200 protein-coding genes, 6 tRNA genes and 3 pseudogenes (2 of these 209 running past the window's edge) are annotated in these 227120 nt (G+C 72.8%); 108 read left to right on the forward strand and 101 right to left on the reverse strand.

The window, feature by feature from the left end; all coding sequences use genetic code 11:
- On the reverse strand, window positions 1–802 hold the 5' portion of the coding sequence (locus Q2K19_RS01565) for a 3-keto-disaccharide hydrolase (protein WP_302766974.1). 212 nt of this gene lie to the left of the window's left edge; 802 of the gene's 1014 nt are visible here — the first part of the coding sequence; the start codon lies at window positions 800–802; its stop codon lies beyond the left edge, outside the window.
- A gap of 346 nt (window positions 803–1148) precedes the next feature.
- Window positions 1149–2786 (reverse strand): FAD-binding oxidoreductase, encoded by a 1638-nt coding sequence (locus Q2K19_RS01570; RefSeq protein WP_302766976.1) that lies wholly within the window; start codon window positions 2784–2786, stop codon window positions 1149–1151.
- A 122-nt stretch (window positions 2787–2908) separates the two neighbouring features.
- Here Q2K19_RS01570 and Q2K19_RS01575 point away from each other — a divergent pair, with 122 nt between their 5' ends.
- On the forward strand, window positions 2909–3466 hold the full coding sequence (locus Q2K19_RS01575) for a dihydrofolate reductase family protein (protein WP_302766978.1): 558 nt from the start codon (window positions 2909–2911) through the stop codon (window positions 3464–3466).
- A gap of 86 nt (window positions 3467–3552) precedes the next feature.
- Here the strand turns inward: Q2K19_RS01575 and Q2K19_RS01580 are convergent, their stop codons facing one another.
- From Q2K19_RS01580 to Q2K19_RS01590, 3 genes are read right to left on the reverse strand one after another with little or no spacing between them, the layout of a single operon-like run.
- On the reverse strand, window positions 3553–3996 hold the full coding sequence (locus Q2K19_RS01580; RefSeq protein ID WP_302766980.1) for an OsmC family protein: 444 nt from the start codon (window positions 3994–3996) through the stop codon (window positions 3553–3555).
- Window positions 3997–4053: 57 nt separating this feature from the next.
- Window positions 4054–4719, reverse strand: coding sequence for a response regulator (locus tag Q2K19_RS01585; RefSeq protein ID WP_302766981.1), 666 nt, complete (start codon window positions 4717–4719; stop codon window positions 4054–4056).
- A complete protein-coding gene (locus Q2K19_RS01590) occupies window positions 4716–6056 on the reverse strand; it encodes a sensor histidine kinase (protein ID WP_302766982.1) in 1341 nt (446 codons plus the stop codon). Before Q2K19_RS01590 ends, Q2K19_RS01585 begins: the two co-directional genes overlap by 4 nt.
- Window positions 6057–6184: 128 nt before the next feature.
- Between Q2K19_RS01590 and Q2K19_RS01595 the strand changes: the two genes are divergently transcribed.
- The 5 genes from Q2K19_RS01595 (at window position 6185) to Q2K19_RS01615 (ending at window position 10538) form a co-directional block, all read left to right on the forward strand.
- The gene (locus Q2K19_RS01595; protein WP_302766983.1) at window positions 6185–6766 is read left to right on the forward strand and encodes a hypothetical protein; all 582 of its coding nucleotides are present in this window, start codon (window positions 6185–6187) and stop codon (window positions 6764–6766) included.
- Window positions 6763–7866, forward strand: a complete 1104-nt coding sequence (locus tag Q2K19_RS01600) for a peptidoglycan-binding protein (RefSeq protein ID WP_302766984.1) — start codon at window positions 6763–6765, stop codon at window positions 7864–7866. The genes Q2K19_RS01595 and Q2K19_RS01600 overlap by 4 nt, the downstream gene beginning before the upstream one ends.
- Entirely contained in the window at window positions 7863–8549 is a 687-nt protein-coding gene (locus tag Q2K19_RS01605) for an ABC transporter ATP-binding protein (RefSeq protein ID WP_302766985.1), read from the forward strand. Before Q2K19_RS01600 ends, Q2K19_RS01605 begins: the two co-directional genes overlap by 4 nt.
- Entirely contained in the window at window positions 8546–9730 is a 1185-nt protein-coding gene (locus Q2K19_RS01610) for an ABC transporter permease (protein ID WP_302766987.1), read from the forward strand. The genes Q2K19_RS01605 and Q2K19_RS01610 overlap by 4 nt, the downstream gene beginning before the upstream one ends.
- Window positions 9731–9893: 163 nt before the next feature.
- On the forward strand, window positions 9894–10538 hold the full coding sequence (locus tag Q2K19_RS01615; protein ID WP_302766989.1) for a TOPRIM nucleotidyl transferase/hydrolase domain-containing protein: 645 nt from the start codon (window positions 9894–9896) through the stop codon (window positions 10536–10538).
- A 243-nt stretch (window positions 10539–10781) separates the two neighbouring features.
- Here the strand turns inward: Q2K19_RS01615 and Q2K19_RS01620 are convergent, their stop codons facing one another.
- Window positions 10782–11648: a DUF4352 domain-containing protein gene (locus Q2K19_RS01620; RefSeq protein WP_302766991.1), complete on the reverse strand. Its 867-nt coding sequence runs from the start codon at window positions 11646–11648 to the stop codon at window positions 10782–10784.
- 189 nt (window positions 11649–11837) lie between these two features.
- Window positions 11838–12146 (reverse strand): hypothetical protein, encoded by a 309-nt coding sequence (locus tag Q2K19_RS01625; protein WP_302772923.1) that lies wholly within the window; start codon window positions 12144–12146, stop codon window positions 11838–11840.
- Here Q2K19_RS01625 and Q2K19_RS01630 point away from each other — a divergent pair.
- A pseudogene (locus Q2K19_RS01630) lies at window positions 12079–12957 on the forward strand (MFS transporter); the annotation flags it as partial. The gene Q2K19_RS01625 and the pseudogene Q2K19_RS01630 overlap by 68 nt on opposite strands.
- The gene (locus tag Q2K19_RS01635) at window positions 12947–13534 is read left to right on the forward strand and encodes an MFS transporter (protein WP_302772195.1); all 588 of its coding nucleotides are present in this window, start codon (window positions 12947–12949) and stop codon (window positions 13532–13534) included. The pseudogene Q2K19_RS01630 and the gene Q2K19_RS01635, both read left to right, overlap by 11 nt.
- A gap of 280 nt (window positions 13535–13814) precedes the next feature.
- Here Q2K19_RS01635 and Q2K19_RS01640 read toward each other — a convergent pair whose 3' ends face one another.
- Window positions 13815–14354, reverse strand: a complete 540-nt coding sequence (locus Q2K19_RS01640; protein ID WP_302766993.1) for a TetR/AcrR family transcriptional regulator — start codon at window positions 14352–14354, stop codon at window positions 13815–13817.
- Window positions 14355–14427: 73 nt separating this feature from the next.
- Between Q2K19_RS01640 and Q2K19_RS01645 the strand changes: the two genes are divergently transcribed.
- The 8 genes from Q2K19_RS01645 to Q2K19_RS01680 all read left to right on the forward strand — a co-directional run bounded on the left by Q2K19_RS01645 (window position 14428) and on the right by Q2K19_RS01680 (window position 20690).
- Entirely contained in the window at window positions 14428–14859 is a 432-nt protein-coding gene (locus Q2K19_RS01645) for a hypothetical protein (protein WP_302766994.1), read from the forward strand.
- 173 nt (window positions 14860–15032) lie between these two features.
- Window positions 15033–15494, forward strand: coding sequence for an SRPBCC family protein (locus Q2K19_RS01650; protein WP_302766995.1), 462 nt, complete (start codon window positions 15033–15035; stop codon window positions 15492–15494).
- 12 nt (window positions 15495–15506) lie between these two features.
- Window positions 15507–15854: an ArsR/SmtB family transcription factor gene (locus tag Q2K19_RS01655; RefSeq protein WP_302766996.1), complete on the forward strand. Its 348-nt coding sequence runs from the start codon at window positions 15507–15509 to the stop codon at window positions 15852–15854.
- A 2-nt stretch (window positions 15855–15856) separates the two neighbouring features.
- On the forward strand, window positions 15857–16267 hold the full coding sequence (locus Q2K19_RS01660; protein ID WP_302766998.1) for an SRPBCC family protein: 411 nt from the start codon (window positions 15857–15859) through the stop codon (window positions 16265–16267).
- A gap of 294 nt (window positions 16268–16561) precedes the next feature.
- A complete protein-coding gene (locus tag Q2K19_RS01665; RefSeq protein WP_302766999.1) occupies window positions 16562–17566 on the forward strand; it encodes an efflux RND transporter periplasmic adaptor subunit in 1005 nt (334 codons plus the stop codon).
- The gene (locus Q2K19_RS01670; protein ID WP_302767001.1) at window positions 17563–18267 is read left to right on the forward strand and encodes an ABC transporter ATP-binding protein; all 705 of its coding nucleotides are present in this window, start codon (window positions 17563–17565) and stop codon (window positions 18265–18267) included. Before Q2K19_RS01665 ends, Q2K19_RS01670 begins: the two co-directional genes overlap by 4 nt.
- A gap of 70 nt (window positions 18268–18337) precedes the next feature.
- Entirely contained in the window at window positions 18338–19672 is a 1335-nt protein-coding gene (locus Q2K19_RS01675; RefSeq protein WP_302767003.1) for an ABC transporter permease, read from the forward strand.
- Window positions 19673–19721: 49 nt separating this feature from the next.
- Window positions 19722–20690, forward strand: coding sequence for a LysR family transcriptional regulator (locus Q2K19_RS01680; RefSeq protein ID WP_302767005.1), 969 nt, complete (start codon window positions 19722–19724; stop codon window positions 20688–20690).
- A gap of 150 nt (window positions 20691–20840) precedes the next feature.
- Here the strand turns inward: Q2K19_RS01680 and Q2K19_RS01685 are convergent, their stop codons facing one another.
- From Q2K19_RS01685 to Q2K19_RS01715, 7 genes are read right to left on the reverse strand one after another with little or no spacing between them, the layout of a single operon-like run.
- Window positions 20841–22349, reverse strand: coding sequence for an NAD-dependent succinate-semialdehyde dehydrogenase (locus tag Q2K19_RS01685; protein WP_302767006.1), 1509 nt, complete (start codon window positions 22347–22349; stop codon window positions 20841–20843).
- Window positions 22350–22369: 20 nt separating this feature from the next.
- A complete protein-coding gene (locus Q2K19_RS01690) occupies window positions 22370–23179 on the reverse strand; it encodes an SDR family NAD(P)-dependent oxidoreductase (RefSeq protein WP_302767008.1) in 810 nt (269 codons plus the stop codon).
- A gap of 25 nt (window positions 23180–23204) precedes the next feature.
- Window positions 23205–23819: a hypothetical protein gene (locus tag Q2K19_RS01695; protein ID WP_302767011.1), complete on the reverse strand. Its 615-nt coding sequence runs from the start codon at window positions 23817–23819 to the stop codon at window positions 23205–23207.
- A 36-nt stretch (window positions 23820–23855) separates the two neighbouring features.
- On the reverse strand, window positions 23856–24914 hold the full coding sequence (locus Q2K19_RS01700) for an ABC transporter ATP-binding protein (RefSeq protein ID WP_302767013.1): 1059 nt from the start codon (window positions 24912–24914) through the stop codon (window positions 23856–23858).
- On the reverse strand, window positions 24911–25720 hold the full coding sequence (locus Q2K19_RS01705; protein WP_302767015.1) for an ABC transporter permease: 810 nt from the start codon (window positions 25718–25720) through the stop codon (window positions 24911–24913). The genes Q2K19_RS01700 and Q2K19_RS01705 overlap by 4 nt, the downstream gene beginning before the upstream one ends.
- 5 nt (window positions 25721–25725) lie before the next feature.
- Window positions 25726–26640, reverse strand: coding sequence for an ABC transporter permease (locus Q2K19_RS01710; RefSeq protein WP_302767017.1), 915 nt, complete (start codon window positions 26638–26640; stop codon window positions 25726–25728).
- Window positions 26640–27818: an ABC transporter substrate-binding protein gene (locus tag Q2K19_RS01715; RefSeq protein ID WP_302767018.1), complete on the reverse strand. Its 1179-nt coding sequence runs from the start codon at window positions 27816–27818 to the stop codon at window positions 26640–26642. Before Q2K19_RS01715 ends, Q2K19_RS01710 begins: the two co-directional genes overlap by 1 nt.
- Before the next feature lie 274 nt (window positions 27819–28092).
- Here Q2K19_RS01715 and Q2K19_RS01720 point away from each other — a divergent pair, with 274 nt between their 5' ends.
- From Q2K19_RS01720 to Q2K19_RS01740, 5 genes are all read left to right on the forward strand, one after another.
- Complete coding sequence (locus Q2K19_RS01720; protein ID WP_302767020.1) at window positions 28093–28848, forward strand: IclR family transcriptional regulator; 756 nt, start codon at window positions 28093–28095, stop codon at window positions 28846–28848.
- A 142-nt stretch (window positions 28849–28990) separates the two neighbouring features.
- Window positions 28991–29245, forward strand: coding sequence for a cupin domain-containing protein (locus Q2K19_RS01725; RefSeq protein ID WP_302767023.1), 255 nt, complete (start codon window positions 28991–28993; stop codon window positions 29243–29245).
- Window positions 29242–30093 carry a transketolase gene (locus Q2K19_RS01730; RefSeq protein WP_302767024.1) on the forward strand — a complete coding sequence of 284 codons (852 nt, stop codon included), beginning with the start codon at window positions 29242–29244 and terminating at the stop codon, window positions 30091–30093. Before Q2K19_RS01725 ends, Q2K19_RS01730 begins: the two co-directional genes overlap by 4 nt.
- Entirely contained in the window at window positions 30090–31076 is a 987-nt protein-coding gene (locus Q2K19_RS01735; protein ID WP_302767025.1) for a transketolase family protein, read from the forward strand. The genes Q2K19_RS01730 and Q2K19_RS01735 overlap by 4 nt, the downstream gene beginning before the upstream one ends.
- 19 nt (window positions 31077–31095) lie before the next feature.
- Window positions 31096–32073, forward strand: coding sequence for an NAD(P)H-quinone oxidoreductase (locus Q2K19_RS01740; RefSeq protein ID WP_302767026.1), 978 nt, complete (start codon window positions 31096–31098; stop codon window positions 32071–32073).
- A 162-nt stretch (window positions 32074–32235) separates the two neighbouring features.
- On the opposite strand, the gene Q2K19_RS01745 is transcribed toward Q2K19_RS01740, so the two are convergent.
- From Q2K19_RS01745 to Q2K19_RS01755, 3 genes are read right to left on the reverse strand one after another with little or no spacing between them, the layout of a single operon-like run.
- Window positions 32236–36519, reverse strand: a complete 4284-nt coding sequence (locus Q2K19_RS01745) for a papain-like cysteine protease family protein (protein WP_302767029.1) — start codon at window positions 36517–36519, stop codon at window positions 32236–32238.
- 10 nt (window positions 36520–36529) lie between these two features.
- Complete coding sequence (locus Q2K19_RS01750; protein ID WP_302767031.1) at window positions 36530–36811, reverse strand: hypothetical protein; 282 nt, start codon at window positions 36809–36811, stop codon at window positions 36530–36532.
- A gap of 10 nt (window positions 36812–36821) precedes the next feature.
- Entirely contained in the window at window positions 36822–42005 is a 5184-nt protein-coding gene (locus tag Q2K19_RS01755) for a poly(ethylene terephthalate) hydrolase family protein (RefSeq protein WP_302767033.1), read from the reverse strand.
- Window positions 42006–42460: 455 nt separating this feature from the next.
- On the opposite strand from Q2K19_RS01755, the gene Q2K19_RS01760 reads away from it, so the two are divergent.
- The 8 genes from Q2K19_RS01760 (at window position 42461) to Q2K19_RS01795 (ending at window position 50067) form a co-directional block, all read left to right on the forward strand.
- Window positions 42461–43087 carry a DUF1963 domain-containing protein gene (locus tag Q2K19_RS01760; protein ID WP_302767034.1) on the forward strand — a complete coding sequence of 209 codons (627 nt, stop codon included), beginning with the start codon at window positions 42461–42463 and terminating at the stop codon, window positions 43085–43087.
- A 224-nt stretch (window positions 43088–43311) separates the two neighbouring features.
- Window positions 43312–43761 carry a GNAT family N-acetyltransferase gene (locus tag Q2K19_RS01765; protein WP_302767035.1) on the forward strand — a complete coding sequence of 150 codons (450 nt, stop codon included), beginning with the start codon at window positions 43312–43314 and terminating at the stop codon, window positions 43759–43761.
- Window positions 43762–44438: 677 nt separating this feature from the next.
- A complete protein-coding gene (locus Q2K19_RS01770; RefSeq protein WP_302767036.1) occupies window positions 44439–45800 on the forward strand; it encodes an MFS transporter in 1362 nt (453 codons plus the stop codon).
- A 401-nt stretch (window positions 45801–46201) separates the two neighbouring features.
- Window positions 46202–47200 (forward strand): RNA polymerase subunit sigma-70, encoded by a 999-nt coding sequence (locus Q2K19_RS01775; protein ID WP_302767037.1) that lies wholly within the window; start codon window positions 46202–46204, stop codon window positions 47198–47200.
- A gap of 8 nt (window positions 47201–47208) precedes the next feature.
- Window positions 47209–47511, forward strand: a complete 303-nt coding sequence (locus tag Q2K19_RS01780) for a hypothetical protein (protein WP_302767038.1) — start codon at window positions 47209–47211, stop codon at window positions 47509–47511.
- Window positions 47504–47950 carry a DUF6069 family protein gene (locus Q2K19_RS01785; protein ID WP_302767039.1) on the forward strand — a complete coding sequence of 149 codons (447 nt, stop codon included), beginning with the start codon at window positions 47504–47506 and terminating at the stop codon, window positions 47948–47950. The genes Q2K19_RS01780 and Q2K19_RS01785 overlap by 8 nt, the downstream gene beginning before the upstream one ends.
- Before the next feature lie 258 nt (window positions 47951–48208).
- Window positions 48209–48802 carry an ArsR/SmtB family transcription factor gene (locus Q2K19_RS01790; protein ID WP_302767040.1) on the forward strand — a complete coding sequence of 198 codons (594 nt, stop codon included), beginning with the start codon at window positions 48209–48211 and terminating at the stop codon, window positions 48800–48802.
- Window positions 48799–50067 carry an MFS transporter gene (locus tag Q2K19_RS01795; RefSeq protein WP_302767041.1) on the forward strand — a complete coding sequence of 423 codons (1269 nt, stop codon included), beginning with the start codon at window positions 48799–48801 and terminating at the stop codon, window positions 50065–50067. The genes Q2K19_RS01790 and Q2K19_RS01795 overlap by 4 nt, the downstream gene beginning before the upstream one ends.
- Before the next feature lie 239 nt (window positions 50068–50306).
- Here Q2K19_RS01795 and Q2K19_RS01800 read toward each other — a convergent pair whose 3' ends face one another.
- A complete protein-coding gene (locus Q2K19_RS01800; RefSeq protein ID WP_302767042.1) occupies window positions 50307–51173 on the reverse strand; it encodes an aminoglycoside 6-adenylyltransferase in 867 nt (288 codons plus the stop codon).
- Window positions 51174–51334: 161 nt separating this feature from the next.
- Window positions 51335–52060, reverse strand: coding sequence for a TetR/AcrR family transcriptional regulator (locus Q2K19_RS01805; RefSeq protein ID WP_302767043.1), 726 nt, complete (start codon window positions 52058–52060; stop codon window positions 51335–51337).
- Window positions 52061–52090: 30 nt separating this feature from the next.
- On the opposite strand from Q2K19_RS01805, the gene Q2K19_RS01810 reads away from it, so the two are divergent.
- On the forward strand, window positions 52091–53215 hold the full coding sequence (locus Q2K19_RS01810; RefSeq protein ID WP_302767044.1) for an FAD-dependent oxidoreductase: 1125 nt from the start codon (window positions 52091–52093) through the stop codon (window positions 53213–53215).
- 176 nt (window positions 53216–53391) lie between these two features.
- Here Q2K19_RS01810 and Q2K19_RS01815 read toward each other — a convergent pair whose 3' ends face one another.
- Window positions 53392–54144, reverse strand: a complete 753-nt coding sequence (locus tag Q2K19_RS01815; protein WP_302767045.1) for an MBL fold metallo-hydrolase — start codon at window positions 54142–54144, stop codon at window positions 53392–53394.
- Between the two features lie 809 nt (window positions 54145–54953).
- Between Q2K19_RS01815 and Q2K19_RS01820 the strand changes: the two genes are divergently transcribed.
- On the forward strand, window positions 54954–56495 hold the full coding sequence (locus tag Q2K19_RS01820; protein WP_302767047.1) for an alpha/beta fold hydrolase: 1542 nt from the start codon (window positions 54954–54956) through the stop codon (window positions 56493–56495).
- 170 nt (window positions 56496–56665) lie between these two features.
- Here the strand turns inward: Q2K19_RS01820 and Q2K19_RS01825 are convergent, their stop codons facing one another.
- The 3 genes and pseudogenes from Q2K19_RS01825 to Q2K19_RS33300 all read right to left on the reverse strand — a co-directional run bounded on the left by Q2K19_RS01825 (window position 56666) and on the right by Q2K19_RS33300 (window position 58221).
- The gene (locus Q2K19_RS01825; RefSeq protein WP_302767049.1) at window positions 56666–56902 is read right to left on the reverse strand and encodes a hypothetical protein; all 237 of its coding nucleotides are present in this window, start codon (window positions 56900–56902) and stop codon (window positions 56666–56668) included.
- A 601-nt stretch (window positions 56903–57503) separates the two neighbouring features.
- Window positions 57504–57812: a hypothetical protein gene (locus Q2K19_RS33295; protein ID WP_368046124.1), complete on the reverse strand. Its 309-nt coding sequence runs from the start codon at window positions 57810–57812 to the stop codon at window positions 57504–57506.
- Window positions 57809–58221: pseudogene (locus Q2K19_RS33300) on the reverse strand (hypothetical protein). Before Q2K19_RS33300 ends, Q2K19_RS33295 begins: the two are co-directional and overlap by 4 nt.
- Window positions 58222–58310: 89 nt before the next feature.
- On the opposite strand from Q2K19_RS33300, the gene Q2K19_RS01830 reads away from it, so the two are divergent.
- Window positions 58311–58712: a GntR family transcriptional regulator gene (locus Q2K19_RS01830; RefSeq protein WP_302767051.1), complete on the forward strand. Its 402-nt coding sequence runs from the start codon at window positions 58311–58313 to the stop codon at window positions 58710–58712.
- Between the two features lie 1617 nt (window positions 58713–60329).
- Here Q2K19_RS01830 and Q2K19_RS01835 read toward each other — a convergent pair.
- On the reverse strand, window positions 60330–61043 hold the full coding sequence (locus Q2K19_RS01835) for a Hint domain-containing protein (RefSeq protein WP_302767053.1): 714 nt from the start codon (window positions 61041–61043) through the stop codon (window positions 60330–60332).
- A 730-nt stretch (window positions 61044–61773) separates the two neighbouring features.
- On the opposite strand from Q2K19_RS01835, the gene Q2K19_RS01840 reads away from it, so the two are divergent.
- On the forward strand, window positions 61774–62226 hold the full coding sequence (locus Q2K19_RS01840; protein WP_302767054.1) for a VOC family protein: 453 nt from the start codon (window positions 61774–61776) through the stop codon (window positions 62224–62226).
- Window positions 62227–62349: 123 nt separating this feature from the next.
- Here the strand turns inward: Q2K19_RS01840 and Q2K19_RS01845 are convergent, their stop codons facing one another.
- A complete protein-coding gene (locus Q2K19_RS01845) occupies window positions 62350–62718 on the reverse strand; it encodes a cyclic-phosphate processing receiver domain-containing protein (RefSeq protein WP_302767056.1) in 369 nt (122 codons plus the stop codon).
- Window positions 62719–63287: 569 nt separating this feature from the next.
- On the opposite strand from Q2K19_RS01845, the gene Q2K19_RS01850 reads away from it, so the two are divergent.
- The 3 genes and pseudogenes from Q2K19_RS01850 (at window position 63288) to Q2K19_RS01865 (ending at window position 66273) form a co-directional block, all read left to right on the forward strand.
- Window positions 63288–64859, forward strand: a complete 1572-nt coding sequence (locus Q2K19_RS01850; protein WP_302767057.1) for a replication initiator — start codon at window positions 63288–63290, stop codon at window positions 64857–64859.
- A complete protein-coding gene (locus Q2K19_RS01855) occupies window positions 64856–65053 on the forward strand; it encodes an excisionase family DNA-binding protein (protein WP_089007694.1) in 198 nt (65 codons plus the stop codon). The genes Q2K19_RS01850 and Q2K19_RS01855 overlap by 4 nt, the downstream gene beginning before the upstream one ends.
- A pseudogene (locus Q2K19_RS01865) lies at window positions 65053–66273 on the forward strand (tyrosine-type recombinase/integrase). Before Q2K19_RS01855 ends, Q2K19_RS01865 begins: the two are co-directional and overlap by 1 nt.
- A 77-nt stretch (window positions 66274–66350) precedes the next feature.
- Here the strand turns inward: Q2K19_RS01865 and Q2K19_RS01870 are convergent.
- Both Q2K19_RS01870 and Q2K19_RS01875 read right to left on the reverse strand, forming a co-directional pair.
- Window positions 66351–66422: transfer RNA gene (locus Q2K19_RS01870), tRNA-Val, on the reverse strand.
- Window positions 66423–66473: 51 nt separating this feature from the next.
- The gene (locus tag Q2K19_RS01875) at window positions 66474–66995 is read right to left on the reverse strand and encodes a TIGR02611 family protein (RefSeq protein ID WP_446839706.1); all 522 of its coding nucleotides are present in this window, start codon (window positions 66993–66995) and stop codon (window positions 66474–66476) included.
- 293 nt (window positions 66996–67288) lie between these two features.
- Here Q2K19_RS01875 and Q2K19_RS01880 point away from each other — a divergent pair, with 293 nt between their 5' ends.
- Window positions 67289–67720 carry an SsgA family sporulation/cell division regulator gene (locus Q2K19_RS01880; RefSeq protein WP_007457244.1) on the forward strand — a complete coding sequence of 144 codons (432 nt, stop codon included), beginning with the start codon at window positions 67289–67291 and terminating at the stop codon, window positions 67718–67720.
- A 72-nt stretch (window positions 67721–67792) separates the two neighbouring features.
- Here Q2K19_RS01880 and Q2K19_RS01885 read toward each other — a convergent pair whose 3' ends face one another.
- Window positions 67793–68572, reverse strand: a complete 780-nt coding sequence (locus tag Q2K19_RS01885) for an SDR family oxidoreductase (protein WP_302767064.1) — start codon at window positions 68570–68572, stop codon at window positions 67793–67795.
- A 162-nt stretch (window positions 68573–68734) separates the two neighbouring features.
- Between Q2K19_RS01885 and Q2K19_RS01890 the strand changes: the two genes are divergently transcribed.
- The 4 genes from Q2K19_RS01890 to Q2K19_RS01905 all read left to right on the forward strand — a co-directional run bounded on the left by Q2K19_RS01890 (window position 68735) and on the right by Q2K19_RS01905 (window position 71157).
- Window positions 68735–69655, forward strand: a complete 921-nt coding sequence (locus Q2K19_RS01890; protein ID WP_302767066.1) for a helix-turn-helix transcriptional regulator — start codon at window positions 68735–68737, stop codon at window positions 69653–69655.
- Between the two features lie 7 nt (window positions 69656–69662).
- Complete coding sequence (locus tag Q2K19_RS01895; RefSeq protein WP_302767068.1) at window positions 69663–70118, forward strand: RrF2 family transcriptional regulator; 456 nt, start codon at window positions 69663–69665, stop codon at window positions 70116–70118.
- A gap of 228 nt (window positions 70119–70346) precedes the next feature.
- Entirely contained in the window at window positions 70347–70526 is a 180-nt protein-coding gene (locus tag Q2K19_RS01900) for a DUF4236 domain-containing protein (protein WP_302767069.1), read from the forward strand.
- A gap of 109 nt (window positions 70527–70635) precedes the next feature.
- Window positions 70636–71157: a potassium channel family protein gene (locus tag Q2K19_RS01905; protein ID WP_302767070.1), complete on the forward strand. Its 522-nt coding sequence runs from the start codon at window positions 70636–70638 to the stop codon at window positions 71155–71157.
- Here the strand turns inward: Q2K19_RS01905 and Q2K19_RS01910 are convergent.
- Together Q2K19_RS01910 and Q2K19_RS01915 are read right to left on the reverse strand one after the other, a co-directional pair.
- Window positions 71120–72025, reverse strand: a complete 906-nt coding sequence (locus Q2K19_RS01910) for a hypothetical protein (protein WP_302767072.1) — start codon at window positions 72023–72025, stop codon at window positions 71120–71122. The two genes, Q2K19_RS01905 and Q2K19_RS01910, sit on opposite strands and share 38 nt — an antisense overlap.
- 18 nt (window positions 72026–72043) lie before the next feature.
- Window positions 72044–72565, reverse strand: a complete 522-nt coding sequence (locus Q2K19_RS01915; RefSeq protein ID WP_302767074.1) for a VOC family protein — start codon at window positions 72563–72565, stop codon at window positions 72044–72046.
- Window positions 72566–72615: 50 nt separating this feature from the next.
- Here Q2K19_RS01915 and Q2K19_RS01920 point away from each other — a divergent pair, with 50 nt between their 5' ends.
- Window positions 72616–73086, forward strand: a complete 471-nt coding sequence (locus tag Q2K19_RS01920) for a MarR family winged helix-turn-helix transcriptional regulator (protein WP_302772196.1) — start codon at window positions 72616–72618, stop codon at window positions 73084–73086.
- Between the two features lie 48 nt (window positions 73087–73134).
- Window positions 73135–74709 carry a tetratricopeptide repeat protein gene (locus Q2K19_RS01925; RefSeq protein ID WP_302767075.1) on the forward strand — a complete coding sequence of 525 codons (1575 nt, stop codon included), beginning with the start codon at window positions 73135–73137 and terminating at the stop codon, window positions 74707–74709.
- 199 nt (window positions 74710–74908) lie between these two features.
- On the opposite strand, the gene Q2K19_RS01930 is transcribed toward Q2K19_RS01925, so the two are convergent.
- From Q2K19_RS01930 to Q2K19_RS01955, 6 genes are all read right to left on the reverse strand, one after another.
- Window positions 74909–75382: a hypothetical protein gene (locus Q2K19_RS01930; RefSeq protein WP_302767077.1), complete on the reverse strand. Its 474-nt coding sequence runs from the start codon at window positions 75380–75382 to the stop codon at window positions 74909–74911.
- An 8-nt stretch (window positions 75383–75390) separates the two neighbouring features.
- Entirely contained in the window at window positions 75391–79899 is a 4509-nt protein-coding gene (locus tag Q2K19_RS01935) for a DNRLRE domain-containing protein (protein WP_302767080.1), read from the reverse strand.
- A gap of 448 nt (window positions 79900–80347) precedes the next feature.
- The gene (locus Q2K19_RS01940; protein ID WP_302767082.1) at window positions 80348–80755 is read right to left on the reverse strand and encodes a VOC family protein; all 408 of its coding nucleotides are present in this window, start codon (window positions 80753–80755) and stop codon (window positions 80348–80350) included.
- A 5-nt stretch (window positions 80756–80760) separates the two neighbouring features.
- The gene (locus Q2K19_RS01945; RefSeq protein WP_302767084.1) at window positions 80761–81210 is read right to left on the reverse strand and encodes a helix-turn-helix transcriptional regulator; all 450 of its coding nucleotides are present in this window, start codon (window positions 81208–81210) and stop codon (window positions 80761–80763) included.
- A 109-nt stretch (window positions 81211–81319) separates the two neighbouring features.
- Entirely contained in the window at window positions 81320–83707 is a 2388-nt protein-coding gene (locus tag Q2K19_RS01950; protein WP_302767086.1) for an excinuclease ABC subunit UvrA, read from the reverse strand.
- Between the two features lie 299 nt (window positions 83708–84006).
- Window positions 84007–84363: a VOC family protein gene (locus tag Q2K19_RS01955; protein ID WP_302767088.1), complete on the reverse strand. Its 357-nt coding sequence runs from the start codon at window positions 84361–84363 to the stop codon at window positions 84007–84009.
- 185 nt (window positions 84364–84548) lie between these two features.
- On the opposite strand from Q2K19_RS01955, the gene Q2K19_RS01960 reads away from it, so the two are divergent.
- Window positions 84549–85325, forward strand: coding sequence for a Stf0 family sulfotransferase (locus Q2K19_RS01960; RefSeq protein ID WP_302767089.1), 777 nt, complete (start codon window positions 84549–84551; stop codon window positions 85323–85325).
- A gap of 192 nt (window positions 85326–85517) precedes the next feature.
- Window positions 85518–86228: a zinc ribbon domain-containing protein gene (locus Q2K19_RS01965; RefSeq protein ID WP_302767090.1), complete on the forward strand. Its 711-nt coding sequence runs from the start codon at window positions 85518–85520 to the stop codon at window positions 86226–86228.
- Between the two features lie 11 nt (window positions 86229–86239).
- Here the strand turns inward: Q2K19_RS01965 and Q2K19_RS01970 are convergent, their stop codons facing one another.
- A complete protein-coding gene (locus Q2K19_RS01970; RefSeq protein ID WP_302767092.1) occupies window positions 86240–87655 on the reverse strand; it encodes a HAMP domain-containing sensor histidine kinase in 1416 nt (471 codons plus the stop codon).
- Between the two features lie 80 nt (window positions 87656–87735).
- On the reverse strand, window positions 87736–88392 hold the full coding sequence (locus Q2K19_RS01975) for a response regulator transcription factor (RefSeq protein WP_302767094.1): 657 nt from the start codon (window positions 88390–88392) through the stop codon (window positions 87736–87738).
- A 95-nt stretch (window positions 88393–88487) separates the two neighbouring features.
- Here Q2K19_RS01975 and Q2K19_RS01980 point away from each other — a divergent pair, with 95 nt between their 5' ends.
- Both Q2K19_RS01980 and Q2K19_RS01985 read left to right on the forward strand, forming a co-directional pair.
- A complete protein-coding gene (locus tag Q2K19_RS01980; protein WP_302767096.1) occupies window positions 88488–89621 on the forward strand; it encodes a LolA family protein in 1134 nt (377 codons plus the stop codon).
- A gap of 292 nt (window positions 89622–89913) precedes the next feature.
- Window positions 89914–92133, forward strand: coding sequence for a HelD family protein (locus tag Q2K19_RS01985; protein WP_302772198.1), 2220 nt, complete (start codon window positions 89914–89916; stop codon window positions 92131–92133).
- Between the two features lie 67 nt (window positions 92134–92200).
- Here the strand turns inward: Q2K19_RS01985 and Q2K19_RS01990 are convergent, their stop codons facing one another.
- Window positions 92201–92623, reverse strand: coding sequence for a hypothetical protein (locus Q2K19_RS01990; RefSeq protein ID WP_302767098.1), 423 nt, complete (start codon window positions 92621–92623; stop codon window positions 92201–92203).
- Window positions 92624–92909: 286 nt separating this feature from the next.
- Here Q2K19_RS01990 and Q2K19_RS01995 point away from each other — a divergent pair, with 286 nt between their 5' ends.
- Window positions 92910–93287: a hypothetical protein gene (locus Q2K19_RS01995; protein ID WP_302767100.1), complete on the forward strand. Its 378-nt coding sequence runs from the start codon at window positions 92910–92912 to the stop codon at window positions 93285–93287.
- 65 nt (window positions 93288–93352) lie between these two features.
- Here the strand turns inward: Q2K19_RS01995 and Q2K19_RS02000 are convergent, their stop codons facing one another.
- From Q2K19_RS02000 to Q2K19_RS02010, 3 genes are all read right to left on the reverse strand, one after another.
- On the reverse strand, window positions 93353–94309 hold the full coding sequence (locus tag Q2K19_RS02000; protein ID WP_302772200.1) for a sporulation protein: 957 nt from the start codon (window positions 94307–94309) through the stop codon (window positions 93353–93355).
- Between the two features lie 99 nt (window positions 94310–94408).
- Window positions 94409–95185, reverse strand: a complete 777-nt coding sequence (locus tag Q2K19_RS02005; RefSeq protein ID WP_302767102.1) for a DeoR/GlpR family DNA-binding transcription regulator — start codon at window positions 95183–95185, stop codon at window positions 94409–94411.
- A gap of 37 nt (window positions 95186–95222) precedes the next feature.
- Window positions 95223–97241: a beta-galactosidase gene (locus Q2K19_RS02010; protein WP_302767104.1), complete on the reverse strand. Its 2019-nt coding sequence runs from the start codon at window positions 97239–97241 to the stop codon at window positions 95223–95225.
- A 279-nt stretch (window positions 97242–97520) separates the two neighbouring features.
- Here Q2K19_RS02010 and Q2K19_RS02015 point away from each other — a divergent pair, with 279 nt between their 5' ends.
- Genes Q2K19_RS02015 through Q2K19_RS02030 form a run of 4 tightly spaced genes read left to right on the forward strand, consistent with a single transcriptional unit; the run spans window position 97521 to window position 102921 of the window.
- A complete protein-coding gene (locus Q2K19_RS02015) occupies window positions 97521–98852 on the forward strand; it encodes an ABC transporter substrate-binding protein (protein ID WP_302767106.1) in 1332 nt (443 codons plus the stop codon).
- A gap of 21 nt (window positions 98853–98873) precedes the next feature.
- The gene (locus tag Q2K19_RS02020; RefSeq protein ID WP_148431663.1) at window positions 98874–99830 is read left to right on the forward strand and encodes a carbohydrate ABC transporter permease; all 957 of its coding nucleotides are present in this window, start codon (window positions 98874–98876) and stop codon (window positions 99828–99830) included.
- On the forward strand, window positions 99827–100738 hold the full coding sequence (locus Q2K19_RS02025) for a carbohydrate ABC transporter permease (protein ID WP_302767111.1): 912 nt from the start codon (window positions 99827–99829) through the stop codon (window positions 100736–100738). The genes Q2K19_RS02020 and Q2K19_RS02025 overlap by 4 nt, the downstream gene beginning before the upstream one ends.
- Window positions 100735–102921 (forward strand): alpha-galactosidase, encoded by a 2187-nt coding sequence (locus tag Q2K19_RS02030; RefSeq protein ID WP_302767114.1) that lies wholly within the window; start codon window positions 100735–100737, stop codon window positions 102919–102921. The genes Q2K19_RS02025 and Q2K19_RS02030 overlap by 4 nt, the downstream gene beginning before the upstream one ends.
- A gap of 66 nt (window positions 102922–102987) precedes the next feature.
- Here the strand turns inward: Q2K19_RS02030 and Q2K19_RS02035 are convergent, their stop codons facing one another.
- Complete coding sequence (locus Q2K19_RS02035) at window positions 102988–103935, reverse strand: CU044_5270 family protein (protein ID WP_302767116.1); 948 nt, start codon at window positions 103933–103935, stop codon at window positions 102988–102990.
- Entirely contained in the window at window positions 103932–104573 is a 642-nt protein-coding gene (locus Q2K19_RS02040) for an RNA polymerase sigma factor (RefSeq protein ID WP_302767119.1), read from the reverse strand. Before Q2K19_RS02040 ends, Q2K19_RS02035 begins: the two co-directional genes overlap by 4 nt.
- A 160-nt stretch (window positions 104574–104733) precedes the next feature.
- Here Q2K19_RS02040 and Q2K19_RS02045 point away from each other — a divergent pair, with 160 nt between their 5' ends.
- The 4 genes from Q2K19_RS02045 to Q2K19_RS02060 all read left to right on the forward strand — a co-directional run bounded on the left by Q2K19_RS02045 (window position 104734) and on the right by Q2K19_RS02060 (window position 108394).
- Entirely contained in the window at window positions 104734–105126 is a 393-nt protein-coding gene (locus Q2K19_RS02045) for a YciI family protein (protein ID WP_302772201.1), read from the forward strand.
- A 45-nt stretch (window positions 105127–105171) separates the two neighbouring features.
- Window positions 105172–106398 (forward strand): RNA polymerase sigma factor, encoded by a 1227-nt coding sequence (locus tag Q2K19_RS02050; protein ID WP_302767121.1) that lies wholly within the window; start codon window positions 105172–105174, stop codon window positions 106396–106398.
- Window positions 106399–106568: 170 nt separating this feature from the next.
- A complete protein-coding gene (locus Q2K19_RS02055) occupies window positions 106569–107531 on the forward strand; it encodes a TIGR03557 family F420-dependent LLM class oxidoreductase (RefSeq protein WP_302767124.1) in 963 nt (320 codons plus the stop codon).
- Window positions 107528–108394, forward strand: a complete 867-nt coding sequence (locus Q2K19_RS02060) for an alpha/beta fold hydrolase (RefSeq protein WP_302767126.1) — start codon at window positions 107528–107530, stop codon at window positions 108392–108394. Before Q2K19_RS02055 ends, Q2K19_RS02060 begins: the two co-directional genes overlap by 4 nt.
- Window positions 108395–108544: 150 nt before the next feature.
- On the opposite strand, the gene Q2K19_RS02065 is transcribed toward Q2K19_RS02060, so the two are convergent.
- From Q2K19_RS02065 to Q2K19_RS02085, 5 genes are all read right to left on the reverse strand, one after another.
- Entirely contained in the window at window positions 108545–109651 is a 1107-nt protein-coding gene (locus Q2K19_RS02065; RefSeq protein WP_302767127.1) for a hypothetical protein, read from the reverse strand.
- 41 nt (window positions 109652–109692) lie between these two features.
- Complete coding sequence (locus Q2K19_RS02070) at window positions 109693–110496, reverse strand: endonuclease/exonuclease/phosphatase family protein (RefSeq protein ID WP_302767128.1); 804 nt, start codon at window positions 110494–110496, stop codon at window positions 109693–109695.
- A gap of 10 nt (window positions 110497–110506) precedes the next feature.
- Window positions 110507–111997 (reverse strand): phosphatase PAP2 family protein, encoded by a 1491-nt coding sequence (locus Q2K19_RS02075; RefSeq protein WP_302767130.1) that lies wholly within the window; start codon window positions 111995–111997, stop codon window positions 110507–110509.
- 71 nt (window positions 111998–112068) lie between these two features.
- On the reverse strand, window positions 112069–113070 hold the full coding sequence (locus tag Q2K19_RS02080; protein WP_302767131.1) for a YihY/virulence factor BrkB family protein: 1002 nt from the start codon (window positions 113068–113070) through the stop codon (window positions 112069–112071).
- Complete coding sequence (locus tag Q2K19_RS02085) at window positions 113063–114067, reverse strand: diacylglycerol/lipid kinase family protein (RefSeq protein WP_302767132.1); 1005 nt, start codon at window positions 114065–114067, stop codon at window positions 113063–113065. Before Q2K19_RS02085 ends, Q2K19_RS02080 begins: the two co-directional genes overlap by 8 nt.
- A 172-nt stretch (window positions 114068–114239) precedes the next feature.
- Between Q2K19_RS02085 and Q2K19_RS02090 the strand changes: the two genes are divergently transcribed.
- From Q2K19_RS02090 to Q2K19_RS02105, 4 genes are all read left to right on the forward strand, one after another.
- Window positions 114240–115040, forward strand: a complete 801-nt coding sequence (locus tag Q2K19_RS02090) for a PP2C family protein-serine/threonine phosphatase (protein WP_302767133.1) — start codon at window positions 114240–114242, stop codon at window positions 115038–115040.
- A 102-nt stretch (window positions 115041–115142) separates the two neighbouring features.
- Window positions 115143–115973: a universal stress protein gene (locus Q2K19_RS02095; RefSeq protein WP_302767135.1), complete on the forward strand. Its 831-nt coding sequence runs from the start codon at window positions 115143–115145 to the stop codon at window positions 115971–115973.
- A gap of 125 nt (window positions 115974–116098) precedes the next feature.
- Window positions 116099–118501 carry a phosphoketolase family protein gene (locus Q2K19_RS02100; protein ID WP_302767137.1) on the forward strand — a complete coding sequence of 801 codons (2403 nt, stop codon included), beginning with the start codon at window positions 116099–116101 and terminating at the stop codon, window positions 118499–118501.
- A gap of 20 nt (window positions 118502–118521) precedes the next feature.
- The gene (locus tag Q2K19_RS02105) at window positions 118522–119382 is read left to right on the forward strand and encodes a universal stress protein (RefSeq protein ID WP_302772203.1); all 861 of its coding nucleotides are present in this window, start codon (window positions 118522–118524) and stop codon (window positions 119380–119382) included.
- A 208-nt stretch (window positions 119383–119590) separates the two neighbouring features.
- On the opposite strand, the gene Q2K19_RS02110 is transcribed toward Q2K19_RS02105, so the two are convergent.
- Window positions 119591–121939 carry a heavy metal translocating P-type ATPase gene (locus Q2K19_RS02110; protein ID WP_302767139.1) on the reverse strand — a complete coding sequence of 783 codons (2349 nt, stop codon included), beginning with the start codon at window positions 121937–121939 and terminating at the stop codon, window positions 119591–119593.
- Window positions 121940–122129: 190 nt separating this feature from the next.
- Between Q2K19_RS02110 and Q2K19_RS02115 the strand changes: the two genes are divergently transcribed.
- Window positions 122130–123140: an Acg family FMN-binding oxidoreductase gene (locus Q2K19_RS02115; RefSeq protein ID WP_302767140.1), complete on the forward strand. Its 1011-nt coding sequence runs from the start codon at window positions 122130–122132 to the stop codon at window positions 123138–123140.
- 93 nt (window positions 123141–123233) lie between these two features.
- Window positions 123234–124904, forward strand: a complete 1671-nt coding sequence (locus tag Q2K19_RS02120) for a sensor histidine kinase (RefSeq protein ID WP_302772205.1) — start codon at window positions 123234–123236, stop codon at window positions 124902–124904.
- A 9-nt stretch (window positions 124905–124913) separates the two neighbouring features.
- Here Q2K19_RS02120 and Q2K19_RS02125 read toward each other — a convergent pair whose 3' ends face one another.
- Window positions 124914–125552 (reverse strand): response regulator, encoded by a 639-nt coding sequence (locus Q2K19_RS02125; RefSeq protein WP_302767142.1) that lies wholly within the window; start codon window positions 125550–125552, stop codon window positions 124914–124916.
- Window positions 125553–125739: 187 nt separating this feature from the next.
- On the opposite strand from Q2K19_RS02125, the gene Q2K19_RS02130 reads away from it, so the two are divergent.
- The gene (locus Q2K19_RS02130) at window positions 125740–126714 is read left to right on the forward strand and encodes an Acg family FMN-binding oxidoreductase (protein WP_302767143.1); all 975 of its coding nucleotides are present in this window, start codon (window positions 125740–125742) and stop codon (window positions 126712–126714) included.
- 57 nt (window positions 126715–126771) lie between these two features.
- On the opposite strand, the gene Q2K19_RS02135 is transcribed toward Q2K19_RS02130, so the two are convergent.
- Entirely contained in the window at window positions 126772–127779 is a 1008-nt protein-coding gene (locus Q2K19_RS02135; protein ID WP_302767144.1) for an NAD-dependent epimerase/dehydratase family protein, read from the reverse strand.
- A 380-nt stretch (window positions 127780–128159) separates the two neighbouring features.
- Here Q2K19_RS02135 and Q2K19_RS02140 point away from each other — a divergent pair, with 380 nt between their 5' ends.
- Window positions 128160–128744, forward strand: coding sequence for a hypothetical protein (locus Q2K19_RS02140; protein WP_302767146.1), 585 nt, complete (start codon window positions 128160–128162; stop codon window positions 128742–128744).
- A 178-nt stretch (window positions 128745–128922) separates the two neighbouring features.
- Here Q2K19_RS02140 and Q2K19_RS02145 read toward each other — a convergent pair.
- Both Q2K19_RS02145 and Q2K19_RS02150 read right to left on the reverse strand, forming a co-directional pair.
- Window positions 128923–128997 (reverse strand) — tRNA-Val (locus Q2K19_RS02145).
- Between the two features lie 23 nt (window positions 128998–129020).
- A tRNA-Gly gene (locus tag Q2K19_RS02150) sits at window positions 129021–129093 on the reverse strand.
- A 171-nt stretch (window positions 129094–129264) separates the two neighbouring features.
- Here Q2K19_RS02150 and Q2K19_RS02155 point away from each other — a divergent pair.
- The gene (locus Q2K19_RS02155; RefSeq protein ID WP_302767148.1) at window positions 129265–129504 is read left to right on the forward strand and encodes a DUF6458 family protein; all 240 of its coding nucleotides are present in this window, start codon (window positions 129265–129267) and stop codon (window positions 129502–129504) included.
- A 94-nt stretch (window positions 129505–129598) separates the two neighbouring features.
- Here the strand turns inward: Q2K19_RS02155 and Q2K19_RS02160 are convergent, their stop codons facing one another.
- The 4 genes from Q2K19_RS02160 to Q2K19_RS02175 all read right to left on the reverse strand — a co-directional run bounded on the left by Q2K19_RS02160 (window position 129599) and on the right by Q2K19_RS02175 (window position 130101).
- The gene (locus Q2K19_RS02160) at window positions 129599–129796 is read right to left on the reverse strand and encodes a hypothetical protein (protein WP_302767149.1); all 198 of its coding nucleotides are present in this window, start codon (window positions 129794–129796) and stop codon (window positions 129599–129601) included.
- A 40-nt stretch (window positions 129797–129836) separates the two neighbouring features.
- Window positions 129837–129911 (reverse strand) — tRNA-Val (locus Q2K19_RS02165).
- Window positions 129912–129923: 12 nt separating this feature from the next.
- Window positions 129924–129994: transfer RNA gene (locus Q2K19_RS02170), tRNA-Cys, on the reverse strand.
- Window positions 129995–130028: 34 nt separating this feature from the next.
- Window positions 130029–130101: transfer RNA gene (locus tag Q2K19_RS02175), tRNA-Gly, on the reverse strand.
- 267 nt (window positions 130102–130368) lie between these two features.
- Here Q2K19_RS02175 and Q2K19_RS02180 point away from each other — a divergent pair.
- Window positions 130369–130971, forward strand: coding sequence for a TetR/AcrR family transcriptional regulator (locus Q2K19_RS02180; protein ID WP_302767151.1), 603 nt, complete (start codon window positions 130369–130371; stop codon window positions 130969–130971).
- 18 nt (window positions 130972–130989) lie between these two features.
- Here Q2K19_RS02180 and Q2K19_RS02185 read toward each other — a convergent pair whose 3' ends face one another.
- Window positions 130990–132168 (reverse strand): alkane 1-monooxygenase, encoded by a 1179-nt coding sequence (locus Q2K19_RS02185; RefSeq protein WP_302767152.1) that lies wholly within the window; start codon window positions 132166–132168, stop codon window positions 130990–130992.
- A gap of 93 nt (window positions 132169–132261) precedes the next feature.
- Entirely contained in the window at window positions 132262–133095 is an 834-nt protein-coding gene (locus tag Q2K19_RS02190) for a hypothetical protein (protein WP_302772207.1), read from the reverse strand.
- A gap of 204 nt (window positions 133096–133299) precedes the next feature.
- Between Q2K19_RS02190 and Q2K19_RS02195 the strand changes: the two genes are divergently transcribed.
- The 4 genes from Q2K19_RS02195 (at window position 133300) to Q2K19_RS02210 (ending at window position 137228) form a co-directional block, all read left to right on the forward strand.
- Complete coding sequence (locus Q2K19_RS02195; protein ID WP_302767153.1) at window positions 133300–133968, forward strand: class I SAM-dependent methyltransferase; 669 nt, start codon at window positions 133300–133302, stop codon at window positions 133966–133968.
- 9 nt (window positions 133969–133977) lie between these two features.
- Entirely contained in the window at window positions 133978–135141 is a 1164-nt protein-coding gene (locus tag Q2K19_RS02200) for a cytochrome P450 (RefSeq protein WP_446839705.1), read from the forward strand.
- 336 nt (window positions 135142–135477) lie between these two features.
- Complete coding sequence (locus tag Q2K19_RS02205) at window positions 135478–136410, forward strand: ABC transporter ATP-binding protein (RefSeq protein ID WP_302767156.1); 933 nt, start codon at window positions 135478–135480, stop codon at window positions 136408–136410.
- Window positions 136407–137228, forward strand: coding sequence for an ABC transporter permease subunit (locus Q2K19_RS02210; RefSeq protein WP_302767157.1), 822 nt, complete (start codon window positions 136407–136409; stop codon window positions 137226–137228). The genes Q2K19_RS02205 and Q2K19_RS02210 overlap by 4 nt, the downstream gene beginning before the upstream one ends.
- Window positions 137229–137245: 17 nt before the next feature.
- Here Q2K19_RS02210 and Q2K19_RS02215 read toward each other — a convergent pair whose 3' ends face one another.
- From Q2K19_RS02215 to Q2K19_RS02230, 4 genes are read right to left on the reverse strand one after another with little or no spacing between them, the layout of a single operon-like run.
- On the reverse strand, window positions 137246–137923 hold the full coding sequence (locus Q2K19_RS02215; protein ID WP_302767159.1) for a response regulator transcription factor: 678 nt from the start codon (window positions 137921–137923) through the stop codon (window positions 137246–137248).
- Window positions 137920–139467: a histidine kinase gene (locus Q2K19_RS02220; protein ID WP_302767161.1), complete on the reverse strand. Its 1548-nt coding sequence runs from the start codon at window positions 139465–139467 to the stop codon at window positions 137920–137922. The genes Q2K19_RS02215 and Q2K19_RS02220 overlap by 4 nt, the downstream gene beginning before the upstream one ends.
- A 54-nt stretch (window positions 139468–139521) precedes the next feature.
- On the reverse strand, window positions 139522–140256 hold the full coding sequence (gene bioD, locus Q2K19_RS02225; protein ID WP_302767164.1) for a dethiobiotin synthase: 735 nt from the start codon (window positions 140254–140256) through the stop codon (window positions 139522–139524).
- A complete protein-coding gene (locus tag Q2K19_RS02230; protein WP_302767165.1) occupies window positions 140253–141389 on the reverse strand; it encodes an 8-amino-7-oxononanoate synthase in 1137 nt (378 codons plus the stop codon). Before Q2K19_RS02230 ends, bioD begins: the two co-directional genes overlap by 4 nt.
- Before the next feature lie 170 nt (window positions 141390–141559).
- Here Q2K19_RS02230 and bioB point away from each other — a divergent pair, with 170 nt between their 5' ends.
- The 3 genes from bioB to Q2K19_RS02245 are packed head-to-tail and all read left to right on the forward strand — an operon-like array spanning window position 141560 to window position 143261.
- Window positions 141560–142555: a biotin synthase BioB gene (gene bioB, locus Q2K19_RS02235; RefSeq protein WP_302767167.1), complete on the forward strand. Its 996-nt coding sequence runs from the start codon at window positions 141560–141562 to the stop codon at window positions 142553–142555.
- A 7-nt stretch (window positions 142556–142562) separates the two neighbouring features.
- A complete protein-coding gene (gene bsaP / locus Q2K19_RS02240) occupies window positions 142563–142751 on the forward strand; it encodes a biotin synthase auxiliary protein BsaP (protein WP_302767168.1) in 189 nt (62 codons plus the stop codon).
- A gap of 3 nt (window positions 142752–142754) precedes the next feature.
- Window positions 142755–143261: a GNAT family N-acetyltransferase gene (locus Q2K19_RS02245; RefSeq protein ID WP_302767170.1), complete on the forward strand. Its 507-nt coding sequence runs from the start codon at window positions 142755–142757 to the stop codon at window positions 143259–143261.
- Here Q2K19_RS02245 and Q2K19_RS02250 read toward each other — a convergent pair.
- Window positions 143186–143818, reverse strand: a complete 633-nt coding sequence (locus Q2K19_RS02250; RefSeq protein WP_302767171.1) for a DUF488 domain-containing protein — start codon at window positions 143816–143818, stop codon at window positions 143186–143188. The two genes, Q2K19_RS02245 and Q2K19_RS02250, sit on opposite strands and share 76 nt — an antisense overlap.
- Before the next feature lie 214 nt (window positions 143819–144032).
- Here Q2K19_RS02250 and Q2K19_RS02255 point away from each other — a divergent pair, with 214 nt between their 5' ends.
- A complete protein-coding gene (locus tag Q2K19_RS02255; RefSeq protein ID WP_302767173.1) occupies window positions 144033–145250 on the forward strand; it encodes a YbfB/YjiJ family MFS transporter in 1218 nt (405 codons plus the stop codon).
- An 80-nt stretch (window positions 145251–145330) separates the two neighbouring features.
- Here Q2K19_RS02255 and Q2K19_RS02260 read toward each other — a convergent pair whose 3' ends face one another.
- Window positions 145331–146317, reverse strand: coding sequence for a GlxA family transcriptional regulator (locus Q2K19_RS02260; RefSeq protein ID WP_302767175.1), 987 nt, complete (start codon window positions 146315–146317; stop codon window positions 145331–145333).
- Window positions 146318–146575: 258 nt separating this feature from the next.
- Between Q2K19_RS02260 and Q2K19_RS02265 the strand changes: the two genes are divergently transcribed.
- The 3 genes from Q2K19_RS02265 (at window position 146576) to Q2K19_RS02275 (ending at window position 149790) form a co-directional block, all read left to right on the forward strand.
- Complete coding sequence (locus tag Q2K19_RS02265; protein ID WP_302767177.1) at window positions 146576–147337, forward strand: LPXTG cell wall anchor domain-containing protein; 762 nt, start codon at window positions 146576–146578, stop codon at window positions 147335–147337.
- Window positions 147338–147433: 96 nt separating this feature from the next.
- Entirely contained in the window at window positions 147434–147958 is a 525-nt protein-coding gene (locus tag Q2K19_RS02270) for an isochorismatase family protein (RefSeq protein ID WP_302767178.1), read from the forward strand.
- A gap of 266 nt (window positions 147959–148224) precedes the next feature.
- Window positions 148225–149790 carry an aldehyde dehydrogenase family protein gene (locus Q2K19_RS02275; RefSeq protein ID WP_302767180.1) on the forward strand — a complete coding sequence of 522 codons (1566 nt, stop codon included), beginning with the start codon at window positions 148225–148227 and terminating at the stop codon, window positions 149788–149790.
- 189 nt (window positions 149791–149979) lie between these two features.
- On the opposite strand, the gene Q2K19_RS02280 is transcribed toward Q2K19_RS02275, so the two are convergent.
- Both Q2K19_RS02280 and Q2K19_RS02285 read right to left on the reverse strand, forming a co-directional pair.
- Window positions 149980–151065: a GNAT family N-acetyltransferase gene (locus tag Q2K19_RS02280; RefSeq protein WP_302767182.1), complete on the reverse strand. Its 1086-nt coding sequence runs from the start codon at window positions 151063–151065 to the stop codon at window positions 149980–149982.
- An 80-nt stretch (window positions 151066–151145) separates the two neighbouring features.
- Window positions 151146–151844 (reverse strand): ACT domain-containing protein, encoded by a 699-nt coding sequence (locus Q2K19_RS02285; protein WP_302767184.1) that lies wholly within the window; start codon window positions 151842–151844, stop codon window positions 151146–151148.
- Window positions 151845–151993: 149 nt separating this feature from the next.
- Between Q2K19_RS02285 and Q2K19_RS02290 the strand changes: the two genes are divergently transcribed.
- Window positions 151994–153070 (forward strand): phosphotransferase family protein, encoded by a 1077-nt coding sequence (locus Q2K19_RS02290; RefSeq protein WP_302767185.1) that lies wholly within the window; start codon window positions 151994–151996, stop codon window positions 153068–153070.
- 26 nt (window positions 153071–153096) lie between these two features.
- Here the strand turns inward: Q2K19_RS02290 and Q2K19_RS02295 are convergent, their stop codons facing one another.
- The 6 genes from Q2K19_RS02295 to Q2K19_RS02320 form a co-directional block, all read right to left on the reverse strand.
- Window positions 153097–154143 carry a LacI family DNA-binding transcriptional regulator gene (locus tag Q2K19_RS02295; protein WP_302767187.1) on the reverse strand — a complete coding sequence of 349 codons (1047 nt, stop codon included), beginning with the start codon at window positions 154141–154143 and terminating at the stop codon, window positions 153097–153099.
- A gap of 79 nt (window positions 154144–154222) precedes the next feature.
- Window positions 154223–155656: a GH1 family beta-glucosidase gene (locus Q2K19_RS02300; protein ID WP_302767189.1), complete on the reverse strand. Its 1434-nt coding sequence runs from the start codon at window positions 155654–155656 to the stop codon at window positions 154223–154225.
- The gene (locus Q2K19_RS02305) at window positions 155653–156486 is read right to left on the reverse strand and encodes a carbohydrate ABC transporter permease (protein WP_302772209.1); all 834 of its coding nucleotides are present in this window, start codon (window positions 156484–156486) and stop codon (window positions 155653–155655) included. The genes Q2K19_RS02300 and Q2K19_RS02305 overlap by 4 nt, the downstream gene beginning before the upstream one ends.
- Before the next feature lie 65 nt (window positions 156487–156551).
- On the reverse strand, window positions 156552–157532 hold the full coding sequence (locus tag Q2K19_RS02310; RefSeq protein ID WP_302767191.1) for a carbohydrate ABC transporter permease: 981 nt from the start codon (window positions 157530–157532) through the stop codon (window positions 156552–156554).
- Window positions 157533–157658: 126 nt separating this feature from the next.
- Entirely contained in the window at window positions 157659–158969 is a 1311-nt protein-coding gene (locus Q2K19_RS02315; protein ID WP_302767192.1) for an extracellular solute-binding protein, read from the reverse strand.
- A gap of 246 nt (window positions 158970–159215) precedes the next feature.
- A complete protein-coding gene (locus tag Q2K19_RS02320; protein WP_302767194.1) occupies window positions 159216–159761 on the reverse strand; it encodes a plasmid pRiA4b ORF-3 family protein in 546 nt (181 codons plus the stop codon).
- Between the two features lie 150 nt (window positions 159762–159911).
- Between Q2K19_RS02320 and Q2K19_RS02325 the strand changes: the two genes are divergently transcribed.
- Window positions 159912–160697 carry a pyrimidine reductase family protein gene (locus Q2K19_RS02325; RefSeq protein ID WP_302767196.1) on the forward strand — a complete coding sequence of 262 codons (786 nt, stop codon included), beginning with the start codon at window positions 159912–159914 and terminating at the stop codon, window positions 160695–160697.
- Here the strand turns inward: Q2K19_RS02325 and Q2K19_RS02330 are convergent.
- Window positions 160643–161749 carry a sigma-70 family RNA polymerase sigma factor gene (locus Q2K19_RS02330; protein ID WP_302767198.1) on the reverse strand — a complete coding sequence of 369 codons (1107 nt, stop codon included), beginning with the start codon at window positions 161747–161749 and terminating at the stop codon, window positions 160643–160645. The genes Q2K19_RS02325 and Q2K19_RS02330 overlap by 55 nt on opposite strands.
- Window positions 161750–161821: 72 nt before the next feature.
- Between Q2K19_RS02330 and Q2K19_RS02335 the strand changes: the two genes are divergently transcribed.
- The gene (locus Q2K19_RS02335) at window positions 161822–162655 is read left to right on the forward strand and encodes an alpha/beta fold hydrolase (protein ID WP_302767199.1); all 834 of its coding nucleotides are present in this window, start codon (window positions 161822–161824) and stop codon (window positions 162653–162655) included.
- Window positions 162656–162774: 119 nt separating this feature from the next.
- Here the strand turns inward: Q2K19_RS02335 and Q2K19_RS02340 are convergent, their stop codons facing one another.
- Window positions 162775–164313, reverse strand: a complete 1539-nt coding sequence (locus tag Q2K19_RS02340) for a M4 family metallopeptidase (protein ID WP_302767201.1) — start codon at window positions 164311–164313, stop codon at window positions 162775–162777.
- 309 nt (window positions 164314–164622) lie between these two features.
- On the opposite strand from Q2K19_RS02340, the gene Q2K19_RS02345 reads away from it, so the two are divergent.
- Window positions 164623–165033: a DUF7144 family membrane protein gene (locus Q2K19_RS02345; RefSeq protein ID WP_302767204.1), complete on the forward strand. Its 411-nt coding sequence runs from the start codon at window positions 164623–164625 to the stop codon at window positions 165031–165033.
- Window positions 165034–165049: 16 nt separating this feature from the next.
- Here the strand turns inward: Q2K19_RS02345 and Q2K19_RS02350 are convergent, their stop codons facing one another.
- Entirely contained in the window at window positions 165050–166657 is a 1608-nt protein-coding gene (locus tag Q2K19_RS02350; RefSeq protein ID WP_368046139.1) for a hypothetical protein, read from the reverse strand.
- Window positions 166658–166918: 261 nt separating this feature from the next.
- On the opposite strand from Q2K19_RS02350, the gene Q2K19_RS02355 reads away from it, so the two are divergent.
- The 9 genes from Q2K19_RS02355 (at window position 166919) to Q2K19_RS02395 (ending at window position 177696) form a co-directional block, all read left to right on the forward strand.
- Window positions 166919–168667, forward strand: coding sequence for an ATP-binding protein (locus Q2K19_RS02355; RefSeq protein ID WP_302767208.1), 1749 nt, complete (start codon window positions 166919–166921; stop codon window positions 168665–168667).
- Window positions 168668–168679: 12 nt separating this feature from the next.
- Entirely contained in the window at window positions 168680–169828 is a 1149-nt protein-coding gene (locus Q2K19_RS02360) for an exonuclease SbcCD subunit D (RefSeq protein ID WP_302767211.1), read from the forward strand.
- Entirely contained in the window at window positions 169828–172302 is a 2475-nt protein-coding gene (locus Q2K19_RS02365) for an AAA family ATPase (protein WP_302767213.1), read from the forward strand. Before Q2K19_RS02360 ends, Q2K19_RS02365 begins: the two co-directional genes overlap by 1 nt.
- Window positions 172299–173264 carry a hypothetical protein gene (locus Q2K19_RS02370; protein WP_302767215.1) on the forward strand — a complete coding sequence of 322 codons (966 nt, stop codon included), beginning with the start codon at window positions 172299–172301 and terminating at the stop codon, window positions 173262–173264. The genes Q2K19_RS02365 and Q2K19_RS02370 overlap by 4 nt, the downstream gene beginning before the upstream one ends.
- Window positions 173264–174121, forward strand: a complete 858-nt coding sequence (locus Q2K19_RS02375) for a spermidine synthase (protein ID WP_302767216.1) — start codon at window positions 173264–173266, stop codon at window positions 174119–174121. Before Q2K19_RS02370 ends, Q2K19_RS02375 begins: the two co-directional genes overlap by 1 nt.
- Window positions 174122–174202: 81 nt before the next feature.
- Window positions 174203–174901, forward strand: a complete 699-nt coding sequence (locus tag Q2K19_RS02380) for a sigma-70 family RNA polymerase sigma factor (RefSeq protein ID WP_302767217.1) — start codon at window positions 174203–174205, stop codon at window positions 174899–174901.
- On the forward strand, window positions 174898–175680 hold the full coding sequence (locus tag Q2K19_RS02385; protein ID WP_302767218.1) for an anti-sigma factor family protein: 783 nt from the start codon (window positions 174898–174900) through the stop codon (window positions 175678–175680). The genes Q2K19_RS02380 and Q2K19_RS02385 overlap by 4 nt, the downstream gene beginning before the upstream one ends.
- 208 nt (window positions 175681–175888) lie before the next feature.
- Window positions 175889–176542 (forward strand): COG4315 family predicted lipoprotein, encoded by a 654-nt coding sequence (locus Q2K19_RS02390; protein ID WP_302767219.1) that lies wholly within the window; start codon window positions 175889–175891, stop codon window positions 176540–176542.
- 239 nt (window positions 176543–176781) lie between these two features.
- Window positions 176782–177696 (forward strand): DNA-3-methyladenine glycosylase family protein, encoded by a 915-nt coding sequence (locus tag Q2K19_RS02395; protein ID WP_302767221.1) that lies wholly within the window; start codon window positions 176782–176784, stop codon window positions 177694–177696.
- On the opposite strand, the gene Q2K19_RS02400 is transcribed toward Q2K19_RS02395, so the two are convergent.
- Both Q2K19_RS02400 and Q2K19_RS02405 read right to left on the reverse strand, forming a co-directional pair.
- Window positions 177690–178190 carry a DUF1990 family protein gene (locus tag Q2K19_RS02400; RefSeq protein WP_302767222.1) on the reverse strand — a complete coding sequence of 167 codons (501 nt, stop codon included), beginning with the start codon at window positions 178188–178190 and terminating at the stop codon, window positions 177690–177692. The genes Q2K19_RS02395 and Q2K19_RS02400 overlap by 7 nt on opposite strands.
- A 148-nt stretch (window positions 178191–178338) precedes the next feature.
- On the reverse strand, window positions 178339–178551 hold the full coding sequence (locus Q2K19_RS02405) for a hypothetical protein (RefSeq protein ID WP_302767224.1): 213 nt from the start codon (window positions 178549–178551) through the stop codon (window positions 178339–178341).
- A gap of 134 nt (window positions 178552–178685) precedes the next feature.
- On the opposite strand from Q2K19_RS02405, the gene Q2K19_RS02410 reads away from it, so the two are divergent.
- From Q2K19_RS02410 to Q2K19_RS02425, 4 genes are all read left to right on the forward strand, one after another.
- Window positions 178686–179798 (forward strand): ATP-dependent DNA ligase, encoded by a 1113-nt coding sequence (locus Q2K19_RS02410; protein ID WP_302772211.1) that lies wholly within the window; start codon window positions 178686–178688, stop codon window positions 179796–179798.
- 19 nt (window positions 179799–179817) lie between these two features.
- Complete coding sequence (locus Q2K19_RS02415) at window positions 179818–181410, forward strand: alpha/beta hydrolase (RefSeq protein WP_458329374.1); 1593 nt, start codon at window positions 179818–179820, stop codon at window positions 181408–181410.
- Between the two features lie 75 nt (window positions 181411–181485).
- Window positions 181486–181938 (forward strand): GNAT family N-acetyltransferase, encoded by a 453-nt coding sequence (locus Q2K19_RS02420; RefSeq protein WP_302767230.1) that lies wholly within the window; start codon window positions 181486–181488, stop codon window positions 181936–181938.
- A gap of 102 nt (window positions 181939–182040) precedes the next feature.
- A complete protein-coding gene (locus Q2K19_RS02425) occupies window positions 182041–182574 on the forward strand; it encodes a hypothetical protein (protein ID WP_302767232.1) in 534 nt (177 codons plus the stop codon).
- A 40-nt stretch (window positions 182575–182614) separates the two neighbouring features.
- Here Q2K19_RS02425 and Q2K19_RS02430 read toward each other — a convergent pair whose 3' ends face one another.
- The 5 genes from Q2K19_RS02430 to ligD all read right to left on the reverse strand — a co-directional run bounded on the left by Q2K19_RS02430 (window position 182615) and on the right by ligD (window position 191395).
- On the reverse strand, window positions 182615–183334 hold the full coding sequence (locus tag Q2K19_RS02430; protein WP_302767233.1) for an ABC transporter ATP-binding protein: 720 nt from the start codon (window positions 183332–183334) through the stop codon (window positions 182615–182617).
- Window positions 183331–184323 carry an ABC transporter ATP-binding protein gene (locus Q2K19_RS02435; RefSeq protein ID WP_302767236.1) on the reverse strand — a complete coding sequence of 331 codons (993 nt, stop codon included), beginning with the start codon at window positions 184321–184323 and terminating at the stop codon, window positions 183331–183333. The genes Q2K19_RS02430 and Q2K19_RS02435 overlap by 4 nt, the downstream gene beginning before the upstream one ends.
- A gap of 1 nt (window position 184324) precedes the next feature.
- Window positions 184325–187054 carry an FtsX-like permease family protein gene (locus tag Q2K19_RS02440; protein WP_302767238.1) on the reverse strand — a complete coding sequence of 910 codons (2730 nt, stop codon included), beginning with the start codon at window positions 187052–187054 and terminating at the stop codon, window positions 184325–184327.
- Window positions 187051–190233, reverse strand: a complete 3183-nt coding sequence (locus Q2K19_RS02445; RefSeq protein ID WP_302767239.1) for an FtsX-like permease family protein — start codon at window positions 190231–190233, stop codon at window positions 187051–187053. The genes Q2K19_RS02440 and Q2K19_RS02445 overlap by 4 nt, the downstream gene beginning before the upstream one ends.
- Window positions 190234–190366: 133 nt before the next feature.
- Window positions 190367–191395: a non-homologous end-joining DNA ligase gene (gene ligD, locus Q2K19_RS02450; protein ID WP_302767242.1), complete on the reverse strand. Its 1029-nt coding sequence runs from the start codon at window positions 191393–191395 to the stop codon at window positions 190367–190369.
- 47 nt (window positions 191396–191442) lie between these two features.
- Here ligD and msrB point away from each other — a divergent pair, with 47 nt between their 5' ends.
- Window positions 191443–191853, forward strand: coding sequence for a peptide-methionine (R)-S-oxide reductase MsrB (gene msrB, locus Q2K19_RS02455; RefSeq protein ID WP_302767243.1), 411 nt, complete (start codon window positions 191443–191445; stop codon window positions 191851–191853).
- Window positions 191854–191892: 39 nt separating this feature from the next.
- Here msrB and Q2K19_RS02460 read toward each other — a convergent pair whose 3' ends face one another.
- Entirely contained in the window at window positions 191893–192168 is a 276-nt protein-coding gene (locus tag Q2K19_RS02460; protein WP_302767245.1) for an isoamylase early set domain-containing protein, read from the reverse strand.
- 157 nt (window positions 192169–192325) lie between these two features.
- On the opposite strand from Q2K19_RS02460, the gene Q2K19_RS02465 reads away from it, so the two are divergent.
- The 5 genes from Q2K19_RS02465 to Q2K19_RS02485 all read left to right on the forward strand — a co-directional run bounded on the left by Q2K19_RS02465 (window position 192326) and on the right by Q2K19_RS02485 (window position 197097).
- Entirely contained in the window at window positions 192326–192586 is a 261-nt protein-coding gene (locus Q2K19_RS02465; protein WP_073835399.1) for a Prokaryotic metallothionein, read from the forward strand.
- A gap of 76 nt (window positions 192587–192662) precedes the next feature.
- The gene (locus Q2K19_RS02470; protein ID WP_302767247.1) at window positions 192663–193244 is read left to right on the forward strand and encodes a redoxin domain-containing protein; all 582 of its coding nucleotides are present in this window, start codon (window positions 192663–192665) and stop codon (window positions 193242–193244) included.
- A gap of 1 nt (window position 193245) precedes the next feature.
- Entirely contained in the window at window positions 193246–194166 is a 921-nt protein-coding gene (locus tag Q2K19_RS02475) for a cytochrome c biogenesis CcdA family protein (protein WP_302767248.1), read from the forward strand.
- Window positions 194167–194175: 9 nt separating this feature from the next.
- Window positions 194176–194625: a GNAT family N-acetyltransferase gene (locus Q2K19_RS02480; protein ID WP_302767249.1), complete on the forward strand. Its 450-nt coding sequence runs from the start codon at window positions 194176–194178 to the stop codon at window positions 194623–194625.
- 174 nt (window positions 194626–194799) lie between these two features.
- Complete coding sequence (locus tag Q2K19_RS02485) at window positions 194800–197097, forward strand: N-acetylmuramoyl-L-alanine amidase (RefSeq protein ID WP_302767250.1); 2298 nt, start codon at window positions 194800–194802, stop codon at window positions 197095–197097.
- A 57-nt stretch (window positions 197098–197154) separates the two neighbouring features.
- Here Q2K19_RS02485 and hemQ read toward each other — a convergent pair whose 3' ends face one another.
- The 3 genes from hemQ to hemE are packed head-to-tail and all read right to left on the reverse strand — an operon-like array spanning window position 197155 to window position 200376.
- Window positions 197155–197856: a hydrogen peroxide-dependent heme synthase gene (gene hemQ / locus Q2K19_RS02490; RefSeq protein ID WP_302767251.1), complete on the reverse strand. Its 702-nt coding sequence runs from the start codon at window positions 197854–197856 to the stop codon at window positions 197155–197157.
- Complete coding sequence (gene hemG / locus Q2K19_RS02495; RefSeq protein WP_302767254.1) at window positions 197853–199262, reverse strand: protoporphyrinogen oxidase; 1410 nt, start codon at window positions 199260–199262, stop codon at window positions 197853–197855. Before hemG ends, hemQ begins: the two co-directional genes overlap by 4 nt.
- Before the next feature lie 13 nt (window positions 199263–199275).
- The gene (gene hemE, locus Q2K19_RS02500; protein WP_302772212.1) at window positions 199276–200376 is read right to left on the reverse strand and encodes a uroporphyrinogen decarboxylase; all 1101 of its coding nucleotides are present in this window, start codon (window positions 200374–200376) and stop codon (window positions 199276–199278) included.
- Window positions 200377–200562: 186 nt separating this feature from the next.
- On the opposite strand from hemE, the gene Q2K19_RS02505 reads away from it, so the two are divergent.
- A complete protein-coding gene (locus Q2K19_RS02505; RefSeq protein ID WP_302767256.1) occupies window positions 200563–201135 on the forward strand; it encodes a DUF3000 domain-containing protein in 573 nt (190 codons plus the stop codon).
- A 75-nt stretch (window positions 201136–201210) separates the two neighbouring features.
- On the opposite strand, the gene Q2K19_RS02510 is transcribed toward Q2K19_RS02505, so the two are convergent.
- Window positions 201211–201963: a hypothetical protein gene (locus Q2K19_RS02510; RefSeq protein ID WP_302767257.1), complete on the reverse strand. Its 753-nt coding sequence runs from the start codon at window positions 201961–201963 to the stop codon at window positions 201211–201213.
- Between the two features lie 125 nt (window positions 201964–202088).
- Complete coding sequence (locus Q2K19_RS02515; RefSeq protein WP_302767258.1) at window positions 202089–203636, reverse strand: trypsin-like peptidase domain-containing protein; 1548 nt, start codon at window positions 203634–203636, stop codon at window positions 202089–202091.
- Between the two features lie 229 nt (window positions 203637–203865).
- On the opposite strand from Q2K19_RS02515, the gene Q2K19_RS02520 reads away from it, so the two are divergent.
- From Q2K19_RS02520 to Q2K19_RS02535, 4 genes are all read left to right on the forward strand, one after another.
- Window positions 203866–205188 carry a ribonuclease D gene (locus Q2K19_RS02520; RefSeq protein ID WP_302767259.1) on the forward strand — a complete coding sequence of 441 codons (1323 nt, stop codon included), beginning with the start codon at window positions 203866–203868 and terminating at the stop codon, window positions 205186–205188.
- Between the two features lie 202 nt (window positions 205189–205390).
- Entirely contained in the window at window positions 205391–206584 is a 1194-nt protein-coding gene (locus Q2K19_RS02525) for a thiolase family protein (RefSeq protein WP_302767260.1), read from the forward strand.
- Window positions 206581–208647, forward strand: coding sequence for a 3-hydroxyacyl-CoA dehydrogenase NAD-binding domain-containing protein (locus Q2K19_RS02530; protein ID WP_302767261.1), 2067 nt, complete (start codon window positions 206581–206583; stop codon window positions 208645–208647). The genes Q2K19_RS02525 and Q2K19_RS02530 overlap by 4 nt, the downstream gene beginning before the upstream one ends.
- 293 nt (window positions 208648–208940) lie before the next feature.
- Complete coding sequence (locus Q2K19_RS02535; RefSeq protein WP_302767262.1) at window positions 208941–209702, forward strand: hypothetical protein; 762 nt, start codon at window positions 208941–208943, stop codon at window positions 209700–209702.
- 61 nt (window positions 209703–209763) lie between these two features.
- On the opposite strand, the gene Q2K19_RS02540 is transcribed toward Q2K19_RS02535, so the two are convergent.
- From Q2K19_RS02540 to Q2K19_RS02550, 3 genes are all read right to left on the reverse strand, one after another.
- Entirely contained in the window at window positions 209764–210150 is a 387-nt protein-coding gene (locus tag Q2K19_RS02540) for a VOC family protein (RefSeq protein WP_302767263.1), read from the reverse strand.
- A gap of 166 nt (window positions 210151–210316) precedes the next feature.
- The gene (locus Q2K19_RS02545; protein ID WP_302767265.1) at window positions 210317–211474 is read right to left on the reverse strand and encodes a sensor histidine kinase; all 1158 of its coding nucleotides are present in this window, start codon (window positions 211472–211474) and stop codon (window positions 210317–210319) included.
- On the reverse strand, window positions 211471–212139 hold the full coding sequence (locus Q2K19_RS02550; RefSeq protein ID WP_302767266.1) for a response regulator transcription factor: 669 nt from the start codon (window positions 212137–212139) through the stop codon (window positions 211471–211473). The genes Q2K19_RS02545 and Q2K19_RS02550 overlap by 4 nt, the downstream gene beginning before the upstream one ends.
- Window positions 212140–212299: 160 nt before the next feature.
- On the opposite strand from Q2K19_RS02550, the gene Q2K19_RS02555 reads away from it, so the two are divergent.
- Window positions 212300–213586 (forward strand): C39 family peptidase, encoded by a 1287-nt coding sequence (locus Q2K19_RS02555; RefSeq protein WP_302767267.1) that lies wholly within the window; start codon window positions 212300–212302, stop codon window positions 213584–213586.
- Between the two features lies 1 nt (window position 213587).
- Here Q2K19_RS02555 and Q2K19_RS02560 read toward each other — a convergent pair whose 3' ends face one another.
- Together Q2K19_RS02560 and Q2K19_RS02565 are read right to left on the reverse strand one after the other, a co-directional pair.
- Entirely contained in the window at window positions 213588–214886 is a 1299-nt protein-coding gene (locus tag Q2K19_RS02560; RefSeq protein ID WP_302767268.1) for an outer membrane protein assembly factor BamB family protein, read from the reverse strand.
- A complete protein-coding gene (locus Q2K19_RS02565; protein ID WP_302767269.1) occupies window positions 214862–216145 on the reverse strand; it encodes an outer membrane protein assembly factor BamB family protein in 1284 nt (427 codons plus the stop codon). The genes Q2K19_RS02560 and Q2K19_RS02565 overlap by 25 nt, the downstream gene beginning before the upstream one ends.
- A gap of 119 nt (window positions 216146–216264) precedes the next feature.
- On the opposite strand from Q2K19_RS02565, the gene Q2K19_RS02570 reads away from it, so the two are divergent.
- Window positions 216265–218112 (forward strand): hypothetical protein, encoded by a 1848-nt coding sequence (locus Q2K19_RS02570; protein ID WP_302772214.1) that lies wholly within the window; start codon window positions 216265–216267, stop codon window positions 218110–218112.
- Between the two features lie 60 nt (window positions 218113–218172).
- On the opposite strand, the gene Q2K19_RS02575 is transcribed toward Q2K19_RS02570, so the two are convergent.
- Window positions 218173–219987 (reverse strand): hypothetical protein, encoded by a 1815-nt coding sequence (locus Q2K19_RS02575; RefSeq protein WP_458329375.1) that lies wholly within the window; start codon window positions 219985–219987, stop codon window positions 218173–218175.
- Complete coding sequence (locus Q2K19_RS02580) at window positions 219951–221756, reverse strand: hypothetical protein (RefSeq protein ID WP_446839771.1); 1806 nt, start codon at window positions 221754–221756, stop codon at window positions 219951–219953. The genes Q2K19_RS02575 and Q2K19_RS02580 overlap by 37 nt, the downstream gene beginning before the upstream one ends.
- A 268-nt stretch (window positions 221757–222024) precedes the next feature.
- On the opposite strand from Q2K19_RS02580, the gene Q2K19_RS02585 reads away from it, so the two are divergent.
- Window positions 222025–223215: a hypothetical protein gene (locus Q2K19_RS02585; RefSeq protein ID WP_302772216.1), complete on the forward strand. Its 1191-nt coding sequence runs from the start codon at window positions 222025–222027 to the stop codon at window positions 223213–223215.
- Window positions 223216–223276: 61 nt separating this feature from the next.
- On the opposite strand, the gene uppS is transcribed toward Q2K19_RS02585, so the two are convergent.
- The 3 genes from uppS to Q2K19_RS02600 form a co-directional block, all read right to left on the reverse strand.
- On the reverse strand, window positions 223277–224059 hold the full coding sequence (gene uppS, locus Q2K19_RS02590; protein WP_302767276.1) for a polyprenyl diphosphate synthase: 783 nt from the start codon (window positions 224057–224059) through the stop codon (window positions 223277–223279).
- Between the two features lie 110 nt (window positions 224060–224169).
- Entirely contained in the window at window positions 224170–226119 is a 1950-nt protein-coding gene (gene dxs, locus Q2K19_RS02595; RefSeq protein ID WP_302767277.1) for a 1-deoxy-D-xylulose-5-phosphate synthase, read from the reverse strand.
- Window positions 226120–226189: 70 nt separating this feature from the next.
- Window positions 226190–227120 carry the 3' portion of an anhydro-N-acetylmuramic acid kinase gene (locus Q2K19_RS02600; RefSeq protein WP_302767279.1) on the reverse strand. Its footprint extends 263 nt past the window's final position, so the window shows 931 of its 1194 coding nt (coding positions 264–1194); its start codon lies off the right edge, out of view — the gene reads right to left on this strand; the stop codon is at window positions 226190–226192.

Consider the following 227120-nt stretch of genomic DNA (forward strand, 5'->3'; position numbering starts at 1 on the left):
CAAGGTCGTTCCAGACCCCCTTGTCCGTCGGGCGGGCCTGGGCGAGGTTCAGGTCGGCGAACCCGTACACGGATCCGGTCTTCCGCGGGTCGTTGCTGCCGAGCTCCGGCGAGTCGTTGATCTGGATCTCGTGGCCGCAGTTCACCGCAACCCAGGCCGGATCGGTCGTGTTGCACTGGGGGTTGGCGGCCGGGTCGACGCCGGGGAACCGCACGAGGACCCCACTGTTCGACCGCGCGTTCGCGTCCCCACCCCGCTCATCGCGGAACTGCAGGCGCAGTGAGAAGTCGCCGAACTGGGCGGCCCGGTACCAGAGCATGCCGAGCCCCCCGCCGGTGGGCGAGTTGGTCGTCACCATCGACCCGTCGCGCAGGGCGAACCCGCGGCCACCGACGTAGCCCCAGTTCGCGTACGACTCGGTCGTCCCATCGAAGAGGCTGACATAGCTGCTCGTCTTTCCCACGTCGGAATGCGCCGCGGTTCCGGTCAGCGCGGCGGCCTCCCCGGCCGTGATCACCCCCGCACCGACCAGATCCCGGGCCACGTCCGTCACGTGTGCCACGAACCCGCCGTGGTTGGCCCAGGCACTCTCGTCGTCGATCAGGTCGTTGATCGAGCAGCCACCCTCGACGGTGCGGTTCGCCACGCCGCTGTCGTAGTCGAGGAAGCGGACGGTCGGCCGGCTGTCGGGCGCGACGCACGGCGATTGCGATGCGATGGCCGGCGCCGCCGCGAACCCCCCGCTCAGGACCGCGGCGGCGAGGACCGCCGTACCCGCGAGGAAACGATTCCTGCTACCCACGCTGAACCTCCTTGTCTCACCGATGGAGGCGGCGCTGCCGGTCTTCGCCCGTGACCTTTCCGTCTACATCGGACTGTCGTTCCCCGTGAAGCTTCGGGCGTCTCCCGGCAGGCGTCACATGACAAGTGCTCCGCACCCGAACCTAGATTCTTCTCATCGAGACATCAAGAAGTTTCGTTGCGGCACACGTATCTTTTGCTTCGGGAGGAGGAAAGCCAAGGCTCGGCAACGCGGCCAGGGCGGCGGCGAGCCGCGGGCGTCCCGCGGGACGCGCCACCCCCACCGTGGCATCCGGGCGTGGCCGCGACCTCACCCGATTCGGGTGAAAGACTGAGTTGTACCGGGGTCAGGCGGGGCGGGCCGGCCCAGGTCGGCCGGCGGGATCGACGAGGACGCCGGGGTTGAGGATCCAGGACGGGTCGAGCGCGCTCTTGGCGGCGCGCAAGGCGAGCGCGACCGGGTCGGGACGCTGCCGGTCGTACCACGGTCGGTGGTCGCGGCCGACGGCGTGGTGGTGGGTGATGGTGCCGCCGGCGGCGAGCAGCGCGTCGGAGACGGCATGCTTGATCTGGTCCCACTGGCCGTGGGTGGCGTCCCAGCGGCCGGTGGCGTACACGCCGAAGTAGGGTGCGGGGCCGTCCGGGTAGACGTGGGTGAAGCGGCAGGTGACCACGCCGGTCGCGGAGACGGCGCGGAGCGCGTCGCCGGCCGCGTCGAGCACGGCGGCGCGCAAGGCGGGGAATCGGTCCCAGGTGCAGGCGGTCTCGAACGTCTCCACGATCATCGACCGGGCGGCGAGCGCGTCGCGCTGGTACGGCATCCGCAGGAACGCTGACCGCCAGGCGTCGGCGGCGGCGGTCCGCTGCCGTGGGCCGGACGAGTCGTCGCTGCGGGGCGGCTCCGGCAGGGTTCCCCCGTGGTCGCGGCACAGCTCTACGGCGCGGTCCAGCCATGGGGTGACCGGATGGTCGGCGGACTCGAATCCCAGGACGAGCACGCCGCCGGTGGTGGCGGCGCCGGCGTTGAGGAGCGCCTCGGCCGGGTCGAGCAGCCGGCAGTTGCTCGGGTGCAGCGCGGCCTGGGCGATGGCCCGGGTGGCGGCGACCGCCCCGTCGTAGTCGGTGAAGTGCACCGAGGCGCCCGCCCGCCAGCGCGGCCGGTCCTGCAGCCGCATCCACGCCTCGGTGATGACGCCGAGCACGCCCTCCGAGCCGAGGAACAGCCGATCCGGGGACGGCCCGGCGCCGGAGCCGGGCAGCCGGCGCGACTGGCTGGTGCCCGCCGGGGTGACCACCCGCAACGACTCCACCAGATCGTCGATGTGGGTCAGGACGGTGGCGTAGTGACCGCCGGCGCGGGTGGCCAACCAGCCGCCCAGGGTGGAGAACTCGAACGACTGCGGGAAGTGCCGCAGCGTGAGGTCGTGCGGCCGGAGCTGGTCCTCCAGCGCCGGGCCGAACACGCCGGCCTGGATGCGGGCCGCCCGACTGGTCCGGTCCACCTCCAGCACCCGGTCGAGGCGCCCGAGGTCGAGACTGACCGCCGCGGGATACGCGCCGTCCAGCCGCGGCTCCACGCCGCCGACCACGGACGAGCCGCCGCCGTACGGGATCACCGCGATCTCCCGGCCCGCGCACCAGTCCAGCACGTCGACGACGTCCTGCTCCGTCGCCGGCCGGACCACCAGGTCCGGCGGGTCGTGGACGTCCCCGTGCAGGTTGCGGACGACGTCCCGGAACGCCTTGCCGTGGGTGTGCGCCGCCCGGTCGGCCGGGTCCGCCGAGCACAGCCGGGCGAGTGACGTCGGCGGATCGACCCGCGGCGGGCGCAGGCCGAGTTCGGCCACCGGCGGCGCGACATGCTCGGTCAGGTCGGCGCCGGGCAGCAGGGTACGCACCCGGTCGGTCAACGCCGTCGCCTCCGCGCCGATCACCGCGTCCTCGACGTGCCCCCAGCCCCACCACGAACGGTGTTTCCCGGCCATGCGGCCTCCCCGCCGTCCACCAGCGCCAGATCGGAAGCCCCGCCCTCTGTGCCCGGGCGCGATGAGTTCCGCCGGTACCGCTGGTATGTACCGGGTGAGCATCGACCGAAGGGACATCCATCGTGAGCGTCATCGTCATCCAGTTCATCACCCTGGACGGGATCATGTCCGATCCGGACGGGTCCGGAGGCACCCCGACGGGCGGTTGGGCTTTTCGGCACGGCCCCGAAACCGTCGCCGGAGACAAGTTCCGCCTCGGGAACCTGCTCGACGACGGCGTCATGCTGCTGGGCCGCACCACCTGGCAGCTGTTCTCCCGGATCTGGCCCGGACGCGACGACCCGTTCTCCGTGCGCATGAACGCCGTGCCCAAACTGGTCGCCTCACGCACGCTGACCGACACCTCTGCGTGGGCGAACTCCCAGCTCATCGTCGGCGGCCTGGTCGAGGCGGTCAAGCACGAGCGGCGCGACATCATCATCGCCGGCAGCGTCAGCGTCGTGCACACACTGATGGCCGAAGACTTGATCGATGAGTACCGGCTGCTGACCTTCCCCACCATCCTCGCCACCGGCCGGCGGCTCTTCCCGGCCGATGGTCCGCCCGCCTACCTGGAAACCCTGTCCGCCGAGCGGGCCGGTGCCGCCGTCCTTACGCGATACGGCAGAGCCGCCCGGTGACGACTCGTTCCACGTTCTCTACGAGAGGCCGGCCGACCCGAAACTGGTTGTCGGTGCTCTCCGCCGTCGCACGGTGGCCTGGGAGCTCAGTCCCCCGTGGAACCGCCGGCCTCGACGATCGAGACGGGAGTGCCACGTTCGACGGTACGGGAGACGGTGCAGAGCCGGTCGTGCGACTGCTGCAGCGACCGGGGCAGCGCCTCGCGCGCCCTGTCGCCGTCCGCGCCCACCGGGAACGTCACGGTGAACTCGACCGTGAGGTTCTGCATCCGGTTTCCGCCCACCTCGTCCCGGATCTTGTCGCCCGTGACTTCGACGGAGAACCGAGTCGGCTCCGCGCGGCGGCTCGTGATGTGGTCCACGTCTATCGCAGTGCAGCCGCCGATGGCAGCCAGCAGCAGTTCCACCGGCGTGAAGCTGGCATCCTGGCCCGCGCCCATCGACATCGATCCGCCGCGGGCGTTCCGCACAACGTACTGCCCCAGGCTGGTGCGCTCGATCTCCACGGAGCGCAAGGTGTCCTCACTCATGACATGGAAGCTACCCAGGCCCTCTGGTCCCCGAGCCACCGGCCTGCCGAACACTACCTATCGGTCGTTGCCGACTTCTACCAGGCCACATTCGTAGCCGAGAATGACCGCCTGCACCCGGTCCCGCAGCTCCAGCTTCGCCAGGATCCGGCCGAGGTGAGTTTTGACGGTGCTCTCGGAGACGAAGAGCGCCACCGCGATCTCCGCGTTCGACAGCCCTTGCGCCACCAGGGTCAGCACCTCGCGCTCGCGTTCGGTCAGCGCCGCCAGCCGGGCGTTCGTCTCCGGCCGGGGCGGCGTCCTGCCGAGGTAATGGGCGATGAGGCGGCGGGTGACGCTGGGGGCGGCCACCGCCTCGCCGGCGGCCACCACGCGTACGGCGGAGATCAGGTCGGCGGCGAGCGCGTCCTTGAGCAGGAAGCCACTGGCTCCGGCGCGAAGCCCGGCCAGCACGTACTCGTCCAGGTCGAAGGTGGTCAGGATGATCACCCGGGCCGCGTGGGGGCCGAGGCGGATGCGACGGGTGGCCTCGATGCCGTTCAGGCCCGGCATCCGTACGTCCATCAGGACCACGTCGGGCTGGCTGCGGGCCACCACGGCCAAGGCCTGCGACCCATCGGCGGCCTCCCCGACCACCTCGATGTCGCCGGTCTCCTCCAGCACCAGCCGGAACCCGGTGCGCACCAGCGTCTGATCGTCGACCAGCACGACCCGTATGCTCATCGCTCTACCGGCGTGGTCTCGCGCGCCTGCAGTGGCAGCGTCGCACCCAGCCGGAACCCGCCGCCGTCGGACCGGCCGGTTTCCAGTTCGCCCCCCAGCAGGGCGACGCGCTCGGCGATGCCGCGCAACCCGTTGCCGCGTCCGTCCGTCCCGTCCGCCAGACCCGTGCCGTCGTCGGCCACCTCCACCCGGAGCCGTCCGGGCTCGAAGGCCAGCCGCAGCACCGCGCCGGCCCCCGGGCCGGCGTGCTTCAGCGTGTTCGTCAGGGCCTCCTGAGCAATCCGGTACGCGGACAGGTCGACCGCGGCGGGCACCGCGGCGGGCACCCCGTCGACGTGCAGCTCGATCCGCATTCCGGTGGATCGCAGCTGATCGATCAGCGCGGGCAGCGCACCGAGTCCCGGCAGCGGGGTGAGCCGCGCGTCCTCGGCCGGGTCGGTGCGCCCGGCGGCGAGCAGCCGGCGCATCTCGGCCAGCGAGGCCCGACCGGTGGTGATCACGTGCTGCAGCGCGGTGGCGGCGCGGTCCGGATGCCGGTCCAACGCGGCGGACGCGCCCTGCGCCTGCACCACCATCACCGAGATCCCGTGCGCCACCACGTCGTGCAGCTCCCGGGTGATCCGGGCGCGCTCAGCCGCGACCGCCAGCGCCGCCCGTTGCCGCTCCTCCCGGGCCAGGTCGGCGGTCCGCTGCTCGACCGCGGCCAGGTGCGCGCGCCGGCTGCGCATCGCGTCACCGACGGCGAACGCCGCGACCAGCAGCAGCCACAGCTCCATGACTCCCTGGCCCACATTGACCAGTCTGTCGACCGAGATCACCGGAGCCGGAGCCGGCGCCGGCTCGACCACCTTGCTTCCCGAGCCCCTCTCGACCTGCTCCTGCACAACCTGCTTGCTGGCGAACTCCTGCCGTTCGGCATAGATCCGGCCGCCCATCGTCGTCGCGTAGGTCAGGAGCATGGCGAGCGCCAGCAGGGCGAGCGAGAGCCGCCGGTTCCGGGCCATCGCGGCCACGGTGTACAGGACCAGCGGAAGCGCCAGATCGAGCAGCTGGAACTTGGCGTCGATGAACAAGTGGCCGAACGTCCCGGCCCCGGCGAAAACCAGGGCCAGCGGCGGATGGTGTTGTCTGACCAGCAGGCCGACAACGATCAGCGCGGCGAACATCCACCACAGTTGGTCCGCCGGGAGATCGTTCTTCTTGATGTACTCCGCCGCGGCATCCGGGTTCGTCCTGGCCAGGAATCCCATCACCAGCCCGGGCCCCACGGTCAGCACGCTCAACACCAGCGCCAGGGCGGCGTCGGTCAGGAAGTGGCGCGGCACGAACCGGGGCACGTTCCCATGGTAGGGAGCGGAGGCCCCGGCAGCGTCCGACTCAGGTGCTACGTCCGCGGTACCGGCGGCGGCCGAAGGACCGACTCCGGTCCGATGAGTTCCGTCGCTGCGGCGGCCACCGTGAAGCCATGACCAGAACAACGTCCACAGTGTTCCTCACCGCACTGCTCGTGGTCGGGGTCGCCGGATGCGACCGCGGCGGTTCTCTCTCCGGGGGGTCGAGCCCGTCGGCGTCCGCCTCGGTCAGCCGGCAGCAGCTCCTCGCCCTCGGCCAGGAGTGGGTCCAGTGCATCCGCGATCACGGCATGACGCGGATGCCGGACGCGGACCTCACCTCGGACGGATTCCTCCAATTCCCACCTCAGGGCGGGTACGAGTGGAAGTCGGACCTGCGGAACCATCCGGGGGTCATCGAGGCGTGCAAGTCGATCGAGGATCGGTATCCCCCGACGGCATTCCGCCCCAAGCAACAGGTCTCGGCCGAGGACCTGCGCAAGCTCGGCGAGTACGCCAAGTGCATCCGCGAGCACGGCATCCCCGAGTTCCCCGACCCGAACGCCGCCGGCGAGTTCGACCTGACCGGAACGCCGCTGGCGAACGGCCTCCCGCCTCAGCAGATGAACGCCGCGGAGCAGGCCTGCCGGCAGATCTGGAGCGGGGACATCCGCGTCAGGGACAACGGCGGTGGCGCGAACGGAGGCAAGAAGTGAGCCGCCGGCGCGGGGCGAGCACCGTGGTCGCGGTCGCGGTGGCCGCGCCGCTCGCCGCCGGCGTGGCCTACGCCGCCCACTCCGGGCCGAACGCCCCCGACACACCCGCCGCCGCGGTGGCCATTGGAACCGCCAAGGTCACCCAAGGCACGCTCAGCGAACGCGTCCAGGTCGGCGGCGTCCTCGGCTACGCCGGCTCCTACACGATCGACCATCACGGCGCGCCGGGCATACTGACCGCGGGGCCCGACTCGGGCGACACGATCGGCCGCGGCGGCGTCCTCTACCGGGTCGCCGACACACCGGTCCGCCTCCTGCTGGGCAGCGTTCCTGCCTACCGCGACTTCCGGTACGGGATGAGCGACGGCCCCGATGTGCGCCAGCTCGAACGCAACCTGGTCGCCCTGGGCTTCGACCCGTACCACCGGATCACCGTGGACCGGCACTTCAGCGCCGCCACCGCCACGGCGATCCGGCGCTGGGAGGCGTCCTGGGGTCGGCCGGCGTACCAGCGCACCGGCCGACTCACCCAGGGCCAGGTCCTCTTCCTGCCCACCCCGCTCCGCGTCACCCAGCTGCAGATCCGGGTCGGCGGCACCGTCGGGCCCGGGACGACGGTGCTCAGCGGGACGTCGACGGACCGGGCGGTGACCGCACAATTGGACACCGCGCAGCGCAGCAGCGTACACACCGGCGACCAGGTCGAGGTCGGCCTGCCGGACGCCGACCCGATCCCCGGTCGGGTCACCGCCGTCGGGGAGGTCGCGACGGCGCCCTCCGCTGACGGGGGCAACGGCCCGCAGCAGCCGGCGAACCCGGACACGGCGACGGTCCCGCTCACCATCGCGGTCCGCCTGCCCCGCGGCTCCGGCCTGGACCAGGCACCGGTGACCGTCGACATCGTCACCGGCACCCGCCGCAATGTCCTGCTGGTCCCCATCGCCGCGCTGCTCGCGCGGCCGGGCGGCGGCTACCAGGTGCGTCTGGCCGGCGGGGTCGCGGTTCAGGTGGAGCCGGGCAACTTCGACGAGAGCACCGGCCAGGTGGAGATCGTCCGCGGCCTCACCGCCGGCCAGACCGTGGAGGTGCCTGCGTCATGAGCGCCGTCCTGGAGCTGATCGACACGCGCAAGGTCTACCCGGGCACGCCGCCCGTCGAATCGCTGCGCGGCGTCACCCTCACTGTGCACAGCGGCGAGCTGGTCGCCGTCGCCGGCCCGTCCGGCTCCGGCAAGACCACGCTGCTCAACCTCGCCGCCGGCCTGGATCGCCCGTCCAGCGGCTCGGTACGTATCGCCGGCCACCCGGTCGAGAAGCTGCGCGACGGGCAGCTCTCCGGCGTGCGTGCGCACCTCCTCGGGGTCGTCTTCCAGCAGTTCTTCCTGCTGGAGCGGCTGACCGCGGCGGAGAACGTGGCGACCGGCCTGCTCTACCGCGGGGTGCCGGCCGCCGAACGCCGGCGGGCCGCCCACGCCGCATGCGAGCGGGTCGGCCTGGCCCACCGCGCCGACTTCCCCGCCGCGCATCTGTCCGGCGGCGAGCGGCAGCGGGTGGCGATCGCCCGCGCGCTGGTCGGCCGCCCCGCCGTGGTGCTCGCCGACGAGCCCACCGGCAACCTCGACTCGGTCACCGGCGCCGAGATCGTCGAACTGCTGCGCGAGCTCAACGACGACGGGGTCACCATCGTGGTGATCACGCACGACGAACGGGTCGCCGCGGCGATGCGGCGCCGCATCCAGTTGCGGGACGGCCTGGTGGTCGAAGACAGCGGGGGTGCGTCGTGAGGTCCCGGCTGCGCGTCGCCGACCTGCTGCCGGTGAGCACCGTGGGCCTGCGGTCGCGGCCCGGCCGGGCGGCGCTGTCCATCCTCGGGGTGGCGATCGGGATCGCGGCCATGGTGGCCGTGCTCGGCGTCACCCGGTCCAGCCAGGCCGACGTGCTCGCCCGCATCGACCGGGTCGGCACCAACCTGCTCACCGTGGCCAACGGCAAGACCATTCGCGGGGACGAGGCCGAGTTGCCGGTGACCGCGGGCACGGCGGTGGCGCGTACCGATGGGGTGCTCACCTCGGCGGCCACCGCAACCCTCGACGTGCGCATCTACCGCAACGACCGGATACCGCCCGGCCGCACCGGCGGGCTCTCCGTGCGGGCCACCGACCCGGCGCTGCTCGCCACGCTGGACGGCACCCTGGTGAACGGCCGCTTCCTGGACGCGGCGCTGGCCCGCTATCCGGCGGTGGTGCTCGGCCACTACGCCGCCACGTCGCTGGGCATCCGCGACGTCACCGGCCACCCGCAGGTCTACCTCGGCCACCGCTGGTACACCGTGGTGGGCGTCCTGGCGCCGGTCGAGCTGGCGCCCGAGCTGGACGCGTCGGCGCTGATCGGCGCGCCGGTGGCGGCCGCCCAATTCGGGTACGACGGCAGCCCGACCCGGATCTTCGTGCGGGCGCAGACCGAGCGCACCGACGAGGTGGCCGGCCTGCTGGGGCGGGCGGCCAACCCGGCCCACCCGGAGGAGGTCGCCGTGAGCCGGCCCTCGGAAGCGCTCACCGCCCGGCTCGCGGTCACCGGCGGAGCCACCGTGCTGCTGCTGGGTCTCGGCGCGGTGGCGTTGCTGGTGGGCGGCATCGGCATCGCCAACGTGCTGGTGATCTCGGTGCTCGAGCGACGCGGCGAGATCGGGCTGCGTCGGGCGCTGGGCGCCACCCGGCGGCACGTCGCGGCCCAGTTCCTGGTCGAGTCGTTGCTGCTCGGCGCGGGTGGCGGCGCGGCGGGGGTGTTGCTGGGCACCGCGGTCACGTACGCGATGGCCACCGTCCACGGCTGGCAGACGCTCGTGCCGGCTGCCGCGATCGGCGCGGGGCTGGCCGCTGCCATCCTCATCGGCGGGCTGGCCGGCGTCTACCCGGCCCTACGGGCCGCCCGTCTCTCCCCGGCCACGGCGCTGCGAACGGCCTGAGTGCGGCGCCCTCGCCGGATGGGCAACACGGATCCGGGCCGTCAGTGCCCAACCGGCAGCGCGACGGCCCGGATCCGCGGCGATGGGCCGCGGTTAAATCCCTGGTCGGCCGACCGGCGCATCACCGATGATTGCGGCCATGGCCACGACCCTACGAGCTGACATGTTCACCGCCGGGGCGCTCGATAGCCGCTTGGGTGGCAATGCCGCCTCGATCCAGGCGACCGACCGCGCCCTGGCGAAGGTCGAATCCGCCGAGGCCGTGCTGCTCGTCGAGGGCATCAGCGACCAGATTGCACTGGGCACGGCCGCAGTGGGCCGCGGCCGGGATCTCGATGCGGAGCGGGTCGTGATTGTGCCGATCGGCGGGGCGCACGCGATCGGCCGCTTCCTGACGAGGTTGGCCCCCCTGGGCACCCGGCTGCGACTTGGCGGTCTGTGCGACCTGCGTGAGGAGGAGGTATTCCGGCGCGGACTGGACGTGACCCATGTCGGCTCGCCCCGCACGCGCACCGACATGGAGCACCTCGGGTTCTACGTCTGCGTCAACGATCTGGAGGAGGAGCTGATCCGCGCCCTGGGCAGCGCACAGGTCGAAGCACTCTTCGACGCGCAGGGCGACCTCCGGTCGTTCCGCTCGTTCCAGAGCCAGCCCGCCTGGCGCGGCCGGGAGCCCGAAGCGCAGATGTGGCGGTTCCTGCGCAGCAGCTCGCGCCGTAACCTGCGCTACGCACGCCTGCTCGTCGAGGCGGCGGTTGGCCGGGACACCTTGCCGCGGCCGCTCGACGCACTGCTCACCGCCGTTTGAGGCACCCAAGGTCAAGCCCTCGGCCGCCGGTCCGAAATGTGCCGGTACCGGCACCGCCATCGCCGCCCGATCGGTCGATCGCCGTCATGATGACGCGCCGTAGTTCCCGCCGGAAGCCCCCGGGTTGACACGGCAACTTCCTCGCCCGCGCGAACGGTGGCTCGAAGGCCTGAAGGTAGTACGCCAGATATCGGCGACAGCCCCCGGAGGTTCTCCGGGGGCTGTCGTTCTTCGCTAGGCCAGTCACAGGGTGACGACGGCGTCCTCGGCGAGGGTGAACAGGCCGGCGTCGAAGGTGATCGTCTTCAGCTTGGTGCCCTTCGGCACGTCGAAGTAGACGTTCGCCTTCACGGCGTTGCCCGGGTTGATCTCGTCGAGGAAGCCCTTGGCGTCCTCGTTGCCGTAGATGGCAGCCTCTCCGTCGACCTCGTACTCCCGGCCGGAGGCATCCTGAGCGGTGATGGTGCCGTCGGCGTGGAACAGGTGCGCGCTCTTGGTGACGTTCTTGGCGGTCACGCTGACCCGGCAGAAGGTGCCCTGCGCCTTGTGGTTGAAGTAGCTACTGCCGACCTGGGAGATCCCGCACTTCACGCTGTTGACGGTGAACTCAAAGTCACCGCCGCGCACCTTGTCGCCGATGCCAAAGGTCTTCGGCTTGGCCGGCGCCGGAGCCGCAGTCGTCTTCGCCGGCGCGGGCGCCGCCGAGCTTGTCGCCGGCGCCGCCAAGCTCGGGGCGGAGGTGCTGGCCTTGGCAGCAGGAATGTCGCTGCTGGCGGAGACGCCCTCGGCCTTCTTGTCGTCGCTGGCCAGGCCGATCACCATCGAGCCGCCGCAGCACAGCACCACGAACACGCCGACACCGATAAGGGTCGGAAGCAGCCAAGAGGGGCGCTTCTTGGCAGCGGGCGGCGGCGCGAACTGGCCAGGCGCAGGCGGCGGGAACTGGCCAGGCGCAGGCGGCGGGAACTGGCCAGGCGCAGGCGGCGGGAACTGGCCAGGCGCAGGCGGCGGGAACTGACTGGAAGGCACCTGCGGAAACTGAGCAGTGGGCGGCATCGGCTGTTGGCCCGCCGGCGCTTGGTTGTGGGCAGGGTCGTAGGGGGTGGTCATTGAGTGGTGGTCTCCCGAGTCTTGATTCGCGCTGCCCCGTAGTGAGCGCAATACTTTCCACGCTGCCATAGTTTGCCCAGGGCAACAGTCCTCCGGCTGGCCCAACCCGCACGACCGGTTAGCTGGGCAAAGGCTCGGTCGCATGATCATCCATCGGACGTTGAGCCACCCGCCACTGACTGTTTATGCTCAGACGGCGGCGGCCAAGAACGGATCGGCGTCCTCGCCGAGCAGCGGCACGTCGTACACCGACAGGTCCAGCCGCGGCCGGCGGTACCGCACGCGGCGCCGCCGCCAATGCTCGAAGGCGATGTCCACGTCGACCTCGACCACGACGCTTGGCTCCACCCGCACGTAGGGCAGCGGCTCAGCCTGGTCCAGTTGCCCTGTCCAGCTTGCCGGTAGCGGCTGCGGCCACGGGTGCGCGACGATGCCTCTCCAGCGCAGCCATGCTCTCGAGACGGCCTGCTGGACGGTCGACAGCGAAACGGTGCTCACACAACCGGGGGTTGTGGCTCGCCGCCAGCTCAGTTGTTTGATCCATCTTCTCTACCTTGCTTCGATCACAGCGACCAACGGCAGGTTGTGCGAAGCGGGGGTGCGGAGCTTGGTGGCCAGACGGTCCCTGGGCCGCCAGTTCGGATGGCTGTGGGCGGCTTACGCGGTCAGCGCCTACGGCTCCGGGCTGGGGTTCGGTGCGTTCCCACTGATCGCCGTGCTGGTGTTGCAGGCCAGCCCCACTCAGGTGTCCGCGCTGTCAGCGGTGGGACCGGCAGTGGGCGCGTTGATCGCCTTGCCGTTCGGGCCGTGGGTGGAGTTTCGCCGCAAGCGGCCGGTGATGATCGCGATGGACCTGGCCCGGTTCGGGGTCATGATGACGATCCCGATCGCCTACGCCATCGGCTGGCTCAGTTTCGTGCAGCTGCTGGTCGTCTCGGCCGTGGTCGCCGCAGCCAGGATCGCCTTCAATGCTGCCAGCGGCGCCCACCTCAAGGCCCTCGTCCCGCCGGACGACCTGCTCGTGGCCAACGCGCGGTTCGAGTCGACGACATGGAGTTCGATCGCCGTCGGGCCGCCGCTGGGCGGAGCGGCGATCGGCTTGTTCGGGCCGGTGACCACCGTGGTGGCCGACGCGCTCAGCTACCTGTTCTCCGCGCTGGGCATCACGGCAATTCGCGGCCGAGAAGAACACCCGCAGCGAACCGACAAGCGCCGGGCCCGGCCCCGCGAGTTGCTCGACGGCTGGCGGCACCTCCTGACCCATCCCGGCCTGCGGGCGCTCTACCTCAACCACCTGCTTGTCGGCGGGCTCATCATGGCCACCGAACCGCTGCTGGCCGTGCTCCTGCTCCGCCAGCTCGGGATTCCCACCCTGGCAGTACGGCCTCGCCTTCGCCGCCCCCTGCGTCGGCGGACTCATCGGCTCCCGCCTCGCCCGCCATGTCGTGGCACGGTACGGCCAGCACCGGATCCTTCGTACAGTCGGAACGCTGCGCGCGGTCTGGCTGATCGGCCTCGCCTTCGTCCAGCCCGGAGTCGCCGGCCTTACGACGGTGATCGCCGTCGAGCTCGCGATCATCATCAGCATGAGCCTGTACAACCCGGTACTCGCCACCTACCGGCTCGAACACACACCTAAAGACCGCATCGCCCGCACCCTGTCGGCCTGGTCGATCAGCAGCAGTGCCTCCATCGCCATCCTCAGCGCGCTCGGCGGACTGCTCGCCGACGCCACCAACCCCCGCGCGGCCATCGCGGTCGCCGGACTACTCATCCTCGTCAGCCCGCTGCTGCTACCCCGCCGCCACCGTCCTGCGCTTGCACCCGACCTTGAGCCGGAAACAGCCGGTCTCCAACCAACGGAGGAGGCCACCGCTCGCATCTGATGCGAGGGAATCGCATCATGGGCGTTGAGCTGCGTGGCGTGGTCGTGCGGTGCGGTCCACCACCCGATCGTGACCCTTGGCCCCCGGGCAGCCACCGGATGGCCTGCCGGAGCAGGTCGGCGTGGCCAGCGAGAACAGCCCCACCCAGCAGCGGGTCGAGGATCGAGGCGTGGCCCGCGCCTTCGGCGGGCCTGCTGATGGCGCTGGCCGGTGGGCTGCGGCCAACCGGCTGGGCGTCTCGGACGAGCGTCGCCCGCGATGCCCACCGCGTAGGCGGTGCTCACCGCGTGTCGTGGAACGCGTCGATGCCCTTGCGCCAGGCGGCGTCGAGATCGGCGCCGGGTGGGAAGCGTTGGTTCAGCTCGAGGATGACCATGCCGTGCGCGAAGGCCCAGATGGCCCGTGCGCGTTCGCGGTCACCGCCGGTGGCGTCGAGGAGCGGCACTGCGGCCGCCTCCTCGACGCCGGGGGTGAGCAGGTCGCGGCGCAGGGGCCGCTCCGTCATCAGCCGATAGAGGTTCGGCTGGCGATGCGCGAAGTCACGGTACGCGGCGGTGAGGGCCGCGATCGGGTCATCGGATCGATGGACGGCCTTCGCGAACAGCTCAGCCTGCTCCTCGAAGCCGACCGAGATCAGTGCCGCCTCCAGCGCCTGCTTGTCGCGGAGGTGCTCGTAGATCGAGGAGGCGCGGATCCCGAGTTGCGCAGCGAGGCGACGCATCGACAGCGCATCGGGGCCCTCCAGCTCAAGGAGCCGGCGCGCCGTCTGCACGATCTCCCGGGCTCGTGGAGTGAGCCGGCTCAGCGCGTTGGAAGCCATCCGTCCACCTTCCCAGAATTCCCTAACGGTGTTAGGTTACAACCCTAACACCGTTAGGAAGAAGGTGGCGTCAATGCCCGCTCGTGCCCTGCCCCTCCCCGTCGAGACCGCCACCGGCTCCGGGCGGATCCGTGACCGCCTCGCCCGTGCCCTCCTCGTCCTCGCCGCAGCCGGCGCCGTCGCCGCGGTAGCCAGCGCAGTGGGTGCCGTCGCAGACGCCGGACCAGCCACACAGATGGTCGAGACCTGGCGCATGCTCGGCTTCGGTGTCTTCGCGGGCGTGTTCCTGCTGCTGGCCTACCGCCCCCGGCTCTACGCCGGGATCTGGGAGCTCGCCATCCTCAACAAGCTCGGCCTGACCCTGGCTGCCCTGTCTCTCGGCAGCGGGACCGACGGCGCCGACGCCGCACTTGTCGCCGACGGAGCGATCACCCTCATCCTGGTGGCCGCGTATCTGCTCAGCCGGGGCTGGACTGCCTGGTCGACCGCAAGGGCCGCAGCGTGAGGCCAAGCGTCCACGACCGAACGCCGCCCCGGACACGCTGACCGCGTCCGCACCAGGCCCCGCTCGCGCCACTCTGCCGGGTGACGACCTCTTGACACGCGACAGAGCTCTACCTAGCTTTACAAGCGTGGCCTTTTACAAGGCATAGCTTGTAGATCTGAGAGGAGACCGGGATGACCGGCGCCACCAGCACGCGAACCGAGGACTTCACCGCGGTCCTGAACCTCCCCGCCAGCCCCGAGAGCGTGTCCGCGCTCTTCACGTCCGCTGCTGGCGTCAGCCGGTGGTGGGGCCCGACCGAGGGCGATGGAGCAGTCGGCGGCACGCTCGTCACCAGCTTCGGCGATCACGGCGCCAACGCAGTGCGCGTACTTGCAGCTGCACCCACGCGAGTGGTCTGGGAGTCCATCGCGCCCAACGGGACCACACCGACCGGACACACGCAGGAGTGGCTCGGCACGGCGATGGAGTTCGACATCGTCGCTGCCGACACCGGCACTGAGCTCCGCTTCCGGCACGCCGGCCTGACGCCGCAGCTCGAGTGCTGGGACGCCTGCGTCGCCGCCTGGACGTACTTCATGGCGAGCATCGAGACCTTCGCCAAGACCGGCACCGGCACCCCGTTCGGGGCCTGAGACCCTAGTCCGATGGCCGAACGGAAGCAGCCGTCGCCCGCGGCACCCGATGCGGTGCTGCGGGCGCTCGCCGACCCGCACCGGCGACAGATCCTGCGCCTCGTCCAGCACACCGAGCTGCCTGCGGGCCAGATCGCGGCGAGCTTCACTCTCACCCAGCAGGCGGTCAGCCAGCACATCGGCGTGCTCAAGCAGGCTGGCCTCCTCACCGAGCGCCGCGAGGGAACCCGCCGCCTCTACGCGCTGCGCCACGAATCGCTTGAGCCGGTGCGCGAGCTGCTCTCCGAGTTCTGGCCTGACGCCCTCAGCCGCCTGAAGAAGGCCGTCGAGACGGACCATCCCCGCCCACCGAAGAGGTAGCCGTGACCGCCGAGATCCGCAACGACATCATCGTCGCGACCGAGCACATCAAGGCACCGCCCGAGGTTGTCTTCCCGTACCTCACCGACCCGGCGCTCATCGTCAAGTGGATCGGCGTCCGGGCTGAGCTCGACCCGCAGCCCGGCGGTGTGTTCTCGCTCGACATGGGTGACGTCGTCGCCCGCGGCGCCTACATCACGGTCGAGCCGCCGTACCGCGTCGTGTTCACCTGGGGCATCCCCGGCAACGACGCCCTGCCGCCCGGCGAATCGACCGTCGAGGTCGTGCTGACCCCTGACGGCGACGACACGATGGTCGTGCTCACGCACCGCGGCCTGCCATCCACTCTCATCGACGTCCACCGCGCCGGTTGGGAGCACCGGCTCGGACGGCTGGGCGTCGCAGCCGGCTGACCCAGCTTCACCGTGGTGGACGCGGAAGGCTGTTGGCGTCCTCGCGATTCCTTACGTCCCAGACTGCCCTACGCTCGCTCGCCGGGCCTGACGCAAGGCCGTCGGCCCACGGCAGGATCGCTGGCGGATCTGCCAGACATCTGCTTTCCGTGCGGGGGCAGCGAACCAGGATGGCCGGCGGTAGTCTTCGGCGGTTCGATTGTCGCCGAGTTAGCCCCACGCAGTGGGCAACCGATTGCCGACCCTCCGCGTCTTGTCAGACGTACGCCCGAAGTGATCGAGTTAGGGGTACCGGTGCGAAGGCTTCTGTCACTCTGCGCCCTCGCGATGTTCGTGGCGGCCGCTGCCGGCTGCAGCGAGCCGAGCGCGCAGGCGGAGACGCCCGGTCTCGCGCCCCGGGGCACGACGATGACCACGGTGCAGCCGACCCGCCAGGACCTTGCCAACAAGGTGAGCCTGTCCGGCAAGGTGACCATGAACCCGGTGTTCGGGATCGTGGCCCCGGCCGCCGGGCGGGTGCGGTATCTCGATGTCAGGACGCCGCCGAGTACGCCGACCAGGCCGACGAGGGTGGCGAGCGTCTGGGTGTCCGGCAAACCACACCGCATCGAGGTCCCGGCGGGTGCGGTGTTCGCCGGCCGGCTGGTGGACGACGGTTCTAAAGTGAGTGCCGGGATGCCCATCGTGTCGGCGAAGAAGGTCGGCTACGGGCTCGTCGCCGACATCGACGGCGCCCAGGCTTACCAGATCTCGGATGCTCTCGCGACGGTCCAGGCCCAGATCAAGAACGGCCCCGGGCCTTTCCCGTGCAAGGTGCTCGGCACTATCGCCGCCCTGCCCGCCGGCACCATCCCGGACCCGCCGTCCGCGCCGCCGTCCGCCGCGCCGTCCGGCCAGCCATCCGCCCCGCCGGTCGTCCAGGCGCCCCCAAGCCAGCAGGACAGGACCGAGCCGTCGGAGCCGACCGGAATGCGCCTGGTATGCACCGCACCCGCCAACGTGAAGCTGATCAACGGCGCCAGCGCCACGCTCGAGGTGGTGACCGCGAGGGCCACCAAGGCGTTGGTACTCCCGGTCGAAGCGGTCGCCGGCGGGCAGGGTCGGGGCAAGGTGGACGTGGTCAAGCCGGACGGTAGCCGGGAGACCAGGGATGTCGTTCTCGGGCTCAGCGACGGCAAGGTCGTGCAGATCAAGTCCGGTCTCACCGGCGACGAGACGGTCGCCGTCCCCGGCCCCAACCTCCCACCCGCCAAACCCGGCCTAGCGGGCGACCCATCCGCTCCGGTGGGCGGCAAATGACGGCGTTGCTGCAGCTCCGCGGCATCACGAAGACGCTCAAGGGCCAGAAGGCGCCACGCGCCATCCTCGACGGCACCGACTTGGCCGTCGACAGTGGTGAGAGCGTGGCCATCGTCGGACGCTCGGGATCCGGCAAGAGCACACTGCTCAGCCTGATCGGCCTCTTCGACCGGCCAGACGAGGGACAGTATCTGCTGGATGGCCAGGACATCACCCGACTGTCGGAGCGCAGAGCGGCAGCTCTGCGCAGTGCCGAGTTCGGCTTCGTGTTCCAGCGGTTCTTCCTGCTCAAGCACCTGACCGCTGCGCAGAACGTGGCGATGGCCCTGGTCAACGGCCAGGGCTGGCTGCCGCGCCGCAAACGCAGCGCCCGGACCCTGGCGGCCCTCGACCGCGTCGGCATCGCGCATCTCGCCAAGCACCGGCCGGCCCGCCTGTCCGGCGGTGAGCAGCAGCGGGTGGCGATCGCCCGGGCGCTGGTGCGGGAGCCGCGTTTGCTGCTGGCCGACGAGCCCACCGGTGCGCTGGACACGGAGACGGGCAACCTGGTGATCGAGGTGATGCGCTCGGCGACCGACCGCGGCTGTGGCCTGATCCTGGTCACCCACGACTGGGACCACGCCAACAAGATGCAGCGGGTGCTGCGCCTCAGCGACGGGGTGCTCCACCCGGCTACCGACACAAGGAGCGTGCCTCGGTGAGCGGGCCAGCACGGCGCAAAGCGGAGGTCGGCACGGTGCGGGCCGATGCTGTGCGCAGCGGGGTGGCCGCGTGATCGGGTTCTCTGGGCGGTTCCGCTCGGCTCTGATCATCGGTGGTCAGGGCATCCGGGCCCGCAAGACCCGCACCCTCCTGTCGATGGTGAGCCTGTTCCTGGGGGTGCTGGCCGTCGTGGTCGTCCAGGTGGGCGCGGAGACCGCCAAAAACGCCCGGCTGGCCGATCTGGAACTGCACATGGGCAAGGACGGCACCCGGCAGACCTACCTGCCGGGTAACGCCGACACCATCCAGATCAGCCAGGACACCCTGAAAGGGCGGAAGGACGCGGTGGCGGTCTCCACCACCCAGGCGATCATCGGAGAGCCGGGCGTCAGCCCGGTCAACCCCGGTGGAGGCCCGTTCGACCAGCCGGGCGGCGGACAGTTCGTGGGCCCCGGTGGCGGCGACATGTACTGCGACCCTCGCGGTTACTGCCAGCCGATGAAGGCGGCCGGCGACGCCCCGGCCGTTCCCGTGCCAGGCCAGGCGATCGAACTGAGCCTCAACACGCTCACCGGCGACATTCGCCAGTTCCGGCCCTTCCGGCCGGTGTCCGGCCAATGGCTGGACTTCTCCTCCGACCCGTCGCTGTCCCCCCGGATCGTCATCAACCTCGAGGCGGCCAAGGGGTTCACGCGCCAGCAGGTGCCGGCCGAGATGCGCGTCGAGGGGGCCACCGCCAACCCGACACCGCGCATCATCGGCGTCATCGACGACGGCAATCCGCAGCCCACCGCCTACATCCGAGCCGATGAGCTGCAGAACTGGGTGCCCCAGGCGAGCAACGGCGGCGACTACGGCCCCGGACTGCAAGTGATGCTCGCGCCCACCGCAGGCGACCTGGAGCAGCTGCTGCGGATCCGCCTCACGGCCAGCGGAATACCCGCCGAGCAGATCCATTTCGAGACAATCCAAGCGCGGAAAGACATCGCCAAGGAGCTCGCTCTCATCCGCTGGATCTTCCTCGGCATGGCCGGCCTGGTCCTCCTCATCGGCGTCGCCGGCATCCTCAACGTCGGGCTCGCGACCGTCGGAGAGCGGGTCGAGGAATTCGCGCTGCGGCGCGCGGTCGGCACCTCACGGTCTCTGCTGGCCGGCATCGTCCTCGCGGAGACACTCCTGACCGGCCTCCTCACCGCGGCCGCCGCCATCGGAGTGTCCGCGCTCGCACTAACCGCAGTCAGCATGCTGTTCGGCGACCGGGAGCAGTTCCTGCAGGACCTCGTGTTTCCGTGGCAGGCAGGGGTCGCGGGGGTCATCGCCGGCCTGGTCGCCGGACTGCTCGGCGGCCTCATCCCGGCCATCCGCGCCGCCCGCATCCCGATCGCCACCGTCATGCGCGCCTGAGGCGTCGCGCCAGCCACAACGATCAGTTGGGCGGGCCTAGGCTGGACCGGTGGATACCGAGGCAGTGCGATCGTTCGTCCGCGCAGCCGAGCTCGGCCAGTTGCAACATGCGGCCGACGAGCTGGGCGTGACCCAGCAGGCGGTCTCGAAGCGGGTCGCCGCCCTGGAGCGCGAGCTGGAGGTCCGCCTGTTCACCCGTACCGCCCGAGGGGTCGAACTGACGCTCGACGGCCAGGCATTCCTCCCCCACGCACGCAGTATCGTCGCGGGTGTTGATCGTGCCGTCACCGCGGTCAGGCCGGGCTCGCGGGCCCTTCGGATCGACGTTCTAGGCCTGCGAAGCGCGCAGGCCGTCGTTCTGCACGACTATTGGCGGTCGCATCCCGAAACTGACCTCGACGTGGTGACCCTCAGGGTCAACGACCCTCACGCGGCGGCCGCCGCCGTCCAGGCAGGCGATATCGACGCCTCGTTCCGCACCGTCACCGATCCGGCCACGCTGCCGTGCGACGTGCAAATGATCCACGCCTTCGACTCCCCGCTGGAACTCCTCGTCGGCCCCAGGCATCCGCTTGCCTCCGCGCGCACACTGACATCACCCCAGCTGCGCAAGCTTCGGATCTGGGTGCCGGGTATCGTGCCGCGAAGCGAGTGGGCAGAGTTCTACGATCAGCTCGCCACCGCCTTCGACCTCCGCATCGACGCGGCGGGCCCGAACTTCGGTAACGAGGTACTCCTCGACGCCCTCGCGGACTCCGCCGACGTGGCCACCCTCGTCGGCTCGCGCGACCGGTACATCTGGCCGACGAACCACGACCTACGCCGCATCCCGATCGTGAACCCGACGCTCGCCTACCCGCTCTCCCTCATCTTCCCCAGAACGAACCCGCACCCGGGACTTCGGGCGATCATCGACCACTTCACAACACTGACACCGCTCCCCGAGACGGCCTGGCTCCCGTCCTGGGCAACGACACCACGCCGCAGCGCCGGCGACATCGCGCACACCCGCCACTGACAGTCGTTTTGTGCCGGTGCACCACCAACATGGCTCACTCAACCCGCTCGCCAGCGAGAGGACACCGGCGCCGGCGCCGGCATCACACAGTTCGCGCAGCCTGCCGACGGCCTGCTCACCTCGGCTGAGCAGGTCCTACTGACCCTCGGCCTACACGTTTGCGGCGACGTATTTGGTTTCCAGGTACTCTTCGATGCCTTCTCGGCCGCCCTCCCGCCCGACCCCGGACTGCTTCATCCCGCCGAATGGGGCTGCGGGGTTGGACACAATGCCTTGGTTGAGGCCGACCATCCCGAACTCCAGCGCCTCGACCACGCGGAAGCTACGCCGCATGTCGGAGGTGTACACGTAGGCGGCGAGGCCGTACTGCGTGGAGTTCGCGATCGCCAGCGCCTCCTGTTCGGTCGAGAATGACGCGATCGGTGCGATGGGACCGAAGATCTCGTCCGTGAATACCCGGGCCCCCGGGTCCACGTCGGCGACGACCGTGGGCTGGAAGTAGTAGCCACTCTCTTCGAGAGCGTTGCCGCCCGCGAGCACCCGACCGCCGCGCTGAGCCGCGTCTGCGACGAAGGCCCGCATGTTGTCGCGCGCCTTCGCGGTGATCAGCGGGCCGACCTGGACGCCGGGTTCGGTGCCTCGGCCGACCCTGAGCCCGCTCATCCGTTCGGCCAGGCGTTGGGCGAAGTCGGCCGCGACGGACTCGGCGACGAGGAACCGGTTCGCGGCCGTGCAGGCTTCCCCGATGTTCCGCATCTTCGCGATCATCGCTCCTTCGACGGCGGCGTCCAGGTCGGCGTCGTCGAAGACGATGAACGGCGCGTTGCCGCCGAGTTCCATCGAGACGCGGAGCACCTGTTGGGCCGACTGAGCGATGAGGGTCCGACCGACCTCCGTCGACCCGGTGAACGACATCTTGCGTAGCCGCGGATCGGTGATCAGCGGTGCGGTCACCTCACCCGCTGCGGAGGTGGTGATCACATTCAGGACACCGTCGGGCAGGCCGCTGTCGGCCAGGATCTCGGCCAGCGCGAGCATCGAGAGCGGCGTTTCACGGGCCGGCTTGACGACCATGGTGCACCCGGCGGCGATCGCGGGCCCGATCTTGCGCGTGCCCATCGCCATCGGAAAGTTCCACGGCGTGATCAGCAGGCACGGCCCGACCGGCTGCTTCATCACCATCAGCCGGCCCTGCCCGTTCGGCGCGACGGCGTAGCGCCCGTCGATCCGCACGGCCTCCTCGGAGAACCAGCGCAGGAACTCCGCCGCGTAGACGATCTCCGCCTTCGACTCGGCGAGCGGCTTACCCATCTCGAGGGTCATCAGCAGGGCGAGCTCGTCAGCCCGGGCGATGAGCTGCTCGAACGCGCGTCGAAGGAGCTCCGAGCGCTCCCGCGGCGGGCAGCTGGCCCAGCTCGCCTGGGCTGCGGCGGCCGCGTCAAGCGCGGCCAGCGCATCGGCCGAACCCGCATCCGCCACGTGGCACAGCACCTCACCGGTTGACGGGTCGTGCACCGGCAACTGGCGTCCACCTGTCGCCGGTCGCCACCGCCCGGCGATCAGGAGTTCCTTCTGCACCGCCTCGACGACTGCCCGCTCGTCTTCCTTCGAGGGGTTGAGGAAGGTGCGTGCGCCCTCTTCGATGGCCGACCGACTCACTTCGTCCTCCGTGTCGCTTGTCAGATACGGGGGGACAGCGGTCGCTCCACCGCTTCCCAGTCGCTCGCCCGGTAGCCGGCGGTGAGTCCGCCGTCGCACATCACGACCGAGCCGGTCATGTACGAGGCGTCGTCGCTGAGCAGGAAGCAGGCCACGGCCGCCATCTCCGCCGGCTCACCCGGACGGTCGAGCGGAATCCGGGTCCGGTGCTTGCTCCAGATCGCGACGTCGTCCACTTCCTGAACGGTCGCCCGGGTGCGGACCCAACCGGGTGCGAGGGCGTTGACCCGGATGCCGTACCGGGCCAGGTCGACGGCGAGCGACCGGGCGAGCGCCATGACGGCGCCCTTGGACGTGTTGTAGATGATCTGCCCTTCCTCGCCGAGGAGGGAGGCGGTCGACGCGGTCAGGACCATGGCCCCGCCCCCGCGCCGGCTCATGTGCCGGGCGACGGCGGTCGTCACGGCGTACTGGCCGCGGGTGTTGACCCGCATCACCCGGTCGAAGTCCTCGATCGGGCTGTCGAGCACGTTCTCCCAGATGCCGATGCCGGCGTTGCTGGCCAGCAGGTCGACGCCGCCGAACGCGTCGCACGCCGCCTGCAGGGCCCGCTCCGCGGTGTCGGCGTCACCGACGTCGCCGGTGACCGTGACGACCTGCGCCCCGAACTCGGCGCGCAGCTTCTCCGCCACCTCCTTGAGGTGGGCCTCGTCCTGCGGTGCGGCGAGCAGGCACAGGGCTGCGCCCTCGGCCGCCAGCCGCTCGGCGATGGCCGCACCGATGCCGTTACTGGCACCGGTGACCAGGGCGTTCTTACCTTCGAATCGCATGATGTCCGCCTCCCGAGCGTCGGGGCTAGAGGATCTCTTCGCCGAGGTTCGCGTAGACGCCAGCGGTACGGAGCACGACTGGTGCCGTCACGTCCTGCAGCTCGGTGGCGATCTCGTCCAGGTGTGCGTAGTCCGGCAGGCCCCACACGGCGATGCAGCGCGGGTCAGGGCCGAGGTGGCCGATTCGGTCGGCGACGACGTGCAACTGCAGTGCGGGGTGCTCGCCCGCCCGCTTGTCGAAGAAGGCGGCGACCTCGTCGGGCGTGACGCCGGGGGCGAAATCGAGGTACTCGGCGTAGTAGGGACCGACCCGGCCGGCGACCGGCTCCCGCAGCGGCCGGTAGAAGCCCGCGCGGTCCAGCCGGCCGACCACCTCCATGGGCTTCTCGAACGCGTCGGCCTCGCCGGACCGGAAGGCCCGCTCCCACTCGCCCAGCAGCTCAACACCCGCCTTGCGGTTCAGCCACACGGCGAGGTACTCCGGCTCCGGGCCGATCCGCCAGGTCCGTCCCAGGTTCACCACCAGCTCGTCGGCGCCGTACTGGTTGGCCCATCCCGTCTGCCCGGCGCCGGCGATGGCGTGGAAGTGCTCGATGGAGATGCCCGGACGGCGGGAGATGTATTCGATGTAGACGATCATGTGGTACGCCTCCTGCTCTGCTCTTTAGGGATGCGGTCAGTCGGTGAGGACGTGCACGGGGTGGTCGGGGAGGACGACGCGTACGGTGTCGCCGACGTCGTGCGTCAGGGGTGCGCCACCCACCGGCTCCTGTACGCGCAGGGTCGTGCCGCCGAGGTCGACGTGGAACTGGACGCAGGATCCGAGGAACGCGATGTCCGTGATGGTGCCGGCGAGGCCGTCGTCGGCGGACGTCGAGAGCCGAAGGAGCTCGGGACGTACCACCAGGGTCGCGTTGCGCTGCGGCAGCGTCTGCCGCAGCCGCAGGCGCTGCCCGGTCTCGACGACCTTCACCTCGGTGCCGTCCGTCGCGCTGTCGAGGGCCTCGACGGCCATCAGGTTCGCGTCACCGACGAAACCGGAGACGAACTTGGTGGCCGATCGGTGGTAGACCTCCGCGGGCGTGCCGATCTGCTCGATGCGGCCGGCGTTCATCACCACGACCCGGTTCGACAGCGACATGGCCTCCTGCTGGTCGTGCGTGACGTAGACGAAGGTGGTACCGGTCTCCCGGTGGATGCGCCTCAGCTCGGCCTGCATGGTGATCCGGACCTTCTGGTCCAGTGCCGAGAGCGGCTCGTCGAGCAGCAGCACCTTGGGGCGCTTCACCAGCGCCCGGGCCAGGCTGATCCGCTGCGACTGGCCGCCGCTGAGCTGGGTCGCGCGCCGGTCGGCGAGATCCGCCAGCCCGACCAACTCGAGCGCCTCCCGCACGCGTCGCTCGATGTCCTGCTTGCCGACCTTGTCGATGCGCAGCCCGAAGGCGACGTTGTCGAAGACCGACAGGTGCGGAAAGAGCAGGTAGCGCTGGAAGACGATGTTGACCGGCCGGCGGTGCGGTGGCACGTCGGTGATGTCCTTGCCGGCGAGGACCACGCGGCCACGGTCGGGCCGTTCGAATCCGCCGATGATGCGCAGCATGGTTGTCTTGCCGCATCCGCTCGGACCCAACAGCGACAGGATCTCACCGTCGTGGACCTCGAGGTCGACGCCGTGCAGGATCGGCACCTTGCCGAAGCTCTTGGTGATGCCCGTCAGGCTGAGAACGGTATTCACGAGGCCTTGACTCCCTTTCGTGCAGCCCTGCCCACCCGTGCCACGACGGCGATCACGACGCCGGACAGGAAGGTGACGAGCAGGAGGAGGGTCGCGAACGCGTTGATCGACGGGTCGATCGCGCGACGCATCGCTGAGTAGATGACGAGCGGCACCGTGCTCTGGGGGCCGATGACGAAGAAGGTGATGAAGAATTCGTCGAAGCTCAGGACGAAGGCGAGCATGCCGCCGGCGACGAGCACCGGCCACGTCATCGGCAGCGTGACCCTCGTGAACCTCAGCAGCGACGACGCCCCCAGGTCGGCCGCCAACTCGTCGTACTGCGGGTCGATCCGGTCCAGCACGGACTGGGCGACGAGCAGGAAGTACGGGAACGTGTAGACGACGTGCGCGGCGGCGACGGTCCACAGCGAGAGCTCGATGTCGAGCTTGGCGAACCACGCCAGCAGCGACAACCCGAGGAACAGGCCGGGAAGGGTGATGGGCGCGAAGAACAGCACCGCGAGCCACGGGCGTAGCCGGTGGGGCACGTGGGTCAGTCCGAACGCCGCCAGGGTGCCCAGGACGGTGGTGACGACCGCGCTGGCCACCGCCACGATCAGGCTGTTCCGCAGGGCCGAGGTGTAGGTCCCGTCGGTCAGCACCGCCTCGTACCAGCGCAGCGAGAAGCCCTTGATCGGGAGGTTCAGGGTGCTGCTGGAGTTGAACGAGAACAGCACGACGACCGCGATCGGCAGGTACAGGAAGGCCAGGACGGCGGCCAGGTAGAGACCCGGTGCCCGGCGCCTGCTGCGCAGAAGACTCATGGCGCTCATCCCTTGATCACCACGGAGTTCAGGCCCAGCGCGCGCAGGACACCGGTCACGACGGCATAGGCGAACATGAACAGCAGCAGCACGATGATCGAGGTCGCCGCCCCGAGCGGGTAGTTGCCGAACTGGGTGAACTGCTGCGAGATCTGCAGGCCGACCATGTTCCCGTCCGTTCCGCCGAGGAACTGCGGGGTGACGTAGTCGCTGGCGGCCAGTACGAAGGTGTAGAGGAAGCCGGAGGCCGCCGCCGGCGCCACGAGCGGCAGGACCACTCGGCGCCACCGCTGCACCCGACCGGCGCCGAGGTCGGCGGCCAGGTCGAAGAAGTCGCCGGGGATGTTGCGGAACGCGGCATAGGCGACCAGAGCGACGTACGGCACGAAGATGTGGACCAGCGCGGCGACAACCGCCGGCTTCGAGAACAGCAGTGACCCGTCCCGCGGGGCAAGGCCGATCGGTCCGAGGAGCTGCACAAACAGCCCGTTGTTACCGAGGATCACCCGCCACGCGTAGATCCGCACGAGGTAGCTGGTGAACATCGAGAACACCACGAGCGCCAGCAGCGGGTACTCCATCCGCCCGGCGCGGTAGCGAATCGCGTACGCGAGCGGCACCCCGATCGCCAGGCTCAGGACCGCGGTGACGAACCCGACCTCCAGGGCGTTCAGCGTGAGCCGACGAGTCAGTTCCGAACCCACGGCCGAGGTGAAGTTCGACAGGGTGACGGCGCCCGTCACCTCGTAGAACCCGCCCTGCAGGAAGGCGTAGACGGTGAACACCAGGAAGGGAGCCACCAGGAGGAAGCCCAGGACGACAACCGCCGGCAGGGTCAGCAGCCACCCGCGGCGGCGAGCCGGTGCGGGGGGTGGTGCCGTGGCGACGTCCGCTTGAGGCGGTGCGACCGCGACGGCCATCACGCGCCTCCCTGGATGTTCGACCACTCGCTGAGCCACTCCTCGTGCTGCACGATCCCGGACCGCCCCTTGTCGGGAAAACCGAAGACCGGGGCGCGAGTGAAGAACTCGTCGAGGTTGTCGTAGGGGTAGAGCTTCTGCTGCTTGGCGGGCAGCAACTTGACCGCCTCGGGCGAGGTCACGGCCGTGCCGAGCGCGACCGCGGCCTCCGCCTGCACCTCCGGCGAGAGGGCCTGGTTGACCCAGGCGTACGCGGTGTCGCGGTTGCCGGTCGTCTTCGGCACCGCCCACGCGTCGCAGGAGGTGTAGGTGCCCTCCTTCGGGATGATGCTCTCCACCTTGGCGCCCTTGTCGCCGGCCCAGAGCCCGACGGTGGACCAGCCGGCGAAGGAGGCGATCACCTCACCGCTGACCAGCTGGTTGGTGAGGTCACCGAAGGACGGCGCGAACCCGTTGATCTGTCCGCGGAACCGGCGGAGCAGGTCGACGATCTGCTTGAACTGGTCCTGCGTGTAGTTGGGGACGTCGAAGCCGAGGATCCGGCCGCCGAGAGTGAACGCGGCCGTCGCGTCCGGGACCCAGCCAATCTTGCCCTTGAACTCCGGCTTCAGCAGGTCGAGCCACGACTCGGGCTTCGGCATGCGGTCGGTGCGGTAGTCGAGCGTGGTGGCGCTCCAGAACATCGGGATGCCCCACTGCTTGCCCTCGATGTTCCAGAACTTCGCTGCGGCGTCCCCCTCGCGGAAGAACGGGAAGAGCTTCGCGGCGTTCGGGATGTGCGCCAGGTCGAGCGGCTCGATGATCTCCAACGGCTTCTTGGAGTACAGGGGTCCATACGCTTGGTAATAGGTGATCAGGTCGTAGCCGACACTGGAGCCAGACTTGATCTTGGCGAGGATGTCGTCACTCGTCGAGATGTAGGTGGGGTTGACCTTGACGCTCTTCGCGCCCTGCCACGCCTTCATCTTCTGCGATCCGGTGAGGTCGTAGCCCTCCCAGGACAGGAAGTTCAGCGCGCCACCGACCTTGTCACCCACTGCGGGCACCGCTGCGGACTTCCCGTCGCCGCAGGCGGCCAGGAGGGTCGGCGCGGACACGGCGAGGGCGGCGAGGAGCCCTCCCCGGCGCAGCAGACCGCGGCGGGTCAGACCCTGCGCGTTCATCGGCATCTCAGCCATGTGTATCTCCTGTCACACATCGACTCGGTGGCAGTACTGTTCCACCGCACGGACTGGTTGTCCATAGGGCGGTACAAACTTTCTTGCAGCCCGCCCGCCCAAGATCCCGACACTCGCGCCCAGATGCGGCGTACGCACCGATGCCACCTGCAACGGTTCGGCTACGGCGGCTCGGAAACAGGTGTGCACAATGGTCTGTACAGCCACCTCGGCGCTCCGCTATAGTCCCGCTCTACGGTCAGTCTGACCGCCACGCGGGACAACGGGAGACGTCATGCCGCCGGTGAATGTGCTCAGCAAGGCCGACCGGGTGCTGGAACTGCTCGCCGACCAGGGCGAGATGCCGATCGCCGCGCTCATCGAGGCACTGGAAGAGCCGCGTACGAGTGTGTACCGCCTCCTCGAGAGCATGCAGGAACTCGGGTGGGTGGAGCCAGGTGGGCGGCGTGGGCAATATCGGCTCGGCCTCAAGGTGTTCCGGCTGGGCGCGGCTGTTGCCCAGCGGTTCGACGAGCGCCAGGCGGCGCTTCCCGTCATGGAGCGGCTGCACGAGCAGACCGGCGAAACGGTCTTCCTGTGCGTCCGTCAGGGGCTCGAGGCGGTGTGCATCGAGCGCATCGACGGCGCGCGGGTCCAGATCCTCGAGCTCAGGCTCGGCGGCCGGCTGCCGCTGCACGTCGGCGGCGCACCGCGGGCCCTCCTCGCCTTCGGGGGCGAAGCCCTCTGGGACGAGTACCTGTTCCGCGCACCGCTCAGCACCTACACCGGCAAGACCCTGAACACCCCCGAGCTGGTGCGGCAGTCCCTCGCGGCCGACGCGAACGCGGGAATCGTCATCAGCGACGAGGACGTCACCCCCGGCATCGCGTCGATCGCCGCTCCCGTCTTCAACCACACCGGCAGGGTCAGCGCCGCGCTGTCCCTGGCCGGCGTATCCCCCGTGCTGCTCGGCGACAACCGGCAGCGACATGTGTCGATGGTGCGAGAGGCCGCCGCAGAGGTCTCCCGCTCGCTCGGCCACTCCAGTTAGGAGAAACGCTTTGGCTGACGGCTCAACCCCCGTCGTACGTCGTGATCAGGGACGAGAGTTCCTCGCACTCGGGGCACCGGTCTACCGACTGGTGCATCCGAAGACCGTGGGCTCCGTCGGAGTTGGCGTTTCGCTGTGCGTCATGCAGCCGGGCCAGCAGGTCCGCCGCCATCGGCACGACTACGAAGAGGCCTATTACGTGGTGCGCGGCACCGGCCTGATGTATCTCGAGGGCCACGAGCCGATCCGCCTCGAGCCCGGACTGTCCGTCTACATCGCGGCGAACCGCGTACACGGACAGGTCAACGACGGCTCGGAAACGCTCGAGATCGTGTGCTCCCTGTCGCCTCCCCCGGTCGAGGGACAGGTTCCGGAATTCGTGGAGGAGAACCAGTGAGTGCAGCAGCCGACGACGGCGAGCTGATCGCCCGCATCAAGGAGAAGGCGCTCTTCGCCCGCGAGGAGACGGTGCGCCTGACCGGCATCGCGAAGACCGGGCACTACGCCTCGGCCTTCTCGTGCGCCGAGATCCTCGCGACCCTCTACTACGGCGGGATCATGCGGCTGAAGCCGGGTGAGCCGCAGTGGAAGGAACGCGACCGCTTCCTCTTCGGCAAGGGCCACGCGGCGATCGCGCTCTACCCGTTCCTCGCCGAGTACGGCTTCTTCGACAAGTCGGTCCTCGACGAGTACACCCGCCTCGGCAACCCGCTCGGCGACCACCCGGACATGCGCAAGGTACCGGGCATCGACTTCAGCTCCGGCTCGCTCGGCCACGCCCTGTCCGCAGGCCTCGGCATGGCCCTCGGCGGCCGGCTCAACAACATCGACTACAACGTCTTCGTCCTGCTCGGCGACGGCGAGCAGCACGAGGGCCAGGTGTGGGAGGCGGCGCTGTCCGCGGCCCACCACCGCACCGGCAACCTCATCGCGATCGTCGACCGCAACGAGTACAGCCTCGACGGCAAGGTAGACGACGTCATCGGCATCGAGCCGGTGCTGGACAAGTGGCAGGCGTTCGGCTGGAACACGATCGACATCGACGGCCACGACGTGCCGCAGGTGCTGCAGGCCCTGCGCGAGGCGACCGCCGCCAGCCACGACGGCAAGCCGACCGTCATCGTGGCCCACACCGTCAAGGGCAAGGGCATCCCCTACATGGAGACGCAGTTCGGCTGGCACCTCGGCTACCTGCATCCCTCCGACGAGAAACTCGCCCTCGCGCACCTGAGGAGCAACGCGTGACCACCACCGAGCCCGAGCTGCACCCCGACTCCTGGCACCTGCTCATGCTGCTGGACCAGGCGCCCGGGTTCGCCGCCATCTCGCAGGCCCTCATCGAGCTGACCGACGAGGGACACAACATCGCGGTCGCCACCGCCGACCTCAAGTACTCCAACGGGCTGGTGCGCTTCCAGGAGAAGCACCCGGAGCGGTTCCTGCAGTTCGGCATCTCCGAGCAGAACATGGTGTCGGCGTCGGCCGGGCTGGCGACGACGGGCGTGCTGCCGTACACCGCGACGTTCGCGTCGTTCCTGGCGCTGCTGTGCTGCGAGCAGATCCGCACCGACCTGGCCTACTGCAACCAGCCGGTCCGCCTCATCGGCCACCACGCCGGCATCAGCCTCGGCTTCTACGGCACCTCGCACCACGCCACCGAGGACCTGGCCATCATGCGCAGCATGGCCAACATGACCGTGGTCGCTCCGTCGGACCCGGCCCAGTTCCACGCGGCGATCCGCGCCACGGTGAACCACCCCGGCCCGATCTACTTCCGCGCCAGCCGCGGTCGCGACCCGATCATCTACGAGGACGGCTGCGAGTTCGAGCTGGGCCGCGCCATCAAGCACGGGGACGGCAGCGACCTGATGCTCATCGCCACCGGGTCGTCGGTGCACCCGACGCTGGCGGCGGCCGAGCTGCTCCGCGCCAAGGGCATCTCGGTGGGTGTGCTCGACATGCACACGGTGAAGCCGCTGGACCGCGACGCCGTGCTGGCGGCGGCGCGGGCGCGCCGGCTCATGACCGTCGAGGAGCACAACGTGCTCGGCGGGCTGGGCGGCGCCGTCGCCGAGGTGCTCACCGAGGAGGGGGTGGCCACCAAGCTGCACCGGCACGGCATCAAGGACGAGTACAGCCTGATCGGACCACCGACGCACCTCTACCGGCACTACGAGCTGGATGCCGAGGGCATCGCGCAGGTAGCCCTGCGCTTCCTGAACGCGTGAACGGAAAGGTTGATCAGTCATGAGGGCGGTTGTCTTCACCGGGGCGGGCGGCAACGAGGTCATTGACCTCGTCGAGCGGCCCGACCCGATCCCGACCGGCAACGACGTTCGGGTCCGCGTCCGCTACGCCGGAATGAACCCGGCCGACGCGCAGCAGCGCACCGGCATCTACCCGGCCCCGCCGGGCAGCCCGGCGGACATTCCGGGGCTCGAGGTGTCGGGCGTCGTCGAGGCCGTCGGTGACGCGGTCACCACGTGGCAGCCCGGCGACCGGGTGTTCGGCCTCGTGGGTGGCGGCGGCCTCGCCAACGGGGTGATCGTCAACGAGCGGCACCTGGCCCGCGTTCCGGACTCGCTGTCCGACGCCGACGCAGCGGCGGTGCCGGAGGCGTACATGACCGCGCACGACGCGATCCGGTCGCAGGCCGGGCTGCAGATGGGCGAGACCCTCCTGGTTCACGGAGCCGCCGGTGGCGTCGGCAGCGCCGCCGTGCAGATCGGGCTCGCGGCCGGTGCGCGGGTCATCGGTGTGGTGCGCAGCGAGTCGTCGCACCAGGCGGTGAAGGCGCTCGGCGCGGAGGTCGTCCACGACGCCACCTTCGCGACCGAGGTCGCCGAACTCACGGGCGGTCGAGGCGCCGACGTCATCCTGGAGCTGGTGGGTGCCCCCCACTTCCCGGGGAACCTCGACGCGGTCGCCGTACGCGGACGGATCATCATCGTCGGCGTCGGTGCGGGTAGCGACGTGCAGATCCCCCTGCTGCGGCTGATGCAAAAGCGGGTACGGATGCAGGGAACCGTCCTCCGGGCGCGGCCCATCGAGCAGAAGGCAGACGCTGTCCGCGCCTTCGAACGGGAGGTACTGCCCGCCCTCGCGAGCGGACGGGTCCGGCCGGTCATCGACCAGATCTTCCCCGCCGAGCAGGTGACGTCGGCCTTCGAGCGGCTCGAGGGTAAGGGCAAGGTCGGCAAGATCCTTCTGGATTTCGGCGCCTGACAGGAACTGCCCGCTCCGCACGCCTCGTGCGGCGGAGCGGGCAGTCTGCACCGGACAGTCGCCCGCCAACCCGACAGCACCTGGCCAGTCGCCCAGCGGCGGCCTGACCCGGTCAGAACCCCACACCGTCGCCGCAATGATGGACGGAGGTCACCGGTGCCCTCAGAAGTGGAAAACGCCGACCATTGAAGCCACCGGATCGGCGCCGCCATGCAACTGGTCGAAAACGTGGAACGTCTCTGTCACAACTGTGCCGGTGGCGGGATCGGCGAGCGAGGTGGTGGTCCCGTCGGGGGTGCCGTCTCCCTTGACGCCGGTGAGGATGCGGATGTGCAGGACCTGATTGTTCTCGATCCCGTCGTCGCCGACGTCCAGCAGTGGCCCGACGTTCTCGACGAGCCGGGCCAGGCCCTCCGGCGTGTAGCTCGTCGGTTCGTCCTCGGTCAGGCCGACGGCGGCCAGGAAGGCGCGCAGCTCGACAACCGAGAGGGGCTGGTTGAGGTCGTACCTGCTCCGCCAGACGCCGCCGAGGCCGTCGAGCATCTGTTCGACCGTGGCCGCCTGTCCGGTCTTCCAGTTCGACATGATGGTGCCGCCCGCGGCCCAGCAGACAAGCGAGGAGTTCTGCTTGACGGGCACGACCGCGGGCGAGATGGCCACATCGAGCGCAGGGCGCCCAGCGGCCGTACCGGTCTTGACCGACACCGTCCCCTCGGGCCGGGTGACCCGCAGCGACCCGCTACCGGACGTGGCGAGGCGGTCGATCGCGCGTTGCACCGAGGGGGTACGGGTCGCGCTCGGGGTGGCCGGACGAACCTCTCCGATCGCGCCGCGCAGCACGCTCTCGGTCAACGCGCGTGCGTCGTCAGCTGAGACCAGCCCCTTGTCGCGCGCCTCCTTGATATGGCCGAGGCTGCGGTCGAGCTCCTGATTGAGGAAACGTTGCTGGGCGAGTGCACCGGCCTTGCTCGCGAAGCCCTGCGCCGCGGTGATCGAGGTCTTGAGCGCCTCGGCGGCGTTCTGCTGGTTGAGAGCGAGCCCCGTGAGGTCCTTGAAGATGTTCGGCGTGCCGAGCGCGGCCATCGCCGCCGCCAGGCCGGTGGGATCGGGCGCGGTCGGCACCTGCTGGTATCCGACCACCGGCGTGGGGAACTGGTCGGGTGCGAGGTTCGGCGGCGCAGTGCGCCGGCTGCCCGTGCTCAACGGGTCGATGGACGGCGGCTGGTCCGGGATTGGTGCCTCCTCCCAGCGCCAGAACTTCGTGTCGTCGATGACCTCGCAACTGTTGCACTTGCCGAGGACGGCCTCGGCGAACACCCCGGACGTGGGCATGCTGATCCGCATCGGCGGCGCCGGGTCGGCCGCGTAGAGGTGGCGCAGGTCCGCCGGGGTCGCGCGGGCGAACTCGTAGGTCGCATCGAGCTTCAGACCCGGTGCGACCGGCATCACCAGGCTGTTGCCCACAACGCCGACGACGCGGTTCTCCACCACGGACGCCACGCTGCGTCCGCCCGCGTCCGGCGCGACGAAGCCGTCGAGGAGCAGGTATCGCCGATTCGGGTCCATGGTCAGCCAGATCGCCCGGTGGTAGTGCTCGACGTGCTCGTCGAGATGGTCGAGCAGCCGTTCGGCGTGGCGGCGGTCGCGGTCTCGCGGGTTGCGCTTCTCGGTGGCGTCGAGCGGCACGGCGATCTCGACGTCGTCACCGAGACTCAGGTCGTTGAGGATCCGCCGGTTCAGGAAAAGCTGGTGGCTGAGGTGCGCGGTGCGGTAGCGCAGCGAGCCGGAGTCAACCACGATCCGAGCGCCGGGCGGGAGGACGCTGACGGCGAGCGACAGCCGCACCCGGTCGATCTGCGAGCGCAGCACCGTCGGTAGCGGGATGCCGGCCTGCAACCCGACAAGCAGCGGGCGGTCCTGACCGAAGAGGCCCACCATCGCCGGATCGACGCTCACCGGCCGGGTCGCGACGCCGTCCTCGATGAGCGACATCTGCATGGTCTCCAACAACCGCTGGGCGACGCCCGGCGCGATCCGGCTGTCCCAGATGGCATCTCTCTCCGCGGGCAGAGCTACCCCGAGATAGCGTTCCCAGATGCTGGCCGGGCCGTCCCAGAGCAGGGCGGCGTAGCCGTCCCAGTTCGTCGAGACGAACTCGTCGGACTCGCCGTCGGCCGGACGCGGGAGCGTCACCCGAACGGCCAGCTCGCCGTCGAGATCGACCAGCGCCTCGTCGGCGTAGCGGCCGACGGGCAGGTCCGAACCGACCCAGTTGGCGCGGACCCGCTCCAGCGAGTCGAAGGCGGAGTGCAGGCTGCGGCGGCGCAGCCCGCGCTCCAACGGCTCCCGCCAGCGCAGCGCCTTCTCGGCCGTGAAGGGCGTCACCGCGAAGGGAATGAACAGGCATTCCTGCACCGCCGCCAGTTCCTGGCTCACCTGGAGGTGGCGCAGCACCTCGAAGTACTCGACGGTGAGCGCGTGGCAGTGGTTGTAGTTGGCGACCACCTCGGTCTGCGCCCGCACCGACTCGCCCTGGCGGGCGGTCTGCACCACCGTCGAGCGCTGGCTGCGTACCGCGCTCGCGGACTGCAGGGTGCGGTCCCGCACCTGGTTCAGCGCGGTGCCGGTGACCGCGCGCGCCGACGTCTGGTTGGCGGTCGAACCGGCCGACGAGACACCGCCCGCCGCACCGAAGACGAGCGGCCCGATGAACCCGGCGATCCCCGCTCCCACGGCCTCCACGTCGGCCTTCGAGTGGCCGCGCATCGACTCGGTCAGGGTGGAGCGGATGACGTCGCTGATGTCGCGGTCGTGGCTCAGATCGGCCACCAGGTCCTCGGCCTCGGTGCGCTCGGCGCGCCGGCTCGCCACCTCGGAGCGGTTCCAGTCCAGTACCGAGACGAGCTTCTGCTGGCCGGGTGCGAGCGGCAGCGAATAGAGCAGGTCGCCGAGGGAGTACCCGTCGGCGCGCCAGACCTGCTTGATCGTCAGCAGGTGGCCGTGCGCGACCGTGGTTGCCTGGTAGGCGTACGGGAGGCCGTCCCAGTCGACCTGGCGGTCCGCGTCGAGGGTGAAGCGGGCCGGCTCGGGACTGGCGAGGAGTCCGACCGCGGCGCGGAACCTGCGGACGACGCTCGTCTGCTCGGCCATGACCAGGCGCAGCGGTGTGATGTCCTGCTGCTCGCGGGCCAGGTCGGCCAGCACGCTCGTCTCCAGGCGCAGCGGCTCACCGGCCAACGCCCGCTGTTCGAGGACCCGGGCGGCCAGGAGGTCCGCGTTCACGGACGCCCACCTGCCGTCGAGGTCGATGCCGGGAACGAAGGCCCGCGCGGCGGCGAGTGCGCCCGGCACCACGTCGACCTGGCGGCCCTGTCCGGAAGCGGCGACCGGCGCCGACCCGGCGTCCCGGCCCGAGGTGCCGGGGATGCTCGCGAGGTGACCCGCCGTGCTGGAGGTCGCGGTGGCTCCGAGCGTGAACGGGCCGGTCTGCGGCAGGCCGGCCGCCGGGCTCTGGCCGGCGGGCGGCAGCTCGGCAACCGGGTTCACCACGACCGGGCGTACGCGGGCCAGCTCCACGAGCCGGTCGACGAGCACACCAGGAATGACCGGTGGTGTCGTCGGGGTGGTGCCCTTGATCTGTGGTTGGGTGGTACGGACCACGGCCTGGTAGGTCACCTCGTCCAAAGCCCGGTTGGGCAGGGTGAAATCGACGCAGCGGGCGGCGTCGCTCGCGTACGCCTGGGCATTCCCGGTGAGATCGACCTGGTCGGGGGCGCGGGGCGGCGAGTCGGGGCAGTGGCAGTCGTCGTCCTTGGGTGGCGGGGGCGGCAGCGCCGGCGTCTGGAGCACGATCCGCCTCGGCAGCAGCCCCGCCTCCAGGCCGATCGGGATCGGCGCGCTGCCGGCGAGCACCGCGTACGCCTCGGCGAACGTGGTGCCCGGCCACGGTCCGGAGAAGTAGCCTCCCGCCGCCGTCCTGGTGACCGAGACCGGCGTGGTCTGCTCCGCACCGGCGGCGCGACCCCAGATCACCAGCAGCAGGTCACTGGCGACGCCCCGCCCGTGCGGGTCGATCGCCAGGCCCGTGTACTTCAGCTGCTGGCCCAGGGTGATGTCGCCGCTGGGGGGCACCTGGGTGGCCGGCCGCGGTGACACGGCGACCTCGACCGGATCGGCGGGAAGATCGCCGGGGATGACCAGCCCGCCCGCGGGAAGTCCGTCCGGGGCGAACGCGGTGAGCGTCACCGGGCCTCGGCGGTCCGCCGGATCGGGCAGTTCGAACGTGAATGCACCGGTGCCGTCGGCAGGCGTGTCGCGACGCCCGGCCACGAAGACCCCGGCACCGTCGCCCAACCGGGCACGCTCCTCGAAACCGGCGCTCAGGGCGTAGCCGCTGAAGTCGCGGACGCGCGCAGCGGCGAGCTTGCCTCGCAGGATGGTTGCCATTCCGGTCCTCCTACACGTTCGGTGCCTCGAACGTGATGCCGGTCGAGGTGAGGGGCTGGTTCTCGTACCCGATCCGCAGCTCGTCGCCGGGTGCTGGCTGCCGGGTCAGGAAGCCGAGGATGGTGCCCTCGTCGGTGGTGGGCATCAGTCCCTCGACCTCCTGCGGCCCGACCTCCGCGACCATCCGGATGCCGCCTTGGACGAGACCGGATCCGTGGATGACCACCCGCATCACCCAGTCCGTGGGCAGCGGCGTGGTGATGACCTCGAAGTCGGCGCTGTCGATCTGCATGACGTCTGCTCTACTTCCGGACGAGCTGGATGGAGTCGAAGAACAGGTGGCGGAGCATGCCCGAGGCGGGCATCAGGCCGACCAGCGCCACCCGGGTCAGGTCGATCCCGGAGATCAGCCTGACCGGGAGTGTCATGGTCTCCAGACGCAGCGCGGTGCAATTCCGGCCCGGCGCCGTCGGATGGAAGACAGGTCGTCTCGGCACGAGCGAACTGGCGAGCGCGGAGGCGCCCACCGTGGCAATCTTTCCGTCCAGATCGGTGACGACCACGGTGAAGTCCGGCAGTTGTCCGGCCGCGATCGTCGCCTCGCTGCTGCGGTCGTAGTCGGCCGTGACCCGGAATGTCAGGGCGTCATAGCTTGACCAGTCCGAGGTGGCCGGCAGTAGCTGGATGGAGTAGGCCTCGCCGGACATCACCGGTGGATCCAGGCCGAGCACCGCGGTCGTGTGGTTGGTTTCCAGCCCCAACGTCCGGGCCCCGATCAGCACGTCTGGGAAGGGGTCGACGAAGCCGGCGGTGATGATGCGCGGCTTGACGGGATCCTCCATGTCGTCGAGGACCACGACCTCGGCGCCGAACGACCACTGCAGGGACACCCCGGCTCCGAGGGAGTTGGTCGCAGTCCCGTCGAAGAGCCCGATCGGGGCCGTGTCGCCGAGCAGCCGCCAGCGGAACAGTCCACCGATGTACTCGTTGGCGAGCTTCGCGTGGTCGGCCACGGAGAGCAGCCGGCTACTGGGTGCGACATCCGAGGGGTGCATCCCGGAGTCGTCGCCGTCCGCGGCCCACACCGAGTTGAAGCGGTTGTGGTTGCAGTGGTCGAGGAAGACCATCGCCTTGTCACAGGCGGCCCGGTCGTAGTGGCGGAAGCCGGTGCCGCCGGATGCCTCCGCACCGCCCCAGCCCGCGACGTCGCCGTCGAGTGCGCCGTAGACGACGGCGTAGAACGACGTGTCGGCCCTGGCCAACGCCACCGGTCCGGGCGACGTCCCGAACGCGTAGTCGGTCGGTGCGAGCGAACACACCGCCTTGATGCCGTACTTCGTGGCGGCAGGGCGAGAGGTGTTCATCCGGGCGGCACGAACCACGGCATCGCCGCCACGGGAGTGCCCCATCAGCGCGACCCGGTCGAAGTCCAGCCGCTGGTACAGGCGGGACGTCGGGTCGGCGTCCAGCGTCCGCAGCGTGTCCAACGCCCCGAGTGCCATCTGCGCCCGCATCTCGATGAACGAGTTGAACAGGTTCGCGACGTTGGTGTCGACGGACACCGAGACGATCCCCTGCCGGGCCAGCTCGTCCTGCAGCGCCTCGTAGCCGTTCAGATTCGCGGCCGTCGCGCGGTGCTGGCCGTGCAGGATGACCGCGACCGGCAGGCGCCCGGTGCCGGCGACCTGGCGGGGCTTGAGGACGTCGGCCGGGTGCACGATGCGCAACCGGCGTTCGACGGTGTAGCTGTTCGGATCGACCGGATCCCTGACGAGCAGGCCGAGCGACTCCGCGTTGGCGAGGCGGGCGCCCTGGAGGGCGTGCAGGAGGTCGTAGGTGTCGAAAACGTAGGGTGTCATGTCGCCGGATGTGGGGAAGTCCAAGATCACTGGCTGCCGGATGAGGTAGCGCAGCTCCAGCGGCAGCGACGGTGCCGTCGCCCCGCCGACAACCGGCCGGTCATCGGCAAAACTGACCTCGACGGACTCACTCGGGCTGGTCACCTTGATGTCGGCGCTCGAACCCTGTGCCGCGTGGTCGATCACGTTGCTCACCACGGGGTCCGTGGCCGGGCTCTGCGCGCCGGGACGGGGTTCGCCGATCAGACCCTGCAGCGCCGACGTGGCGAGTTCCTGTGCCGCGCTGTGGGTGAGCAGACCGTCGGCCTTTGCCTGGTTGATGCGATCGAGCATGCGGCCGGCGTTGTGGCTCAACTCCTGCTGGCTCGCGAGTTTCGCCGCCTCGTCGCCGAGCGCGGAGGCGGCCGACAGCGACGCCTCGAAGGCCGCCGCGGCATTTCGTTGGGTGCCCTCGAGGCCGGTGATGTCCTGGAACAGACCGGGCTTGGACAGCAGGCCGAAGGCTGCGCCGAGGCCCACCGGGTCGGGCACGGCGGGGGCGTTCTGGATCTGCACCAGCGGCGCGGGCAGCGGCGCGGGCGTGAGGTCGGGCTCCTCGCTGGCCCGGCTGTCCGTCGACACGGGAAGGATCTGCGGCAGCCCCAGCTGACCGTCGTTGTTCCAGCGCCAGTAGCGCGAGTCGTCGATGCTCTCGCAGGCGTTGCAGGACCCGGCGACAGCCTCGGCGTAGACGCCGCGGGTCGGCACGCTGACGCGCAGCGGCGGCGCGGGCGGGGCGGCGTAGGCGTTGATGAGCGGTACCGGCTGCGTGGACCCGTCCGGCCCGTCGTCGGACACGGTCAGCGTGGGATCGAGTCGGAGCCCCGGCGCGGCCGGCAGCACGAGGCTGTTGCCCACGATTCCGATGAGCTGGTTGCTGCACAGGCTCGCGACGCTCCGGCCACCCAGCCCGGGTACCTCGACCGCGTCGAGCAGCATGAACCGGCGCTGCGCGTCCAGGCTGATCCAGATGGCCTGGTGGTAGTACTCCAGATGGTCGTTGAGGTGCGCGACCAGCCGTCCGGCGAGTTCCACGTCCTCGGCTCGTGGGTCGCGTACTTCGGGTTGTGTGAGTGGGGTGGCGATCACGACAGCGTCGCCGAGCTTGATGTCGTCGAGGATGCGAGGGTCGTCGAAAAGCATGGCCGACAGGTGGGGCGTGCGGTAACGGAGCCGGCCCGAGTGCACGATCACCTGCGCATCCGGCGGCAGCGCGGGTCCGTCGTACCAGATCTTCACGTGCGCGATGTCATCGCGCGGCACGGCTGGGATGCCTCCCGCCTGGTTGACCGTGACGTAGAGGGGGGTCGTCTCGGCGTAGCGGGACACCAGCGTGGCGTCGACCGGCACCTCCGACTCGCCGCCGTCCGGCCCGACCAGGGCGAGGCGCAGCTTCTGCACCAACTGCTCCGCGATTCCGGGCGCGATCTCGGTGCGGAAGATCCGGTCGCGCTCGCGGGCGGTTCGCTCGTTCAGCTTGGCGGTGAACAGTTCGAGGCTGTCGACCGGCAGGAATGGCGCCAGCGGCTGCCACATGGCCACCTGGAACGCTCCGTCCGCGGCATCGCGCGGGCGGGGCAGCAGGAAGCTGATGCGCAGTTCACCCTCGATGGACTCGGGCGCCTCCTCGCTGTAGCGCGCCTGCGGGAAGTCCCAGCCCACCCAGTTGTCGGCGATCCGCTCGATGGCGTCGAAGCCGCCGCGCAGCTCCGGCTTGCGCAGGAACCGATCCAGAATCTCCCGCCAGCGCAGCGCCTTGGCCCGGTCGAAGGCCACCATGGGCAGCGGGACGAACAGGCACTCGCGCACGTCGGCCAGCTCGTGGGTGACCAGGAAATGCCGCAGCACCTCGAAATACTCGATGGTCAGCGCGTGGCAGCGGTTGTAGTTGGCCACTGCCTCCGTCTCGGCCCGGACGGTCTCACCCTGGCCGACGCTCTGTACCACTGACGAACGCTGACTGCGCAGCGCGGAGCTGCGCTGCGACACCCGGTCGCGCAACTTCTGCATCGAGTCGGCGGAGAACGTCCGGGCCGCGTCCTGCCACGACGAGGAGCTCGACCCGCTCGCGCCGCCGGCCACGCCGCCGAAGATGCCGAAGCCGCTGCCGATGAAGCCGGCACCGATCCCGCCGGCGACCCCCCAGGTCGTGTTGCGTGAGCCGGCTGCGACCTCCTCGTGCAGGTCGGTGCCGACGATCTCCTGCACGTCCCGGTCTCGGGTGAGCAGCGCGTCGAGGTGCTCCTCGAACTCCAGCCGTTCCTCGCGGGCCGACGACGTGCGCCGGTCCCAGTCGACGACGGCGACCTGGCGCCGCTGCCCGGGCGCGAGGGGAAGCGAATAGAGCAGGTCACCGAGGGAGTAGCCGTCGGCGCGCCACACCTCGCGGAACTGCAACAGGTGGCCGAACGCGATGTCGACGGCGAGATGAACCGTGGGCGTGTCGTCCCAGTCGATCTGGTGGTCGGCGTCGAGCACCGCGCGACCGGTCGTGGTACGCAGCCCGGCGTCGATCATGGTCTTGGTGAACGAGACCTCCGACAGCCACGACGCGCGGGTGATCTCGGCGACGCTGGGCGGTCGGTCCGTACGTACCAGCGAGCGGGCCGCCTGCACGTCGAGGCTGAGGTTGGTGGTCTGCAGCGCCACCGACGTCGGCCGGGTCAGTCCGATGGCCTGGGACGCGATCGACACCCCCAGCAGGTCGGTCAGCAGCTCGGACGGAACGGTGCGCCGGGCGTTGAGGGTGAGTCCGATGATCCGAGGTTCGGAGGTCCGGATGACCTGGAAGTAGGCGAACTCCTCCAGCGTCCGGTTCGGCATGGTGAGGTCGACGCAGCCGCCGCCGAGGTCCTGGGAGAAGGCAGCCGGGTTGCCGGTGAGGTCGTCCTGGTCGGGTGCGCGCGGAGGTGATGCCGTGCAGTCGCAGTCGTCCTCGGGGACGGGCACGGCCGCCAGGTCGACGACGATCACCATCTCACGCGGCAATCGGCCGTCCGGATCGAGCGGCACGGGCTGCGGCGGCCCACCGGCGACGCTGCCGGACGCTGACGCGAGGAGGTCGGCGACCCAGTCCGCCCCGAACCGACCGCTAGGCTGGGTTTCGGTGATGACGAGCGGCCTTGCAGGTGGCGCGTCGCCGTCGGACCTGTCGACCCCGGAGATCACGACCGGGAGGTCGGCGGGAACCGGGCGACCACCGACGTCGATCACCCGTCCCGCGATACGCGTACGCGCACCGAGGGTCGGATCGTCGCTGGGCTGTACCTCGACGGGATCCACCGTGGTGATCCGCAGCCGCAGCGGCTTGGCCAACTGCTCCAGCGAGAACTGCTGATGATGCACTTCGACGCCGGTGGGCGCGGCGATCGAGATGGCGACCGGGCCCTTGGGGATGCCGTCCGTGGCAATCTCGAGATGGAGCGTGCCGTCCGCAGGCAACCGCGCCGAGGCGGACGCCGGGAACCGGAGCACCTCGTCGCCGAGCCGCACCTCGGCGTTCAGGATCACCTGCACCCGGTAGCCGGCAATTGTCGCGCCAGCCTTACGCGGTCGTACGGTGCCGTTGACAACGAGCTTGTCCGCCATGACGCCCTCCAGCGGTGTCGGTGACGGGCACCAACTCCACAGCAGTTGGCGGCTGGCTCGCGATGCGGCTGATCCGCGCCGGCGTCAGCCAGCGTCCTATCCCGACGGAACCATCGTTCGCGCCGTTGAGCAGGAAAGACAGAGCATTGTCGGCGACCGGACTGCTGGGCTGCAGACGCTCGGGGCCGGGGCCGGAGTGACGGCTTCCGACAGCCCACAGAGTCGTGCGGGCACCGCTGCTGTCAGGGACCGAGGCGAGGCTACAGGTGCCGCTTGACCTTGAACCGTCACTCGCCTCTTGCGTTGTTCGGCGAAGCCGGCCAACTCGGGCGCTGTGCTGCGTAAACACCTGGCGTTAAATGATTTTCGTTGGTGACCACCGGTCCCCTGCCGGCCTGAGGGCTGGACCTGGCCCTCCTCGACCCTGCGACCGGTGCTCCCATACGCTGCCGGGCGTGACGACGCTGATGATCTATAGCGGTGGCACAGCCGCAGATGCGCCCGGAACGCGTACCGGCGGTGTTCCGCTCGTGCCACAGGGCTTTGATTGGCCGCGGTGTGATGAGTGCGACGGACCGATGCAATTCCTGGCCCAGGTCCGACTCGACGACATTGACCCGGCCGACTCGGGCCTGTTGTCAATCTTCATGTGCCAGAACGATCCGGGCCTGTGCGATGAGTGGGACGCGACCGCCGGCGGCAACCGCGCATTCGTCTTCCCCCTCGGCCAGCTGGCCCCGTCCGCCGTGCCCTCCGGCGACAACGTCTTGTTGGCGGAAACATCCGCAGTCGCCTACGTGCCGATGAACAACTCCGAGGGCTACGACGAGGCACGCGAGCGTTGGTGTGGTGAATCCGGCCGGCCGCTGCCAGACGTGCTCGGGCAGCTGGGCGGGGCGCCAGCGTGGCTCCAGTTCGACGAGACGCCTACCTGCGCTGTCTGCAACCTGCAGATGTCGTTCGTCGTGCAGCTCGAAGAAGGGCACGACTACCGCACCGATATCAACTTCGGCGGTGGTGGCTGCGGCTATGGGTTCCGATGCCGTCCCTGCGCGACCGCGGCGTTCCTGTGGCAACGGTGAGCTGAGAGACCCCTTGACTCCCAGAGATCGGCAATGCGGTCCTGTGCCGCTCGCACCGCGCGTCGACGGTCTGGAGGAAATCACTGTGGTTCCGCCTGGTGTGGTCGATTGCTGTACTCCGCGGCCTCGCCTGCCGACTGCACTGCCCTCACCTCTGCTGGCTCTGCATCTGGCCATAAACAATCCGGTCGCTGGGCGCACCTCCGCCGGCTATGGTCCGCCGCATGCGGCTTGAGAAGATCACCCCGGAAAACTATGAGGCGGCTCTCGCGCTGTCCGTGCGTCCCGACCAGGAGGATCTGGTCGCACCAGTGATCAAGTCGCTGGCCGAGGCGTACGTCTTCCCCGACCACGCCTGGCCGAGGTTGATCTATGACGGTGACCGGCTGGTCGGCTTCCTTATGGCCTTCCTCGACATACCGTGGGGCGGCAACCCCGATGACCTGCGCTCCGGCCTCTGGCGGCTGAACATCGAGGCCGACGCACAGGGAAACGGTTACGGCCGATTCGCCGTCGAGGCCACATGCGGGGAGATCCGCGCCCGAGGTGACGATCGGGCGTACGTCACCTGGGCACCCCGGGCAGGAGGGCCAGGGGAGTTCTACCTGAAACTGGGCTTCAGACCGACAGGCGAGCTGAGTGGTGGTCAGACGGTCGGTGTCCTGGACCTTTGAACGTGCGTCGTGGTCGCCGCCCGGTTAGTCATCCACTCGACCCCCGCCAGCTCCCCCGCCGCGTTGTAGGGGAAACGTGCGGCGCCGGCACGGGCGTTCCCGGACCGAGGTTTGGACGGAAGGCCGGGGTCGTTGCCCTCGGCGGTTCACTGCCTGGGGCGGCCCGGTGCAGAAGTCCCTCGGACCCCGACCTTCCGCGCGGTGAAGAGTATCGGCGCTCCCCGACACTCGGGTGCCGGTTATGGCGGACTTAATCCGCCAATAAGCTGTCGATTAGCCATAGCCGTTAGTTCATCGATGAGGTGCGTGGTGTGCCGATCGACGCGGAGCGGCGTGGCTCCCCCGGCTGGTGGATGAAGTGGCTGTTCTTCCAGCTCAACGACCGAACCGCCAGCGGCTGTGGAGGCTGCCCAACTACTACGCCGGCTCGCCGCCCCTGCCTCAGGGCGCGGAGGCGGCTTCCGCACGGCCTGGGACGAGGTGTCACGGGGGACCCGGAGGCCGCGGCGGACACTTCGGGGCGGAGGGTGAGCGGCACTGAGATGCCGGTGTACCTGATCCCGACCGCTGGTCGCTGCCCCATGGGTCCGGGCTGGGTGGCGTCGAGCAGGTGCTGGATCGGCCCGCGCCGGAAAATGGCACGACAATTGTCGTGAGGTTCCGGAGAATCCCCGGTGATGTTCGCCGCCGTCCTCCGCCGAGCGCGCCCTCCGTCGCCTCTCGCCGGCCAGCTCGCTGCCCAGTCACTCCTCTTCGCCCTCGGTGAGGGCACCTTCATGACCGGATCGGCGGTGTTCTTCACCAAGATCGTCGGGCTGTCCGCCGCCCAGGTTGGTCTCGGCCTGACGTGCGCCGGCATCGCCGCCTTCCTGGCCGCACTGCCGATGGGCAAGCTGGTCGACCGCTTCGGGCCGAAGAAGATGTGGGCCGTCAGCGCGACCGGGCAGGCGGCGATGTTCGCGGTGTGGCCGCTCATCACCGACTTCAAGGGCTACGTCGCCATGGCCGTCGGCATGGAGGTCATCGGCGCCCTCGGCAACGCGGCGCACGGCGCGTACACGATCGACGCACTGCCGCCGGACGAGCGGGTGAAGTCACGCGCCTACATGTACTCCGCGCTCAACGTCGGCTTCACCCTCGGCTCCCTGATCGGTGGCTTCGCGCTGGCGTTCCACTCCAACGACGTCCTCCACGCGCTGCCCTGGTTCACCACTGTCGTCTTTCTCGTCAACGCTGCCGCAATCAGCCGGCTGCCGCAAGCCTCGCACGACGACCGCACCCCGCAGGAGCGCAAGGCGAAGATCGCCGGGCCCGGACCGCTGCGCAACCCCGGCTGGCTCCTCACAATGTTCTTCAGCGGGGTCTTCTGGACCAACCAGGTGCTGCTCAACATCGTGATTCCGCTATGGCTGGTGGAGGAGACCGACGCCCCGCGGGTGCTGCTGGCCTTTCTGTTCGGAACTAACACGGTGATGTGCATCTTCCTGCCGATGGCGGCGGCCCGCGGAGTCGAGGACGTGCCGACCGCGCTGAAGGCGATTCGGGTGTCGTCCACCTTCTTCGTGCTCTCCTGTCTGATCACGCTGGCGACCCACGACACCGTCGGCTGGGTCACGATCTCGCTGGTCTGGCTGGGTCACGTCACCGTGACCGGGGCTGAGCTCTACCTCTCGGCCGCCAGCTGGTCGTTCGAGGCCGAGCTGATGGACCCGCGGCAGCGCGGCGCCTACCAGGGCGCCGCCGAGCTGAGCAGCACCCTGGGCCGGGTATGGGCGCCGGCGTTGTACACATTCCTCGCGATGAACTGGGGCGCCGTCGGCTGGCTGGTGATCGCCGGCATCATATTGGTGGCCACCATCGGCGTGCACCCGTCGACCCGGCTGGCGCGGCGATTCCTCGAGCAGCACGTCCCTCCCGAGGTGTTGGCCGACGCCCGTGCCTCCAGCCGCGAGCCCGAGGAGGCCATCGCGGCTGGGCCGCCCTCGCTCATCAACACCGACGAGCCGCTGCCCGAATCCACCGGCGGCCTGATCCGCTAGACCACAGATGAGTCACCAACGCTCGCACCACCGCACCTGTGCACAGCCACGGCTGTGACCCGGTCCGGAGCGACCGCCAGACGGACGCTTCGGGTTCGCCGAAGAGGTCTCCGAGCAGGAAGACCTGGTCAGAGGGATGCCGGTGGGATTCGGGGCTCACCGCTCGCTCGGCACCCACTCGCGACCTGCTCGGCTCGGGTCCAGCGCGCGCCGGGCCCGAGCCGAGCGGTGCGATCAGTGCACGGCCGTCACGCCGTGACCGGCGTCGGTATGACGGCCACCGTCGTGGTGCCACCGGATCCGCCACTGGATCAGCCATGCCGACCGACCCGAGTGATGAGTTGTCGCGCCCGCACCCGTCACACCTACGACGGGACACGACGAGGCGGAAGGATGACGTGATGAGTGCGGACACGCGGCTGGAGGAGCTGGGCGTGCGCGGGCTGGGCGAGGTCGACGAGCCGGCGTTCTCGGGGCTGGCGGAACGGCACCGGCGGGAGCTGCACGTGCACTGCTACCGGATGCTCGGGTCGTTCGAGGACGCCGAGGACACCGTGCAGGAGACGTTCCTCCGTGCCTGGCGGCGGCGGGAGACCTTCGAGGGGCGGTCGACGTTCCGGGCCTGGCTGTACCGGATCGCCACCAACGCCTGCCTGGACCTGCTCGCCAAGTGCCGCCCGGAGCCTGCGACCGGCGGCGAGGTGCTGTGGCTGCAGCCCTACCCGGACCGGCTGCTCGACGAGCTGCCCGCGGGCGACGCGGACGAGCCGGAGACCGTCGCCGTCGCGCGGGAGACGATCGAGCTGGCGTACCTGGTCGCGGTCCAGCACCTCGCGCCGCGCCCGCGGGCCGTGCTGATCCTGCGGGACGTGCTCGGCTGGCCGGCGAAGGACGTCGCGGAGCTCCTCGGGGACTCCGTCAACTCGGTGAACAGCGCGCTGCAGCGGGCCCGCGCCGGCATGCGGAAGCACCTGCCCGCCGAGCGGCAGGACTGGACCGGCGGCGACGAGGACGCCGGGACGCGCGAGCTGGTACGCCGCTTCACCGAGGCCAGCGTGGCCACGGACATCGACACGCTCGCCGGGATGCTGCGGGACGACGTCCGCTGCTCGATGCCGCCCACGCCCGGCCTGCACGTCGGCCGCGACGCGGTCGTGAGCGACTGGATCGAGGACGGCTTCGAGGGCATGAAGGGTCTGCGCGCCGTCCCCACCTCCGTCAACCGGCAGCCCGCCGTCGCCTTCTACCACTGGCGGGAGCGGGAGGGCGCGTACCTGCCGCTGACGATCGACGTCCTGCGTATCTCGGGCGGGGCGATCACCGAGATCATCATCTTCCACGACGACCAGTTCCCGCGGCTCGGGCTGCCGGAGCGGCTGCCGGCGGACGGCACGGAGTAGTAGTCCCGGTGCGGACGCTCACGCTGCGCGGTGGCGCGCGTGTCGCGGTGGTCGCGGCGGAGTGGCGCGGCGCGTTCGGCGTCGTGACCCGCGGGCGGGTGCAGCTGGAGCTGCGCGACGGCGAGCCCGGGCCGGTCCTCGGACGCGACGCCGGGTTCTGGCTCCGCGGCACCGGCGTCCGCGCCCTGCGGAACCCCGGCCGTCGCACGGCGACGGTGCGCATCGTCACGCCGAGGGACAAAACCGTCACATACCAGACAACACACCCCGTACGCCAGCTGATGGAGGAACGACATGAACAGCATGAATGACACCCGGGTCGTCGCAGGCCCGGCATCGGGCCAGACCAGCCACACCCACCGAGCCCGCCGGCTCGCCGTCACCGGCGTCATTGCCACCCTCGCAGCGATGGTGGCCACCACCCTCGCCGCTGCGCTTGCCCAGGCCGTTGGCGTCGACTTCGAGGTCCCCGATGGTGGCGAGACGATCCCGTTGCCCGGGTTCGCCGTGGTGACCGGCTTCTTCTCGATCGTGGGCATCGTCATTGCCGGCGCTCTTCTTCGTTGGAGCGCCCGCCCCGCCGAACGATTCGTGTGGACGGCGGTGTCGCTGACCGCGATCTCATTGGTCCCGCCCTTCCTCTTCGGGGCAGACACCGCCACCACCACCGCCCTCCTCGGGCTGCACCTCGTCGCTGCGGCGGTGATGATCCCCACCCTGGCGCGGAGCCTCCGCACCCGGACCGATTGACGATCCTGTCGGGCAGGCTGACGCCTGTGTGGACCGCCGGCTACGCGGCGCTGACCCTTCGGCTGCGATGCAGGCGCTGCCGACGGTCAGCGCATCCTGAACCTCCCAGACCGCTCCTCGGGCATCCGCCAACCGGCTCGCCGAGCGCGTTGGTGGCCGCGGTTGATCCGGCGCCGCCGGGCGTCGATGTCCGGGCGACGAGGGTTCGTGTGAGGGGCGAAGGTTGCCCCTGTCGACCTGAGAGACTACTTTCGAAACATGTCTCTCACGAATCCGTTCGGGGATATGGAGCTGACCACTCCGCAGGCGCTGCGGGCGTTGGCTCATCCGGTACGGCTGGCCCTGCTCGATCGGTTGCAGCGACACGGCCCCGCGACGGCCACCCAGCTCGCACCGCACGTTGGTGCCACGCCGTCGGTCGTCAGCTGGCACCTACGGCACCTCGCTTCCTTCGGTCTCGTCACCGACTGGGACGGCGCGACGAGTAAGCGAGAGCGGTGGTGGCAGGCGGCAGCCAAGGGCTTCCGCTTCACCGTGCCCGACGATGCAGAGGGCCAGGATGCGGCGCGGCAGCTGCGCGCCGAGATGTTCGCCCGATCCGCGGAGGCGCCCGTGCAGTGGTCGCTGCGGGACGAGCCTCGGCTGAGCCCGGAGTGGCAGGCCCTGGCGGGGCTGGCCGATACCCGGTTCGTCATTACTGCTGATGAGTTGCGGCAGCTCGAAGAAGCGATCGAGGCACTGCTCGCGCCGTACGTCCGGCGTAAGGGTGGCCAGTTGCCGGACGGTGCGCGGCTTGTCCGGATGCTGCGCTATCTGCTGCCTGAGCCCGGCGACGACCCGGCGGCGTCATGACCGCCACCAGCACGAGGCCCCCGACGGTCCTGCGCGACAATCGGCGTTTTCGGACTTTCTGGGCCGGGGAAACCATTTCCCAGTTCGGCGACCGAATCAGCGAGCTGGCCCTGCCGCTGATCGCTGTGACCGTCCTCGCCGCGACGCCCGCACAGGTCAGCATCCTCACCGCACTGATCTGGCTACCCAACCTGCTGGGCATGTTCGTCGGCGCGTGGGTGGATCAACGAACCCGCAAGCGCCGCCTGCTGATCGTGGCCGACCTGGTCCGCGCGGCGGTGCTGCTCAGCCTTCCGGTGGCCTACCTACTGGACGTGGTCACGCTGACTCAGCTCTATCTGGTGGCCCTGCTCACCGGGGCCGGTGCGGTCCTGTTCGGCATGGCGCGCCAGGCGTTCTTCGTCGCGCTGGTCCCGCCGTCGGCCTACGTGGAGGCGAACAGCAAGCTGAGTCTGAGCCGTGCGGCCTCGTTCGTGGCCGGGCCGGCCCTCGGCGGCGGTCTGGTCCAGTCCCTCACCGCCCCGGTCGCGGTCCTCGTGGACGTGGTGTCCTTCCTTGGTTCCGCGCTGTTGATCGGCAGGATTCCGGTGACCGAGGCCCGGCCGGCGCCACCGCGGTCATCGACGCTCGGCCTGGTCCGCGACGGACTCGTGCTGGTGCTGCGTCATCCGGTGATGCGCGCCGCTCTCGGCTGCACGAGCACGGTCAACTTCTTCACCCTTATGACCAACGCACTGCTCGTACTGTATGCCAGCCGTGAGCTTGGTCTGTCGGCCGGCGCAATCGGCATCGCGTTCGGCGGCGGCGCGGTCGGTGGCCTGGCTGGCGCGGCACTGGCACCTCGGCTCTCCCGCACCATCGGACTGGGCCGCACCGCAATGATCGGCGCGGTTCTCTTTCCCGCGCCCTTGGCGCTGACCGCGTTCGTGTCCGGCCCGACCTGGGCCCGAATCGCAGCGCTCGCAGCTATCGAACTGGTCTCCAGCGTCGGCGTGATGCTGATGGACGTCAACCTCAACGCCCTGCTCACCTCGGTCACGCCCGACGACGCGCGCGGGCGCCGGGCGGGCGCGTACAGCGCCGTCAACTACGGGATCAGACCGTTCGGAGCAGTGGTTGGCGGCTGGTTGGGCACCACCATCGGGCTGCGACCGACGCTGGTCGTCGCCGGCCTTGGCGGTGCTCTCGCCGTACTGTGGCTACTCGCCTCGCCGGTGCGTCACATCGCCACCATCGACGAGTCGTCGGAGAGGCGAGGGACGTGAACCCGAAACCCCCTCCGGCATGCTGTGGATCGTTGCCCTACAGCGGTTGACAGCCCGTGTCGGCGTCAGTTGTGCCCCGACGATCTCGCCGTCCGTCGCTCGCCGTCCAGGTTCCGCATCGGCCGCGATCTCCGCCGGGGATGCGGACTTCGACCGCCATGTCGGGTACGGATCGGGCAGGCTGCTCGCTGCACTCTCGGCGGGCACCGGACCGGCGAACTCGTCCCGGTGCTCCTGGCCTACGGGAGTACCGCATGCAGGTGCTTCCGGATCTCGTCATGGGGAACGGTGAGCTCTAGCCCGAGACGGTCGGCGCACTTGCGCTCAAGTCGTCCAAACAGGTCGACGGTCGCCCACAACGCACGGGCGACGTCGTCCGCGTCGTAGCTGGCATAAGCGCTGCGGAGATCGTGGAGAGCTTGTCGGTCGGCCCACCGTTCCAGAAAACGTCCACCATGCCAGGTGTCAACGGGACGGGACGCCTGCGCGTGCCAAGCGAGCAGCCTGACCAGCAATGTCTTCAGGTAGCAGTCGCAGCACTCCTTGGCGATCCAAACCTCGCCCCGTCGTAGCTTCTTGGCGGTCCACAGTGCGTGATACCAAAAGTCGTGAGTCAGGTGGCCGAAGACAGCGGTATCCGGCGGAGCCGGCCGCACCGGTGCAGCGCCGCCTGGCAGCCTTCTCTCCAGGTTGACCTTGTCGACCAGCACCCGGAACCCCCGGCCCCACACCGTAGCCGCCTCGGGATCCGTACCGATCTGCTCCACTGCGGCTGACGGCAGAAGCGCGAAGTCGACGTCCTGCCCGGTGTCAAAAAGTACCCGCCGCTCGATGAACCCCCCGACTGCGGTGGGTTCGGTAAAGGTCAGCAACGGCCGACCGAACGTTGTCAGCCAGCTGCCGTCGGTCGCGTAGGTCGTCGGATCGTCGACCACGATGACGATGTCGATGTCGGACCACTGATCCGCTGGAACGTCGGCGCGGGCGTGCGACCCGACCACCAGCGCGGCACGGATGTCGTGGCGCTGCTGAGCCCACATTGCGATAGCGGCCAGCAAGCTCTCGATGTTGTCCACGACGGCAGCGTCCACGATCGCGGCCAGCACCGACAATCCAACCCCCGACAAACGGCCAGAAGGACGCTTCAGGTACACCGATACTGCCAGAGCGGAGGGACTTGAACCCCTAAGCCGCGAGGCGACGGTAGATCCCCCGAAAGCGGACTCGTCGTCCCGTGTTCAGCCGGTACTGGCCCACGAGCAGTAGGTCACGTGTGGGGATGGTTGGTGATGCCGTCCAGGATGGTGATCAGGGTGTGGTGGAAGGTTTCCTCGGCGTTGAGGTGGGCGCCGTCGACGACGAGCCGGGCGACGGTGGGGTAGCGGCCCGTTTCGAGCATGCGTGTCAGGTAGGGACCGAGGGCGGCCTGCCAAGCGGACACGTCGGTGCCGGTTGAACGGGCGGTGCGTCGCTCGGTGATCTCCCTGCGGAGCGCTCCGACGATGAACGCGTTGAGGGCGCCCACAGCCCGCTGGAGATCGTCGATACCGCGCACGCCAGGGGCCTGGCTGAGCGCCGCCGCGGTCGATTCGCCCACAGCGAGCGCGTGAGGTCCTAGGTGTGGCCTTCCGCCGAGCAGGTCGACGAACCACTCATGATCAAGAGCGGCATCGCGAGTCCGGTGAGCGATGGCCAGTACCGTCGCGCGCCACTCGGAGTGCTGGCCGGCCTCGGCGATCTGGGCGTACACGGCGTCGACCATCAGATCGAGCAGTTCGGATCTGTTGATCACGTAGTGGTAGAGCCGCATCGGACCGACACCGAGCTCTTTGGCGATCTTGCGTACCGATAGCCCGTCGAGGCCGTGTGCGTCGGCGATCCGGATAGCCGTGGCGGCGATCTTCGCGCGGCTCAGCGGCACCGGCGCCGCCCGCGGCTGAGGCTCGGGCCGTTCCCAGACGGGCAGCGCTGCGCTACCGTACGGCGTATCCATGAGATACAGCGTACGTTAACGGAGACGTTGATGCGAATTGCGATCGCCGGTGGTGGCCTCGGTGGCCTGACGCTGGCCCGAATCCTGCACCGGCACGGCATCGGCGCGGTGGTGTACGAACGCGAGGCAAGCCGATCCGCGCGATCACAGGGCGGATCGCTCGACCTGCACCCGGAGTCCGGGCAACGGGCCCTGGCCGATGCGGGCCTCGCCGGCCGATTCCGGTCCGAGGCACGGCCGGAGGGCGAGGAACATCGCATCCTCGACCTGGCCGGACGCACCCTCGTGCACCACAAGCCACAACCCGGCTCATTCTCCGGACGCCCCGAGATCGACCGCAGCGTACTGCGTGATCTTCTGCTCGATTCGCTCCCCCGCGACGCGGTGGCCTGGCAGCACCGGCTCGTCGCGGCGACGCCACGACCCGACGGAGGCTTCGGGCTCATGTTCGATGGCGGCCACAGCGCCGACTGCGACGTCCTCATCGGCGCGGATGGCGCACGCTCGGTCGTCCGGTCGCTGCTGACCGACGCGACACTGTCCTCCGTGGCCACCTTGGTAGAACTCAACATCAGCGACGCCGACCGGCGCCACCCGGATCTCGCCGAGCTGGTCGGCCCCGGAAACCTCTGGTGCATCGGCGTGAACCAGATCCTGGCAGCGCAACGCCTCGGCGACGGCAGCATCCGAGTCGGGATCTCCCTACGCGCGGACGATCGCCACCTGGACACCTACCGCAGCAAGCGCGCTCTGCTGGACATGTTCGATGGCTGGGACCCCAGCCTCACCGCACTCATCGAAGCCGGCGACAGCCCGCCGACCCCACGCAGGATCGAGGCGATGCCCACCGGTACACGATGGGCCCACCAGCCGGGCATCACCCTCATCGGTGACGCCGCGCACCTCATGCCGCCGGTCGGCGAGGGCGCCAACCAAGCCATGCTCGACGCCGCCGAACTCGCCGCCGAACTCGCCACCAACCCCGCCGACCCCGACTCGGCGATCCAGACGTACGAAAAGGCGATGTTCATCAGAACCCACCCGATCGCCGAAATGTCCGCACGAGTCCAGGCAATGATGCTGTCCCCCACCGCAGCCGACGACATCATCCGCTTCTTCACGCCGCGGCCCACCGAGCCGGCACCCGCAGACTGACAACACGCGACGCAGCCGGCCCCGCCCTTGGTAGACGCTCCTGCCACGGAGGATCGGATGTCCGATCACCCCGCGACCCCGAGTCATGGACGCCTGCGAGGCAGAGGTGGAACAAGGTTTCGGCCGGTCAGATGAGGCATCGTCTGAGCACCGGCGCACGCTGCGACGGGGTGCGGTCAGCGATCTGGTGTCCCGAGTATGAGGGTGAGGTCTTCTTCGGCCGCTAGCACAACACCGTCGAACTCCACCTGCGCGACGGCCACTGCGGCTGCCCGGTCATTGCCTGGCCAAAAGTGGGTGAGCATCAGTCGGCGGGCACCCGCCCGACGAGCCCAGAGACCGGCCTCGGTGGAGGTCATGAGATTGCGTGTGGGGCGGCTAGTCTCGCCCTCGCGGTCGGTGGCCTCGACGACGAACAGGTCGGCGTCACGGCCCAGTTCGGCCAGCGCGGGCGTCGGGCCGGTGTCCCCGGAGTAGGCAAAGGCTATCCCGTCGGCCTGGATACGGATGCCTGCGTTGGGCACGTAGTGCGGGAGTGACAGTCCGATGAGGTCAAACGGCCCGACCCGGTAGCTGCCGGGCAGCAGGTGCACGTCGAAGACTGCATGTAGGTCGACATCGGGCTCCAAGCCGCTGAGCCGGTCGAGCACACCTGGCGGGCAGTACAACGGCAGCCGTGGTTCCCCATGCTCGCCATAGAACCGCATCCGGAACAGCCCGTGCAGGTCAATGCAGTGGTCAGGATGCTCATGAGTGATGACGACAGCGTCCACTGCACCATCTGGCCAGTGCCTGAGCAACCGCGGCAGCGTGGCGTAGCCCAGGTCAAGCGCCAAGCGGTAGCCGTCCCAGTCCACTGCGAAACCGCTACAAGCACGGCCCGGCTCGGGAAAGGCGCCAGAACTGCCGAGCACGGTGATCTGTCGCATCCGCACACAATGCCAGACCGCCAGCCATCTATCTGGACCAGGCCTTCGAACGTGGAGCGGCTGACGGGAATCGAACCCCGCACGGCCAGCTTGGGAAGCGGGTTAATCTATACGTTCCCCTGCGCTGATCCACCGCCTGATCCTCTTGCCCAACGTTCGGCAGACGATCCTTCAAGATGGACACTCGGACGGTAGCGTGACAAGATCTCCGAGTGAGCTGGCAAGCTCGCATCACCACGGAGCCCTGGTGGGCTATTTCGGCATTTTTGGCCAATGAGGGTCAGAAAACTAGAGAAGGCTATAAAGATCGGGCCTTCCTCATTTTCGCCCACGCATGTAGCACTTGGTGGCCGCCACCCCGTCAGCCAGTTGGTGAAAAGTTCAGCCGTTGACTTGTCACCGCCATGCGAGCACCATCAGTGACGCATTCAGAGTCGACAGAACTAGGCGGCCCGGGTAAAAGAACCCGAGACGTAGAGACACGATCGTTGACAAACGAGCATGTCAAAACGCTCGCGCAGTTCCTGTCGACACCTCCTTCCGTGGGATCCACAACCAGCGGAGGGCAGTGATACCAGATGCCGCTCGGCGCGCATCGCGACCCGATTTGCGGAAGCGGCACCGTTCCTTATCCAACGCATACTTCGCGTCTCGGGAACGTTCTGAGGTGAGATCCCGCATTGCTGGTCGCCGTCGCGGCCTTGTTCATCCTGCTCGGCACGCCCGCGCCCCGCCCTCACAGTTGGGCGGGTGTGGCCAGATGTCACCACTACGCGAACCGCGCGTAGCACTCCCATTAAGGAGACCCCATGTCCAAAGCAAAGCGAAGACTCAGAGGGGCGGCATTCACGATTGTCGCAGTAACTGGGCTGACTGCCGCATTCTCTCAGCCGCTCTCCGCAGCAAAGCTCTCACCGACGGCCGCTGTCAGCGGCGCGGCTGCGGCCGCGGCCTGCGACAAGGCGCCGACCGGCGTGCAGGTCAGCGATCACTTTCTGCCCTTCACCGTCCCCGCCGGGCTGATGCCCGACCCGCAGTTCGACGGGCTCAAGGCCGAACTGCAGGTGCACCGCGTCCAGCCCGTCTACGCCAACGGCAAGTGCGCCTCGGTCGCCAACAGGGCGGCGGTGCTGATCCACGGCGGCAACTACGGCGGCCCCGCCGTATTCGACCTGCGCCAGCTTGCCCCAGAGGGTGGCGAGCTTAGCGTGCAGAAGGCGCTCGCCCGGGCAGGGATCGACACCTTCGCCCCCAACCTGCTCGGCTACGGCCGCTCGACGCACTTCGCCCACGGCCTGGACGATCCGGGCAATGCAAGCCTGCCTGCCTACGTGGACGGCAAATGCTCGTCTCCGGTGGGGTGCGACCGCACTCATACCCCACTCTTCCCACTCGATCTGCAGGGACCGCCGACGGTGCCGGGGGGGCCGACGTTGTTCACCAATCCGCTGGGCGGGCAGCGGCGGGCCCACTCGAGCAACTTCCGATTCGCCCGCGTCGACACCTTCGTACGCGACATCCGTCAGGTCATCGACGACGCCATCGCGCGGGCGCAGCCCTCGGACGGCAAGGTCACCCTGCTGGGCGTCTCGATCGGCAACCAGCCCGTGGCCCGGACGCTGTACGCGGCCAACCCGAACCCGATCCTTCCCAACAGCAAGGCGTACATCGCGAAAGTCAACCGGGTCGTGTTCCTGTCGTCGGTGTTCTTCGCCACCGGCCCGACCGAGGAGGTAACACCGGCGTCGGGCTGGGCTTCCTTCCCGCTGCACGTCTTCAATACGGACGCTGCGACTGTTCAGGGTGTCTGGCAGATGACCACGCCAGAGCGCGAGGCGGCGTGCACCGGTCATGTCATCCCGGGCAGTCCAGAGCAGCTGGGGGCGCAGGTCCGAGAGGACGAGACCCTGGGGCTTCAGTGGGGAGGGAACGATCCCGCGCACCCGACGGGCCTCGGCCGCAATCCGACGTTCTCCAGGTACGGGTGGAACAGGGAAGTTGCAGGAACGCTAACCACACCTGCGCTGATCATCCATGGTGCTGAAGACCTGGCCGCGCCGGTAGCGAACGCGAGCGATATTTATGACCACCTCACGATGATTGCCAACAAGGTGCAGGTACAGGTGAAATGCGCGAGTCACGGGCTTCTGTGGGAGGGCTGCTCCGGGAAACGCTGCACCCCGGCCTCGGGCACCCCATACGGCGGCAAACTCGGTCAGCCCTGGACTGGTCCCCATTCCACGCTCAAAGCGGCGCTGATCGAGTGGATCACGCGTGGAACCTTCAACGGCGCCCCGAGTGGACAGTTCACCGTCAACGAGAGCGGGGTTGCGAGCGCCACCGGGCCCTGAGATCGGCTGGCGTTCGACGGCATGAAGAAGGCCTGGGTCACAATCGGCGATCAAGGGCTAGTCTCGAAGACATGCCAATCCTCGCTTCCAAGCCGTGTTAGCCGTCACCGAAGGTGACGGCTAACACGGCTGGCGCAATACCGGCGCCGGAGTGTCGACGATCTGGCAGGTCAGGTGACTCCGATGTTCAGGTAGAAGTGGCCAAGCTTGAGTGATAGCGAGGCGCCTCCGAAGTGGTGAATGAGCAGCGCCAACAGGATGACGATCAAGATGCAGACGACGAGCCAGATCAGGAACCACACGAACCCTGGGATCCCGTAGCGACCGACGCGAGCCATTAGGCTCGCCCCCTCGCGGTCGGCGCCGCAACACGCGCCGCCGCGCATGGACGTGTCGGCTGTCGGCAACTGCGCCCGACGCTAGCGGACGTCTCCATACAGCCTCCTTCATTGAGGTGTCCGCGAAATTTCCCTACTGAGGCGCGCGTCAAACCGGTCCGTAGGAGCCCGCTTCAGGATCCCGCCGGAGCCGGGCCGCGTCTGTGCTGTCGGTGACATCCGGGGTCGGTCAACTGGACGGGTTTCTTGCCCGCACTGAACTTCACATCTGCACCGGGGTCCACTCTCTACTTCCGCTTGATCTCGGAAGAGATCGGGAAAGGCGCGCCCGGCAAGACTCGCAGCGTCCGTTGACGTCCCCTGGGCACGGACCGGAGGCGAGATCCGTACCCGGCATGTGCGGCCGCGGCTGCCACCGTTGATGTCAGCGACTGATGTCAGGCCGGCTGCTTCGCCGGCCGGGAATGTCCTGTGGCGTCCGCCTGGACTGCCTATCGGGGCGGACTGTATGTCGACATGCTGAGCTACGTCCGCTGGTACTGGCCGGAAGAGGATCGTTGGAACTACGACGAACTCGACACGGATCGGTGGTCTCTGCGCCACGCCGAGAGCAGTTGACCTCTTCGGTGTGAACTCTCGGCGAGCCGGTCGGTTCGGGCTTGATACGAGGTCAGACGGCCTGCTGGTGCGCCTCTCGGCTCGGTTCGGTTGGCGTGGTTGCTGTACTTCGCTGCTGTACTGCTGGCATGAGCTGGTCCGCCGCCCTGGTCCAGCCGAGGAAGCGGCGGTGTAGTACGCCGGCCGGTGTCCAGGGCATGTCCTCGGTGGCTTGGACGAGGTAGGAGCCAAGGTAGAGGGCCAGCGACACCGGAGCGTTGGCGTACTCAGCCCGAAGCTCCTGCTTTCGCGTGGGGCAGGGCCAGGGCAGGTCGCAGCCTCCGCAACTCCAGATCGGCATGACCGGGCCGTGGGTGGTCACCGCACACCCTCGAGAAAGCGAGCGGTGATCGTCCGAGCGTGCCGGCTGGTCGCCCATTCCACCTGCCAGCACGGGTACGGCGCCAGCCGCGACCACCACGCACGGCAGCCGGCGCACATGCCATCGAGCCCTCGTGCGCCGCGAGGATGGTCCGCTCCTGTCCGTCGTTCACTGCTCCCCCTCCCCCGGCCAGTGGCCGCGATTGATCGGGATTCGGTGCCGGGCGCGACACGGCAGCTGGGCTCCACAGCGGCAGACCCGCCGCCACCGCCGCCAGCACCAGACCGGCCGATGCCGCCGCGCGAGTGTCATCCCTGCGGCGAGCAGGTACTCCCCGTACGAGACACGCCGCACTGGATCTCCCTTCGGGCATGGTCGACGGCACGGCGGTCAGGCCTTGGCTGGTCATCCGACCGCCGCACCTGTCACACCACCGTACAGACGTAGGACTGTAGATACAATAAAATGTAGAGCTGTTGGACACGTAGCGTCACATTCGTGATCGACCCCAGCGCGGATCGCGCAGTGTTCCGGCAGCTCGCCGACCTACTGCGCGACCGGATCACGTCCGGCGACCTCGCGCCCGGCGCGTCGCTGCCCAGCGAGCTGCGACTGGCTCAGGAGTATGGACTGAGCCGGACGAGTGTCCGGCAGGCCATCTCCCTGCTCCGGTCGGAAGGGCTCGTGATCGTCCAACCCCCGCGCGGCACCTTCGTCCGCAACCTGGAGCCGACCGAGACGGTGACCCTACTCAAGGGCGACACCGCCTCAGCCCGGATGCCCACCCCTGCCGAGCGCAAGGAACTGGACATCGGCGAAGGCGTCCCAGTCCTGGTGGTCTTCCGCGCCGACGGCTCCCGCGAGCTGTACCCCGCCGATCGCATCCAGGTAGGCCGCTGACCTGCCCGCTACGCCCACTCCCTGGCCGCCTTTCACCCTGAAGCCGCCGCCTGGGACAGGCGTTTTGGTCTGCGGTCGTCCACGTCTGCACGCCCCCGCGTCGCCCGCCTTCATGGCTCATTAACCCATGCCCATGCGAAGCCTAGTTTGATTTGCTCAGGCTCAGAGAGGTCAGCCCTGAGCGGGTTGCACACGGGTGGAAGGATTGGATCGAGCCCGTCGATTCTGAGAAGCGAGAGGCTAGCCGTGGTAGACGTAAGCTCCCTACTCAGTGCCGGAGCAGCCACTCTAGCGGCTGGCTTAGCTGCTGCAAATCTCGTCGTGTCTGAGCGACGCGAACAGAGCCGGTGGGTGCGCGATGTCCTTATCGAGACCTACGTTGACTTTCTCGATGCCAGCTTTGGAAGCGGACGAACATCACGCCACGCCATGGAGGCGAGACGAGTAGAGGAGGGCGATGGGGAGGAGTTAGACGAACTACGAGAACATGCTCAGCTGATGCATGCGCGCCAGGTAGAGAGCTTGACGCGGCTACGCTTTCTGGCCAGCGCGGATGTTGTAAAAGCGGCCGAATCGCTACATCTGAGAGATCACGAGGTAGCAGACCTCGCTTTCGGCGCCACGCTTCCCGACCAAGCAGAGTGGGGAACGGCCCGGAGCCGACAGCAGAGCGCACGAGAACGATTAATTGCCGTCGCCAGAAAATCCATGCGCCTTCGTGGCGGAACCGCAATCGGCCACACGGGTTGATCGGCCGACCCCTCCCTCACACACAACGCTTCGGTGTGAACGCCGTTGCGGCGCGTCGTCTGCTGCTATTGCCTGTCATCCGGTGCCGCCCAGCTCGGTGACAACCCCGCCTGCTGTCGTCACGTGTCGCCTGCTGGCGGCGCGTTCGATGCCTCCTCGCTGCCTCGTGCGTGCCTCTCCCGAGAGGTACGGGTGTGGAGGACCTGCGTCAGGAAGCCCACGCTATGGGCATCGAGGCCAACGCCAAGATGACCGAGAAAGAGCTGCCCCGAGGCCATCGCCAAGGTCAACAAGGGCGATAAGCCGCAGATGCCTGTGCGCCAACCCAATCTTGTCGTGAATGCGACTTGGGGGCGCTACCTGCGGTAAGCGTCCCCTAGCTTTGAGTTTGGTAACAGTCCGACAAAACACTGGAGGGGCGATGCATCACCGACGAAAGTTTGTCATGGCCTTGGTATCCGCCATTACCGCTCTCGGAATCTCGCTCGCCACCGCTTCGCCTGCCGCGGCCTGGCCCTGGGATCCGATAGTAAACGTTGTCGGATCCACGAGCACCTGTGTTCCGAATGGTGGCGGGTGGATGTGGTACGAAGCCACCGGGGGAGAGTCTGGTTGGGCCACCTTGTGGGGCGGTAATGGCTTCACGATCAACTTGCACAAGGTGACGACTTCGGGGAGTAACGTCACCTTGAGGTGGGGGAAGTCAGGCTGCCAGCAGCAGAACCGCTATTTCGTCGTCAGTCGACCGGCCTACGGCAACAATGCCGCTGTGGGCAATCTTGGATAACTGCCAGGCTGACTGTCACGTAATCGAGCTCAGGCCCAAGCCGAGTACCGAGCGTTCTGTGACGGGATGCTGACAGCGATTCACCATTTTGGACTGAGCGCTTGCGGCGGAATGCGGCCGCCAGCGGGCCGCACCGACGGACTCCTGGGTGCTGGCAGTTGGAGGTTTCCGCCACGCGTCCACTCGCATTCGCCTACGGCGACTCCTGGGCCATCTGGTGTTTGGAGCAGGTCACCCGGGTCTAGCTCGTCAGCCCGTTCCCACCTCTGGTCGGTGGCGTTCCAGAACGGGTGATCCTCGGTGGTGGTGAGAACCTTGCCGTTGATGAGTAGATCTTGGAGAGAGTCCTGGTGAATCCATAGGTTGGTGACAGGCTTGCCGCCCTTTTCGCCCGTTTCGGGGTCCGCGGCCGCGACCTCGTCACCGACCTTGATCCCGCTGATCGGCTTGGAGGTCCCATCAGCCATGAGTACCTCGGTGTCCCCACTAAAGCTGCAGAAGGCCGCAGCACCGGCCGCCCCCTCACGGCCGACGAACTGCCGAAGCGCCCCCATCCCGCTCACGCCAAACATGGCGCCGGTGGCAGCGAGCTGGCCCTCGGCCTCGATCGCTTCGACCACGCAGGCAGGGCAAGCCACCACGCCGACGATCATGGCCATAAGGATGAGGTCCTGAACGGCGCCTCGCTTGGGCAGCAGCGGGTTCTGAACGTCGCAGACGACTGGGTCGCCGCCCATGATCTCCGAGCACACTAGGACATAGTTCTCGCGGCTCTGCGCTGCCCAGTCGGTCACCTCGCCAACCGTGAACTGGTCAGACCCCCCACAGCCAGGTCGAGCAGCGAAAACCACCTCAGCGAGAGACGTGCCATCCCGTGTGCCGTCGACCCGCCCTTCCGGGAGCGGGCCGCCGCCCGGCCCGCCAAGTCAAGCGGACCGTGACGGGGCGTTCGGACGCTGGCGGGTCGGGCGGTGGTCTGCTCGGCTTGCCCGGGTCGACGGCAGGCGGGATGGCTACCACCACCGTCCACGGACCCGGCGGCTGCCGACGATCTTCAGCCATCCTGGAGCCAGAGCGCCCCCGCCGGAGGCGCACTAACCGCAACCCCGCGACCGCCGCCGGCTCGCCGACGCGGCCGGCGTGCGTTCCCCTACGCCGCGCGGGCTCGTGGCCGCGCGGCCCGGCCGGCTGCCGGCCCACCACACCACCGGGTCAACGGCCTGTCGTTCTGCGGCGGCCCTCCGGGCTCCCCGCTCTCCGCGCCAGCCGCCGGGCATCAGGCGTGACGGCCGCAGAGCGACAGCGGCAGCGGCCGGCGCGCGCCCAGGCTGCGGCGCGTGCGGCCCGTCAAGGGCCGCCTTGATAGACGTACAGAAAGTCCTCCCACGTCGGCTGGCAGCCGGTTGTGCGGTCTCGGGACCTGTGCGGCAGATCGGTCTCAGGATGTCCGTGACAGGGTGCTACCTGCGCAGGATCTTGTGTAGGTGGGGAGACGCTGCTGGCGATGTCCGGCATGCTGTGGGCATGACCGAGGAACCGAAAGATCGTTCCGCCCTGTCCGGCGACACGGTGCTCGCTGCATCGCCAGTGATCTCTGTGATGTTGATCGTCTCCGATGCAGACGCCGCAGTCGCCTGGTACAGGACTGCACTGGGCGCGACGGAGCTGTGGAACCTTGGTGGCGTGGCTGGCCTTGAGATCAGCGGCGCCCCCTTCTTCCTCCACCAGGTCAATCCCGAGAACCCTACAGAGACCAGTCCCGGCCAGGTGGGAATCACGAGCACCCGCATCGAGGTGTTCATCGATGACCCCGACACCTTCATCGAGCGCGCCATCGCGGCTGGCGCAGCCGCCGGAGCGGCAATCGAGGATCACCGCGTGCCCTGGGGGACGCACCGTCAAGGCGGCTTCACGGACCCGTTCGGTCACAACTGGTCCGTGGGCGATAAGTCACCCCTGGGCTCGTTCCCACGTTGATCGGGCCCAGCCTTCAAATCCAGGATTGCGTATCGCCTCATGGCGCCGGGTCTGGCCCGGCTCGGACGCGAAGTGTCACTGAGGTAGCTGGCGTCGACGCTGCGGTGTCCGGGTGGCCGTCCGCTAATCGGCGTCGGACAGGTAGCCGACCTGCGGTGATCCAGCCGCCGAGCGGACGTTGTACCCCCAGCGCCGCAACGCCTGCATGATCTTTTCCGCGCCGGCGGGATTCGCCGAGTGGACGTACACCACGCCGATTTCGAAGGGGCGCTCCTCGAACGCGGCCCGCTCCAACACCTCGACGACCGGCCAGATCGTGTCGTCCTCGCCGAGGTCGTGATCCAGCCACAGCTCGTCCAATCGCTGTCCCCGGTTTCGCTCCAGCGCCTCGATGCCGGCCCTGCTGGTGCGTACAACGTGTGCCACCCGACAATCGACAAACGAGCGCAGGTCGTCAACCAGCACGACGCCCGGCAGGTTCTCGGCAACCACGGCACCATCCTTGGACCAGCACGCCGCCATCGCCACCGCTATTAGGGCCCACACTTGGCACCGGACTACGGCCGGTTGACGTGTCGGTACCCGGTGCTACTCTGGCGCTCGTCGAGCACGCCAGCGCGGCCTTCCTGCCGGTTCGCTGGACTCGACGTCGGAGATGCTGAGCGGCCTTCCTGTCGCTGATGCGGACTACGTCCCGCCGGCTCTCGATCGCACCGGCCCCGGTGCCGGTCCCCCGAATTCGCTGAGCGGCCCAGCACGGCCTTCCCTGCCGTCCACGATGGCCCGGATTCGCCCCTCTCCACGGGTGGGGGCAGCCTGCGGCAACCCGCCGGATGTCGACATCCCAGGCTCCTCACCCGTGCCGGCCCCAGGTGCCAAGTCCACGAGCGTGAAAGGGCATGACCCATCGGCGGGAAGTGGCACGACCACGGTTCCGCCCTCCGGCGTCAGCCGCCCTCTCGGCGGTGCCAGGAGACACGACGAACACCACCAGCGACATGCGTCCACGGCTGGTGGTGCTTCGTCTCCGGTCCCTGCCACCCCCTGATGAGGAGACAGTCATGTCCACCACCCCGCTCGCCTTCTATCAGCCTGGCCTCGCGGTCGGCCGTGACGCCCAGGTCCTGCACCGCGCTGCCTCGCCGGAGTTCTCCGGCTGGCTGGAGCACACCCGCCCCGCCGGCGGCTGTGCTCGCCCGATCCGCCTCACCGGCACCATCGCCGCCGTCGACGCCGGCACCGGCCGCATCACCAGCCGGCTGCACACCGACGAGCTGCCCGACCGGACGCTCTACAAGGCGTGCGGCAACCGCCGCGAATCTGTCTGTCCGGACTGCGCCTGGGTCTACCAGGGCGACGCCTACCAAGTCGTCTGTCGCGGCCTGACCGGCGGCAAGGGCGTCCCCGACTCGGTCGGCCGCCACCCGGTCGTCTTCGCCACCTTCACCGCCCCGTCCTTCGGCCCGGTCCACCACCGGCACGTCGCCCGCCACACCTGCCGCAACCGGCAGCGCTGCGACTGCCGCCCGTCCCCTTGCCGCGCCCGCAGCAACGCCGGGACCTGCCCGCACGGGCAGGCCGCGGCGTGCTTCGCCCGCCACGACGCCGACGATCCACGGCTCGGACTGCCGTTGTGCCTGGACTGCTACGACCACGCCCACCAGGTCGTGTGGAACTACTTCTCCGGCGAGCTGTGGCGGCGCACCAAGCAGGCCATCGAACGCCGCCTCGCCGCCCTCTGCCGCCGACGCGGCATCCCCCTCGTTCGGGTCGTCACGGCCTCCGGCGAGGTCCGCTGGGTGCCGCCCGTGCGGGTGTCCCACGGCAAGGTCGCCGAGATGCAGCGCCGGGCAGCGGTGCACTTCCACGTCCTGCTGCGCCTCGACGGCGTCGACCCCGACGACCCGGACGCTCTCCTGCCGCCACCGGCCGGCATCACCCTCGACGACCTGGAAGACGCCGTCCACGCCGCCGCCCGGCAGATCACCGTCACCACGCCCGCGCACCCCGACCGGCCGCAAGGCTGGCTGATCGCCTGGGGCGAACAGGTCGACGTCCGGCGCATCAACACCGCTGGCGGTGAGCTGACCGACGGCAAGGTGGCCGCCTACCTCGCCAAGTACGCCACGAAGGCCACCGAAGCCACGGGCCACTCTTTCGCCCGGCTCACCCCAGCCACCATCGACGACTACGCCGATTCTGAAGGCGACCACCTCGCCCGCCTCATCGACGCCTGCTGGCACCTCGGCCGCCCCACCCCCACCGACACCAGCAGCGGCGCCGCAACCGCCGACGACCGTCAAGACAGCCTTGACGCCAAACCGAACGCCTACGGCGGCTTGCGCCGCTGGGCGCACATGCTCGGCTTTGGCGGCCATTTCGTCACCAAGGCCCGCCGCTACTCGGTCACCTTCGCCCTGCTCCGCGACACCCGCGCCACCTACCGCCGCACCGAAGACAACGAACCCGCCGACACCCTGACCGTCGGCACCCTCACCTACATCGGGTCCGGCTGGCTCACCGAGGGAGACGCCCTGCTCGCCAACACCGCCGCAAGACAGCGACGCGAGAGCAGACGCATCGGCCGGGAAGAACTCGCCCACGAAGCCTGGCTCCTCGGAGCCGCCGCATGAGTCATGACCTCACCCCGCGCTGGTACTCGCCCGCCGAGGTTGCCGTCCTGCTCGGCTTCGGCATCTCCAAGGTCAAGATGAAGATCGCCACCGGCGAGCTGCGCTCCATCAAGGACGGCAAGTACCGCCGCATCCTCCCCGAATGGGTCGACGACTACATCCGCGAACAGGTCGAACGCCAGGAGGCAGCCTGATGCCCGGACGCGCACGAGCCAACGGCGAAGGCTCCATCTTCCCCTACCGCAACGGCTTCGCCGCCTACGTCTGGGTCACCAAGCCCGACGGCCGTCGCGCCCGCAAATACGTCTACGGCAAGACCCGCGAGGCCGTCCACGACAAGTGAATCAAGCTGCACCAGCAGGCCAAGGCCGGACCGGTCGCGACCAGCATCCCGACGGTCGCCAGCTTCCTCACCTGGTGGCTGGCCGAGATCATCCAACCGAACCGGGCACCGTTGACCTACGCCACCTACGAAACGTTCGTCCGCCGCTACATCGCCCCCGGCCTCGGGGCCAAGCGGCTCGACCGGCTCCAGTCGAGGGACGTACAGACCTGGATCAACCAGATAGCTCGCACCTGCCAGTGCTGCGCCCAGGGCAAGGACGCCGCACGCCCAAAGGACAAGCGGCGCTGCTGTGCGGTCGGTCGCTGTTGCCAAGCCGTCCCGGCGGCGCGCACGGTCAGCGACATCCGAGCCGCGCTGCGGGCCGCCCTCACCCACGCCCAGGCCGAAGACCTCATCACCAAGAACCCAGCCGTCCCGGTCACCCTCGCCACCGTCCGCCGGCGGCGAGGCAAGTCATGGTCGAGCGACGAGGCCCGAAAGTTCCTCGAATCGGCCAGAGCCGACGACGATTCGCTCTACGCCGCCTACGCCCTGGTCCTCGTCACGGGCCTACGCAAGGGCGAGGCGCTAGGACTCACCTGGGCAGACGTCGACCTCGGCGTTGGAGAACTGACCATCGGCCGCCAACTCCAACGCGTACGCGGGCAGCTCCTCCACCGCGACATCAAGACCCAGGCGTCCGACGCGACCCTCCCCCTGCCCGACATCTGCCTGACCGCCCTCAAGCTCAGGCAAGAACAACGCGACGAGGCACGAGCCTCCGCCGGCAAGGCATGGCACGAAACCGGACTCGTATTCACCACCCGCTACGGCACACCCATCGAGCCGCGCAACTTCCAAAGGTCGTGGCAGACGAGGTGCGAGAAGGCCAACGTCAGGCCGATCACTGTCCACGACGCCAGACGCACCTGCGCCACGCTCCTGGCCGACCTCGACGTCCACCCCAGAGTCGCCATGCAGGTCCTCCGGCACGCCCGCTTCTCAGTAACGATGGAGATCTACACCCAGGTATCGACGAAGGCGACCAGAGACGCACTCAAACGCCTTGGCGACTCACTCGGCCGCTGATGAAACTGCTGTACTTAGCTGCTGTACACAAGCAGAAAGGCCACCTCCCGAACCCGGGAAGTGGCCTTTGACCTGCGTGGGCGATACTGGGATCGAACCAGTGACCTCTTCGGTGTGAACGAAGCGCTCTCCCGCTGAGCTAATCGCCCTCAGCGCCGATGACTCTACCTGATCGAGAGTCCGGACCAAAAACCCGGGGGTCAGTGCGTCGCGAGGTAGTGCAGGGCGCGGGCGACGAGGTCGATGCCGAGGCTGTACTTGAGGGACAGCCACACCACGACGGATACGAACACCAGCCCGACGGCGCCCAGCAGGAAGCGCACGGGCAGCGATCGACCGGTCACCCAACGTGTCCATGCCTGTACGTTGCGGCGGGTGAAGTTGAGCAGGCGGCGGGCCCAATGGAACTCGACGGCCCAGACGCCGAGGCCGGCGATCACCAGGAGCCAGCCGGGGCCGGGCAGCGGGATGAGGGCGATCCCGACGGTGACGATGATCGCGCCGAGGACGCCGATGAAGATCTTGAGCGCGACCCGGCCGGTGGGGTTGGCGCGGATGAGTTCGAGGGTGGTGTGGAGCCGGGCCCGCCAGCCGGTGCGGCGGGGCTCCGCGAGGGAGGTGCCGGCACCTCCGGGACCCCGTTCGACTGGCACCTCGTACCCCCGCCTTTCGGCTGCTCGGGCCGCTCCTTTCGGCGGGTCGGCCGTGGTCTTCGGATCCACCGCGGAACCCTTCGTGACCATTTCCAACCCCCAGTGTCGCGCGGGACCGTCACCCCTGCTGAGGACTGGACGTTACCGGAGTAAGTCGACGACTGAACCACCCGTTGCCGGGCGGGGGCACGGGCTGGGGAAGCGGAAATCCTACAAGAATTTTCATATTCTCGAAGGCGTTCCGACCCCCTTCCCACCACTGGGTGAAGTCAGCGTATGGCGGAGCGTAGCCAGGAGTAGCACCTGAGTATGGGAAAAGCGGGACACGCGCGTTCCGCAGCGGTGCCGGGGGGAGAACGTCCATGAGTGTCATTCGACCGACGACCGTAGAGGTCGAGACGTCGCTAAGGCTCGTCGCGCCTGACGCCACCGCCTTGCCGGTGCGTGCCAGTCTGCGTTACGACCCTGCTGACCCGTATGCGGTCCATGTCCTGTTCCACGCCGAATCCGCCGGCGGTGAGGCGGTGAGCTGGTCGTTCGCCCGCGAACTGCTGGTCACCGGGCTCGACGAACCGGCCGGCATCGGCGACGTCCGGGTGTGGCCGTGGGCCACCCCACGCGGCGACTTCGTCGCCCTCGCGCTGTCGTCTCCGGACGGCAACGCCCTGTTCGAGGTCCCACGCAGCGTCCTCGTGCGCTTCCTGCGCCGGACCTACGTCGTCGTCCCACGTGGCCGCGAGGCCGAACACCTGGACGTCGACACGGCGGTGAACCGGCTGCTCGCCGGCCGCTGACGACCAACCCCGGGGCCGCGCGGATCTGCCGAGTCCGCGCGGCCCCGGGCCGTCAACACCAGGCGTACGGCCTCAGCCGTGCGTGGTGATCCCGCCATCGACCGGGATCACCGCTCCGGTCAGGTACGCCCCGGCCCGCGACGACAGGTAGATCGCGGTGCCGGCCATGTCCTCGGGCCGGCCGATCCGCCCCAGCGGCACCTGCTGCTCGATGGCCGCCCGGGACGCCGGGTCGTCCAGCGCGAAGGCCATCATCTTGCTCTCGAACGGCCCTGGCGCGATCGCGTTGACCGTGATCCGCTCGCCGGCGAGCTGGTGGGCGAGGCTGCGGGTGAGCATGTGCACGGCCGCCTTGGTCGCCGAGTAGGCGTACACCTCCATCCACGGCACGCGGAGGCCGTCGATCGACCCGATGTTGATCACGCGGGCCGGGTCGTCGGCGCTGGCTGCCGTGCGCAGCGCGGGCAGCAGTGCGGTGGTGAGCCGAAAGACGGCCTTGACGTTGACCGCCCACAGCTTGTCGAACGCGGCCTCCGGGTACGACTCCAGCGGCGCGCCCCAGGTGGCGCCGGCGTTGTTCACCAGCACGTCGAGCCGGTCGCCGGTGCGCTCCCGCACGGCCGCGGCCAGCCCCAGCGCGCCCTCGTCGTGGCTCAGGTCGGCGGGGATCGCCTCGCACGAGCCCTCGGCGGAGAGCTCCTTGGCCACGGTCTCGCAGACGTCGGCCTTGCGCGAGGAGATGATGACCTTGGCGCCGGCCTGGACGAAGCCCCGGGCGATCATCAGCCCGATCCCCCGCGAGCCACCGGTGACCAGGACCCTCTTGCCTTCGACCGAGAACAGTTGCGTCATGCCCATCCCATCGCGAGTCGGCGGGGGCCGCGGGTCGGTCCGGCGACCCAGGGCGCTACCGACGGGTAACCTAACCGTCCCGCCCCAGGGCCGACAAGACCCGCGCCGAGCGGCGGAAACGTCAAGATGCAGGATGCACCGATCGCGGTTACCGTCAGGACGATGGTCACTACCGGACAGCTACCCCCAGCCTCCCGTACCGACCTGTCCCGGCCCGGGACCGAGGCCGACCAGCATCGCCTCACCACCGTTGCGCTGCGTGAGCTCGTCCCCGAGCCCGGCTGGCTCCGCCCTGTCCTGCTCGACGCGGAGCTGCTGATCCTGGTCACAGGCGGTCACGGCACCGCCGAACTGGACTTCCGCGCGCTGCCCTGCCGGCCCGGCACCCTGCTGCGGGCCCGCGCCGGCCAGGTGTTGCGCTGCCTCGGCCCGCACCTCGACGCCACCGTGGTCCGCTGGGACGCCGAGACGCTGCGCGGGCTGGACGTCGACCCGGACACCGTGCCGGCCTACCGGCAGCTCGCCGGGGAGGACGAGGACGCGGTGATCAGCGAGGTGACCCAGCTGGCCGTGGACGCCGACCGGCACGCCGGCGTGCCCGCCGCCGGGTCACTGCTGCGGCACCAGCTCGCCGTGCTGCTGCTGCGCCTGGCCCTACTCCCGACCGTGGAGGAACGGTCGGTACCCCGGCCGGAGGCGGAGACCTTCGCGCGACTCTGCCGGGAGGTGGAACGCGGCTACCAGCACACCCGCCGGGTGGAGGACTACGCCATGCAGCTCGGCTGCTCGGTGCGTACCCTCACCCGCGCCTGCCTGGCGGTGACCGGCCGCAGCGCCAAGCAGATCATCGACGAGCGGGTGGCGTTGCAGGCCAGCCGGCTGCTCGCCGCCACCGACGAGCCGATCGCCCGGATCGGCCGCCGACTCGGCTTCCCCGAGCCGACCAACTTCGGCCGCTTCTTCACCCGTGAGCTCGGGGTCAGCCCCGGCGCCTTCCGGGCCAACCGCGAGCGCCCCATCCCCATCCGGGTGGTGCGACCCCGCCCGCCCGCCGACTCCCCCGCCGCACCAGGCCGGGCATGATGGCAGGGTGCAGATCTCCGCGCGCGGCGACTACGCGGTCCGGGCCGCACTGAGCCTGGCCTCCGCGTACCCCGCTCTGCTGTCCACCCAGGCCATCGCCACCGACCAGGAGATGCCCCGCAAGTTCCTCGAGGCGATCCTGGCGGACCTGCGCCGGGCCGGGATCGTGCGGGCGCAGCGCGGCGCGGAGGGCGGCTACACCCTGGCCCGGCCGCCGCGCGAGGTCACCATCGGGCAGATCCTGCGCGCCGTCGACGGCCCCCTGGCTGGGGTACGCGGGATGCGTCCCGAGGAGACCAGGTACGAGGGCGCGGCGGAGAACCTGCCGCGGCTCTGGGTGGCGGTGCGCGCCTCGGTGCGGCGAGTGGTCGACGAGGTGAGCCTCGCCGAGCTGGTCAGCGGTCGTCTGCCCGCCCACGTCCGGAAGCTGACCGCCCTCCCCGACGCCTGGGAACCCCGCTGACCCCGCGCCGGTGGCGCCCCAGCGCTGATCGTCGGCGCGAACCGGCTACCGGCGCGGGACCGGGCGGCGGCAGCACGGCGCGGCCGGCCCCGGTCGTCAACGCCGACTGAACCGCTGGCTGATCAGGGCGATGTCCAGCGAGAACCGACAGATCGGGCCGGGTTTCGCGGAAGGCGGTTTCGGGCATCTTCGGCGCAGCGGCAGGCAGACGACGGGAAGGAGCCCGCGATGGGCATCGTGTTCCGCAAGCGGCAGAAATTCGGCCCGCTGATCTTCAACTTCACCGAGAACGGCTTCTCCTCGTGGAGCATCAAGATCGGCAAGTGGTCCTGGAACTCCCGGACCCGCGCGCACCGGGTGGACCTGCCGGGGCCGCTCTCCTGGAAGCAGGACAAGTCCCGGGCGTGACGTCCCGAGGTCGCGCGGGGTGCCGGTGCTTCACCGGCACCCCGCTCGGCATCCCGGGCGGGTTCGTCGTTCCGCCGACGGCACCGCCCCGCCAGCGGACAATCGCGGCATGGCGAACGAGTCCTACCGGCGGCAACGGCGCCGCGCCGCGGTGGCCGTCGCGCTGCTGCTGGTCGCCTACTTCGCCGTACCCGTGGAGCGGGACCCGAACGGGCTGCGGCTGGCCCTGCGCTCGGCCGGCACTCTGGTGCTGGTCATCGTCGTCGCGTTACTGGTCACCGGCCAGGTACGCCGCCAGCTCACCCCCGAGCAGCCCACCGGCGAGGCGGAGAGCCGGGCGCTGGTCCGGCTCGCCGTCGCCCTGGTCGCCGGGCTGCTGGTCTTCGCGCTCGCCGACTACGTGGTGGCGAACAGCCGGCCGGGCGAGTTCTCGGGCCTGGAGACCCGGATCGACGCGCTCTACTTCGCGCTCGCCACGCTGACCACCGTCGGCTATGGCGACGTGCACGCCCAGGGGCAGGTCGCCCGGGTGGTGCTCTGCGCGCAGATGCTGTTCAGCATCGGCGTGGTCGCCACCGGCGCGTCCATCGTGGTCAAGCAGATGACCCAGCGCCCCCGCCGGCAACGCTGATCACCACGTCGCCACCGAGCCGGCCGTGCTCCGGGTCTCGGGCCACCGCGCCGGAGGCGAGCAGCGAGGTCAGCGCCCGGCTCGCGTCGGCGGACCGGTAGACCGTCGAGGTCGCGGCGAAGCGGCGCAGCTCGGTCACCGTCCGCGGGCCGGAGCGGGTGAGCTCGGCCAGCAGCTCGCGGCGCAGCGGGCCGGGTTCCGGATCGAGGGTGATGGCGAGCAGCCGCCCGGCCGGGTCGGCCGGGTCGCGGTAGCGCACCCCGGCGTACTCGTCGACCGCCCAGAGCGCGTCCTTGAGCGCCTCCAGTCCCTTGTCGGAGCCGGTGCCGTAGGCGAGCAGCCGGGCCGGGCCGCCGTCGTCGGGCACCAGCTCCACCTCGGTGACCAGCGGGAACCCGGCCGCGGTCAGCGCCGGGCGCACGGGCCGGCCGGCCGTCGTGACGAGCAGCAGCTCGGCCGGGCGGCCGGACGCGGCGGCGGCCAGCACGGCCGGCTCGGGGTCGCCGCCGTCGACGACGGTCAGCAGCGGGGCGCCGGCCGCGCCGGCGGCCTTGAGCGCCACCGGCAGCCGGTCCGGGTGGCCGGGCACCACGTGCACGGCGACGTCCGCCGGCAGAGCGGCCTCGGCGGCGCCGACCCGGGCCGGCAGCTCCGCGCCGCCCCCGGCGAGCACCAGCACGGTCAGCCGCCGCCCGCGCAACCGGTCGGCGAACTCGGCCACCACCCCCAGGGCGGCCTCCGCGTCGCCGACGTCGCCGCCGGCGTACGCGAGGGCCAGGGTGGCCCGCCGGGAGCGGTGCAGCGCTCCCGGCAGCCAGTGGTCGAGCTGCCGGACGAGGAGCTCGCGCAGGACGGCGTCGGTCGACATCCTGCCGTTCTACCGCACTCAGGCGGGGATGGAGATGCCCACCCCGCCGCGGGTCTGGCCGCCGTAGCGCTGCCGCTCCCGGTCGAGGTCGAGCCGGCCGATCCGCTTGCGGGCGGCGAGGGCGTCGTCGTCGAGCAGGTCGGCGGGGATGATCCAGACGATCTCGAACTCCAACCCGTCCGGGTCGCGGCCGTAGAGGCTCTTGGTGGTGCCGTGGTCGGACGCGCCGACCAGGGCGTCGGCGGCGGCCAGCCGCTCGGCGGTGGCGGCCAGTTCGTCGAGGGTGTCGAGCTCCCAGGCCAGGTGGTAGAGGCCGACGGTGGACCGGCCGGCCGGGGAGGGACCGGCGGCGTCGCCGATCTCGAACAGGCCGAGGTCGTGGTCGTTGGTGGAGTCGGGCGCCTGGAGGAAGGCGGCGCCCCGGAACCCGTCCGGCGTCATCGGCACCGGACGGAAGCCCAGTACGTCGCGGTAGAACGCGACGCTGCGCTCGAGGTTACGGACGTAGAGCACGGCGTGGTTGAGCCGGTGGATTCCCATGTCCCCCACGGTAGCGCGATTTGATTGAGCGTTCAACGACTCGCGCTATGATGGGCGTCATGACCCGGTGGCTGAACCCCGACGAGCAGCGGACCTGGCGCGCCTTCCTCACCGCCTCCCGGGCGCTGATGGACGCCCTCGATCGCGAGCTGCAACGCGACGCGGGAATGCCGCACGCCTACTACGAGATCCTCGTCCGGCTCTCCGAGGCCACCGACCGGCGACTGCGGATGAGCGAACTCGCCGACGCCACCGGCTCCTCGCGCAGCCGGCTCTCCCACGCCGTCGCCCGGCTGGAGACGGCCGGCTGGGTCCGCCGCGAGGAGTGCCCCACCGACCGGCGCGGGCAGATCGCCGTCCTCACCGACGCCGGCTTCGCCACCCTCGCCGCCGCCGCGCCCGGCCACGTCGAAGGGGTACGCCGCCACCTCTTCGACGCGCTCAGCCCCGCCCAGGTCGACCAGCTCCGCCGGATCAGCGAGACCCTCGCCGACCACCTGACCGAATCCGGACGAAACTGATCCACTCCGGGGGTTGTACTTACCGTCGCCGGATGAGCACGATGGGACGTGTCCTCCGGCCTCGGTGAACTGACGATCCAGGCGCACCACCTGGTGTCCGAAGGCGACCTCGCCGGCGCCCAGCGGCTGCTCGCCGACGCGCTGACCGACGCCGATCCCCGCCCCGCCAACGCCTCCCCCGAGCTGGCCGACGCCGCCGGCCTCCAGGCCCGCGTGCTGGTCGCCCTCGGCGAGCCGCACTCCGCGCGCGGCTGGGCCGCCTTCGCGTACGCGGCGGCCACCCGGCTCCACGGCCGCTCCGACGAGCGCAGCATCACCGCCGCCGCCACCCTGGCCGCCGTGCTGCACCGGGTCGGCAGCGACGCCCGGGCCGCCCGGCTCTACTCCGCCGTCATCATCGAGCTGACCGCCCGCGACGGGCCGGAGTCGCAGCGGGTGCTGGCCGCGCACGCCGACCTGGCCACCGTCGAGTACGCCCGCGGCCAGTGCGACCGCGCCCGGGACCGCCTCCAGGACGCCTGGGAGCTGCACCGCGAGGTCTACGGCGACGGCCACCCCAGCGGCATCAAGATGCTGGCCAAGCTCGGCGCGATGGAACGTAACTGCGGCCGGTGGGCCGAATCCCACGAGCACCTGACCCTCGCCGAGGAGCTCTGCGCACTGCACCTGGCCGACGACGACCCGCTCGCCGGGCAGGTGGCGACGCTGGTCCGCGCCGCCGCCGACCCGGACCACGTCTGCGCCGAGCCAGAGCCACCGGCCCGGGAGACGCCGGTGGTGCCGGCCGCCCGGGTCCCGCCGGCCGACGAGGGACCGCCCGACCCGCCGCCGCATCATCCGCCGGATGCCGACGGCCCGGCGGCGACGCCGCTCTACCGCCCGCCGGACCGGTCGGCCGACGCCGCGCACGTGCCGAACCCCCGGACCCCACCGGAGGCCGCGGACGAACCGTTCGACGACTACCCGTGGCCGCCGGACGAGCCGGGCGAGGAGCCGTGGCGACCCGGGGAGAGCGTGCTGCCCCCGACCGTGGTCGGGCTCACCGACGACGAGCCGGCCGGCGTACGCCGGGTGCCCCGGGCCGCCGACCCGGAGCCACCGCTGCCCTACCTGCCGGTGCACGCGCCGCGACCGCCCGACCCCGAGGGCCGGAACACGCCGTGGCTCCCCCTGGTGGTGGCCGGGGTGATCGTGATCCTGGTGCTCGGCACCATCGGCGTGGTCGCCGGGGTGTCCCGCGTGGACCGCTCCCGCGGCACCCCGGCCCCCGTACCGACCACCGCGCCGAACAGCGGCAGCACCGCCACCCCGGCCGCCCCCACCGGCACGCCGAACGCGGCGCCCGCCTCCCCGGGCAGCCCGCCCGGCCCGGTCCGGCTCACCGACCGGCGGGACAGCATCGTGCTGAGCTGGACGTACCCGGCCGGCGCGGAAGGGCCGGTGGTCATCGCCGGCGGCCGGTCGCGGGCCGAGCAGCACACCTTCCAGGAGCTGCCGGCCGGCACCGACAGCTACATCGCCTACGGCCTCAACCGCAGCATCGACTACTGCTTCACCGTCGCGGTGGTCTGGTCCACCGACACGGTCGCCCGCGCCGCCCCGGTCTGCACCAGGCGGGGTTGACCGGGAGCCACCTGCCCGCGACCGGGCGGTAGCGCACGTTCACCGCGGCCAAGCGCTCCTCGTCGCCGAGCAGCACCCCTGGGTAAGGTCCGGTTCCATGGCGGTTGAGTGGTCCGGGGGCGGGCATAGCGGGGGCCCACCCCCGAGCGAAGACGGCCGGGGACCCCGGTCCGCAGAACGGACCGGGGCCCGGAAACCGTCAGGGACCGAGCCGCTCCACTGCCCCGGACGCGTTCTTGGCCCGGTAGGTCCAGTCACTGGCCGAGTCGGGGAACGCGATGACGAAGAACTTCGCCACCCCGGTCCCCGCCGGCATGGCCTGGGCGGTCACCACGACCGGTTCCCGGCCGGGCGCCGTGGCCTCCACGGAACTCACCGACTTTCGCAGGGGCCCGTACGCGAACTCAGTTGTGCCGGGACCGCTGCCGTCCATGTACGCGGAACTCCTCGGCTCGGCGTCGGCCCAACTGCCGCACGCGCCGCTGTAGCTCTTCTTCATCGCCGCGTCCCGCAGGTCGAGGCAGAGCTCGCCCGCCTCGTCCTTGAAGGTGACCAGAGTCCAGCCGCTGCCGGCAACCTCACCAGAGGCGACCTTCACAGGCGGGGTGCTCTTGTCCGCGGAGCACGCGGTGAGACCGACGCACACAACCGCGGCGACGGTCAGCACGGACATCGTTCGCCTCATCGATTCCCCAAATGCGCGATGTAGAGGGTCACCGGGCCGTGGCCCTGGGCGTTCAGCGCCGCGAGCGCGTCGGACAGCTTGCGGTTCCGGTGGCCGTCGCTGTGCTGGGAGTAGCGGAGGTCGTTGCCGTTCACGTAGGTGATGACGGAGGTGTGGCCGATGTTCTTCCACTCGCGGTACTTCCAGAACAGGATGTCACCGGGTACGGCCTGGTTGTAGTAGCGGACCCAGGTCACGTTGCGGTACCCGAGGTGACGGCTCAGGTTGACCACCGCACCCCAGGAGTACGTGCGGTTGTAGATGTTGCTCCACCAGTGCCGGTCGTCGCGGTACCACCCGTTGCGGAACGGCAGTCCGCCCCCGGTGTGCATCGCCTTCGACGCGAAGTCGGTGCAGTCGTTGTCGCGGAACGCCCGCGGCGGCTTGTCGTACGCGTGGTCGACGGCGTAGTTGGAAACGCCGGCGTGGTTGACGCCGTTGGAGTTCGTGAAGGTGGTGAACCCCCCGGTGGGCTCGTCGACGCCGGTGACGGGCAGCCCGTCCTCGTCGAGTTGCACCGGGGCGGGGTCGTCGGCGGCTGCCAACGCCAGCGGGGCTAGCGGTGCCTCGTCGAGGTCGGTGACCGTACCGTCGTCCAGGCTCGGCACCAGGTCCGCGTCGGCTGCGTCGACGACGGCGGAGAGGGTCCCGGCGGTGAAGCGGAAGTCCTCCGCCATCGCGCTCTCGGACGATGCGTCGGCCGTGGAGACCGCGTTGCCTACAGCCCTTACCACCACGCCGTCGGCGTCGGCGGAGACAAGTGTGTCGGAGGCGGACCAGGCCTCGCCGTCCACGGGAAGGGCGTGGCGCCGCAGCACGTCCGCCGCCTGCCAGTCGGAGGACGACCGGGCGAGGGTGACCGCACCGATCATCGCCCGCTCGCTGAGTCCGGTCAGCGCCGTCGCCGGGTCGCCGCTAGCCGCCGGGGCGGCGTCCGTGACGGTGTGATACTGCGTGACGGCGTTGAGGTACCGCTGCGCGCCGTCGGTCGGCTCGACGGGAGTGAACGTGCGGGGCGTCGAGGTCCCGCTCGTAGTGCCGGCCGTGGAGGCGGTGACGGTGACCGTGTACGCCTGCCCGTTGGTCAGGCCGTGCACGATGACCGGCCCGGCCGTCGCCGAGGTGACCGTCGCCGCCGAGGTGTCCTGGTTGGTCACGGTGACCGTGTAGGTGGTCCCGTCCGGGTCGGTTCCGGCGTACTCGCCGGGCTCCCAGTTGACCAGTACGCCCCGGTCGCCGGCCCGCGCGGTGACGTCACGCGGCGCGGACGGCGCGGCGGGCGGCAGGTACTCGACGGCCAGGGTCGGCGCGGCGCCGAGGTGCGCGGTGGCGCCGGTGCCGGGTTCCACGGCGAGGGCGAGCCCCCCGTTGATGGTGGGGTCGTCCAGCCACTGCGTGACGAGGTCGGTGACGTCCAGGTCGGTGCCCGCGGCGGGCATCACCACCCCGTCGTCCGTGCTCGCGGCGGCGAAGAGCAGCTCGCCGGCCGCCGGCTCGGGCCACGAGGCCATGATGGGGAAAACGTTGAGCATGGTCGAGTCGCACGCCGGATCACAGCCGGCGGGGGCGAGCCGCAGATGCGCCGAGGTCACCTGCGCCCCGGCCGGCAGCGACGTGAGACCGGTGAACCGGACGAACGCCATGCTGGGCTGGTCGCCGTCGGCGGCCGTCACATCGTCCGACTGCAACGGACAGGTGCCGGCGTCGCAGTCCTGGCCGTCCACCAAGGACGACCCCCAGTCCGACGCCGTGACGTCCTGCTTGGTGGTCTGCGGCGCGACGACGGTGACGGAGGTGAACTCCTGGGGGGCGCTCTGCGCCGAGCAGACCTGACCAACACAGGTGGTAGCGGCCCACCGGATCGTGTCGCCGGGATGCACCAGGTCGCTCGGGACGGCGACGGAGGTCCGTACGCCGGGCACCGCCTCGACCTCGGCCAGCGGTGAGCCGCCGAGCGGTTGGCCGGCAGCGTCCCAGAGCTGGAAGCGCACGGTCACGGTGCGGTTGGAGGGGCGGTTCGCGACCACCGACAGGACCGGGCGCGGCGTGTCGGTCTGCGTCGCAGCTAGGTCGGTGGGCACCCGCGGCCGGTCGTCGACCAGCCGTCGCCAGGCCGACCAGGGGCCGGTATCGGCGGACGTCCGCCCGCGGGCCCGGTAGGCGTAGTCGCGGCCGACGTCGAGTGTGCCCGGGGCGATCGTCCAGGAGGCGGTGGAGCCGTCGGGGACGGCGGTGACAGTGGAGTTGGCGACCCGGGTGGTGAGCGCGCCGTCCCAGACCTCGAAGTCGTAGTCGACGGCGGATCCCACGCCGGGCCCGACGTAGGCCGTGAGGGTCGGCTGGTCGGACATGACGGGGTCGACGGCGGATGTCGCCCCGAACGGCTCCACCGGGTCGGCGGAGAGCGAGGCCAGGCCCTGGGAGAGCGGCCCGTTGCCGTAGTAGAAGGAGTAGCTGGTGGTCGCTCCCACGTTGCCGGCGGCGTCGACGGTCTGCACCTTGAGGGTGTGGGCGCCCGTGCTCGGGGCGGCGAGCGCAATGTCCACCGTGGAGGCAGTGCCGGTGACGGCCGCTGAGGAGGTGAAGGTTGTACCGTCCAGGACCCACCGCAGGATGGACGCGTCGGCACTGGTGGGGTGGGCCGACCAATGTGCCTTGCCGTCGGCACCCAGGCCGGCGGCGCCGGTCCACGCGTTCTCCGGGAAGGTGGCGGACGAGACGACGGGGGCGGCCGGCGGTGTGGTGTCGACGGTGAACCGGTCGTACCCGGTCGACCAGGCCGGTGAGACGAGGCTGCCGTCACTGCCCCAGGCGCGGACGACGTACTGGATGCCGTTGGTGAGCTTGCCTGCGGGGACGGCGGCGGTGGACGTGCCACCGGAGGTGACCGAGGTGCCGGCCAGGTGGTCGACCACCTTGGTTGATCCGGTGTAGACGTCGAACAGGGCCTTGACCGTGCCGCCGTCAGGGTCGGAGATGACCGCCCTGAGCGTCGGTGTGGTGGTCGTGGTCCAACCGGTCGTGGTGGTGGCCGAGGCGGTACCGGGCGTGTGACTGGGGGTGCCCGGCGTGTTGGGGTACGAGTTGTAGGTGACCGACAGGGTCGGCTGGTGGGTTGCGGCGTTGGCCGAGTTGAACTTCTTCCAGGCGAAGTTGTCGGTCTCGCTGGCCGCCCGCAGCCCGACGGTGCGGACCGCCGCCGGCAGCGCGGCCCAGCTGCTGGCGAGGCCGGTCACGGTGACGTTGTCGGTCGCGGCGGCGCAGCTGGAGTTGTACCCGTGCGCGGTGGACGCGGACGCCCACTGCTTGGTCCAGGACGGCTGGTTGGTCCAGGTGGTGGTGGAGCTGAATGATCCGGTCTCCCACACCTGCCAGGAGCGCGCGGAGCAGGACCAGGAGTGGAACTGGTACAGCGACAGCGTCGCCGAGGAGACGACCTTCCCGGCGAACCCGGCGGTGTTGAAGGAGATGAAGGACCGGGCCACCGACTTGCCGCTGTCGTACGTGCCGAGACGCAGCTCCGTGGAGCCGACCTGGGAGCTGGAGTAGTCCGTCTCCACCCAGGTGTCGGAGTAGGGCTTGATGGTGGTGGCCGGGTCGATGGTGACCGGGTAGACGGTGGCCGGGTCGGCGAGCCAGCGCGCGTCCGGGGTGAGCTCCAGCGAGTAGCGTCCGGCGCCGGAGGCGCGCAGCGCCATGCCGACCGGACTGGTTCTGGTCGACTGGCCGGCGCGGGGGTCCACGGAGCCATCCCAGGCGGTCGGTGCCGGGATGCGGCCTCGGACGGCCTCCTGGCCGTCACGCAGCACGACCGACCCGTCCGCCTCCTTCGTGGCGGTCAGCCCCTCGCCGACCAGTGGCAGTGAGATGGCGAACGGCGTGTCCGCGGCCGGCCGGCGGCGCAGCACGAGGAACTGCTCGAAGCCGGTCGCGGTGGCGCGGAGGACGAGGTCGATGCCGGGGCGCACGTCCCGGTAAGTGGCCTCGGGGCCGGAGAGCACCGGGGTGGGGAGTGGGCCGCTCCAGCCGAGGCCGAGCCTCCGGCCCGGGCCGGCGTCCAACGAGGCCAGGCCGGTCGGTGCCGCGACGGAGGTGGGGTCGGCCGCCTTCGCTTGCCGGGACTTCGCGGTAGCGGCGGTCCGCGGCCCGGCCAGTCGCAGGTGGTCGGGGTGGGAGACGGCGCCGACCGTGCCGTCCTCGGCGCGGCGCAGGTTCAGGTCCAGGGGCGCCCAACCGGTCGGCGCGTCGGCGTCGCGGACCCGGACCGGGCCGGCCGAGACCTCGGTGGTGAAGGTGCCATCCGGGTTGGCGTAGCTGGTCGAGTCTTCGCTCCGGGCCGAGGTGATCTCCACCCGGAAGCCCTGTGCAGCGGCTGCCCGCTGGGCCGACGCAGGGTCCTCGGCGGACCACACCACCGGCCTGAGCTGAGGTGCCGGGGCGGGCGGGGCGGCGGTCGCGGCTGTCATGTGGACAGTAGCGCCGGTGGCCACCAGCAGTCCGACCGTCGCCGCGGCAACGACGGTGGCAACTCTTCGCATTCTTCTTCCCCCGTATCGGAGCCGAACGGGCGTTCGGCTGCGGAGGATGCAACCACTCGGAGTGGTGACAGGCCATGGACGTACGGCCCATAAAGAGCGGCGGAAAAGCCGATCGCTTTGCATCGATCGGTGGGAGAGGCACGTCAGTCCGCCGCCACCACATGGGAAGGTGACGAAGACCACTTTCTGCCCGCCGGAGGGTACGGGGTTCGGGGCCGGCGTCCCCCCGGTTCGCGCCAAATCGCCAAGACGACGAACGGACCGGCCAACCGCTACCGACGACCGGGATCAAGCCCACCCAGTCGATTGCAAGTCGCCGACCAGCGCTCCTGGCCACGACCGTCCTCAGTGGTGCGGGCGGCCCGGTCGCCTGGTGTCAGCGCAGCTCCTGGATGCGGACCATGTTGCCGGCGGGATCGCGGAAGGCGCAGTCGCGAACCCCGTACGGCTGCTCGGTCGGTTCCTGGACGACCTCGGCGTCGCTGGCCTGCAGTCGCTCGAAGGTGGCGTCGAGGTCCCTGGTGGCCAGGATGACGCTGGCGTAGGTGCCCTTGGCCATCATCTCGGCGATGGTGCGGCGCTCGTCGTCGGTGATGCCGGGGGTGGCGGCCGGCGGGTGCAGGACGATGGACGCGGGCTGCCCGGCGGGGCCGACCGTGAGCCAGCGCATCCCCTGGTATCCGACGTCGTTGCGGAGCTCGAAGCCGAGCGTGTCGCGATAGAAGGCCAGCGCTGCCTCCGGGTCGTCCTGCGGGAGGAAGGTCTGGTGAATGGTGATGTCCATGGCGGTCACGCTACGCGCGGCTCAGGGCCCGAGGCTTCTCGATTCCTGACCGGCCTGGTGACCTGTTTCGCCACGCACGACGGCATCCCCTCCGTCGCGCCCGCCGCGTCGCGCCGGTAGGTGCTGGGCGGCACACCGACCAACTCGGTGAAGCGGGTGCTGAAGGTGCCCAGCGACGCGCAGCCGACGGCGAAACAGACCTCGGTGACGCTCAGATCCCCCCGACGCAGCAGCGCCATTGCCCGCTCGATGCGCCGGGTCATCAGATAGGCGTACGGCGACTCGCCGTAGGCGCGCCGGAACTCGCGGCTGAGGTGCCCGGCCGACATGTTCACCCCGCGGGCGAGCGCCTCGACGTCCAGCGGCTGCGCGTACTCCCGGTCGATCCGGTCGCGGACGCGGCGCAGCCGGGCGAGGTCGCTCAGCCGCTGCGCCGCCGCGGAGGTGCTGGTCACCTGGGCAATCTTGCCACGTCTCGGCCACTCGACCCTGGTGGACGCCCCGCCAACGGTCGACCCGAGTCGGAGCAGTGGGGACGCCGCACCATCGCCGCGAGGGTCCGGATCAGGCGCCGACGTAGGCCGCGAGGTGCTCGCCGGTGAGGGTGGAGCGGGCGGCGACGAGGTCGGCGGGGGTGCCCTCGAAGACGATCCGGCCGCCGTCGTGGCCGGCGCCCGGGCCGAGGTCGATGATCCAGTCGGCGTGCGCCATGACCGCCTGGTGGTGCTCGATGACGATGACCGACTTGCCGGCGTCGACGAGCCGGTCGAGCAGGCCGAGCAGTTGCTCGACGTCGGCCAGGTGCAGGCCGGTGGTGGGCTCGTCGAGGACGTAGACGCCGCCCTTCTCGGCCATGTGGGTGGCCAGCTTGAGCCGCTGCCGCTCGCCGCCGGAGAGCGTGGTGAGCGGCTGGCCGAGGGTGAGGTAGCCGAGCCCGACGTCGGCGAGCCGGTCGAGGACGGCGTGCGCGGCCGGGGTGCGGGCGTCGCCGGCGCCGAAGAACTTCTCGGCCTCGGTCACCGACATCGCCAGCACCTCGCTGATGTCGCGGCCGCCGAGGTGGTATTCCAGCACTGCCGGCTGGAACCGCTTCCCCTCGCACTCCTCGCACATGGTGGCGACGCCGGCCATCATCGCCAGGTCGGTGTAGATGACGCCGGCGCCGTTGCAGTTGGGGCAGGCGCCCTCGGAGTTGGCGCTGAACAGCGCCGGCTTCACACCGTTGGCCTTCGCGAACGCCTTGCGGATCGGGTCGAGCAGCCCGGTGTACGTCGCGGGGTTGCTCCGCCGCGAGCCACGGATCGCCGTCTGGTCGACGGACACCACCCCGTCCCGCCCGGAGACCGAGCCGTGGATCAGCGAACTCTTGCCCGAGCCCGCCACCCCGGTGACGACGACCAGCACCCCGAGCGGGATGTCGACGTGGACGTCCCGCAGGTTGTGGGCGCTGGCGCCGCGCACCTCCAGCACGCCCGACGGCGTACGCACCGATGGCTTCAGGGAGGCCCGGTCGTCCAGGTGCCGCCCGGTGACCGTGCCGCTGGCCCGCAGCCCCTCGACGGTGCCCTCGAACACCACCTCGCCGCCCGCGGTGCCGGCGTGCGGGCCGAGGTCGACGACGTGGTCGGCGATCGCGATCGCCTCGGGCTTGTGCTCCACGACCAGCACCGTGTTGCCCTTGTCGCGCAGCCGCAGCAGCAGTTCGTTCATCCGCTGGATGTCGTGCGGGTGCAGCCCGACGGTCGGCTCGTCGAAGACGTAGGTGACGTCGGTGAGCGAGGAGCCGAGCTGGCGGATCATCTTGACGCGCTGCGCCTCGCCGCCGGAGAGCGTGCCCGACGGCCGGTCGAGACTGAGGTAGCCGAGGCCGATCTCGACGAACGAGTCGAGGGCGTGCCGCAGCTTGGCCAGCAGCGGTGCCACCGACGGCTCGTCGAGGCCGCGGATCCATTCGGCCAGGTCGCTGATCTGCATCGCGCAGGCGTCGGCGATGTTGATGCCCTTGACCTTCGAGGACCGGGCCTCCGCGGCGAGCCGGGTGCCGCCGCAGTCAGGACAGGTGGTGAAGGTGACCGCCCGCTCCACGAACGCGCGGATGTGCGGCTGCAGGGCATCGACGTCCTTGGACAGGAACGACTTCTGGATCTTCGGGATCAGCCCCTCGTAGGTGAGGTTGATGCCGTCGACCTTGATCTTGGTCGGCTCCCGGTGGAGCAGGTCGTGCAGCTCCTTCTTGGTGTACTTGCGGAGCGGCTTGTCCGGATCGAAGAAGCCGCAGCCGGTGAAGATGCGGCCGTACCAGCCGTCCATGCTGTAGCCGGGGATGGTGAGCGCGCCCTCGTTGAGCGACTTGCTGTCGTCGTACAGCGCGGACAGGTCGAAGTCGGTGACCGAGCCCATGCCCTCGCAGCGTGGGCACATGCCGCCGAGGCGGTTGAAGGTCGCTCGTTGGGTCTTCGTGGCACCGCGCTCGACCGTGATCGCGCCGCTCGCCCGGACCGAGGGAACGTTGAAGGAGAACGCGCTGGGCGGTCCGATGTACGGCTTCCCGAGTCGACTGAAGAGAATGCGCAGCATCGCGTTGGCGTCGGTGGCGGTGCCGACCGTGGAGCGGGCGTCGCCGCCCATCCGCTCCTGGTCGACGATGATCGCCGTCGTCAGCCCTTCCAGTACATCGACCTCGGGCCGGGCCAGCGTCGGCATGAAACCCTGCACGAAGGAGCTGTAGGTCTCGTTGATCAGCCGCTGCGACTCCGCGGCGATCGTGTCGAACACCAGCGAGCTCTTGCCCGAGCCGGAGACGCCGGTGAACACCGTCAGCCTTCGCTTCGGGATCTCGACGCTGACGTCCTTGAGGTTGTTCTCGCGCGCGCCGTGCACGCGGATCAGATCGTGGCTGTCGGCACCGTGCGGCGCAGGCGACTGCGCTTGCCTGCTCGTGGCCTTGCTCATCATGCCTCCATCTGTGGGCGGGCCGCCTTCGCGGTCCCCGGCGGCGGCGCCTGGCTCGATCTGACCGGCTTTCGCGCGATACGTCTGGTTCACCGTCTGCCGCGGGGTCGCGGCAACGGTCCCTGTCTACCTGATCGGCGGTGTCGGCCCGGTGGCCCGACTCCCGTCCGGGGTCGTGCTCGGCGCAGGAACCACGGTATCCGGGCCGACCGAGGCACCGGCCACCCGGACATCGACGCCGTGGGTGAGCCGGTGCTCGGTGGCGCGACGACGCTGAGCGCGGGAGCGGAGGTCGCCGCTCATCGGTCCTGGAGCAGCCCGAGGACGTTGCCGTCGGGGTCGGTGACGGTGGCCACCAGGCGGCCGCCACCCACGTCGTGCGCGGGCTCCTTCACGACGGCGCCCGCGGCGGTCACCTCGGCCAGCTTTGCCTCGATGTCCGGCACGTGCCAGTAGGCGACCGGCGAGGTCATGCCCTGCGGTCCACCGGCCGGCACCAGCCCGATCTGCTGGCCCGCGACCTCGAAGCCGACGTAGTAGGACGAGTCGGTCTGCGGCGCCACGCCCAGCAGGGCGGCGTACACCGCCTTCGCCTTCGTCAGGTCGGACACGGGATGCAGCACGGTCTTGATTCCCTGGACGGAAGAGTCAGTCATGATCACTCCTGCAGTGGTAGGAGGGCGAGTTCGGACACCGGCGATGTCCATGGCGATCAGGCTAGTTTCGGCTCCCCGACGCGTGCTTCTTGATTCCTGATCGATCTCGTCCGCGCCCACCGACGACCCTCGGCGGCGCCGCAAATACGGTGGCGGGCCGCACGTGAGTAGGGTTCCCTGCCGCCATGCCCACCGATCGCGTCGATTCGTACTTCCTCTGCGCCACCCCGCGCACCGGGAGCTCACTACTGCTCGGGTTGCTGGAGTCCACCGGTGTCGCAGGCCGTCCCCAGGCGTACTTTCGGGCACCGGACGAACCGCTGTGGGCCGATCGATGGCAGCTCCCCCGCACCGCCGGCGGCGGGTTCGACTATGCGGACTACCTGGCCGCGGCGCTGGTCGCCGGCCGGACCGACAACGGCGTGTTCGGCGCGAAGCTCATGTGGGGAACGCTGGACGAACTGGTCGACAAGCTCGCGGCGATCCACCCGGACCGGAGAGGCGACGATGCCGCGCTCCTGGACCGGGCCTTCGGCCACACCCGCTTCGTGTTCCTGCGCCGCGACGACGTACTGGCCCAAGCGGTGTCCTGGCTCCGCGCGGAGCAGACCGCGACGTGGTTCATCGGCGGCCACGGGGAGATCAGCGGCAGCGCCGGCAACGGACGGGCACCCAGCTACGACGCCGGCGGCATCCGACACCTCATCGACGTGATCAGCAAGCACAACGCGGCCTGGGAGGCCTGGTTCGCCTCCTGCGGCATCCGACCGCACCTCGTGCGCTACGAGGAACTGGACGCGGACATGATCGCCACCACGCGCAGCATCCTCGACTTTCTCGGGCTCGATCCGCCCGAGGGAGTCGCCATCGCGGCACGCCATCAGCGGCAGGCCGACGAACTCAACCAGCAGTGGATCAAGCGGTACCGGGGCAGCGGTGGGCAACGGCTGAGCAATGGCTAGTGCCGTGACCACAAACGTTCGCCGGGTCGGTGGCTGGAGAGTTTTGTCGTACTGGTGGTGTTGGGTGTGGTTGTGCCTCGTCGTCGGGATCCTGCCGCGCCTCGGGTGGTGCATCGCACCGCGCGTGTGGGGTTGCGGGTGACGTCGGGGCAGCGGCGGCGGTGTTTCGGCCTGTTGCGTTCGGCTGGTGACGTGTGGGCGTGTGTGTTGGAGGTCAACGGGTGGCGGCGTCGCCGCCGCGACGCGCCGTTGACCAGCTATCAGCGTCAGTACCGGCGTCGGGCGCGGCTGGTGGAGGGCCGGCACCGGCGTCGGGTGCGTCAGGCCCAGCACGAGGCCGCCCGCCAGGTCGTGTCCTGGGCGGTACGCCAGCGGGTGGGTGTGCTGCGCGTGGGTGACCCGCGCGGCGTGCTCGACCTGGACGCGGGGCGGCGGCACAACCTGCGGCTGCGGCAGTGGCAGATCGGCCGGCTCCTACAGGTCCTCACCGACAAAGCTGTCCTGGCCGGCATCACCGTCCACCTCGTCGACGAGCGCGGCACCTCCTCGACCTGCCCGGCCTGCCGGCGGCGGGTGCCGAAACCCCGCGGCCGGACCCTGACCTGCCCACACTGCGCGTTTGCCGGGCACCGCGACCTCGTCGCGGCCGCCACCATCGCCACCCGCACCCCGGGCGGCGGAACCACCACCCCCACACCCGCTCGGGTGCCCGGGATGATCACGCACCGTCGAGCCGGCCGACACCTCCCCGGTGCCGGCCAGTCCCGACGTGACCCCCGCCGCCCAAGCAGGGCGGCGCGAGGATCAGTTGGCCCGCGGAGGCCCGCCCCACCACCCGGTGGGGAGTCGCTCGCCCAAAAAGCGAGGATCCACAACACCCACCGGACACCCGGCGAACGTTAGTGGACACCGCACTAGTCCGCCTCCGGCTCCACCAACGCCGGCAGGCGAACACTCACCCGCAGCCCCGGCCCGCCGCCCGCCGCCGGGTCGGGGACCGCGTCGCTGACGGTGAGCGTGCCGCCGGCCCGGCGGACCAACTCCCGCACGATGGCCAGGCCCAGGCCCGCCCCGCCGGCGTCCCGCGCCCGCGCGTCGTCCAAGCGGGTGAACCGCTGGAAGACCCGCTCCCGGTCGGCCGCCGGGATGCCCGGCCCGTCGTCGGTGACGGTCACCACGTGGTACGCCCGCTCCCCCGGCCCGGCCCCCCGCTGGCCCGGCACCGGCCCGGCCGGCTCCGGGCCGGTCACCGCGAGCAGCACCTCGCCGCGGGCGTGCCGGAGCGCGTTGTCCACCAGGTTGGTGAGCACCCGGTGCAGCTCCCCCGGGTCCCCCTCGGTCCAGCGCGATCCGGCCGGCGGGACCAGCCGCACCGGCGGCGACGGGTAGCGCGCCGCCACCCCACCGAGCAGCTCGCCCAGCTCCACCGGGCCGAGGGTGCGCGACGGCGCGTCCGGGCGGGCGGGCTGCTCGTCGAGGCGGGCCAGCAGCAGCAGGTCGTCGACGAGCCGGCCGAGCCGTTCGGTGTCGGCGAGCAGGTCCTCCGCCACCGCCGGCCAGTCCGTGGCGTCACCCAACCGCCGGGCCACCTCCAGCTCGGTACGCATGTTGGTCAGCGGGCTGCGCAGCTCGTGCGCGGCGTCGGCGACGAAGGCCCGCTGCCGGGCGCGGGCTGCGGCCAACCGGTCCAGCATGTCGTTGAGGGTGACCGCCAGCCGCTGGATCTCGTCCCGGGCGGCCGGTACCGGCAGCCGCCCCGGCCCAGCCCGGTCGGTGATCTCCGCCGCGCCGCTGCGCAGCGCCTCCACCGGGCGCAGGGTGGCGCCGACCACCCGCCAGGCGACCACGGCCAGCCCGACGACCAGCAGCGGGAAGCCCACCAGCAGCAGGGTCCGCACCACGTGCAGGCTGTGCCGGACGTCGGTCAGGGACTTGGCGACCAGCACGGTGAGCGGCTCCGCCGGGGTGCCCGCCGGGACGGTCACCACCCGGACCGGGCCGCTGAGGCCGACCCGGCGCCCGTCCACCACCAGCCGCTGGCGCTGGCCGGCGCGCAGCTGGTCCGGGCGGAGCATCGGCACCAACCGGTCCGCGTCGATCGAGGCGGCGCGGATGCGGCCCGCCTCGTCCACCACCTGCACCCGCAGCTGACCGCCGGCCACCGGCAGCGGGTCTGGCAGGGCGTCGGAGTCGGCGAGCAGTGCCACCGCGTCCGCGGTCCGGAGCGCCTCGGCATCGACGGTGCGTTGCAGCGTCCAGCCGAGGGCGCCGAGCAGCAGCATCCCGCCGAGCGCGAGCCCGACGCTGAGCCCGAGCACCCCGATCGCCATCAGCCGGGCCCGCAGCCCCAGTGTTAAGCGGGGGCCCCTCCTATACCGGAGGCGATAAGAAGGGGCCCTTCCTTTCACCTTCATGTGGCGAGGCGGTAGCCGGCGCCGCGGACGGTCTGCAGGCGGTCCCGGCCGATCTTGCGGCGCAGGTAGCCGACGTAGACCTCGACGGCGTTGGGGGCGGTGTCGAGGCTGGCATCCCAGACGTGGTCCAGCAGCTCGGTCTTGGAGACCACCTCACCGGGGCGGCGCATCAGGTAGTCGAGCAGGGCGTACTCGCGGGCGGTCAGGACCACCTCGGCGTCGGCCCGGGTCACCCGCCGCCGCGCCGGGTCCAGCCGCAGGTCGCCCACGGCGAGCACGGCGGGGCGTTGCGGCGCGCCCCGGCGCAGCAGCGCCCGCAGCCGGGCCAGTAGCACCACGTACGAGAAGGGCTTGGTGAGGTAGTCGTCCGCCCCGCAGTCCAGCCCGTCGGCCTGGTCGTACTCGCCGTCCTTGGCCGACAGCATGAGCACCGGCAGCCAGTGCTCCTCGGCCCGCAGCCGGCGCACCACCTCGTACCCGGACAGGCCGGGCAGCATCACGTCGAGGATCATCGCGTCGTAGTCGCCGTGCCGGGCGGCGTCCAGGCCGGCCGGGCCGGTGGACGCCACGTCCACCGCGAACCCCTCCGCCTGCAGGCCGCGCCGCAACGCGCCGGCGAGCCGCGACTCGTCCTCCACCACCAGCAACCGCACGGGTCAAGGGTGCCACCCGATGACACCCCCTAGGGAATCTCCTCAGCGCCCTCACAGCGACCGGGGTGCAGCATTACGGTCAGGAGGTGTCCACCATGTCCGTACTGAAGAATCGCGCCGTGCTGCGCTGGCTGGTCCCGGCGACCGCGGGGGTCGCCGTGGTCGGGGGCGGCGCCGCGATCGGCACGTTCGCCGCGGCCGACCCGGCCCTGCCCCCGCGTACCGCCGCGCAACTGCTGGAAGACCTGCGCACGTCCCGTCTCGACGGCCTCTCCGGCACGGTCGTGCAGCGCGCCGACCTCGGGCTGCCGCCGATCGCCGACCTGGCCGGGGCGGCCGGCGGGGACGAGCTGACCAGCCTGATCACCGGCACCCACACCCTGCGGGTCTGGTACGCCGGCCCGGACCGGCAGCGGCTCGCCCTGGTCGACACGCTCGGCGAGCGCGACGTGCTGCGCAACGGCCGCGACGTCTGGACCTGGAGCAGCCGCACCAACACGGCGTCGCACCGGACGCTGCCGGCGGACGCGGCGGCACCGCCGTCCGCGCCGGCCACCCCGGCCGACGCCGCCGACCGGGCGTTGGCCGCGATCGACCCGAGCACGGCGGTCACCGTCGGCCGCTCCGCCACCGTGGCCGGGCGCAGCGTGTACGAGCTGGTGCTCACCCCGCGCGACAAGGACTCCCTGGTGCACCAGGTGCGGATCGCGCTGGACGCGAAGGAGCACGTGCCGCTGCGCTTCGAGGTGCTCGCCGACGGCGTCGACGAGCCGGCCTTCGAGGTCGCCTTCACGCAGGTGGACTTCCGGACGCCGGACGCCGACCAGTTCCGGTTCAACCCGCCGCCGGGGGTGACCGTGACCGAGCAGCGGGGGGACGGCCCGGCCGGGAAGCACCTGCCGGACGCCGACCTGGGCAAGCCGGGGGCCGACCGGGGCAAGGACGCGCCGGACGTGCGTACGGTCGGCACCGGCTGGACCACGGTGCTGGTGGCGAAGCTCGACGCGGCCGGCGGCGCCGCCCGGGGCGCGAAGCCGGCCGGCGGCGCCGATGCGGCGGGCGCCGACGCGATCGCCAAGGTGCTCGGCGGGCTGCCGAAGGTGAGCGGGGACTGGGGCAGCGGGCGGCTGCTGACCGGAAAGCTGTTCAGCGTGCTGCTCACCGACGACGGGCGGGTCTTCGCCGGCCTGGTCACGCCGGAGCGGCTCTACCAGGCGGCCCGGGGCTGACCCGGGCAGCGGGCCCGTCGGGGGTCCGGTCGGCGGAAGCCGGCCGGGCCCCCGCTCCGTTTTCCGGGGGTGCGGCGCGGCGGTGTGATGTCGTCGCGGGCGGCCGGACAGGCTTGGTCCGGCGCTGGGCCACGCGGTATCTTTCTCAGTTCAAACACAAAAAGGAATGGCGATAAAAGGCCATTCCTGCGCTCATTTTAGCCAATGAGGAGCCGGCTTGTCAACGCACTCCGACGTATCGGGTGAGCTGCACCAGGACGACGAGATCGGTCGCGAGCAGGAGTACGTCTCGATGCTCTACGACCGGCTGGACGACATGCGGGAGCAGGCCGCCCGACGGCTCACCGAGGAGCTGCGCACCACCGGCGGCACGTTGCAGGCCCGCTCGCAGCGCGACTCCGCGGTCGGGATGTACGCCCAGCAGGTCGAGCGGTTCTCCGCGGTGGAGAGCGGCCTCTGCTTCGGCCGGCTCGACGGTGAGGACGGCGCCCGCCGCTACATTGGCCGGATCGGGATCTTCGACACCGGCGGCGACTACGACCCGCTGCTGATGGACTGGCGCGCCCCGGCCGCCCGCGCCTTCTACCTCGCCACCGCCGCCAACCCACAGGGCGTACGCCGGCGCCGGCACCTGCGCACCCGGGAGCGGAAGGTCACCGGCCTCAACGACGAGGTGCTGGACATCGCCGCGGCCTCGCCCACCGCCCACGAGGAGCTGACCGGCGAGGCGTCACTGCTCGCCGCGCTGAACGCCGGCCGCACCGGCCGGATGCGCGACATCGTCGAGACCATCCAGGCCGAGCAGGACCGGATCATCCGCGCCGACCTGCCGGGCGTGCTGGTGGTGCAGGGCGGCCCGGGCACCGGCAAGACGGCGGTGGCGCTGCACCGCGCCGCGTACCTGCTCTACACGCACCGGGAGCAGCTCTCCACCCGCGGCGTGCTGCTGGTCGGCCCGAACGCCACCTTCCTGCGCTACATCTCCCAGGTGCTGCCGGCACTGGCCGAGACGGGGGTGCTGCTGCGTACCCCGGCCGACCTGTTCCCCGGGGTGCGCGCCCGACGCGCCGAGCCGGCCGAGGCCGCCGCGCTGAAGGGCCGCGCGGTGATGGCCGAGGTGCTGGCCAACGCCGTACGGGACCGGCAGTGGGTGCCCGACGAGCCGCTGGAGATCGAGCTGCCGCAGCGGGAGATCCTCACGCTGGACCCGGAGGTCGTCCGCCAGGCCCGGGACCGAGTGCGCCGCGCGCAGCGCCCCCACAACCTGGCCCGCGCGCTGTTCGACATCGAGATCGTCCACGCGCTCGCCGCCCAGGTCGCCGAGCGGATCGGCGCCGACCCGCTGGGCGGGGAGAACCTGCTCTCCGAGGCCGACGTCGCCGAGATCCGCCGGGAGCTGCGGGAGGAGCCCGAGGTCCGGGCCGCCCTGGACCAGCTCTGGCCGGTGTTCACCCCGCAGCGGCTCCTCGCCGACCTGTACGCCGCCGAGGAGCGGATCGCTGCCGCCGCGCCGATGCTCACCGACGCCGAGCGGGCGCTGCTGCACCGCGAGCCGGGCGGCTGGACGCCGGCCGACGTGCCGCTGCTGGACGAGGCGGCGGAGCTGCTCGGCGAGGACGAGCGCGCCGCCGTCGCCCGCCGCGAACGGCTGCGGGCCATGGAGCGCGAGTACGCCGAGGGCGTGCTCGAGATCTGGCGCGGTTCCCGCTCCATCGACGTCGAGGACGAGGCGGACGGCGGTGAGATCCTCGGCGTCACCGACCTGATCGACGCCGACCGGCTGTCGGAACGGCAGGAGGACGCCGAGCGGCTGACCACCGCCCAGCGGGCCGCCGCCGACCGGAGCTGGGCCTTCGGGCACGTCATCGTCGACGAGGCGCAGGAGCTGTCGCCGATGGCGTGGCGGCTGCTGATGCGCCGCTGCCCCAGCCGCTCGATGACCATCGTCGGCGACGTGGCGCAGACCGGCGCGCTCTCCGGCACCCCGTCCTGGCAGGAGGCCCTCGCCCCGTACGTGGCGGACCGGTGGCGGCTGGAGGAGCTGACCGTCAGCTACCGCACCCCGGCCGAGATCATGGCGGTCGCCGCCGACGTGCTGACCGAGATCGACCCGGCGCTGCGCCCGCCCCGCTCCGTACGCGCCAGCGGCGTGCCGCCGTGGGACCGTACCGTCGAGGCGGGCCGGCTCGCCGCGGAGCTGGTCGAGGTGACCGCCCGGGAGGCGGCCGGGCTGGCCGACGGGCGGCTCGGGGTGATCGTGCCGGCCGGGCGGGTCAACGAGCTGGGCACGGCGGTCGTCGCCGCGCTGCCCGAGGCGGCGGTCGGCGAGCAGCCGGAGCTGGAGAACCGGGTGGTGCTGCTCACCACCGAGCAGGCCAAGGGCCTGGAGTTCGACTCGGTGCTGGTGGTCGAGCCGGACCGGATCGTCGCCGAGTCCCCGCGGGGCCACAGCGACCTCTACGTCGCGCTCACCCGCGCCACCCAGCGCCTCGGCATCCTCCGCGCGGCCTGACCCCCGACCTGGTCGATCATGAGGTTGACGGCGATCTCGATGTCCACGAGTGCCGCCAACCTCATGATCAGCCGGGGTTGGGCTCCTCGTCGGTGAAGTTGCCGACCTGGCTGCCGCTGGACGAGGCGTCGCTGGTCGAGCCGCCGGCCGGGGTGCTCAGGCCGCCGGTGGTGGCGTCGCCGGTGGTGGTCGGCGCGACCTTGCCGCGGTGCCGCTCCGGTTGCCGGGCCACCCGGCGGGCGCTGGCCGGCCCGGCGGTGCCGCCGGTCGTGGTGATCGCACCCTGCCCGCCGGTCGGGCCGCCGTCGCGGAGCACGTTGGCGTCCACCCGGGTGTGCGCCGGGTCGTCCGGATCCTCCTCCTGGATCACCCGCGTCACGTCCGTCTGAGGCACGGTGACCTCGTCGAGCGCGCCCTCGCCGTACACGCCACCGGCGACCCGCTCCTCGGCCCGGCGGGCAGCGTCCTGCCGCATGTCGTCCTCACGCACGTCAACCACCTCGCAGATGTCTCGGCATCCGCCATGCGTGCCCGACGGCCGGCGGCCCAAACCGATCCCGGCCGCACCGCCGACGAGGCGTCCCGTCCGTGCCCGGCTGTCCGGATGTCGCGCCGGGCCCGGCGCGGCTCCTATTCGGCCGGGGGCCGGCGTTACCTCACCGGGGCCAGGGGTAGACGGTGGTTGCCCCCGCCAGGAAGCTCACCGCGCCGTGGCCGAAACGCGGTAGCGGGGCGAGGGAGTGCAGGGAACGACTCATCAATCCTGAGGAGGACAGATGAGCACGCAGGCTGCATCCACCAGGCCCATGAACCGACCGGCCCAGGACATGCAGAACCGGGCGGCCATGCAGGAGACGCCGACCCGCCCGATGGCCGCGATGCCCGACGGGCGCCGGCAGGCGATGGCAGCCCCGGGCACCGAGACCAAGCCGTCGTTCGCGACCACCGAGTTCTGGGTGTACCTGATCGCCGTCGCGGGCGTGCTGGTGGCGTCCTACCTGGTCGGTAAGAACTCGGTCGGGGTGGACATCTTCCGCGCCCCGCAGGCCTGGTTCTTCATCACGCTGCTGACCCTCGGTTACCTGGGTAGCCGCGGTCTGGCCAAGGCCGGAAGCAACTTCCGCAGCGGTGAGGAGCGTCGAGCCCGACACTGACGAGCGCACCACCCGAGAACGACGGTGGCCCCGGGAGACCCCGGGGCCGCCGTCGTCTGTCCCGCCTACTCGCCGCCGAAATCGCCGAAATCGCCGAAGTCGCCCTCGAAGGCGTCCTCGATCAGCTCGCCGGCCACCAGGCCGCCGGCCACGCCCAGCGCGGCGCCCGCCACCATGCCGCCCATCCCCGAGCCGCGGTGGCCGTGGTGCCCGTGCGGGCCGCCGAAGCCGTGCGCGCGCAGGTTGCCGTAGCGCGCGGTGGTCTCCCGCAGCCAGCCGTCCACCACCTGCACCCAGTCGGTGCGGTCGGCGTCGCGGTGCGGGACGGAGTACCGGCCGAACGCGTCATGCCCCGCAGTGAGGAAGCCGCCGCGCTTGTCGCACTCCAGCACCACCTCGACGCCCCGCTGGCTGGTCACGAAGGTCAGCTCGACCTCGTTGATCATTCGGGCGTACTGCGGCGCGGCGAAGAACTCGATCTCCTGGTAGAACGGCAGCGTCTGCTGCACGCCGTGGATCCGGCCCCGCTCCAGGTCGGCGTGCTTGAACCGGAAGCCCAGCGCCTGGAAGGCGTCGAGGATCCGCTCGTGGATCGGCAGCGGGTGCACCGCGACGTGGTCCAGGTCGGTCTTGTCCACCGCCCGGGCCACCGCCAGCTCGGTGCGCAGCCCCATGGTCATGCCGTGCAGCCGCTGCCCGTAGACGTCGGTGACCGGGGTCTCCCACGGCACCGGCAGCTGGAACGGGATGGCGAGTCGCTGCTGCGGGGCGAGCTCGAACGCCCCGCTGACCGGCATCCGGTGGAACTCCATGATGCCGGCGTACTCGGAGTCACCGCCCTCGATCTCCACTCGGGTGACCAGGCTGACGGTGACTTGCTCGATGCCGGCCGGCGCGTCGCCGCCGATCAGGTTGACGTGCCCGTCGAGGCTCAGGCCGGGCCGGGTGTTCGGGTTGGTCAGCACCGTGTCGACGCTCGGGCCGCCCACGCCGAACGCGCTCAGCATCTTCTTGAAGACCATCGCCACTCCCGCTTCCACCTTCGGCACGCTCCACCATGGAGCGCGCGGGGCCACGAAGGCGACCCTAACCTGCGGGCCTGTGAAGTGGCTGTGAGCCGATCAGGGTACGTCGACGACGATCAGCTCGCCGACCTGCTCGCCGATCTGGCGGCGCGCCTCCGCCGGCAGCCCACCGTCGGTGATGAGCAGGTCCGCGTCCTCCAGCGGAGCGATGGTGGCGATGCCGATGGTCTCCCACTTGGTGTGGTCGGCGAGCACGACGAGCCGGCGGGCGGCGCCGATCAACCGCCGGTTGACCGCCGCCTCCAGCAGGTTCGGCGTGGTGAGCCCGGTCCGCGGGCTCATCCCGTGCACGCCGAGGAAGAGCAGGTCGACGTTGAGCGCGGCGATGGCCGCCTCGGCCACCGGCCCGGTCAGCGCGTCGGACGGCGTACGGATGCCGCCGGTGAGCACGACGGTCTGATCCGGGCGGGGATTCTGGTAGAGCACGTCGGCGACCGGGATCGAGTTGGTGACCACGGTGAGCCCGCGGACGTCGGCGAGCCGGGCGGCGAGGGCGGCGGTGGTGGTGCCGGCCGAGAGGGCGATCGCCATGCCCGGCTCGACCAGCCCGGCGGCCCGCTCCGCGATGGCCCGTTTCTCGTCCTGCTGCCGGATCGACTTGGCGGCGAAGCCCGGCTCGTCGGCCGAGCCCGGGCCCGCCAGGGTCGCTCCCCCGTGGACCTTGTCGACCAGACCGCGTTCGGCGAGCACCTCGAGGTCCCGCCGGATCGTCATGTCGGACACGCCGAAGCGGCTGACCAGGTGGCTGACCCGGACGCCGCCACGCTGGCGGATCAGCTCCAGGATGGCGCTCTGCCGTTGCTGGGCGAGCATCTGTCCTCCTCTACCTGCACGAGGCACGGTACGCGGGTCAGGCGGCCGCGGCCGCCGGCTCCCCGGGCGCGGGCTCCTCACGGACCACCGCCACCTCACCCGCCGGCACCACCAGCTCGCCGTCGCACCGGCCACCGCCGAGCAGCTCGGCACCGGTGACGGCCAGCCGGGCCGCGGCGTCGGTGTGGTTGATGACGAAGAGCCAGCTCCGGTCGGCGGACCGCCGGCGCACCACCTCCACCCCGGTGGGGGCGGCCGCCGCGGGCCGGACGCCGGACTCGGCGAGCAGCCGGGCGACGAGCTGGTCGGTGGTCGCGTCGTCGAGCCGGGTGCCGAGGTACCAGGCGGAGCCGGCGCCGACCGGGTGCCGGGTCAGCGCGGGCACCCCGGGCAGCGGCCCGTCGGCGTACGACGCGAGCACCTCGGCGCCCTCGGCGTGCAGCCATTCGGTCCACACGTCGGCGGTCGAACCGTCGTCGAGGCGTACCCGCTCGCCGTCGCGGAGCGGGAAGAACTCCTCGGTACGCACCCCGAGCAGGTCGCGGAACGCGCCCGGGTAGCCGCCGAGTCGGATGTGGTCGTGCTCGTCGACGATGCCGCTGAAGTAGGTGACCAGCGCGGTCCCGCCCGCCTCGACGTGGCGGCGCAGCGCGTCGGCGTCGGGGTCGCGCACCAGGTAGAGGGTGGGCACCAGGACCAACCGGTAGTGGGACAGGTCGGCGGACGGGTGCACCACATCGGCGGTGACGCCGGCCCGCCACAGCGCGCCGTGCAGCGCGGCCAGCCGGTCGACGTACGTGACGTCGACGCTGGGGTGGGAGTCGAGTTCGGCACCCCACCAGGCCTCGTAGTCGAACAGGATCGCCACGTCGGCGTCGACCCGGCTGCCGCGGACCTCGGCGAGGGCCTGCAGGTCGGCGCCGAGCCGGCAGACCTCGCGGAACACCTTGGTGTCCGGGCCGGCGTGGGGCACCAGCGCGGAGTGGAACTTCTCGGCACCGGCCCGGGAGGCCCGCCACTGGAAGAACAGCACGCCGTCGGCGCCGCGCGCCACGTGCGCGAGGCTGTTGCGGCGCAGCTGGCCGGGGGTCTTGGCGACGTTGCGCGGCTGCCAGTTGACGGCGCTGGTGGAGTGTTCCATCAGCAGCCACGGCGCGCCGCCGGCGACGCCGCGGGTGTGATCGGCGGCGAGGGCCAGGTCGACCTGCGGCCGCGGGTCGGCGGCGAGGAGGTAGTGGTCGTTGGCGACCAGGTCGACGTCGGCGGCCCAGGAGTGGTAGTCGAGGTACTTGACGCCGGTGCCGATCATGAAGTTCGTGGTGACCGGCTGCCGGGCGAGCCGGGTCAGCAGGTCCCGCTCGGCGCGCAGCTGGGCGCGCTGCTCGTCGGAGGAGAAGCGCAGGAAGTCGAGCTGCTGCGTCGGGTTGGCGAAGGTCGGCGCGGTACGCGGCGGGTTGACCTCGGCCCAGTCGTGGTAACGCTGGCTCCAGAACGCGGTGCCCCAGGCGGCGTTGAGCGCGTCCAGGTCGCCGTAGCGGTCGCGCAGCCAGCGGCGGAACGCCTCCGCGCTGACGTCGCAGTAGCAGTGCACGTTGTGGCAGCCCAGCTCGTTGGAGACGTGCCACATCACCACGGCCGGGTGGTCGGCGTACCGGCCGGCGACGGCCTCGACCAGGGTGAGCGAGCGCTCCCGAAAGACCGGTGAGCTGGGGCAGTACGCCTGCCGGCCGCCGGGCCAGAGGATGGTCCCGTCGGCGCGCCGGGGCAGCGTCTCGGGGTGGCGGCGGGCCAGCCAGGGCGGCGGGCTGGCGGTGGCGGTGGCCAGGTCGACGCTGATCCCGCCGTCGTGCAGCAGGTCGATCGCGCGGTCCAGCCAGCCGAACTCGTAGCGTCCGGGCTCCGGTTCGAGCAGGGCCCAGGAGAAGATCCCGACCGAGACGAGGTTGACCCCGGCCCGCCGCATCAGCGTGACGTCCTCGGCCCAGGTCTCCTCGGGCCACTGCTCAGGGTTGTAGTCGGCGCCGTACCAGATGCTCTCGCCCTGCCAGTTCCGCATGACAGCAGAGGGTGCCCCCGAACAACACCCAAGTCAACACTTTCCAACATCGACAGAGATTCCAACGTTTACCGTCTCTTCGCCAAGTCACAACTGGGTTATCGCTGCCCTTCTGCCCTCTTGACAGCGCCGAACCAAGGGGTAGCTTCAACCGCCACCGGCTGTTTGTGTTCGGACATGTGGATTCACGGTGGATCTACGTCGGTCGACACGAACACCGATCCCCGCCACCCGTCACGGCCCTTGGGCGCAGCGCACCTCTTCCACGCAGGAGGCACAATGTCCCGTCCCCGCTCGCAAGCCGAGTACCTCGCCCGACTCGTACCCCCGTCCGTCGCCGGCCTGAACCGCCGCTCGCTGCTGGCCGGCGCGGCCGGCGCCGGCGCGCTGCTCGGCACGGGACTGCTCGCCGGCTGCGGATCCGACTCCGACTCCGGCGGCGCGGACGCCAAGACCGTGTCGCTCGGGTCGAACCAGTCGGACCCGAAGCCGAAGGACGTCATCGCCAAGGTGATGGACGGCTACAAGACGTCGTCCGGGGTCACCGTCAACATCAACACGGTCGACCACAACACGTTCCAGGAGAACATCAACAACTACCTGCAGGGCAAGCCGGACGACGTGTTCATGTGGTTCGCCGGCTACCGGATGCGGTTCTTCGCCGCCAAGGGCCTGGCCGGCGACGTCAGCGACGTCTGGGGCAAGCTCTCCGGCTACTCCGACGCGTTCAAGAAGGCGTCCACCGGCGACGACGGCAAGCAGTACTTCGTGCCGGCGTCGTACTACCCGTGGGCCGTCTTCTACCGCAAGTCGGTGTGGCAGCAGCGCGGTTACCAGGTGCCCAAGACCCTGGACGACCTGAACACCCTCGGCGCGCAGATGAAGAAGGACGGCCTGAACCCGATCGCCTTCGGCGACAAGGACGGCTGGCCGGCGATGGGCACCTTCGACATCCTCAACCTGCGGATCAACGGCTACCAGTTCCACGTCGACCTCATGGCCGGCAAGGAGGCGTGGACCTCCGACAAGGTCAAGAAGGTCTTCGACACCTGGGCCGGGCTGCTGCCGCTGCACCAGCCGGACTCGCTGGGCCGCACCTGGCAGGAGGCGGCGCAGTCGCTGCAGCAGAAGAAGAGCGGCATGTACCTGCTCGGCCTCTTCGTCGCCCAGCAGTTCAACAACGACGAGCAGGACGACCTCGACTTCTTCACCTTCCCCGAGATCGACTCGACCATCGGGGCGAAGGCCCTGGACGCGCCGATCGACGGCTACATGATGGCGCGCAAGCCGAAGTCCGAGGGCGCCGCCAAGAAGCTGCTCGAGTACGTGGGCTCCAAGGACGCCGCCAACATCACCGTCAAGAACGACCCGAGCACCCTGGTCGCCAACACCGGCGCCGACACCAGCGGTTACACCGCGCTCCAGAAGAAGGCCGCCGAACTGGTCGGCTCGGCCACCGAGATCGCCCAGTTCCTCGACCGGGACACCCGCCCGGACTTCGCCTCGACGGTGATGATCCCGGCGATCCAGCAGTTCATCAAGAACCCGAAGGACATCAGCGGGCTGCTCACGAGCATCGAGAACCAGAAGAAGTCGATCTTCACCAGCTGACGGCGGAAGGGGGAGGACACCATGTCCGACCTGCCCCTGATCCAAGCGGATCGCGCCGTGCCGCCGCCGGCCGCGACCACCACCAAGCGTGGTCGCGGCCGCCGGCTACGGCTCCTGTCCCGCACCGACCGCGTGGTGATCACGCTGATGGTGCTGGTACCCCTGCTGCTCGTCGTCGGCCTGGTCTGGCTGCCGGCGGCGGCGACCGTGCTGCTCTCCGGCACCAACTGGGACGGCATCGGCCCCCTGGGCGAGATCGACTGGGTCGGTCTGAAGAACTACGACGACGTGGTGAACATCTACCCGCCGTTCGTGCCGGCGGTGCAGAACAACCTGCTCTGGCTGGCCGCCCTCTTCGTGGTGGCCACCCCGTTCGGGATGTTCCTCGCCGTGCTGCTCGACAAGGAGCTGCGCGGCAGCCGGTTCTACCAGACCGCGCTCTACCTGCCCGTCGTGCTCTCGCTCGCGCTGATCGGCTTCGTCTGGCAGCTCATCTACAGCCGCGACCAGGGCCTGCTCAACGCCCTGCTCGGCACCCAGACCGACTGGTACGGCGACCCGAACGTGAACATCTGGGCGGTGCTCTTCGCCGCCGGCTGGCGGCACGTCGGCTACATCATGCTGCTCTACCTGGCCGGCCTGAAGGGCGTCGACCCGTCGCTGCGCGAGGCCGCCGCCGTGGACGGCTCCTCGGAGACCAGCACCTTCTTCCGGGTGGTCTTCCCGGTGATGCGCCCCATCAACATCATCGTGCTGGTGGTGACGGTGATCGAGTCGCTGCGCGCGTTCGACCTGGTCTGGGTCATCAACAAGGGCCGCAACGGCTTGGAGCTGCTCTCCGCGCTGGTCACCCAGAACGTGGTGGGCGAGGCGAGCCGGATCGGCTTCGGCTCGGCGCTGGCGACCATCATGCTGGTCGTCTCCCTGGTCTTCATCACCCTCTACCTGTTCACCGTGATGCGGGAGGACCGGCGATGAGCAGCGCGACCCTGACCCGTACGCCGGACACCGCAGCGCCGTCCACCCGCCGCCGGCCACTGCGGCCGGCCCGGGTGGTCCTGCACGTCTTCCTGGCCGCCGTGGCGGTCGGGTGGCTCTTCCCGATCCTCTGGGCGGTGCTCACCTCGCTGCGCTCGTACGAGTACACGGCCACCCACGGCTACGTCTCGTTCGGCGGCTGGACGCTCGACAACTACGTCACCGCGTGGCGTACCGCCGAGTTCGGCAAGCACTTCCTCAACTCCGTCTACATCACCGTCCCGGCGGTGCTGCTGACGCTCTTCCTCGCCTCCTGCGTGGCGTTCGTGATCGCCCGGTTCAGCTGGAAGCTCAACGTCGCCCTGCTCGGCCTCTTCACCGCGGCGAACCTGCTGCCGCAGCAGGCCCTGCTGATCCCGCTGTTCCGGATGTTCACCCAGATCCCGCTGCCCGCCTGGATGAGCGACTCGGAGCTGCTCTACGACAGCTACTGGGGGCTGATTCTGGTCAACGTCGCCTTCCAGTGCGGCTTCTGCGTCTTCGTGCTGAGCAACTACATGAAGGCCCTGCCGCACGAGCTGTACGAGGCGGCGATGGTCGACGGGGCCAGCGTCTGGCGGCAGTACTGGCAGGTCACCATGCCGCTGTGCCGGCCCGCCCTGGCCGCGCTGGCCACCCTCGAGGTGACCTGGATCTACAACGAGTTCTTCTGGGCCACCGTGCTGATGCGCAGCGGCGACAAGTTCCCGGTGACCAGCTCGCTCAACAACCTGCGGGGCGAGTTCTTCACCGACAACAACCTCGTCTCGGCCGGCTCGGTGCTGGTCGCGATCCCCACCCTGGTGATCTTCTTCCTGTTGCAGAAGCAGTTCGTCCGGGGCCTGACCCTGGGAGCGTCGAAGGGATGATCGTCCACCTGCGCCGCGCGCGGACCAGCCTGGTGCTCGACGCGCGCGGCTCCGGGCTGCCCCGGGTCGTGCACTGGGGCACCGACCTCGGCCCGCTGGCCGCCGACGAGCTGGCCGCCCTGGTCGACGCCACCCTCCCGCCCGTGGTGCCGAGCAGCTTCGACGCGCCGACCGTGCTGTCGCTGCTGCCCGAGGCGAGCGCCGGCTGGAGCGGCCGCCCCGGCCTGGCCGGACACCGGGACGGCCGGGACTGGTCGACCGCGTTCCGCCTCGACACCCTCGACGTCGACGACCCGCGTGGCGACGGCGGAGACGCGGTGCGCGTATCCGCGGCGGAGCGGGACCACGGCGGGGCCGCGCGGGTGACCGTGCGGGCCACGGACTCGGCCGCGGGGTTGTCGCTCACCGTCGAGCTCACCCTCGATCCGGGCGGGCTGCTGATGCTGCGGCACCGGCTGCGCAACGACGGCGACCGGCCCTACGAGGTGCGCGAGCTGACCCCGGTGCTGCCGGTCCCGGCGGTCGCCACCGAACTGCTCGACCTGACCGGGCGATGGTGCCGGGAACGCGCGCCGCAGCGGCACCCGTGGCCGATGGGCGCCTGGGTCCGCGAGGGCCGGCACGGCCGGACCGGGCACGACGCCACCCTGCTGCTGGTGGCCGGCACCGCGGGCTTCGGCTTCGGGCACGGCGAGGTGTGGGCGGTGCACACCGCGTGGAGCGGCGACCACGTCACGGTGGCCGAGCGCCGACCCACCGGCGAGTCCACGCTCGGCGGCGGCGAACTGCTCACCCCCGGCGAGATCGTGCTCGCCCCCGGCGCGGAGTACGCCACTCCCCTGCTCTACGCGGCGCACTCCACCGAGGGGCTGGACGGGCTCAGCGACGCCCTGCACACCCACCTGCGGGCCCGACCGCAACACCCGCGCACCCCCCGACCGGTGACCCTGAACGTCTGGGAGGCGGTCTACTTCGACCACGACCTCGACCGGCTCAAGGGCCTCGCCGACCGGGCCGCCGAGGTGGGCGTGGAACGCTTCGTCCTCGACGACGGCTGGTTCCGGGGCCGCCGGCACGACCGGGCCGGCCTCGGCGACTGGTGGGTCGACGACGACGTCTGGCCCGCCGGGCTGCAACCGCTCATCGACCACGTCCGCAAGCACGGGATGCAGTTCGGGCTCTGGGTCGAACCGGAGATGGTCAACCCCGACTCGGACCTGTTCCGGGCCCACCCGGACTGGGTGCTCCAGGCCCCCGGCCGGCTGCCCCCGGAGTGGCGCCACCAACAGGTGCTCGACCTGGCCCACCCGGACGCGTACGCCCACCTGCTGGCCCGGCTGGACGCGGTGCTCACCGAGCACGACGGGATCGCGTACCTGAAGTGGGACCACAACCGGGACCTCGCCGAGGCCGGGCACGGCGGCCGCCCCGGGGTGCACGCGCAGACGGTGGCGGTCTACCGGCTCCTCGACGAGCTGCGCGCCCGGCACCCCGGAGTGGAGATCGAGAGCTGCTCGTCCGGCGGCGCGCGGGTCGACCTGGAGATCCTGCGCCGCACCGACCGGGTCTGGGCCAGCGACTGCAACGACGCCCTGGAACGGCTGGCCATCCAGCGCTGGACCGGGCTGCTGCTCCCGCCCGAGCTGATCGGCACCCACATCGGACCGGAGCGCTCGCACACCACCCACCGGGTGCACGACCTGGGCTTCCGGGCGACCACCGCGCTCTTCGGCCACCACGGCATCGAGTGGGACATCAGCGGGATCACCGCGACGGAGCGGGCCGAACTCGCCGCCTGGGTGGCGCTGCACAAGCGGCTCCGCCCGCTGCTGCACGGCGGCCGGGTGGTCCGGGTCGACCACCCGGACCCGGCCGTGCAGGCGCACGGCGTGGTCGCCCACGACCGGTCCCACGCGGTGTACGCGGTCTCCCGGCTGACCACCTCGGCGGCGCAGGTGCCGGGGATGGTGCGCCTGCCCGGCCTGGACCCGTCCCGGCGTTACCTGGTCCGGCTTCCGGCCGGGGTGCCGGAACCGGCGCTGTTGCAACTGCGCCCCCCGGCGTGGCTCGCCGCGGACGACGGGGTGACGCTGCGCGGGTCGGTGCTGGTTTCCGTGGGGCTTCAGCTGCCGGCGCTGCACCCGGAGCAGGCGCTGCTGCTGGAGGTCAGCGCGGTCCAGTGAGGATCGGGTGCGCTTGTTGTCGCTGGGGGCGACAACAAACGCACCCGAAGCCCGGGCGGTGATCCGTCAGGCGGGCAGCCGGTCGGTCCACTCTGCGGTGAGGGTGAACATGCCGTCCCCCTCCCGCGAAACCCGGGCGCCGTCCGGCGTGACGTAGAAGTTCGTCCTCCGGATCCGCGCGGTGGCCGGGTCGACGACCAACCGAGCCGGCGGCTCCGCCCCCAGCCGGATCAGCAGGCCCTGCCCACCCTCGGTCGCCCCGGTGCTCCGCACCTCCGGGTAGGCGGCGATGGCCTGGAAGGCGGCGGCCCGGACGTTGGGCGGGGCGGGCAGCTGGGCGACCAGGGAGAGCAGGCCGTCGAAGACCATCTGCTCCCGCAGGGCGGCGTTCGGCCTCCCGGCACTCGTGCGCACGTCACTGTTCCGCACCGACCGGGCGATCCACTGCTTCAGCGCGGCCGGCTCGGTCGGCAGTCGCTGAAGCTCGTCGAAGGTCACGTCCGGGCCGCCCAGCCGGAACGACGTCGGCAGGGGAAGCTCCAGCACCGCGCCGCCGGTCTTGGCCCCGCGTACCCAGGTGCGGCCGTCGCGCCCGGTCCAGCTCTCCGAGGGCGGGCCGACGGACTCGGTCCGCAGGTACCAGTAGGTGCCGGACGCGGCGGGCATCTTCTCCGCGGTGGTGGCGGCGGCGAGCAGGATCCGCTGTCCGGACGTGCCGACTTCGGTCGGGGCCCGGTCGCCGCCCGTGCTGCCGGGCCCGGCGGCGCCGATCAACACCACGGCCGCGGTCGCCGCGGCGACCGCGGTCAGCGCCGAGGCCAGGATCAGCCGCCGCCGCGGTACGCGGCGCGGGGCCGGCCCGGCCGGGGACCGGGCGGTGTGGATCTGGGTCATCACGAACTCCTGGATCAACCGGTGGCGGTCGCTGGACAGGTCCCGCTCCGCCGGCGGCGGCAACAGCCGAGCCAGGTCGGCCCGTGCGTCCGGAGTGGACTGGTTCGGGTTGGCGTTCATCGGGTGTGCTCCTGAGCGAACCGGACCGCGATCGTGCGGTCGACTGGTACCTGTCCACGGCCGCCGGCCGGTTCCCGGCTTTCCCCGACCGGCATGAGCTTTCCGGCGGTGAAGAGCTTGTACAGCTTGGTCCGCGCCCGGGACAGCCGGGACCGCACCGTCCCGACCGGTACGCCGAGCGCGACCGCCGCCTCGGCGTAGTCGAGGCCGGACCACACGCACAGGGCGAGCACCTCGCGTTCCGGCTGGCGCAGCGCGGCGAGGGCGGTACGCACCAGGGCGAGCCGTTCGCGGTCGCGGATGCGGGTGGCGACCTCCTCGGCGAAGTCGGGCACCACCTCCGCCCTGGGCAGCCGGGCCAGTGCCCCGGCGTGCCGTCGGGCGGCGCGGCGCACGTTGCGGGCGACGTTGGTGGCGATCCCGAGCAGCCAGGGACGCAACGACCCGGCCTCCGCGTCGGCGTCGACCCGCTCCCGCAACCGCCACGCCTCGAGGAAGGTCAGCGACACCACGTCCTCCGCCACCGACCAGTCCCCGGTCAGCCGGAAGCCGTGGTTGTAGACCGAACGGGCATGTTCGTCGAACAACTCCCGGAACGTGTCGGGATCCCCGGCCCGTAGCCGGCCACGCACACTCATCTCCACACGTGGTACCTGTCCGCTCGACCCCGGCGGTTCCCGGGCAAAAAGTCTTGGAAATTCTCCGCCATGGGTGTCGAGAAGCGGGGTGGCAGCTTCTACCGGAGGGTGGAAGCATCGAGAATCGGTGCTCGGACGTGAGGAGCGAACCGTGAAGTACATGCTGCTGATGCAGTTCAGCGCCGCCGGCACCGACTTCCCGTCGATCGACACCTGGACACCCGAGGAGATCCAGGCCCACATCGGTTTCATGCGGGAGGTCAACGCGAAGCTCACCGCCGACGGCGAGTGGGTCCAGGCCGAGGGTCTGGGCGGGCCGCAGCAGGCGCGGATCGTCCGGGCCGGCGAGAACGGCGCCCCGGTGGTCACCGAGGGGCCGTTCGCGGAGACCAAGGAGTTCCTCGCCGGCTGGTGGATCGTGGACTGCGAGACGCCGGAGCGGGCGGTGGAGATCGCTGCGCACATCTCCACCGCGCCCGGCCCGGGCGGGCGACCGCTGAACATGCCGATCGAGGTGCACCCGGTCATGTCGGCCCCGTCGCAGGAGATGTGACCGCTGGGCGTCCCGGACCACGCCGTCGAGGACCTGCTGCGCGAGTTGGCGCCGCAGGTCCTCGGCGTGCTCGCCCGCCGGTTCGGTGACTTCGCCACCGCCGAGGACGCGGTGCAGGAGGCGCTGCTGGACGCGGCCACCCAGTGGCCGGTCGACGGGCTGCCGGACAACCCGCGCGGCTGGCTCGTGCAGGTCGCGTACCGCCGGATGATCGAGCTGGTCCGGGCGGAGGCGGCCCGCCGCGACCGGGAGCACCGGGCGGCCCGGCGGGAGGGCGACGACCGACGGGCCGCACCGGCCGCCGACGAGGCGTCGGCCGCGGGCCGGGACGACACGCTGGTCCTGCTCTTCCTCTGCTGCCACCCGACGCTCTCCACCGCGTCGGCGATCGCGCTCACGCTGCGCGCGGTGGGCGGCCTCAGCACCGCCGAGATCGCCCATGCCTTCCTCGTCCCCGAGGCGACCATGGCGCAGCGGATCAGCCGGGCCAAGCAACGCATCCGCGCCTCCGGGCTGCCGTTCCGGATGCCCGACGAGGCAGACCGGCAGGGCCGGCTCGCCACGGTGCTGCACGTGCTCTACCTGATCTTCACCGAGGGGCACACCGCGAGCCTCGGTGCCGACCTGCGCCGGGTGGACCTGTCCGAGGAGGCGATCCGGCTGACCCGGGCGATGCACGCGCTGCTGCCGGACGACAGCGAGGTGGCCGGGCTCCTCGCGCTGATGCTGCTCACCGAGGCCCGCGCCGCCGCCCGGACCGGCCCGTCCGGCGAGCTGATCTCCCTGGCCGACCAGGACCGCGGCCGGTGGGACGGCGCCGCGATCGCCGAGGGGACCGCGCTGATCACCCGGGCGATGGCCCGCGGACCGGTCGGGCCCTACCAGCTCCAGGCCGCCATCGCCGCGCTGCACGACGAGGCGCCGACCGCGGCGCGGACCGACTGGCCGCAGATCCTCGCCCTCTACCAGGTGCTGGAGCGAATGGCGGCGAACCCGGTGGTCGCCCTGAACCGGGCGGTGGCGACCGCCATGGTGCACGGCCCGTCCGCCGGGCTGGACGCGCTCGCCGCGCTGGCCGCCGACCCGCGGCTGACCGACCACCACCGGCTCGACGCGGCCCGCGCCCACCTGTACGAGATGGCCGGCGACCGGGAGTCGGCGGTGGCCCACTACCGGGCCGCCGCCGGGCGCACCACCAGCCTGCCCGAGCAGCGGTACCTGCAGATGCGGGCGGCCCGGCTGGCCACCACCGACCGGCCGACCGCCGGATGACCCACTCCACCTCGGCCCGGACACGGGGCTGACCGAGGGAGAGCCGGACCGGGAGCAGACCGTCGCTGACCGCGCTGACCCGCTGTGCGCTGTCGCCCGGAAGCGGACACCAGGGTTGACCACCGCGCGCCCGGGTATCCGGTGACGATCCGCCCGGAAGGAGATGCGCCATGGTCCACGTGGGCTACACCCTGATGTGCGAACAGGCCGGCCCGAAGCAGTTGGTCGACTACGCCGTCCGCGCCGAGGCCGCCGGCTTCGACCACCTGGTCACATCCGACCACTACAGCCCGTGGCTCGACTCCCAGGGCCACTCGCCCTACGCCTGGTCGGTGCTCGGGGCGGTCGCCCACGCCACCAGCCGGGCCGAGCTGCTGTCCTTCGTGACCTGCCCGATCGGCCGCTACCACCCGGCCGTGGTGGCCCAGAAGGCCAGCACCATCGGCGTGCTCTCCGACGGCCGCTTCACCCTCGGCCTCGGCGCCGGCGAGAACCTCAACGAGCACGTGGTCGGCGGCTGGCCGCACGTGCAGCAGCGGCACGAGATGTTCGAGGAGGCCCTCCAGATCATCCGGCCCCTGCTCAACGGGGAGACGCTGACCTTCTCCGGCAACCACTTCGACGTCCCCGACGCGTACGTCTGGGACCGCCCGGACCGCCCGGTGCCGATGGCGGTCGCCGCGTCCGGCCGGCAGTCGGCCACCCTGGCCGCCGAGTACGCCGACGCCCTCATCGCCACCGACCCGCTGCCCCACCTGGTCGACATGTACGAGGAGGCCGGTGGCGCGGGCCGCCCCCGCTACGGCCAGGTGGCCATCTGCTACGGCCCCGACGAGGCGGAGTGCCGCAAGATCGTGCACGACCAGTTCCGCTGGTTCGGCCTCGGCTGGAAGGTCAACGCCGACCTGCCCGACCCGGACGCGTTCGCCGCGGCCACCCAGTTCGTCCGCGAGGACGACGTGGCCCAGGGCATCCCGTGCGGGCCGGACGTGGACCGGCACGTCGAGGCGTTCAAGAAGTTCGTCGACGCCGGCTTCACCCACGTGGCGCTCGTCCAGGTCGGCGGCGACACCCAGCCGATGTTCCTGGAGTGGGCCCAGGAGCAGCTGCTGCCCCGGCTGCGCGAGCTGTGACACTGCGGCCGACGAGACGGGCCGCGCCGGGCCCCCGCCCGTCGCCACCGGGCCGCTTCGGGCTGGCGGAGCTCCGCCTGGCCCTGGCGGCGCCCCGGCCGGCCGCCGGACTGACCAGCGAGTTCCGGCTCGTCGGCGGGCTGCGCACGCACACCCGCCGCGGCGGCGACCCGAACGGCGACACCCCGGCCGTGGTGCTGGTGCACGGGCTCGCCGTCTCGCACCGCTACCTCACCCCGCTCGCCGTCGCCCTCGCCGCCACCCACCCGGTGTACGTGCCGGACCTGCCCGGCTTCGGGCTGACCGAGCACCCCGGCGTGGCGTACGACGCGCCCCGGCACGCTGCGCATCTGGCCGCCTGGCTGCGGGCGTACCGGCTGGGGCCGGTCTGCCTGGTCGGGCACTCGTTCGGCGCGGAGGTGGCCGCCGCGCTCGCCGCCCGCCACCCCGAGCTGGTCCGGGCCCTGGTGCTGGCCGGCCCCACCAGCGACCCGGCCGCCCGCAGCCGTCGGGGCCAGGTCGGGCGATGGCTGGTGGACGCGCTGCGGGAGGCCCGGCTCCAGGCGCCGATCCTGCTGCGGGACGTGTGGGACGCCCGCCCGCGGCGGGTCGTTGCCACCCTGTCCCTCTCGGTGCGCAACGCCATCGAGGCGGACCTGGTCCGGGTCACCGTGCCGACGCTCGTGCTCACCGGCGCCCGGGACCCGGTCGTCCCCGCCGGCTGGCGGGAGGAGGCGGCCCGGCTGGTCCCGGGCGGCCGGGCGGTGGCCGTGCCGGCCGCCGCGCACAACGTCGCCACCACCGCGCCCGGGCCGGTCGCCGACGCGATCCGCGGCCTGGTGGCGCCCGTCCTGCAAAGGTGAGTCCATGCGCATCGGGAACACGGAGATCCGTCCCGCCGGTGGCGGCCGCGGCTGCCTGCTGATGATCCTCTTCTCGATCCTCGCCTCGGTGGTGCTGACCGTGCTCCTGAACCTGCTGATCTGAGCCGGCCACCGCCCGCGGCGCCCGGTTCAGCGGCGCAGGCCCAGGGCGATCAGCACCTCCCGCGACGCCAGCCGGGCCGGGTCCAGCACCGCGCGGCGCAGCCAGCGGCGGGTCGGCCCGACGGTGGCGCGCCACGCCGACCGTACGGCGCGGGCCAGCGGCAGTACCGTCGCCCGCCAGACGGCCCGCACGGCCCGGCCCAACGGCACGGCGGTGTGCCGCCACCACCAGCGCATCGCGAGCCCCAGCGGGCGCAGCAGCACCTGGTAAAGGAGGGCGAGCAGCCGACCGGCCAGCCGCCATGCGCCGACGGCCGCGTCCACCAGCAGCCGCCCGACGAACCGGGCCACGGCCCACCCCGCCCGGCCGACGGCGACCAGCCCGGCGGCGGCCACCCGGCCGAACACGGCGAGCCCCGCGGCGACGACCCGGGCGAGCCCGGTGAGCCCGGCGAGCAGCGCCCGACCGGCCGGCGCGAGCAGCACGGCCAGCCAGCGGGCCGGCCGCACCACCAGCTCCCGAACCAGCCAGGCCAGCGGCCGCCACACCATCACCCGGGCCACCCACACCAGCGGACGCCAGAGCAGGGTCACCACCACCCAGGCCACGCCGCGCGCCAGCCACACCACCGGCAGCCAGACCAGCGTCCGGGCCACCCACACCAGCGGACGCCAGACCAGCCTCACCACCACCCAGGCCACGCCGCGCGCCAGCCACACCACCGGCAGCCAGACCAGCGTCCGGGCCACCCACACCAGCGGACGCCAGACCAGCCTCACCACCACCCAGGCCACCCCGCGCGCCAGCCACACGAGCGGCAGCCAGACCAGCGTCCGAGCGAACCAGGCCAGCGGCAGCAGCAGGAAGCGGTAGAGGAAGCGGCCGGTGGGCGTGAGCAGGTGCCGGTCCACCCACCGGGCGGCGGCGGCGACCAGCTCCCAGAGCAGGCGTACCGGAAGCACCACGATCAGGGCGACGCCACGGGCGACGGCGGCGACCAGCGGCGGCGGCTCGTCGACGGCGGGGCGACGCGGCGCGACCGTCCGGGTCGGACCGGCCGGCCGCGGCGGCGGCGGACCCGCCGCGGCCGGCCGGGACGGGTCGGCGGGGCGCAGGGACGGCAGGCCGGTCACGACGCCACGGTAGCCAGCCGCGGCAACGACCGCCGCCCCGGTCAGCCGGGGGTCAACGCCAGGTCGGCCACCACCGGGTAGTGGTCGGAGGCGGTGTCGGCGTCGCCGCCGCGCAGTACCCGGACCTCCCGGGTCAGCGCGGCCAGCTCCGGGGTGGCGAGCAGGTAGTCCAGGCGCATCCCGGCGAACTCCGCGCCGCCGTACCGGGTCGGCACGGTCAGCCCGTCCGGCTCGCTCCCGCCCAGGTGGGTCCAGAGGTCGACCAGGCCGGCGTCGAGCAGCCGGGCCACCGCCCGGGTGTCGACGGTACGACCGTCGCGGCGCAGGTGCCGCCGCCGGTACAGGGCGGACAGGCCGGCCAGCCGCGCGCTGTGGTCGACCGCCGGCTCCAGGGTGTTCAGGTCCCCGGCGAGCAGCGCCAACCGTCCCCCGGTGCGCCGAACGGCCGCCGCCAGCCACTCGGCCTCCATCCGCCGCCGCCCACCGGAGTACGGGTCCAGGTGCGTGCCGAGCACGGTCAGCGGGCCCTCCCGGGTGGCCACCTCGACCCGGGCGGCGGCGTGGTGGAACGGGCGGCGCACCCGGCCGGACCGGAGCACCCGCAGCGGCGCCCGGACCAGCACCGCCACCGGCTGGCCGAAGCAGGCGCGGGCCAGGTGGGGCGCCATGCCCAGCCGGCCCGCCAGCTCCGCCATCCGCCCGTCCCGGTCCAGGCCGCGCAGCTCCTGCAGGGCCAGCACGTCGGGACGCTGCGCGGCGACCACCGCCACGATCCGCTCCCACCGGTCGGTCCCGTCCCGGTCCCGTCCGCCGGTCCGGACGTTCCAGGTCATCACCCGCAGCATCGGCGTCCGGTCAGTCCTCCCGGCCGGCCTTGGCCAGCTCGTCGTCCAGCTCGTGCACCTGCTCGGACTCGATCGCCCGCCGGTTGCCCCGGTGCACGTCGGCGTTGGGGCGGACCACCCAGTAGAGCAGGGAGATCCAGAGGGCGGCGAGCAGGATCGCGCCCATGAAGTCGGTCGGGTGATGCATGCCCCGGTACATCCGCGAGGTGGCCACCCCGACCGGCATGATCACGGCCAGCGCGACGAACAGCCACCGCCACCACCGGTCGGTCCGCGCGAACACGAGGATCGCGATGGCGCTCCACAGGCAGATGGTGGCCGCGATGTGCCCGGACGGGAAGGACGAGGTCGGCATGTGCCCGTCCAGGTTGTCCACCGGCGGGCGGGGCCGCTGCACCACGCGGGCCGAGGCGAGGAAGAGGCTCAGCTCCCCGAACATCGCCAGCACCACGAAGAGCACCGGCCGCCAGCGCTTCCAGACGGCCAGCACCAGCGGGCAGAACACCAGCGAGACCAGCAGGATCGCGTGGGTGTCGCCGAACTTGCTCCACCACCAGCTCAGCTCCGTCAGGCCGGGGGTACGCCGGGCCGCGAACCACTGCGGGACCTCCGTGTCGAGGGTGTCGAGGAAGGTGCCCTTGGCGTGGTAGCTGACGAACATGCCGAAGCCGTAGAGGGCACCGAAGACGATCACCCAGCCGACCAGCAGCTCGGCGACGGACGAGCGGGGGTGCTCCAGCACCTGCTCCTCGTCCGGCGCGGGGCTGATCTCCTGCCCCGCCTCCGGCTCCAGGCCCTCGGTGATCGGCGGCACCGGGCGGCCGCGCTCGCGACGCCACAGCCGGAAGGCGTACGCGCTGACGGCGAGCCAGATCGCGCCGAGCAGCCAGCCGCCGAGCACGTCGGAGACGAAGTGCACGCCCAGCGCGATCCGGGTCAGCCCGATCAGGAAGACCAGCAGGGCGACGATCGCGATGGCCGGCTTGCGCCAGCGCGGTGCCATGGCCGGCAGGAAGACCAGCAGCAACGCCCCGTACGCGACGAACGAGCCGAGCGCGTGCCCGCTGGGGAAGCTGTTGCCCGGGGCGTGGGTGATCGGCACGTCCACGACCGGGCGGAGCCGCCCGACCAGCGCCTTCAGGGACGGGTCGAGGATCAGCCCGCCGACGCCGGTGACGATCAGGTAGACCGCCAGCCGGGACTGCCGGCGGATGAGCAGGCTGACCACGGCGATGGTGACCAGCCAGATCAGCACCGGCCGGCCGCCCAGGTCGGTGATCGCCTCGAGCACCGTGACCAGCGCGTGGTGCGGCGCCACGAGGCCGTTGAACCACTCCGCCGCCTCATGGTCGGCGTGGTAGAGCGGGCCCCAGTGGAACCGGACGAGCATGAGCAGCACGCCGAACGCGACGCCGGCACCCGCCACGGCGAGCAGCCCGGCGACGCTCCGCTCGGCGAAACGGCCGAGCGGGCGGCGCATCGCCTCCTTGACCGCGGTCACCTCGCACCCCCTTTGTCCTCTGCGAGGCGCGCTGTACCCGATTCCGGCCGCGCGTACACGCCGGCGGGTCGTCAGAGGGCGGTCATCTCGCCGGTGTCGAGCGTCTCCTCGCGCTCGGCGTCGGGCTCCCAGAGGTCGGGCTGGGCCGGCTCCTCCACGCCGATCCGCATGGCCTCCAGCTGGGCGGCGAAGGCCAGCCCGCCGAAGAGCGCCATCCCGGTCAGGTTGGCCCACAGCAACAGGGCCATCATGCCGGTCAGCGCCCCGTAGGTCTGCCCGAATCCGCCGCTGTACTTGACGTACCCGGCGAGCAGCAGGCTGGCCAGCCACCACAGCGCGGTGGCGATCCCGGCGCCGAAGAAGAGCCAGGACAGGCCGGGCTGCTTGCGCCGGGGCGCGTGCCGGAACAGCACCGCCACGGCCAGCACGGTCAGCCCGAGGCTGAGCGGCCAGCGCACCACGTCCCAGGCGGCGTTGGCGAAGCCGCCCCACTCGTAGTGGCGCTGCACCGAGTCGCCCATCGCCCGGCCGCCCACCAGGATCAGGAACCCGGTCAGCGCCGGCACGCCGGCGGTCACCGCGAGGACGGCCGCGCGGACGTACTTGGCCAGGGCGGGCCGGTCCCGCTCGACGCCGTAGATGCGGTTCGCGCCCCGCTCGATCTGGGCCATGGTGGTGGTGAGCGCGACCAACCCGGTCAGCAGGCCGAGGGTCAGCGCCAGCTCCCCGGCCCGCTCGGTGCGCTCGCCGTCGGCGAGCAGCTCCTGCACCACCGACTCGCTCTGCCCGGGGGTGAGCGCGAGCACCGTGTCGGCGACCACCTTGCCGCCCTCGTCGGCGCCGAGGTCGGTGATCAGGCCGGTGAGCGCGATCAGGAACGGCACCACGGCCAGGCAGAGCTGCAGGGCGAACGCCCGGGAGTGACTGAAGCCGTCGCCGTAGCGGAACCGGATGAAGGCGTCCCGCAGCAGGCACCAGCCGCCGAGCCGGCGCAGGGTGTGCCAGGCGTCGTCGGCGGAGAGCTCCTCCTCCGCCATCAGCCGGGTCTCGGGAACCAGCTTGGTGCTACTCATGGCGGGCTTCCTCGACCAGGCGCTCGCCGCGCTCGGCGGCGGCGTCGGCGTCGACCGACAGGTCGGGGTGGCGCGCCGGCCGCGGCACGCACAGCCACAGCGACTCCGGCCGGATCTCGGCGGTCAACGAGCGGCCCGGGTCGATCAGGTCGCCGTCGAGCTGCCGGGGCTGGGCCCGGTTGCTGGTGACCTGCACCCTGCGACCGCGGAGCACCTCCATCCGGGGCACGCTGCCCCGGCGGCGCACCAGCGCCCAGCCCATCGCCAGCCAGTGGCGCAGCGTACGGGGGGTGAGCACGGCGACGTCCAGCCAGCCGTCGTCGGGCTCGGCGTCGGTGAGCAGGCGGACGCCGCCCTGGAGGCGACCGACGTTGGCCACCAGGACCGAGCGGGCCCGGCGGCGCAGCGGCGGGCCGCCGTCGATCCGGATCGACACCCGCATCGGCCGGTCCCGCAGGTGCTTGGCGGCCCCCACGACGTACGCCGGCCAGCCGATCCGCTTCTTGGTCCGCTCCGAGGTGGAGTCGAGCATCTGCGCGTCGAAGCCCATCCCGGCCATCACGGCGAAGCACTGGTCGCCGACCACCCCGACGTCCAGCCGCCGCATGCCCCGCTCGACGGCGACCTCCAGCCCGGCGGCCAGGTCGTTGGAGAGGCCGAGGTTGGCGGCGAGCAGGTTGCCGGTGCCCTGGGGCAGCACGGCGAGCGCCACGTCGGTGCCGGCGAGCGCGGTGACGCAGGCCATCACGGTGCCGTCGCCGCCGCAGGCGAAGACCACCTCGGCGCCGGCCTCGACGGCCTGCTCGGTCTGCCCCCGGCCCGGATCCTCCACGGTGGTCTCGTACCACGTCGGGGCGGGCCAGCCGGCGACGTCGAGCGCGCCGTCCACCGTCCGGCGGAACTGGTCGAGATCGGTCACCTTGACGGGGTTGACCACCACCGCGGAGCGCGGCGCGGGGTTGCTCGCGGTCACCGGGCGCTTGTGCTCACCATCCACGGCGCAAGTGTGCAGCAACTCCGGTGGGTCGGCGAGCCGACCGGGACCGACGTTGCAAGGACCGCAAACAGGTTTAAGACGCGGGCCCCCGGCGAGCGGGTCAGGCCGCCGCCGCGACCCGCCGGCGCCCGGCGCGCCCGACGCGGCCCCGTACCGGTGTTACGGTCCGCTGGTGTTGCGCCGCCGACCCCTGGATCAACCGGCCGAGCCCGCCCGCCGGCTGACCGTCGGGCGGGTCACGCTGGAGATCGCCGGCGGAAGCGTGGTGGGCCACCGCTACCCGGAGAACTTCGACCTGCTGCACGTCGACCCCGAACTGCCGCTGATGGCGGTCGCCGACGGCATGGGCGACGGCGAGGGCAGCCGGGTCGCCGGCCGCACGGCGGTCACCACCTTCGTCGAGCAGGTCCGCGCCGGCTGGCCGACCGTCGGGGCGGCCGGACTGCGCGCCGCGACGGCGGAGACCCAACTCCGGGTACGCCGGGCCGGGGCGGCCCTCCCCGGACTCACCGGCTGCACGCTGACGGCGCTGGTCGCGGAGCCGGCGGGCGACCAGGGCTGGCTCGTCCAGCTCGGCGACTCCCGGGCGTACCGGCTGCGCGACGGGCTCCTGGAGCTGGTGACGGTGGACCACACCATGGCCTGGCTGGGGGCGGTGCACGGTTGGTGGCCGGCGACCTCCCCGGAGGCGGCCCGGGCGCGCTACCAGCTGCTGCGCTACGTCGGCCACCCGGACAGGCCGGAGCCGGACCTGCTCGCCGTCCCGCTGCGCGCCGGCGACACCTGGCTGCTCTGCACCGACGGGGTGAGCGACCAGCTCGACTACCACCGGTTGCGGGACCTGCTGGCCGCCCGGCGCGACCTGGCCGGCACCGCCACCGCCCTGCTCACGGCGACCCTCGACGAGGGCGGCGAGGACAACGCCACGGCCGTGGTGGTCCGCGTCCACCCCACGGTTCCCGCGCCCCGCTGACCGGCCGCGTCACCGGACGGCACCAGTTCCGCTGACCCGGTCCGGCCGGGCAGCCCCCGCGACTACCGTGGGTGAGGCGGCACGGTCGGGAGGTGAGGCGGGATGGCCGCACCCACCCACGGCGCGGTGGTGGTTGGGGTCGGCCGGTCGGAGGAGGACCTCCAGGTGGTCCGCACGGCCGCCGGCGAGGCCGCCGCCCACGACCGTCCGCTGCACCTGCTGCACGCCTTCAACTGGGCGGCGGCCCTGGAGGAGCCCACGGTGGGCGGGCCGCGGGCCGACGCCGAGGACCTCCTCGAACGGGCCGGACAGGTGGCCTCCGACGCCGAGCCGGCAGTGCCGGTGAGCGGCGAGATCGTCGAGGGCTCACCGGTGGAGGCGCTGATCCGGGCCTCCGACTCGGCGTTCCTGCTGGCGCTCGGTGACGGCGGTATGGCGGACTGCGGGAACTGCGTGCCGACAGACGCGCCCGCAGTGCAGCTCGCCGCCCGAGCCGGCTGCCCGGTGCTGGTCGGCCGGGCCGAGCCCCCGCCACCGGGCCCACTGCTGGTCGGCGTGGACGGCTCCCCGAGCTCCCGCGCCACCCTGGGCTACGCGTTCCACTGGGCCGAGCGGCACGGCGCGCGGCTGCTCGCGCTCCGGGTCGTCGAGCCCGGCAACCACGACCCGGGCGACGAACTGCTCGAAGCGGCGGTCGCCCGCTACGGCGCCCGTCACCCCGGGGTGCCCGCCCAGTGCCACACCGTACGCGGCGACCCGGGCCAGGTCCTGATCGAACAGTCCCGCTCGGCACAGGTCGTGCTGGTCGGGGCGCGCGGCGAGGAGGCGTGGCGCGGGATGCTCGGGGCGGTCAGCCAGTCCCTGCTCTACCACTCGCCGGCCCCGGTCATCGTCGTCCGTGGACTGGACCCCGGATCCGAGGACGGGCCGTGACGCCCCCGGAGGCCGGGACCAACGGCCCTGACCGTCGCCCGCCGCGCCGGGTAAGGCTGAACGGACCCGGACGGAATCCGTCTTCGGGTGGCAGAACACCCCGAGCCGCGAGAGGCTGACGCAGCATGGACACCGCTCTCGACCTGCACAGCCCACTGACCGAAGACGAGCTGCGCCGGCTTGACGCCTACTGGCGAGCGGCCAACTACCTCACCGTCGGGCAGATCTACCTGCTCGACAACCCGCTGCTCCGCGAGCCGCTCAAGCCCGAGCACGTGAAGCCGCGCCTGCTGGGGCACTGGGGCACCAGCCCCGGCCTCAACCTGATCTACGCGCACCTCAACCGGGTCATCGTCGACCGGGACCTGTCCGCCATCTACGTCACCGGCCCCGGCCACGGCGGCCCGGCGATCGTGGCGAACACCTGGTTGGAAGGCACCTACAGCGAGCTCTACCACTCCGTCACCCGGGACGAGACGGGCATGGCCCGACTGTTCCGCCAGTTCTCCTTCCCCGGCGGCATCCCCAGCCACGTGGCCGCGGAGGTGCCGGGTTCGATCCACGAGGGCGGCGAGCTGGGGTACGCGCTGAGTCACGCGTATGGGGCCGCGTTCGACAACCCGGACCTGCTGGTGGCCTGTGTGGTTGGTGACGGCGAAGCGGAGACCGGCCCGCTGGCCGGCAGCTGGCTGTCCAACGTCTTCCTCAATCCGGCGCGGGACGGGGCGGTGCTGCCCATCCTGCACCTCAACGGCTACAAGATCGCCAGTCCGACGGTGCTGGACCGGATCCCCACCGACGACCTGCTCGGCCTGATGCGCGGCTACGGCTACCAGCCGTATGTGGTCGAGGGCGACGACCCGACGCAGGTGCACCACAGCCTCGCCGCGACGCTGGACCGGACCGTCGACGAGATCGCCGAGATCCAGCGCCGGGCCCGCTCCGGCACAGAGGTCGGACGCCCGCGCTGGCCGATGATCATCCTTCGTACGCCGAAGGGCTGGACCGGCCCGAAGGAGGTCCACGGCAAGCAGGTCGAGGGGACCTTCCGCGCCCACCAGGTGCCCGTCGACGGGGTGCGGAAGGACCCGGAGGCCCTCGCCGAGCTGGAGCGCTGGCTGCGCAGCTACCGGCCGGAGGAGCTCTTCGACGCCACCGGCGCCCCGGTCGCCGAGCTGGCCTCGCTGCCGCCCCGGGGCGACCGACGGATGAGCGCCAACCCGGTCACCAACGGTGGCCTGGTGCTGCGCGATCTGGACCTGCCGGACTTCCGCGAATACGCGGTCGACGTCAAGCAGCCGGGCGAGCCGGTGGCCGGCGCCGCCGGCGTACTCGGCCCGTGGGTCCGCGACGTGATCACCGCCAACCCGCAGACCTTCCGCCTCTTCGGCCCCGACGAGGTCGCCTCGAACCGGCTCGGCGCCGCCTTCGAGGTCACCGACCGGGCGTTCGTCGGCAACACGGTCCCCGGCGACGACCACCTCTCTCCGGACGGCCGGGTGATGGAGGTGCTCTCCGAGCACCTCTGCCAGGGCTGGCTGGAGGGCTATCTGCTCACCGGCCGGCACGGCATCTTCACCAGCTACGAGGCGTTCATTCACATCGTCGACTCGATGGTCAACCAGCACGCCAAGTGGCTGAAGGTGACCCGGGGCATCCCCTGGCGAGCACAGCTCGCCTCGCTGAACTACCTGTTGTCCAGCCACGTCTGGCGGCAGGACCACAACGGCTTCTCGCACCAGGACCCGGGCTTCATCGACCATGTGGTCAACAAGAAGGCTGAGGTGGTCCGGGTCTACCTGCCGCCGGACGCCAACACCCTCCTCTCCACCATGGACCACTGCCTGCGCAGCCGGCACTACATCAACGTGGTGGTGGCCGGCAAACAGCCGGCGCCCAACTGGCTGACCATGGCCGAGGCCATCCAGCACGCCCGGCGCGGCCTGGGCATCTGGGACTGGGCCAGCACCGACGAGGGCACCGAGCCGGACGTGGTGCTCGCCTGCGCCGGCGACGTGCCGACGCTGGAGACCCTCGCCGCGGCCGACCTGCTCCGCCAGCGCCTGCCCGAGCTGAAGGTGCGGGTGGTCAACGTGGTCGACCTGATGCGCCTGCAGCCGCCCTCGGAGCACCCGCACGGCCTGCCGGACAGCGAGTTCGACACGATCTTCACCAGCGACAGGCCGATCATCTTCGCCTACCACGGCTACCCGTGGCTGATCCACCGGCTCACCTACCGGCGCACCAACCACGACAACCTGCACGTGCGGGGCTACAAGGAGGAGGGCACCACCACCACGCCGTTCGACATGGTGATGCTCAACGACCTGGACCGCTTCCACCTGGTCATCGACGTCATCGACCGGGTGCCCGGGCTGCGCTCGCGCGCCGCCCACCTGCGACAGGACATGGTCGACGCGCGGCAGGCCGCCCGCGACTACACCCGTGAGTACGGCGAGGACGACCCCCGGGTCGCGGAGTGGCGCTGGATCCGGGAGACCGAGCCCGGCCTGCGGAGCGGGCAGTGAACCCGGACGCGCCGGCCGCGATCGGCGACGACGAGATCCTGGTCGGCTACGACGGCTCCACCGACGCGACGGTCGCCCTGGACTGGGCCATGGACGAGGCGGGCCGCTCGGGCCGGCCGGTCCGGCTGGCGTACGTCTTCGAGTGGCTGACCGTGGCCGGCTGGATCGGTCCCGGCGTGGCACCGGGAGTCTGGCCGGACGAGACCGCCCGGCGCGAGGTCGAGGAACTGGTCCGCAAGGCGGCGGCGGACGCCGCCGCCGAGCGGCCCGGCCTCACGGTGCACGGCGAGGTCTTCGACGGCCCACCCGCCCTCGTCCTGCAGGAACGCTCCGCCGAGGCGGGGATGCTGGTGCTCGGCAGCCGCGGGCACGGCGGTTTCGGCGGCCTGCTCGCCGGCTCCACCGCGGTGTCGGTCACCGCCCACGCCCACTGCCCCGTCGTGGTGGTCCGCGACGGGCAGGCGGCCACCGCCGGCCCGGTGGTGGCCGGCGTGGACGGCTCCGAGTCCTCGCTGCGCGCGTTGGCCTTCGCCGTCGAGCGGGCCGCCCAGCGGGACGTGCCGCTGCGGGTGCTGCGGGTCTGGGAGCCGCCCGGAGAACGACGGGCCGAGGTCGACCGGGAGGAGGTGACCGCCAGCGAACGGGCGGCGGTCGAGGCCGACCTCGCCCCGTGGCGGGAGACCTTCCCGGACGTCCCGGTCGAGCGCCAGGTGACCCCGGGCAACCCGGCCGCGCTGCTGGTCGACGCGAGCCGGGACGCGCAGCTCGTGGTGGTCGGCACCCGGGGCCGGGGCGGGCTGCGGGGCATGCTGCTCGGCTCGGTCAGCCAGCAACTCCTGCACCACGCGCACTGTCCGGTCGCGGTGGTCCGGGAACGCTGAGCCCGCGGACGCCCAGGCAGCGGACGGCCACGCCGTGGCCGATCCGCAGATGGGCCGCCGCCCAGCCCGTGACGCTCCGTAACGGCACCGGGAGACAACGTCCCTTGTTTGGATATGCCTCCGCGGCATATTCATGCCGCAGAGGCATATCGCTCGCAAGTGGTTGGCCGGGTGGCCGCGACACGCCGGGCACCGCTCGAGACGCTCGTCACCGCCCGGGGGCGGTCGGCCTCTCCTCCGGGTTGAGCGAGAAGTAGTCCTCCTCTTCCTGCGCCAGGTGCAGCCGCAGCACCGCGTCCAGGCCGTACAGGGCGGCGAGCAGGTCGGGCACCTCGTCGGGGCGCAGCCGGCCGTCCGGGTTCTGTGCCAGGTGGCCGCCGATCCGGTCCACCAGCCGGCCGATCTCCACATGCCCGCGGCTCATCGTCGAGGTCGCCTCGTCGCTGCCGAGCGGGCCGGCGAGGGCCGGGTAGAGCTGCCGTTCCTCGGCCACCTCGTGCGGCAGCACCTCGTCGACCAGCCGGCGGTGCACGTGCCGCAGCGCCGGTACGCACTCCGGCGCGTCCGGGCGGGTCGCCACCAGGTCGGCGGTGTCCCGCAGCCGGGCCAGCACGTCGCGGACCCCGCCGTGCTCGCCCGCGTACCGGTCCAGGAGGGCCCGGGTCTCCGGTGGGACGTCCCGGCGACGCAGGCCGCCCCCGAGGGCGCGCAGCGCGTTGAGGATCACCAGCACGTCGATGCCCTCCTGCAGGAAGGCGCCGGCCACCGGGGGCAGCCCGCCGGCGGCGGCCACCACCATCGCGACGACCGCCAGTCCCATGCCGACGGCGGCGCTCTGCACGGCGATGCGGCGCGCGTACCGGGCGATCTCGACGGCGTCGGCGAGCCGGTCCAGGCGGTCCACGGTGAGCACCGCGTCGGCCACGCCGGCGGAGGCGGTGGCCCCGGTGGCACCCATCGCCACCCCGACGTGCGCCTCGGCCAGCGCCGGAGCGTCGTTCACGCCGTCGCCGACCATCACGGTGACCGCCCGGCCGGACTCCTCCTTGACCCGCGCCACCTTCGCCTGCGGCGAGCACTGGGCGATCACGTCGTCCACGCCGACGGTCTGCGCCACCTGCCGGGCGGTCCTCGGCCGGTCGCCGGTCACCATGACCAGCCGGCCCAGCCCGGCCTCGCGGAGCCGCCGCACGGTACGCCGGGCGTCGGGGCGTACCGGATCCTCCAGCAGGATCGCGCCGAGCGGGCTCCGGTCGTCGCTGACCCAGACGGTGGAGCGGCCGGCCAGCTCGGCGCGCTCGCGGGCCCGGCGGGCCCACTCCGGTGGCTCACCGGCGAGCTGCCCCACCCGCACCAGCCGGCCGTCCACCCGGCCGGTCACCCCGCGCCCCGGCTCCTCCGTAACATCGTTCGGCTCGGTCAGTCGGAGCCCCTGCTCGTGGGCCTGCCGGACCAGTGCGGCGGCCAGCACGTGCGGGGAGAGCTGCTCCACGGACGCGGCCAGCCGCAGCACCTCGTCCCGGTCTCCGCCGGGCGGGACCACCGTCTCGGCGGCGCGCGGGCGCCCGGCGGTGAGCGTGCCGGTCTTGTCCATCAGCAGGGTGCGGGCCCGGCCCAGCAGTTCCAGCGAGCCGCCGTCCCGGACCAGCACGCCGCGCCGGGCCACCCGGGACAACCCGGAGACGATGGCGATCGGGGTGGCCAGCAGCAGCGGACAGGGGGTGGCCACCACCAGCACCGCCACCGCCCGCAGGAACTGGCCGGAGAGCACCCCGGCCACCCCGGCCAGCAGCAGGGTGAACGGCACGAACGCGGCCGCGTACCGGTCGGCGAGCCGGACCATCGGCGCCTTGCGGGCGGTGGCCTCCTCGGCCAGCCGGACGATCCCGGCGTACGTGCTCTCCGCCGCGTTGCGTCGGGCCCGCAACCCGAACCCGGCGCCGGCGTTGACCACACCGCTGGCCACCTGCTCGCCCCCGGCCCGGGTGACCAGCTGCGACTCGCCGGTGACCACCGACTCGTCGAGCGTGGCGGCCTCCTCCACGGTCCCGTCCACCGGCACCACGTCGCCGGGGCCGACCAGCAGCCGGTCCCCCACCGCGACCCGGTCCAGCGGCACCACCTCGATCCCACCGCCCGCGGTACGCCGCCGGGCCTGCCGCGGCGCGCGTTCCAGCAGCGCCCGCAGGTCCCGGCTGGCCCGGCGCTGGGCGTAGTCCTCCAGCGCCCGCCCGGTGGCGACCATCACGGCGATCACCGCGCCGGCCAGGTACTCGCCCACGAGCAGCGTGCCGACCAGCGCCAGCACGGCGATGACGTCCACCCCGAACTGCCGCCGCCAGAGCCGCCGCAGCGTCGACCACAGGGCCGGCAGCAGGGCCACCAGGGTCACCGCCGCCCAGACCAGCTCGGCCGCGCCGTGCAGCCCGGCGAACCACAGCCCGGCGCCGGCCAGGACGGCCAGGGTGAGCAGGGTCAGCGGGGACCACTGCAGCCAGCCCGGCCGGCGGCGCGACACCGGCCGTTCGGGTACGCACTCGCGCGGTTCCGCTCCCACCTGCGGATCGTCTCAACGCCAGAGCGGGCGGGGTAGGGCAAACCTGGGTAATCCGGCGGGTCGAAGGGCCCGGGCAACCGGGTCGTGCGAGCCGTGCGCCCGGCCCCGTGATGGCCGAGGATGGAGCGGCATCCCCACCCGGGCCGGCCCGGTGTGGGGCACGATGGGGAAAACAGGAAAGGTCGTGACGATGAGCCACGAGACGCCGGCCGCGGACCGCCCGCTGCCCACCGCGCTCGCGGAGGCCGCCGCGATGGCCGGCCGCGCCCCCTCGGTGCACAACACCCAGCCGTGGCGCTGGACCGTCCTGCCCGACGCGCTGGAGTTGCGCATGGCCCGGGACCGCCAGCTCAGCGCCATGGACCCGGAGGGCCGGCTGCTGACCGTCAGCTGCGGCGCGGCCCTGCACCACGCCCGGGTGGCGCTCGCCGCGGAGGGCTGGACGCCGGTGGTGGAGCGGCTGCCCGACCCCACCCAGCCCGACCTGCTGGCCCGCCTGACCGGCCTGAAGCACGCCGGGGCGGACCCGGACGCCATGCACCTGGTGCAGTGCATCCAGGTCCGGCACACCGACCGGCGACCGGTGAGCGACGAGCCGATCTCCGACGCCGCCCTCGACGAGATCAGCCAGGCGGCCATGCGCGAGGGCGTCAACCTGCAGGTGCTCGACGACGGTCAGAAGATCCAGCTCGCCAGCGCCGCCCAGCAGGCCGCGGCCGTCGAGGCGGACAGCCCGGAGCTGCGCGAGGAACTGGCGTACTGGACCAGCCGGGCCGGCACCGGCGCCGGGCTGCCGCCGGAGGTGCTGCCGGCCGAGGCCCCGCAGACCACCGTCCCGGGCCGGGACTTCGGCCACCCCGGCACCCTGCCGATCGGTCCCGGACACGACCGGGCCGCCGCCTACGGGATCCTCTGGGGCACCGAGGACGAGCCGGACAGCTGGCTGCGCGCCGGCGAAGGGCTCTCCGCCGCCTGGCTCACCGCCACTCGGCTCGGCGTGTCGCTGGTCCCGCTCAGCGGGGTGGTGGAGGTCGAGGGCACCCGGCAGGCACTCCGGCAGATGCTGGCCGGCCTGGGCTTCCCGTACATCTCGATGCGCCTCGGCCGCGCCGACCCGACGCACGCCGGACCCGCCCACACCCCGCGGCTGGACACCGCGCAGACCGTCGACACCTCGGCCGTCGGCGGCAGGCAGCCCTGACGGCACTCGTCCGGGCCGGTCACCGGGCGATAGCATCGCCCGGTGACCAGTGCACCGAATCCCCGGAACGAGCACGTCACCCCGTCGCTGGGCCTGACCCCGCTGTCCCGGGTCCGGCTGGACGAGCTCCTGCAGGAGATGCTCGACCGGGTCGGCGAGGTGGTCACCAGCCGGGAACGGCTACGGGCCCTGCTCGACGCCGTGGTGGGCATCGGCACCGACCTCGACCTGCGCAGCACCCTGCAACGGATCGTGCAGTCGGCGTGCGAGCTGGTCGGCGCCCGGTACGGCGCCCTCGGCGTCATCGGCCCCGACCGGCTGCTGCACGACTTCATCATCCACGGCATCAGCGACGAGCTGCACGCCAAGATCGGTGAGCTGCCGCACGGGCGGGGCGTCCTCGGCCTGCTCATCGACGACCCCCGGCCGCTGCGCATGCCGGACATCACCCAGCACCCCAAGTCGTACGGCTTCCCGAAGCACCACCCGCCGATGCACAGCTTCCTCGGCGTGCCGGTGCGCATCCGCGACCACGTCTTCGGCAACCTCTACCTGGCCGAGAAGCAGGGCGCGACGGAGTTCACCGAGGACGACGAGGAGATCGTGGTCGCGCTCGCCGCGGCGGCCGGCGTGGCGATCGAGAACGCCCGCCTCTACGCCCTGGCCCACCGGCGGGAACGCTGGCTGGCCGCCACCGCCGAGATCACCTCGGTGCTGCTCGGCGAGGTCCGCCGCACCGACGCGCTGGCCCTGGTGGCCCGGCGGGCCCGCGAGGTCGCCGAGGCGGAGCTGGCTCTGGTGCTGCTCTACGACGAGGACGAGAGCCAGTTCACCGTCGAGGTGGTCGACGGGGCCGACGAGTCCGCCCGGGAACTGGTCGGCGCGGTGCTGCCCGCCGCCGAGACCACCTTCGCCGGCTCGGTCACCGAACGCCGCCACGAGCTGGTGGACGACCTCGCCGCGGCCGCACCCTGGCCACGGCCGGTGGTCGCGGGCCCGGCGATGGTCTCCCCGCTCGCCGCCGCCGACACCCTGCACGGCGTGCTGGTGATCGCCCACCGGCCCGACCACGGTCCCGCCGCCGAGGACGACGTCGCGCTGCTGGGCAGCTTCGCCGGCCAGGCCGCGCTCGCCATGGAACGGGCCCGCGGCCAGGAGGAACGGGAGCTGCTGGTGGTCCTGGAGGACCGCGAGCGGATCGCCCGCGACCTGCACGACGTGGTGATCCAGCGGCTCTTCGCCACCGGCCTGCAGCTGCAGAGCGGGGCGATGAACGCCCGCCCCGAGGTGGCCAAGCGGATCAACCAGGCGGTCGACGACCTGGACGCCACCATCCGGGACATCCGCCGGACCATCTTCGAGCTGCGCACCCCGATGAGCGCCGCGCTGCGTACCGAGATCCGCGACGCGATCGAGGTGGCCGCCGAGTCGCTGGGTTACCGGCCCGAGCTGGAACTCGTCGGCCCGATCGACAGCGCCGTCCCCGACGCGCTCCGCCCCGAGCTCACCGCCGTGCTCCGCGAGGCGCTCTCCAACGCCGTACGCCACGCGCAGGCCGAGCGAGTGGCGGTGACGGTGCAGGTGGAGGCCGGCTGGGTGTCGGTGACCGTCACCGACGACGGGGTGGGCTGCGACCCGGCGGCGGCCCGCAGCGGGCTGGTGAACCTGCGCGAGCGGGCCGAACGGCTCGGCGGCGACTTCCAGCTCAGCCGGGTGGTCCCGCACGGCACCGAACTGCGCTGGAGCGTCCCGCTGCGCGACTGAGGCGCGGCCCTAGTGGCGCTGGCCCAGCAGCCGGGTGGCCAGCACCGCCGCCTGCGTCCGCCGCTCCAGGCCCAGCTTCGCCAGGACGCTGGAGACGTAGTTCTTCACCGTCTTCTCGGCCAGGAACATCTTGCCGGCGATCTCCCGGTTGGTGAGCCCCTCCGCCACGTACTCCAGGATCCGCCGCTCCTGCTCGGTGAGGGACTTCAGCTCGCGTGGCTGCTCCACGCCGCTGCGGATCCGCTCCAGCACCCGGGTGGTGATCGCCGGGTCGAGCAGGGACTGCCCGGCGGCCACCCGGCGGACCGCGTCCACCAGGTCGGTGCCGCGGATCTGCTTGAGCACGTACCCGGCGGCGCCGGCCATGATCGCCGCGAAGAGCGCCTCGTCGTCCTCGTACGAGGTGAGGATCAGACCCTTGATCGAGGAGTCCACCGCCCGGACGTCCCGGCACACGTCGATGCCGTTGCCGTCGGGCAGCCGGGCGTCGAGGATCGCCACGTCGGGGCGGAGCGCCGGAATGCGCCGGGCCGCCTCCTGGGCGGAGCCCGACTCACCGACCACCTCGATGTCGCCGCTGCTGGTCAGCAGATCGGCAAGGCCACGACGGACGACCTCGTGGTCGTCGAGCAGAAACACCCGGATCATCCGTCCTTTCTACCCCCAGGTCACCCCGGCGTGCACGGGCCGAAGGTCCCGACCGTTCCCCACCCCGGCGGGCAGACGGACCCGCCGAGGTGGGGACCTCCGGCCCTGCTCACCGCCCTGCCCGGTGACGCACCGTGGGATGGAGCGACCGGGAGGGCGGCACGGCCCGCACGGAGGGAGCAACACCATGACCACGGGCTACACCGTCGAACAGCTGCGCACGGCGGCCGGCGACGCGGTACGCGCGCCGTCCCTGCACAACACCCAGCCGTGGCGGTTCCGGCTGCACGACGGCGGGATCGAACTCTCCGTCGACCCGGTGCGCCGGCTGCCCGCCACGGACCCCGGCGGCTGGGGCACCCGGATCGCCTGCGGGGCGGCGCTGTACAACCTGCGGCTGGCGCTCGCCGTCGCGGGCAACCCCGCCACGGTCCGGCTGCGCCCGTATCCGGCCGACCCCGACGTCGTGGCCCGGCTGGTCCCGGACGTCCCGCGCCGCCCCACCCCGACCGAGCGGAGCCTGTACGCGGCCATCGACCGCCGGTTCAGCAACCGCGCGCCGTTCTGGCCCGACCCGGTCCCCGCCGACGCCCGCTGGCGCCTCGGCGAGGCCGCCCGGGCCGAGCAGTGCTGGCTGGAGCTGCTGATCGGCACCAGCGCGGTCAACGCGTTCGCCGAGATCGCCCGCAGCGCCCACCGGGTCCTCGAACGCGACCCCACGTACGTCGCCGAACGGGCCGCCTGGATCCGCACCGAGCCCTCCCCCGACGGGGTGCCCGCGGCGGCCGGCGGACCGCAGAGCGAACCGCAGGACCTGCTGCCGCAGCGCGGATTCGGCGGGCGCAACCGCGCCCCCGGGCGGGACTTCGAGCCGGAGCCGCTGGTGGCGGTGCTCGGATCGGCGGGAAACACGGCGACGGATCAGATCATCGCCGGGCAGGCCCTGCAGCGGGTGCTGTTGACCGCCACCGACGCGGGGCTGGCGGTCTCGATGATCTCGCAGCCGATCGAGGTGCCCGGGGCGCGGGAGGCGCTGCGGCTGTCGCTGGGGCGGTTCGGGACGCCGCAGATGGTGATGCGGATCGGGTACGGGCAGCCGGGACGGGCAACGCCGCGGCGGCCGGTGGACGAGGTGCTCGACCTGCCAGTGCCGCGGGCCTGACCGCGCCGAGGTCGTCCGGCGGCCTCCCACCCCCGTGCCCGTCGGCTCGCCGGCGGGTCAGGTCCCGGTCGCCGCGGCGGCCAGCAGCGCCCGCTCGCGCTCCGGGTCCAGCCCCACCGCGGCGCGCGCCGGTCGTCCCGCCCGCGCCGGCACCCGCCCCACCTCGCCCAGCCAGCGCCAGGTGTCGGCGACCGTCTCGGCCACCGGCCGGCAGACCAGCCCCGCCGCGTACGCCCGCTCGACGCCGCGCTCCTGCAACCAGCGGTACTCGTGTCCGCGCGGGATCCAGACCGGCAGGTCGTTCCACGGCTCCACCCCGGCGGCCAGGAGCACCTCCGGATCCGTCCAGCGCAGCGTCGCGTCCGCGCCGGTCACCGCCAGGGCCGCGTCGAGCAGCTCACCCATCGTCGCGTGCCCGGTCCGGCCGATCACGTTGTAGGCCCCGCCGGCCCCGTCGATCCCCCGGTCCAGCATCCAGGCCGCGAGGTCCCGTACGTCGATGTACTGCAGCGGCAGGTCACGCGGCCCGGGGGCGAGCACCTCCCCGCCCCGGGCGATCCGCTGCAACCACCAGGGCAGCCGCCCGATGTCCTCCCCCGGCCCGAGGATCAGCCCGGCCCGGGCCAGCAGTGCCCGGTCGCCGAAGACCTCCACGGCGGCCCGCTCACCGCCCGCCTTGTTCCGGGGGTAGTCTCCGTCGCCCGCGTGCGCGTCGGCCTCGACGGTCGGGGCCTCCTCGGCCACGCCCGGCTCGACCGGCGGGGCGTACACCGAGCCGCTGGAGACGTAGACGTAGTGCGGCACCGCACCGGCCAGAGCCCGCGCCGCGGCGCCCACCGCGTGGGGCGCCCCGTCCCAGGTGTCCACCACGAGGTCCCACTCGCCGCCGGAGAGCGCCGCCAACCCGTCCGGCGCCGTCCGGTCGCCCCGCAACCGATGTACGCCGGCCGGCACGTTCCCGTGCCGCCCCCGGTTGAACACCGTCACCGACCAGCCGCGGCGGAGGGCCTCCCGCACGGTCGCCCCACCGACAAATCCCGTCCCGCCCAGCACCAGCAGTCTCATGCGTCCCACCCTGCCCGCTGTCGCCCGGTCCGGTGAGCGATGTTCACGGTGAGCGGATCTGCCCAGGGCAGAACGGGCCGGGTGGTGTCGGGCCGGATGTCCGCTTTCGGGAGTGACCCAGGGCATCCCGGGGCCGGAATGGTGGGCGGACGGGGGTCGTTGAATCCCGTGTACGGCCGAGGAAGACCACCCGCCGAGGCGGGTGCCGGGCCCCCGGAATGATGGCGGGCCGCCGGTCGTTACACATGGTCCCGGCGCCGCGAAGAGGCCCCGCCCCGCGCGCCGGATCCCCCCGAAGACTTCTTGAGCGCCTGACGGTGCTTGCGCACGAAGCCGACCCCCATCGGCGTGTGCGCCAAACCCCCGAATGGAGCTTTGTCATGAACACGATGCTGCGTAAGAGCGTGCTCGGTATTGCTGGTCTCGCGTTCGCCGGTGGTCTGGCCGCCGGTCCGCTGCACCACGAGGCCACCCCGACCACCGCCGTGACCGAGGCCGCGGTCGTGCAGGCCGACAAGCCCGACACCAGCAAGCTGATTCCGCATGGTGTGCAGGGCGCCCAGTCGCGCATCGACCTGTCCGGTGAGCAGGTCGGTAACGCGAAGGCGATCATCGCGGCGACGAAGAAGGCGGGTCTGCCGGAGCGGGCCGCGGTGATCTCGATCGCCACGAGCCTGCAGGAGTCGAAGCTGGAGAACCTGGGCCACCTCGGCGACGCCAATGACCACGACTCGCTGGGCCTGTTCCAGCAGCGCCCGTCCAGCGGTTGGGGTACGCCGGAGCAGATCACCAACCCCGAGTACTCGACGCTTGCGTTCGAGAAGGGTCTGAAGCAGGTCGACGGGTGGCAGGACATGCCGCTGACCGAGGCCGCCCAGACCGTGCAGGTCTCGGCCTACCCGGACGCCTACGCCCAGTGGGAGCAGCAGGCCGCCGACCTCGTCGCCCAGCACTGGAACAGCTGACAACCACACAAGCGCACCAAGCCGCTGGCCGGCACCCGAACACGGGTGCCGGCCAGCGGCATCTGTGCGTACCAGAAGGCAAGAGTGACCGGCGGACGGCGAAGGCCCACGGCGGGGGGCAACCAGCCAGCAGCACAAAGGCTCGTCACCCCGGATGGGGCGACGAGCCTGAGGTACCTGGTGGGCGATACTGGGTTTGAACCAGTGACCTCTTCCGTGTCAAGGAAGCGCGCTCCCACTGCGCCAATCGCCCGAGCGACCGCCGGGTGGATCGCGAGCGGACGACGGGATTCGAACCCGCGACCCTCACCTTGGCAAGGTGATGCGCTACCAGCTGCGCTACGTCCGCGTGCCGCCGGCTTGCGTCGGCGACGGGGAGAACTGTACCCGATGACAAGATCGTCGGTCGAACCGACCCGCCGGCCGTCAAGGCCCCCGGCGCGACCTGCGATTGGGCCGGCGACCACCTGGGTACTGACTCCGATCGACAGCGCACCACATCCCCCCGAAGGAGGCTGTCATGGGAATCGGTACCAGCATCTTCCTGATCGCGGTCGGCGCGATCCTCACCTTCGCGATGGACGCCAGCATCGGCGGGGTCAACCTGGACGTCGTCGGCTGGATCCTGATGGCGGCCGGGGTGCTCGGCCTGATCATGTTCACGCTGGTGTGGGGCCGCCGCCGTGAGGTGGTCACCACGACCGATCCGGTGGAGTACCGGCGGGTCGAGGAGCGGCGGGACGTCGCCCCGCCGCTGTGACGGGATGCGAGCCGGGGCCGACGGAGCTGATCGGACCCGTGGAACCGCGAAGCGGGGGTGCCATTCGGCACCCCCGCTTCGCGTACGTACCCGGTCAGGCGCGCATCAGTTCGTTCAACGTGCCGTAGTCGTAGTCGTAGGCGCCGGCCAGCGCCCCGTACGTGCCGGCGGCCAGCGCCTCCTCGGCGGCCCGGCGGGCCACCGCGTACGCGGCCTCGGCGACCGACGAGCCGAGGCTGACCCGCGCCAACCAGAGGCGCTGCTGACCGCCGCCGCCTGACCGGTCCGCCATGACAAAGAGGCCGTGTCGATGATCGACACGGCCTCTGAGCTGGTGGGCGATACTGGGTTTGAACCAGTGACCTCTTCCGTGTCAAGGAAGCGCGCTCCCACTGCGCCAATCGCCCTCGTCTACTGCGAGGTGGAGACGGGATTTGAACCCGTGTACACGGCTTTGCAGGCCGTTGCCTCGCCTCTCGGCCACTCCACCGAGGTTGCCCCCGACATGCGTGGCGGCATCTCCGAGCGGACGACGGGATTCGAACCCGCGACCCTCACCTTGGCAAGGTGATGCGCTACCAGCTGCGCTACGTCCGCACGCCCCGGTGTTACCCGGTGACGGATGAGAACTTTAGCCGAGCCCGGGAGGGGTTGCCAAATCGGGGTCCCCTTTCCGGCGCGTTCGGGTGACGGGCGGCCCACCGCGCGAGGCTCCGGGGAGCCCGGGCAGGAAACGTGGGCGGCGGTCGCGGCGGGAGGGGGAGAACACGGCGGGCGCGAGTGTCCAATTTCTGACCGCCGATCCCCCGGGTCCGATGGTTCGGTAACTCCCCGTGACCTGATCGATGGGCTACGGTAGCGATCGTGACGAGACGATCGGCCGAAATCCGCCTCGATGCCCTGTTACGCACCGCATGTGAGGTTATCGCGGAACGTGGACTCGCCAACACCCGGACGTCCGACGTGGCGGAGGCCGCCGGAGTCAGCCAGGCCCTGGTCTTCTACCACTTCGCCACGAAGGACCGGATGCTCGCGCAGGCCTTCGCGTACGCCGTCGAGCAGGATCTGGCCCGGCTCGACGCGGTGGTCCGCTCCACCGCCCCGCCGCTGGCCAAGCTGCGCCGGATGCTCCGCCTCTACGCCCCGACCGGCCGGTCGACGTCCTGGTCCCTCTGGATCGAGGGCTGGGCCGAGTCGCTGCGGACCCCCGAGCTGGAGAAGGTCTCCCGCCGCCTGGACCTGCGCTGGCGCCAGGACCTCGCCGCGGTCATCTCCGCCGGCGTCGCCGACGGCACCTTCGACTGCCCCGACCCGGCGGGCGCCGCCTGGCGGATCAGCGCGGTCATGGACGGACTCGCCGTCCAACTCTCGGTGCACGAGCGGGTGATCACCCGGCGGCAGATCGCCGCGTGGATCCGGCTCGTCGCCGCGCGGGAGCTGGGCCTGGAGCCCGCCCAGCTCGACTGAGCCTCGGCCGGGCGGCGGTCAGCCGGCGTACCGCTCGGGGGCGGCCGCGGGGCGGCGGCGCTGGCGCTCCCGCAACCGATCCCGGGCCGGCGGGTGGACGTTGGCCCGCTCGAGGTCGCCGCCGTAGTGGGCGAGCACCCGATGGTCCATCACCCGGCGCCAGATCGGCGGCACCAGCGCGGCGACCACCATGGTGGCGTAGCCGGCGGGCAGCTGAGGCGAGGAGTCGAAGCTGCGCAGCGTCTGGTAGCGGCGCAGCGGGTTGGCGTGGTGGTCGCTGTGCCGCTGGAGCTGGAAGAGGAAGACGTTGGTCACCGTGCGGTCGCTGTTCCAGCTGTGCCGGGGATCGACCTTCTCGTAGCGGCCCGCGGCGGTGCGTTGCCGGGCCAGCCCGTAGTGCTCCAGGTAGTTGACCACCTCCAGCAGGGAGAAGCCCACCACCGCCTGGACCACCAGGAAGACCAGCACCCCGGGGCCGAACGCGATCGCGAGGACCGCGAAGAGCAGCGCCGTCATCGCCCAGGCGTTGAGCACGTCGTTGCGCCAGGTCCACGGGCTGCGGCGGCGCAGCCGGAACCGGCTGGTCTCCAGCCGCCAGGCCGAGCGCAGGCTGCCCCGGACCGTACGCGGCCAGAAGGCCCAGAAGCTCTCGCCCAGCCGGGAACTGGCCGGATCCTCCGGGGTGGCGACGCGGGTGTGATGGCCGCGGTTGTGCTCGACGTAGAAGTGCCCGTACGCGGTCGGCGCCAGGGCGATCTTGGAGAGCCAGCGCTCCGCCGCCTCCCGCTTGTGCCCCAGCTCGTGGGCGGTGTTGATGGCGATGCCGTCGACCACCCCGACGGTGGCGACCAGACCCGCCGCGGCCACCCAGGAGAGCCCGTCGCGGGCCCAGACCGCGCAGCAGAGCACCAGCGCCGCGTACTGCGCGGGCAGGTAGAGGTAGGTGAGCCACCGGTAGTAGCCGTCGGCCTGCAGTGCCGGCACGGCCTCCTCCGGCGGGTTCTCCCGGTTGTCGCCGAGCAGCAGGTCGACCACCGGAATGACCCCGAACACCACCACCGGGGTGAGCCACCAGGCCGCGGCGGCGCCGGTCGCGCGCCAGAGCGCCCAGGCGATGAAGGGCAGCACGGGGACGAGCAGGGCGAGCGGCCAGAGCGGCTTGCGGGTGTCGCGCCAGGGGGTCGTGTCGGTGCCCATCGTCAGCCTCCGATCCGTTGACTCCTGTCCAGACTGTGGCAGCCGTCCCGGCGATTTACAAGAGGCGAAGTTTTGTAAAGCGATCCGGGACAGCTACCGCCAGGGGTTCCGCCCGTACCCGAGGCCGGGGTCGTCCTTCGGCCCGGGGACCGGGCGCAGCAGGCGCCGCATCCGCAGCAACAGCCCGGCGCCGAGGAACAACAGCAGGCCACCCAGGAGGAACGCCGCCTGGATCACCCCGAACCCGCCCACGGCGGCGGCGGGCCGGCCCGCCGCCCCGGGCGGCAACGGCTCGGTTACCGCCTCGTCGCCGGGCGTGGCGTCCGCCGCCGGATCTTCGGTGGCCGGCTCGTCCGTCGGCGACTCCGTCGGCCCGGCGGCGCTCCGCGTCGGCTCCGGCGTCGCCTCGGCCGGGTTCGCCCCCGCGCCCTCCCCCACCACCTGCCGGCTGGCGGCCTGCCGGGCCAGCAGCCGCAGGTCCTGGTCGTACGCCTCGGCGGCGAAGCTCACCCGACCCCGGGCGACGTCCTCGGCGAACGCCACCCGGTAGCGGGCGGTGACCGTCCGGCCGGGACAGAGCACGCCGGGGTCCAGCTCCCGGTCGGTCAGCCGGGCCACGTCCCCCGCGGTCCGGACCTCCAGCGGGAAGGAGCCGCCCTCCTCCACCCGGTCCACCGTCACCTGGTCCAACCGCAGTCCCTGCACCTGCAGCAGCATCGACCAGCGCACCTTGACGCAGCCGCCGCCGTCGGACCGGGACACCACCGCGGAGAGCGTCTCCACCCGGTCGCCGGCGGTGAACTCCTCCGGCAGGCCGCTCAGCTCGGTGGAGAAGGCGGCCGCCGCCCGGGCCGGCAGGGCTGTGACGGCCCCCGCCCCGGACAGACAGGCCAGCACCACCCCGACCCGCACCGCGTACCGCCACATGCTCACCACCGCCTCGTCCTCCGGTCGGTCCGGTCCACCGGGCAACGCTAGGAGCGCCACCGGCAACCCGGTAGACGGGCGTGTTCGCGCGGAACGCCAACCGCAGGGGCCTGTTTCACGCAGTGTGATGAACCGGTCACGCCCGCCGCGCGACACGCCCGGATCGCCGGCGGGCCGCGTCGCGGCGTAGGACAGAATCAGCCGGTGTCCGACCTCTCCGCGGCCTTCGTCCGGCTGCACGCCCGGCTCGCCCCGGTCGCCTTCGTCCCCGAGGTGCGGCTGCACCAGGCCGACGAGCCGATCGGCCTGTGGGAGCTGACCGAGGGCGAGTTCCACAGCGCCCAACCGCCGCCGTTCTGGGCCTTCGCCTGGGCCGGCGGGCAGGCCCTCGCCCGCTACGTCACCGACCACCCGGAGCTGGTCGCCGGCCACCGGGTGCTCGACCTCGCCTCCGGCTCCGGGCTGGTCGCCATCGCCGCGGCCCGGGCCGGCGCGGCCGCCGTCCGGGCCGTCGAGGTCGACGAGCGGGCCGTCGCGGCCGTCGCGCTCAACGCCGAGGCCAACGGGGTACGCGTGGACGCCGAGTTCGGCGACATCCTCGACGGCGACGCCGGCGGGGCCGAGGTGGTGCTCGCCGGGGACGTCTTCTACAGCGAGGCGATGGCCCGGCGCATGCTGCGCTTCCTGCTCCGGGCCGCCCGGTCCGGGGCCCGGGTGCTGGTCGGCGACCCCGGCCGGGCGTTCCTGCCCCGCGACCGGTTCCACGAACTGGCCGCCTACGACGTGCCGGTGCCGGAGGCGCTGGAGAGCGTACGGGTGAAGCACACCACCGTGTGGGAGTTGGACCCGACCCCGCCGGGGGCCGCCCGTTAGCGTGACGGCGTGCTGTTCCGGGGCTGGGGCGAATCCGTCGACGGGCCGTGGCCCGACACGGCGACGATCGTCGACCACGTCGGGGTGCCGCACCTGGTGGTGACCCGCCACGCCCTGGTCCGCCGGCTGCTCACCGACCCGCAGACCTTCCGGCCGGACAACGCCCTCGACGCGGTCACCCCGATCCCGGTGGCCGCCCTGCGGGTCCTGGCCGGGCACCGGTTCCGGCTGCCCCCGACGCTGGCCAACAACTCCTCCGCCAGCCACCCGGAGATCCGTCGCATCGTCGCCGACGCGCTGCACCCCGACCGGGTGGCCGCCCAGCAGCCCTGGCTGACCGCCCTGGTCCGGCAGCGGGTGGCCCGGCTCGGCACCGACCTCGACGCCGGCCGGGCGGTCGACCTGTACGCCGAACTCGCCGCCGACCTGCCGCTGCTGGTGCTGGCCCGGCTCGTGGAGCTGCCGGACGCCCCGGTCGACGCGGTGAAGGACTTCGCCCGGGCCGCCCTGGAGCTGTTCTGGGCGCCGCTCGACGAGTCCCGGCAGCTCGCCCTCGCCACCGAGGTCGGCCGGTTCCACACCGTGCTGCGCGCGTTCGCCGCCACCGGCGGCGGGCTGGCCGCCCGGCTCCGCGCCGCCGGGCATTCCCCCGACGTGGTGGTCGGCGCGCTGTTCTTCCTGCTGGTCGCCGGCCAGGAGACCACCTCGCAGTTCCTCACCCTGCTGCTGCACCGGCTGACCGGGGAACCGCGGGTCCGCGCCGGGCTGCGGGCGGGCACGATCGCGGTCGCCGACGTGGTCGAGGAGGGGCTACGGCTGGAGCCGCCCATCGTCACCTGGCGGCGGGTGGCCGCCGTGGACACCACCCTCGGCGACACCGCCGTCCCGGCCGGCACCAGCATCGTGGCCTGGCTGGCCCGGGCCGGCCGCGACCCCGAAGTGGTCGCCGCGCCGGACGAGTTCCGGCCGGGGCAGCGCGGCTCCCGCCGGCACCTGGCCTTCGGGGCGGGGGCGCACCGCTGCGTGGGCGCCCAGCTGGCCCGGATGGAGGCGGCGGTGGTGGTCGCCGAGGCGGCGCCGCTGCTCGACCGGGTGGCCGTGCAGCGCCCGCCGTGGTGCCCGGACAACCTGACCTTCCGGATGCCGGATGCCTTCGTGGTCCGCCGGGCCTGACGGCGTGGCCGGCTTCCCGGGCGACGCCGGAGTCCCGGCGGCTTCCCGAGCGACGCCAGGGCACACGGGTCCCGCCCGCCTGTCGAGCTGATGCCGTAGACGACTCACCGGCGTAGGAGGCACGGGTCGGTGAGCGGACTTTCCGGACGAGTCGGCGGCACGCGAGACCTTCGGCGCGGCCCGCCGATGTCGTATCCGACTCAGCTCGACAGCACGGTCAGGGTAACCGGCCGGCGGCGGCAGACCCCCGGGCCCCAGCGGACCTGACCAAAGTCAGGGTGGAGCGCCGCCGATCGACGGCAGTGCGACGGGCGCCCCGATCCCTACCGTCGGCGCATGATCACGTTACGTGGGTTGACGAAACGGTTCGGGACGGCGACCGCGGTCGACGCCCTGACCCTCGACATCGGACCGGGCCAGGTGACCGGCTTCCTCGGGCCCAACGGCGCGGGAAAGTCCACCACCATGCGGATGGTGCTCGGCCTGGACCGGCCCACCGCCGGGCAGGCCCTGGTCAACGGCTGCCCGTACCGGGAGCTGCGGCACCCGCTGCACGAGGTGGGCGCGCTGCTCGACGCCACCGGCATCCACCCGACCCGCTCCGGTCGGGCGCACCTGCGGGCGATGGCGCGCAGCAACGGGATCCCCGCCCGCCGGGTGGCCGAGGTGCTCGACCTGGTCGGCCTGGACGGGCGCGCCGCCGACAAGCCGGGACGCGCGCTGTCGCTGGGCATGGGACAGCGGCTCGGCATCGCCGGGGCGCTGCTCGGCGACCCGCCGGTGCTGCTCCTCGACGAACCGGTCAACGGGCTCGACCCGGACGGGGTGCGCTGGATCCGCCGGTTCACCCGGAGCCTCGCCGACGAGGGCCGGACCGTGCTGATCTCCAGCCACCTGATGAGCGAGATGCAGCAGACCGCCGACCGGGTCGTGGTGCTCGGCCGGGGCCGGCTCGTCGCCGACGCACCGCTGGCGGAGCTGATCGCCGCCGGCCGGGCCACCTCGGTCCGGGTACGCGGCCCGGAGCCCGCCGGCCTCGCCGCGCTGGGCGCCCGGTTGACGGCCGAGGGGGCGAGCGTGACGCCGGACGACGACGGGCTCTCCGTCACCGGGGCCACCGCCGCCCGGGTCGGCGACGTCGTGTACGAGCTGGGGGTGCGGGTGCACGAGCTGACCCCGGTGGCCGCCTCGCTGGAGGAGGCGTTCCTGGAACTCACCGCCGACAGCGTCGAGTACGCCGCCGGCCCGGCCGGAAGCGAGCCCCGATGACCACCCTGCCCACCGCCGCCCCGACCCGCCCGGCGTCCCGCCCGGCCCCGACCAGCGGCCCCTTCGCCGGGGCGGTGGCCGCCGAGTGGACCAAACTCTGGTCGGTCCGCTCCACCTGGTGGGCGCTGCTGGCGGCGGCGCTGACCATGGCCGCCACCGCCGCTCAGCTCGCCATCTACGCGGTCAACGCCAACACCGACGACGACCCGACCGTCGCCCCGGGCGTCGTCCCGGTCGGCCACATCGTGACCGGCTCCCTGGAGCTGACCCAGTACGTCGTCCTCGCCCTCGGCCTGTTCGCCATCACCAGCGAGTACGCCACCGGCACCATCCGGACCACTCTGCGCTGCACCCCGTCCCGGGGTCGGGTGCTGCTCGCCAAGGCGGTCGTGGTCGGCGCGGTGACGTTCCTGGTCGGGCTGCTGCTCGGCGGCGTCGGCGCGGCGGTGGCCGGGCCGGTGCTGGGCGAGTGGGGACGCGCCCCGCTGGGCGGCACCCTGACCGACCTGGTCGCCTCCGCCGGCTACCTGGCGCTGGTGGCGGTGCTGGCGCTGGGCCTGGCGGCGGCGCTGCGCGGCGCGGTGCTCACCCTGACCGTCCTCTTCGCCCTGCTGATGATCGTGCCGCTGTCGCTGCAGGAGCCGGCGATCACCGTGCTCACCCGGATCGCCGACGCGTTCCCCGGGGTCGCCGGCAACCACTTCCTGGCCGGGGACACCGAGCCGTACCCGGCGGTGGTGGGGCTGCTGCTGCTCGCCGGCTGGGCGGCCGCCGCGCTGGCCCTCGGCCGGTGGGCGCTGGCTCGCCGGGACTCCTGAGCGGCGGGCGGGGCTGGTCAGCCGCTGGGCGGGACCAGCCCCGCCTCGTACGCGAGGATCGCCGCCTGCACCCGGTTGCGCACGTCCAGCCGGGTGAAGATGCTGGTCAGATAGCTCTTCACGGTGCCCTCCACGAGGTGCAGCCGGCGGCCGATCTCGGCGTTGGACAGTCCCGCCCCGACCAGCGCCAGCACCTCCCGCTCCCGGTCGGTCAGCCCGGCGAGCCGGTCCCGCGCGTAGGGCCGACGGGCCAGCCGCCCGCCGCTCCACTCGATCACCCGGCGCGCCACCCGCGGCGACAGGTACGCCCCGCCGTCGGCGACCGCCCGGATCCCGGCGAGCAGCTCCCGGGGATCGCCCGACTTGAGCAGGAAGCCGCTCGCCCCGTGGCCGAGCGCCCGCGCGATCAGGTCGTCCTCGCCGAACGTGGTGAGCATGAGCACGGCCGTCTCCGGCACGAGCCGCCGGATCTCCACCGCCGCGCTCAGCCCGTCCCACCGGGGCATCCGGATGTCGAGCAGCGCCACCCGGGGCCGGTGGGCGCGGACCAGCTCCACGGCCGCCCGGCCGTCGCCGGCCTCGCCGACCACCTCGATCCCGGGATCGGCCGCCAGGATGGCCCGCACCCCGGCCCGGACCAGCGCCTCGTCGTCGGCGAGCACCACCCGCAGGGGGCACCCGTGGTCGTCGGTCACCGCGCGATCCGCTCCTTGCTGACCAGCCGGCCGTCGGAGAAGCAGAGCCGCCAGGTCGGCTCCGCGAAGGGGAAGTTGCCGTCGGTGTAGTACTCGCAGCCGGCCGGGCCGCCCGGGGTCGGCGGGTCGGCCGGCCGGCGCGGCAGCCCGAGGGCGTCCCGAGGGTCGCCGACCCGCAGCCGCTCGTACCCGGGCCGGTCGAGGACCGCACCCGCGGTGGCCAGCGGGTAGTAGACCAGGGCGAGCACCAGGGCGAGAGCGGCCGGGGCGCCGAACGCCACCAGCAGGCTGCGCCGGACCCGCCGCCGGGCGGTCTCGACAGCGCCGGCACGGGCCGCCGAGCCGGCGGTCCCCGCCGCCGCGGCTGCGGCATCCTCCGCACCGGGCAGCCCGGCCTCGTGCGCCGTGGCGTCTCCGGTCAACGGCAGCCGAGCCGTGACCGCGAAGCCACCCGCCCGGGGACCCGCGTCGAGCACCCCGCCGGCGAGCCGGACCCGCTCGCGCAGGGCGAGCAGGCCGGAGCCGTGCGACGCCGGCCCCGGCAGCGGTCCGGTCGGCGCGGCGTCGTTCACCACGCTCACCCCGACCTCTCCCCCCGAGCTGTCGACGGTGACGGTCACCCGGGCGCCGGGCGCGTACCGGGCGGCGTTGGTCAGCGCCTCGCGGACCACCCGGTGCACGGCGTGCGCGACCAGCGGCGGCAGCTCCGCCGCACCGTCCCCGGCGCACAACTCCACCGCCATCCCGGCGTCGCGGGCGCCGGCCACGAGTTCCGGCAACGTCTCGCCGGCCGGCCGCAAGGAGTCCGGCCGCTCCTCGCGGAGCACACCGATGATGTCGTGCAGCCGTTCGGTGGCGGCGGCCACGCTCGACCGCAGCTCCCCGGCCGCCGCCCGGTGGGCCGGCGCCAGGTCGGACGCCAGCTCCAGCCCGGCGGCGCGCAGCGCGATCAGGCTCAGGTCATGCCCCAGCGAGTCGTGCATGTCCTGGGCGATCCGGGCCCGCTCGCGCAGCCGGACCCGGTCCACCGCGGCCCGCCGCTCCCGTTCCTCGGCCTCGGCGTGCCGCCGCCCCGCCTCGGCGAGGGCCCGCTGCTGGCGGCGCAACCGGCCGAGCAGCCACGGGAACACCCCGGCGAAGAGCAGCACCGAGGCGAGCAGGAACCAGGTGGCCGGGCCGGTGCCGAGCAGCCCGAGGTTGAGCGCGGTGCCGGCGACCGCGATGGCGCCGAACACGGCGGCCACCCGGCCGGCGTCGGCGCTGCGCCGCCCGGCGAGGTAGCTGAAGACCGGGATCGCGAAGACGAAGTTGCCGTCGACCAGCGAGCCGAGCACCACCGCCACCAGCGCCGCGAGCGGCCACCGCCGGCCGAACGCCACCGCGAGGCCGAGCAGCGCCAGCGAGCCGACCAGCAGCGGCACCGCGTGGCGGGGCCAGGGCGGGGTGAGTCCGGCGTACCCGACCGGCGCGGCGACCACGGCCCAGAGCAGCAGGTCACCGGCCCGGCGCCGGCCGGTCGGCGTCGTCTGCCCGTGCGGTTCCACGGCGGTCACGCTACCGACGGCGGCCGGGGCCGGACACCGACGAAAGTCAGGTGCTCAGCTGATCTCCTCCGCCCAGGCCCGCCAGTCGTCCAGCACGCCGTAGAGGGCGGGGGTGAGCCAGCCCGGGGCGGACCGGCGGAACACCCCCGGGTCCATCGCGCCGGCGCCCATCGGCACCGCGCCGAGCAGGTTCGGCACCAGGTCGGACAGGTTGAGCCAGTGCACCAGCTCCGGCTCGGCCGGCCAGGCGCCGATCACCACGCCCGCCGGGATCGCCCGCCGCTCCAGGGCCTCCAGGGTGAGCGCGGTGTGGTTCAGCGTGCCGAGCCCGGCACGGGCCACCACCACCGCCGGGGCGCCCAGCGACACCGCCAGGTCCGCCACCGTCCACGGCTCGCCCGACGGCCGCACCCCCATCGGTACGAGCAGCCCCCCGGCCCCCTCCACGAGGACCAGGTCGTGCTTGTCGGTCTCCTCGCGGATCGCGTCGACGGCGGTGTAGAGCTCCAGCGGCTCCAGCTCGGCGACCCGGGCCGCGGCGAGCGGGGCGAGCGGATCGGGGTAGCTGGCCAGCGTCCGGCCGGTGAGCGGGGCGGCCAGCCGGGTGACCGAGTCGACGTCGGCGGGGTCGCCGGTCGCCGTACCGGTCTGGCCGGGCTTGACCACCGCGACCCGCAGCCCGGCGGCCTGCGCCGCGGCCGCGATCGCCGCGGTCACCACGGTCTTGCCGACCTCGGTGTCCGTGCCGGTCACCAGCACCGGCCCGGTCCAGCCGTTGCCGTTGCTCATGGCGCACACTCCACAATCACGTCGAGGGCCCGTTCGAAGTCCGGCCGGGCCACGCCGGTGCTGATCGTGAGCCGGAGCCGGGAGCGGCTGTCCGGGGTGGACGGCGGCCGGAAGCAGCCCACGGCGACGCCGCGGTCCCGGCAGTCGGCCGCCCACGCGGTCGCCGCCTCCGGACCGGGCGCGGGCACCGAGACCACCGCAGCGTCGGGGGCGGAGACCTCGAGTCCCGCCGCGCCCAGCCGGCGCACCGCGAGGACGGCCCGCTCGGCCAACTCCTCGCGCAGCCCGTCGCCGGCCCGGGCCAGCCGCAGCGCGGCCAGCACGCCGGCCGCGACCGCCGGGGGCAGGGCGGTGTCGAAGATGAACGTCCGGCCGGTCTCCACCAGGTGCCGGACGAACTCGGCCGGCGCGGCCACGACGCCACCGGCGCCGCCGAGCGCCTTGGAGAGGGTGGCGGTGACCACCACGTCCGGCTCGCCGGCCAGGCCGGCCGCGGCCACCCCGCCGGCGCCGCCCGGACCGGTGACGCCGAGCGCGTGCGCGTCGTCGACCAGCAGCAGCGCGCCGTGCCGGCGGGCGACGGCGTGCAGCGCGGCGAGGGGGGCGAGGTCGCCGTCGACGGAGAAGACCGACTCCGTCACCACCACCGCCGGCCGGCCGGGCGCGGCGGCCAGCGCGGCGGCCACCGCGGCGACGTCGGCGTGCGGGGTCACCACGGTCTCGGCGCCGGAGATCCGGCAGCCGTCGATCAGCGAGGCGTGGTTGTGGGCGTCGGAGACGAGCAGCGTACGCGGCTGCACCAGGCCCCGGACGGCGGCCAGGTTGGCCAGGTAGCCGGAGGAGAAGACCAGTGCCCGGTCGGTGCCGAGCCAGTCGGCGAGGGCGTCCTCCAGCGCGTGGTGCAGGTCGGTGGAGCCGCGCACCAGCCGGGACCCGGTGGCCCCCAGCCCGTACGCGGACAGGGCCCGCGCGGCGGCGGCGGTGACCTCGGGGTGGGTGGCCAGGCCGAGATAGTCGTTGCCGGCCAGGTCGACGACGGCGTCGCCGGCGTCGCGCGGCCGCAGCGTACGGGTGAGCCCCGCCCTGGCCCGCAGCTCGGCGCGGCGGTCCAGCGCCGCCAGCCAGTCCGCCACCGTCCCGTCCCTCCCGCCGACACCTCGCCCCCTCGGAGGCGCTTCCGCCGGGCGAAGTTACCACCCGCCGGGGCGGGCCCGGCGTGCCGTGGTCCGGCTCGCCGGGCCCGCTCACCGCGGCCGGACGCAGCCGTTTCCCGGCCTCGGAGCGGCCTTGTAGGGTACGAGCCATGCCAGAGATCCTCGACCAGGCCCGGACCCAGGTGCTGGAGCAGGGCGTCGGCCTCGACGAGGCAGGGGTCCTCGCCGTGCTGAACCTGCCCGACGAGCACGTCCCCGCCGCCCTCCAGCTCGCCCACGAGGTGCGGATGCGCTGGTGCGGTCCGGAGGTCGAGGTGGAGGGCATCGTCTCGCTGAAGACCGGCGGCTGCCCGGAGGACTGCCACTTCTGCTCGCAGTCGGGCCTGTTCACCTCGCCGGTCCGCTCGGTCTGGCTGGACATCCCGGCGCTGGTCGAGGCGGCGAAGCAGACCGCGGCGACCGGGGCCACCGAGTTCTGCATCGTGGCCGCGGTGCGCGGCCCGGACGCCCGGCTGATGAAGCAGATGCGCGAGGGCGTGGCCGCCATCCGGGCCGAGGTCGACATCCAGGTCGCCGCGTCGCTGGGGATGCTGACCCAGGAGCAGGTCGACGAGCTGGTCGACATGGGTGTGCACCGCTACAACCACAACCTGGAGACCTGCCGCTCCTACTTCCCGAACGTGGTCACCACGCACTCGTGGGAGGAGCGTTGGGAGACCTTGAAGATGGTCCGCGAGTCCGGCATGGAGGTCTGCTGCGGCGGCATCCTCGGCCTCGGCGAGACGGTGGAGCAGCGGGCCGAGTTCGCCGCGCAGCTCGCCGAGCTGGACCCGCACGAGGTTCCGCTGAACTTCCTCAACCCGCGCCCGGGCACCCCGCTGGCCGACCGTCCGGTGGTGGCGGGCCGGGACGCGCTGCGGGCCATCGCCGCGTTCCGGCTGGCCATGCCGCGCACCATCCTCCGGTACGCGGGCGGCCGCGAGATCACCCTGGGCGACCTGGGCACCCGCGACGGCCTGCTCGGCGGCATCAACGCCGTCATCGTCGGTAACTACCTGACCACCCTGGGCCGGCCGGCGACCGACGACCTCAAGCTGCTCGACGACCTGAAGATGCCGGTGAAGGCGCTCTCCGCGACGCTGTGAGGCAGGGATGACCGTGACCCAGTCGTGGTGCGACCGCTGCGGTGCGGAGGCGTCCGGGCCGCACGAGGCGTGCGCGGCGGCGCGGGCGTTGGAGCCGCCGCGCTACTGCGTCCACTGTCGGCGCCGAATGAAGGTGCAGGTCGTGCCGACCGGCTGGTCGGCGGTCTGCGTCGAGCACGGCGAGATCCGGGGCTGAGCCGTGCTGCGGGGGCGGGCGGTGACGTTGCGACCGGCGACGGACGCGGACGTGCCGGTTTTCACGGCGATCCGGGCCACCCCGGAGGTGCAACGCTGGTGGCGCGGCGGCGCGGACCTGGCCGAGGCGATCCGCGCCGACCTCGCCGACGACGAGCTGGCCGTCTATGCCATCGAGCACGACGGCCGGGTGGTCGGGGCGATCCAGTGGTACGCGGAGACTGACCCGGACTACCGCCACGCCAGCCTGGACATCTTCCTCGACCCGGAGGTACGCGGCGCCGGGCTCGGTGGGGACGCCATCCGCACCCTGGCCCGGCACCTGATCGACGAGTACGGCCACCACCGGTTCACCATCGACCCGGCGGCGGCGAACACCGCGGCGATCCGCGCGTACGCGAAGGTGGGCTTCCGTCCGGTCGGCATCATGCGCCGCTACGAGCGGGGCGCGGACGGCCGCTGGCACGACGGCCTGCTGATGGATCTTCTCGCCGACGAACTCCCCGACTGAGCCGGTCGGCCGTCCGCCGTTCCCGGCCCGGGCGGTCGGCCGTCCCAGAGCAGGTGGCCGTCGGGGAGGCGGTGGGCCCCCGCCGCGGGCCGGTGCGGGCTGAGCCGGCCGTCGGGCATCAGATGCCGTACCGGGACCCGGTGACCGAGCATCGCCACGTCGGCGATCAGCCGCCGGTGGCAGCGCCACCAGACGCTCTCGCTGCACATCACGGCGGTGGCCCGGTGCGTGGCCTCCGCGAGCACCCGGTCGAGTGCCGCGTCGAAGTCCGGTGTCCGGGTGTACGCGGCGTACGCCCGGAACGCCGCCACCGTCCACCAAATGTCCGGCTCCGGCTCTCCGGCCGGGACGTGCCGGCGGCCGCCGAGGCGCGGTTCCCAGCGGTAGTCGACGCCCCGCTCCGGCAGCCAGCGTTCGAGTTCCTCGCGCCGGACGTCCGGGTTGGTCCGGCTGGCCGGGTACCGCCGCACGTCCACCACCAGCGCAACCCCCGCCCCGGCCAGCAGCTCGCCCAACCGCTCCCGGTCGGCGGCCCCGTGCCCAAGCGTCAGCAACACGCACTCGACTTGCCCACAATCGCCGGCGTGACGCCAGCCTGACGGATCTGCGCGCCCACGAACTGCCCAAGATAGGCACATCTCGGACGAAACGCCCGGCAAGCGGGATGTCCCGATCCGAGGGTGACGTGTCCTTCCGGACGGCCATCGGCCCCCGGCTCGCTCCGGTTCCCCCTCTCAGCGGGTCGACGAGCCCGCGGACCGAGGAGGAACCATGTTCCAGGATTCACGCCGACGCGAGATGTTGATCGCGCTCGGCCTGGCCGCCGGCCCCGTGGTCGCGCTCGGCTTCACCCGCTTCGCGTACGCCCTGCTGCTGCCCGCCATGCGCGGCGACCTGCACTGGACGTACGCCCAGGCCGGCGGCCTGAACACCGCGAACGCCGCCGGCTACGTGATCGGCGCCGGGACCGCGGTGTTCTGGGCCCGCCGGCTCGGGGACCGGGCCGCGTTCGCGGGCGCCCTCGCCGTCAGCGCGCTCGCCCTGCTGCTCACCGCCACCACCGCGGCCTATCCGGTGCTGAGCCTGCTGCGGTTCGTCGGCGGGCTGAGCACGGCGGTCTCCTTCGTGCTCGGCTCGGCGCTCGCCGCCCGGGTCGCCGGCGGTGGTGGGCAGCGCCGGGCCGCGCTGCTGGTCGCCCTGTACATGGCTGGGGTGGGCATCGGCGTGGTGCTCTCCGGACTCCTGGTGCCGACGGCGATCGCGGTGGCCGGGGACGCCGGCTGGCGCGGGGGATGGCTCCTGCTCGGCCTGGTCGCGGTGCTCGCGGTCGGGCCGGCCCTGCTCGCCGTCCGGCGGGTACCGCCGGTGTCGGGGACGACCAGCACCCGGCTGGCCCGGACCGACCTGGCCCGGCTCGCCCCGACCTTCGCCTGGTACGTCCTGTTCGGCGCGGGCTACGTCAGCTACATGACCTTCGTCATCGCGCTGCTCCGCGACCAGGGACTCGGCACCCCGGGCGTCGCCACCTTCTTCGTGGTGCTCGGCATCGCCTCGGCACTGGCCACGCTCACCGTGTGGGGACGGGTGATCGGGCGGCTGCCCGCCGGTCGGGCGCCCGCGCTGGTCTCGGTGCTGGTGCTGGTCGGCGTGCTGCCGGTGCTGCTGCTGCCGGCGGGGCTACCCGCGGCGCTGGTGTCGGCAGTGGTCTTCGGCAGCTCGTTCATGGCCGGCCCGACGGCGGCCACCGTGCTCGCCCGCCGGGCCCTCCCGGCCGGCAGCTGGACCGCCGGCATCGCCCTGCTCACCGTGGCCTTCTCAGTCGGTCAGGCGGTCGGCCCGCTGATCTCGGGCGCGCTGTCGGACTCCGGTGGCGTCGCGGTGGGGCTCTGGCTCTCCGTCGCCCTCCTCGCCGTCGCCGGGCTGGTCGCCCTGCGCCAGCGGGACACCGCGCCGGCCGAGGCTCCGGGACCCGTCCCCGCCCGGCGCTGACCGGACCCCGTCCCGCCACGGTCCGGGGCCGGTCGTGCCGCGACCCCGGCGGTCGGTCCCGGAGCGGGCGGACGGGACGATCAGCGACCGGGGTTGATGCCGGTGGTGCGGAAGCGGGAGCGGTAGGCGCCAGGAGTGACGCCGAGTTCGCGGAGGAAGGCGCGGCGCATCGTCTCCGGGGAGCCGAAGCCGACCCGGCGGGCCACCACGTCGAGGGTTTGATCGCCCCGCTCGAGCAGGTCCTGGGCCGCCTCCAACCGGATCCGGTCCAGATACACCGCCGGCGTGATGCCCAACTCGGTACGGAACAACCGACCCAGGTGCCGCGCGCTCACTCCGGCCAGCGCCGCCAGGCCGGCCAGGTCGTACGGCCGGGCCGGGTCGGCGGCCACCGTGTCCAGCACCCGGCGCAACAGGTCGTTACGGGTACTCGCCGTGTTGGTCCGAACGCTGAACTGGGACTGCCCGCCCGGGCGCTGCATGAAGACCACGAGATGCCGGGCCACCGCCCGGGCCGTCTCCGGGCCGAGGTCCGCCTCGACCAGCGCCAGGGTCAGGTCGATGCCGGCGGTGATCCCGGCCGAGGTGATGATCCGGCCGTCCACGATGAAGATCGGGTCCGGGTCGACGGTGAGCGCGGGGAACTCCGCGGCGAGCTGGTCGGCCAGGTCCCAGTGCGTGGTCACCCGGCGCCCGTCGAGCAGGCCCGCGGCGGCCAGGGGAAACGCCCCGGCGCAGACGGACGCGGTCCGGGCGGACCCGGCGGCGAGCCGGCGGATCTGGTCCAGCAGCGCCCGGTCCCCCGCAGCGGCCTGCCAGTCCGGCGCGCCGGGCACCACCAGAGTGCCCACCGGACCGGTCACCTCTGGCAACGCCAGGTCCACCCCGAGCCGGACGCCGGCACTGGTCACCACGTCTCCGCCGCCGAGGGAGGCGAGCAGCGGTCGGTACGACCCGCCGTGCTCGTTGGCCACGGTGAGCACCTCCAACGGCCCCGTGACGTCGAGGAGCCGCACGCCGTCGTAGACGACGAACAGCACGGTGTCACTGCGCCCCCGGGTCCGCACGGGTCGAGCCTAGCCAGGCGGGCGGGCGGGGCGGAGCCGTTCCTTTGTGCCTCCGGCGGAGGGGTGGCACGGCCAGCCGAAGCGCCAAAGCCCCGTTCCGCGTTACGCCGACACGCCCAGGAATGTGATAGATCACGCTCGATTCCTTTTCGCACCGTTGCCATATCGTTGCAGCTCAGGCCGAACGTCCGATGTCGCCGGTCGTGGCCTGATGTGCGATCATGTGCCGTCGCCTATCCCGCACTCGGAGGATTCCCCATGCCCCAGCGTCGGCACGTGGCGCGCGCGGCTCTCACCGCAGCCGCCGCCACGGCCTGCCTCGCTCTCGGTAGTCCCGCCCTGGCCACCGACCCGAACGGCGCGAACGGCACCGTCAAGATCGACGGGCCCGCGTACCAGGAGGACAACCGGAACGAGCCCCACGTCTCCTGCGAGTTCCAGGTCGAGTTCTTCAACTTCGACAAGGACGAGCACGCCACCCTCATCTTCGAGGCCTGGCCGCCGTCCGCCCCGGACTTCCACGAGGTCAGGCGGGTGGAGAACGTCCTGGTGAGCAACGACAAGGCCAGCGGTGGCTCGTACCGCAACGACCCGGATGAGGTCTTCACCTTCTCGGCCGCCGACCTGAACCTCACGAAGGCGATGGCCCACCCGAAGCAGGGCTACCACATCAAGCTCACCATCGACCGGCAGAACCACCCGGCGTGGACCGAGAAGCACAAGGTCTTCTGGCTGCAGCCGTGCGCCTCGTCCGAGTCGCCGGCGCCGAGCCCGTCCACGCCGGGCGGCTCGGAGAGCCCGACCCCGGGTGGCCCGGGGAACCCCGGCAACCCGTCGGGCACCCCCTCGCCGGGCACCTCGACGGGCGGCGGGGGCGGCGGGGGCGGCGGGGGCGGCGGCAGCCTGCCGATCACCGGCGTGGCCGCGACCAGCACCGCGCTCACCGGCCTCGCCCTGATCGGTGGCGGTGTCGCCCTGATGGTGCTGCGTCGCCGTCGCAAGATCCGCTTCACCAGCTGATTTTCGGCCGGGAACCGGCCGTCGGACCATGGTCCGACGGCCGGTTCCGCGTCTCGGCGGCACGGACCCGCCGCGCCTTCCGATACGATCTTGCAAGTGGACGCTCTCGACCCGACCCGCACCGCCGTCGTCCTGATCGACCTCCAGCGTCGCATCGTGGACCTGCCCACCGCCCCGCACAGCGGACCCGAGGTGGTCGACCGCTGTCTGGCGCTCGCCGACGCGGCCCGCGCCGCGGGCGCCACCGTGGTGGTCGTCCGTGTCGACCGGCCGGGCCCCGAGCCGCAGCCCGCCGGCAGCGAACTGCTGCCCGAGGTCGCCCCGCGCGACGGCGACCTGGCGATCGTCAAGCACACCTGGGGCGCCTTCCACGAGACCGGCCTGGACGCCGCGCTGCGCGAGCGCGGGGTGGACACCCTGGTGATCGGCGGGCTGGCCACCAACTTCGGCGTCGAGCAGACCGCCCGGATCGGCGACGAGATCGGCTACCGGGTGGTGCTGCCGCACGACGCGATGTCCGGCCTGGACGGATACGCCCACGAGTTCGCCGTCGACTACGTGTTCCGCCGGCTCGGCACGGTCTGCACGACGGACGAGGTGATCGAGGCCCTGCGCGGGTGAACCGGGCGGGGCGTTGATCCGTACCGATCGGCAAGCCGGTCGACGCCGCCCGGACGTGGATCACATCATCGGTACATGTAAATATGCCATCCGCGTACCCCCAGGTCGCAGCCGGTTCCGCGCGACGCGGCCGGCGCCAACCGGCGGGCCGGGCGTCCTGGCATACGAGCGTACGGTTGCCCGCGCGCTCGGCGGCGCGGGACAGTACGCGACACCAGCGGTGCCATCGACGCCGCCGCTCCCCGGACAACCCTGAGGAGATCGCGATGGCTCTCAGACTCGCCGACGGCACCTCCTGGTCGGACACGCTCGCCCGCGCGGTGGCCGCCGCGCCGGAGGCCTTCGGCACGGCCCCCGACGGGGCGGCCACCCTGCACAACCTGATCCAGGGCGAGTGGCAGGCGGTCGGCACGCCGACCCCGGTCCGCACCCCCGTCGACAACACCGTGCTGGTGCACCTGGCCCGCCTCGACGCCGACGCGGCGCGCGGCGCCGTGGCGCACGCCGCCACCAGCCACCGGGACTGGGCGCAGACTCCGCTCGCCGAGCGCAAGGCCCGCGTCGGCGCCGCGCTCGACGCGCTCACCGCCCACCGCGACCTGCTCGCCATGCTGCTGGTCTGGGAGATCGGCAAGCCGTGGCGGCTGGCCTGCGCCGACGTCGACCGGGCCCTCGACGGCGTGCGCTGGTACGTGCAGGAGATCGACCGGATGCTCGCCGACGGTCGCGAGGCGCTGCCCGGCCCGGTCAGCAACATCGCCTCCTGGAACTACCCGATGAGCGTGCTGGTCCACGCCGAGCTGGTCCAGCTGCTCGCCGGCAACGCGGTCATCGCCAAGACCCCGTCCCAGGGCGGCGCCGTCTGCCTCACCGTCGCGCACGCGCTGATGCGCCGCGCCGGGCTGCCCGCCACCCTGCTCTCCGGCAGCGGTGAGGAGCTTTCCGAGGTGCTGGTCCGCGCCCCGGAGATCGGTGCGGTGGCGTTCGTCGGCGGCCGCTCCAACGGCGGCAAGGTGGCCGCCGCGCTGCTCGACTCCGACAAGCGGCACTTCATCGAGCAGGAGGGCCTCAACGCCTGGGGCATCTGGAACTTCTCCCAGTGGGACCTGCTCGCCGCGCACCTGAAGAAGGGCTTCGAGTACGGCAAGCAGCGCTGCACCGCGTACCCGCGGTTCGTGGTCCAGCGGGACCTGGTCGACGAGTTCCTCGACATGTACCTGCCGGTGGTGCGCTCGGTCCGGTTCGGACACCCGTTGGCCGTCGACGCCGACTGGTCCGCCGGCGACCCGCTGCCCGAGCTGGACTTCGGCCCGCTGATCAGCGCGGCCAAGGCCGAGGAGCTGCGCCGCAAGGTCGACGAGGCGGTCCGCGGCGGCGCGGTGCCGCTGCACCGGGGCAAGCTCGACGGCGCGCCGTTCCTCGACGGCCAGGACACCTCCGCGTACGTGGCGCCGGCGGTGCTGCTCGCCCCGCCCGGCCGGTCCCGGCTCATGCACGCCGAGCCGTTCGGCCCGGTCGACACCATCGTCGTGGTGGACACCACCGACGAGCTGCTGGCCCAGATGAACGCCTCCAACGGCGCCCTGGTCGCCTCGCTGGCCTGCGACGACGAGGAGCTGGCCGGCAAGCTCGCGGTCGACCTCCAGGCGTTCAAGGTGGGCATCAACAAGCCCCGCTCCCGGGGCGACCGGGAGGAGCCGTTCGGCGGCCGGGGCGCCTCCTGGAAGGGCGCGTTCGTCGGCGGCGACCTGCTCGTGCAGGCGGTCACCGTGGGCGGCGACGGCCGGCTCTACGGCAACTTCCCGGACTACAGCAGCTACCCGGCGACCTGACCGGGGCCGGCCGGAGCAGGCAAACGGACAGGGCCCCCGCACCGGGGGCCCTGTCGTGTCACCGTCCCCCGCACCGGAGGTCGGCCCAGGTGGCGCCGGGTCCGCCCCGGCGCCGGTGCGCTCGCCCGCCAGCCGCCGACGGGCCGCGCCGTTGCGGCCCGGTACGCGTCGCGGCGGGCGAGCGTCGGATCAGTGCGCCCGATGCGGCCGGGCGGCCGCGCCGGCCGGCCGGGACGGGCCGACCGGGTGGACGGCCAGCGGCACCGTCACGCTCAGCACGCTGCCGTCCCGCTCCACCGACGTCGGCCGTTCCAGCCGGCGTACGGTCCGCAGCATCGGGGTGTTCTCGGCCTGCACGTGCAGCTCCACGGAGGCGTAGCCGACCCGCTCGGCGTGCGCGAGGAGCCGCCGCAGCAGCGCCGAACCGAGACCGCGCCGCTGCCAGTCGTCCCGGACCAGCAGCGCCGCCTCCGCCACGTCCCCCTCGCCGAGCAGGTTGGCCATCGCCACGACCGGCGCCGCCTCCCCGCCGTGGCCGGCCGTGGCGACCAGGGTGAGCCCCCGCGTCGGCTCCAGCAGCCGGCCCAGCCGGGCCGGCGACGGCAGGGCCGCCCCGCTGAGGTACCGCCGCTGGCGGCTGCGGGCCGAGCACGCCTCGTGCAGCTCCACCACGCCGGGCAGGTCGTCCACGGTCGCCGACCGGACCCGCACCTCGGACGCGTCGGGCAGCACCAGGGTCACCCGGTCGGTGTCCCGGCGGGCGACGGCCGCGGCCAGCTCGACCAGGGCCTGGGCCCGGGCGTACTCGGCCGGGGTGAAGGTCGGCTCCCGCCGGCGCAGCTCGTAGGAGCCGCCGGACGGGTCGGCCAGCAGCATCGTCGTGGCGCCCACCCCGCCGAACGCACCGGCCGGCACCGGCCGCCAGGTCACCGCGTCGGCGCCGAGCAGGGTGCGCAGCGCCTCCCCGGTCACGTCCGGGTCCCGGACCAGCCGGGTGGCCAGGCCCAACACCCGGGTGGGCTGGTCGGCCAACCCGCGCGCCTCGCTGCGCGCGACCCAGCACTCCCGGCCCCGGCCCCGCTCGACGGCCGCCCGCAGGTCGGCCTCGGTGAGCTGGTCGGGTGCGTCGACGAGGAAGTCGTCGACGGCCCCCACCTCGGTGGTGTGCACCTGGACGGTGAGGATGTTGACCCCGCGCAACGCGAGGCTTGCGGTGAGGACCGACAGGTAACCCGGCCGGTCGTCCACGGTGGCTCGGATCCGCCACAGCGCCATGGTTGGCTCCCTTCCTCACCCCCGACCCTGCCGGCCGGCTGTTGCGGGGCCGTTGCCCACGGGTGAAACGGCGGGACCGGTCAGGTGATGGTGGTCACGGGAGGGGCGCCGACCAGGTCCAGCCGGTCGCCGAGGATCACCGCACTGGCGCGGACCAGCTGGGCCAGCCGGTCCACCTCGGTGGAGTGGAACGCGGCAGCGGCGAGGGGCTCGGTGTGGTCCCGCGCCACCACCAGCACCAGCCCGGCGCGGCCGAACGGGGCGACCGCGTAGTGGTGCCCCTCGGGGCTGGTCATCGCCCGAGCCCGCAGCGGCGTCACCTCCGGCAGCCGGGGTGGGACCGGGGCCCGCCAGCTCGCGTGCCCGACGGTCGCCCCACCCGTGCCGCCGGACGCCCAGTCCAGGGGTACGGCCGCGGCCACCGCCCAGTCGGCGGCGAGCAGCCCGGGCACCGCGTCGACCAGGGTGGCCACCCCGTCGGTCGGGTTCGCCGCGACCTGGGCGAGCAGTTCCGCGTCCTGGCCGGTGGTGGTCGGCGCGCCGATCGCCCGCCACACCCCGTCCACCCGTACGCCGGGGATCGCGGCCAGGCCGGCGAGCAGTCGTTCCACCCGGGCGGCGCCCGGCCACACCACGGTGAAGTCGTCCACCGCCCGGCCGCCGAGCCGTTCCAGCACGACCACCTGGACGATGTCGGCGCCGGAGACGCCGAGTGTGCGGGCCACCTGGCCGAGCGTGCCGGGTCGGTCCGGCAGGGTCACCCGAACTCTCAGCAGCATGTCTGGTCCCTCCGCTCGGCGGGCCGGCCGTGGCGGCCGGCAGGCTGGGCCCCAGCCTGCCGGTTGACCATTTCGCCCCTGTTGCAGTGCCATGTCCGCCTGGATAATCCGACCTTGACAAGAAAGCTGAGCTGCCATCAACTAGCCGGATGACCGATCCGGCCGTCGACGCATCTCGGAACCCGACCGGTTCGGCCCCGCGCGGGCTCGACCTCGACCGGCTCGGCGGGTATCTGGCCGCGCACCGGCCCGAGCTCGCCGCCGGGCCGCTGTCCGCGCGGCTGATCGCCGGGGGCAAGTCCAACCTGACGTACCTGCTGCGCAGCGGCGACCGCGAGGTGGTGCTGCGCCGGCCCCCGCTCGGGCACGTGCTGGCCACCGCGCACGACATGGCCCGCGAGCACCGGGTGATCTCCGCGCTCGCCCCGACCGACGTGCCGGTCCCCGAGGCGCTGCTGCTCTGCTCCGACTCCGACGTGATCGGCGCGCCGTTCTACCTGATGCAGAAGGTGGACGGCGAGGTCTACCGGAGCCGCGCGCAGACCGACCCCCTCACCGCCGGCCAGCGGCGCGAGCTGGCCACGGCGATGATGGACACCCTCGCCGCGCTGCACATGGTCGAGCCGGCCGCGGTCGGGCTGGCCGACTTCGGCCGCCCCGACGGCTACCTGGCCCGGCAGGTACGCCGCTGGGCCGGCCAGCTCGACCGCTCCCGCAGCCGCCCCCTGCCGGGCATCGACGAGCTGCGCGACGCGCTCGCCGGCAGCGTGCCGGAGGGCGCCAACGCCGGGCGGATCGTGCACGGCGACTACCGGCTGGACAACCTGCTCGCCTCGGTCGACCCGGTGGCCGTCCGGGCCGTGCTGGACTGGGAGATGGCCACCCTCGGCGATCCGCTGGCCGACCTGGGCCTGCTGCTCACCTACTGGAGTGTGCTCGGCGACAGCGAGCTGGCCGAGGGCAACCCGGTGGCCGACGGCGTCGGCCCCAGGGCCGGCTTCCCGAGCGGGGCCGAGCTGATCGACCGGTACGCCGGCCGCAGCGACGTCGACGTCGGGCCGCTGCACTGGCACGTGGCGCTCGGCTGCTTCAAGCTCGCGGTGATCTGCGAGGGCATCCACTACCGGCACACCCTCGGCCAGACGCTCGGCCCCGGCTTCGACCGGATCGGCGCGATGGTCGTCCCGCTGGTCGAGCACGGCCTCCGCGCGGTCCGGGAGAAGTGACGGCGAGCGGTCGGCCGGGCCGGGGGTCAGGCGGAGGCGCGGTGGATCAGTTTCGTGTCCAGGACGACGTGGGGGGTGGGAACCTCGTCGCCGCGGATGCGGGAGACCAGCAGGCGGGCCATCTGCCGGCCCATCTCCTCGACCGGCTGGAAGACCGTGGTCAGCGGCGGCTCGGCCTGCCGGGCGATGGGGGCGTCGTCGAAGCCGACCACCGCCACGTCCTCGGGCACCCGGCGGCCGGCCTCCCGTAGGGCGCGGAGGGCGCCGAAGGCCATCAGGTCGGAGGCGACGAAGACCGCGTCGAGGTCGGGGCAGATTTCCAGCAGCCGGCGCATGCAGGCGCTGCCGCTGCCCTCGCTGAAGTCCCCGTACGCGATCAGGTCCGGGTTGACGCTGCCGCCCGCGGCCCGGACGGCCTCCTGGTAGCCGGACAACCGGGCCAGGCCGGCACCCATGTCCTGGGGGCCGGCGATGGTGGCTACCCGGCGCCGGCCGCGGGCGAAGAGGTGCTCCACCGCCTGCCGGGCGCCCCCGACGTTGTCCACGTCGACGAACCAGGCCGGCCGGGCGTTCGGGTGCAGCATCCGGGCCGGACGGCCGCCGAGCACGGTGGGCAGCCCGCGCTCCTCCAGCAGGGTGGGCAGCGGGTCGGCGTCGTGCAGCGAGAGCAGCAGGACGCCGTCCACGTGCTGGTTTGTCAGGTGGTGCTCGACCCGTTCCCGCTCGATCGGAGACTGCGCCATGGCCAGCCAGAGCTGCATCGGGGTCTCCAGCAGCGCGGAGCTGACCCCCCGGACGATGCCGGCGAAGAACGGCTCGGTGAAGACCCGCTCCCCCGACTCGGAGACCACCAGCGCCACCGAGTCGGTCCGCTGGGTGACCAGCGCCCGGGCGGCCCGGTTGGGCACGTATCCCAGCTCGGCGATCGCCGCCTGGACGGCGGCCCGGGCCTCCGGGCTGACCTGCGGCGAGCCGTTGACCACGCGGGAGACCGTGCCGCGCCCCACGCCGGCGCGGGCGGCGACCGCGTCGAGGGTCGGGCGCCCGAGCGACCGGGTGCGCTGCGTTGTCATCTGTGCTCCTCCGACGTCGGGCGGGCCCGGCACCTGTTGAGGCGTCGACGCCGGGCCGCCCGTTACTGGCGGGCCCAGCCTATTGTGCGGCGGACAGGCCGTTGCGTCGGACCACCTCGGCGTACCACCGGGCGCTGGACTTCGGGATCCGCGCCTGGCTGTCGTAGTCGACGTAGACCATCCCGAAGCGCTTCGTGTAGCCCCACGCCCACTCGAAGTTGTCCATCAGCGACCAGGCGAAGTAGCCCTTGAGCGGCACCCCGGCGCTGATCGCCGCGTGCGCGGCCCGCAGGTGGGCGTCGAAGTACGCCAGCCGGTCCGGGTCGTCGACCCGGCCGTCGACCACCGCGTCGACGAACGCGGAGCCGTTCTCGGTGACGTAGAGCGGCAGGTCGGTGTAGTCGCGGTGGACCCGCTCCAGGGTTTCCACCAGGCCCGGGGCGTCGATCTCCCAGTCCATGTCGGTCACCGGCACTCCCCGGGTGACGAACCGGACGTCCGCGCTGCCCGGCCAGCACGACGGCGCCCGCCAGTACGCCTCCGGCGTGGGGCCTTCGGCCGCCGCCACCACGTACCGGCTGTAGTAGTTGACGCCGACCAGGTCCAGCGGGGTCGAGATGACCGCCAGGTCGCCGTCCCGGACGTGCCCGAAGTCGGTGACCTCGCGCAGGTCCGCCTGCAGGTCCGCCGGGTAGGCCCCGCGCAGCACCGGATCGAGGAAGAACCGGTTGGCCAGGCCGTCGATGCGGCGGGCCGCGTCGGCGTCCGCGGGCGAGTCGCTGGCCGGGGTGACCGGGTAGAGGTTGACCGTGATGCCGAGCTGCGCCTCCGGCCGGGACGCCCGCAGCGCCTGGACGGCCAGCCCGTGCCCGAGCATCAGGTGGTGCCCGGCCCGGACGGCGGCCGCCCCGTCCGAGCGACCCGGCGCGTGCACGCCGGAGCCGTAGCCGAGGAAGGCCGAGCACCACGGCTCGTTCAGGGTGGTGAAGTACCGCACCCGGTCGCCGAGGGCGTCCGCGACGAGCTCGGCGTAGTCGGCGAACCGGGCGGGGGTGTCCCGGGCCGGCCAGCCGCCGGCGTCCTCCAGCGGCTGGGGCAGGTCCCAGTGGTAGAGGGTCAGCCAGGGTTCGATGCCGTGGGCCAGCAGTTCGTCGACCAGCCGCCGGTAGAAGTCCATCCCCTCCTGGTTGGCCGGCCCGGCACCGCCGGGCTGGACCCGGGGCCAGGAGACCGAGAAACGGTAGGACCTCAGCCCCAGCTCGGCCATCAGCCGCACGTCGGCGGGCATCCGGTGGTAGTGGTCGCAGGCCACGTCGCCGGTGTGCCCGCCCACCGTCCGGCCCTCGGCGTGGCTGAAGGTGTCCCAGATCGACGGGGTGCGGCCGCCCTCGGTCGCCGCGCCCTCGATCTGGTACGCGGCGGTGGCCGCGCCCCAGAGGAAGCCGGGCGGGAAGGTGAGTGCCGGACCCTGGTCGAGGACGCCGACGGCGGGCGGGCTGGCTGGGTTGCTCACGACTTGACGGCGCCTTCCATGATTCCGCCGATGATCTGGCGGCCGAAGATGATGAACACGACCAACAGTGGCAGCGTCGCCAGCGCGGTGCCGGCGAACAGAGCCACGTAGTCCGTCTGGTACGGCCCGGACGAGAGGATCTTCAGGGAGTACTGCACCGTCGGCGTGTCCGGGGTGAGCACGATGAACGGCCAGAGGAACTCGTTCCAGGTCTGCATGAAGGTCAGGAGGCCGAGCACCGCCGCCGCCGGCCGCAGCGCGGGCAGCACGACGTTCCAGTAGATCCGCCAGGTGGAGCAGCCGTCAAGCCGGGCCGCCTCGATCAGCTCATCGCTGATCGCGGACATCGCGTACTGGCGCATCATGAACACCCCGAAGCCCTGCACCAGGAACGGCACGACGACCGCCTGCAGGGTGCCCGTCCAGCCGAGCTCCACCATCATCAGGTAGAGCGGGATGACACCGAGCTGGGTCGGCACCATCATGGTCAGGATGATGATCAGCAGCAGCGCGTTGCTGCCCCGGAACCTGAGCTTGGCGAAGGCGAAGCCGGCCAGGCTGGAGAAGAAGATCACCGAGATGGTGACGACAGTCGACACGACGGCCGAGTTGACCAGACCGTAGACGAACGCGGCGTCCTCGTTGGCGAGCATCCGGTCGATGTTGGTGAACAGCTGATCGCCGGGGGTCGGCGGCATCTCGTAGACCGCGCCGTTGTCCCGGGAGGCGATGATGAACGACCAGATGATCGGGAAGATCGACAGTACGCTGCCGAGGATCAGCGCGAGGTAGGTCAGCGGACTGGCCCGCCAGAGCTGGGCGCCGGGCAGCCGACCGCGGCGGCGGGGCGTCGGCGGAGGCGGGGCGACCGCGCGGGGAAGGGTCTGGGCGGTGGTCACTTCTTGTCCCCCTTCACCGATCGGCGCACGAGCGCGAAGTTGATCAGCGCGAAGATGATGATCATCATGAAGAGCAACCAGGACATCGCGGAGCCGTACCCGTACTCGGCATTGCCGGTGAAGGTCTTCTCGTAGATGTACATGGCCAGCGTCTGGAACTGGTGGTCCCCGCCACCGCGGATCAGCCCGTACCCGTACATCAGCGGCTCGGTGAAGATCTGGAAGCCACCGATGGTGGAGATGATGATCGTGAACAGGATCGTCGGCCGGATCTGCGGCACGGTGATCGCCCAGAACTGCCGCCAGACCGAGGCGCCGTCCAGCGACGCCGACTCGTACAGGTCCTTCGGGATGGCCTGCATGGCACCGAGGTAGATCAGCGCGTTGTAGCCGGTCCACCGCCAGTCGACCATGAAGGCGACGGCGAACCAGGAGGCGTAGCGGTTGTCCCGCCAGGCGATGGGGTCGAAACCCACGCTGCCGAGCAACCAGTTGATGAGGCCGTACCGGTCCGCGAAGATCAGCGCGAAGATGATCCCGACCGCGGCCACCGAGGTGATGTTGGGAATGACAACACCCATCCGCAGCAGCGTGCGGGCCCGCATCCGCCGGTTCAGCAGGTTGGCGAGGATCAGCGCCACGATGAGCTGCGGCACCGTGCTGAGCAGGAAGATGCCGACGGTGTTGTAGGCCGCGTTCCAGAACTGGGCGTCCGCCATGAGCACGCGGTAGTTCTCCAGCCCCGCGAACTCCTTGGTCCCGCTCAGCAGCTCATAGTCGAAGAGCGAGACGTAGACCGTGTAGAGGACCGGGAAGAGGCCGAAGATCCCGAAGAGGACGAAGAACGGGGTCACGTAGAGGTACGGGGAGTACTTGAGGTCCCAGCGGACGAGGCGGTACGACGGGCGTCGGCGCACCGGGGTGGACGGAGGCGGCGAGGCGGCGCGCGACGACACCGCGCCGACAGGAGAACTCATTGCAGGTCCTTCCGGAGGTGAGAGGCGGCGACGACCTCGCCGCGGTGCCCGCACCCGGGCCGGGTGTGGGACGCCGCCGAGCCCACGGGCGGCGATCCCCCGTGGGCTCGGCAGGTCACCGGCGACTCAGCTGGTCGCCTTCTTGGCCTCGTCCACCGCCTTCTTCCACGCGGCGTCCGAACTGAGCCGGCCGCGCTCGGCCGCCTGCATCTGCGGCTCGAAGATGGTCTCCCACACCTGCTGGTGCTTGGCGCCGAGGAAGACCGGCTTCATGTTCTTGACGCTCTCACCGAAGATCTGGCCGGTGGGCGCGCCGCTGAAGTAGGCGCTGGTCTTGTCCTTGAACGCCGGGTCCTCGAGACCTGCGATGTCGGACGGCATGGCGCCCGCCTCCTTGAACGCCGCCAGGTGCCCCTCCTTGCTCGTCAGATACTTGGCCAGCAGGTACGCCTCCTTCGGGTGCTTGGTCTGGGCCGGGATGGCGAGGTAGGAACCACCCCAGTTGCCGCCACCGCCCGGGATCTTGGCGATGTCCCACTTGCCGGCGTTCGCCGGGCCCGAGCGCTGGGCGATGACGCCCTCGGTCATCCAGGCCGGACAGGGGAGAGTGGCGAACGCGGAGTTCTTGAAAGCCGCATCCCAGTCGGCGCTCCACCGCTGCGCCTTGGCGGTCAACCCCTCAGCGGCCATCTGCAGGCCCAGATCCCAGGTCTGCTTGACCACCGGGTTGGTGTCGCCGATGAACTTGTTGTCCTTGTCGAAGAAGAAGGTCTCCGAGTTCTGCATGATGTACGGCTGCATCAGGCTGGTCGCGCTGTCCAGCCAGGCCGCCTTGACCTTGCCGCTGGCCTTGAACTCCCGGCCCAGCGCGATGTAGTCCTGCCAGGTGCTGATCCGCTTCCCGACCTCGTCCCGGTCGGTGGGCAGGCCGGCCTGCTCGAACAGGTCCTTGCGGTAGCACATGGCCAGGCCACCGACGTCGGTGCCGAGGCCGATCAGCTTCTTGCCGTCCGGCGTCAGGGCGTTGTTCCACTTCCATTCGGGGAAGTTGGCCTTCAGCTCACCGGCGCCCAGGTCGAGCAGGTTGGTGAACTTGTCGTGGTTCTGGACGTACCCGAGCAGGACGCCCTCCTCCAGACCGACCACGTCGCCGGCACCGTTGCCGGCGGCGAGCCACTGCACCAGCTTCGGCTGGAAGTCGCGCAGTTCGCCCATCTTCTGGTGCTCGACCTTGATGTTCGGGTTGGCCGCCTCGAAGTCCTTGATGGCCTGGTCGTAGCCGAAGTTCTGGAAGGTCTGCAGGACCAGCTTGACCTGGCCGCCCTCGCCGGTGGACCCTCCGTCGTCCTTCTTGCTGCACGCCGCGCTGCCGAGAGCCATGCCCGCGGCGAGGACGGCGACCGCGACAGCGCGGAGCCGGCGCCTGATGACGCTCATCCCTGACCCCTCTCAGGTGGTAACTGGTGTGGTGGTTGCTGACCCGCGCCGGCCGTCGGCCGGACAGGTCCGGTGGTGAGGTTCTGGTTCTGGAGCGCCCCTCGACGAGCGATGCGGTGTGCGGACTGCCGCCGCCGGGAGCGCTCCCATGAGCGTCGCCGACCGGCATCAGAGGTGTCAATAGACCGATGGGAGCGTTCCCAGATCGTTACCGCGTCGCCCCGGCGGGGTCGTCCTCGGACGCGGTCAGCAGAAGCGGCGCAGCAGGGTGGTGGCGCGCGCGGCGTCGAAGGCGCCCGGGTCGAAGCCGGTCCCGGCCCACTCCCGCATCACCCGGCGGTCGGGATGCTCCGGGTCGGCGAGAGCGGCGAGCAGGACGGCATAGCCGGACGGACCCCCGGCGCCCTCGGGCGGGCAGGCCCGCTCCCCCTGCGGGCAGCACGGGTATCGCTCGTCCGGGTCGGCGGCGCAGACATCCTCCACCACCAGGTCGTGCTCCCACCAGTCGCCGAAGTCGTAGAGGTAGCGGAACCGGCTGCCCTTGCCCACCACGGCGTCCAGCCGGACGTCCAGCTCGTCGCGGACGGGGAGCTCACCGTCCGGGTCGGGCTCGCCGTACTGCAGCCCGTCGATCTCGAACGAGTGCAGGCGGCAGTCGCGCCAGCCCATCGCGTGCTGCACCACCCGGTGCAGCCGGTCCAGGGTGTAGCCGCCGGGGACCAGCACCCGCCGCCAGACCGGCGGGCGGACCCCGACCAGGGACACCGTGAGCTGGAAGATCTGACGCGGCATTCGGTCCCATCCCCTCTCGGCATAGGCTGCCAGCATGATCTGCCGAGCGTGCCGGGAGCGGCGGCACGACGACTGTCCAGGCCCGAAGTGGTGCGACTGCCAGCACCGTACCCCTGAACCCACCCCGCCGGTCACCGGTCCGGCCGGCGAATGACCACCGGGACGCCGATCTCGCGGGTCTGGCCGACGCCCGCGACCGGTCCGCTGACCGATCCGGAGCTGGCCGCGCTCTACGGCCGCGCCACCCGGCCCCACCTGCGGGTCAACTTCGTGGCCAGCGTCGACGGCGCGGTCACCCTGGAGGGCTACTCCGCCGGGCTCTCCGGGGAGCCGGACAAGCGGGTCTTCGGCCTGCTCCGGATGCTCTGCGACGCACTGGTGGTGGCCGCCGGGACGCTGCGCCACGAGGGCTACCGGGCGGTCCGGCTGAGCGAGGGCCGCCGGGCCTGGCGCCGGGAGCACGGCCTGGCCGAGTACCCGACCCTGGTGGTGGTCTCCGGCTCGCTGGAGCTGGACCCGGCCCAGGCGTGCTTCGCCGACGCCCCGGTCCGGCCCCTGGTGCTCACCAGCGCCGCGGCCACGCCGCCGCCGGGGCTCACCGAGGTGGCCGAACTGGTCCGCTGCGGCGACGAACAGGTCGACCTCGCCGCCGGCCTCGCCGAACTGCGCCGCCGCGGGCTCGGTCAACTGCTCTGCGAGGGCGGCCCCCGGCTGTTCGGCGCGCTGACCACCGCCGACCTGGTGGACGAGCTCTGCCTGACCGTCGCGCCGCTGCTCGCCGGGGCCGGCCCGGACCGGATCACCACCGGGGACGCCAGCCCGCCGCGCCACCTGCCGCTGCGCCACGTCCTCGCCGCCGAGGACGGGGTGCTGATGCTGCGCTACGCCCGCGACCCGGGTGCGTCCATCCCCGCCGGCTCCGCCCCCGCCGCCTGACCGGGCTGCGGCGCCGGATCCGGCGGCAGCGAGTCCGGCAGCCCGAAGGCCGCGAGGTGCTCCGCGCCCACGAACGAGGTGATCTCGGCGACCCGGTGACCCCGCAGCGTCAGCACGTCGATCGACCACGGCAGGTACGGGCCGGTCCCGGCCCGGCGCAGGTAGGCGGCGACCGCGAGCTGACCGTTCGCGCCGGCCGGCAGGTGCCGCCAACTGCCGCAGGGGCCGAGGGGTGCGGCACGGGCGAAGTCCATGACCGCGTCGATGCCCCGGTACCAGTGCGGCATCGGCGGCATCGACCAGGTGACGTCCTCGGTGAGCAGGGCGACCAGCGCGTCGGCGTCGCCCTCCTCCAGGGCGGTGGCGTACCGGACGACGGTCTCCCGTAGCCGGGCGTCGTCGAGCGCGCGCAGGGTGCGCTGCTGCGTGACGGCGGGCAGCCGCTCGGCGAGCACCCGCCGCGCCCGTGCCAGGGCCGAGTTCACCGAGGTGGTCGAGGTGCGCATCATCGCCGCGATCTCGGCGGCCGGGTAGCCGAGGACGTCGAAGAGCAGCAGCGCGGCCCGCTGGTTGCCCGGCAGGTGCTGCAGCGCGGCCACGAAGGCCAGCTCGACCGCCTCGCGCTGCTCGTACCGGGCGTCCGGGGCGACCGGTGCGGTGCCGAGGCCGGCGTCCGGGTAGGGGCCGAGCCAGCCGACGCTCTCGTCCGCCCGGTTGTCCGGGACGGCGCGGTCACTCGCCGGGCCGAGGTCGACCGGCAGGGCCCGTCGGCCGCGGCTGGCGACCGCGTCCAGGCAGACCCGGGTGGCCACGGTGTAGAGCCAGGAGCGCAGGGAACCGCGTCCGGCGAAGCGCGGCAGTCCGCGCCAGGCCCGCAGCAGGGCGTCCTGGAGGGCGTCGTCCGCGTCGTGCACCGAGCCGAGCATCCGGTAGCAGTGGGCGTGCAGTTCCCGGCGCAGCGGGGCGACGAGCGTGGTGAAGTCGGCCTGGTCGACCGGGCCCGGCCCGGCCTGCTCCCCGGATCGGGCGGCGCTCGCGGACGTGGCGGTCACAAGCGACGATTCTGCCGCATCCGCCCGGTCTGGAAGGTGAACGGCTCACCTGCCACGAACCCGGAGGATCCGATGAGCAGCAGTTCCACCGCGCCCGTCACGGCCGGCACCCTGGAGGTCCCTGACGGGCGGCTCCACTACGAGGTACGCGGGCAGGGCCCGCTGGTGGCGCTGGTCGCCGCCCCGATGGACGCCGACGCCTTCGCCCCGCTGGCCGACCTGCTGGCCGCCGCGCACACCGTGCTGACCACCGACCCGCGCGGCATCCACCGCAGCGTGCTGCACGACCCGCACCAGGACTCGACACCCGAGCTGCGCGCCGACGACGTGTCCCGGCTCCTGGCCCACCTGGACGCCGGCCCCGCCGCGGTGCTGGGGTCCAGCGGCGGCGCGGTGACCGTGCTCGCCCTCGCCCGGGCCCACCCCGAGCAGGTGCACACGGTCGTCGCGCACGAGCCGCCGCTGCTCGGGCTGCTGCCGGAGCGGCGGGAGCTGTTGGCCCGCGAGGACGACATGATCGCCACCTACCTGGGCGGGGACCGGCTCGGCGCCGGGCGCAGGTTCCTCGCGAACGCGAACATCCAACTGCCGGAGGAGGTGGTCCTCGGCATGTTCGGCGGCGAGCCGGAGCCGCGGGCGGCCGCCGACGAGCACTTCCAGTACGTGCACATGGTCCGCGGGACCACCCGGTTCCGGCCCGACGTCGCCGCGCTGCGCGACGGCCCGACCCGGGTCGTCGTCGGGCTCGGCGAGACGTCGACCGGCCAGATCTGCGACCGCACCTCGCGGGCGCTCGCCGCGGCGTTGGGCACGGCCCCGGCGATGTTCCCCGGCGGGCACCTCGGCTTCGTGGAGGATCCGACCGCCTTCGCCACCCGGCTCGGCGAGGTGTTGGCCGACCACTGAGTGGCCCCGTACGCGACGGCGGGCGCGGGCATGCCGTGCGGCATGCCCGCGCCCGCGGTCGGAAGGCGCTGCCCGCCGGCGCCGGCGGCGGAGGAATCCGCCGGCGCCGGATCAGGCGATCAGTTGACCGAGACGGCCGACCAGGCGGCGGCCACCGTGTTGTACTCGACGCTGCCGGTGCCGTACAGGTCGGCGGCGGCCGACAGGGTGGCGGTGCGAGCGCCCGAGTATCCGGTCCGCGAGGTCATGTAGGTGGTGAGCGCGCGGTACCAGATGGCGCCGGCCTTGGCGTTGCCGATGCCGGTCACGGTGCTGCTGTTGCAGGTCGGGCTGTTGCCGTACGACGACGAGCCGCTGCCGACGGCGAGCAGGTAGAAGAAGTGGTTCGCCACGCCGGAGGAGTAGTGGACGTCCAGGCTCTTCACCTGGTTGCTGTAGCAGTCGGCCGAGGCACCGTCCTTGGACGGCTTGTCCATGTAGCGCAGCGGGGCACCGCTGGTGCGAAGCTTCTCGCCGATCAGGTAGTCGCCCGGGTCCTTGGCGTTGTTCGCGTAGAACTCGACCAGGGTGCCGAAGATGTCACTGGTGGCCTCGTTGAGGCCGCCGGACTCGCCGCTGTAGCGCAGGCCGGCGGTGTTGCTGGTGACGCCGTGGCTCATCTCGTGCCCGGCCACGTCCAGCGAGGTCAGCGGGTACCAGCCGGAGCCGCCGTCACCGTAGGTCATGCAGAAGCAGGCGTCCTGCCAGAACGCGTTGGCGTAGTTGGTGCTGTAGTGCACCCGGCTGTACGCGCCGACACCGTCGTTGCGGATGCCGTTGCGGCCGAACGTGTTCTTGTAGAAGTCCCAGGTCTCCTGCGCGCCGTACGCGGCGTCGGCCGCGGCGGTCTGCCGGTTGGCCAGGGTGCCGTCGCCGAAGACGTTCGAGGCGCTGGTGACCAGGGTGCCGGTGCCGCTGGTGCCGCCGTTCAGGTCGTACGTCTTGTGGCCGCCCCGGGTGGCGTCGGTGAGCTGGTAGGTGCCGCCGGAGAGGGTGCTGCCCACGGTCACCGTGCCGGAGTGGAAGGTGTTGCCGGTGCCGTCGCGCTGCACGCCCTCCCACGAGTCGCGGACCCTGCCGCTGGTGGCGTCGACCAGCACGTGCAGCTCGCTCGGGGTGCCGTCGGCGTACGCGCCGCCCACCACGACCTCGTAGGCGAGTGGGGTGCCGGCGGCGTCGGCGTCGTAGACGAGCTGGCTGCCGTCGACCCGGCGGGTGGTGGCGGTGGAGGCGGCGAGGGCGGCGCGGCCGGCGGCCGCGGCGCTGACCCGGGCCTTGGCGCCCCGGGTGGGGGCGACCGCGAGGCTCTGGCTGGCGCCCCGCCAGGTGTTGCCCTTGCCCAGGTGGACCACGGTGTCGCCGCCGAGGACCGGCAGGCCGTCCTGGTAGCGGTTGAGCCGGACGTGCTCGGTGCCGTCGGCGTCGGACTGCACGTTCTTGAGCGTGAAGCTCTGGCCGTCGGCGACGAGGGCGCTGCCCGAGTGGGCCTTGAGCTGGGCCACCGCGCGGGTGAACGCGTCCGAGGAGACGGGGGCGGCGGAGGCCGTGGCGGGCAGGCTGCCGGCGGCGGCCAGCAGCGCGGCCGTGGCCAGCCCGCCGAGGAGAGTGGTGCGACGCATGAAGCTCCTACCTTCGCTAGGACTGCCGGTCGGGGGGGTACCGACCGACGGGTGATCCGCCGGGGGTGGGGCACGACGGATCGGCCGCGCCCGGGCGGGTGGCACGGGCATGGCGGCACCCGAGGCATCGATGGAGGAAAGATCCTCGATGTGCTGTTGCACATTCTTGCGTCACGCGACCCTTGTCTGTCACGGCCTGCGGCCAAGATTTTTTCCACGGTTCTTCACATCCCATTCACCCCGCAGCCCGCAGCCACCGACTCGGCGGCACCGGTGCCGCGCCGGCGGTCCGGGTCGTAACCTGGGGAAATGCGTGCACCGCAGCCGGCCGAGGCGGCTCCGGACGGGCCGGGCCGGCCATTGCTGGCCGGTGGCCTGCTGGTCGCCTCCGGCCTGATCGACGTGCTGAGCGCGTCCGCCACCCTCGCGGCGACGCCGTTCCTGGTGCTGACCCCGGGCGGCGTCTACCCGGTCGACATCACCGGCTGGGCCCGGCTGCACCTGGCGATCGGCGTCGCGGTGGCGCTCACCGGCCTGCTGGCCGTCACCGGCAGGCGTGGCACGGCCGGGCTCGCCGTCGGGTGTGCGGCGCTGGCGATCGTCGTGGACATCCTCCTGCTGCCGTACGCGCCGTTCCGGGCCCTCCTGGTGGCCGCGGTCAACGGGGCGGCCATCCGGCTGCTGATCCGCCACCGCCGGGCCGTCCGCCCGGGCCGGTGAGGCAGCCCGCTCCGCCTCAGCGCGGTTCGCAGATCCGGCCGGTGAAGGCCGGGTCGGCCTCCCGTTCGGCCGCCCAGACCGGGTTGAGCACCAGGGCGAGCGGCGGGGCCTGCCAGGCGGCGCCGAGCCGCTGCAGGAGGGCGTACTCCCGCCGTGGCTGGTCGACGTGACCACCGGCGAGGAAGTCGACCACCCGCTCCTCGGCCGCCCGGCGGCCGATCAGCCCGCCGTGGAACGCCGGCAACTGGAACACCGGGATCCGGCTGTACTCCCCCGGCGGCGCCTCGGCGGCGCTGACCGTCGGCAGGAAGGCGATCATGCGGACGCCGGCCACCGGGCAGAGCGTGCGGTTGCGGTAGAAGGGCGCGTTCACCAGCACCGAGCGCACGAACGGCTCGTCGGGGCGGCTCCGGTCGGCGCGGCCGAGGCCGACCAGCCAGAACAGCCCCCGCAACTCCCAACCGGTGGCCACTCCCCAGCCGCTGTACCCGGGCGGCGGATAGTAGGCGCGCCCGGGCTGGATGAGCGGGCTGAACAGCAGCACCGCCTCCACCGGGGACGGCTTCGGCCCCTTCTCCAGGTAGGTCCGCGCCACCATGGCGCCCTCACTGGAACCGATCAGGGCCACCGGCCGGCCGGTCCGCCGGTGCAGGGCCTCGACCTGGGCGCGGAGCAGGACCGAGCTGGAGTCCAGCGAGCGATGGGTGGCCGTGTGCCGGTACGGCAGCGGCCGACCCTGTCGGTCGAGGCCCTGGTACGAGAAGCGCTCCACCCGCGGGTCCGCCGGCTGTCGCCCGCTCCAGTGCGAGTCGTGCCCGGCGATGACGATCACCGCGTGCGGCACCCGGTCCGGTAGCCGCTCGGTGACCACCAGGGGCATCCACTCCTGCGGCGGACCCGTGACGAGATTGAGGATCGGCTGCGCGGCGACCGCGGCGGCCATGGTGAGGATGATCGCCACCGGTGCCACCGGAACCCGGGCCAACCGGATCCGGGCGGGCAGCACGGCCGCCGTGACGGTCTGCCGCCAGAGCAGGCCGTTGGCCACGCCGGCCAGCGCCGCGACGAGCACCCCCCACCACCCGGAGGTGCTGGAGATCACCGCCCCGGCGATGGTGAGCACCGCGAAGTTGAGCACCGACCAGCCGAGCAGCTCGATCGTGGGCAGGCCACGCCACCAGGTCCGGGCCACTCCGGCGCGCTGCAGGAACGGGGCGAGCACCAGCATCGGGATCAGCGAGGCGAACAGGTAGAGGGAGAGCGCGACCGCCGAGAAGGCGACCGAGAGCGCGGCCCACGGCGAAATGACCACCAGGGCGAGGGCGGCCACCTCCAGGTTCCGCCGGAGCAGCCAGGCGAACGACGGGCGCGGCACCTGTCCGGGCCAGGCCAGCGCGGTGAGCCCCGCGGAGAGCAGCCCGCGGAAGACGGCGAGGGCCACCAGCCCGAACAGGAAGTGCCACCAGGAGTTGTGGTAGATCAGCAGCCAGCGCAGGTCGTGGTACGAGTCGTAGGGCCAGACCGCGGTGACCTGGGGAGCGAGACCGCGGGCGCCGTGGAAGCCGATGCCCACCAGCACCGCCTCCTGCACCACCGCCGGCACGACAGCGAGGGCCAGGAGCATCGCCGTCCGGCTACGGATCGCTTCCACCGCCGCTCCTCGCCCTTCCGTCCGCGGACCCCTTGAGGATCTCGCGGACCGGGCCGGCGGGAGCGGGAATCCCACAGCCCGGCCGTACGGACGGTCAACGGACGGCGGCGCTGCGCGAACACGACCGACGCGGGAGGTGGCGTCCGCCGCGTCGCGTGGCAACCTGTCGCATCCCTCAGGCAGGATGCACCACGTGCGCCGCGAAAGGGACGACCAGCCGACCGGAGACCGCCGATGACCGACGACCTGCTCGACGGCCCCGGCCACGGGGTCGGCCGGGTGCTGGGCACCGCCGACGCCACCCCGCTCACCTTCTGGACCGCCGTCGCCCCCGGCAGCTACCTCCAGCTCGACGACGTGGTGGTCACCCGCCGCGAGCTGCCCGACCGGGAGCCGGTGACCATCGCCGGCGTGGTCACCCAGGTGCGCGCGCGGCACGAGGGGGCGCAGTTCGACTCCGACGTCTTCGCCATCGCCGACGGCACCCTGCCGGCCCAGGTGCAGGAGGCCGCCGAGGTCACCACCACCCGGGTCGACCCCGAGTTCTACGTGCCGCCCACCCCCGGCGCGGTGGTGCACCGGGCCGAGGGTGACGCCCGCGCCCGGGCGCTGCACTTCGACCGGATGGAGCGGCGCGTCCCGATGGGCATGGGCCGCGACGGCGTCCCGGTCTACCTCAACGCCGATTTCCTCGACGGCACCCGGGGCGCGCACGTCTCCATCTCCGGCATCTCCGGCGTGGCCACCAAGACCAGCTTCGCCACCTTCCTGCTCTACTCGGTCTTCCGGTCCGGGGTGCTCGGCGGCGACGCGGTGAACGCCAAGGCGCTGATCTTCAACGTCAAGGGCGAGGACCTGCTCTTCCTCGACCATCCCAACGCCCGGCTCGACGACGACACCCGGGCCGGCTACGCCAAGCTCGGCCTCGACGCGGGCGCCTTCCCGGACGTACGGGTGTATGCGCCGCCCCGGGTCGGCGACTCCTCCGGCACGCCGGACGTGAGCAGCCGGCTCACCGGGGTGGACAGCTTCTACTGGACGCTGAGCGAGTTCTGCGCCGACCGGCTGCTGCCCTACGTCTTCGCCGACGCCGACGACGAGCGGCAGCAGTACACGATGGTGGTCCACTCGGTCGCCGCCCACCTGGCCCGCTACGCCCAGCCCGCGGACGGCGGGGTGAGCATCGACGGGGTCCGGCTCGGCTCCTACGCCGACCTGGTCGACCACATCGTCGAGCAGCTCAACGACGACGAGACCCGGGGCGACTGGGCGGGCAGCGCGGTCGGCCTGGGCACGGTCAACGCGTTCGCCCGCCGGCTGATCGGCAGCAAGAAGGACCTGGGCCGGCTGATCCGGGGCGACCTGGCCACCCGCCGCCCGCACTCGATCAACACCGCCGAGAGCGCCCAGGTCACCGTCGTCGACCTGCACAACCTGCCGGACCGGGCGCAGCGCTTCGTGGTCGGCGTGACGCTCAAGAGCGAGTTCGAGCGCAAGGAGAAGGCCGGCACCGCCAAGCCGCTGCTCTTCGTCGTCCTCGACGAGCTCAACAAGTACGCCCCGCGCGAGGGCTCCTCCCCGATCAAGGAGGTGCTGCTGGACATCGCCGAGCGGGGCCGCTCCCTCGGGGTGATCCTGGTCGGCGCGCAGCAGACCGCCAGCGAGGTGGAGCGGCGGATCGTCACCAACTCGGCGATCCGGGTGGTCGGCCGGCTCGACCCGGCCGAGGCGTCCCGCCCGGAATACGGCTTCCTCCCGCCCGCCCAGCGGCAGCGGGCGCTGCTGGCCAAGCCGGGCACCATGTTCGTCAACCAGCCCGACATCCCGGTCCCGCTCTGCCTGGAGTTCCCCTTCCCGGCCTGGGCCACCCGGGTCTCCGAGGCCGGCCGGGCGCCGTCGGAGACGCTGCGCTCGATCACCCAGGCGGCCGACCCGTTCGCCGTGGTGGGCACCGGCGCTTCCGACGACGACATCCCGTTCTGAGGGCGGTGACCCGTGAAGATCCTGCACACCTCCGACTGGCACGTCGGCAAGGTCCTGAAGGGGCAGTCCCGCGCCGAGGAGCACAAGCAGGTGCTCGCCCAGGTGATCGAGATCGCCAGGGCCGAGCGGCCCGACCTGGTCATCGTGGCCGGCGATCTCTACGACACCGCCGCACCCACCCCGGAGGCGACCCGGCTGGTCACCCGGGCGCTGACCGCGCTCCGGCGCACGGGCGCGGACGTGGTGGCGATCGGCGGCAACCACGACAACGGCCCAGCCCTCGACGCGCTGCGCCCCTGGGCCGAGGCGGCCGGCATCACGCTGCGCGGCAGCGTCCGGGACAGCCCGGCCGAGCACGTCATCGACGGGGTCACCGCCGGCGGTGAGCGCTGGCAGCTCGCCGCGCTGCCCTTCCTCTCCCAGCGGTACGCCGTCCGCGCCGTGGAGATGTACGAGCTGACCGCCGCCGAGGCCAACCAGACGTACGCCGACCACCTCGGCCGGGTCCTCGCCCGGCTCGCCGAGGGCTTCACCGAGCCGGACCGGGTGCACCTGGTCACCGCGCACCTGACCGTGGTCGGGGCGAGCACCGGCGGCGGCGAGCGGGACGCGCACACCGTCCTCGGCTACGCGGTGCCGGCCACCGTCTTCCCCGGCAACGCCCACTACGTGGCGCTGGGCCACCTGCACCGCTCGCAGCGGGTCATCGGTCCCTGCCCGGTCCGCTACAGCGGCAGCCCGCTCGCCGTCGACTTCGGCGAGCAGGAGAACGTCGGCTCGGTGACGATCGTCGAGGTGACCGCGACCACGGCCGCCCAGATCCGCGAGGTGCCGGTTCCCGGGGCCACCCCGTTGCGCACGGTCCGGGGCACCCTGGCCCAGCTCGCCGAGCTCGACGCCCCCGAGGGCTGGCTGCGCGTCTACGTCCGCGAGCAGCCCCGCGCCGGGCTGCGCGAGGAGGTGCAGGAGCTGCTGCCCCGGGCGCTGGAGATCCGGATCGACCCGGAGCTGGTGCCCACCCCCGGCAGCGGCACCCGCACCGCCCAGCGGGCCGGCCGCTCGCCGCGCGAGCTCTTCGCCGACTACCTGGGCAGCCGGGGCCATGTCGACGAGGGCGTCCAGGAGCTCTTCGACGAACTGCTCGAGGAGGCCGATCGCTGATGCGACCGATGCGACTGGACCTGGCCGGCTTCACCGTGTTCCGCGAGGAGACCACCGTCGACTTCACCGACGCGGACTTCTTCGCGCTGGTCGGGCCGACCGGCTCCGGCAAGTCGACGGTGCTCGACGCGATCTGCTTCGCCCTCTACGGCACCGTGCCCCGCTGGGGCGGCACCCGGGGCCTGGCCAACGCCCTGGCACCGTCGGCCACCGAGGCGCGGGTGCGGCTGGTCTTCGAGTCCGCCGGCGACCGCTACGTGGCGACCCGGGTGGTCCGCCGGGACGGCCGGGGCGCGGTCAAGACCGCCAACGCCGGGCTCCAGCTGATGCCTCCCGGGTTCGACGTCACCAAGCTCGACACCGGGCTCAGCCCGGACGACCTCGGCGAGGTGGTGGCCGGCACCCCCGCCGAGATGGAGCAGGCGGTGCTGGCGGCGGTCGGGCTGCCGTACGAGCAGTTCACCAGCTGCGTGGTGCTGCCGCAGGGGCAGTTCGCCGACTTCCTGCACGCCAAGCCGGCCACCCGGCAGCAGATCCTGGTCAACCTGCTCGGGCTCGGCATCTACGAGGAGGTGCAGAAGCGGGCCACCGAGCGCGCCGGCCAGGCCGAGGCGAAGCTGGAGGCGGTCGACAAGATGCTCGGCGGGCTCGCCGACGTCGACGACGCCACGCTGGCGGCGGCGCAGGAGCGGGTCGACCGGGTGCGGGAGCTGGCCGGGGCGGTGGCGGCGGCCGTACCGGAGCTGGAGCGGGCCCGGGCCACGGCGCGCGAGCAGGCCGCGGCGCTGGCGGCGCTGGATGCGGAGCTGGCGGTGCTGGCCGGGGTCCGGCCGCCGGACGGGATCACCGAGCTGGCCCGGGCGGTGGCCGCGGCGCGCGGGGCGGCCGACGAGGCCGCGGCGGCCGTCGGGCTCGCCGAGGAGCGCGAGGAGAAGCTGCGCGGCGAGCTGGCCGGGGCCGGCGACGAGAGCGCGCTGCGGCTGCTGCTCAGGACGCACGGCGACCGGGAGCGGCTGACCGGCGAGCTGGCGGCGGTGGCCGCGGCGGTGGCCGCGGCGCAGACCGAGCACGACGCGGGGGCCGGGGCGCTCGCGCAGGCCCGGGCGGCCGCCGAGCGGGCCGAGGTGGAGTTGGACGCGGCGTTCCGGGCGCACGAGGAGGCGAAGGCCACCGACCAGGCGGTGGCGTTGCGGGCGCACCTGGTCGAGGGCGCCCCCTGCCCGGTCTGCGAGCAGGTGGTCCCCCGGGTGCCGGCGGTGCCCGAGGGGTCGGCGGTGGCCCGGGCGGTCGCGGCCGGCAAGGCGGCCCGGGCGACCAGCGAGGCGGCGAAGCGGGTGGTGCAGGAGCGCGACGCCGCCGCCCGCGAGCTGGACCGGGTGCTGCTGCGCGCCCGGACCGAGCACGACCAGCTCACGGCCCGGCTGGCCGAGCTGGACGGGCAGCTCGCCGACGCCGCCGCGCCGGAGACGCTGCGCGAGGCGCTGGCCGAGCACGCCCGGCTGCGCCGCGCGCTGGAGGAGGCGGCGGGGGCGGTGCGCGCCGGCCGGGACGCGGCCCGCCGGGCCCGGAGCGCGCTCGACGGCGCGCAGGATCGGCTCCGCCGCGCCTGGCGCGACTTCGACGCCGTCCGGGACGGGCTGGCCCGGTTCGGCCCGCCCGCCGCCGACCGGGAGGACGTGGCCGCCGCCTGGGCGGCGCTGGCCGGCTGGGCCGGCGAGGAGGCCGATCGGCGGCGGGTCGACCGCCCCGGGCTGGCCGCCGCGGTCGGGGCGGCCGAGACGGCCGCGGGTGAGGTCGCGGAGCGGATCGCCGGGCTCTTCGCCACCGCCGGGCTCGACTCCGGCGACGACCCGCTGCGCGACGCCGCGGTGGCGGTGGAGCGGGCCGAGGCGGAGCTGCGCCGGCTGGCGGAGCGCCGGGAGCAGGCCGCCGAGCTGCGCGAGCAGCGGGCCGGTCACGAGCGGGCGGCCCGGGTGGCCCGGGCCCTGGCCGGGCACCTGCGGGCCAACAACTTCGAGCGCTGGCTGCTGGCCGAGGCGCTGGACCTGCTGGTCGACGGCGCCTCGCGGATCCTGCGGGAGCTCTCGGGCGGCCAGTACGACCTGGTGCACGACAAGGGCGAGTTCTTCGTCGTCGACCACCACGACGCCGGGCTGCGCCGGGGCGTGCGCACCCTCTCCGGCGGCGAGACGTTCCAGGCGTCGCTGGCCCTGGCGCTCGCGCTGTCCGAGCAGCTCGCCGGGATGTCGACCACCGCGGCGAGCCTGGAGTCGATCGTCCTGGACGAGGGCTTCGGCACGCTGGACGCGGCCACCCTGGACACCGTCGCGGCCACCCTGGAGAACCTGGCCGCCCGGGGCGACCGGATGGTCGGCGTGGTCACCCACGTGCCGGCGCTCGCCGAGCGGATCCCGGTCCGCTTCGAGGTCCGCAAGGACGCCCGCACGGCCCGCGTCGAGCGGACCGGGCTGTGAACGGACCGCGGCTCTTCGTCGACGCGTGGGACCCGGCGTACGGGGCGTCGTTCGAGGCGGGCGGCGGGGGCGGCCCGGCGGCGCAGAGCAGCGCCCAGGTCGACGCCGGCGTCGAGCTGCCGGCGACCGACTGGCGGGCGATCGGCGTCCGGCGGGACGTGCCCGCCCCGGACGTGGTGCTGCTGGTCGACGGGGTACGCCGGATCGACGCCAGCGTCTGGACGGCCGAGGACGACGGGGGCTCGTTTCCCGGCATCGCCGCCTCGTACGCCGCCGGGGTGGTCCGCTGCGACCTGGAGCGCGGCGCGGCCGAGCTGGCCGGGGCGAAGGTGGGCCGGGGGCTGTTCACCGCCAGCCCGTCCGCGCAGGACGTGGTGGCCGGGCCGATCCGCTACCCGGTGCACCGGGTCGGCGGCAGCGGTGAGCTGAGCAAGCTGCCGGCGGCCGTGCAGGCGCCGCTGACCGCGCTGGAGGTGGCGGTCTCGGACGCGGCGCGGACCGACGGGGACCTGCTGGTGGTGGACGGGCCGCTGCGCAGCCGCCGCCAGTTGCCGCGCACCCTGGGCTACATCAAGACCCAGCACAGCCAGTACCTGGACGCCCGGCTGACCGCCGTGGTCACCGGCCTGGCCCCGGGTGAGCGTTGCCCGGTGTTCCGGCTGGGCACCGCGTGGGGCGGCTACTCCTGGTATCTCCGGCTGCCGGTGTCCGGCGGCGCGCCGTGGGCGGGCATCGTCCGGGTGGAGTGCTCGGCGGAGCTGACCGAGACCGAGGCGATCCAGCTGGCCGACCTGTCCCTGGTCACGCTTCCCCGGTTCGCCTCCACCCCGTACAAGGATCCGCGGGCCCCGCAGAACCTGATCCCGATCGCCGGCCTGGAGCGCCGGCTGCGCGGGATGCTCGGCGACGCCCGCCTGCTGCACCGGGTGCTGACCGCGGCGGCCCGGGAGATCCGGCGCTGATGGGCCGCCGACGCGGCGCCGACCGGGTGGTCGAGCAGGTCGACACCGGGCAGGCCGAACTGGTGCCGGACCCGGACCGGCCGGGTTCCTGGACGCTGCTGCTGGACGGCGCCCCGCAGTCCCATGTGGACCTGACGGATCCGACCCACCTGGAGTTCGAGTACGTCCGGCGGCTGGCCGCCGCCGTCGACCTGGTCGCGCCGCCCGGCACGCCGCTGCGGGTGCTGCACCTGGGCGGGGGCGCGCTGACCCTGCCCCGATATGTCTCCGCCACCCGCCCGGGCTCCACCCAGCGGGTGTCCGAGGTGGACGGTGCGCTGGTGGAGCTGGTCCGCCGGGCGCTGCCCTGGCCGAGCGACCCGCGGCTGCGGGTGCGGGTGGGGGACGCCCGGGCCACCCTGACGTCCAGCCGGGACGCCAGCTACGACCTGGTCGTCGCGGACGTCTTCGCCGGCGCCCGCACCCCGGCCCACCTGACCTCGGTGGAGTATGCCGCCGAGGTGGCCCGGGTGCTCCGTCCCGACGGCTGCTACCTGGCCAACCTGGCCGACGGCCCGCCGCTGCGGCACGCCCGCGCCCAGGTTGCCACGGTGCGGACGGTGCTGCCCCGGGCCTGCCTGGTGGGGGACGCGGCGGTGCTGCGCGGCCGGCGGTACGGCAACCTGGTGCTGGTGGCGTCCCGGGTGGAGCCGCCGGTGCCGGAGCTGACCCGGCGCGCGGCCGGCGACTGGTTCCCCGGCCGGGTGGTGGCCGGGGCCGAGCTGGACCGGTTCGCCGGCGGCGCCCCGGTGGTCCGGGACGCCGACGCCACCGACTCCACCCCGCCACCGCCCGGAATTTTTTCCGTGCGTCGTTGATCCGCCGGGCGGACCGCTCCGTATCACCGGGCGGCCATGCCCGTGGGGGCCGGCTGATGTCATTGGACACCGGAGGTCTGCATGCATGCGGTGGCGGCCGGCTGGCACGGCGCGGTGGCGAGGCCCGAGTGGATGTTCGCCCGGGCGCAGCCCCATTCGCGCGCGTCCCGGTCGGGCCGGGGGGTCGACGCCCGCTCCGCGGATCGCCAGAATGATCCGGTGCCGCCGCGACCGGCGCCCGGGCGCCACCAGGCGACGTCCACCGAGGCGAGTCATTCCGACCAGCTGATCCGGCTGTTGTACGCGGAGCATGCCGGGCCGCTGCTGATGTTCGTGATGCGGTTGACCGGTGGGGACCGGCAGCGCGCCGAGGACATCGTGCAGGAGACCCTGTTGCGGGCGTGGCGCAACGCGCACCGGCTGGGCATCCAGGGCCAGGGCTCGCTGCGCCCGTGGCTGGTGACGGTGGCCCGGCGGATCGCGATCGACGAGCACCGCAGCGAGCAGGCCCGGCCGGCCGAGACGTACGACCGGGATCTCACGGCGTTCGCCGAGGCGGACAGCACCGACCGGGTGCTGCGCACGATGACCGTGGCGGACGCGCTGCGCACGCTGAGCCAGTCGCACCGGGAGATCCTGGTGGCGACCTACTTCCGGGGGCGTACGGTGCCCGAGGCGGCCGAGGAGCTCGGTCTTCCGCTCGGCACCGCGAAGTCGCGCGTCTACTACGCGCTGCGCGCGCTGCGCACGGCTCTGCAGGAGAGGGGGGTGACGGAATGAGCCGGGCAGATCACATGGATGTCGCCGCGTACGCGCTCGGCGTGCTGGACCCGCAGGACGCGGAGCGGTTCGAGGAGCATCTCGCCACCTGCTGGGCGTGCGCGGCCGAGTTGGAGACGATGGTCCCGGTGGTCGGCCTGCTCTCCGGCATCGACGGCGAGACGATGATGGCGCTGGAGCAGACCCACACGGATCCGGCGCTGCTGGACCGGACCCTGATGGCGGTCCGGCGGGACCGGCGGCGGACCCGGATGCGGCAGCTCTTCGCCACCGCGGCAGCGGTGGTGGCGTTCGGGAGCCTGACCGGGGTCGGCCTCGCCACGGTGTTCGACGACGGCGGGCGGATCCCGCAGGCCGAGCCCACGTCGAGCGTGCCCGTGCCCACCGCGGCGCCGACCACGTCGTCCGACCCGAACGGCTCGGGCACAGGGGGCAACGAGCACGAGGGCGACGAGCACCGGGCGATCGACCCGGGCACCGGGGTGAAGACCTTCATGTGGCTCGCGAAGAAGGAGTACGGCACGCAGATCGACGTGCAGCTGGCCAAGCTGCCCGGGCCGCGCACCTGCCGGCTGGTGGTGATCCGCAAGAACAACACCAGCGAGGTGGTGTCGACCTGGTCCGTGCCGGGCACCGGCTACGGGACGAACAGTCACAGCACCCCGCTGGAGCTGAGCGCGTCCACGTCGGCCCCGCTGGACGAAATCTCCAAGATCCAGGTGCAGTCGATCGACGTGGGCGGGATCGCCACTCCGCTGGTGACGGTGGCTGACATCTGATCCCACGGGGACGGTCGGCGCCGGGCAGCGACGCGCCCGGCGTCGTTTCGGCGTGTCCGGATCGGGTCGCACTCGATGTCCTCCCCTACGTACCGCGGACCGGATCGGTTCAACGAGTCCACTGTGAAATGGAGCACCTTTTTCTCTTCAACCTTGACAGCACGCCGCTCCGTACTACCGGGCGAACTGCCAAGATTGAGGAGGGCACGTGGCACACCTGAAGCGGACGACCGTCATCGTCGCGAGCGCGATGGTCGCACTAACGGCCTGCGCCCCAGCGGGCTACAACGGGGCGAACTCGAGCGCGGCCGAGCCGGTCGCCGTCGCCGCGGCCGAGCCCACCGCGACGGCCGAACCGGAGGCCACCGCGACCGCGGACGCCCCCGCCAACGAGCCGGCCGCGCCCCCGGCCGACGTGCGGCTCACCGACCAGTTGGTCGGCAAGAAGCTGCCCCGGATGGGCCAGGTGGTGACCGACCAGGACGGCTGGGTCCTCTACCGCTTCGACAAGGACTCGGCCGACCCGCCGCAGTCCAACTGCGTGGACAAGTGCGCCCAGGTCTGGCCGCCCGCGCTGACCGACGGCAACCCCCAGCTGCAGGGCGTCTCCGACGAGAAGGTCGGCACGGTCACCCGCCAGGACGGCACCCGGCAGATCACCATCGGGGGCTGGCCGGTCTACCGCTACATCGGGGACAAGAAGCCCGGCCAGTGGAAGGGCCAGGGCGTCGGCGGCACCTGGTTCGTGGTCGACACGAACGGCAGGAAGAACCTGACCTGCCTGCCCACCGGCACGCCGAAGGCGGTCGCCCCGCCGGCCTCGGGCGGCTCGGACAGCGGCGGCTCCGGGTACTCGTACTGATCCGACGTCGCCCCCGGACACGGTGGCCGGTCGCAGCCGGGGAGGGCGCGGCCGGCCGCCGTCGTGACCTGGACGCCCGGCGTAACCGGCAGCGCCCCGCGTCCCGGCGCGGCGCCGGCCCGACCCGGGCCGGCGCCGCGGACGTGCCCAGGTCACCCGGCGCCTCTCGGGTCCCGCCCCCGCCGACGCGACGCGGCGGTGTCGCCCGTCACGGCGGACCCGCGTGGCAGAGTGGCGGGGTGACCTCCCCCGCCGCCCGCCGGACGCTGCGCCCACCGGCCGGTTACCGACTGGCCCCGTCGGTGCGCGGGCTCACCTTCAGCCCGTACGACCCGTGCGCCCGGGTCGTCGCCGGCACCTTCTGGTGGGCCACCCGCACCCCGGCCGGACCGGCCACCCTCGCGCTGCGCCCCGCCGCCGGGGAACTCGTGGCCGAGGGGTACGGCCCGGGCGCCGAGCAGGTGGTCGAGCAGGCCGACGGGGTCGCCGGGCTCCGCGACGACCTGACCGGCTTCGCCGACCTCGCGGCGGCGCACCCGCTGGTGGCCCGGCTGGCCCGGGACCACCACGGGCTGCGGATGCCGGCCACCGGGCAGGTCTTCCCCCGGGTGCTGCGGGCCGTGCTGGAACAGAAGGTCACCGGCAAGGAGGCGTACCGGGCGTACGCCGCGACCGTCCGGTACTTCCGGGAGCCGGCGCCCGGGCCGCTGCAACCGCTGCTGCTGCCGCCCACCGCGGCGGCCGTGGCGGCCGCACCATACTGGGTCTTCCACCCGTTCGGCGTGGAGCAGCGCCGGGCCGACACGCTGCGCCGCGCGGCCGCCGTCGCGGACCGGCTGGAACGCTGCGCCGACGCCGCCGAGGCGACCCGCCGGCTCACCGCGATCCCCGGGATCGGGCCGTGGACCGCCGCCGAGGTGGTCCGGATCGCGTACGGCGACCCGGACGCGGTCAGCGTCGGCGACTACCACATCCCCAACACGGTGGCCTGGGCCCTCGCCGGCGAGCCGCGCGGCGACGACGCCCGGATGCTGGCCCTGCTGGAGCCGTTCCGGGGGCACCGCGGCCGGGTCTGCCTGCTGCTGGAGGCGGCCGGCATCCAGGCGCCCCGGTACGGCCCCAGGGCGACCATCCGCTCGTTCGCGCGCTACTGAGCCGCGCAGAGCCGGCGCAGGGTCCGCCCCAGCCACCAGGCGTAGGCCTGCTGGACGGCCCGGGCGACCGGCCCGGCCGCGCGCACCCACCAGCGGGCCGGGCGGCTGAACGCGGTCACCTCGAAGAAGACCCCGCCGGCCTCCCGCAGCACCAGGAACGCCTCCTCGCCGACCTCGGGATGCCCGGGCAGCGTGCCGTAGCCGAACCCGGCCCGGTCCGGCTCCGCCACCGCCCAGACCACCTCGGTGGGGCCCCAGACCCGTAGCGGCCCGACCCCGAGCCCCGGGGTGACCCGGACCCCCGCCTCCGCGCGCGGCGCCCCGGTGCGCATCACCACGCCCGCCGCCCGGTGCAGCCGCCAGCCGAGCACCGCCTCCGAGGCGGTCGGGAAGCAGCCGTCCGGCAGCCGGACCCGGTGGCGCAGGTGGTGGTAGCCGGCCGGCAGGCGCCCGTCGCGGGTCGCCCCCACCTCGGGGTACGTCAGCTCGGGCACGGGCGGCCACCTTTCCGGCTGCGGGACACCGCCAGGGTACGGGCGGGACGGGTGGCCCGCCCGACGCCGGCCCGGCGGCCTGTGGTGGGCTGGCCGGGTGACCGAGCAGGTGACCATCGCCCCGGCCGGTGTCCCGGACGCCGGCGGGCTACGCGGCCTCGCGCAGGTCGGCCAGGCCGACCGGGGCGTGCCGGCGGAGCAGTTCCTCCAGGTCGGCCACCGAGGCCACCTCGCCGATCACGTTGGCGCCGCCGCCGTGCTCCGGGCGGTAGCGGTGCACCAGCCGGTAGCGGTACCGACCGCGGATCAGCTCCACGCTGACCCGCCACCGCCCACAGCACCCGCAGATCCACTCCGGCACGCCGCGACGGTAGCCCTGACCTGCGGTTTCGCCATCCGGTCAGGGGTGACGAAGGGGTCCCGGCCGGGACACGCGGCCCGGCACCGCCGGTGATCTGCCTCACGACCGTCGGAGGCGTCTGATTGACTGTCGCCGTGGACCTGCCGATCAATCCGCCGGTCGAGCCGATGCTGGCCAAGAGCGTGCCCCAGCTTCCCACCGCCCCCGGGATGACGTACGAGCCGAAGTGGGACGGATTCCGCTGCATCATCTTCCGCGACGGCGACGAGGTGGAGCTCGCCAGCCGGGGCGGCAAGACGATGACCCGCTACTTCCCGGAAGTGGTCGAACAGGCGCGCCGCCAGCTCCCGCCGAGATGCGCGGTCGACGGCGAGCTGATCGTGATCCGCCGGGACGGGCCCGGCGGCCAGCCGAGGCTCAACTTCGAGCTGCTCGCCCAACGGATCCACCCGGCCGCCTCCCGGGTGAAGCTGCTCGCCGAGACCACCCCGGCCGACTTCGTCGCCTTCGACCTGCTGGTCCTCGGCGACGAGCTGCTCACCGACCAGCCCTACCCGCAGCGCCGGGCCCGGCTGGAGCAGGCGCTGGCGGGGGTCCGCCCGCCGGTGCACGTCACCCAGGTGACCACCGATCCGGAGACGGCCCGGCGCTGGTTCGAGGTGTTCGAGGGGGCCGGGCTGGACGGCCTGATCGTCAAGCCGGCCGACCTGCCCTACGAGCCGGGCAAGCGGCTGATGTTCAAGGTCAAGCACGCGCGCACCGCCGACGTGGTGGTGGCCGGCTTCCGCTGGCACAAGTCCGGCCCGGTGGTCGGCTCGCTGCTGCTCGGCCTCTACGACGACGCCGGCGTGCTGCACCACATCGGGGTGAGCTCGTCCTTCACCGCGGCCCGGCGCAAGGAGCTGCTGGCGGAGCTGGAGCCGTACCGGGACGTCGACGGCGGGCACCCGTGGGTGCACGGCGACCACGAGCGGGGGCAGCGCATCCCGGGCGGGGTGAGCCGGTGGACCGGCACCCGCAACCTGGAGTGGGAGCCGCTGCGCCCGGAGCTGGTCGCCGAGGTCGGCTACGACGCGATGGAGGGCGACCGGCTGCGGCACACCGCCCAGTTCGCCCGCTGGCGCCCTGACCGGGATCCCCGCTCCTGCACCTATGACCAGCTGGAGCGCCCGATCCGCTACGACGTGGACCAGGTGCTGCGCGGCGATCCGGCGGCGACCGTCGGCGGCGCGCGCGGCCCGGCGTAGCGTGGCCGTCGACACGATCATGGAAGGCGCCGAGGTGACCCGCTTCTCCGACCGGATCCGCCGGATCCGGCCCGCCCTGGCCGGCTTCGCCGCCGCGGTGCTGCTCACCGCCGGCTGCACCCTGCCGGCGATCGCCCCCCGGACGGAGGGTCAGGGCGAGGCGGCCGCCCCGGGCACCGCCCCGACCTGGCGCGCCTGCCCGGAGGTCCCCGACGAGCTGGTCGGGCGGGGGGCGCCGGGCATGCGCTACGAGTGCGCGCGGATCGCCGTGCCGCGAAACTGGGGCAACGGCGCGACGGCCGGGCCGGGCGCCGGGGAGACCTTCGAGATCGCGCTGATCCGGATCCGGTCGAACCGGCAGCACGACCGGATCGGCTCGCTGGTGGTCAACCCCGGCGGGCCGGGCGCCTCCGGCGTGGACACCGCCGTCTACCTCTCGTTCGGCTCGGGGTTCGGCGGGCTGCCGCCCGCGGTGACCGACCGCTTCGACATCGTCGGGTTCGACCCGCGCGGGGTGGCCCGGTCCAGCCCGGTGAAGTGCATCCCCGACGCCGACCTGGACGCCAGCTTCGGCTACGACCCCGATCCGGAGAGTCAGGCGTCGTTCGACGGCTTCGTCGACCTCAACAAGCGGGTCGGGCAGCGGTGCGGCGCCAAGTACGGCGACCAGCTCCCGCTCTACGGCACCGAGCAGGCCGCCCGGGACATGGACGCGGTCCGCGCGGCGGTCGGCGACGAGAAGCTCAGCTACCTCGGCTACTCGTACGGGACCCTGCTCGGCGCGGTGTACGCCCAGCTCTACCCCCAGCGGGTGCGGGCCCTGGTGCTCGACGGCGCGGTGGACCCGCAGCAGAAGCTGATCGCCGGGTCGGAGAGCCAGGCGAAGGGCTTCGAGCGGGCCTTCGACAACTTCGACCGGTGGTGCGCGGCGAACGCCGGGAGCTGCCCGCTCGCGCCGGACGCCCGGGGCGCGGTCACCGCCGCCATCGACAAGGCCAGGGTCTCCCCGGTGCGGGGCCGGGACGGCCGGGAGGCCACCGCGGGCTGGGTGTTCTACGCGGTCATCTCCTCGCTCTACACCGAGTCGGGCTGGCAGGAGCTGGCCCGGGGGATCGACTCCCTGCAGGGCGGCGACCCGACCGGGGTGTTCAAGCTCGCCGACGCGTACGCGGGCCGCGAGGAGGACGGGCACTACAGCAACCTCTTCGACGCGAACATGGCGGTGAACTGCGCGGACGAGACGGAGAAGCCGACCCGCGAGCAGATCCGCCAGCTCCAGTCGCAGTGGCGGCAGAAGTACCCGCTGTTCGGCCCGGCCCTGGCCGTGGGGATGCTCGGCTGCGTGGAGTGGCCCGGCGGGCGGGACCCGTACCCGACCGGCAAGGCGGCCGGGGCGCCGCCGATCGTGGTGGTCGGCACCACCGGCGACCCGGCCACGCCCTACGAGCAGACCGCCGCGCTGGCCTCGATGCTGAGTGTGGGGCGGGTGCTCACCTGGGAGGGTGAGGGGCACACCGCCTACCCGCAGACCGCCTGCGTCACCGCCGCCGTCGACGCGTACCTCATCTCGCTCACCGTTCCCCGGGCGGGGCTGCGTTGCCCCGCCCGGTGACGGGCGGGTGAGGGTCAGCGCTCCCGGCAACCCGGGCCGGCACATCGGGGAGTGCCACTGTGTCAGGCTGCGGGCATGACCGACGTGATCTTCCGGGAGGCGGTCCGGGCGGACCTGCCCGCCGTCATCGCCCTCCTCGCCGACGACGTGCTGGGCAAGGCCCGCGACTTCACCGAGGTGGACGCGGCCTACGAGCAGGCGTTCGCCGACATCGACGCCGACCCGCGCAACCACCTGGTGGTCGCGGAGGCCGCGGGCGAGCTGGTCGGCTGCTTCCAGATCACGTACATCCCGGGGTTGGGCCGGCACGGGGCGGAACGGTCGCTGATCGAGTCGGTCCGGGTCCGCTCCGACCGGCGCGGGCAGGGCCTGGGCCGAGAGATGATGACCTGGGCGATCGACCGGGCCCGCGAGCGGGGCTGCGCGCTGGTGCAGCTCACCACCGACAAGAGCCGGAGCGACGCGCACCGCTTCTACCGGAACCTCGGCTTCGTGGCCAGCCACGAGGGGATGAAGCTGGCGCTCTGACGCGATCTCCCCCGGCACGGGGAGCCGACTCCCCGGCGGGCAGGACGACCGCCGGCGGCCCGCTGCGGAGGCTGGTGGGGCAGCCCACCGAACGGAGTCCGCATGGCCACCGCCCTCGTGCCGATCGTCGCCCATCCTCGGGACGGGCGTTCCGCCCCCGCCTGGGCGGTCCGCGTCGCGCACCTCATCCCGCTGCTCACCCTCCCCTCCGGCCTGTGGCGGATCGCCCTGGTCGCCGGGGTGCCGCTCGGCCTCTCCGAGGCCGCCGCGTCGGCCCGTCCCGGGCTCGGCGAGCGCGTCTACATCGTCTCGCTGAGCCTGGTGTCGGAGGCGCTGGCGCTGCTCGCGCTCGGCCTGGTCCGCCGGTGGGGTGAGGTCTTCCCCCGCCGGCTGCCGCTGCTGGGCGGGCGCCGGGTGCCGCCGTCGTTCGCGGTCACCGTCGCCACCGCCGGCGCCGTCGCGCTCATCCTGATCTGGGGGTACGCCGCCTGGGGCGTCGTCGTCCGGGGCGACGACGCCGGCTTCACGCCCCCCGGCCTCGCCCTCCTGCTGGCCTGCTACTCGCCCCTGCTCCTCTGGGGCCCGCTCCTGCTGGCCCTCACCTACGCCTACCATCGCCGCCGCTGCCGCGACTGAGCCCCGCCCCACCCCAGGGACGGGGTGAGGCGGGGACGGGTCAGGCGTCGACGAGGTGGCCGTCGCGCAGGGTGAGGGTGCGGTCGGCCATCTCGATGAGGGCGGGGTCGTGGGTGGCCACCAGGGCGGTCATCCCGCGGGCGTGCACCACGGCCCGGAGCAGGTCCATGATGGAACGGCCGGTCTCGGAGTCGAGCTGACCGGTCGGCTCGTCGGCGATCAGCAGGTCCGGCTCGTTCGCCAGGGCCCGGGCCACCGCCACCCGCTGCTGCTGGCCGCCGGAGAGCTCGTACGGGCGCTGCGCGGCGTGCCCGCCCAACCCGACCAGCTCCAGCAGGACGGCCACCCGCTGCTCCCGCTCCGCGGCCGGCACCTTGGCCAACCGCAGCGGCACCCCGACGTTCTCCGCCGCGGACAGGATCGGCACCAGGCCGAAGGTCTGGAAGACAAAGCCGACCGTGCCCCGGCGCAACGCCAGCAGCTCCCGCTCGCTCGCCGCGGTCACCTCGTGCCCGGCCACCCGGATCCGGCCGGCGTCCGGCCGGTCCAGCCCGCCCACGAGGTTGAGCAGGGTGGTCTTGCCGGCGCCCGAGCGGCCCCGGACCGCGACCAGCTCGCCCCGGCCGGCGGTGAAGGAGACGTCCCGCACGGCGTGCACCGCGTGTTCGCCCCGGCCGAAGGTGCGGCTCACCCCCTCGACAGCCACCACCTCCTCGGTGGTGAGGATCCGGGCCGGCGCCACGGACAGCTGCTCGGTCATGACTCACTCTCCTCGGCGTGCGCCCGGTCGCCGGGCCGCACCTCGACATGGTCGGGTTCCAGGTTGAGCCGGACCCGGTCGCGCAGGGACAGGGCGTCCACGAAGGACGCCGGCAGCTGCATCCGGCCGGTCCGGTCGAGCACCGCGTACTCCTCGCTGACCAGCTCGGTGCTGCCGTCGGCGCCGACCCGGGCGGTGCGGCGTACCTCGGAGGAGGTCCGGCCGTCGCGGATGGCGACGGTCCGGCGGACCTGGCCGGCCACGGCAGGGTCGTGGGTGACCACCACGATGGTGACGCCCAGCTCGGCGTTGATGGTCCGCAGCGCGGCGAAGACCTCGGCGCCGGTCGCCTCGTCCAGCTCGCCGGTCGGCTCGTCGGCGAAGAGCACCTCCGGGTCGTTGGCGACCGCCACGGCCACCGCGCAGCGCTGCTGCTCGCCGCCGCTCATCTGGCCGGGCTTCCGGTCCGCGCAGTAGCCGACGCCGACCAGGTCGAGCAGCTGCCGGGCCCGGTCGCGCCGGGCCCGACGCGACCGCCCGCCGGCGAGCTTCATCGGCAGCTCCACGTTCTCCTGCGCGGTCAGGTACGGCAGCAGGTTCCGGCCGGTCTGCTGCCAGACGAAGCCGACCACCTGGCGGCGGTAGGCGAGCCGGCGCCGGTTCGACAGCGCGAGCAGGTCGTAGTCGGCGACCCGGGCGATGCCGGCGGTGGGGGTGTCCAGCCCGGAGAGGATGTTCAGCAGGGTCGACTTGCCGGACCCGGAGGCGCCGACGATCGCCACCAGCTCGCCCCGGTCGATGACCAGGTCGAGGCCCTGGAGGGCGACCACCTCCACCCCCTCGGTCTTGAAGATGCGGACCAGGCCGTCGCAGACGATGTGCCCGCGCAACCGGTCCCGGCCACCGGCCCGTTCGGCCGCGCGCTGCGCGGCGCGCTGCTGCAGGGCTGCCAGGTCCGGCACGGCGGACACCTCGGCGATCGCTGTCATCTCAGCTCTCCTCTCCGAGCCGGAGCACCTCGCCGAGGCGCATCCGGCGGTTGTTCAGGGCCTCGACGGCGATCGCGAAGCCGAGGGCCACCAGGGCGAGGCCCAGCACACCGGCCACCAGACCGGGTTCGAAACGCACCTGCACCGCCACTCCACCGGTGAACGCGGGCAGGCCGAGGACCGGGGTGAGCAGCACCGGCAGCAGCGCGCCGACCACCGCCCCGGTGAGGACCGAGACCAGCACCAGCGGGGTCAGCTCGACGAGCAGCAGCCCGCGCCACTGCCGCCGGGACAGCCCCATGGTGCGCAGCCGGGAGAGCACCTGACCTCGGCTGCGCGCCCCGGCGAGCACGGCGAACGCCAGCGCGAGCAGGCCCAGCGCACCGCCGCCGACCGCGCCGATGCTGAAGCCGAACACCAGCAGCCCGTTCACCCCGCTGCCGCCCAGCTCGGCGCGGACCGCCGACCGGGTGAGCACCTCCGGTGCCCGGGGCGGCTCGCCGCCGGTCACCCCTCCGATGCGCTGGTAGCGCCGCTGCCCCTCGTCGACCACCCCGGCCACCCCGGCTGGGTCGACCCGGTCCCCGGCCAGCACGAAGCCGGTGGGGGCGAGCTGGTGCGGGGCGCCCGCCGGCAGCGTCGGCCAGGGCAGCACCACGAACCGCGTGACGCTCCGGTCGAGCAGCGGGAACTCCTTGACGGTGGCGGCCGTCCGCACCGGCAGCCGGTTGCCCTGCACGTCCAGCCAGGCGGGCCGGCCCCCGTCCCGATCGGCCAGCCCGGCGTCGGCGAACTCCTCGGCGAGCGCCGGGGAGACCAGCGCGGGCAGCGGCGTGCTGCCATCGCCGGTGGTGCGCAGCGGGTCGGGGACGGTCACCGGGACGCCCGCGCGGCGGGCCACCTCAGCGAAGCGGACGCCGTCGACCAGCAGCACCCGGGTGTCGCCGACCCCGCCGAACCGGCCGGCCTGATCGGCGTACGGGCGCACGCCCGTCACCAGCACCAGCGGGGCCACCGCCCGCACCCCGGGCAGCGCGGCCAGCGCCTGCGTGGTGTCCGGGGCGAACCGTTCGCCGTTGACCAGGACGTCGCCGGGTACGGCCCGGCCGGCCGCGCGGTCCCGGCCGGTCTCGATGCCGGCGGCCACCACCCCGCAGAACGCGGCGGTGGCGACGGCCAGCACGACCACGACCAGCGGGCCCGTGGTGGCGGCCCGGCCGGCGCGGGCGGTGCCGAGGAACGCGACGCTGCCCCGGGCCCGGGCGGCGGCCCGACTGAGCAGCCGCAGCGGCCACGGGTACGCGCGCAGCGCGACCAGCGCCGCGGCCACCGCCAGCAGCACCGGCACCGACACCAGCAGCGGGTCCACACTCCCGTCGAGGGTGAGCCCTCGCCGGCGCAGCAGGAACGCTCCGAGCACGGCCACCCCGAGCACGGTCACCTCGATGGTGAGCCGGACCGTGGTGGAGCGGGCGCCGACCAGGTCGGCCCGCCCGCCGCCGCCCCGCCCGGCGGTGAGCGCGGTGACCGGCGGGAGCAGCGTGGCCAGCACCCCGGCGAGCAGCACCCAGTGCAGCTCCGCGCCCTCCCCCGGCACCAGCCCCCCGAGCAGCCAGCCGACGCCCGCCGCGAGGGGCAGCACCAGGGCCGACTCGGCGAGCCCGCGGCGCAGCACCGCGCCGGTGGAGCCGCCCCGCGCACGGATCAGCGCGTACTCGGTGCGGCGCCGGCGCGCGGCGAGCCGGGCGGCGAGCAGGGTCAGGCCGGCCAGGGTGGCGAGCAGCCCGGCGGCGATGACGGCGAGCAGCGTACGGGCGGCGGCGAGCGACTCGGCGAAGCGCCGCAGCGGGATGTCGACGCCCTGGTTGAAGGCCAGCCCCGCCGGACGGGTCCGGTCCAGCACGGCCAGCCCGTCGACCATCGGCTCCAGGTCGCCGGGGGTGACCCCGTCGGGAGCGACCCGGTAGCGCCACGAGAAGCCGACCGGCCAGCCGGCGGACGCCATCGCGCCGAAGCCGGGCGCGGCCGTCGCACCGACGAGGAGGGTCGGCATGCGGTCCTTCACCGGCGGGGTGAGCCGGAGCATCGAGGGGAGGGCGTCCCAGATCCCGTCCTGCGGGTCGACCGGCCGGAACACCCCGACCAGGGCGAGCTTCGTCGTCAGCATGGGCTTGCCGTCGGGGTCCAGGATGGCGAGCTGGAACCGGCTGCCGGCGTGCAGCCGCAGCGGGCCGGCGACGGTGTCGGCGAGCGCCAACTCGACCGCCCCGTCGCTGGTCACCCCGGCTTCCGGCCAGCGGCCCTCGACCATGGTGACCGCGTCCTGGATGCCGCTCATGAACCGCAGGCTCAGGTCCAGCAGCCCCTGGTCGGCCCGCAGGTCGGGTCCGGTCATCCGGCCGAAGAGGGTTCGGGCGGCGTACCAGCGCTCGCCGACGGCCTGCCGGACGGCGGGCGGCATCCGCTGCTGGAGCGAGTCGAGCTCGCCCGCCCTGGCGGTGGCCGCGCCGGCGCCGCCCTGCGTGAGCGGCGCGTCCTCGGTGGTGTACGTGAGGTCGCGGCGGGCGACCGGCTGGGCGGCCAGGTACTCGCGCAGCCCCTGCCCGGTGAGGCGGTCGGCGACCCGGGGCACCCCCGTGATCAGCAGCGCGGTCACCAGGGCCAGCACGGCGAGCAGCAGAAAGTGCCCCCCGTACGCCCGGACCCGCCGCACGGCCGCGAACAGGCTCATCGCTCTCCCCCGATCCGGAGCTGCATGGTGGCCACCCGCTGGCGGAGGCCGGTGGTGATGACGGCGCTGAACAGCAGGGCGACCGCCAGCAGTCCGAGCGCGGTCGCCCCGACCGGTGTCCAGGGCAGCGTGAAGGCCGCGTCGGGCACCGGCCGGCCGGCGCCCTGGGTGAGGATCACCAGCGGCACCATGGTGGCCGCGACCCCCGCCCCGACCAGCAGCCCGACGCCGACCCCGATGCCGGCGAGGAAGGCCTGCTCGGCGAGGAGCGCCCGGGCCAGCAGGCGGGTGTTCGCGCCCAGCGTGTGCAGCACCGCGAACTCGGCCATCCGGTGCCGGGCGGTCGCCCAGACGTCGACCGCCAGGCCGACCAGGGCGAGCAGCACCGCGCCGACGGCCGCGGCGAGCAGGCCGGTCCGGGCGCCCCGCCAGTACGGGTCCCGGGCCGTCTCCGCCGCCACCTGGCGCCGGTCGAGCAGGGTCGTCCCGGGAAGCTTGGCCAGCGCGTCCACCGCGGCGCCGTAACCGGCCTCGTCGACACCCAGCCACCACTCCGCCTGCGGGCGGACGGTGCCCTGCTGGCGGAGCAGGAGGTTGGTGGCGGCGGGAAGGTCCAGCAGCACTCCGTCGCCGGTGGTGCCGGGCACCGCCTTGACCTGCCCGACCACCTTCACCTTCAGGGTGACCCCGGACAGCGCGAAGGGGACCTCGTCGCCGGTGTGCACGTTCAGCGCGGCCGCGACGCCGGGCGTCACCAGGGCCGGTACGGGCGGATCGTCCCCGGTGGGCACCACGGCGAACCGGGCCGCAGGCTGGCGGGCGAACGCGAGCAGGCCCTCCGGCAGGTCGATCCGCTGGGTGGCGTCGAGGCCGCCCCGGGCCATCGTGGCCGGTTCGCCCGGCCCCTGCTCGCCGTCGGCGATCCGCCAGTCGCCGTCGAGCGACAGCGGCAGCGCGGCTCCGGCGGCGTCGGTGAGGCCCAGCCCGTCGATCCGCAGCCGGTAGCTGACCCCGATCGCCTGGCCGCCGTCGGCCTCGAACCCGGCCAGTCGCAGCGGGGCGCCACCGGTCCCGGGCAGCGGCACGGAGAAGGACCTCGGCCGGCCGTCCCCGCCGCCCACCGCGAGCGGCAGCCGCCAGGCGGCGCCACGGTCGGTGGTGAGCAGCGCGGACACGGCCACCTCCGATGTCGTGTACGGCGGCTCGACCGGCGTGCGGACGGTGCCGGACAGGGTGTGCGCGCCGGCCGGGAGGACCATCCCTGCGGGGGCGGCCCGCCCGGTGGACAGCCGGTCGAGCAGCGCGCCGCTGGACGCCCCACCGTCGGCGTCGTCGAGCCGCAGCCCGGTGGCGGAGGCCGAGTCGAGGCCCACCACGGTGGCCGGCCGGGCGTCCCGGCCCAGCCGGACCTCGTCCCGCCAGGCCGGCAGCACCCGGTCGACCCCGGGCACGGCGGCCAGCCCGGCCGCCCGGTCGGCGGGGGCGACACCGTTCCGTTCCACCAGCCGCAGGTCGGCACCGACGGTGTGCTGGGCCTGGTCGCGCTGCGACCGTTCCCAGGAGGCGACCAGCGACCAGGCGAGGGTGCTGCCGCCGACGGCGAGGGCGAGCAGCAGCACCGGGCCGGCGTGCGGCCGACGGCCCGCCTGCCACATGCCGAAGATGGTGGCCGTCCACGGCCGCCGGTCGACGAAACGCTCGGCGAACCGGGTGGTCGGGGGCAGCAGCCGCAGCGCGATGACCGCCCCGGCCAGCACCCCGAGGGTGGGCGCGGCGGCGAGCAGCGGGTCGATGCCGAGCCGTCCGCCGGCCCCGGCGAGGGGCGAGGAGTACTGCCGCAGCTGGGTCCAGGCGAGCACGGCCAGCGCGACGAGGGCCAGGTCGACGCTGGCCCGTTGCACGGCCGCGCCGCGGCTCGGGCGGGACCGGGCCGCCATGTCGGCGACGTAGGTGCCGGCCCGGCGCAGCGCCGGCACGACCATGGCGAGCAGGCAGCCGATCGCGGCGGCGACGGCGACCGTCCAGACCCGGGTGAGGCCGCCGCCGGCCAGCCCCAGGTCCGCGCCGAGCCGGTGCACGGCCTGCCCGGTCAGCACCGGGGCGAGCAGCAGCGCCGGGGCCACCACCAGGGTCGCCTCCCGCACCGCGAGGCCGGCGAGCTGTCCCCGGGCGGCGCCCCGGGCGCGCAGCAGCGCGTTCTGCGCCCGGCGGTCCTCGTTGAGCAGCGCGGCGACCAGCACCAGCGCGTACCCGCCGAGGACCACGATCAGCAGCAGCGGGGTGAGCAGCGCGGACCGGCCGACCAGGTCGGCCCGGCCGAGCCGGTCGGCGAGCCGGTCCAGGTTGCTCACGGTCTGGGCGGACGAGCCGAGGCCGGTCGCCTCGGGAAGCTTCTCCGCGATGGTGGCGACCGCCGCCGCGACTTCGGTCAGCCGGCTCGGCGCGACCACGGCGAGGTCGGGGGCGACCAGCCAGGCGGCCGACGTGGAGCCCGGAAAGGTGGCCGCGAAGTCCGCCGGGTCCAGCGCGAACGGCCCGTACGAGGTGACCGCGCCGGTGCCCTGGCTGTCGCCGACGCCCGGGGCGAGCCGCCAGTACGCGTCGCCGGGGTCGCGGGGCCGCCAGGTGCCGGCGACCACCACCGCGCCGGCCTTCTCGGCGCTGCGGTCGTAGAGCGGCACCCGGTCGCCCACCTGCAGCCCGAGCTGCCCGGCGATCTTCTCCGGCAGGGTGACCTGCAACGGTGTCGCCCCGGGCGTCGGCCACGCCCCGGCGGTGAGCTGCGCGTACGTCGGCAGGTCGGTCAGCGTGGCGAGGTTGGCGAACATCGGGTCGTCGCCGGTCCGGGCGGCGCCGAGGTCGCCGGTGAGCTCCCGCCCGGTGCCGTAACGGGCGGCGGCGACGCCGGCCGGCACGCCGGCCAGGCCGTCGGCGAACTGGGCGCGGACAGCGCGGTCCCGGTCGGCGTACGCGGCGGCGTCCGCGCCGCCGGAGCCGCTGACCAGCAGGCTGCGCTCCTCGGCCGGGGCGGCGGCGAGCACCGCGCGCTGGCCGGCGTCCACCGCCCGGCGGCTGTAGTCGGAGAGCCCGGTGACCATCGCGACCGCGACCAGGGCCGCGACGGCGGCCGCGAGCAGCAGCCCGCGGGCCTCGACGACCCGTCTCCACACCAGCTTCATCCGACGCCCTCCCCTGGCCCCGGCGGGCCGATGACCAGGGAGACCGGTCGGGGGGCGGGAAAGGTTCGCGCGCGTTACGTGATCGTTATCAGTCCGGCGGGCCGGCAGCGACCCGCTTCGATGGCGCTGACCGTCAGCCCCGCGGCCGGTCGCGGTCCTTGGAGGGCTGCACCCGCTTCGGCTCGCCCGGCATCTTCGGATATTCCGGCGGGTACGGCAGGTCACCCTGCCCGGCGGCGGCATCCCGTTCGGCCCACTCCAGCAGCGGGCTGATGTCCCACGGGCGGTCGTCGATGCCGGCGTGCGGGTCGCCCCGCTCGGCGAACCGGGCCGGCACGCTGCCCAGGTGGAAGTCGTCCGGGTCCACGTCGGGCAGCTCGTCCCAGTCGACCGGGGTGGAGACGGTGGCCCGCCCGTTGGCCCGCAACGAGTAGGCGCAGGCGATGGTCCGGTCCCGGGCCATCTGGTTGAAGTCGACGAAAACCCGGCTGCCCCGCTCCTCCTTCCACCAGGCGGTGGTGACCAGCTCCGGGCGGCGGCGTTCCAGCTCTCGGGCCAGCGCGATGGTGGCGCGGCGCACCTCGACGAAGGTCCAGCGAGGCTGGATGCGCAGGTAGACGTGGACGCCCCGGCCGCCGGAGGTCTTCGGCCAGCCGGTCGCACCCAGCTCGTCCAGCAGCCCGCGCAGCTCCCGGGCGGCGGTGACCGCGTGGGTGAAGTCGGTGCCGGGCTGCGGGTCCAGGTCGATCCGCAGCTCGTCGGGGCGGTCGACGTCGGCGGCGCGGACCGGCCACGGGTGGAACACCACCGTGCCCATCTGTGCGGCCCAGGCCACGTGCGCCAGGTCCGCGGGGCACAGCTCGGCGGCCTTGCGGCCGCTGGGAAAGCTGATCTCCGCGGTCGCCACCCACGGGGGTACGCCCCGGGCCGGCACCCGCTTCTGGAAGAACATCTCCCCCTCTATGCCCTCGGGGAAGCGCTGGAGGGTGGTGGGCCGGTCGCGCAGGGCGCGCATGATCCCGTCGCCGACCGACAGGTAGTAGTGGAAGACGTCCGCCTTGGTGAAGCCGCGCTGCGGAAAGATCACCCGGTCCGGGCTGCTCAGCCGCACGGTGTGCCCGGCGACCTCGATCTCCTCCACAGCGGCCTTGGAGCCAGCCATTCGGCGACCATATGCGATGCCACCGACGCTCGACGTACCGTTGACCGGTGAGTCTTTCCGAGAGCGAACTGCCCCGTACCGAGGACGAGTGGCGGGTCCGGCTGAGCCCCGAGGAGTTCCGGGTGCTCCGCGAGGCCGGCACCGAGCGGCCGTGGACCGGCGAGTATGTCGACACCAAGACCCCCGGCGTCTACCACTGCCGGGCCTGCGGGGCCGAACTGTTCCGCAGCCAGGACAAGTTCGACTCGCACTGCGGCTGGCCGAGCTTCGACGACGCCATTCCGGGCGCGGTGAAGGAGATCCCCGACAACACCCTGGGCATGCGGCGTACGGAGATCCGCTGCGCGCGGTGCGACAGCCACCTGGGGCACGTCTTCGAGGGTGAGGGCTTCACCCCGAAGGACACCCGGCACTGCGTGAACTCGATCTCCGTCCGGCTGGAGCCGACGCAGGGCTGACCCACGGCCCGGCGGCCTCCCCGGGGGGTCGCCGGGCGGTCAGAGCCGCAGGTGGCTGCCCTGCTCGTCGATCGCGTCGGCGGAGTCGTCGTCCAGCCACACTCCGCCGGTGGCCAGGTAGCGGAAGCGGTACTCGCCGGGGCCGAGCTTCACGGTCACCGTGCGGGTGCCGTCCCGGCGGGTCACCAGCTCGTGCCGGCCGGGCTCCCAGTCGTTGAAGCAGCCGACCACGCTGACGGTGCCGGGCGGGGTGTCCCGGGGCAGGCAGAAGGTGACCCGGGTCTGGTTGCCGAAGAGCTTGTTGCGCTTGATCACGGGGGTCCTCCGGGGGTCGAGGGCGGTCACCAGGCCTAACGCGCGACACGCCGGGGGCGACTCGCCGTCGAGCCGGATCAGGTTCGCCGGTTTCGGTTGCCGACGGGTTTCCCCTCCTCGACCCTGGGATGACGGGTCCGTTTTTGGGGGGTTTCGCATGGCTACCTGTGAGGTTTGCGGCAACGACTACTGGGGGGCCTTCGAGGTCCGCACGGCCAGCGGGGCGGTGCACACCTTCGACTCCTTCGAGTGCGCCATCCACCGGATGGCGCCGATCTGCGAGCACTGCCAGATCAAGATCGCCGGCCACGGCGTCGAGGTCAACGGCCGCTTCTTCTGCTGCGCGCACTGCGCCCGCGCGGTGGAGGGCGCCCAGGGCGCGGAGGTCCGCGACGCGGTCGGCGCCCGCCCGTCCTGATGCCCGCCGGGCGGCGGGGCCGGCCGTAACCGGGCGGTAAGGGTCGAGCGGGCTCTCGTCTGATTAGCATCCGGCCATGCCCGCCACCAGATCGACGCTGCTGCCGCTCGCCCTGACCGCCGTCCTCGCCCTCGCCGGCTGCGCCGGGTCGGACCGGACCACCGACGAGGCGGCCCCCGCCGCGCCGACCCCGGCCGCCACCACCCCGGCGTCCGCCGGAACGCCGACCGGCACGCCCGGTGCCGCCGCCCCGGTGCCCGCCACGCTCGACTTCACCGCGCGCACCATCGACGGCGGGTCGTTCGCCGGGAGCAGCCTCGCCGGCAAGCCAGCCGTGCTGTGGTTCTGGGCGGCCTGGTGCAGCCGCTGCCGGGGCGTCGCCGACGACGTGGCCGCGGTACGGCGGGACAACGCCGACCGGGTCAACCTGATCGGCGTGGCCGGGCTGGGCAGCGGCGGCGACGCCATGCGCCGGTTCGCTCGGGACAGCGGCATCGCCGCCTTCCCCAACCTGGCCGACGACGAGGGCGCGGTGTGGCGCCGGTTCAGCGTCACCAGCCAGGAGTGGTACGTGCTGCTCGACTCCACCGGAAAGGTCGTGCACTCCGGGGCGCTGTCCCAGCCGGAGCTGCGCCGCCGGGTCGCCGAGCTGGCCTGACATGCCCGACGCCCCCTACGGTCTCGCCCTCGCCGCCGGGCTGCTCGCAGCGGTGAACCCGTGCGGCTTCGCGCTGCTGCCCGCGTACCTGTCGGTGCTGGTGCTGGGCGAGGGTCCGGCGGCCGCCCACGGACCGCTCGCGCCGGTCGGCCGGGCGCTGGCCCTGACCGGCGCGATGACCGCCGGCTTCGTCGCGGTCTTCGGCACGTTCGGCCTGCTCGCCGGGCCGGTCGCGGACGCCGTCGCGCGCCGGCTGCCGTGGGTGTCGGTGCTCATCGGCGCGGCGCTGGTGGTGGCCGGCGGCTGGCTGCTCGCCGGTCGGCAGCTGCCGACCGTCACCCCGCGACCGGCGACCGGCCCGGCGGTCCGGGCCCGGTTCGGCTCGATGGCGCTCTTCGGCGTGGCGTACGCGGTGGCCTCGCTCGGCTGCACGGTCGGGCCGTTCCTCGCCGTGGTGGTGGCCGGCTTCCGGGCCGGCAGCCCCGCCGCCGGGGTCGGCCTCTTCGTGGCGTACGCCCTCGGCATGGGGCTGGCGGTCGGCGCGGCGGCCCTCGCGGTGGCGCTGGCCCGGGAGTCCCTGGTCCGACGGACCCGGCGGGCCGCGCCGCTGCTCGGCCGGCTGGCCGGTCTGCTGCTGGTGCTCACCGGCGGCTATGTGGCCTGGTACGGCTGGTATGAGGCCCGGCTCTTCGCCGGCGGCGACGCCGACGACCCGGTGATCGCCGCCGCCGGCCGGGTGCAGGGCGCGGTGAGCGACGGGCTGGCCGGGCTGGGTCCGTGGGCGGTCGTCGGCATCGTCGCCGCCCTGGTCGGGGCGGCCGCCGTCGGCACGCTGGTTCGCCGGCGGCTCGCCACCGCCCGCGCCGGCGCCGGCGTCACCCCCGCCCGGGCCAACCGAGGCCGCGAGGTGGACGCGACTTAGCATCGCGGGATGCCCATCGAGTCGCACGTCGCGAGCTTCGTCGAGCTGGACGCCCGCACCTTTCACGACCTGCTCCGGCTGCGCATCGACGTGTTCGTCGTGGAGCAGGCGTGCCCGTACCCCGAGCTGGACGGCCGGGACGTGGAGCCCGGCACCCGGCACCTGTGGCTGACCCGGGACGGCGCGGTGGTGGCGTACCTGCGCATCCTGGCCGACCCGGACGGAGTGGACCGGATCGGCCGGGTCGTGGTCGCGCCGGCCGCCCGCGGCGGCGGCCTGGCCGGCCGGCTGATGACCGAGGCCCTGGCCCTGGTCGGCGACCGGCCGTGCGTGCTGGAGGCGCAGACCCACCTGGTCGACTTCTACGCCGGCCACGGCTTCGCGATCAGCGGCCCCGGCTACGTCGAGGACGGCATCCCGCACACCCCGATGAGCCGCGCCGGGCGGCCGCCGGCCTGAGCGGACCTGTCCCAGCCGATGGGGGTCCCCGGGCCGGCCCGACGTCAGCTAGCGTGAGCCGGGCTTCCGCGCCGTCCGGCGAGGGCGGGCGGCGTGGCGACACGCCGTGGGGTAACGCCACGGGCGACCGCCGCGCTGTGCCCTCCAGTGGCAGACAGCGGAGGGAACGAGAACGTGAAGTTGACGGGGATCCGGTGGACCGGCCGCAGGATCGGCATCGCGGCCGCCACGGTGGCCACCGCGGTGGCCGGCACGGTGAGCCTGGTGGCGGTCAGCTACGGCGACGGCGGCGCGCGATGGGTCGCCGACGGACCGGTCACCACCGCCCTGCACAACATCGATTTTCCGGCCACCGACGGCCGCGAGGTCACCATCCCGCGCCGGGACACCGACCGCTTCGCGCTGGTGGGGGTGACCTGGACCAGCCCGAAGGTCGACTTCCGGGGCACCGTCTCCGTCCGCACCCGGGCGGTCGGCGGCGACTGGTCCGACTGGCAGCCGCTGGAGCTGGAGAACCACCGCGGGCCGGAGTCGGGCGCCGAGGCGGCCCGGGCCCGGGGCGGCAGCGACCCGCTCTGGGTCGGCCCCTCCGACGGCGTCGAGGTGCGCGCGGTGGCGGCCAGCGGCGACACCAGCGACCGGCTCCCCGCCGGGCTGCGCCTGGAGCTGGTCGACCCCGGCCAGCCCAAGCGCCGCAAGGTCGGCGCCGCCGGCCGCACCCCGGCCCGCCCGGCCGGGCTGCTCCCGGTCGCCGAGCTGCAGGCGCTCGAACCGACCAGCACCGAGCCGGCGCCCACCGACACCACCACGGCGCCCGCGCCGACCGACACCACCACCGCACCGGCGGAGACCACCGCCCCGGCGCCCACCGAGACCACCGCGCCGGCCGACACCACCGCGCCCGCCCCGACCGACACCACCGCGCCGGCGCCCACCACCACGGCGCCCACCACCGCGCCGCCGACCACCCCGCCGAACCCGGTCCCCACCCCGAAGGTGGTCACCCGCGCCGAGTGGAAGGCCGACGAGTCGATCGTGGATCCCCCGGAGTACGGGACCACGGTGAAGGCCTTCTTCGTCCACCACACCGCCGGCACCAACAACTACAGCTGCGCCGACTCGGCGGCCATCGTCCGAGCCATCGAGGTCTACCACGTCAAGAGCAACGGCTGGGGCGACATCGGCTACAACTTCCTCGTCGACAAGTGCGGCGTGGTCTTCGAGGGCCGCAAGGGTGGCATCGACAAGCCGGTGATCGGGGCGCACACCTACGGCTTCAACACCAACAACGCGGCGATCGCCGTGCTCGGGACGTACATCTCCGCGGGCGTGCCCACCGTGGTCCAGGACGCCATCGCGCACGTGGCGGCCTACAAGCTCGGCCAGTACCGCAACGACCCGTACGGCACCGTCACCCTGGTGTCCGGGACCGACGGGACCAAGTACGACCTCGGCGAGTCCGTGGTGATGAACCGGATCTCCGGCCACCGGGACGCGGGGGCGACCGAGTGCCCCGGCGACGCGCTCTACAGCCAGCTGCGCGCCATCCGGATCAAGGCCGCCACGATGTCCGGGCTGGCCCTCACCGGGCTCAGCGCGACGAAGAACGGCACCACCTACTACACCCGCGGCTCGTTCACCGCCTCCTGGTCGGTGGGCACCCCGGGGGTGCTGATCGACCGGTTCGAGGTGCTGGTGGACGGCGCGGTCGCGGTCACCACCGCGGGCACCGCCCGGTCGGCCGCGGTCACCGTCGCCCCCGGTACGCACACCCTGGCCATCCGCGGCGTGCACCGCCTCGGGCGGGTGGTCACCACCGCCGGGGTGACCGTCGTCGGCGACGCCACCGCGCCGACCTTCACCCGTGCCCCGGAGCTGTCGCTGCGCACCGGCACGGTCAGCACCAGCGCGGTCCCGGCGACGGTGAGCTGGCGGGCCGCCGACAACGTGGCCCTGCGCGCGACGTACCTCACCAAGCCCAACTCGGTCAGCTTCTCCCCGGGGCGGACGAGCTGGCCGGTGACCGCCAAGCCGGGCGTCGCCACCACCTGGTCGATGCGGGCGACCGACTGGGCCGGTAACTCCGGCACCGCCTCGACCAGCCGTACGCCGGTGCTGACCGCCGAGAGCTCGGCGGTGCGCTCCGGCACCTGGACCACCGCCAGCAGCTCGTCCTACCTGGGCGGCAAGGCGATGACCTCGAAGACGCGCAACGCCTGGCTGAAGTGGACCTTCACCGGCCGGTCGGTGGCCGTCATCGCCAGCCGCAGTTCCACCGCCGGCCAGGTCTACGTCTACGTGGACGGCGTCAAGGTCAACACGGTCGACCTGAAGGCCGGCAGCACCGCCCACCGCCAGGCGGTCTGGACGCGCACCTGGAGCGGCAGCGCCTCGCACAGCGTGATGGTCGTGGTGGTCGGCACCTCGGGCCGCCCCCAGGTCACCCTCGACGGCATCGCCGTGGTGCGCTGACCCCGGACGACGACGGGCCCCGGAGGATCTCCTCCGGGGCCCGTTCCCGTCGGCGGCTCAGACCAGGCAGGTGACGATGTCGGCGATGGCGCGGCGGCGGCCGGTGTAGAAGGGGATCTCCTCCCGCACGTGCCGGCGGGCCCGGGCGGCCCGCAGGTCGCGCATCAGGTCGACGATCCGGTGCAGCTCGTCGCCCTCGAAGGCGAGCATCCACTCGTAGTCGCCGAGGGCGAAGGAGGCCACCGTGTTGGCCCGCACGTCCGGGTAGCCCCGGGCCATCTTTCCGTGCTCGGCCAGCATCTCCCGGCGCTCGGCGTCCGGCAGCAGGTACCACTCGTAGGAGCGGACGAACGGGTAGACGCAGAGGTAGGCCCGGGCCTCCTCGCCGGCCAGGAACGCCGGGATGTGGCTCTTGTTGAACTCGGCCGGCCGGTGCAGCGCCATCTGCGACCAGACCGGGGTGAGCGCCCGGCCCAGCGTGGTCCGCCGGAACCGCAGGTACGCGTCCTGCAGGGCGTCGCTGGACGAGGAGTGCCACCAGATCATCAGGTCGGCGTCGGCGCGCAGGCCGGCCACGTCGTACGTGCCCCGGACGGTGACGTCCTTGCCGGCCAACTCCTCGAAGAGGGACTCGACCTCGTCGACGACGTTCTCGCGCAGCGACGGGAGGGGGCTGGTCGCCCGGTACACCGACCACATCGTGTAGCGGATGGTCTCGTTGAGCTCCCGCAGCCGGGCCGCGTTGCTCTGCTCGGTCATGATGCCGATCCTCCCAGTGCTGTGATGATCTCTTCGGCCGCGGTCTCGCCGGAGCGGACGCAGACCGGGATGCCGACGCCGTCGTAGCCGGCCCCGGCCAGGGCCAGCGCCGGATGGGCGGCGCGCAGCTCCGCCCGGACCGCCGCCACCCGGCCGAGGTGGCCGGGGGTGTACTGCGGCAGGGCGCCGCCCCACCGCTGGACGTGCCGGGCCACCGGGACGGGCAGCGGGACGCCGAGCACCTTCGACAGCTCCCGGTGCACGGTGGCCACCAGGTCGTCGTCGGTGAGCTGGAGGGACGTCTCGTCGCCGTACCGGCCGACCGAGGCGCGGACCAGGGCCAGGCCGTCGGCCCGGCGCAGGTGCCCCCACTTCGTGGTGAAGAAGGTGGACGCCTTGATCAGCAGCCCCTCGGTGGCCGGGACGAGGAAGCCGGAGAGCGCCGGCAGCTCCGGCTCGGGCAGGGCCATGGTGACCAGCGCGACGCTGGCGTAGTCGAGCCCGCCGACGGTGGCGGCGATCTCGGGTGCCGGGCCGGCGAGCAGCCGGGCGGCCGGGCGGGCCGGCAGGGCGAGCACCACCGCGTCCGCCTCGACCGATTCCACTGCCCGGGTGGGGCCGACCACCAGCCGCCAGCCGGTCGGGGTGGAGTGCAGCTCACGGACCGCGGCGTCCCGGCGGATGGCGGCGCCGCTGGCGGCCGCCGCCGCCTCGACCAGGGTGCTCAGTCCGCCGGCCAGGGTGCCGAAGACCGGGGCGCCGGGGGCGCGGGGCGCGGCGGCCTGCGCGGCCCGCACCGCGCCGACCAGGGTGTGCTCCACCCGGGCCGCCCGGGCCAGCGCCGGCATGGTGGTGACCAGCGAGAGGTCGTCGGCGCGGCCGGCGTAGACGCCGCCGAGCATCGGGTCGACCAGCCGGTCCACCACCTGATCGCCGAGGCGGTCGCGGACCAGCGCGCCGACCGCCAGGTCCTCGTCCGGGCCGAGCAGCGGCCGACCGGCGTCCCGGTCGGCGTCCGCGGCCGGCTGCGCCACCGCCGTCACCTTGTCCAGGTCCCCGGGTACGCCGACCAGGGTGCCGCCCGGTACCGGGCGCAGCCCGCCGTCGACCACCAGCGCCGCCTGCCCGACCGTGGGGTGCACGATCTTGTCGGCCAGGCCGAGCCGGCGGACCAGGGTCACCACGGCCGACTCCCCGCCGGCCGGGTCACGCATGAGGAACGACTCGGCGCCGAACTCGACCGGCGCGCCGGCCAGCTCACCGGTGCGCAGCTTGCCGCCGAGGCGGCCGGACTGCTCGTACACGGTGATCTCGGTGCCGGCGGGGGCGCGGTCGCGCAACCGGACGGCGGCGGCCAGCCCGGTGATCCCGCCACCGACGATCGCCACCCGCCACGGTCGCGCCATGGTCGTCCCTCCCTTACGCGGCCGGCCGCGCGGACAGCTCGTGCACCAGCGCGACCACCCGGGTCAGCACGTCGGGGTCGGTCTCCGGCAGGACGCCGTGACCGAGGTTGAAGACGTGGCCGGGGGTGGAACGCCCCTGGTCCAGGATCCGGCGCACCTCGGCCTCGACCACCGGCCAGGGGGCAAGCAGCACGCACGGGTCGAGGTTGCCCTGCACGGCCTTGTCCGGCCCGATCCGGCGGGTCGCCACGTCCAGCGGCGTACGCCAGTCCACGCCGACCACGTCGGCGCCGGCCTCGCCCATCGCGCCGAGCAGCTCGGCGGTGCCCACCCCGAAGTGGATCCGGGGCACCCCGGCGTCGGCCAGCCCGGCGAGCACGTGCGCCGAGTGCGGCAGCACGTAGCGGCGGTAGTCGGCCTCGGACAGCGCGCCGGCCCAGGAGTCGAAGAGCTGCACCGCGGAGACACCGGCGCTGACCTGGACCCGCAGGAACGCCAGCGTCACCTCGGCGAGCCGGGCGCAGAGCGCGTGCCACAGGTCCGGGTCGCCGTACATCAGCGCCTTGGTCTTCGCGTGGGTCCGCGACGGCCCGCCCTCGACCAGGTAGCTGGCCAGGGTGAACGGGGCGCCCGCGAAGCCGATCAGCGGGGTGTCGCCCAGCTCGGCGACGAGCAGCCGGACCGCCTCGTCCACGTAGGACACGTCCTCCCGGGTGATCGGGCGGATCCGCTCGACGTCGGCGGCGGCGCGCACCGGCTCGGCGACCACCGGTCCGGTGCCGGGCACGATGTCCAGGTCGACCCCGGCGGCGGCCACCGGCACCACGATGTCGCTGAACAGGATCGCCGCGTCGACCCCGTGCCGGCGGACCGGCTGCAGGGTGATCTCGGTGACCAGCTCGGGGCGCCGGCACGACTCCAGCATCGGCACGGTGGCCCGGATCTCGCGGTACTCCGGCAGCGACCGGCCGGCCTGGCGCATGAACCAGACCGGGGTGTGCGGACCCGGCTCACGCCGGCAGGCGCGGACGAAGGGCGAGTCGGCCGGCCCGCCGCGGCGGGATTCTCCGTCTCGGGCGGCAGTGCCCGTGGTGTCGGTGGTCATCGCCGCCATCGTGCCACGCGCCCGGGCGACCCCCGCCTCCACCGTCACCTTTTGTGACGTGAAAGGAAGGGCCCCTTCTTAACGCCTGCGGTAGAGAAGGGTCCCCTTCTCACGCGCGAACGGCGCGCATGATCGTGATCGGCCGCCCGGCGCGCCGTCACGTCCGGTGGGTGGGCAGCGGCATAGGCTGCCGTCATGGCCCCCCCGATCGCGCTCCCGGAAACGTTCGCTCGCGCGGTCGCGGGGTTGCGCTCGGTGAAATGCCGGCCGGAGATCATGCTGGAGGAGGTCGGCGCGCCCCAGCGCCTGGCCCCGTACGCGTTCGCGCTCTCCGCCGCGGTCCTGCGCGAGGGCGACGAGGTCGCCACCGGCCGGCTGATCCTGCTGCACGACCCGGCCGGACACGAGGCGTGGCAGGGCACCCTGCGGCTGGTCACCTACGTGACCGCCGAGCTGGAGGTGGACCTGGCCAGCGACCCGCTGCTGCCCGGGGTGGGCTGGACCTGGCTGACCGACGCGCTGGACGCGCAGGACGCCGGGCACCGGGCGATCGGCGGCACCGTCACCCAGACGCTCTCCACCCGGTTCGGCGAGCTGGCCGGGCCGCCCGCCGCCGGCGACATCGAGATCCGCGCCTCCTGGACGCCGCTCGGCGTCGACCTGGCCCCGCACCTGCTCGGCTGGTGCACCCTGCTGGCCTCGACCGCGGGGCTGCCGCCGCCCGGCGTGACCGCCCTGCCGACCCGCCGGCCCGCCGGCGCCGCCTGAGCCCGGGCCACTCCCCGGCCGCGAACGCGGCACGGGCCGCCCCGGGGTGACCGGAGCGGCCCGTGCCGGGCCGGCTCAGAGGTAGTTCTCGGCCTCGTCGCAGACCTTGTCCAGGCCCTTGTTGGCCTTGTCGAAGGCCGCCTTGTTGCCGGTCGACGCCGCCGCGATGGCGGTGGTCAGCTTGTCCAGGCAGGTGGCGATGACCTTCTTCTGCCGGGCCTGCTCGTCCCGGTCGTTCTTGGTCCCGGTCAGGTCCTGCTCGGTGTCGGCCAGCTTGTCCCGCACCGTCTGGAGGTCGACCTTCAGCTTCTCGATCTCCTGCTGGTTGGCCGCGATCGTGCCGTCCCGCTGGCTGACCTTCTGCTCGGTCCGGTGCAGCTTGCCGTTGGTGGTCACGTAGAGGCCGGTCATCACGCCGCCGAGGACGAAGAGCAGCCCGGCGACCAGGGCGAGGATCAGGGCGGCCCGCCCCTTGCCGGCGCCCGCCGCCGGCGCCCCGTACGGCGGGACACCCGCGCCGGGCGGGGCGGACATCGGCAGCGGACCGAACCCGGGGCCGGAGACCGGCGGCGCGGACATCGGCGGGGCCGACATCGGCTGCGGGTAGCCCGGCGCCGACACCGGGGCGGCGCCCGGCGCGTACTGGCCGGGGACCGGCGGGACCGGCGGGGCGGGCGCCGGCGCGACGGGCGGGTGGGGCAGGGTGGGCTCGGGCTGGGCCGGGCCGTACTGCTGGGGCGCGGGCTGACCGCCGTACGGGTTGCCGTACACGGTGCCGCCCGGCGGCGGGGGCGGGTAGCCCTCTCCCCCGGTCGGTGGCTGGGACATCTCTCTTCCTCCAGGTTCTGGTCCCCCGTGGGATGGCGCGAAGGGCCGGGAATGCGGGATCGGCGCGGTCGGGGCCACGCCTCGACGGTGGTGTTGCGGTCAGGGGCGACCGGCGGCGGCGCCGGTCAGCAGAGGGTGAACGTGTCGCAGGCGGTCTTGATCGGCACCGCGAGGCCGATGCCCTCGGCGTCCCGGGCCTTGGCGGTGGCGATGCCCACGACCTCCTTGGACCCGTTGATCACCGGTCCGCCGGAGTTGCCGGGGTTGATCGGCGCGTCGAACTGGATGACCGGGCCGGAGCCGTCGTCGTCCTTACGGAAGGCGCTCACCACGCCGGTGGTCACCGTGTCCTGCAGGCCCAACGGGGCGCCGACCACGACGATCTGCTGCCCCGACTTGACCGGCGTCCCGGCCGCGACCAGCCCCTTGAACCGGGCGGTGGTGCGCAGCTGGGCGAGGTCCTTGTCCTTGTCGACGCGGACGATGGTGGCGTCGAAGCGCTGGTCGGACCGCTCCAGGAAGACCTTCCGGCCGCCGCCGGCGTAGACCGACTCCACCACGTGGAAGTTGGTCAGCAGGGTGGTGCCGCCGCCGGCCGGCGGCTTGCCGATCGCGAAGGCGGTGCCGGTGAACTCGCCGGCGCGGACCCGGAACACGCTGGGCAGCACCGCGCTCGCCACGGCCTCCGGGTTGAACGCGGCACCGGCCTGCTTCTCCAGGGCGTCGGCCCGGTCCTCCAGGCCGCCCAGCCGGGTGCCGTCCGCGCCCTGCGCCTCGGTCAGCCGCCGGTCGGTGGCGGCGAGCCGGTCGTCCAGCCGGTGAATCTGGTACGCCTGCACGCCCGCGACCAGGGCCAGCACCCCGGCGAGGGCCAGGGCCAGCACCGGCACCCAGCGCCGCCGGCCCGGCCCGCCGGGGTACGCCGCCCCGGCCTGCCCCGGCACCGCGGGGCCGACCGTCGGCTGTCCCGGCAGGGCATGGACCGCCCCGAACGGCCCGAACTGACCCGGCCCGGAGACCGGCTGGCCGGCGTAGCCGGTCCCGGGGACCGGCTGCCCCGGATAGGCCGGACCGGAGACCGGCTGCCCCGGATAGGCCCGGTGGGCCGGAGCGGAGACGGGCGGGACGGGGGCGGCCTGGGCCGCGATCGTCGGCTCCGCGCCCGCCGGCTGCGCGAGGGGCGGGACGGCGCCGGTCGGCTGCCCGGCGGCGCCGAGCGGGGCGGGCGGCCAGCCATCCTGCGGACGCGGGGCGGCGGGGACGCCGGTCGGGCCGCTCCACTGGCCGCTGTTCGGCGTGGGGGACCAGGTGGCGCGGGGCGCCGGAACGGCCGGCTGGCCGGAGCCGGCGCCGGGCTGGCCCGCAGCCGGCGGACCGCCGGCACCGGGCGCGGACGGGGCGCCGAAGGCACCGGATGCGGCCGGGAAGCCGCCGGGGACCGCGGGAAAGCCGGTGGGCTGGCCGGGGATCGGGGCCTGGCCGGCAACTGGGGCCTGGCCAGGAACTGGGGCCTGACCGGGAATCGGGGCCTGGCCGGGCCCGAGCGGCGGGGCCAGACGCGGCGGCAGGGGCCCCGGCCGGTCGGTCACCGGGCGCTCGCCACGTCCCTGGTCGGCCGCCTCGTCGGCGTTCTGCCCCGGCACCCCGTCGCCGGTTCCGTACCCCGCCGTCATGATCTTTCGGTCCTCCCCCGTGCCACCCCGCCGCGACGCCGTTTGCAGCCCCATGGGACCCGGCGCGGCCCGAAGGACCGTACCTGCGCGAACGGGGTTTGTCTCCCCCGTTGCCCGACCCTGCCACATCGAGGCAACAAAGTGCCCCCACGACACCTGTCGGCCATCTCGCCGACACGCGCCCGACCGGCTGCGCACGCCGAAAGTCCCGGCGCACTAGGGTTGTCAGGTGACCGACGAACCACCCCTGCGCCGTCGGCCCGCCGAAAGCCGTACGGGAGAGGCCCCGCCACACCCGTCGTCGGCCGCGCCGGAGCCGGCGGACGCGGGGACCGAACCCACCGCCGGCGGGCCCGTCCCGTTGACCGCCCCGAGCGAGGGCACTCCCGCGCCGGTGGCCACGCCGAGCGGGCTCGACGAGGTCGTGGCCCGTTTCGCGGCGGGCACCGGCCCGGTGGCCCTGGACGCGGAGCGCGCCTCGGGCTACCGCTACAGCCAGCGCGCCTACCTGGTACAGCTGCGCCGGGCCGGCTCCGGCACGGCGTTGATCGACCCGCTGCCGCTGCCCGACCTCTCCGCCCTGGACGCGGCGATCGCGGAGGCCGAGTGGGTGCTGCACGCCGCCAGCCAGGACCTCGCCTGCCTCGCCGAGGTCGGGCTGCGGCCCCGCCGGCTCTTCGACACCGAGCTGGCCGCCCGGCTGGCCGGCTTCGAGCGGGTCGGCCTGGCCGCGCTGACCGAGCAGCTCCTCGGCTACACCCTGGAGAAGCACCACTCGGCGGCGGACTGGTCCAGCCGGCCGCTGCCGGAGTCCTGGCTGACGTACGCGGCGCTGGACGTGGAGATGCTGGTGGACCTGCGCGACTCCCTCGACGAGGAGCTGCGCCGACAGGGCAAGTCGGACTGGGCCGCGGAGGAGTTCGCCGCGCTGGTCCGCAACGGCGCCCGCCCGCCCCGCGTCCGCGCCGAGCCGTGGCGGCGTACCTCGGGCATCCACCGGGTGCGCGGGGCCCGGGCGCAGGCGCGGGTGCGCTCGCTCTGGTACGCCCGGGACCAGATCGCCGCGCGGCGGGACGCCGCGCCCGGGCGGGTGCTGCCGGACTCGGCCATCGTGGCGGCCGCCGAGCTGGACCCGAAGGACGAGAAGACCCTGCTCACCCTGCCCGGCTTCGGCGGCCGCTCGGTACGCCGGCTGGCCCGTACCTGGCTGGCGGCCCTGGACGACGCCCGCCAGCTCCCAGACGACGCGCTGCCGATGAATCCGGTGGTCGAGGGTCCGCCCCCGCCGCACCGGTGGGCGGAGCGGGACCCGGTGGCCGCCGCCCGGCTGGCCCGGTGCCGGGAGGTGGTGGTCGGCGTCGCCGGCGCGCACACCCTCCCGCCGGAGAACCTGATCGCGCCGGACTACGTCCGCCGCCTCGCCTGGCAGCCGCCCGAGGAGATCATCGACGACACGGTGGCGGAGACCCTGCGCGGCTTCGGCGCCCGCGAGTGGCAGCTCACCCTCCTCCTCCCCGCCCTCACGGAGGCCCTGGCCCACCCCAAGCCCTAACCCCACCCACACCCACACCCACCCGACCCTGCGTCGATTTCGCGGGGCCGGGGGTGTGGGGTGGGACACATGGGGGGTGGTGTCGGGGTTGGTTACTGGCGAGTAGCATCCGGGGGAAATGCCAGTGCCGGCGGCCTTCCTTCGGTCCGTAGCGCCGCCCGGCGGCGCGGTGGCCGAATCATGGCCGAAAAGGAGGCTCCAAGTGCCCCGTGAAGTTCGGGATGTCGTCTTCGTCGACGGCGTCCGCACCCCGTTCGGCAAGGCGGGTGGCATGTACGCCAACACCCGCGCCGACGATCTGGTGATCCGCTGCATCCGCGAGCTGATGCGGCGCAACCCGCAGCTGCCGCCGGAGCGCGTGGAGGAGGTCGCCATCGCGGCCACCACCCAGATCGGCGACCAGGGCCTGACCATCGGCCGCACCGCCGCCCTGCTGGCCGGCCTGCCCAAGACGGTGCCGGGCTTCGCCATCGACCGGATGTGCGCCGGCGCGATGACCGCCGTCACCACTGTCGCCAGCGGCATCGCCATGGGGGCGTACGACGTGGCCATCGCCGGCGGCGTCGAGCACATGGGCCGCCACCCGATGGGTGAGGGCGTCGACCCCAACCCGCGGATCATCGCGGAGAAGCTGGTCGACCCGTCCGCCCTGGTCATGGGCGCCACCGCGGAGAACCTGCACGACCGGGTCCCGCAGATCACCAAGGAGCGCACCGACGCGTTCGCGCTCGCCTCCCAGCAGAAAACCGCCAAGGCGTACGCCAACGGCAAGCTGCAGGGCGACCTGGTGCCGGTGGCCCTCCGCGACCCGGAGACCGGCTGGGGCCTGGCCACCGTGGACGAGGCTCCCCGGGAGACCTCGATGGAGAAGCTGGCCACCCTGAAGACGCCGTTCCGCCCGCACGGCAAGGTCACCGCGGGCAACGCGGCCGGCCTGAACGACGGCGCCACCGCCGCCCTGCTGGTGGCCGAGGAGACCGCCCGCGAGCTGGGCCTGCCGATCGGCATGCGGCTGGTCTCGTACGGCTTCGTCGGCGTGGAGCCCGAGGTGATGGGCGTCGGCCCGATCCCGTCGACCGAGAAGGCGCTGCGCATCGCGGGCCTGACCATCGAGGACATCGGCCTGTTCGAGCTGAACGAGGCGTTCGCCGTGCAGGTGCTCGCCTTCCTCGACCACTTCGGCATCGCCGACGACGACCCGCGGGTCAACGCGTGGGGCGGCGCGATCGCCATCGGTCACCCGCTCGCCTCCTCGGGTGTCCGGCTGATGACCCAGCTCGCTCGGCAGTTCGCCGAGCACCCCGAGGTCCGCTACGGCCTCACCGCCATGTGCATCGGCATCGGCATGGGCGGCACCGTGATCTGGGAGAACCCGCACTGGGAGGGCAACAAGTGAGCGCGCTCGCCGCACCGAACGAGGTCGTCACCAAGGCGCTGCTGCGCCAGGTGAACGTGCCGGGGCTGGACCGTCCCGCCGCCCTCATCACCCTGGACAACGGCTTCGACCACACCAAGCCGAACAGCTTCGGCCCGGGCGGGCTGACCAGCCTGGACGAGGCGATCACCGCCGCCCTGGCGGCGGACCCGGCGTTCATCGCGGTCACCGGCAAGCCGTACATCTTCTGCGTCGGTGCGGACATCACCAGCCTGCCGGCGCTGGAGAACCGCAAGCAGGCGCTGGAGATCGGCCGGCTCGGCCACCGGGTCTTCGCCCGGCTCAAGGACAGTGAGATCCCGACCTTCGCCTTCGTCAACGGCGCGGCGATGGGTGGTGGCCTGGAGCTGGCCCTGCACTGCCACTACCGCACCCTCTCGGCGGGCGCGGCGGCCCTCGCGCTGCCCGAGGTCTCGCTGGGCCTGGTGCCCGGCTGGGGCGGCACCCAGCTGCTGCCGAACCTGATCGGCATCCCGGCCGCGACCCAGGTCATCCTGCAGAACCCGCTGATGCAGAACAAGATGCTCAAGCCGAAGCAGGCGGCGGAGATGGGCATCGCCGATGTGCTGCTGGAGCCGGCCGACTTCCTGGAGCGGTCCCTCGAGTGGGCCGCCGGCGTGGTCAAGGGCGAGGTCACCGTGACCCGGCCAGAGGTCGACAAGGACATGTGGGCGGGCGTGCTCTACTTCGCCCGGCAGACCCTCGACCAGCGACTGCACGGCGCGGTCCCGGCCGCGTACAAGGCGCTGGACCTGCTGGAGACGGCGAAGGACGCGGACTTCGCCACCGGCACCGCCGCCGAGGACGAGGCCCTGGCCGACCTGGTCTTCTCCGAGGAGCTGCGCAGCGGCCTGTACGCCTTCGACCTGGTGCAGCGGCGGGCCAAGCGGCCGGCCGGCGCGCCGGACAAGGGCCTGGCCCGCCCGGTCACCAAGGTGGGCATCGTCGGCGCCGGCCTGATGGCCAGCCAGCTCGCCCTGCTCTTCGCCCGCCGCCTCCAGGTGCCGGTGGTCATGACCGACCTGGACCAGTCCCGGGTGGACAAGGGCGTCGGCTACGTGCACACCCAGATCGAGAAGGCCGTCAGCAAGGGCCGGATGGACAAGGGCACCGCGGCCAAGCTGTACGGGCTGGTCAGCGGCTCGGTCGACAAGTCCGTCTTCGCCGACGCCGACTTCGTCATCGAGGCGGTCTTCGAGGACCTCGGCGTCAAGAAGCAGGTCTGGGCCGAGCTGGAGAAGATCGTCAAGCCGGAGGCGGTGCTGGCCACCAACACCAGCTCGCTGTCGATCACTGAGATGGCCGTCGACCTGGAGCACCCCGAGCGGGTGGTGGGCTTCCACTTCTTCAACCCGGTCGCCGTGCTGCCGCTGCTGGAGATCGTCCGCGGCGAGCGGACCGACGACGCCACCCTGGCCACCGCGTTCGCCGTCGGCAAGCAACTGAAGAAGTCGAGCGTGCTGGTGAAGGACGCCCCGGCGTTCGTGGTCAACCGGCTGCTCACCCGCTTCCTCGGCACCGTCTTCGCCGCCGTCGACCAGGGCACCCCGCTGGACGTGGCGAACAGCGCGCTGGACCCGCTGGGCCTGCCGATGCGCCCGCTCGCCCTGCTCCAGCTGGTCGGCCCGGCCGTGGCGTACCACGTGGGCGGCACCCTGCACGCCGCCTTCCCGGACCGGTTCGGGGTCAGCGAGAACCTCAAGCGGATCGCCGACTCGGGCCAACCGATCGTGGTGGACGACCAGGTCAACGAGGAGGTCGCCAAGCTGCTCGTGGTCGGCGATCAGCCGCTCACCGCCGAGCAGGTCCGGCAGAACGCGCTGGACGCGCTGGCGCAGGAGATCCGGCTGATGCTCGACGAGGGCGTCGTCGCTGAGGCGCAGGACATCGACCTGTGCATGATCCTCGGCGCCGGCTGGCCGTTCCACCTGGGCGGCGTCACGCCGTACCTGGACCGGACCGGCACCGCCGAGCGGGTCACCGGCCGGCGGTTCCTGCCGCGCGGGCTGGCCAGCCTGCGGTGACGCCGCGCCGCGACCTGGCGCCGTCAGCCTGACCCACCGCCGCTCCCCCCGCGATCGCGGTGGCCGGCCGTCCCGTCCGGACGGCCCGGCCACCGCGATCGTCGTTTCCGGCCCGGTGCGGTACGGCGCCGCTGCGTCACCGCCCGGCAACCTCCCGCTCCTCGATGCGTCACCGACGGGCCGCCCGGGTCACGAGCCGGTTCCGGTTTCGTCACGTCGGCCCGGGGGGTACGCCGCGGTGTCGGTCGGGCTGGCTACCATCACGCGTCCAGATTTTTCACAGGAGCTGCCAAATGTCCCAGCCGCCGTCCAATCCCTACCCTGGTTCCTACCCGCCTCCGCAGCAGCAGCCCGGCGGCTTCCAGCCGCCGCAGCAGCCCGGCCCGCAGCAGGGCGGCTACCCGCCCGGCCAACCCTTCGGCGCGGAGGCCGGCCAGCCCGGCTACGGCGCCCCCGCCGGGGTGCCGCCGAAGAAGAAGTCCAGCGTCGGCAAGATCCTGCTCATCGTCCTGGCCGTCGTGGTGGTCCTCTGCGTCGGCGGCGGCACCGCCCTCTACTTCGCCACCAAGGACAAGGTCACCGAGGTCGTCGGCGCCACGAAGACCCGGCTGACCACCCCCGACACCCTCGCCGGCCGGCCGAAGGTGAGCGACCCGCAGCTCCAGACCGCCGCCGAGCAGATGGTCTCGGAGATGAAGAAGGACGTCCCCGACGCCACCAGCACGGTGGGTGCCTTCTACGGCAACCCGGAGAAGCAGGACCTGGTCATGGTCGGCGGCGTGTCCGGTCTGATCGCCGACCCGAAGAAGGAGCTGGCGGACGCCACCGCCGGCCTTTCCACCGAGCTCGGGGTGGCCAGCTTCAAGTCGGCGGACGCCGGCCCGCTGGGCGGCGACGTCCAGTGCGGCGACGGCAAGGCCGACAGCGTGCCGGTCGGGGTCTGCGTCTGGGCCGACCGGGGCAGCCTGGGCGTGATCGTCCTGTACTTCAAGTCCGGCGCCGACCTCCAGAAGGAGTTCGCGACGATGCGCGGTCAGATCGAGCAGAAGGGCTGACCCTTCCGCGTCCCGGAAGCGGGCCCCCGCCGTGCGGCGGGGGCCCGCTTCCGTTTCCCGGTCAGGCCGACGCGGCCTTCTCCGCCGGGCTGCGGCAGACGCAGAACTCGTTGCCCTCGGGGTCGGCGAGCACCACCCAGCCGGTGCCGTCCGGCCGCCGCCGGTCGGCGACCAGGGCGGCCCCGAGCCCGAGCAACCGCTCGACCTCGGCGTCCCGGGTGCCCTCGGCGGCGTGCACGTCGAGGTGGAACGCGCCCTTGCCGTGCCGCTCCCCGACCTCGACGAAGAGCAGGTCGGGGCCGTGACCGTCCGGCGCGAGCAGGACTGCCTCCGGGTCGCCGGGGTGGTCGTCGTCGTGCAGCTTCCGGTCGAGCACCCGCGCCCACCAGCTGGCCAGGGCGTACGGGTCGTCGGTCTCGACGGTCACGCAGTGGATCTGTGCACTCACGGTGCTTCCTCCTGATCGGAGTGCGCCCCGCGGAGATGGATGACGTCAGCGGTGACCGGGGCGGGGCGCGGGACTGTTCATGGTGGACATCGACCGCACCCCCCTTCCAGAGCTCGGGCTGACCGGAAGGATCATGCCATCCGGCCGGCCGGGAGACAAGCGCCGGTCAGGTGGCGGCCGGGGCGTCGGCGGACGGCAGGGTGACGGTCACCTCGAGGCCGCCGCCCGGCTGCGCGACCACCTTGACCGTGCCGCCGTGCGCGTCGCAGACCGCCCGGACGATGGAGAGCCCCAGGCCGGAGCCGCGCGCGCCGGTCCGCTCCTGGCCGCCGCGCCGGAACGGTTCGAAGAGCCCCGGCACGTCGGCCTGGGCCACCTCGAAGCCGGTGTTCCCGACGACCAGCCAGGACCGCTGCCCGTCGGTGCCGGTCCGCACCCAGAGCCGGCCGTGCAGGTGGTTGTAGCGGACCGCGTTCTCGACCAGGTTGCCGGCGAGCCGGTCGAGCAGGCCCGGGTCGCCGACGACCGGCGCCGGGCGCAGCGAGGTGTGCACCTTCAGCCCGATCCGCTCCACCTCGCGGGCCATCGCCGAGAGCGCGTTGGACGTGCCGACCGCGAGGTCGGACTCGACCCGGCGGGCCAGCCGCCGCCCGGCCTGCGCCTCGCTGCGGGCCAGCACCAGCAGGGCGTCGACCAGCCCGTTGGCCCGCTCCGAGGCGTCCCGCACCACGGTGGCCATCCGGCGGTACTCGGCGATGTCCGCCTCGTCGTCGCTGAGCGTCACGTCGATCTCGGTCTGCATCACGGCGAGCGGGGTACGCAGCTCGTGCGAGGCGTTGGCGACGAAGCGCCTCTGCGCCTCGAACGCGGCGGCGATCCGGTCCAGCATGGCGTCGAAGGTCTCGGCCAGCTCCGCCACCTCGTCGTCCGCACCGGACCAGCGGATCCGCTGGTCGAGGGTGGCCTCGCCGAGCCGCCGGGCGGTGGCGGTGACCTGGTGCAGCGGGCGCAGCGCCCGGCCGGCCACCGCGTACGCCCCGGCGACCCCGACCACGCTGATCGCCAGCAGCGCCACCAGACCCTTGAGCAGCAGCTCCCGCGAGGCCGCGTCGACCAGTTGCCGCTGCCACTGCCCGGCGTCGAGGGAGCGGCCGTCGGCGAGCACCACCGTCGTGCCGGGCAGCAGCTCGTCGGTGGGCCGCAGCGCGTCCCGCACCAGCAGCCAGGCCAGCAGCACCAGGATCGCCCCGGCGCCGACCAGCAGCACCCCGTTGAGCAGGGTGAGCCGCAGCCGCAGGGTGGGCCGCAGCCGGAGTCGGCTCACGCGGACACCTCGGCCATCCGGTAGCCGGCGCCGACCACCGTCTCGATCAGCGGCGGGTCGCCGAGCTTCTTGCGCAGCGTCATGACGGTGACCCGGACGATCGTGGTGAACGGGTCGGTGTTCGCGTCCCAGACCCGTTCCAGCAGCTCCTCGCTGGAGACCACCGCGCCCCGCGCCTTGAGCAGTTCGGCCAGCACGCCGAACTCCTTGTTGGTCAGGTCGACCGGCGCGCCGCCCCGGCTGACCACCCGGCGGGCCGGGTCGAGCACCAGGTCGGCGACCTCCAGCACCGGCGGGGCGGCCGGGGTGGCCCGCCGGCCGAGCGCCTGCACCCGGGCCACCAGCTCGTCGAAGGCGAACGGCTTGGGCAGGTAGTCGTCGGCGCCGAGTTGCAGGCCCTCCACCCGGTCGGCGACCGTGCCGCTGGCGGTCAGCATCAGCACCCGGGTCAGGGTGCCGGAGGCGGCCAGGTCGGCGCAGATCCGGTCGCCGGGCACGCCGGGCAGGTCCCGGTCGAGGATCACCACGTCGTACCGGGTGACGAAGGCCGCCTCGTGCCCGGAGTCGCCGTCGTAGGCGACGTCCACGGCCATGCCGCGCTTGCGCAGCCCCCGCGCGATCGCGTCGGCGAGGTTCCGCTCGTCCTCCACCACCAGTACCCGCATCCCCGGCCTCCCGCCTTCTGACCTCCCGACAACCTAGTGCCGGCCACCAAACCAGCGTCCCTCGCCGTCGTTGCGAAAAATCTTCGAGTACGCGATGCTCCCCGGCAGCCAGCGACATCAGCCCCGGCCGCCGGCCCGGGCCCGAGCCCACGGAGCCCTCATGCCCGCTGTCGACGCCGCCCGGGACATCGTCCACCGCCGCTTCCGCTTCCCCGCCGACCTGCGTCTCGGGGTGGCCGACGGGGTGGCCACCAGCCCGGACGGGCTGGTGCTCGGGGTGCCGGCCGGCCGGTGTGACCACACCGACCCGCAGAGCGGGGTCACCGCCCGGTACGACCTGGGCACCTGGACCTCCCCGGTGGTGCCGGCGGGCTTCGACGCCGACGAGATCGTGCCGTCCTGGACCGGGGACACCCCGCCGGGCTGCTGGCTCCGGGTCGAGCTGCGCGGCTGCGCCGCAGGCGAACCGGCGACCGCCTGGTACGACCTGGGCCACTGGGCCGCCGACGAGACGACCGTGCACCGCAGCTCGGTGCCCGGGCAGGCCGGCGAGGACGCCCGGGTGGCCGTGGACAGCCTGCGCCTCACTAAGGCCGGGGTGACCGGCTGGCAGGTCCGGGTCACCCTGTTCCGTCGGACCGGCCTGGCCGCGGGCCCGGTGCTGCGCACGGTCGGCGCCGTCGCCTCCGCCGGCTCGCCGGTCGGCGCCCAGACCGCCGCGGCGGGCGCGGAACCCGCCGCGGAGGCCGGCGGTCCGGTCGGCCCGGCCGACCGGACCGGCGGCCCCGGCGCGGCGGTGGCGGTGGCCGACGGAGCCACGGCCGGAGCCGGCGCCCGGGGGCGGGTGCTGGACGTGCCCCGGTACTCGCAGCGGTTGCACGCCGGCGGGGAGACCCGCTGGGGCGGCGGCGGGGACTCCTGGTGCAGCCCCACCTGCGTCTCGATGGTGCTGGACTTCTGGGCCGCCGGCCCCACCCCCGACCGGTACGCCTGGGTGGACCCGCCGGGCCACCGCCCGGTCGTGGTGCACGCCGCCCGGCACTGCTACGACCACGCCTACGCGGGGGCTGGGAACTGGGCCTTCAACACGGCGTACGCGGGGCGGCACGGGGTGGACGCCTTCGTCACCCGGCTGCGCGGCCTCGCCGAGGCGGAACGGTTCGTCGCCGCCGGCATCCCGCTGATCGTCTCGGCGGCCTTCACCCGGGGCCAGGTGCCGGGGCTGGACTACGACACCCGGGGCCACCTGATCGTGCTGGCCGGCTTCACCGTCGACGGCGACCCGGTGGTCAACGACCCGTACGCCCCGGACGACGAGGCGGTGCGCCGGACCGTGCCCCGGGCGCCGTTCGAGGCGGCCTGGCAGGGCGGCAGCGGCGGCATCGCGTACGTGGTGCGGCCGGGGTCGGTGCCGCTGCCCCCGCCGCCCGCCCAGGCCAACTGGTGACTCATCCGGCCAGCGGCCAGAGCACCATCCCGCCGGACGGACGCAGGCAGACCAGCGCCGTTTCGGCGTCCACGCAGTCGTCCCACGAGCCGGGGAGGACCGCCCGGAACCGGACCTGCCCGGCCGGAAAGTCCAGCGCGGCGACGAGCGTCCGGTCGTCGGGGAGCCGGCGGAACCCGAGCTGCCGGGGAGCGGACCGCTCGGCGCCACCCAGCCGCCACCGGCCGAACCGGGCGAGGACGTGGCCGGTACGCGGGTCGAGGGTGGCCAGCTCCATCTCCAGCCCGATCGCCGGGGCGGCGGCGAGCAGCCGGTCCTGCACCGGGGTCACCCCGAGCCAGCGGTCGTCGGACCAGAGCTGACGGCCGGTGGCCGGGTCGAAGGTGAGCGCGCCGGGGGACTCGTCGTGCAGGCAGACCACGCCCGCGCAGTCGGTGAACCAGGCGGCGCTCCGGGGCGGCACCGGGATGCTCCAGCGCCGGTCCAACCGGTCCAGGCCGTACGCCGTGACCGTGCCCGGCCCGCCGTCCACCAGCAGCAGATCGGCCACCACCTGGGTGAACCGGTACGACACCCGGTCGGCGGCCGGCGGCACCCGGCCGGCGTGCCGCAACGCGCCCGAGCCGGCGTCGTGCACCGCCACCCGACCGTCGGCGCTGACCAGCACGATCTCCGTCACGCCCCGAGCCCCCCGCCGGTACGCCACCCCGTTGCCGGGCAGCGGCAGCGACCAGCGGGCCGCGCCGGACGCCAGGTCGATCGACCGGATCAGGCCCGTGCCGTCGGCGCGTGGCATCTCGAAGAGCACCCCACCCGCCTCGGTCGGCACCGGGTAGCCGGCCTGCCGCCAGCGCACCGCGCCGGACGCCGGTTCCAGCGCGGTGGAGATGGTGTCGCCGGCCCCGGCCGGGCTGGTGGTGACCAGCAGCAGGTCGGCCACGGTGCTCAGCCCGAGCACGTGGTCGCCGACCGGGAGGACGAACTGCCACACCGACTCCCCGCCGGGCAGCCGGTGCCCGGTGACGACCCGGCCGCCCCGGCCCACCGTGCCCGGTCCGTCGGCCACCACCAGCCGGTCGGCCACCACCGCGAAGGTGGCGCCCTGCGGCGCCGGCACCGGGATGCCGGGCGGCCGGTGCGCCAGCGGCGCCGCGCCGGCCAGGGTCAGCAGCGCGGCGCCGCAGAGCGCCGCCACCCGGACCGCGGGGGTGGCGGGTCGGCGTGGCTCGGGGAGCGGCTCGGCCTTCTCGTCGTGCGGCATCTCCCCCAGCTCGATCACGTGGCTCGTCCCATCGGCCACACCCCGAAGCTGCCGTCGCTCCGGCGGCAGAGCAGCACCGCCGCGCCGATCCGGCAGTCCCCGACGGCACCGGAGAGGGAGTCCCGCACCCGGGCCCGGCCGGCCGCCGGGTCCAGCTCGGCGACGAGCAGCCGGCCGTCGCCGCCGCGTCGGATGCCGATCACCCGGCCGTCCGTCTCGCCCTGCGGGACCAGCTCCCAGTCGCCGAGGTCGGCGACCAGCCGGCCGCTGGCCTCCTCCACCACCGCCAGCTCGGTGCCGGCCGGGGTGCCGGCGGCGACCAGGAGCCGGCCACCGCCGGCCGCCAGGGCGCTCGCCCACCGGTCGTCCGTCCACCGGATCGCGCCGCTGGCCGGGTCGAGGGCCCACATGCCGCCGGTCTGCCGGGACGCGCAGAGCAGGCGGCCGCAGGGCTCGGCGTAGCCGACCAGCGGGATCGAGACCGTCCAACGAGGATCCAGGGTGTCCAGGTCGTATCCGGTGACGGTGCCGCCGGCGTCCCGGATCAGCAGCAGCAGTCCCGCCGCGAGCAGGGTCCGCGGTCGGGCCGGCAGTTCCCCGGGGCGCAGGTCGCGGGCGACCAGCCGGACGCCGGTGCGGGCGTCGAAGACCTCGGCCGCGCCGGAGGCCGGCAGGGCGACCAAGCGGTCGACCCCGGCCGGCCCGAAGCTCAGTTCAAGCTCGTCCCGGGCCACCGGCATCGACCACCGGGTCCGGCCGGTGCGCACCTCGACGCGCTGGATCGGCTCCCGGCCCGCCGCCGCGAACTGCTGCAGCACCACGCCGTCCCCGGCGGGAAAGGCCACGCCGGACTGTCGCCAGCCGACCCGCCCGGTGCCGGCGTCGAAGGCCACCGTCTCCCATCCGGCGTCGTTGGCCGTCCGCCCGACGAGCAGCACCGTGCCGTCCTGCTCCCAGACCGTGGTGGCCACGCCGTCCCCCGGCAGCAGCGTCCGCCAGATCGGCCGCGGCGGCCCGGGATCCACCCGGTACGCGACGAGCTGCCGGCCCACGCCGCGCTGGGGGTCCGGCGCCTGCACCACGTACACCCGGTCGCCGGCGACGAACGCGGCGGCGGCGGGGCCGCCCGGCACGGTGGCCACGACGCGCCCGGGCGTGGGTGCCGCGCCGGCCAGGGTGACCAACACCAGCAGCAGCACCACCAGGGACCGGTACGGGCGACCGGTGGCCGGGCGCCGCGGGACCGGCGGCTCGGGCGCGGTGTCGTCGCGGAGCTCACCCAGATCGATGACCGTCACGACCACCCCTCTCCGCGCCGCCAGCCTGGCGGGCCCGGCCGCGTCCACCGGCCGGCCGGGGCGACGCCGCGCCGCCTGTACGATGGCCCGTCGTGGCCGTGCCGGTGGTAGACCCCTCGTTGAACTCGTCGTCCGTCGCGGTGGAGCCCGTCGCGGCCGACCCGCCGCGCCAGCCCCGACGCCGGCCAGCCCGTGCCGACGTGCTGGCGATCGCAGCCTATGCGCTGCTCGGGGTCCTCGTCTGCCTCAACTACTGGGGCGATGTACAGCACCGGGTCTCCTCGCACCTGCCGACCGACCACAGCTGGTTCGAATGGCTCTTCGAGCACGGCGCCTACTCCGTCCGACATCTGGAGAATCCGCTCTTCACCGCCCGGCAGAACGCCCCGGACGGGGTGAACATGATGGCGAACACCTCGCTGCTCGGGGTGACCCTGCCGCTGGCGCCGCTCACCATGCTGCTCGGCCCGCAGGTGATGTACGCGTTCTACCTGGGCGCGGCCCTGTCGGCGACGGCGGCCACGTCGTACTGGATGCTCTCCCGGCACCTGGTGCGCTCGCGGGCGGCGGCCTTCGTCGGCGGCGCGTTCCTCGGCTTCGCCCCGGGCATCGTGCACCACGCCAACGGGCAGCCCAACTTCGTCTCCAACTTCCTGCTCCCGCTCATCGTGGTCCGGGTGCTGCGGCTGGGCGAGCCGGGCCGCTGGCTGCGCAACGGGACCGCGCTCGGGCTGCTGGTCGCCTACCAGATCTTCATCAACGAGGAGATGCTGCTGCTCACCGCGCTGGCCTGCCTGGTCATCGTGGTCGCGTACGGGGTGCAGCGGCCGCGCGTGGCGTGGTCCAGGGCCGGCACGTTCCTCGCCTCCGGTGGCGTGGCCGGCGGCCTGGCCCTGCTGCTCACCGCGTACCCGATCTGGTTCCAGTTCAACGGGCCACAGTCCTACCGCGGCCTGCAGGGCGGCGTCTTCCACAGCTGGGGCGAGGACCTGATGGCCTTCGTCACCTTCGCCCGGGACACCGTCGCCGGTGACGAGGCGGTGGAGAAGACCATCGGGATGACCGAGCAGAACAGCTGGTTCGGCTGGCCGCTGGTGCTGGTCGCGCTGATCGCCCTGGTGCTGCTGGTGCGCCGCTCGCTGCCGGCCCGGATCGTGGCCGTGCTGGTGGTGGTCTTCACCGTCGCCGCGATCGGCCCGAAGGTGCGCTTCGACGGGGTGGAGACCACCGTCGACGGCCCCTGGGCGTACGTGCCGGACGACCTGCCGCTGGTCGAGATGATGATGCCGACCCGGCTGACCCTGGTGGTGGCGGGCGCGGTCGGCGTGCTCCTGGCGCTGGCCTGGAACGCCCTCGCCGGGAACGGTCGCCCGCCGGTGCCGGCCCCGCGCGCGGCGGCCGACGCGGCGACCTCGGGGCCGTCGCCCGCCGCCCGGCGGCGCCGCCGCTGGCTGCGCGGCATCGGGTACGCGGCGATCGTGGCCGCCCTGCTGCCGCTCCTCCCCCGGCCGCTGCCGGCCCAGCAGATCGACCCGCCGCCGCACTTCATCACCGCGGGCGGCTGGCGGCCGTACGTCCCGGCCGGACGGACCCTGGTCCCGGTGCCCATCCCGAGCAACGTGCACGGCCTGCCCACGCTGCGGTGGAGCGCGCTGACCGGCCAGCAGTTCCCAATCCCGGGCGGCTACTTCATCGGGCCGAACGAGAACGGCGAGGGCGTCTTCGGCGCGCCGAACCGGCCGACCAGCACGCTGATCTACTCCACGATGGACGCCGACAAGGTGCCGGCGCTCACCGAGGAGAACCGCCGCCAGGCGCTCGAGGACCTGCGCTTCTGGAAGGCGTCGGTGGTGGTGCTCGGCGCGAATCCGCGCGAGCCGGTGCTGCGCGAGCTGATGACCCAACTGCTGGGCCCCCCGCAGCGCGTCGACGACGTCTGGCTCTGGGACGTCCGCGACCGTGGGTAAGGAAGGGCCCCCGCTTAACGTTTCCGGTAGAGCAGGGGCCCCTTCCTAACACCGGGGCGGTCAGCCGAGCAGGGGGCGGACGTCCCAGACGTGCGCGCCGGCCACGTCCCGGCCGGGGCCGACCAGGGCGTCGACCGTGGCGCGGACCGGGTCGCCCGGGGCCGAGTCGGCCTGCACCAGCACCGCCGCCCGCCAGTGCCGCAGGTCCTCGACCGCCTGCCGGCGTTCCGCCTCGCCGACCGGCGGCACCTGGCCGGTCTCGGCGGCCCGGCGCAGCAGCAGTGCGGTGGGGCGGTCCGGCGCGCCCCAGTGCGCGGTGGGGTCGCCCGCCGCCCGCGGGCCGATGAAGTAGCCGCCCGGCGCGTCGAAGGCCAGCCCGGTGCGCGCCGACCAGAAGGTGGCCGGGCTCACCGCCGCCCCGGTCACCGGGGGCACCGGCACCACGGTCCGCCCCGGCGGGACGTACGCCCGCCAGCCGCCGCCGCTGACGAAGGCCGGCACCGGCATCGCCGGCACGGTCCGGATCGGCGTCGGGACCAGGGGCAGCAGCGCGGCGGCCACCGCGCCGGCCCACGGCGCCCAGGCCTGGGCGGACCGGAGGCGTACCCGGTCCAGGGCGAGGGCCAGCAGCACCCCGAGCACCGGCACGCAGACCAGCGCGAACCGGGCCGGCACCACCAGGTCGAGCAACGGCACCCCGGCGAGCAGCCGGTACGGCCCGGGCAGCCCGGTGTCGTGCCGGTCCACCACCACGGTGGTGCCGAGGGAGAGCAGGGCGAACAGCAGCCCGCAGGCCGCCAGGGCCCGGACCAGCGGCCGTCCCCACAGCCGGACCACCACCAGCACGGCGAGCAGCGGCAGGAACGGCCCGAAGAAGGAGTTCTGCTCGGTCGGGTTGGGCGACAGCAGGCCGGCCCGGTAGTCGTCCCCGGCGACGCTCTGCCGGGCGGCGGCGGTGAACGAGGCCGCGTCGAGCCGGTAGCCCCGCACGAAGAAGGGCATCCCGGTGTAGTGGCCCGGGCCGCGGAACTGGACCCACAGCGGGTACGCCAGCAGCACCCCCGCGACCAGCGCGCCGACGCCGATCCGGCGCGCCACGACGGGCGCCAGCCGGCGGGCCGCCGCCCGGTCGGCCAGCGCGTACGCGCCGGCGAACACCGCGGCGGCGAGCGCGAGGAAGACCAGCACCTCCTCGCCGAGGAAGACCTGGTACGCGACGGCCAGCCCGAGCAGCACCCCGTCCCGGCGGACCCGGTCGGCGGCGGGCCGGAACACCAGGGCGAGGATCACCGGGACGAGGAACTGGGCGGCCATGTGCAGGTGCGCCCCGGCCTGGGACACCATGCCGGGGGCGAAGCCGCAGAACAGCCCGCCGACCGCCGCGGCGACCCGGGACCGGACCAGGCGGCGGGCCAGCAGCGCGTACCAGGCGGTGGCGGTGCCGGCCAGGCAGGTCACCACGGCGACCAGGAATGCCACCTGGGAGCCGGCGAGCAGGGTGACCGGGGTCAGCGGCACCCCCAGCCCGAGCACCGACGTATTGGCCATCAGGTTGACCCCGTCCGGCGCGTTCAGGGCGCTGCTGTGCAGCGGGTTCTCCCCGCCGACCACCGCCCGGGCCGCGCGGGCCAGCATCCACTCGAAGAGCATCTGGTCGCCGGCCTGGTGGAACAGCCGGTCCGGGCGGCCCCACTGGCCGGCGGTCAGCAGCACGGCCAGGGCGAGGTAGCCGGTCACCACGAACGCGTCCACCGGGCGCGGCCAGCGGCGGCGGGTCGGCCGCGCCGGGGCGGCGTCGACCGCCTGGGCCGGCCCGACGCCGGGCTGCGCCACCGCGGTCAGGCCGGCCGGCTGGTCAGTGTCCGGACGTCCCACAACCACACGTCCAGCTCCTGCCGGGCGGGCCCGACGAGCTGCTCGACGGTCCGCCGCAGCGGCTCGGCGTTCGGCTCGTCGAGCGGCAGCACGACGACGGCGGCCCGCCAGTGTCGCAGCTCGTCGAGGAAGCGGCGGCGCTGCCGGTCGTCCAGCTTCGGCGTACGCCCGGTGGCGGCGACCTCCTCCAGCAGGTCGCCGATGCCGCTGGGCCGGCCGCCGAACCGGCCCGGGTCGCCGGTGACCCCGTTGCGCGGGGCGAGGAAGTAGCCGCCGGGAATCTTGAAGGCCAGGTCGGTGCTGGCCGCCCAGCGCATCGGGTCGGTGTTGCCCATGCTCGGCACGGGCACCGACACCAGTGTCTGGTCGGGGCCGACGTACTGCCGCCACCGGTCGGCCGTGATGAACTTCGGCACCGGCGGCCGGCTGGTGACCTGCAACGGCATCGGCGCGATCGGCAGCAGGGCCAGCACCAGGCCGGCGACCGTCAGCGTCCGCACGGTCCGCCGGTCGGGGATCCGCAGCGACGCGGTCCGCTCGACGGCGAACGCCAGCAGCACCCCGACGACCACTGTGGTGATCAGGCCGAACCGGGTGGGCACCACGGCGTCGAGCAGCGGCAACCGGACCAGCAGTTCCCACGGCCCGGTGAGGAGGTCCCGGTCCCACCACGACACCCGCTCGCCGAGGGAGAGCACCGCGAAGCACCCCCCGGTCACCGCGAGCGCCCGGACCAGCACCTCCCGCCGCAGCCAGACCACGATACCGACGGTCACCAGGGACAGGCTCCAGCCGAAGAAGGCGTTCTCCTCGGAGTAGTTCGGGGCGAGGTTGACGTTGGCCCGCTCGTTGCCGCCGAGGGTCGGCGAGCCGGGGGCGAAGAACGAGGCGATGTCGTTGCCGTAGTCCCGGACGGTGTCGCTGAGGCCGTGGTAGGCCATCGGCCCGGCGAACTGGACGTACAGCGGGTAGGCCAGCAGCGCCCCGGCCAGCACCGCGCAGACCGCCAGACCGGCGCCCAGCGGGCGCCACGCCGCGGCCCACAGCGCCCGCCGCTGGGCCACCACGGCGAGCAGGAACACGCCGCAGGCCAGGGCGGTGAAGAGCAGGATCTCCTCGTTGATGAACGCCTGCGCGGTGACCAGCAGGGCGAGCAGCACGCCGTCGCGGATCGGCCGGGTGGAGCGGGTCAGCACCAGCACCCGCCAGACGATGAACGGCAGCAGGAACTGGGAGATGATGTTGGGGTGCCAGTTGGCGTGCGAGAGCATCGCCGGCGAGAACCCGCAGAACCAGGCGCCGACGGCAGCGGCCCGCCGGGTCCGCACGACGTGCCGGGAGAGCACCCGATACCAGGCGGCCGCCGTGCCGGCGAGGCCGAGGGTCACCAGCGTGACGAAGGAGACCGCCGGTCCGAACAGGAGGGTCACCGGCACCATCGGGATGCCGAGGGCCAGGATGGCGGTGTTCGCCATCAGGTTGACCCCGTCCGGATAGTTGAACTGGTCGGTGTAGAACGGGAACTCCCCGTGCAGCACCACCCGGACCGAGTGGGCCAGGAAGAACTGCACCTGCGCGGGGTCGCCGCTGTAGAGGGCGGCCACCCGGCCGGCCGGGTCGACACAGATCCGGCTGGTCACCCAGAGCGCGGCGAGCAGGAAGACGCCGTACACGGCGAGGTTCTGCCGCCGGGGCGTCCAGCGCCACCGCCACGGCTGGGGCGTCCAGCGCCAGCGACGGCGGGTGACCGGCCGGTCATCGGCGGCCACGGCGGGGACGGCGGGGACGCCCGGCGGGTCGGCGAGAGTGACGGAGGCGGAGCCCGTCGGGGCGTCGGCGTCCGGCGGCGAATCGCCACGGGGCTCGGCAGGCGTCACAGTCGGCGGAGTCTACCGGAGCCGGAAAATGACGGCGAAACACGCACCGACGTCCTCTGTGGCCGCCGCGAATGGGGTGAGGCGGGCGCAGCCGGGCGGCCGGAGGTCTCGTACCATGTGGCTTCCGAACACGACCGGCGACGCGATCGGGGGCGTACAGGTGGCTTCAGTCCGCCGACGCGGCACGGCCACCGCACTGCTCACCCTGCTGCTGGCCGCGACGGGCTGTGGGCCCGTCGCCGGACGGCAGCCGGCGGACCTGCCGGTCGGCTACGACAGCCTGGACGGGCCGCTGACCGTCTGGCCGGCCCGCGGCAGCCTGGCCGGGGACACCGCCGCCATCGCCGCGATCACCCGGGCGGTCCGGGACTGGCGCTCCCCGGTCGACGACCGGGCGCACCTGCCGTCCTCCGGCATCCTCTTCGCCGGCGCGGTCGCCGGGGCGCCGCTGGCCCTGGTCGCCGCGGACGTGCCCGGCGAGAGCGCGTCCTGGCTCCTGCAGCTCGGCCGCGACGGCGACCGGTGGCGGGTCGACCACGCCACCGAGTACACCGACCCCGGTTACCTGGTCTACTCCGACGTGCTGCCGGTCCAGGTGGCCGACGGCCGCCGCTACCTCCTCTCGGCCCGGGTGCAGCGGCTGCTCGGCCCCGACGGCCGCGAGCTGCCCAGCACCGCGGGTCTGACCGAGCCGCTCGCCGTGCCGGCCTGCCGGGCGGTGGAGCTGACCGCGACGCTGCGGGCCACCCGGTCGCTGCCGCGCGGCCGGGCCGCCGACCGCGTCCTCGACCTGGGTACGGGCATCGCGGACCCCCGCTACCCACTGGTCGGCGACGAGACCGGCTCGGGCAACCGGGCCCTCGCCGGGCTGGACACCTGCCTGCTCGCCGGCGAGGAGGGGCCGTTCGGCAGCATCCCGCGCCGGATCGGCGACCAGAATGCGCCCCGCTCGGCGCCCGAATCCTGGCCGATGGCGAAGATTGCCGTACGGTCGTTGGGCGAGGTGGCGCTGGGCGGCGGCGAGCCGGGCGACCTGGAGCAGCTCACCTGGGAGAGCGCCACCGACACGATGACCGCGGTGGTCTACCGCCCGGCCGACGGCGGGACCCCGGTGCTCTCCCCCGCCGACCGGTCCACCACGCTCCAGGCCTACCAGCTGCCGGTGCCGGGCCAGCCGGTGGCGGTGCTGAGCTGGCGCACCAACCGGGACGCCTCGTTCGCCGCGCCCCCGGGGACCACCCGCCTGGTGGACCGGCCGGGCCTGGTGGTGGTGCCGCAGCCGGACCGCAAGCAGACGTTCAGCCTGGCCGGTACGGAGAAGACCTGGTACCGGTCCGTGGGTGGTCGCTGACCCGTCCTGCTCTTCGCGGGTTCGGCCCACGTCGGCGATCCTGGATCTTCAGATGCGACCGTCATGCTCCGAATCGCCGGCTGCGCGCCGCGTAGGAACGCAGGGCACGCAGGAAATCGATCTTTCGGAAGCCGGGCCAGTACACATCGCAGAAGTACAGCTCGGAGTAGGCGGCCTGCCAGAGCAGGAACCCGGACATCCGACGTTCTCCACTCGTACGAATGACGAGATCGGGGTCGGGCCGGCCGCCGGTGTACAGGTGCTCCGCGATGTCCTCGACCGTCAGGCTCCGCGCCACGTCGTCGGGCGTCGCCCCTGCTCGGGCCGCCTCCTCCAGCAGGGAACGAACGGCGTTGACGATCTCCTCGCGGCCGTCGTAGCCGACGGCCACCGTGAGGTGGAAGTCGCCACCACGCTCACCGGTGGCATCCTCGGCCCGCTTCAGGGCGTGGCGGGTCGAGTCGGGCAGGACGTCCAAACGGCCGGCCAGGTGGAGCCGCCACGGGTTGCGCGGGTGCAGGAGTGGCTCCGCAACGACCTCCTCGATCATCCGCATCAGGTGCTCCACCTCGTCGGACGCCCGCTTGCGCACGTTGTCGACGGAGGCGACGTACAGCGTCACGTGGCGAATGCCGAACTCGGCACACCAGCTCAGCACCTCGTGGATGTGCTCGGCCCCGTACCGGTGGCCCAGGGCGGGGTCGTCGAAGCCCATCTGCCGGGCCCACCGGCGGTTTCCGTCCATCGCCATGGCAACGTGCTGCGGCCGCGAGACGTGGGCCAGCTGGGCGCGCAGGCGGCGGGCGTACAGCTGGTAGGCGAGGCGACGAACGGACTCGATCATGATCAGATGAAACCACGCGCGGGAAGCGTTCGCGGCCCGCATGCCGCCGCACCTGGACTGGAACGGGCGGCGCTGCTGGGGCAGGGCCGCCCGTTCGGTGTTCCGGTGGGTCAGTTCTTGGCGGCGGCCTCGTCGCGCCGGGTGGGCTCGACGGGCTCGGCATCCAGGCCGGAGATCCAACCGGTGACGTCCCGGGCCACGTCCTGCGCGGTCAGGCCCAGGTCGGCGAGGATCTGCGCGCGGGTGCCGTGCGGGTGCCAGTCGGCCGGCACGCCCAGGTCCTTCAGCGGCACCCGGACGTCGGCGTCCCGCATCGCCTGCCCCAGCGCGTCGCCGACCCCGCCCACCCGGACCCCGTCCTCGACGGTGACCACGAGCCGGTGCCCGGCCGCCAGCTCGACCAGCTCGGCCGGGACCGGGCGCACCCAGCGCGGGTCGACCACGGTCACGCCGTAGCCCTGCTCGGCGACCCGGGCGGCGACCTCCATGCCGAGCCCGGCGAAGGAGCCGACCGCGACCAGCAGCACGTCGGTACGCGCCGACTCGGCCAGCACGTCGACCGTGCCGACCCGGCGCACGGCCGGCAGGTCGGCGGCGACGGTGCCGGTCGGGAAGCGGAGGATGGTCGGGCCGTCGTCCACGGCGACCGCCTCGCGCAGCTCCTCGCGGACGGTGGCCGAGTCGCGGGGCGCGGCGATCCGCAGCCCGGGCACCACGCCGAAGACGGACATGTCCCAGATGCCGTAGTGGCTCGGCCCGTCCGGGCCGGTGATGCCGGCCCGGTCCAGCACGAAGGTGACCGGCAGCTTGTGCATCGCCACGTCCAGCAGGACCTGGTCGAACGCCCGGTTGAGGAAGGTGGCGTAGACGGCGACGACCGGGTGCAGCCCGCCCATCGCCAGGCCGGCGGCCGAGGTGGCGGCGTGCTGCTCGGCGATGCCCACGTCGTACACCCGCTTCGGGTACTTGCGAGCCAGGGTGGCGATGCCGGTGGGCTCGGCCATCGCGGCGGTGATGCCGACCACGTCGGGGCGCTCGTCGGCGATCTTGACCAGCTCGTCGGCGAAGACGTGGGTCCACTTCACCGACGGCGCGGCGACCAGCTGGCCGGTCTCGACGTCGAAGGCACCGCCCGGGCCGTGCAGGCAGTCCGCCTCGTCCTCCTCGGCCGGGCGGTAGCCGTAGCCCTTGCGGGTGACCGCGTGCACGATCACCGGGCCGCCGAAGTTCTTGGCGGCGCGCAGCGCCGACTCGACCGCGGCGACGTCGTGGCCGTCGACCGGCCCGACGTACTTGATGCCGAGGTCCTCGAACATGGCCTGCGGGGCGACCGCGTCCTTGATGCCCTTCTTGACCGCGTGCAGCACCTCGTACATCGGCTTGCCCACGAAGGGGGTGTTGCCGAGCGCGTCCTTGACGGTGTCGAGCACCTTCTCGTAGCCGGGGTTGAGGCGCAGCGACGAGAGGTGGTCGGCGAGGCCGCCGATGGTCGGCGAGTAGGACCGGCCGTTGTCGTTGACCACGATGACCAGGGGGTTGCCGGCGGTGGCGATGTTGTTCAGCGCCTCCCAGCACATGCCGCCGGTGAGCGCGCCGTCGCCGACGACGGCCACCACGGCCCGCTTCTCACCGCGCAGCGCGTACGCCTTGGCCAGCCCGTCCGCGTACGACAGGGCGGTGGAGGCGTGCGAGTTCTCGATCAGGTCGTGCTCGCTCTCCGCCTGGTTGGGGTAGCCGGAGAGGCCACCGCGCTGGCGGAGCTTGTCGAAGCCCTCCTGCCGGCCGGTGATGATCTTGTGCACGTAGGCCTGGTGGCCGGTGTCGAACAGGAGCCGGTCGCGCGGCGAGTCGAAGACCCGGTGCATGGCCAGGGTCAGCTCCACCACACCGAGGTTGGGCCCGATGTGCCCGCCGGTACGGGAGACCTTGGCGATCAGGAAGTCACGGATCTCGGCGGCGAGGACGTCCAGCTGCTCGGCGGTCATCCGCTTGACGTCCTGCGGACCGCGGACGGTGCCCAGCAGCCGGCCGTGGTTGGCCGTGCCCTCTTCAACACTCATGACGGAAGAGTCTATCGGCCACCGGACAGCCCGCAGCGCCGCCATGGATCTTTGCAGGTGGGAGGCCTGATCAGGAGCTGATCACCAGTCGCCGGGGCGGGGCCGGCGGGACCGCCGAGCGGGCCGGGCCGGCCGGGGTCCAGGAGCCCAGCACGGCCGCCCGGGTGGCGCCGGTCACCGACGGAACGGCCCCCGGCAGCCCGTGCCAGGAGAGCCAGCCGAGCAGGGCGAACGCGTACGCCTCCTTGGCCTGCGCCGGCACCCCCAGCTCGTCGGTGGTCCGCAGTTGCCATCGGCCGGCGGCGAGCTCGACCAGCCGGAACATCAGTGTGGGATTGCGCACCCCGCCGCCGGCGGCGACCACCTCGGTCACCCCGTGCCGGTCGCATTCGGCGGCCACTGTCGCGGCGGTCAGCACGGTCAGCGTGGCCAGCACGTCGTCGGCGGCCACCGGCTCGCCCAGGGCGGCCAGCTTGTCGTCCAGGTAGCCGGCGTGGAACAGCTCCTTGCCGGTGGACTTGGGCGGGGGCGCCGCGTAGTAGGGCTCGGCGAGCAGCAACTCCAGCAGCCGCGGATGCACCCGGCCGGCCGCCGCGCGGGCCCCGTCCAGGTCACAGGGGCGGTCCAGGAAGCGCCGGGCGGCGGCGTCCAGCAGGGCGTTGGCCGGGCCCACGTCGTACCCGAGGACGGGCGCCCCGGGGGCGACCACGGTGAGGTTGGCGATCCCGCCCAGATTGAGTGCGGCGCGCGGCGCGGTGCCGCCCGAGCCCCACGCGGCGCGCGAGGCGGTGGCCGGGTCGAGCAGCAGGGCGTCGAAGGCCGGGACCAGCGGGGCGCCCTGCCCGCCGGCCGCCACGTCGGCCGAGCGCAGGTCGTGCAGCACCGGTACGCCCACCCGCGCGGCCACCCGGGCGGGCGCGCCGAGCTGGAGGGTGCCCCGGACCCGGCCCGCCTCGACCCAGTGGAAGACCGTCTGCCCGGGCGACACCACCGCGTCGACC

Source organism: Micromonospora sp. NBRC 110009, assembly GCF_030518795.1.
Classification (GTDB): Bacteria; Actinomycetota; Actinomycetes; order Mycobacteriales; family Micromonosporaceae; genus Micromonospora.

What these genes read in the sequence shown, in the direction of transcription:
- Q2K19_RS01570 (WP_302766976.1), bottom strand. Translation starts at nt 2,786, where the DNA reads ATGGCCGGGAAACACCGTTCGTGGTGGGGCTGGGGGCACGTCGAGGAC.
- Q2K19_RS01580 (WP_302766980.1), bottom strand. Translation starts at nt 3,996, where the DNA reads ATGAGTGAGGACACCTTGCGCTCCGTGGAGATCGAGCGCACCAGCCTG.
- Q2K19_RS01585 (WP_302766981.1), bottom strand. Translation starts at nt 4,719, where the DNA reads ATGAGCATACGGGTCGTGCTGGTCGACGATCAGACGCTGGTGCGCACC.
- Q2K19_RS01595 (WP_302766983.1), top strand. Translation starts at nt 6,185, where the DNA reads ATGACCAGAACAACGTCCACAGTGTTCCTCACCGCACTGCTCGTGGTC.
- Q2K19_RS01605 (WP_302766985.1), top strand. Translation starts at nt 7,863, where the DNA reads ATGAGCGCCGTCCTGGAGCTGATCGACACGCGCAAGGTCTACCCGGGC.
- Q2K19_RS01615 (WP_302766989.1), top strand. Translation starts at nt 9,894, where the DNA reads ATGTTCACCGCCGGGGCGCTCGATAGCCGCTTGGGTGGCAATGCCGCC.
- Q2K19_RS01620 (WP_302766991.1), bottom strand. Translation starts at nt 11,648, where the DNA reads ATGACCACCCCCTACGACCCTGCCCACAACCAAGCGCCGGCGGGCCAA.
- Q2K19_RS01640 (WP_302766993.1), bottom strand. Translation starts at nt 14,354, where the DNA reads ATGGCTTCCAACGCGCTGAGCCGGCTCACTCCACGAGCCCGGGAGATC.
- Q2K19_RS01645 (WP_302766994.1), top strand. Translation starts at nt 14,428, where the DNA reads ATGCCCGCTCGTGCCCTGCCCCTCCCCGTCGAGACCGCCACCGGCTCC.
- Q2K19_RS01650 (WP_302766995.1), top strand. Translation starts at nt 15,033, where the DNA reads ATGACCGGCGCCACCAGCACGCGAACCGAGGACTTCACCGCGGTCCTG.
- Q2K19_RS01655 (WP_302766996.1), top strand. Translation starts at nt 15,507, where the DNA reads ATGGCCGAACGGAAGCAGCCGTCGCCCGCGGCACCCGATGCGGTGCTG.
- Q2K19_RS01670 (WP_302767001.1), top strand. Translation starts at nt 17,563, where the DNA reads ATGACGGCGTTGCTGCAGCTCCGCGGCATCACGAAGACGCTCAAGGGC.
- Q2K19_RS01690 (WP_302767008.1), bottom strand. Translation starts at nt 23,179, where the DNA reads ATGCGATTCGAAGGTAAGAACGCCCTGGTCACCGGTGCCAGTAACGGC.
- Q2K19_RS01695 (WP_302767011.1), bottom strand. Translation starts at nt 23,819, where the DNA reads ATGATCGTCTACATCGAATACATCTCCCGCCGTCCGGGCATCTCCATC.
- Q2K19_RS01705 (WP_302767015.1), bottom strand. Translation starts at nt 25,720, where the DNA reads ATGAGTCTTCTGCGCAGCAGGCGCCGGGCACCGGGTCTCTACCTGGCC.
- Q2K19_RS01710 (WP_302767017.1), bottom strand. Translation starts at nt 26,640, where the DNA reads ATGGCCGTCGCGGTCGCACCGCCTCAAGCGGACGTCGCCACGGCACCA.
- Q2K19_RS01715 (WP_302767018.1), bottom strand. Translation starts at nt 27,818, where the DNA reads ATGGCTGAGATGCCGATGAACGCGCAGGGTCTGACCCGCCGCGGTCTG.
- Q2K19_RS01720 (WP_302767020.1), top strand. Translation starts at nt 28,093, where the DNA reads ATGCCGCCGGTGAATGTGCTCAGCAAGGCCGACCGGGTGCTGGAACTG.
- Q2K19_RS01725 (WP_302767023.1), top strand. Translation starts at nt 28,991, where the DNA reads ATGCAGCCGGGCCAGCAGGTCCGCCGCCATCGGCACGACTACGAAGAG.
- Q2K19_RS01740 (WP_302767026.1), top strand. Translation starts at nt 31,096, where the DNA reads ATGAGGGCGGTTGTCTTCACCGGGGCGGGCGGCAACGAGGTCATTGAC.
- Q2K19_RS01745 (WP_302767029.1), bottom strand. Translation starts at nt 36,519, where the DNA reads ATGGCAACCATCCTGCGAGGCAAGCTCGCCGCTGCGCGCGTCCGCGAC.
- Q2K19_RS01750 (WP_302767031.1), bottom strand. Translation starts at nt 36,811, where the DNA reads ATGCAGATCGACAGCGCCGACTTCGAGGTCATCACCACGCCGCTGCCC.
- Q2K19_RS01755 (WP_302767033.1), bottom strand. Translation starts at nt 42,005, where the DNA reads ATGGCGGACAAGCTCGTTGTCAACGGCACCGTACGACCGCGTAAGGCT.
- Q2K19_RS01765 (WP_302767035.1), top strand. Translation starts at nt 43,312, where the DNA reads ATGCGGCTTGAGAAGATCACCCCGGAAAACTATGAGGCGGCTCTCGCG.
- Q2K19_RS01770 (WP_302767036.1), top strand. Translation starts at nt 44,439, where the DNA reads ATGTTCGCCGCCGTCCTCCGCCGAGCGCGCCCTCCGTCGCCTCTCGCC.
- Q2K19_RS01775 (WP_302767037.1), top strand. Translation starts at nt 46,202, where the DNA reads ATGAGTGCGGACACGCGGCTGGAGGAGCTGGGCGTGCGCGGGCTGGGC.
- Q2K19_RS01785 (WP_302767039.1), top strand. Translation starts at nt 47,504, where the DNA reads ATGAATGACACCCGGGTCGTCGCAGGCCCGGCATCGGGCCAGACCAGC.
- Q2K19_RS01790 (WP_302767040.1), top strand. Translation starts at nt 48,209, where the DNA reads ATGTCTCTCACGAATCCGTTCGGGGATATGGAGCTGACCACTCCGCAG.
- Q2K19_RS01795 (WP_302767041.1), top strand. Translation starts at nt 48,799, where the DNA reads ATGACCGCCACCAGCACGAGGCCCCCGACGGTCCTGCGCGACAATCGG.
- Q2K19_RS01805 (WP_302767043.1), bottom strand. Translation starts at nt 52,060, where the DNA reads ATGGATACGCCGTACGGTAGCGCAGCGCTGCCCGTCTGGGAACGGCCC.
- Q2K19_RS01810 (WP_302767044.1), top strand. Translation starts at nt 52,091, where the DNA reads ATGCGAATTGCGATCGCCGGTGGTGGCCTCGGTGGCCTGACGCTGGCC.
- Q2K19_RS01815 (WP_302767045.1), bottom strand. Translation starts at nt 54,144, where the DNA reads ATGCGACAGATCACCGTGCTCGGCAGTTCTGGCGCCTTTCCCGAGCCG.
- Q2K19_RS01820 (WP_302767047.1), top strand. Translation starts at nt 54,954, where the DNA reads ATGTCCAAAGCAAAGCGAAGACTCAGAGGGGCGGCATTCACGATTGTC.
- Q2K19_RS01840 (WP_302767054.1), top strand. Translation starts at nt 61,774, where the DNA reads ATGACCGAGGAACCGAAAGATCGTTCCGCCCTGTCCGGCGACACGGTG.
- Q2K19_RS01850 (WP_302767057.1), top strand. Translation starts at nt 63,288, where the DNA reads ATGTCCACCACCCCGCTCGCCTTCTATCAGCCTGGCCTCGCGGTCGGC.
- Q2K19_RS01855 (WP_089007694.1), top strand. Translation starts at nt 64,856, where the DNA reads ATGAGTCATGACCTCACCCCGCGCTGGTACTCGCCCGCCGAGGTTGCC.
- Q2K19_RS01880 (WP_007457244.1), top strand. Translation starts at nt 67,289, where the DNA reads ATGAGTGTCATTCGACCGACGACCGTAGAGGTCGAGACGTCGCTAAGG.
- Q2K19_RS01885 (WP_302767064.1), bottom strand. Translation starts at nt 68,572, where the DNA reads ATGACGCAACTGTTCTCGGTCGAAGGCAAGAGGGTCCTGGTCACCGGT.
- Q2K19_RS01890 (WP_302767066.1), top strand. Translation starts at nt 68,735, where the DNA reads ATGGTCACTACCGGACAGCTACCCCCAGCCTCCCGTACCGACCTGTCC.
- Q2K19_RS01900 (WP_302767069.1), top strand. Translation starts at nt 70,347, where the DNA reads ATGGGCATCGTGTTCCGCAAGCGGCAGAAATTCGGCCCGCTGATCTTC.
- Q2K19_RS01905 (WP_302767070.1), top strand. Translation starts at nt 70,636, where the DNA reads ATGGCGAACGAGTCCTACCGGCGGCAACGGCGCCGCGCCGCGGTGGCC.
- Q2K19_RS01910 (WP_302767072.1), bottom strand. Translation starts at nt 72,025, where the DNA reads ATGTCGACCGACGCCGTCCTGCGCGAGCTCCTCGTCCGGCAGCTCGAC.
- Q2K19_RS01915 (WP_302767074.1), bottom strand. Translation starts at nt 72,565, where the DNA reads ATGGGAATCCACCGGCTCAACCACGCCGTGCTCTACGTCCGTAACCTC.
- Q2K19_RS01920 (WP_302772196.1), top strand. Translation starts at nt 72,616, where the DNA reads ATGGGCGTCATGACCCGGTGGCTGAACCCCGACGAGCAGCGGACCTGG.
- Q2K19_RS01930 (WP_302767077.1), bottom strand. Translation starts at nt 75,382, where the DNA reads ATGTCCGTGCTGACCGTCGCCGCGGTTGTGTGCGTCGGTCTCACCGCG.
- Q2K19_RS01935 (WP_302767080.1), bottom strand. Translation starts at nt 79,899, where the DNA reads ATGACAGCCGCGACCGCCGCCCCGCCCGCCCCGGCACCTCAGCTCAGG.
- Q2K19_RS01940 (WP_302767082.1), bottom strand. Translation starts at nt 80,755, where the DNA reads ATGGACATCACCATTCACCAGACCTTCCTCCCGCAGGACGACCCGGAG.
- Q2K19_RS01950 (WP_302767086.1), bottom strand. Translation starts at nt 83,707, where the DNA reads ATGAGCAAGGCCACGAGCAGGCAAGCGCAGTCGCCTGCGCCGCACGGT.
- Q2K19_RS01955 (WP_302767088.1), bottom strand. Translation starts at nt 84,363, where the DNA reads ATGACTGACTCTTCCGTCCAGGGAATCAAGACCGTGCTGCATCCCGTG.
- Q2K19_RS01960 (WP_302767089.1), top strand. Translation starts at nt 84,549, where the DNA reads ATGCCCACCGATCGCGTCGATTCGTACTTCCTCTGCGCCACCCCGCGC.
- Q2K19_RS01970 (WP_302767092.1), bottom strand. Translation starts at nt 87,655, where the DNA reads ATGGCGATCGGGGTGCTCGGGCTCAGCGTCGGGCTCGCGCTCGGCGGG.
- Q2K19_RS01980 (WP_302767096.1), top strand. Translation starts at nt 88,488, where the DNA reads ATGTCCGTACTGAAGAATCGCGCCGTGCTGCGCTGGCTGGTCCCGGCG.
- Q2K19_RS01985 (WP_302772198.1), top strand. Translation starts at nt 89,914, where the DNA reads ATGCTCTACGACCGGCTGGACGACATGCGGGAGCAGGCCGCCCGACGG.
- Q2K19_RS01995 (WP_302767100.1), top strand. Translation starts at nt 92,910, where the DNA reads ATGAGCACGCAGGCTGCATCCACCAGGCCCATGAACCGACCGGCCCAG.
- Q2K19_RS02000 (WP_302772200.1), bottom strand. Translation starts at nt 94,309, where the DNA reads ATGGTCTTCAAGAAGATGCTGAGCGCGTTCGGCGTGGGCGGCCCGAGC.
- Q2K19_RS02005 (WP_302767102.1), bottom strand. Translation starts at nt 95,185, where the DNA reads ATGCTCGCCCAGCAACGGCAGAGCGCCATCCTGGAGCTGATCCGCCAG.
- Q2K19_RS02010 (WP_302767104.1), bottom strand. Translation starts at nt 97,241, where the DNA reads ATGCGGAACTGGCAGGGCGAGAGCATCTGGTACGGCGCCGACTACAAC.
- Q2K19_RS02015 (WP_302767106.1), top strand. Translation starts at nt 97,521, where the DNA reads ATGTCCCGTCCCCGCTCGCAAGCCGAGTACCTCGCCCGACTCGTACCC.
- Q2K19_RS02020 (WP_148431663.1), top strand. Translation starts at nt 98,874, where the DNA reads ATGTCCGACCTGCCCCTGATCCAAGCGGATCGCGCCGTGCCGCCGCCG.
- Q2K19_RS02025 (WP_302767111.1), top strand. Translation starts at nt 99,827, where the DNA reads ATGAGCAGCGCGACCCTGACCCGTACGCCGGACACCGCAGCGCCGTCC.
- Q2K19_RS02030 (WP_302767114.1), top strand. Translation starts at nt 100,735, where the DNA reads ATGATCGTCCACCTGCGCCGCGCGCGGACCAGCCTGGTGCTCGACGCG.
- Q2K19_RS02035 (WP_302767116.1), bottom strand. Translation starts at nt 103,935, where the DNA reads ATGAACGCCAACCCGAACCAGTCCACTCCGGACGCACGGGCCGACCTG.
- Q2K19_RS02040 (WP_302767119.1), bottom strand. Translation starts at nt 104,573, where the DNA reads ATGAGTGTGCGTGGCCGGCTACGGGCCGGGGATCCCGACACGTTCCGG.
- Q2K19_RS02045 (WP_302772201.1), top strand. Translation starts at nt 104,734, where the DNA reads ATGCTGCTGATGCAGTTCAGCGCCGCCGGCACCGACTTCCCGTCGATC.
- Q2K19_RS02055 (WP_302767124.1), top strand. Translation starts at nt 106,569, where the DNA reads ATGGTCCACGTGGGCTACACCCTGATGTGCGAACAGGCCGGCCCGAAG.
- Q2K19_RS02070 (WP_302767128.1), bottom strand. Translation starts at nt 110,496, where the DNA reads ATGCTGCGGGTGATGACCTGGAACGTCCGGACCGGCGGACGGGACCGG.
- Q2K19_RS02080 (WP_302767131.1), bottom strand. Translation starts at nt 113,070, where the DNA reads ATGAGTAGCACCAAGCTGGTTCCCGAGACCCGGCTGATGGCGGAGGAG.
- Q2K19_RS02095 (WP_302767135.1), top strand. Translation starts at nt 115,143, where the DNA reads ATGGCCGCACCCACCCACGGCGCGGTGGTGGTTGGGGTCGGCCGGTCG.
- Q2K19_RS02100 (WP_302767137.1), top strand. Translation starts at nt 116,099, where the DNA reads ATGGACACCGCTCTCGACCTGCACAGCCCACTGACCGAAGACGAGCTG.
- Q2K19_RS02115 (WP_302767140.1), top strand. Translation starts at nt 122,130, where the DNA reads ATGAGCCACGAGACGCCGGCCGCGGACCGCCCGCTGCCCACCGCGCTC.
- Q2K19_RS02125 (WP_302767142.1), bottom strand. Translation starts at nt 125,552, where the DNA reads ATGATCCGGGTGTTTCTGCTCGACGACCACGAGGTCGTCCGTCGTGGC.
- Q2K19_RS02130 (WP_302767143.1), top strand. Translation starts at nt 125,740, where the DNA reads ATGACCACGGGCTACACCGTCGAACAGCTGCGCACGGCGGCCGGCGAC.
- Q2K19_RS02135 (WP_302767144.1), bottom strand. Translation starts at nt 127,779, where the DNA reads ATGAGACTGCTGGTGCTGGGCGGGACGGGATTTGTCGGTGGGGCGACC.
- Q2K19_RS02140 (WP_302767146.1), top strand. Translation starts at nt 128,160, where the DNA reads ATGAACACGATGCTGCGTAAGAGCGTGCTCGGTATTGCTGGTCTCGCG.
- Q2K19_RS02155 (WP_302767148.1), top strand. Translation starts at nt 129,265, where the DNA reads ATGGGAATCGGTACCAGCATCTTCCTGATCGCGGTCGGCGCGATCCTC.
- Q2K19_RS02160 (WP_302767149.1), bottom strand. Translation starts at nt 129,796, where the DNA reads ATGGCGGACCGGTCAGGCGGCGGCGGTCAGCAGCGCCTCTGGTTGGCG.
- Q2K19_RS02185 (WP_302767152.1), bottom strand. Translation starts at nt 132,168, where the DNA reads ATGGGCACCGACACGACCCCCTGGCGCGACACCCGCAAGCCGCTCTGG.
- Q2K19_RS02190 (WP_302772207.1), bottom strand. Translation starts at nt 133,095, where the DNA reads ATGTGGCGGTACGCGGTGCGGGTCGGGGTGGTGCTGGCCTGTCTGTCC.
- Q2K19_RS02205 (WP_302767156.1), top strand. Translation starts at nt 135,478, where the DNA reads ATGATCACGTTACGTGGGTTGACGAAACGGTTCGGGACGGCGACCGCG.
- Q2K19_RS02210 (WP_302767157.1), top strand. Translation starts at nt 136,407, where the DNA reads ATGACCACCCTGCCCACCGCCGCCCCGACCCGCCCGGCGTCCCGCCCG.
- bioD (WP_302767164.1), bottom strand. Translation starts at nt 140,256, where the DNA reads ATGAGCAACGGCAACGGCTGGACCGGGCCGGTGCTGGTGACCGGCACG.
- bioB (WP_302767167.1), top strand. Translation starts at nt 141,560, where the DNA reads ATGCCAGAGATCCTCGACCAGGCCCGGACCCAGGTGCTGGAGCAGGGC.
- bsaP (WP_302767168.1), top strand. Translation starts at nt 142,563, where the DNA reads ATGACCGTGACCCAGTCGTGGTGCGACCGCTGCGGTGCGGAGGCGTCC.
- Q2K19_RS02255 (WP_302767173.1), top strand. Translation starts at nt 144,033, where the DNA reads ATGTTCCAGGATTCACGCCGACGCGAGATGTTGATCGCGCTCGGCCTG.
- Q2K19_RS02265 (WP_302767177.1), top strand. Translation starts at nt 146,576, where the DNA reads ATGCCCCAGCGTCGGCACGTGGCGCGCGCGGCTCTCACCGCAGCCGCC.
- Q2K19_RS02275 (WP_302767180.1), top strand. Translation starts at nt 148,225, where the DNA reads ATGGCTCTCAGACTCGCCGACGGCACCTCCTGGTCGGACACGCTCGCC.
- Q2K19_RS02280 (WP_302767182.1), bottom strand. Translation starts at nt 151,065, where the DNA reads ATGGCGCTGTGGCGGATCCGAGCCACCGTGGACGACCGGCCGGGTTAC.
- Q2K19_RS02285 (WP_302767184.1), bottom strand. Translation starts at nt 151,844, where the DNA reads ATGCTGCTGAGAGTTCGGGTGACCCTGCCGGACCGACCCGGCACGCTC.
- Q2K19_RS02290 (WP_302767185.1), top strand. Translation starts at nt 151,994, where the DNA reads ATGACCGATCCGGCCGTCGACGCATCTCGGAACCCGACCGGTTCGGCC.
- Q2K19_RS02295 (WP_302767187.1), bottom strand. Translation starts at nt 154,143, where the DNA reads ATGACAACGCAGCGCACCCGGTCGCTCGGGCGCCCGACCCTCGACGCG.
- Q2K19_RS02310 (WP_302767191.1), bottom strand. Translation starts at nt 157,532, where the DNA reads ATGAGTTCTCCTGTCGGCGCGGTGTCGTCGCGCGCCGCCTCGCCGCCT.
- Q2K19_RS02315 (WP_302767192.1), bottom strand. Translation starts at nt 158,969, where the DNA reads ATGAGCGTCATCAGGCGCCGGCTCCGCGCTGTCGCGGTCGCCGTCCTC.
- Q2K19_RS02320 (WP_302767194.1), bottom strand. Translation starts at nt 159,761, where the DNA reads ATGCCGCGTCAGATCTTCCAGCTCACGGTGTCCCTGGTCGGGGTCCGC.
- Q2K19_RS02325 (WP_302767196.1), top strand. Translation starts at nt 159,912, where the DNA reads ATGACCACCGGGACGCCGATCTCGCGGGTCTGGCCGACGCCCGCGACC.
- Q2K19_RS02335 (WP_302767199.1), top strand. Translation starts at nt 161,822, where the DNA reads ATGAGCAGCAGTTCCACCGCGCCCGTCACGGCCGGCACCCTGGAGGTC.
- Q2K19_RS02340 (WP_302767201.1), bottom strand. Translation starts at nt 164,313, where the DNA reads ATGCGTCGCACCACTCTCCTCGGCGGGCTGGCCACGGCCGCGCTGCTG.
- Q2K19_RS02345 (WP_302767204.1), top strand. Translation starts at nt 164,623, where the DNA reads ATGCGTGCACCGCAGCCGGCCGAGGCGGCTCCGGACGGGCCGGGCCGG.
- Q2K19_RS02350 (WP_368046139.1), bottom strand. Translation starts at nt 166,657, where the DNA reads ATGCTCCTGGCCCTCGCTGTCGTGCCGGCGGTGGTGCAGGAGGCGGTG.
- Q2K19_RS02355 (WP_302767208.1), top strand. Translation starts at nt 166,919, where the DNA reads ATGACCGACGACCTGCTCGACGGCCCCGGCCACGGGGTCGGCCGGGTG.
- Q2K19_RS02365 (WP_302767213.1), top strand. Translation starts at nt 169,828, where the DNA reads ATGCGACCGATGCGACTGGACCTGGCCGGCTTCACCGTGTTCCGCGAG.
- Q2K19_RS02375 (WP_302767216.1), top strand. Translation starts at nt 173,264, where the DNA reads ATGGGCCGCCGACGCGGCGCCGACCGGGTGGTCGAGCAGGTCGACACC.
- Q2K19_RS02380 (WP_302767217.1), top strand. Translation starts at nt 174,203, where the DNA reads ATGCATGCGGTGGCGGCCGGCTGGCACGGCGCGGTGGCGAGGCCCGAG.
- Q2K19_RS02385 (WP_302767218.1), top strand. Translation starts at nt 174,898, where the DNA reads ATGAGCCGGGCAGATCACATGGATGTCGCCGCGTACGCGCTCGGCGTG.
- Q2K19_RS02415 (WP_458329374.1), top strand. Translation starts at nt 179,818, where the DNA reads ATGGAAGGCGCCGAGGTGACCCGCTTCTCCGACCGGATCCGCCGGATC.
- Q2K19_RS02420 (WP_302767230.1), top strand. Translation starts at nt 181,486, where the DNA reads ATGACCGACGTGATCTTCCGGGAGGCGGTCCGGGCGGACCTGCCCGCC.
- Q2K19_RS02425 (WP_302767232.1), top strand. Translation starts at nt 182,041, where the DNA reads ATGGCCACCGCCCTCGTGCCGATCGTCGCCCATCCTCGGGACGGGCGT.
- Q2K19_RS02430 (WP_302767233.1), bottom strand. Translation starts at nt 183,334, where the DNA reads ATGACCGAGCAGCTGTCCGTGGCGCCGGCCCGGATCCTCACCACCGAG.
- Q2K19_RS02435 (WP_302767236.1), bottom strand. Translation starts at nt 184,323, where the DNA reads ATGACAGCGATCGCCGAGGTGTCCGCCGTGCCGGACCTGGCAGCCCTG.
- Q2K19_RS02440 (WP_302767238.1), bottom strand. Translation starts at nt 187,054, where the DNA reads ATGAGCCTGTTCGCGGCCGTGCGGCGGGTCCGGGCGTACGGGGGGCAC.
- Q2K19_RS02445 (WP_302767239.1), bottom strand. Translation starts at nt 190,233, where the DNA reads ATGAAGCTGGTGTGGAGACGGGTCGTCGAGGCCCGCGGGCTGCTGCTC.
- ligD (WP_302767242.1), bottom strand. Translation starts at nt 191,395, where the DNA reads ATGGCTGGCTCCAAGGCCGCTGTGGAGGAGATCGAGGTCGCCGGGCAC.
- Q2K19_RS02465 (WP_073835399.1), top strand. Translation starts at nt 192,326, where the DNA reads ATGGCTACCTGTGAGGTTTGCGGCAACGACTACTGGGGGGCCTTCGAG.
- Q2K19_RS02470 (WP_302767247.1), top strand. Translation starts at nt 192,663, where the DNA reads ATGCCCGCCACCAGATCGACGCTGCTGCCGCTCGCCCTGACCGCCGTC.
- Q2K19_RS02475 (WP_302767248.1), top strand. Translation starts at nt 193,246, where the DNA reads ATGCCCGACGCCCCCTACGGTCTCGCCCTCGCCGCCGGGCTGCTCGCA.
- Q2K19_RS02480 (WP_302767249.1), top strand. Translation starts at nt 194,176, where the DNA reads ATGCCCATCGAGTCGCACGTCGCGAGCTTCGTCGAGCTGGACGCCCGC.
- hemQ (WP_302767251.1), bottom strand. Translation starts at nt 197,856, where the DNA reads ATGACCGAGCAGAGCAACGCGGCCCGGCTGCGGGAGCTCAACGAGACC.
- hemG (WP_302767254.1), bottom strand. Translation starts at nt 199,262, where the DNA reads ATGGCGCGACCGTGGCGGGTGGCGATCGTCGGTGGCGGGATCACCGGG.
- hemE (WP_302772212.1), bottom strand. Translation starts at nt 200,376, where the DNA reads ATGGCGGCGATGACCACCGACACCACGGGCACTGCCGCCCGAGACGGA.
- Q2K19_RS02505 (WP_302767256.1), top strand. Translation starts at nt 200,563, where the DNA reads ATGGCCCCCCCGATCGCGCTCCCGGAAACGTTCGCTCGCGCGGTCGCG.
- Q2K19_RS02510 (WP_302767257.1), bottom strand. Translation starts at nt 201,963, where the DNA reads ATGTCCCAGCCACCGACCGGGGGAGAGGGCTACCCGCCCCCGCCGCCG.
- Q2K19_RS02515 (WP_302767258.1), bottom strand. Translation starts at nt 203,636, where the DNA reads ATGACGGCGGGGTACGGAACCGGCGACGGGGTGCCGGGGCAGAACGCC.
- Q2K19_RS02535 (WP_302767262.1), top strand. Translation starts at nt 208,941, where the DNA reads ATGTCCCAGCCGCCGTCCAATCCCTACCCTGGTTCCTACCCGCCTCCG.
- Q2K19_RS02550 (WP_302767266.1), bottom strand. Translation starts at nt 212,139, where the DNA reads ATGCGGGTACTGGTGGTGGAGGACGAGCGGAACCTCGCCGACGCGATC.
- Q2K19_RS02555 (WP_302767267.1), top strand. Translation starts at nt 212,300, where the DNA reads ATGCCCGCTGTCGACGCCGCCCGGGACATCGTCCACCGCCGCTTCCGC.
- uppS (WP_302767276.1), bottom strand. Translation starts at nt 224,059, where the DNA reads ATGATCGAGTCCGTTCGTCGCCTCGCCTACCAGCTGTACGCCCGCCGC.
- dxs (WP_302767277.1), bottom strand. Translation starts at nt 226,119, where the DNA reads ATGAGTGTTGAAGAGGGCACGGCCAACCACGGCCGGCTGCTGGGCACC.